203 protein-coding genes, 7 tRNA genes and 1 pseudogene (1 of these 211 running past the window's edge) are annotated in these 225911 nt (G+C 66.0%); 111 read left to right on the plus strand and 100 right to left on the minus strand.

Annotated features, from left to right (window positions below; all coding sequences use genetic code 11):
• Positions 1–196: 196 nt before the first annotated feature.
• A complete protein-coding gene (locus ACP7EY_RS09975) occupies positions 197–1642 on the minus strand; it encodes a DEAD/DEAH box helicase (protein WP_426193004.1) in 1446 nt (481 codons plus the stop codon).
• Between the two features lie 211 nt (positions 1643–1853).
• Positions 1854–2633, minus strand: coding sequence for an inositol monophosphatase family protein (locus ACP7EY_RS09980; RefSeq protein ID WP_426193415.1), 780 nt, complete (start codon positions 2631–2633; stop codon positions 1854–1856).
• 197 nt (positions 2634–2830) lie between these two features.
• On the opposite strand from ACP7EY_RS09980, the gene ACP7EY_RS09985 reads away from it, so the two are divergent.
• From ACP7EY_RS09985 to ACP7EY_RS10025, 9 genes are all read left to right on the plus strand, one after another.
• Positions 2831–3589, plus strand: coding sequence for an RNA methyltransferase (locus ACP7EY_RS09985; RefSeq protein WP_426193006.1), 759 nt, complete (start codon positions 2831–2833; stop codon positions 3587–3589).
• A gap of 108 nt (positions 3590–3697) precedes the next feature.
• Positions 3698–4204: a hypothetical protein gene (locus tag ACP7EY_RS09990; protein ID WP_426193008.1), complete on the plus strand. Its 507-nt coding sequence runs from the start codon at positions 3698–3700 to the stop codon at positions 4202–4204.
• Positions 4201–5796 (plus strand): GMC family oxidoreductase N-terminal domain-containing protein, encoded by a 1596-nt coding sequence (locus ACP7EY_RS09995; protein ID WP_426193010.1) that lies wholly within the window; start codon positions 4201–4203, stop codon positions 5794–5796. Before ACP7EY_RS09990 ends, ACP7EY_RS09995 begins: the two co-directional genes overlap by 4 nt.
• Positions 5793–6761, plus strand: a complete 969-nt coding sequence (locus ACP7EY_RS10000; RefSeq protein WP_426193012.1) for a lipase family alpha/beta hydrolase — start codon at positions 5793–5795, stop codon at positions 6759–6761. The genes ACP7EY_RS09995 and ACP7EY_RS10000 overlap by 4 nt, the downstream gene beginning before the upstream one ends.
• Before the next feature lie 57 nt (positions 6762–6818).
• Positions 6819–7598, plus strand: coding sequence for a response regulator (locus ACP7EY_RS10005; protein ID WP_426193014.1), 780 nt, complete (start codon positions 6819–6821; stop codon positions 7596–7598).
• Between the two features lie 65 nt (positions 7599–7663).
• Positions 7664–8140 carry a phasin family protein gene (locus ACP7EY_RS10010; RefSeq protein WP_426193016.1) on the plus strand — a complete coding sequence of 159 codons (477 nt, stop codon included), beginning with the start codon at positions 7664–7666 and terminating at the stop codon, positions 8138–8140.
• A gap of 84 nt (positions 8141–8224) precedes the next feature.
• Positions 8225–8905 carry a TetR/AcrR family transcriptional regulator gene (locus ACP7EY_RS10015; RefSeq protein WP_426193018.1) on the plus strand — a complete coding sequence of 227 codons (681 nt, stop codon included), beginning with the start codon at positions 8225–8227 and terminating at the stop codon, positions 8903–8905.
• Complete coding sequence (locus ACP7EY_RS10020; RefSeq protein ID WP_426193020.1) at positions 8902–9678, plus strand: hypothetical protein; 777 nt, start codon at positions 8902–8904, stop codon at positions 9676–9678. Before ACP7EY_RS10015 ends, ACP7EY_RS10020 begins: the two co-directional genes overlap by 4 nt.
• Positions 9675–10295: a TIGR00730 family Rossman fold protein gene (locus tag ACP7EY_RS10025; protein WP_426193022.1), complete on the plus strand. Its 621-nt coding sequence runs from the start codon at positions 9675–9677 to the stop codon at positions 10293–10295. The genes ACP7EY_RS10020 and ACP7EY_RS10025 overlap by 4 nt, the downstream gene beginning before the upstream one ends.
• 12 nt (positions 10296–10307) lie before the next feature.
• Here the strand turns inward: ACP7EY_RS10025 and ACP7EY_RS10030 are convergent, their stop codons facing one another.
• From ACP7EY_RS10030 to ACP7EY_RS10055, 6 genes are all read right to left on the minus strand, one after another.
• A complete protein-coding gene (locus ACP7EY_RS10030; RefSeq protein WP_426193024.1) occupies positions 10308–11441 on the minus strand; it encodes a diguanylate cyclase in 1134 nt (377 codons plus the stop codon).
• The gene (locus ACP7EY_RS10035) at positions 11425–14163 is read right to left on the minus strand and encodes a bifunctional diguanylate cyclase/phosphodiesterase (RefSeq protein ID WP_426193027.1); all 2739 of its coding nucleotides are present in this window, start codon (positions 14161–14163) and stop codon (positions 11425–11427) included. Before ACP7EY_RS10035 ends, ACP7EY_RS10030 begins: the two co-directional genes overlap by 17 nt.
• 293 nt (positions 14164–14456) lie before the next feature.
• On the minus strand, positions 14457–15008 hold the full coding sequence (locus ACP7EY_RS10040; RefSeq protein WP_426193029.1) for a YgjP-like metallopeptidase domain-containing protein: 552 nt from the start codon (positions 15006–15008) through the stop codon (positions 14457–14459).
• A gap of 144 nt (positions 15009–15152) precedes the next feature.
• Positions 15153–15497, minus strand: coding sequence for a KGG domain-containing protein (locus ACP7EY_RS10045; RefSeq protein WP_426193031.1), 345 nt, complete (start codon positions 15495–15497; stop codon positions 15153–15155).
• A 177-nt stretch (positions 15498–15674) separates the two neighbouring features.
• Positions 15675–16031 (minus strand): hypothetical protein, encoded by a 357-nt coding sequence (locus ACP7EY_RS10050; protein ID WP_426193033.1) that lies wholly within the window; start codon positions 16029–16031, stop codon positions 15675–15677.
• Between the two features lie 85 nt (positions 16032–16116).
• Positions 16117–17145 carry an NADP-dependent oxidoreductase gene (locus ACP7EY_RS10055; RefSeq protein ID WP_426193035.1) on the minus strand — a complete coding sequence of 343 codons (1029 nt, stop codon included), beginning with the start codon at positions 17143–17145 and terminating at the stop codon, positions 16117–16119.
• Between the two features lie 183 nt (positions 17146–17328).
• Between ACP7EY_RS10055 and ACP7EY_RS10060 the strand changes: the two genes are divergently transcribed.
• Entirely contained in the window at positions 17329–17871 is a 543-nt protein-coding gene (locus ACP7EY_RS10060; RefSeq protein ID WP_426193037.1) for a YaeQ family protein, read from the plus strand.
• Between the two features lie 67 nt (positions 17872–17938).
• On the plus strand, positions 17939–18376 hold the full coding sequence (locus tag ACP7EY_RS10065; protein WP_426193039.1) for a copper chaperone PCu(A)C: 438 nt from the start codon (positions 17939–17941) through the stop codon (positions 18374–18376).
• Between the two features lie 56 nt (positions 18377–18432).
• Here the strand turns inward: ACP7EY_RS10065 and ACP7EY_RS10070 are convergent, their stop codons facing one another.
• Complete coding sequence (locus ACP7EY_RS10070) at positions 18433–19203, minus strand: head GIN domain-containing protein (RefSeq protein WP_426193041.1); 771 nt, start codon at positions 19201–19203, stop codon at positions 18433–18435.
• A 204-nt stretch (positions 19204–19407) separates the two neighbouring features.
• On the opposite strand from ACP7EY_RS10070, the gene ACP7EY_RS10075 reads away from it, so the two are divergent.
• Positions 19408–20049: an SAM-dependent methyltransferase gene (locus tag ACP7EY_RS10075; protein ID WP_426193043.1), complete on the plus strand. Its 642-nt coding sequence runs from the start codon at positions 19408–19410 to the stop codon at positions 20047–20049.
• Here ACP7EY_RS10075 and ACP7EY_RS10080 read toward each other — a convergent pair.
• Entirely contained in the window at positions 20028–20150 is a 123-nt protein-coding gene (locus ACP7EY_RS10080) for a hypothetical protein (protein ID WP_426193045.1), read from the minus strand. The two genes, ACP7EY_RS10075 and ACP7EY_RS10080, sit on opposite strands and share 22 nt — an antisense overlap.
• A gap of 159 nt (positions 20151–20309) precedes the next feature.
• Between ACP7EY_RS10080 and ACP7EY_RS10085 the strand changes: the two genes are divergently transcribed.
• Entirely contained in the window at positions 20310–21431 is a 1122-nt protein-coding gene (locus ACP7EY_RS10085) for a type IV pilus twitching motility protein PilT (protein ID WP_426193047.1), read from the plus strand.
• Positions 21432–21453: 22 nt separating this feature from the next.
• On the opposite strand, the gene ACP7EY_RS10090 is transcribed toward ACP7EY_RS10085, so the two are convergent.
• Together ACP7EY_RS10090 and ACP7EY_RS10095 are read right to left on the minus strand one after the other, a co-directional pair.
• Entirely contained in the window at positions 21454–22749 is a 1296-nt protein-coding gene (locus ACP7EY_RS10090; protein ID WP_426193049.1) for a c-type cytochrome, read from the minus strand.
• Positions 22746–23486 (minus strand): c-type cytochrome, encoded by a 741-nt coding sequence (locus ACP7EY_RS10095; RefSeq protein WP_426193051.1) that lies wholly within the window; start codon positions 23484–23486, stop codon positions 22746–22748. Before ACP7EY_RS10095 ends, ACP7EY_RS10090 begins: the two co-directional genes overlap by 4 nt.
• Before the next feature lie 89 nt (positions 23487–23575).
• Here ACP7EY_RS10095 and ACP7EY_RS10100 point away from each other — a divergent pair, with 89 nt between their 5' ends.
• Positions 23576–23959 (plus strand): nuclear transport factor 2 family protein, encoded by a 384-nt coding sequence (locus tag ACP7EY_RS10100; RefSeq protein ID WP_426193053.1) that lies wholly within the window; start codon positions 23576–23578, stop codon positions 23957–23959.
• 44 nt (positions 23960–24003) lie between these two features.
• Here ACP7EY_RS10100 and ACP7EY_RS10105 read toward each other — a convergent pair whose 3' ends face one another.
• Both ACP7EY_RS10105 and ACP7EY_RS10110 read right to left on the minus strand, forming a co-directional pair.
• Positions 24004–24609, minus strand: a complete 606-nt coding sequence (locus tag ACP7EY_RS10105; protein WP_426193055.1) for a 3'-5' exonuclease — start codon at positions 24607–24609, stop codon at positions 24004–24006.
• Positions 24610–24658: 49 nt separating this feature from the next.
• The gene (locus ACP7EY_RS10110; protein WP_426193417.1) at positions 24659–25156 is read right to left on the minus strand and encodes a ProQ/FINO family protein; all 498 of its coding nucleotides are present in this window, start codon (positions 25154–25156) and stop codon (positions 24659–24661) included.
• A 698-nt stretch (positions 25157–25854) separates the two neighbouring features.
• Here ACP7EY_RS10110 and rpoD point away from each other — a divergent pair.
• Together rpoD and ACP7EY_RS10120 are read left to right on the plus strand one after the other, a co-directional pair.
• Positions 25855–28455: an RNA polymerase sigma factor RpoD gene (gene rpoD, locus ACP7EY_RS10115; protein ID WP_426193057.1), complete on the plus strand. Its 2601-nt coding sequence runs from the start codon at positions 25855–25857 to the stop codon at positions 28453–28455.
• A 172-nt stretch (positions 28456–28627) separates the two neighbouring features.
• Complete coding sequence (locus tag ACP7EY_RS10120) at positions 28628–29533, plus strand: alpha/beta fold hydrolase (protein WP_426193059.1); 906 nt, start codon at positions 28628–28630, stop codon at positions 29531–29533.
• Between the two features lie 65 nt (positions 29534–29598).
• On the opposite strand, the gene ACP7EY_RS10125 is transcribed toward ACP7EY_RS10120, so the two are convergent.
• From ACP7EY_RS10125 to ppc, 3 genes are all read right to left on the minus strand, one after another.
• Positions 29599–30027 (minus strand): RcnB family protein, encoded by a 429-nt coding sequence (locus ACP7EY_RS10125; protein ID WP_426193061.1) that lies wholly within the window; start codon positions 30025–30027, stop codon positions 29599–29601.
• A gap of 213 nt (positions 30028–30240) precedes the next feature.
• Positions 30241–31638: a diguanylate cyclase domain-containing protein gene (locus ACP7EY_RS10130; RefSeq protein WP_426193063.1), complete on the minus strand. Its 1398-nt coding sequence runs from the start codon at positions 31636–31638 to the stop codon at positions 30241–30243.
• Between the two features lie 139 nt (positions 31639–31777).
• Positions 31778–34594, minus strand: coding sequence for a phosphoenolpyruvate carboxylase (ppc, locus tag ACP7EY_RS10135; protein ID WP_426193065.1), 2817 nt, complete (start codon positions 34592–34594; stop codon positions 31778–31780).
• 154 nt (positions 34595–34748) lie between these two features.
• On the opposite strand from ppc, the gene hemC reads away from it, so the two are divergent.
• The 5 genes from hemC to ppa all read left to right on the plus strand — a co-directional run bounded on the left by hemC (position 34749) and on the right by ppa (position 39480).
• Positions 34749–35780: a hydroxymethylbilane synthase gene (gene hemC, locus ACP7EY_RS10140; RefSeq protein ID WP_426193419.1), complete on the plus strand. Its 1032-nt coding sequence runs from the start codon at positions 34749–34751 to the stop codon at positions 35778–35780.
• A gap of 12 nt (positions 35781–35792) precedes the next feature.
• A complete protein-coding gene (locus tag ACP7EY_RS10145) occupies positions 35793–36572 on the plus strand; it encodes a uroporphyrinogen-III synthase (RefSeq protein WP_426193067.1) in 780 nt (259 codons plus the stop codon).
• The gene (locus ACP7EY_RS10150; protein ID WP_426193069.1) at positions 36569–37672 is read left to right on the plus strand and encodes a uroporphyrinogen-III C-methyltransferase; all 1104 of its coding nucleotides are present in this window, start codon (positions 36569–36571) and stop codon (positions 37670–37672) included. Before ACP7EY_RS10145 ends, ACP7EY_RS10150 begins: the two co-directional genes overlap by 4 nt.
• A gap of 3 nt (positions 37673–37675) precedes the next feature.
• Positions 37676–38872, plus strand: a complete 1197-nt coding sequence (locus ACP7EY_RS10155) for a heme biosynthesis protein HemY (protein ID WP_426193071.1) — start codon at positions 37676–37678, stop codon at positions 38870–38872.
• Between the two features lie 71 nt (positions 38873–38943).
• Complete coding sequence (gene ppa, locus ACP7EY_RS10160; RefSeq protein ID WP_426193073.1) at positions 38944–39480, plus strand: inorganic diphosphatase; 537 nt, start codon at positions 38944–38946, stop codon at positions 39478–39480.
• Between the two features lie 63 nt (positions 39481–39543).
• On the opposite strand, the gene ACP7EY_RS10165 is transcribed toward ppa, so the two are convergent.
• From ACP7EY_RS10165 to ACP7EY_RS10200, 8 genes are all read right to left on the minus strand, one after another.
• Positions 39544–40977 (minus strand): PA domain-containing protein, encoded by a 1434-nt coding sequence (locus ACP7EY_RS10165; protein ID WP_426193075.1) that lies wholly within the window; start codon positions 40975–40977, stop codon positions 39544–39546.
• Positions 40964–41335: a post-PEP-CTERM-1 domain-containing protein gene (locus ACP7EY_RS10170; protein ID WP_426193077.1), complete on the minus strand. Its 372-nt coding sequence runs from the start codon at positions 41333–41335 to the stop codon at positions 40964–40966. Before ACP7EY_RS10170 ends, ACP7EY_RS10165 begins: the two co-directional genes overlap by 14 nt.
• Positions 41336–41422: 87 nt before the next feature.
• The gene (locus ACP7EY_RS10175; protein ID WP_426193421.1) at positions 41423–42508 is read right to left on the minus strand and encodes a branched-chain amino acid ABC transporter permease; all 1086 of its coding nucleotides are present in this window, start codon (positions 42506–42508) and stop codon (positions 41423–41425) included.
• Between the two features lie 58 nt (positions 42509–42566).
• Positions 42567–43577 (minus strand): branched-chain amino acid ABC transporter permease, encoded by a 1011-nt coding sequence (locus tag ACP7EY_RS10180; RefSeq protein ID WP_426193079.1) that lies wholly within the window; start codon positions 43575–43577, stop codon positions 42567–42569.
• A gap of 13 nt (positions 43578–43590) precedes the next feature.
• The gene (locus ACP7EY_RS10185; protein ID WP_426193081.1) at positions 43591–44316 is read right to left on the minus strand and encodes an ABC transporter ATP-binding protein; all 726 of its coding nucleotides are present in this window, start codon (positions 44314–44316) and stop codon (positions 43591–43593) included.
• Positions 44309–45079 (minus strand): ABC transporter ATP-binding protein, encoded by a 771-nt coding sequence (locus ACP7EY_RS10190; RefSeq protein WP_426193083.1) that lies wholly within the window; start codon positions 45077–45079, stop codon positions 44309–44311. The genes ACP7EY_RS10185 and ACP7EY_RS10190 overlap by 8 nt, the downstream gene beginning before the upstream one ends.
• 1 nt (position 45080) lies before the next feature.
• Positions 45081–46271 (minus strand): substrate-binding domain-containing protein, encoded by a 1191-nt coding sequence (locus ACP7EY_RS10195; protein WP_426193085.1) that lies wholly within the window; start codon positions 46269–46271, stop codon positions 45081–45083.
• 150 nt (positions 46272–46421) lie between these two features.
• Positions 46422–47333: an alpha/beta fold hydrolase gene (locus ACP7EY_RS10200; RefSeq protein ID WP_426193087.1), complete on the minus strand. Its 912-nt coding sequence runs from the start codon at positions 47331–47333 to the stop codon at positions 46422–46424.
• Positions 47334–47534: 201 nt separating this feature from the next.
• On the opposite strand from ACP7EY_RS10200, the gene ACP7EY_RS10205 reads away from it, so the two are divergent.
• Positions 47535–48473, plus strand: a complete 939-nt coding sequence (locus tag ACP7EY_RS10205; protein WP_426193089.1) for a LysR family transcriptional regulator — start codon at positions 47535–47537, stop codon at positions 48471–48473.
• Positions 48474–48562: 89 nt separating this feature from the next.
• On the opposite strand, the gene ACP7EY_RS10210 is transcribed toward ACP7EY_RS10205, so the two are convergent.
• From ACP7EY_RS10210 to ACP7EY_RS10240, 7 genes are all read right to left on the minus strand, one after another.
• Complete coding sequence (locus tag ACP7EY_RS10210; protein WP_426193091.1) at positions 48563–50893, minus strand: TonB-dependent receptor; 2331 nt, start codon at positions 50891–50893, stop codon at positions 48563–48565.
• Positions 50894–51109: 216 nt separating this feature from the next.
• Entirely contained in the window at positions 51110–52165 is a 1056-nt protein-coding gene (locus ACP7EY_RS10215; RefSeq protein WP_426193093.1) for an HD domain-containing phosphohydrolase, read from the minus strand.
• A gap of 230 nt (positions 52166–52395) precedes the next feature.
• On the minus strand, positions 52396–55905 hold the full coding sequence (locus tag ACP7EY_RS10220; RefSeq protein ID WP_426193095.1) for a PAS domain S-box protein: 3510 nt from the start codon (positions 55903–55905) through the stop codon (positions 52396–52398).
• A 1-nt stretch (position 55906) separates the two neighbouring features.
• Positions 55907–57043, minus strand: a complete 1137-nt coding sequence (locus ACP7EY_RS10225; RefSeq protein WP_426193097.1) for an FIST signal transduction protein — start codon at positions 57041–57043, stop codon at positions 55907–55909.
• A 7-nt stretch (positions 57044–57050) separates the two neighbouring features.
• Entirely contained in the window at positions 57051–58106 is a 1056-nt protein-coding gene (locus ACP7EY_RS10230; protein ID WP_426193099.1) for an HD domain-containing phosphohydrolase, read from the minus strand.
• 170 nt (positions 58107–58276) lie between these two features.
• Positions 58277–61192, minus strand: a complete 2916-nt coding sequence (locus tag ACP7EY_RS10235) for a response regulator (RefSeq protein WP_426193101.1) — start codon at positions 61190–61192, stop codon at positions 58277–58279.
• Positions 61193–61413: 221 nt separating this feature from the next.
• Positions 61414–61797: a hypothetical protein gene (locus tag ACP7EY_RS10240; RefSeq protein WP_426193103.1), complete on the minus strand. Its 384-nt coding sequence runs from the start codon at positions 61795–61797 to the stop codon at positions 61414–61416.
• Positions 61798–62126: 329 nt separating this feature from the next.
• Between ACP7EY_RS10240 and ACP7EY_RS10245 the strand changes: the two genes are divergently transcribed.
• The 3 genes from ACP7EY_RS10245 to ACP7EY_RS10255 are packed head-to-tail and all read left to right on the plus strand — an operon-like array spanning position 62127 to position 65642.
• Positions 62127–64604, plus strand: a complete 2478-nt coding sequence (locus ACP7EY_RS10245) for an ATP-binding protein (RefSeq protein ID WP_426193105.1) — start codon at positions 62127–62129, stop codon at positions 64602–64604.
• 1 nt (position 64605) lies between these two features.
• Entirely contained in the window at positions 64606–65001 is a 396-nt protein-coding gene (locus ACP7EY_RS10250; protein ID WP_426193107.1) for a response regulator, read from the plus strand.
• Positions 64998–65642, plus strand: coding sequence for an ANTAR domain-containing response regulator (locus tag ACP7EY_RS10255; RefSeq protein ID WP_426193109.1), 645 nt, complete (start codon positions 64998–65000; stop codon positions 65640–65642). Before ACP7EY_RS10250 ends, ACP7EY_RS10255 begins: the two co-directional genes overlap by 4 nt.
• 15 nt (positions 65643–65657) lie before the next feature.
• Here ACP7EY_RS10255 and ACP7EY_RS10260 read toward each other — a convergent pair whose 3' ends face one another.
• Positions 65658–66803: a GNAT family N-acetyltransferase gene (locus tag ACP7EY_RS10260; protein ID WP_426193111.1), complete on the minus strand. Its 1146-nt coding sequence runs from the start codon at positions 66801–66803 to the stop codon at positions 65658–65660.
• A 154-nt stretch (positions 66804–66957) separates the two neighbouring features.
• On the opposite strand from ACP7EY_RS10260, the gene ACP7EY_RS10265 reads away from it, so the two are divergent.
• Positions 66958–69039, plus strand: a complete 2082-nt coding sequence (locus ACP7EY_RS10265; RefSeq protein WP_426193113.1) for an NAD(+) synthase — start codon at positions 66958–66960, stop codon at positions 69037–69039.
• A 93-nt stretch (positions 69040–69132) separates the two neighbouring features.
• Entirely contained in the window at positions 69133–69471 is a 339-nt protein-coding gene (locus ACP7EY_RS10270) for a P-II family nitrogen regulator (protein ID WP_426193115.1), read from the plus strand.
• Positions 69472–69489: 18 nt separating this feature from the next.
• Here ACP7EY_RS10270 and ACP7EY_RS10275 read toward each other — a convergent pair whose 3' ends face one another.
• The 3 genes from ACP7EY_RS10275 to trxB are packed head-to-tail and all read right to left on the minus strand — an operon-like array spanning position 69490 to position 71796.
• Positions 69490–70095: a trimeric intracellular cation channel family protein gene (locus tag ACP7EY_RS10275; RefSeq protein WP_426193117.1), complete on the minus strand. Its 606-nt coding sequence runs from the start codon at positions 70093–70095 to the stop codon at positions 69490–69492.
• A gap of 60 nt (positions 70096–70155) precedes the next feature.
• Positions 70156–70833, minus strand: a complete 678-nt coding sequence (locus ACP7EY_RS10280) for a Smr/MutS family protein (protein ID WP_426193119.1) — start codon at positions 70831–70833, stop codon at positions 70156–70158.
• Between the two features lie 6 nt (positions 70834–70839).
• Positions 70840–71796, minus strand: a complete 957-nt coding sequence (trxB, locus tag ACP7EY_RS10285; protein WP_426193121.1) for a thioredoxin-disulfide reductase — start codon at positions 71794–71796, stop codon at positions 70840–70842.
• Positions 71797–72003: 207 nt separating this feature from the next.
• On the opposite strand from trxB, the gene ACP7EY_RS10290 reads away from it, so the two are divergent.
• The 8 genes from ACP7EY_RS10290 to ACP7EY_RS10325 all read left to right on the plus strand — a co-directional run bounded on the left by ACP7EY_RS10290 (position 72004) and on the right by ACP7EY_RS10325 (position 79836).
• Positions 72004–74415 (plus strand): DNA translocase FtsK, encoded by a 2412-nt coding sequence (locus tag ACP7EY_RS10290; RefSeq protein WP_426193123.1) that lies wholly within the window; start codon positions 72004–72006, stop codon positions 74413–74415.
• Between the two features lie 12 nt (positions 74416–74427).
• Positions 74428–75090, plus strand: coding sequence for an outer membrane lipoprotein chaperone LolA (gene lolA / locus ACP7EY_RS10295; protein ID WP_426193125.1), 663 nt, complete (start codon positions 74428–74430; stop codon positions 75088–75090).
• Between the two features lie 114 nt (positions 75091–75204).
• The gene (locus ACP7EY_RS10300) at positions 75205–76506 is read left to right on the plus strand and encodes a replication-associated recombination protein A (RefSeq protein ID WP_426193127.1); all 1302 of its coding nucleotides are present in this window, start codon (positions 75205–75207) and stop codon (positions 76504–76506) included.
• A gap of 180 nt (positions 76507–76686) precedes the next feature.
• Positions 76687–76887, plus strand: coding sequence for a hypothetical protein (locus ACP7EY_RS10305; protein WP_426193129.1), 201 nt, complete (start codon positions 76687–76689; stop codon positions 76885–76887).
• 28 nt (positions 76888–76915) lie between these two features.
• On the plus strand, positions 76916–77119 hold the full coding sequence (locus ACP7EY_RS10310; protein WP_426193131.1) for a hypothetical protein: 204 nt from the start codon (positions 76916–76918) through the stop codon (positions 77117–77119).
• Positions 77120–77241: 122 nt separating this feature from the next.
• The gene (gene serS, locus ACP7EY_RS10315; protein ID WP_426193133.1) at positions 77242–78531 is read left to right on the plus strand and encodes a serine--tRNA ligase; all 1290 of its coding nucleotides are present in this window, start codon (positions 77242–77244) and stop codon (positions 78529–78531) included.
• 157 nt (positions 78532–78688) lie between these two features.
• Positions 78689–78778: transfer RNA gene (locus ACP7EY_RS10320), tRNA-Ser, on the plus strand.
• 695 nt (positions 78779–79473) lie between these two features.
• Complete coding sequence (locus ACP7EY_RS10325) at positions 79474–79836, plus strand: CPBP family glutamic-type intramembrane protease (RefSeq protein WP_426193135.1); 363 nt, start codon at positions 79474–79476, stop codon at positions 79834–79836.
• A gap of 10 nt (positions 79837–79846) precedes the next feature.
• On the opposite strand, the pseudogene ACP7EY_RS10330 reads toward ACP7EY_RS10325, so the two are convergent.
• Positions 79847–81024: pseudogene (locus tag ACP7EY_RS10330) on the minus strand (IS3 family transposase).
• 547 nt (positions 81025–81571) lie between these two features.
• Entirely contained in the window at positions 81572–81700 is a 129-nt protein-coding gene (locus ACP7EY_RS10335) for a hypothetical protein (protein ID WP_426193137.1), read from the minus strand.
• A gap of 93 nt (positions 81701–81793) precedes the next feature.
• Between ACP7EY_RS10335 and modA the strand changes: the two genes are divergently transcribed.
• From modA to ACP7EY_RS10360, 5 genes are all read left to right on the plus strand, one after another.
• Positions 81794–82537 carry a molybdate ABC transporter substrate-binding protein gene (gene modA, locus ACP7EY_RS10340; protein WP_426193139.1) on the plus strand — a complete coding sequence of 248 codons (744 nt, stop codon included), beginning with the start codon at positions 81794–81796 and terminating at the stop codon, positions 82535–82537.
• A 52-nt stretch (positions 82538–82589) separates the two neighbouring features.
• Positions 82590–82964 carry a DUF2946 domain-containing protein gene (locus tag ACP7EY_RS10345; protein ID WP_426193140.1) on the plus strand — a complete coding sequence of 125 codons (375 nt, stop codon included), beginning with the start codon at positions 82590–82592 and terminating at the stop codon, positions 82962–82964.
• A 194-nt stretch (positions 82965–83158) separates the two neighbouring features.
• Positions 83159–83806 carry an SCO family protein gene (locus ACP7EY_RS10350; RefSeq protein ID WP_426193142.1) on the plus strand — a complete coding sequence of 216 codons (648 nt, stop codon included), beginning with the start codon at positions 83159–83161 and terminating at the stop codon, positions 83804–83806.
• 27 nt (positions 83807–83833) lie between these two features.
• Entirely contained in the window at positions 83834–84307 is a 474-nt protein-coding gene (locus tag ACP7EY_RS10355) for a copper chaperone PCu(A)C (RefSeq protein WP_426193144.1), read from the plus strand.
• A gap of 31 nt (positions 84308–84338) precedes the next feature.
• Positions 84339–86471 (plus strand): TonB-dependent receptor, encoded by a 2133-nt coding sequence (locus ACP7EY_RS10360; RefSeq protein ID WP_426193146.1) that lies wholly within the window; start codon positions 84339–84341, stop codon positions 86469–86471.
• Here ACP7EY_RS10360 and ACP7EY_RS10365 read toward each other — a convergent pair.
• From ACP7EY_RS10365 to ACP7EY_RS10425, 13 genes are all read right to left on the minus strand, one after another.
• Positions 86449–87816, minus strand: coding sequence for a protein kinase (locus ACP7EY_RS10365; RefSeq protein ID WP_426193148.1), 1368 nt, complete (start codon positions 87814–87816; stop codon positions 86449–86451). The genes ACP7EY_RS10360 and ACP7EY_RS10365 overlap by 23 nt on opposite strands.
• 57 nt (positions 87817–87873) lie before the next feature.
• The gene (locus ACP7EY_RS10370; protein ID WP_426193150.1) at positions 87874–88509 is read right to left on the minus strand and encodes a class I SAM-dependent methyltransferase; all 636 of its coding nucleotides are present in this window, start codon (positions 88507–88509) and stop codon (positions 87874–87876) included.
• Positions 88499–89200 (minus strand): MBL fold metallo-hydrolase, encoded by a 702-nt coding sequence (locus ACP7EY_RS10375; protein ID WP_426193152.1) that lies wholly within the window; start codon positions 89198–89200, stop codon positions 88499–88501. The genes ACP7EY_RS10370 and ACP7EY_RS10375 overlap by 11 nt, the downstream gene beginning before the upstream one ends.
• A 35-nt stretch (positions 89201–89235) precedes the next feature.
• Positions 89236–90036 (minus strand): sulfite exporter TauE/SafE family protein, encoded by an 801-nt coding sequence (locus ACP7EY_RS10380; protein ID WP_426193154.1) that lies wholly within the window; start codon positions 90034–90036, stop codon positions 89236–89238.
• A gap of 10 nt (positions 90037–90046) precedes the next feature.
• Positions 90047–90493, minus strand: a complete 447-nt coding sequence (locus ACP7EY_RS10385) for a YeeE/YedE family protein (RefSeq protein WP_426193156.1) — start codon at positions 90491–90493, stop codon at positions 90047–90049.
• 10 nt (positions 90494–90503) lie between these two features.
• On the minus strand, positions 90504–90935 hold the full coding sequence (locus ACP7EY_RS10390) for a YeeE/YedE family protein (protein ID WP_426193158.1): 432 nt from the start codon (positions 90933–90935) through the stop codon (positions 90504–90506).
• Positions 90932–91264: a metalloregulator ArsR/SmtB family transcription factor gene (locus tag ACP7EY_RS10395; RefSeq protein ID WP_426193160.1), complete on the minus strand. Its 333-nt coding sequence runs from the start codon at positions 91262–91264 to the stop codon at positions 90932–90934. Before ACP7EY_RS10395 ends, ACP7EY_RS10390 begins: the two co-directional genes overlap by 4 nt.
• A gap of 106 nt (positions 91265–91370) precedes the next feature.
• The gene (locus tag ACP7EY_RS10400) at positions 91371–91736 is read right to left on the minus strand and encodes a carboxymuconolactone decarboxylase family protein (protein ID WP_426193162.1); all 366 of its coding nucleotides are present in this window, start codon (positions 91734–91736) and stop codon (positions 91371–91373) included.
• A 19-nt stretch (positions 91737–91755) separates the two neighbouring features.
• Positions 91756–91947: a YgaP family membrane protein gene (locus tag ACP7EY_RS10405; protein WP_426193164.1), complete on the minus strand. Its 192-nt coding sequence runs from the start codon at positions 91945–91947 to the stop codon at positions 91756–91758.
• 267 nt (positions 91948–92214) lie between these two features.
• A complete protein-coding gene (locus ACP7EY_RS10410) occupies positions 92215–92370 on the minus strand; it encodes a DUF2474 family protein (RefSeq protein ID WP_426193166.1) in 156 nt (51 codons plus the stop codon).
• Entirely contained in the window at positions 92367–93371 is a 1005-nt protein-coding gene (gene cydB / locus ACP7EY_RS10415) for a cytochrome d ubiquinol oxidase subunit II (RefSeq protein ID WP_426193168.1), read from the minus strand. The genes ACP7EY_RS10410 and cydB overlap by 4 nt, the downstream gene beginning before the upstream one ends.
• Positions 93372–93373: 2 nt before the next feature.
• Complete coding sequence (locus tag ACP7EY_RS10420) at positions 93374–94795, minus strand: cytochrome ubiquinol oxidase subunit I (protein ID WP_426193170.1); 1422 nt, start codon at positions 94793–94795, stop codon at positions 93374–93376.
• A gap of 284 nt (positions 94796–95079) precedes the next feature.
• On the minus strand, positions 95080–96390 hold the full coding sequence (locus tag ACP7EY_RS10425) for a sigma-54 interaction domain-containing protein (RefSeq protein WP_426193172.1): 1311 nt from the start codon (positions 96388–96390) through the stop codon (positions 95080–95082).
• Between the two features lie 231 nt (positions 96391–96621).
• Here ACP7EY_RS10425 and ACP7EY_RS10430 point away from each other — a divergent pair, with 231 nt between their 5' ends.
• Together ACP7EY_RS10430 and ACP7EY_RS10435 are read left to right on the plus strand one after the other, a co-directional pair.
• Complete coding sequence (locus tag ACP7EY_RS10430) at positions 96622–97503, plus strand: MBL fold metallo-hydrolase (protein WP_426193174.1); 882 nt, start codon at positions 96622–96624, stop codon at positions 97501–97503.
• Between the two features lie 28 nt (positions 97504–97531).
• Positions 97532–99202, plus strand: coding sequence for a TIGR01244 family sulfur transferase (locus ACP7EY_RS10435; protein ID WP_426193176.1), 1671 nt, complete (start codon positions 97532–97534; stop codon positions 99200–99202).
• Positions 99203–99221: 19 nt separating this feature from the next.
• Here ACP7EY_RS10435 and ACP7EY_RS10440 read toward each other — a convergent pair whose 3' ends face one another.
• The 4 genes from ACP7EY_RS10440 to ACP7EY_RS10455 all read right to left on the minus strand — a co-directional run bounded on the left by ACP7EY_RS10440 (position 99222) and on the right by ACP7EY_RS10455 (position 105381).
• The gene (locus ACP7EY_RS10440; protein ID WP_426193178.1) at positions 99222–101198 is read right to left on the minus strand and encodes a putative bifunctional diguanylate cyclase/phosphodiesterase; all 1977 of its coding nucleotides are present in this window, start codon (positions 101196–101198) and stop codon (positions 99222–99224) included.
• Positions 101199–101412: 214 nt separating this feature from the next.
• Positions 101413–101724, minus strand: coding sequence for an EthD family reductase (locus tag ACP7EY_RS10445; RefSeq protein ID WP_426193180.1), 312 nt, complete (start codon positions 101722–101724; stop codon positions 101413–101415).
• Between the two features lie 110 nt (positions 101725–101834).
• Positions 101835–103445 (minus strand): methyl-accepting chemotaxis protein, encoded by a 1611-nt coding sequence (locus ACP7EY_RS10450; protein WP_426193182.1) that lies wholly within the window; start codon positions 103443–103445, stop codon positions 101835–101837.
• Positions 103446–103659: 214 nt separating this feature from the next.
• Positions 103660–105381, minus strand: coding sequence for a methyl-accepting chemotaxis protein (locus tag ACP7EY_RS10455; protein ID WP_426193184.1), 1722 nt, complete (start codon positions 105379–105381; stop codon positions 103660–103662).
• 481 nt (positions 105382–105862) lie between these two features.
• Between ACP7EY_RS10455 and ACP7EY_RS10460 the strand changes: the two genes are divergently transcribed.
• The gene (locus tag ACP7EY_RS10460) at positions 105863–106705 is read left to right on the plus strand and encodes a PA4780 family RIO1-like protein kinase (protein ID WP_426193186.1); all 843 of its coding nucleotides are present in this window, start codon (positions 105863–105865) and stop codon (positions 106703–106705) included.
• 129 nt (positions 106706–106834) lie between these two features.
• Positions 106835–107443 (plus strand): OmpW/AlkL family protein, encoded by a 609-nt coding sequence (locus ACP7EY_RS10465; protein WP_426193188.1) that lies wholly within the window; start codon positions 106835–106837, stop codon positions 107441–107443.
• Position 107444: 1 nt separating this feature from the next.
• Here the strand turns inward: ACP7EY_RS10465 and fahA are convergent, their stop codons facing one another.
• Together fahA and hmgA are read right to left on the minus strand one after the other, a co-directional pair.
• Entirely contained in the window at positions 107445–108776 is a 1332-nt protein-coding gene (fahA, locus tag ACP7EY_RS10470; protein WP_426193190.1) for a fumarylacetoacetase, read from the minus strand.
• On the minus strand, positions 108773–110086 hold the full coding sequence (hmgA, locus tag ACP7EY_RS10475) for a homogentisate 1,2-dioxygenase (RefSeq protein ID WP_426193192.1): 1314 nt from the start codon (positions 110084–110086) through the stop codon (positions 108773–108775). The genes fahA and hmgA overlap by 4 nt, the downstream gene beginning before the upstream one ends.
• Positions 110087–110193: 107 nt before the next feature.
• Here hmgA and ACP7EY_RS10480 point away from each other — a divergent pair, with 107 nt between their 5' ends.
• Entirely contained in the window at positions 110194–111099 is a 906-nt protein-coding gene (locus tag ACP7EY_RS10480) for a LysR family transcriptional regulator (protein WP_426193194.1), read from the plus strand.
• A 162-nt stretch (positions 111100–111261) separates the two neighbouring features.
• On the plus strand, positions 111262–111723 hold the full coding sequence (locus tag ACP7EY_RS10485) for a hypothetical protein (RefSeq protein ID WP_426193196.1): 462 nt from the start codon (positions 111262–111264) through the stop codon (positions 111721–111723).
• 55 nt (positions 111724–111778) lie between these two features.
• Here the strand turns inward: ACP7EY_RS10485 and ACP7EY_RS10490 are convergent, their stop codons facing one another.
• The 6 genes from ACP7EY_RS10490 to ompR form a co-directional block, all read right to left on the minus strand.
• Positions 111779–116473: a PAS domain S-box protein gene (locus ACP7EY_RS10490; protein ID WP_426193198.1), complete on the minus strand. Its 4695-nt coding sequence runs from the start codon at positions 116471–116473 to the stop codon at positions 111779–111781.
• Positions 116470–117426 (minus strand): GGDEF domain-containing response regulator, encoded by a 957-nt coding sequence (locus tag ACP7EY_RS10495; protein ID WP_426193201.1) that lies wholly within the window; start codon positions 117424–117426, stop codon positions 116470–116472. Before ACP7EY_RS10495 ends, ACP7EY_RS10490 begins: the two co-directional genes overlap by 4 nt.
• A 298-nt stretch (positions 117427–117724) precedes the next feature.
• Positions 117725–118099 (minus strand): YXWGXW repeat-containing protein, encoded by a 375-nt coding sequence (locus tag ACP7EY_RS10500; RefSeq protein ID WP_426193203.1) that lies wholly within the window; start codon positions 118097–118099, stop codon positions 117725–117727.
• 141 nt (positions 118100–118240) lie between these two features.
• Positions 118241–119200 (minus strand): threo-3-hydroxy-L-aspartate ammonia-lyase, encoded by a 960-nt coding sequence (locus ACP7EY_RS10505; protein ID WP_426193205.1) that lies wholly within the window; start codon positions 119198–119200, stop codon positions 118241–118243.
• Positions 119201–119253: 53 nt separating this feature from the next.
• On the minus strand, positions 119254–120636 hold the full coding sequence (locus tag ACP7EY_RS10510) for an ATP-binding protein (protein ID WP_426193207.1): 1383 nt from the start codon (positions 120634–120636) through the stop codon (positions 119254–119256).
• Positions 120636–121337, minus strand: a complete 702-nt coding sequence (gene ompR, locus ACP7EY_RS10515; protein WP_426193209.1) for a two-component system response regulator OmpR — start codon at positions 121335–121337, stop codon at positions 120636–120638. Before ompR ends, ACP7EY_RS10510 begins: the two co-directional genes overlap by 1 nt.
• A gap of 275 nt (positions 121338–121612) precedes the next feature.
• Here ompR and ACP7EY_RS10520 point away from each other — a divergent pair, with 275 nt between their 5' ends.
• Positions 121613–122077: a hypothetical protein gene (locus tag ACP7EY_RS10520; RefSeq protein WP_426193211.1), complete on the plus strand. Its 465-nt coding sequence runs from the start codon at positions 121613–121615 to the stop codon at positions 122075–122077.
• Positions 122078–122282: 205 nt separating this feature from the next.
• Positions 122283–124154 carry a flagellar assembly protein A gene (locus ACP7EY_RS10525; RefSeq protein ID WP_426193213.1) on the plus strand — a complete coding sequence of 624 codons (1872 nt, stop codon included), beginning with the start codon at positions 122283–122285 and terminating at the stop codon, positions 124152–124154.
• 2 nt (positions 124155–124156) lie between these two features.
• Here the strand turns inward: ACP7EY_RS10525 and arfB are convergent, their stop codons facing one another.
• Both arfB and ACP7EY_RS10535 read right to left on the minus strand, forming a co-directional pair.
• Positions 124157–124558 carry an alternative ribosome rescue aminoacyl-tRNA hydrolase ArfB gene (gene arfB, locus ACP7EY_RS10530; RefSeq protein ID WP_426193215.1) on the minus strand — a complete coding sequence of 134 codons (402 nt, stop codon included), beginning with the start codon at positions 124556–124558 and terminating at the stop codon, positions 124157–124159.
• 2 nt (positions 124559–124560) lie between these two features.
• Positions 124561–125664 (minus strand): HDOD domain-containing protein, encoded by a 1104-nt coding sequence (locus ACP7EY_RS10535; protein ID WP_426193217.1) that lies wholly within the window; start codon positions 125662–125664, stop codon positions 124561–124563.
• A 182-nt stretch (positions 125665–125846) separates the two neighbouring features.
• Here ACP7EY_RS10535 and ACP7EY_RS10540 point away from each other — a divergent pair, with 182 nt between their 5' ends.
• On the plus strand, positions 125847–126317 hold the full coding sequence (locus ACP7EY_RS10540) for a chemotaxis protein CheW (protein ID WP_426193219.1): 471 nt from the start codon (positions 125847–125849) through the stop codon (positions 126315–126317).
• A 32-nt stretch (positions 126318–126349) separates the two neighbouring features.
• On the opposite strand, the gene ACP7EY_RS10545 is transcribed toward ACP7EY_RS10540, so the two are convergent.
• From ACP7EY_RS10545 to ACP7EY_RS10595, 11 genes are all read right to left on the minus strand, one after another.
• Positions 126350–128350 carry an ATP-binding cassette domain-containing protein gene (locus ACP7EY_RS10545; RefSeq protein WP_426193221.1) on the minus strand — a complete coding sequence of 667 codons (2001 nt, stop codon included), beginning with the start codon at positions 128348–128350 and terminating at the stop codon, positions 126350–126352.
• 62 nt (positions 128351–128412) lie between these two features.
• Positions 128413–129300, minus strand: a complete 888-nt coding sequence (gene prmB / locus ACP7EY_RS10550) for a 50S ribosomal protein L3 N(5)-glutamine methyltransferase (protein WP_426193223.1) — start codon at positions 129298–129300, stop codon at positions 128413–128415.
• Entirely contained in the window at positions 129297–130454 is a 1158-nt protein-coding gene (gene dapE / locus ACP7EY_RS10555; protein ID WP_426193225.1) for a succinyl-diaminopimelate desuccinylase, read from the minus strand. The genes prmB and dapE overlap by 4 nt, the downstream gene beginning before the upstream one ends.
• Entirely contained in the window at positions 130451–130810 is a 360-nt protein-coding gene (locus tag ACP7EY_RS10560; protein WP_426193227.1) for an ArsC family reductase, read from the minus strand. The genes dapE and ACP7EY_RS10560 overlap by 4 nt, the downstream gene beginning before the upstream one ends.
• 180 nt (positions 130811–130990) lie before the next feature.
• Entirely contained in the window at positions 130991–131647 is a 657-nt protein-coding gene (locus ACP7EY_RS10565; RefSeq protein WP_426193229.1) for a PEP-CTERM sorting domain-containing protein, read from the minus strand.
• A gap of 176 nt (positions 131648–131823) precedes the next feature.
• Positions 131824–132972, minus strand: coding sequence for a PilT/PilU family type 4a pilus ATPase (locus tag ACP7EY_RS10570; RefSeq protein ID WP_426193231.1), 1149 nt, complete (start codon positions 132970–132972; stop codon positions 131824–131826).
• 11 nt (positions 132973–132983) lie between these two features.
• Positions 132984–133811 (minus strand): 2,3,4,5-tetrahydropyridine-2,6-dicarboxylate N-succinyltransferase, encoded by an 828-nt coding sequence (gene dapD, locus ACP7EY_RS10575; RefSeq protein ID WP_426193233.1) that lies wholly within the window; start codon positions 133809–133811, stop codon positions 132984–132986.
• Between the two features lie 12 nt (positions 133812–133823).
• Positions 133824–135074, minus strand: coding sequence for a succinyldiaminopimelate transaminase (dapC, locus tag ACP7EY_RS10580; RefSeq protein WP_426193235.1), 1251 nt, complete (start codon positions 135072–135074; stop codon positions 133824–133826).
• Between the two features lie 74 nt (positions 135075–135148).
• Complete coding sequence (locus tag ACP7EY_RS10585; RefSeq protein ID WP_426193237.1) at positions 135149–136510, minus strand: diguanylate cyclase; 1362 nt, start codon at positions 136508–136510, stop codon at positions 135149–135151.
• 145 nt (positions 136511–136655) lie between these two features.
• Positions 136656–137849 carry a PLP-dependent aminotransferase family protein gene (locus ACP7EY_RS10590; protein WP_426193239.1) on the minus strand — a complete coding sequence of 398 codons (1194 nt, stop codon included), beginning with the start codon at positions 137847–137849 and terminating at the stop codon, positions 136656–136658.
• Between the two features lie 128 nt (positions 137850–137977).
• Positions 137978–138439: a RidA family protein gene (locus ACP7EY_RS10595; protein ID WP_426193241.1), complete on the minus strand. Its 462-nt coding sequence runs from the start codon at positions 138437–138439 to the stop codon at positions 137978–137980.
• Between the two features lie 159 nt (positions 138440–138598).
• On the opposite strand from ACP7EY_RS10595, the gene htpG reads away from it, so the two are divergent.
• The gene (gene htpG / locus ACP7EY_RS10600) at positions 138599–140518 is read left to right on the plus strand and encodes a molecular chaperone HtpG (protein ID WP_426193243.1); all 1920 of its coding nucleotides are present in this window, start codon (positions 138599–138601) and stop codon (positions 140516–140518) included.
• Positions 140519–140579: 61 nt separating this feature from the next.
• Here the strand turns inward: htpG and ACP7EY_RS10605 are convergent, their stop codons facing one another.
• The 3 genes from ACP7EY_RS10605 to kynU are packed head-to-tail and all read right to left on the minus strand — an operon-like array spanning position 140580 to position 143253.
• A complete protein-coding gene (locus ACP7EY_RS10605; RefSeq protein ID WP_426193245.1) occupies positions 140580–141134 on the minus strand; it encodes an RBBP9/YdeN family alpha/beta hydrolase in 555 nt (184 codons plus the stop codon).
• Positions 141135–141161: 27 nt separating this feature from the next.
• Complete coding sequence (gene kynA / locus ACP7EY_RS10610; RefSeq protein WP_426193247.1) at positions 141162–141998, minus strand: tryptophan 2,3-dioxygenase; 837 nt, start codon at positions 141996–141998, stop codon at positions 141162–141164.
• Positions 141999–142014: 16 nt separating this feature from the next.
• Entirely contained in the window at positions 142015–143253 is a 1239-nt protein-coding gene (gene kynU / locus ACP7EY_RS10615) for a kynureninase (protein ID WP_426193249.1), read from the minus strand.
• A gap of 523 nt (positions 143254–143776) precedes the next feature.
• Here kynU and flhD point away from each other — a divergent pair.
• From flhD to ACP7EY_RS10690, 15 genes are all read left to right on the plus strand, one after another.
• Positions 143777–144094, plus strand: coding sequence for a flagellar transcriptional regulator FlhD (flhD, locus tag ACP7EY_RS10620; RefSeq protein WP_426193251.1), 318 nt, complete (start codon positions 143777–143779; stop codon positions 144092–144094).
• Between the two features lie 54 nt (positions 144095–144148).
• A complete protein-coding gene (gene flhC / locus ACP7EY_RS10625) occupies positions 144149–144700 on the plus strand; it encodes a flagellar transcriptional regulator FlhC (RefSeq protein WP_426193253.1) in 552 nt (183 codons plus the stop codon).
• 42 nt (positions 144701–144742) lie between these two features.
• Entirely contained in the window at positions 144743–145507 is a 765-nt protein-coding gene (locus ACP7EY_RS10630; protein ID WP_426193255.1) for a class I SAM-dependent methyltransferase, read from the plus strand.
• Positions 145508–145693: 186 nt separating this feature from the next.
• Complete coding sequence (motA, locus tag ACP7EY_RS10635; protein ID WP_426193256.1) at positions 145694–146554, plus strand: flagellar motor stator protein MotA; 861 nt, start codon at positions 145694–145696, stop codon at positions 146552–146554.
• Between the two features lie 45 nt (positions 146555–146599).
• A complete protein-coding gene (motB, locus tag ACP7EY_RS10640; protein ID WP_426193258.1) occupies positions 146600–147568 on the plus strand; it encodes a flagellar motor protein MotB in 969 nt (322 codons plus the stop codon).
• On the plus strand, positions 147565–148113 hold the full coding sequence (locus tag ACP7EY_RS10645) for a chemotaxis protein (RefSeq protein ID WP_426193260.1): 549 nt from the start codon (positions 147565–147567) through the stop codon (positions 148111–148113). The genes motB and ACP7EY_RS10645 overlap by 4 nt, the downstream gene beginning before the upstream one ends.
• A gap of 57 nt (positions 148114–148170) precedes the next feature.
• A complete protein-coding gene (locus tag ACP7EY_RS10650; protein WP_426193262.1) occupies positions 148171–148536 on the plus strand; it encodes a response regulator in 366 nt (121 codons plus the stop codon).
• A gap of 37 nt (positions 148537–148573) precedes the next feature.
• On the plus strand, positions 148574–150733 hold the full coding sequence (cheA, locus tag ACP7EY_RS10655; RefSeq protein WP_426193264.1) for a chemotaxis protein CheA: 2160 nt from the start codon (positions 148574–148576) through the stop codon (positions 150731–150733).
• Positions 150734–150794: 61 nt separating this feature from the next.
• A complete protein-coding gene (locus ACP7EY_RS10660) occupies positions 150795–151292 on the plus strand; it encodes a chemotaxis protein CheW (protein ID WP_426193266.1) in 498 nt (165 codons plus the stop codon).
• Positions 151293–151337: 45 nt separating this feature from the next.
• Positions 151338–152183 (plus strand): CheR family methyltransferase, encoded by an 846-nt coding sequence (locus ACP7EY_RS10665; protein WP_426193268.1) that lies wholly within the window; start codon positions 151338–151340, stop codon positions 152181–152183.
• Between the two features lie 21 nt (positions 152184–152204).
• On the plus strand, positions 152205–152807 hold the full coding sequence (cheD, locus tag ACP7EY_RS10670) for a chemoreceptor glutamine deamidase CheD (RefSeq protein WP_426193270.1): 603 nt from the start codon (positions 152205–152207) through the stop codon (positions 152805–152807).
• A gap of 38 nt (positions 152808–152845) precedes the next feature.
• Complete coding sequence (locus ACP7EY_RS10675; RefSeq protein WP_426193272.1) at positions 152846–153910, plus strand: protein-glutamate methylesterase/protein-glutamine glutaminase; 1065 nt, start codon at positions 152846–152848, stop codon at positions 153908–153910.
• A gap of 124 nt (positions 153911–154034) precedes the next feature.
• Entirely contained in the window at positions 154035–154424 is a 390-nt protein-coding gene (gene cheY, locus ACP7EY_RS10680; protein WP_426193274.1) for a chemotaxis response regulator CheY, read from the plus strand.
• An 11-nt stretch (positions 154425–154435) separates the two neighbouring features.
• Positions 154436–155092, plus strand: a complete 657-nt coding sequence (gene cheZ / locus ACP7EY_RS10685; protein WP_426193276.1) for a protein phosphatase CheZ — start codon at positions 154436–154438, stop codon at positions 155090–155092.
• Positions 155093–155130: 38 nt separating this feature from the next.
• A complete protein-coding gene (locus ACP7EY_RS10690; protein WP_426193278.1) occupies positions 155131–156345 on the plus strand; it encodes an EAL and HDOD domain-containing protein in 1215 nt (404 codons plus the stop codon).
• A gap of 48 nt (positions 156346–156393) precedes the next feature.
• Here the strand turns inward: ACP7EY_RS10690 and panC are convergent, their stop codons facing one another.
• The 5 genes from panC to metG all read right to left on the minus strand — a co-directional run bounded on the left by panC (position 156394) and on the right by metG (position 162020).
• Positions 156394–157233: a pantoate--beta-alanine ligase gene (gene panC / locus ACP7EY_RS10695; protein WP_426193280.1), complete on the minus strand. Its 840-nt coding sequence runs from the start codon at positions 157231–157233 to the stop codon at positions 156394–156396.
• A gap of 27 nt (positions 157234–157260) precedes the next feature.
• On the minus strand, positions 157261–158112 hold the full coding sequence (locus ACP7EY_RS10700) for a segregation and condensation protein A (protein WP_426193282.1): 852 nt from the start codon (positions 158110–158112) through the stop codon (positions 157261–157263).
• Positions 158113–158130: 18 nt separating this feature from the next.
• Positions 158131–158340, minus strand: a complete 210-nt coding sequence (locus ACP7EY_RS10705; RefSeq protein WP_426193284.1) for a DUF3460 family protein — start codon at positions 158338–158340, stop codon at positions 158131–158133.
• Between the two features lie 92 nt (positions 158341–158432).
• Positions 158433–159752, minus strand: coding sequence for an enoyl ACP reductase FabMG family protein (locus ACP7EY_RS10710; protein WP_426193286.1), 1320 nt, complete (start codon positions 159750–159752; stop codon positions 158433–158435).
• Between the two features lie 123 nt (positions 159753–159875).
• The gene (gene metG, locus ACP7EY_RS10715; RefSeq protein WP_426193288.1) at positions 159876–162020 is read right to left on the minus strand and encodes a methionine--tRNA ligase; all 2145 of its coding nucleotides are present in this window, start codon (positions 162018–162020) and stop codon (positions 159876–159878) included.
• 171 nt (positions 162021–162191) lie between these two features.
• Between metG and apbC the strand changes: the two genes are divergently transcribed.
• The 10 genes from apbC to ACP7EY_RS10765 all read left to right on the plus strand — a co-directional run bounded on the left by apbC (position 162192) and on the right by ACP7EY_RS10765 (position 171343).
• Entirely contained in the window at positions 162192–163286 is a 1095-nt protein-coding gene (gene apbC, locus ACP7EY_RS10720) for an iron-sulfur cluster carrier protein ApbC (RefSeq protein ID WP_426193290.1), read from the plus strand.
• Between the two features lie 57 nt (positions 163287–163343).
• Positions 163344–164456 carry an RNA methyltransferase gene (locus ACP7EY_RS10725; protein ID WP_426193292.1) on the plus strand — a complete coding sequence of 371 codons (1113 nt, stop codon included), beginning with the start codon at positions 163344–163346 and terminating at the stop codon, positions 164454–164456.
• Between the two features lie 179 nt (positions 164457–164635).
• Positions 164636–165286 carry a TorD/DmsD family molecular chaperone gene (locus tag ACP7EY_RS10730; protein ID WP_426193294.1) on the plus strand — a complete coding sequence of 217 codons (651 nt, stop codon included), beginning with the start codon at positions 164636–164638 and terminating at the stop codon, positions 165284–165286.
• Positions 165287–165314: 28 nt separating this feature from the next.
• Positions 165315–165542, plus strand: a complete 228-nt coding sequence (locus tag ACP7EY_RS10735) for a formate dehydrogenase (protein ID WP_426193296.1) — start codon at positions 165315–165317, stop codon at positions 165540–165542.
• 70 nt (positions 165543–165612) lie between these two features.
• The gene (locus ACP7EY_RS10740; protein WP_426193298.1) at positions 165613–168504 is read left to right on the plus strand and encodes a molybdopterin-dependent oxidoreductase; all 2892 of its coding nucleotides are present in this window, start codon (positions 165613–165615) and stop codon (positions 168502–168504) included.
• Positions 168505–168553: 49 nt separating this feature from the next.
• Positions 168554–169219 (plus strand): formate dehydrogenase FDH3 subunit beta, encoded by a 666-nt coding sequence (fdh3B, locus tag ACP7EY_RS10745; RefSeq protein ID WP_426193300.1) that lies wholly within the window; start codon positions 168554–168556, stop codon positions 169217–169219.
• Positions 169216–169434, plus strand: coding sequence for a hypothetical protein (locus ACP7EY_RS10750; RefSeq protein WP_426193302.1), 219 nt, complete (start codon positions 169216–169218; stop codon positions 169432–169434). The genes fdh3B and ACP7EY_RS10750 overlap by 4 nt, the downstream gene beginning before the upstream one ends.
• A 12-nt stretch (positions 169435–169446) precedes the next feature.
• Entirely contained in the window at positions 169447–170517 is a 1071-nt protein-coding gene (locus tag ACP7EY_RS10755; protein WP_426193304.1) for a formate dehydrogenase subunit gamma, read from the plus strand.
• Positions 170514–170834: a hypothetical protein gene (locus tag ACP7EY_RS10760; protein WP_426193306.1), complete on the plus strand. Its 321-nt coding sequence runs from the start codon at positions 170514–170516 to the stop codon at positions 170832–170834. The genes ACP7EY_RS10755 and ACP7EY_RS10760 overlap by 4 nt, the downstream gene beginning before the upstream one ends.
• A gap of 38 nt (positions 170835–170872) precedes the next feature.
• Positions 170873–171343: a hypothetical protein gene (locus ACP7EY_RS10765; protein ID WP_426193308.1), complete on the plus strand. Its 471-nt coding sequence runs from the start codon at positions 170873–170875 to the stop codon at positions 171341–171343.
• Here the strand turns inward: ACP7EY_RS10765 and ACP7EY_RS10770 are convergent, their stop codons facing one another.
• Positions 171344–171862 carry a PEP-CTERM sorting domain-containing protein gene (locus tag ACP7EY_RS10770; RefSeq protein WP_426193310.1) on the minus strand — a complete coding sequence of 173 codons (519 nt, stop codon included), beginning with the start codon at positions 171860–171862 and terminating at the stop codon, positions 171344–171346.
• Between the two features lie 446 nt (positions 171863–172308).
• Between ACP7EY_RS10770 and ACP7EY_RS10775 the strand changes: the two genes are divergently transcribed.
• The 9 genes from ACP7EY_RS10775 to ACP7EY_RS10815 all read left to right on the plus strand — a co-directional run bounded on the left by ACP7EY_RS10775 (position 172309) and on the right by ACP7EY_RS10815 (position 177377).
• Positions 172309–172824, plus strand: coding sequence for a DUF3305 domain-containing protein (locus ACP7EY_RS10775; protein WP_426193312.1), 516 nt, complete (start codon positions 172309–172311; stop codon positions 172822–172824).
• A gap of 8 nt (positions 172825–172832) precedes the next feature.
• Positions 172833–173429 carry a DUF3306 domain-containing protein gene (locus tag ACP7EY_RS10780; RefSeq protein WP_426193314.1) on the plus strand — a complete coding sequence of 199 codons (597 nt, stop codon included), beginning with the start codon at positions 172833–172835 and terminating at the stop codon, positions 173427–173429.
• Complete coding sequence (locus tag ACP7EY_RS10785; protein WP_426193316.1) at positions 173426–175081, plus strand: 4Fe-4S binding protein; 1656 nt, start codon at positions 173426–173428, stop codon at positions 175079–175081. The genes ACP7EY_RS10780 and ACP7EY_RS10785 overlap by 4 nt, the downstream gene beginning before the upstream one ends.
• A 151-nt stretch (positions 175082–175232) precedes the next feature.
• Positions 175233–176627 carry a glutamate--tRNA ligase gene (gene gltX / locus ACP7EY_RS10790; RefSeq protein WP_426193318.1) on the plus strand — a complete coding sequence of 465 codons (1395 nt, stop codon included), beginning with the start codon at positions 175233–175235 and terminating at the stop codon, positions 176625–176627.
• A 64-nt stretch (positions 176628–176691) separates the two neighbouring features.
• Positions 176692–176767: transfer RNA gene (locus tag ACP7EY_RS10795), tRNA-Ala, on the plus strand.
• Between the two features lie 79 nt (positions 176768–176846).
• Positions 176847–176922 (plus strand) — tRNA-Glu (locus ACP7EY_RS10800).
• Positions 176923–177010: 88 nt separating this feature from the next.
• Positions 177011–177086: transfer RNA gene (locus ACP7EY_RS10805), tRNA-Ala, on the plus strand.
• Positions 177087–177107: 21 nt separating this feature from the next.
• Positions 177108–177183: transfer RNA gene (locus ACP7EY_RS10810), tRNA-Glu, on the plus strand.
• 118 nt (positions 177184–177301) lie between these two features.
• Positions 177302–177377: transfer RNA gene (locus ACP7EY_RS10815), tRNA-Glu, on the plus strand.
• Between the two features lie 255 nt (positions 177378–177632).
• Here ACP7EY_RS10815 and ACP7EY_RS10820 read toward each other — a convergent pair.
• The 3 genes from ACP7EY_RS10820 to ACP7EY_RS10830 all read right to left on the minus strand — a co-directional run bounded on the left by ACP7EY_RS10820 (position 177633) and on the right by ACP7EY_RS10830 (position 182003).
• Entirely contained in the window at positions 177633–179549 is a 1917-nt protein-coding gene (locus ACP7EY_RS10820; RefSeq protein WP_426193320.1) for a S8 family serine peptidase, read from the minus strand.
• Position 179550: 1 nt separating this feature from the next.
• Complete coding sequence (locus ACP7EY_RS10825; protein WP_426193322.1) at positions 179551–179835, minus strand: hypothetical protein; 285 nt, start codon at positions 179833–179835, stop codon at positions 179551–179553.
• A gap of 104 nt (positions 179836–179939) precedes the next feature.
• On the minus strand, positions 179940–182003 hold the full coding sequence (locus ACP7EY_RS10830) for a hypothetical protein (RefSeq protein ID WP_426193324.1): 2064 nt from the start codon (positions 182001–182003) through the stop codon (positions 179940–179942).
• 275 nt (positions 182004–182278) lie between these two features.
• Here ACP7EY_RS10830 and earP point away from each other — a divergent pair, with 275 nt between their 5' ends.
• Positions 182279–183502 carry an elongation factor P maturation arginine rhamnosyltransferase EarP gene (gene earP, locus ACP7EY_RS10835; protein ID WP_426193326.1) on the plus strand — a complete coding sequence of 408 codons (1224 nt, stop codon included), beginning with the start codon at positions 182279–182281 and terminating at the stop codon, positions 183500–183502.
• Between the two features lie 217 nt (positions 183503–183719).
• Positions 183720–184295, plus strand: coding sequence for an elongation factor P (locus tag ACP7EY_RS10840; protein ID WP_426193328.1), 576 nt, complete (start codon positions 183720–183722; stop codon positions 184293–184295).
• An 89-nt stretch (positions 184296–184384) separates the two neighbouring features.
• Here the strand turns inward: ACP7EY_RS10840 and ACP7EY_RS10845 are convergent, their stop codons facing one another.
• Positions 184385–185383 (minus strand): IS1595 family transposase, encoded by a 999-nt coding sequence (locus ACP7EY_RS10845; RefSeq protein ID WP_426193423.1) that lies wholly within the window; start codon positions 185381–185383, stop codon positions 184385–184387.
• A gap of 281 nt (positions 185384–185664) precedes the next feature.
• Here ACP7EY_RS10845 and ACP7EY_RS10850 point away from each other — a divergent pair, with 281 nt between their 5' ends.
• From ACP7EY_RS10850 to ACP7EY_RS10865, 4 genes are all read left to right on the plus strand, one after another.
• Positions 185665–187266: an amidase gene (locus ACP7EY_RS10850; RefSeq protein WP_426193330.1), complete on the plus strand. Its 1602-nt coding sequence runs from the start codon at positions 185665–185667 to the stop codon at positions 187264–187266.
• An 83-nt stretch (positions 187267–187349) separates the two neighbouring features.
• Positions 187350–187724, plus strand: a complete 375-nt coding sequence (locus ACP7EY_RS10855; RefSeq protein ID WP_426193332.1) for a BlaI/MecI/CopY family transcriptional regulator — start codon at positions 187350–187352, stop codon at positions 187722–187724.
• The gene (locus ACP7EY_RS10860; protein WP_426193334.1) at positions 187721–187951 is read left to right on the plus strand and encodes a M23 family metallopeptidase; all 231 of its coding nucleotides are present in this window, start codon (positions 187721–187723) and stop codon (positions 187949–187951) included. The genes ACP7EY_RS10855 and ACP7EY_RS10860 overlap by 4 nt, the downstream gene beginning before the upstream one ends.
• 72 nt (positions 187952–188023) lie before the next feature.
• Positions 188024–190144: a TonB-dependent receptor plug domain-containing protein gene (locus ACP7EY_RS10865; RefSeq protein ID WP_426193336.1), complete on the plus strand. Its 2121-nt coding sequence runs from the start codon at positions 188024–188026 to the stop codon at positions 190142–190144.
• 51 nt (positions 190145–190195) lie between these two features.
• On the opposite strand, the gene ACP7EY_RS10870 is transcribed toward ACP7EY_RS10865, so the two are convergent.
• The 8 genes from ACP7EY_RS10870 to ACP7EY_RS10905 all read right to left on the minus strand — a co-directional run bounded on the left by ACP7EY_RS10870 (position 190196) and on the right by ACP7EY_RS10905 (position 200554).
• Positions 190196–191809: a serine/threonine protein kinase gene (locus ACP7EY_RS10870; RefSeq protein WP_426193338.1), complete on the minus strand. Its 1614-nt coding sequence runs from the start codon at positions 191807–191809 to the stop codon at positions 190196–190198.
• A gap of 211 nt (positions 191810–192020) precedes the next feature.
• Positions 192021–193430 carry an ATP-dependent RNA helicase DbpA gene (gene dbpA / locus ACP7EY_RS10875; protein ID WP_426193340.1) on the minus strand — a complete coding sequence of 470 codons (1410 nt, stop codon included), beginning with the start codon at positions 193428–193430 and terminating at the stop codon, positions 192021–192023.
• Between the two features lie 102 nt (positions 193431–193532).
• A complete protein-coding gene (locus tag ACP7EY_RS10880; RefSeq protein WP_426193342.1) occupies positions 193533–193781 on the minus strand; it encodes a hypothetical protein in 249 nt (82 codons plus the stop codon).
• Positions 193782–193878: 97 nt separating this feature from the next.
• Positions 193879–193955: transfer RNA gene (locus ACP7EY_RS10885), tRNA-Met, on the minus strand.
• Between the two features lie 47 nt (positions 193956–194002).
• On the minus strand, positions 194003–195172 hold the full coding sequence (locus tag ACP7EY_RS10890) for a methyltransferase (protein ID WP_426193344.1): 1170 nt from the start codon (positions 195170–195172) through the stop codon (positions 194003–194005).
• A 44-nt stretch (positions 195173–195216) separates the two neighbouring features.
• Positions 195217–195429 (minus strand): hypothetical protein, encoded by a 213-nt coding sequence (locus ACP7EY_RS10895; protein ID WP_426193346.1) that lies wholly within the window; start codon positions 195427–195429, stop codon positions 195217–195219.
• Positions 195430–195470: 41 nt separating this feature from the next.
• Positions 195471–199313 carry an AAA family ATPase gene (locus tag ACP7EY_RS10900; protein ID WP_426193348.1) on the minus strand — a complete coding sequence of 1281 codons (3843 nt, stop codon included), beginning with the start codon at positions 199311–199313 and terminating at the stop codon, positions 195471–195473.
• The gene (locus tag ACP7EY_RS10905; RefSeq protein WP_426193350.1) at positions 199310–200554 is read right to left on the minus strand and encodes an exonuclease SbcCD subunit D C-terminal domain-containing protein; all 1245 of its coding nucleotides are present in this window, start codon (positions 200552–200554) and stop codon (positions 199310–199312) included. Before ACP7EY_RS10905 ends, ACP7EY_RS10900 begins: the two co-directional genes overlap by 4 nt.
• Before the next feature lie 278 nt (positions 200555–200832).
• On the opposite strand from ACP7EY_RS10905, the gene ACP7EY_RS10910 reads away from it, so the two are divergent.
• The 8 genes from ACP7EY_RS10910 to ACP7EY_RS10945 all read left to right on the plus strand — a co-directional run bounded on the left by ACP7EY_RS10910 (position 200833) and on the right by ACP7EY_RS10945 (position 212641).
• The gene (locus ACP7EY_RS10910) at positions 200833–201420 is read left to right on the plus strand and encodes a hemerythrin domain-containing protein (protein ID WP_426193352.1); all 588 of its coding nucleotides are present in this window, start codon (positions 200833–200835) and stop codon (positions 201418–201420) included.
• An 85-nt stretch (positions 201421–201505) separates the two neighbouring features.
• Positions 201506–204505, plus strand: a complete 3000-nt coding sequence (locus ACP7EY_RS10915) for a DUF349 domain-containing protein (protein WP_426193353.1) — start codon at positions 201506–201508, stop codon at positions 204503–204505.
• 53 nt (positions 204506–204558) lie between these two features.
• Positions 204559–205032, plus strand: coding sequence for a molybdenum cofactor biosynthesis protein MoaE (locus ACP7EY_RS10920; RefSeq protein WP_426193425.1), 474 nt, complete (start codon positions 204559–204561; stop codon positions 205030–205032).
• Between the two features lie 8 nt (positions 205033–205040).
• Positions 205041–205433 carry a fluoride efflux transporter CrcB gene (gene crcB / locus ACP7EY_RS10925; protein WP_426193427.1) on the plus strand — a complete coding sequence of 131 codons (393 nt, stop codon included), beginning with the start codon at positions 205041–205043 and terminating at the stop codon, positions 205431–205433.
• A gap of 84 nt (positions 205434–205517) precedes the next feature.
• Positions 205518–208133, plus strand: coding sequence for an ATP-dependent chaperone ClpB (clpB, locus tag ACP7EY_RS10930; RefSeq protein WP_426193355.1), 2616 nt, complete (start codon positions 205518–205520; stop codon positions 208131–208133).
• 431 nt (positions 208134–208564) lie between these two features.
• Positions 208565–209863 carry an isocitrate lyase gene (aceA, locus tag ACP7EY_RS10935; protein WP_426193357.1) on the plus strand — a complete coding sequence of 433 codons (1299 nt, stop codon included), beginning with the start codon at positions 208565–208567 and terminating at the stop codon, positions 209861–209863.
• A gap of 184 nt (positions 209864–210047) precedes the next feature.
• Positions 210048–211235 (plus strand): 23S rRNA (adenine(2030)-N(6))-methyltransferase RlmJ, encoded by a 1188-nt coding sequence (gene rlmJ / locus ACP7EY_RS10940; protein ID WP_426193359.1) that lies wholly within the window; start codon positions 210048–210050, stop codon positions 211233–211235.
• A gap of 161 nt (positions 211236–211396) precedes the next feature.
• Positions 211397–212641, plus strand: a complete 1245-nt coding sequence (locus ACP7EY_RS10945; protein ID WP_426193361.1) for an EAL and HDOD domain-containing protein — start codon at positions 211397–211399, stop codon at positions 212639–212641.
• A gap of 21 nt (positions 212642–212662) precedes the next feature.
• Here the strand turns inward: ACP7EY_RS10945 and ACP7EY_RS10950 are convergent, their stop codons facing one another.
• The 3 genes from ACP7EY_RS10950 to ACP7EY_RS10960 all read right to left on the minus strand — a co-directional run bounded on the left by ACP7EY_RS10950 (position 212663) and on the right by ACP7EY_RS10960 (position 215279).
• On the minus strand, positions 212663–213661 hold the full coding sequence (locus ACP7EY_RS10950; RefSeq protein ID WP_426193363.1) for a GGDEF domain-containing protein: 999 nt from the start codon (positions 213659–213661) through the stop codon (positions 212663–212665).
• Positions 213662–213838: 177 nt separating this feature from the next.
• Positions 213839–214585 (minus strand): SAM-dependent methyltransferase, encoded by a 747-nt coding sequence (locus ACP7EY_RS10955; RefSeq protein ID WP_426193365.1) that lies wholly within the window; start codon positions 214583–214585, stop codon positions 213839–213841.
• 79 nt (positions 214586–214664) lie between these two features.
• Positions 214665–215279, minus strand: a complete 615-nt coding sequence (locus tag ACP7EY_RS10960; protein ID WP_426193367.1) for a Maf-like protein — start codon at positions 215277–215279, stop codon at positions 214665–214667.
• 165 nt (positions 215280–215444) lie between these two features.
• Between ACP7EY_RS10960 and ACP7EY_RS10965 the strand changes: the two genes are divergently transcribed.
• The 13 genes from ACP7EY_RS10965 to ACP7EY_RS11025 all read left to right on the plus strand — a co-directional run.
• Positions 215445–215951 carry a YceD family protein gene (locus ACP7EY_RS10965; protein ID WP_426193369.1) on the plus strand — a complete coding sequence of 169 codons (507 nt, stop codon included), beginning with the start codon at positions 215445–215447 and terminating at the stop codon, positions 215949–215951.
• Positions 215952–216163: 212 nt separating this feature from the next.
• Positions 216164–216346, plus strand: coding sequence for a 50S ribosomal protein L32 (gene rpmF, locus ACP7EY_RS10970; protein ID WP_008449924.1), 183 nt, complete (start codon positions 216164–216166; stop codon positions 216344–216346).
• Positions 216347–216539: 193 nt separating this feature from the next.
• Positions 216540–217616, plus strand: coding sequence for a phosphate acyltransferase PlsX (plsX, locus tag ACP7EY_RS10975; protein ID WP_426193371.1), 1077 nt, complete (start codon positions 216540–216542; stop codon positions 217614–217616).
• 22 nt (positions 217617–217638) lie between these two features.
• Entirely contained in the window at positions 217639–218625 is a 987-nt protein-coding gene (locus ACP7EY_RS10980; RefSeq protein ID WP_426193373.1) for a beta-ketoacyl-ACP synthase III, read from the plus strand.
• 69 nt (positions 218626–218694) lie between these two features.
• Complete coding sequence (gene fabD / locus ACP7EY_RS10985; RefSeq protein ID WP_426193375.1) at positions 218695–219639, plus strand: ACP S-malonyltransferase; 945 nt, start codon at positions 218695–218697, stop codon at positions 219637–219639.
• A 69-nt stretch (positions 219640–219708) separates the two neighbouring features.
• Positions 219709–220452, plus strand: a complete 744-nt coding sequence (gene fabG, locus ACP7EY_RS10990; protein WP_426193377.1) for a 3-oxoacyl-ACP reductase FabG — start codon at positions 219709–219711, stop codon at positions 220450–220452.
• A gap of 178 nt (positions 220453–220630) precedes the next feature.
• Entirely contained in the window at positions 220631–220873 is a 243-nt protein-coding gene (gene acpP, locus ACP7EY_RS10995; protein ID WP_426113348.1) for an acyl carrier protein, read from the plus strand.
• Positions 220874–220899: 26 nt separating this feature from the next.
• A complete protein-coding gene (fabF, locus tag ACP7EY_RS11000) occupies positions 220900–222150 on the plus strand; it encodes a beta-ketoacyl-ACP synthase II (protein WP_426193379.1) in 1251 nt (416 codons plus the stop codon).
• Between the two features lie 259 nt (positions 222151–222409).
• Positions 222410–222919, plus strand: a complete 510-nt coding sequence (locus ACP7EY_RS11005; RefSeq protein ID WP_426193381.1) for a protein YgfX — start codon at positions 222410–222412, stop codon at positions 222917–222919.
• A gap of 68 nt (positions 222920–222987) precedes the next feature.
• Entirely contained in the window at positions 222988–223590 is a 603-nt protein-coding gene (gene rpoE, locus ACP7EY_RS11010) for an RNA polymerase sigma factor RpoE (protein ID WP_426193382.1), read from the plus strand.
• A 99-nt stretch (positions 223591–223689) separates the two neighbouring features.
• The gene (locus tag ACP7EY_RS11015) at positions 223690–224037 is read left to right on the plus strand and encodes a sigma-E factor negative regulatory protein (protein WP_426193384.1); all 348 of its coding nucleotides are present in this window, start codon (positions 223690–223692) and stop codon (positions 224035–224037) included.
• On the plus strand, positions 224034–224552 hold the full coding sequence (locus tag ACP7EY_RS11020) for a GNAT family N-acetyltransferase (RefSeq protein ID WP_426193386.1): 519 nt from the start codon (positions 224034–224036) through the stop codon (positions 224550–224552). Before ACP7EY_RS11015 ends, ACP7EY_RS11020 begins: the two co-directional genes overlap by 4 nt.
• A 174-nt stretch (positions 224553–224726) precedes the next feature.
• Positions 224727–225911, plus strand: the 5' portion of a protein-coding gene (locus ACP7EY_RS11025; protein ID WP_426193388.1) for a Do family serine endopeptidase. The gene runs 309 nt beyond the window's last position; only the first 1185 of its 1494 coding nucleotides appear in the window; the start codon lies at positions 224727–224729; its stop codon lies beyond the right edge, outside the window.

Genomic DNA, 225911 nt, shown 5'->3' on the forward strand with positions numbered 1-225911 from the left:
GATACAAGCGCCGAAACGAGGGGTCGGACCCGGCGCTCGCCTCGAACCCATCGCGGGGTGGGCTTGGATGGTGCGTGCTTACGCTAATGGGCTTTCACGGTAACGGTGAAAGCGCCAAAAAAAAATGGGGTCGGGCACCGTGTGCCTGACCCCATATTCGGTACTGCGCGCCCGAGTCTGTGCTCAGGCGTCCCGTTTAACGGCCGCGGCCGCCCGAGCGGTGCGGCGAAGCCGGACGGGCGCCGCCGGCGCCACCGCCGGTGGTGCCGCGTGGCTTGGCCGGACCACGGCCGCCGCCGACCTTGATGACCTGGCCGCCGCCACTGTTGGCGCCACCGCCGGCCGCACCGCCGCCGCCGCCGGAACGGGCGCCGCCGCCGCCGCCGGAGCGGGCACCGCCACCGCCGCCGCCGGAACGGCCACCGCCACCACCATTGCGGTGGCCTGGGTTGCCGCTACGCAGCTGGATCGCTTGCGGGCGCGCCGTCGGGTCCGGTTCAAAACCGGCGATGACTTCGCGGGGCAGGGTCTGCTTGATGAGCTTTTCGATGTCTTTCAACATGTCGTGCTCATCCACGCACACCAGCGACACGGCTTCGCCCGTGGCGCCGGCACGGCCGGTACGGCCGATACGGTGAACGTAATCTTCCGCAATGTTCGGCAGGTCGTAGTTGACCACGTGCGGCAACTGGTCGATGTCGATACCGCGCGCGGCGATGTCGGTGGCGACCAGCACCTGCAGGGCGCCGTCCTTGAATTCGGACAGGGCCTTGGTACGCGCCGACTGGCTCTTGTTGCCGTGGATCGCCATCGCGCCGATGCTGTCAGCGTTCAATTGCTCGACCAGTTTATTGGCGCCGTGCTTGGTGCGGGTAAATACCAGCACCTGCGTCCAGTTGTTCGTCTTGATCAGGTGCGCCAGCATCGGGTGCTTCTTGTCGCGGTCGACGGGGTGGATTTTTTGCGAAATCACTTCCACCGTCGAATTGCGGCGCGCCACTTCGATCATGGCCGGCTTGTTGAGCAGGCCATCGGCCAGCGCCTTGATCTCTTCCGAGAAGGTGGCCGAGAACAGCAGGTTCTGCCGTTTCGGTGGCAACACGGCCAGCACTTTCTTGATATCGCGGATAAAACCCATGTCGAGCATGCGGTCGGCTTCGTCGAGAATCAGGATTTCCACTTTCGACAGGTCGACCGTGCGTTGTTCCATGTGGTCGAGCAGGCGGCCCGGGGTGGCCACCAGGATGTCGACGCCGTGCTTCAACTGCTTGATTTGCGGGTTGATGCCCACGCCGCCGAAAATCACGGCCGAATTGAGCTGGGTGTACTTGCCATAGACGCGCACGCTTTCCTCGACCTGGGCCGCCAGTTCGCGGGTGGGGGTCAGGATCAGCGCGCGCACCGAGCGCGGCGAGGTTTTCGAGGTGAGCGTGACGCCCACTTTGTCGGTCGACAGGCGGTGCAGGATGGGCAAGGTAAAGCCGGCCGTCTTGCCGGTGCCGGTCTGGGCGCCGGCCAGCAAGTCACCGCCTGCCAGCACGGCCGGAATGGCCTGGGTCTGGATCGGGGTAGGCACGGTGTAGCCGTGTTCGGTGACTGCACGCACGATGGCGTCGGATAATCCGAGTTGGGAAAATGACATGATAACTTTATGGTATCGATCGGCCCATCGCCGCAAAGAAGGTATCTCGGGGCGCCAGTGGCAGGCAATCGGATTGGAAAACCAGGCGGCAGCACACTGGATCGGTGCCGCCTGGTGAAGTTCGGTGAGCAATGCCGGCAGGACTATGGCCTGCGCGGCGGGGCCGGCGGCGTGCCGGCCATCGTCATGCCCGTTCGTATTCTACGTCAGATCAGGCGAACGCTGCCAGCAGGGGTACCATCTGGCCGAATACCTTCGGGCTGGCGGCAATGATGTCGCCCTTGTGCAGGTAGGCCGATTCGCCGCTGAACTCGCCGCAAATGCCGCCCGCTTCCGTCACCAGCAGCGCACCGGCGGCGATGTCCCACGGCTTGAGACCTTTTTCATAGAAGCCGTCGAGGCGACCGGCGGCCACGTTGGCCAGGTCCAGCGCCGCCGAGCCGCCATTGCGGATGGCCTGGCATTTTTCGCCCACCACCGCGTACATGCGCAGGTATTCGTCGAGCGCGCGGGGGCCGGCGCCGTGGCCGGACGCGAGCAGGGTGTTGGTCAGGCGGTCGTGCTTGGTGACGCGGATGCGCTTGTCGTTGAGGAAGGCGCCGCCGCCCTTGCTGGCGGTGAACAAATCGTTGCGCACGGGGTCATAGATGACGGCCTGGGTGATGATGCCGCGATGTTGCAGCGCGATGGAGACGCAGTAATTGGCGTAGCCGTGCATGAAATTGGTGGTGCCGTCGATCGGATCGATGATCCAGACAAACTCGCTCTCGTCGTTCAAATTCTTCGACGCACCGGACTCTTCGGCCAGAATGGCGTGGTCGGGATACGCTTTCAGCAATGTTTCCACAATGCTTTGCTCGGCTGCCTGATCGATGTCGGTGACAAAATCGTTGTGTTGTTTTTCAGTAATCACGATTTGCGCGGTATCGAACGAGGCGCGGGTGATCACGGTGGCGGCGCGGCGGGCGGCCTTGATGGCCGTGTTGAGCATTGGGTGCATTGTGAAAGCTTTCAGTAGTTGACGTCGCCAACGCTAACGCCTGCTGCGCCTCGCGGTGCAGTGAACGATAATGTGAGCGAGAATGAATTAAAGAGCGGGGCGGCGGCGAAATCGTTATGATCGCGGCCTGCAAAGCCAAGACATCCCAATCCCGAACTGCGCGGTTGCGCTATTTTAAATGAACCTGCATGAACCTGCCTGAAAAAAACACGCCTGTTTTCAACCGCTTACGTTTCGTTCTCGTCGAAACTAGCCGCTCCGGCAACATTGGTGCGGTCGCCCGGGCCATGAAAACCATGGGCTTTAGCGACCTGGTGCTGGTCAATCCCCGCTTTGCCGACGCCCGCGAGGACCCGGAAGCGGTGGCCTTCGCCAGCGGCGCCCAGGATGTGCTCGACGGCGCCCGCATCGTGAGCGATATCGGCCAGGCCCTGGAAGGGTGCAATTTCGCCGCCGCCGTCTCGGCCCGCCTGCGCGAATTTTCGCCGCCCGTGTGGACCCCGCGCAGCTTTGCCGGCCACGTCCACGCGCACGGCGACCTGCGTGCGGCCATCGTGTTCGGCAACGAGCGCTTTGGCCTGCCCAACCAGATCGTCGAGCAGTGCAATGTGCTCATCAACATCCCCGCCAATCCCGCCTATTCCTCGCTCAACCTGGCGCAGGCGGCGCAGGTGCTGGCCTACGAAAGCCGCATGGCGGCCGAACCCGACGCGGCGCCGGCCGGGCCGGTGGGTTTTCACGGTGACGCCGCCAGCCTGGCGCAGATCGACGGCATGTACGCCCACCTCGAGCAGGCACTGGTGGCGATTGATTTTCTCGACGCCGACAATCCCAAGAAACTCATGCCCCGGCTCAAGCGCCTGTTCGCCCGCACCCAGCTGGAAACGGAGGAAGTCAATATCCTGCGCGGGATCGCCAACCACATCCTGAAGGCAGCGCGGCGCTGAGCCGACCTGCGCCGATCGCATAAATAGAGGGTCCGCTCTAGTCCTTCCTCGCCCGCTCGCCCGCGCCGCGGCCTTGACGTACACTGGCCGCCACCGACGGAGACGCCCATGGCAGTATCGCGCAGGACTTTTCTCACCACCGGCGGCCTGGCCGCGCTGGCGCTGGCCGTCTGCGGCGGCGCCTACCGCTACCACCAGCGGGCGCCGGCGCCGTTCGTGGCGGGCGCGTCCGCCCGCGCCATCCTCGACGCCATCATTCCCGCCATGCTGGCCGGCGCCCTGACCGAGCGCGCGCAAATCGCCCCCACCCGGGCGCGCGTGCTGCAGGCCATCGCCGGCCTGCCCTTGTCGGCCCAGCAGGAAATCGACGGCCTGTTCACCTTGCTGGCGCTGGGCCCCGTGCGGCGCCTGCTGGCCGGCGTGCCAGCGGACTGGGACGCGGCCAGCCCCGCCCAGGTGGCCGCCTTCCTGCAAAGCTGGCGCCTGCACCGTTTCGCCGATCTGCAGGTCGCCTACGCCGCCTTGCACGACCTGATCCTGGGTGCCTGGTATGCCGATCCGTCGAGCTGGGCGGCGATCGGCTACCCGGGCCCGCTGGCGGCGCTGAGCCAATGAGCCCCATCGACGACCCCATCGCCGACGGCCTGGCGCGCGGCTGGCGCGTGATCGACGGCAGCAGCCTGGCCGCTGCGCGCCGCTTTGACGCCGACGTCGTCATCATCGGCAGCGGCGCCGGCGGCGGCGTCAGCGCCGAGATCCTCACCCGCGCCGGCCTGTCCGTGCTGATCGTCGAGGAGGGCGCCCTGAAGTCCTCGCGCCACTTCAAGATGCGCGAGGCCGATGCCTATCCCCAGCTGTACCAGGAATCGGCGGCGCGCAAGACGGCCGACAAGGCCATCAATATTTTGCAGGGACGCACGGTCGGCGGCTCCACCACCGTCAACTGGACGTCCAGCTTTCGCACGCCGCCCGCCACGCTGGCCGTGTGGCGCCAGCGCTTCGGCCTGGCCGACTATTCGCCCGAGGCGCTGGCGCCCTGGTTCGCGCAGATGGAAGAGCGGCTGGGCATCGCCCCCTGGCTGACGCCGCCCAACGAAAACAACGACCTGCTCGCGCGCGGCGCACGCGTGCTGGGCATTCCCACCGCCTCGATCAAGCGCAATGTGCGCGGCTGCTGGAACCTGGGCTACTGCGGCATGGGCTGCCCCACCAACGCCAAGCAGTCGATGCTGGTGACGACGATCCCCGCCGCCCTCGACGGCGGCGCCAGCCTGCTCACGCGGGTGCGCGCCGAGCGGCTGGTGTTCAAGGGCGGCGCGGTCGATCATGTGCTGTGCAGCGCCCTGCACGCGGACGGCCTGGCGCCGTCGGGCGTGACGGTGACGATCCGCGCCCGCCATTACGTGCTCGCCGGCGGCGCCATCAACGGCCCCGCGCTGCTGCTGCGCTCGGAGGCGCCCGATCCCCATCAACTGCTGGGCCGGCGCACCTTCCTGCACCCGACCGTGATCTCGGCGGCGCTGTTCGAGCAGCGCGTCGACGCCTACGCGGGCGCCCCGCAAACGATTTATTCCGACCATTTTCTGCAAGCCGACCCCGTCACCGGGCCGATCGGCTACAAGCTCGAAGCGCCGCCCCTGCACCCGGTGCTGATGGCCACCACCTTCGCCGGCTTTGGCGCCGATCACGCCGCCGCCGCCCGCCAGTTCCCCCACCAGCAAGCCTTGCTGGCGCTATTGCGCGATGGCTTTCACGACGATTCGCCGGGCGGCACCGTGCGCCTGCAGAAAGACGGCGCGGCGCTGCTCGACTACCGCCTCACCGGCTACATGTGGGACGGCGTGCGGCGTGCCTACCTGACGATGGCCGAGATCCAGTTCGCCGCCGGCGCCCGCCAGGTCAAGCCGATCCACGAAAACGCCGCCCTGTACACCAGCTGGGCGGCGGCGAAAAGCGCCATCGGCACGCTCGACTACCAGCCCCACCTGGCCCGGGTGGTGTCGGCGCACGTGATGGGCGGCTGCGCGATGGCGGGCGACGCCCGCCTGGGCCTGGTGACGCCGGACGGGCGCTACCGCCAGGTGGCCAACCTGTCGGTGCACGACGGCTCGCTGTTCCCCACCGCGGTGGGCGCCAATCCGCAGTTGTCCATTTACGCCGTCGCGGCGCGGCTGGCGAGCGCGCTGGCGCGCGACCTGGCGGCATGAACAGCGTGCGTCGCATGCTGGGGCTGTTGCTGGCGGCGCAGCTGGTGGCGCTGCTGGCAGTGGCCGCGCTGTTGCAGGTGTACCGGGGCTGGGGCTGGCCGCTGGCACTGCTGGCCGGCGCCGGCGCGCTGCTGCTGGTGCGCGCGCTCATCTGCACCAACAATTTTGTGCTCAGCGCCAGCGCGGCCAGTCCCACCCCTGCCGCCTTGCGCCCCGGCCTGGCCGGCTGGGTGCGCCTGTGGGGCGAGGAGTTCGCCGCCAGCATGCTGCAATCGTGCTGGTATGGCCCATGCGGCGCGCCGCGCCAGGCGCTCTACTACAACCATGCCACGCCGGTGCTGCTGTTGCACGGCTACGGCTGCAACAGCGGCTACTGGCGCCAGCTCGCGCGCCGCCTCGACGCTGCGCGCGTCAGCCACGCCAGCGTCGACCTGGCGCCCGTCACCGGCGCCATCGACGACTACGTGCCGCAGGTCGAGCGCGCCGTCGCCGCCCTGTGCGCCGCGACCGGCGCCGCCCGTGTCGCCATCGTCGCTCACAGCATGGGCGGGCTGGTGGCGCGCGCCTGGTTGCGCCGCCACGGCAGCGGCCGGCTCGCGCGGCTGATCACGCTGGGCTCGCCCCATCACGGCACGGTGCTGGCCCAGTTCGGCGTCGGCGCCAACGCCGCGCAGATGCGCCGTTCGCGCGCCGGCCAGGCCAGCGCCTGGCTGCGCGACCTGGACGCCGGGGAAACGCCGGCCACGCGCGCCCTGATCACCTCGATCTACACCTGCCAGGACAATATCGTCGCGCCGCAGGACTCAAGTTGCCTGGACGGCGCCCGCCAGATCGCCGTCGGCGGTGTCGGCCACGTGGCGCTGGGCCGCAACGAGCGCGTGCTGGCGCTGGTGCTGGCCGAGCTGGCGGCGCTGGAACACGGCGCGCCGCCGTCGGCGTGGACAGGAGCGCCGGCTTGCGGGTAAGCTGGCGCCCTGAAGTCGCATTCTTTTTTCTTGTTTCGCTAAGTTCGGACGATTCCCGTGGGCGCTCGCATCCTCATCATTGAAGACAATCCCACCAACATGGAGTTGATGGCCTACCTGCTGACGGCGTTCGGCCACACGCCCCTGTGCGCCTTCGACGGCGACGTCGGCGTGCAAATGGCGCGCGAACACCAGCCGGCGCTGATCCTGTGCGACGTGCACCTGCCCAAGCTCGACGGCTACGGCGTCGTCGCCGCCCTCAAGGCCGATCCGGCGCTGGCCGCCATTCCCGTGCTGGCGGTGACGGCGCTGGCGATGGTGGGCGACCGCGAGCGCTTGCTGGGCGCCGGTTTCAATGGCTATGTCGCCAAGCCCATCGAGCCGGAACAGTTCGTCGGCGAGCTCGAGTCGTTCCTGGCGGCGGCCACGCCCCGCCTGGCGGCGCAAAAGACCCTGCTCATCGTCGACGACGACCCCTTCATGCGCGCACTGCTGTGCGATATTTTTGCGCCGCAATCGTATCGCCTCGCCACCGCCGGCAGCGCCGCCGAGGCCATCGAACGGCTCGGCCGCGGCGACGTGCAGGTCATCGTCTGCGACCAGTGCATGCCGCTGGCGACGGGCACCGCCTTGTTCGAAACGGCGCGCCAGCTGGCGCCGTCCTGCTACCGCATCATGCTCACCGCGATGGCGTCCACCGATGCCGTGCGCCTGGCCGAGCAGCGCGGCGACATCGACCGCACGATCGCCAAGCCCTTCGACGGCGCCGCGCTGCTGGCGGCGGTGGCGGACGGCTTTCGCATAGAGGCGGTGCGACAGCAGGCGGCGGGAAGATAAAGCGGCGAACCATCTGCGCCAGCCGCCCCGCGGCTGGCGCCATCCCCATTATTACAGGAGCCGACATGGCCAAGAAACTCACCGATACCGTCAACGACCACGACCAGCAACTGGCGCAGGCGGTACGCACGTCCGCGCAGCAGATCTGGCAAGCCGGCCTGGGCGCTTTTTTCAAGGCGCAGGAAGAAGAACAGGCCGCTGGCGGCAAGGCTGCCGGCGACGGGGGCGAACAGGCCTTTCAGCGGCTGGTCGAGGAGGGCAGCGTGCTGCAGCAACGGGTGCGCGCCACTGCCGACGCCGATCAGCCGGCCGCCCGGCACGACGCTGAAGGCGACGCCGACGCCGACGCCGGCACGGGCGCGCGCTCGTGGGACAAGCTCGAGCAGGTGTTCGAAGACCGCGTGGTGCGCGCGCTGGGCGCCATCGGCGTGCCCAGCAAGCGCGATGTCGACGGTTTGCGCCAGCTGATCGCCCGCCTCGCCGAGCAGGTAGCGCGCCTGCAGGCGCAGCTTGACGGCGCTGGCGCCGGCAAGGACGGCTGATCGGGGCCCTTCTGCGGGGCGCGCGCTCGCCCCGGCCGTAGCCATGGTGTATGCTTGAGGCAGAATCAACCCACGCCTCCCGCCATGCTCCAGAAAGCTCCACGCAGAACCCGCGAACGCATCCTTGAATTGTCGCTGCGGCTGTTCAACGAGTTTGGCGAACCGAACATCACCACCACCGTCATCGCCGACGAGATGAATATCTCGCCGGGCAATCTGTACTACCATTTTCGTAACAAGGACGATATCGTCAATTCGATCTTCGTCCAGTTCGAGGCCGAGATCGAGCGCATCCTGACGGTGCCCGATTCGCGCCGCTCGAACCTGGAAGACGTCTGGCTGTATCTGCACCTGATGTTCGAGCTGATCTGGCGTTACCGGTTTTTCTACCGCGACCTCAACGATCTGCTCTCGCGCAACCGCAAGCTCGAACTGCACTTCAAGGCCATCCTCGCGCACAAGATCAAGGTGGCGCGCCAACTGTGCCTCGACTTGCGCAGTGAGCATTCGATCGAGGCGGGCGACGCCCAGATCGACGCCATGGCCACCAATATGGTGGTGGTGGCGACCTACTGGCTGTCCTACGAATACGTGCGCAACCCGCGCAACTACACCGAACAGAAAGCCATGTCGGACGCGCTCGCGCGCGGCTGCTACCAGGTGCTGTCGATGCTCGGCCCGTACCTGCGGGGCGACACCAAGCTGCTGTTCGAGAAGCTGTCGCAGGAATACCTCAAGAAAATCGAACCAGGAGCTGCGCGATGAACTGGATGCCGTTCCCCTATCCGGCCGACGCCTATGTCTTCGACGCCGCCGGCCTGCGCGTCAACTGGGACCGCCTGCATGCGGGCGATGTCGAAGCGTTTCCCACCAGGGGCGCGCTGGTCGATGCCTGGATCGCCTTTCACGCCGGCGACTACTACCGCGCCATGAAGCTGGGCCTGGCCCAGGGCGTGTGCGGCTACGCGGTCGCGCACAAGGCCACCTGCATCTACGCCAGCGAGCTCGAGACCGACGCCGACCAGCGCCTGGCGCTGTTCGATGTCGTCGCCGAACGCTGCGAGCGGCACCAGCGCGAACAGCCCGACAATCCGGCCGGCTGGTACTGGCAGGCGTACGCGCTGGGCCGCACCGCCCAGGCCATCTCGATCGTCAAGGCGCTCGCCAAGGGCCTCGCGCCCAAGGTGCGGCACGGCTTCAAGCACGCCATCGCACTGGCGCCCGCGCACGCCGACGCCAGGGTGGGGCTGGGCGTGTACCAGTCCGAAATCGTCGGCGCCGCCGGCCCGCTCGTTGCCAGCATGACCTACGGCGCCCGCAAGCACGATTGCCACGCGACGTTCCGCACCGCCATCGAACTCAATCCGTTCGCGCCTGGCGCCTACATGGAATATGCCAACGCCATGCTGCGTTTCGATGGCAAAAAATGTCTCGACGAGGCGCGCGCGCTGTACCGCCAGGCCGCCTCGCTCGAACCAGCCGACGCCAGCGAACGGCTGGCCGTGGAGCGCGCCAGACATCACCTTGAGGTCATATGAAAGCCATTGCCGTCTATTGTGGCGCCGCCCCTGGCGCCAATCCCGTCTACGCCAGCGCCGCCCGCGCGCTCGCGGGCGTGCTGGTGTCGCATAACATCGGCCTGGTCTACGGCGGCGGCAACGTCGGCCTGATGGGCGTGATCGCCGACGAAGCGCTGCGGCTGGGTGGTGAAGTGAGCGGGGTGATTCCGCGCGCCCTGCTCGAGCGCGAAGTGGGCCACAGCGGCCTGACGCGCCAGTTCGTGGTCAAGGACATGCATGAGCGTAAAGCCATGATGGCCGAGCTGTCGGACGGCTTTATCGCCATGCCGGGCGGCATGGGCACGCTGGAGGAACTGTTCGAAATGCTCACCTGGGCGCAACTGGGGATCCATGCGAAACCGGTCGGGCTGCTCAATGTGAACGGCTTTTACGACCGCTTGATCGATTTTGTCGCCCACCAGCAGGCCGAGGGCTTCGTCCGCCCCGCGCATGCGGCCCTGATGATGGCCGAGACAGCGCCCGAGGCGCTGGTGGCGGCCTTGCAGGCGGCAGCCTTGCAGGCAGCAGCCTTGCAGGCGGCGGGGGCGCCGACGAGCGTGGTGCAGCTGGCAGCGGCGCAGCAAGCCACGCGCTAGCCCGCCAGGCCGTCAGGCCGCGGCCGCCACCGCCGACCCGACGCGCTCCGGCACGATGCGGTTGCGTCCCGACGACTTGGCCACGTACATGGCCCGGTCCGCCCGCGAAATGGTGTCGGTGAACGGTTCGCCGGGGCAGCGCTCGACGACGCCGGCCGAGAAGGTGATGGTGAGCGCCCGATCGAGTTCGTCGATGCGCATGGCGCCCACCTTGTCGGCGATGCGCCCGACGACGGCCGCCGCTGTGCTCAGTTCGGTATCGGGCAGCATCAGCAGGAATTCCTCGCCGCCCCAGCGCGCCAGCACATCGTCGGCGCGCAGTTCGGCGCGGGCGGCGGCGGCGAACGCGCGCAGCACGGCGTCGCCGCCCGCGTGGCCATAGCGGTCGTTGATGTTCTTGAAAAAGTCCAGGTCGAGCAGGGCGATGCAGGTGCGATTGACCGGCGTGCCCTTGCGCTGCTCCTGCGCGGCCAGCACGTCGTTCATGTGGCGGCGGTTGGCCAGCGCCGTCAGCTCATCGATCGTCGCCAGCGTGCGGATGGTGGCGACGGCGACCAGCAGCTCTTCCTTCTGGCGCTTCAGGCGCACTCGCAGCTTGTGCATTTCGCCCGTCAGCAGCGACACCGCCAGCAGCGACGCCACCGTCAGGCCGAAGTGCACCGCCTCGATGCGGCCGGGATAGCGGTCAGGGTGGGCGGCGGCCATCCACAGCATCGTCACCGCCAGTTCGACGCTGGCGACCAGGCACAGCGTCAGGGTGGCGCGGGTGCGCAGCGAGAAGGTGGAGAACACCATGATCACCAGCAGCACCATCAGCGAGGCGCCGCGCACGGGGCCCAGCAGGGCGTAGGCGCCGACGTTGCAGGTGAGCGCCAGCAGCGACTGCAGCACCGCCAGCTGGGCCGGGCGGAGCGACAGGGCGTCGCTGGCGCGGATCAGCAGGTAGCAGCCGAAGATGCTGGTCATGCCGAAGCGGATCAGCGGCGTGCCGGCCGTGGCATCGACGATGCCGCCGTCGATCAGGCCGAACATGAGCAGCATGGCCAGGCTGTAGAGCAGCCAGGTGGCGGCCCAGTAGCGCAGCATGCGCTGCATGCGCGGCTCGCTGCCGATGAACACGGTGATCCATCTAGGCCGTGGCGACATGGTCCCGCTCCTGGTCGGCCTGCCGTTCCGGCGCCGCTGCCTGCTGCGCCTGGGCGCGCAGCAGCTCGGCGATTTTTTCCGCCTTGACGGGCGGGCTGAACAGGTAGCCCTGCATTTCGTCGCAGTCGTTCTCGCGCAGGAAGCGCAACTGCTGCTCCGTCTCGACCCCTTCGGCGATGACCCGCAGGTTGAGCTTGTGGCCCAGCGAGATGACGGCCATGGCAATGGCCTGGTCGTCGAGGTTGTCGGCCAGGTCGCTCACGAAGCTCTTGTCGATCTTCAGGGTGCGGATGGGGAAGGACTTGAGCGCCGACAGGCTCGAATAACCGGTGCCGAAGTCGTCGATCGACAGCGCCACTCCCATCGCTTCGAGCTCGCGCATCTTGCCCACCGACTGCGCCAGGTCGCGCATGATCAACCCTTCCGTCACTTCCAGTTCGAGCGAGGCGGCATCGAGGCCCGTGTCGCGCAGCGCCAGCGCGACGCGCTCGACCAGGCGCGTTTCCTCGAACTGGCGGGGCGAGACGTTGACCGACACCGACAGCGGCGCCAGGCCGGCGGCGCGCCAGGCCATGTTCTGGCTGCAGGCGGTGCGCATGACCCAGTCGCCGATGGCGACGATCAGGCCCGATTCTTCAGCCAGGCCGATAAAGCGCAGCGGCGAGATCATGCCGTGCTCGGGGTGGTGCCAGCGGATCAGCGCTTCGACGCCGAAAATGCGGCCGCTGCGCAGGTCCACCTTCGGCTGGTACAGCAGGCTCAGTTGGTTCAGCGGCAGCGCCGTGCGCAAGCCGTCGAGCAGCACCAGTTTTTCTTCCACGCTGGCGTTCATCTCGCGCGCGTAGAACTGGAAGTTGTTGTTGCCCAGTTCCTTGGCGCGGTACATGGCGGCATCGGCGTTCATCATCAGCGTGGTGGGATCGACGCCGTCGCGCGGGTACATCACCACGCCCATGCTGCAGCTGACCTGCACCTGCTGGCCTTCAACCTGCACCGGCTCGCGCACCGCCTGGCGAATTTTTTCCAGCAGCGGCGTGATGGCCATGGGATTGTCGCCCAGCTCGGACAGGATGATGACGAACTCGTCGCCGCCGAAGCGACCCAGGGTGTCATTGGCGCGCAAGCACCCTTGCATGCGCGCGCCCACCACCTTGAGCAGTTCGTCGCCGGCGTTGTGACCGAGACCGTCGTTGACCAGCTTGAAGCCATCGAGGTCGATGAACGCCACCGCCACGCAGTTGCGCTTGCGCTGGGCCTGCAGGATGGCCTGATCGAGGCGGTCGCCGATCAGGCTGCGGTTGGGCAGGCCGGTGAGGGCGTCATGGTGGGCCATGTGGGCGATGCGCTCCTCGGCCCGTTTGCGCTCGGTGATGTCGCGCACGATGGCGACCACGCCCCCTTCGACCGCCACCACCTGGCGGTGCATCCAGGTGTTGCGGGTGCGCTCGGTGCCGCCGCGCCATTCCGCCTCGCGCATCCCGCCCAGCAGCGCCGCCTTGACCATGTCGTCGAAAATGCCGTCATCGCGGTACGACGGCATCAGGCGCAGCAGGTAGCCCCCTTCGAGCACCTGGCGGCGCAGGCCGGTGAGCCGCTCGGCGCGCTCGTTGGTCGCGTCGATGACGAAATCGATGATGGCGCCGTTGGCATCGAACACGCTGCGCATGACGAAGAAGGCGTCGAGACTGGCCTCGGCGGCGGCGGCAAAGGTTTCCTGGGCACGGCGGATGCGGCGCTGGGTGCGGCTCAGTTGCCACGACCAGACGCACACCAGCGTGACGATCAGCACCAGCAGCACGCTGGCGCCGGCGGCGGCCCACAGCCAGGCGCGGCGCTGGCGCTCGACGGCGACGAACTGTTCATTGCGGTCGAGCGCCACCACGGCGCTCAGGGGGAAACCGTTGAGCCGGCGCACGGCCAGGTAGCGCTGATGGCCGTCCCAGGCGCTGGCGGTGGCTGCGCGCAGGCGCCCGAACGCCATCAGTTGCGCGCCGGCCTGCTGGCCCCAACTGATCCTGTCGCCCGTGCGCATGGCGCGAAACACGCCGTCGTCGCCGAACACGCCGAGCATGCCGTGTTCCCCTTGGCGCGAGCGCTCGTAGCCGCTGGTGAAGTAGGTGGGATCGGCTTCGATGATGGCAACCCCGGCGAAGTGGCCATCGGCGTCATCGATGCGCCGGGTGAAGTGCAGGTGGGGCTCCCCATTGGCGCTGTCGCGCAGCATCTGGCTGACGTACGGCAGGTCGTTGGGATTGCCCCGGTGGTAGGTGAAATAGGTCTCGCCGGCCACGTCGATATGGGGCGCCGGCGGGTTGCTGGCGACGATGCGACCGTCCTGGTCGGCGATGCTGACGACGAACACCAGCCCGGATGGCAACAGGCCATTCGCGGCCAGGCTGCGCAAGGCGCCGCTGGCGCCCTTGGTCTGGACGGCGTAGCGCAGCATTTTCAGGTTCTGGTCGATGCCGTTCAAATTGCGCGCCAGTTGCGCCTCGTAGGTGTCGCCCATCTCGTGCACCGACTCGAGGGCGGCGCTGTTGGCGACCTCGCGCTCGCTGGCGATGAAACGGAAGGTCAGGATCCAGATCGCGCACAGCAGCAGCAGCGCGAACAGCGGCAGGGAAATATGGGTTTCCAGGCCACGCCGCAGGTAGCGCGCCAGGACGGCGCGCCTGCCGGGGCCGCCTTTCAGGCGTTCGATGGCGGTGGCGGTGGAAAGCATGGGTGACGTCGATTCGAAGGGGTTGAACATGGCGAAGCTGGCATCACTTCCTGGCGCCGCCACGGGCACGCGCCGGCGCCGGGCACGGTCGGCTGGTACCGCCGCTCATCTCCTGAGGGTTGATATGGCACAGTTACTGTAAACAAAGCCCCGTCGCTTGTCGATAAATTTACGCTGGGCAATAGTTTTTGCGCGTTGTTTTGTGCATTAATGCAACATTTTAGTGCGGGGAACGACGGCGATGGCGCAGGCGGCGTGCCGCCGTCCCGCGCGGGCGAGGCAAGGCGCGCCCGTCAGGTCCAGAGCGGCGTTGTCGAGCTGTCGAGGTGGGTCAGCACCAGGCGCAGGTCGAATTCGTACTGGTGGTAGTGCGGTTCCATATAGCAGCACAGCTTGTAAAACGCCTTGTCGTGCGCTTTTTCCTTCACGTGCGCCAGTTCGTGCACGGTGATCATGCGCAGCAATTCCAGCGGCACTTGCTTGAACACGGTGGCGATGCGGATTTCCCGCTTGGCCTTGAGTTTGCTGCCCTGGACCCGCGAGATCGCCGTGTGCAAGCCCAATGCATGCTGGATGACCTGGATCTTGTTGTCGTAGGCGACTTTGTTGATGGGGTCGGCGTTGCGCAGGAATTCGCTGCGCAAGTCCTGGACGTAGTCGAACAGGGCGCGGTCGGTGCGAATGTCATGGGCGCGCGGATAGCGTTGGCGCAGCACGGTGGCCAGTTGGTCCTGGTCGATCAGTTGCGCCACCTGGGCGCGGGTCTGCTCGGAGTAGGCGCCCAGGTACTTGAGCGAGGCGGCGTGGGCCGAGGCGGTGTTCAGGGGAGGGGGAGTGGCTGCCATGGAGGCGGCAATGTAGCACATCGTGGGCACTGGCGCTGGCGGCGACCCGTCTGGGGCGCACCCGGGGGGCAGTCCCACTGTGGGCGCCCTCCGTGGGGCGCCCACAGTGGGGCCGCCCACCCAGGCCGTGCGTGCGCGCTGCGCTCACTCTTCTTTGCTCCCCTGGCGATTGCCCTTGTTGGCCGAAGCGGCTGCCGCGCGACTGGCCGATTGCCGGCTTTCGCCCCCTTTGCGGCCGATTTCGGCCATGTGATTGCGGTCGCGGCTGACCGCTTCGCCGCCTTTCTGGCCGGCCCGGCGCGCTTCTTCTGAATCGAACTCGTGGGCGGTGCCTTTCTGGTGCGCGGCCTGGCCGCCCTTGCTGGCGATTTCGCGCTGCTGGTTCTGGTCCATGGCGGCGAAGCCCCGCTTGGCCGGGGTGCCGGTTTTTTGGGCGCTGGCGCCCGTCGTCGCGCTCTTGCGCGTGCCGCCTTCCTTGCTTGTGGCCATGTCAATCTCCTTGTGTGGACTAAGTTGAAGAACCGGTTGCGTCAATCGCGACCGGGTACGCATGAAAGCGCTCTTGAATTTAGAGAGAGATCGACAACATAAGTTCCGTGATTGGCCGGCGATTGCTGAATTTGGTGGCGTTTTTTTGCCCCATTGCGTGCCTGTTGGGACAGGCACTCAGTCGGGCAAGGCGGCGGCGGCATTGCGCACGGTCGGCATATAGGATTCGGCAATGGCGGCCAGTTCGGCCTGGGCGCCGCCCAGCAGGTCGAGCACCCGCTCCTGCCAGGCATGCAGGCGTTGGGCGCCGGGCTGGACCTGTTTGGCCAGGATCACGCCCACCTGCAGGGGATCGGCGCACTGGAGCAGTGCGTGCGCCGTGTGGTAGACCGCCTCCGTTTGCAGGCGGGCAAGGCGCCAGGAGACGGCGTTGATTTCGCGCCATGCCTCGAGCGCGCGCACGCCGGCATCGCTGGTGAAGTCGGCGCGGGCGCGCAGGTAAGCCTGGAAAGCCGGGGAGTCGCTAATTTCCATGGGGGGCCTCGAAGTGGAAGGGACCCCGTTCAGACCGCGCGCGGCGCCACGAGTTCCCCCCCGCCATCAGCGCATCACGGCTGGATCAAGCTTCGGCCACCTGCAGCACCAGTTTGCCGAAATTTTTGCCTTCAAACAGCATCAGCAGCGCGTCGGGGAAGTTGTCGAAGCCCTTGACCACGTCCTCGCGGCTCTTGAAGCTGCCTTCCTGCATCCACTTGGCCAGCGCGGCGACCCCGTCCTTGTAGCGGGGTGCGTAGTCGAACACCACGATGCCTTCCATGCGCGCGCGGTTGACCAGCAGCGACAGGTAATTGGCCGGTCCCTTCACCGGGGTGGTGTTGTTGTACTGGGAAATGGCGCCGCAAATGACGATGCGGGCTTTCATGTTGATGCGGGTCAGAACGGTGTCGAGGATATCGCCGCCCACGTTGTCGAAATAAACGTCGACGCCATTCGGGCAGTGCTGTTTCAAGCCCTCGCGCACGTCGCCGTTCTTGTAGTCGATGCAGGCATCGAAGCCCAGCTCATTGACGACGAAATCGCATTTGTCCTTGCCGCCCGCAATCCCCACCACGCGGCAACCGAGGTGCCTGGCCACCTGGCCGACGGTCTGGCCCACCGCGCCGGCCGCGCCCGACACCACCACCGTTTCGCCCGCCTTGGGCTGGCCCACGTCGAGCAAGCCGAAATACGCCGTCATGCCCGGCATGCCCAGCGTATTGAGCCAGGTGGTCAGGGGCGCCACGCGCGGGTCGATCCGGTAGAAATTGGCGGTCTTGTCATCGGCCGCGCCGACCCAGTAGGTCTGCACGCCGATGCCGCCCGACACATGGTCGCCGACGGCGAATTTGGGCGACTTCGACGCCACCACCACGCCGACCCCGCCGGCGCGCATGACTTCACCGATGGCCACCGGGCGGATGTACGATTTGCCCTCGTTCATCCAGCCGCGCATGGCCGGGTCGAGCGACAGGTACAAGGTCTTGACGACGATCTCGCCGTCGGCGATGGCGCGCACGGGCTCGTTGACGGCATTCCAGTCGCTGGGCTTGGGCAGGCCGACCGGGCGGGCGGCAAGGCGAAACTGGTCGTTCTGCAGGAGGGTGGTCATGGCGCTTCCTTGGAGGTCAGTGGAGGAACCCGACTATACCGTAAAATGCACGGTCGTACTATTTTTTAAGGGCGCCGGCGCGAACGCGCATGCGACAATGGCACAAGGCCAAAACAAGCACCACAGCGGCTGCCGGCCGCCGCCTTCAGCGCATTTTCATTTCACTTTTTATTGATCGATTCAATGGCACTCAAAGCAACCATCTACAAGGCCGAACTGCAAATCGCCGACATGGACCGCAATTATTATCAGCAGCACCTGCTGACCCTGGCGCGTCACCCCTCGGAAACCGAGGAACGGGTGATGATCCGCGTACTCGCCTTTGCCATCCACGCCAGCGAGTCGCTGGTATTTACCAAGGGCCTGTTCGACACGGACGAACCGGACCTGTGGCAGAAGGACCTGACCGGCGCCATCGATCTGTGGATCGAAGTGGGCCAGCCCGACGAGAAGCGCCTGATGAAGGCCTGCGGGCGGGCCGACAAGGTGGTGGTGTACAGCTACGCCGCGACCAGCCACATCTGGTACAAGCAGATCGCCAACAAGCTCGAACGGGCCAAGAACTTGAGCGTGATTAACATTCCCGCCGAGGCCAGCGCGCAGCTGGAGAAAATGGCCAATCGGAACATGCAGCTGCAATGCACGATCCAGGACGGCCAGATCTGGCTGACCAACAGCGTCGATACCGTGCTCATCGAGCGCGAGGCATTCAAGGCCGAGCGCTAAGCGACTGCGCTAGACTGTGGGGCCCGCGCCCGACTGCCCTCGTTCACTTTCACTTTCAGGATTTGCCATGCACAAAACACTCTTCGCCCTGGCCGCCGCCGCCATCGTATGCGGCAGCGCCTGTGCCCAGACCGTCGTCAGCGATGCCTGGGTGCGCGCGACGGTGGCCGCCCAGACCACGGGCGGCGCCTACCTGAGCCTGCGTTCGCCCGACGCCGCCCGCGTCGTCAAGGGCGCGTCGCCGCTGGCCGACAGCGTTGAAATCCACACGATGCAAATGAACGGCACCGTCATGTCGATGCGCGAAGTGGCCGCCATCGCGCTGCCGGCCGGGCAGCCGGTGAGCAATTTTCACTTGATGCTCATCGGTCTCAAGCGCCCCCTGAAAGAGGGCGAGCGGGTGCCGCTGACGCTGGTGGTCGAACGCCAGGGCGGCAAGCGCGAAACGGTGCAGGTCGAGGTGGCGGTCAAGCCGCTCACCTACCAGGCCACGCCCCGTCACTGACGGTCGCAAAGGTCACAAAGGTCACAAAGGTCGCAAAGGTCGCAACGGGCGCCGTTTTAGCGGCGCGGGCCCTGCCGGGTGGCCGAGCCGGAGCCCATCACCGAGCGGTTCACGGTCGGATCGCCATAATAATTGACGTCGCCGGAGCCGACGATGGCGACGTCGAGGCGGTCGCGCACGACGACGGTGGCGTCGCCCGAGCCGGCGATGTTCACGCTGGCCGAGAGTGCCTGCAGGCGGCCCAGGTCGGCGTTGCCGGAACCGGCGATCGACAAGGTAAGCCGGCCGGCGCGCCCCTCCGCCACCTGCAGTTCGCCGCTGCCGCCCAGGTCGATCGTGAGCGCGTCCGTATCGATGTTCCTGACCTTGATGGTGCCCGAGCCGCCCAGGTGCACGGCAAGATTGGCGCCCTTGAGCACGGCGGCGTCGATGCTGCCCGAGCCGCCCAGCGCCAGCTGGTCCACGGTGCGCGCCTGCACCACCAGTTTCAGGTGGCGGCTGTTCAAGCCGAGATTGCGCTTGCTGCTGCGGATTTTCAGGGTGCCGTTTTCCACCACCGTCTCGATCAGCGGCAGCAGATTGTCATCGGTCTCGATGGTGACGGACTCAGTATTGCCGAGGCGAATTTCAACGCTGCCCGGCAGTGACATCGACACGCCGTGGAAGGCGGCGAGGCTGCGCGTGTCTGTCTTGATACGGCCCGTGCCCGCGACGTCGTTGCTGTTCCAGGGGCGGGCCAGGGCGGGCGCGGTCGGCACGCTGACGGCGATGACGCCAAGGGCGATGAGCATGGCAAAGCGGCGACGGGGGGCGGGGCGGAGGGGCATGGTCGATTCCTGTGGTGGGTCGGTCGTGGTGGGGAGCAACAATCAAACCAGTGTACAAAACGACAGCACGGCGTGGCCACCGTTTGCGACAGGGCGCAGCCTGCGTGGTCCAGGATGCATTTTTCCCGGCCGGACGGCGGCACCGGTTATCATGGCGGCTTTGGCGCCGCCGCCCTGGACCGGCGCCCGTCTGACTGGATCCGTATGCTATTTATCACCATCAAGCAGGGCAAGGAAAAAGCCATCCTCGCCGGCGACCCCCTGATTTACGCCTCCGCCATCGACAAGGTCGAAGGCAAACCCAATGAAAAGATGAAGCCGGGCTCGACCGCCGTGGTGCAGTCGTCGTCAAAGCAGTTCATCGCCCGCGCCGCCTACAATTCGCGCTCGCAGATCCGCGCCCGCGTGTGGACCTTCGACGAGGCCGAGCCGGTCGACCATGCCCTGATCAAGGGCCGCGTGCAAGCGGCCCTCAAGCGCACCGAGGCGGCAGCCGCCAAGGCCCGGCCGGACCTGCTGGTGCGCCGCGTCGATGGCGAGCGCGACCGCTTGTCGGGCCTGATTGTCGAAGCGTTCGGGGCCGGCGTCGACGGCTTTCTGATTTGCCAGTTCCAGTCCGGTGGCGTGGAAGCGTGGAAGGTCGCCATCGTCCAGGCACTGATGGCCGGCACCGGCTGCAAGAACGTCTATGAGCGCTGCGACGACCTGCTGCGCAAGGGCGAAGGGCTGCCGCTCGTGGCCGGCGCCCTGGCCGGCGAGGAGCCGCCCGACGACGTCACCGTCACCGACGGCGGGGTAAAATTTTCGCTGGACCTGAAAACCGGTCACCGCAACCGGTTCAGGTAGTCGGGCCAGGGCGTGGCCGCCGTGCTGCGCGGCCATAAAAACAACACCAGCGCGCCGACCAGGACGGCCAGGACGATCAATAAACGGTGCGAATGTTTCATGATGCGCTCCTTTCGGGGGGCCGGCTGGCAGTCCATGGTGCCCCCAGACCGCCTGCGTGCCAGGCGCCCTCGGCCAGATAATATTTCGCTAATGCAATTGCCGTCACTGGTCTTATAATTGTCGCTTGCCGATCCCCTTGTTTCAAGCGAGCGCCGCCGATGGAAAATCACCAGTCTTCCCAGATTCGCACCCTGTCGTACGTGGAAAATGAAGACCATCCCGTGTTCGGCACGCTGGTCGAGCAAATTTTGCATCTGCTCAATTCCCGCCTGATTTTCTCCGACGTCATCATCCACCAGAACAGCCCGCTGATGCTGCGCCAGCCCAAGGGCCTGGTGGCGGTGACGGATTCGCCCATCACCCGCGAAGAGCTGGAAGAGTTTTTCGAGGTGATCGAGCCGAACTGGAGCGAGCGGATCGCCGAGCGCGCCTTTGACCGCTCGATCGACCTGCACACGGCGCGCATCCGCGCCAACTGTTTCACGTTTCAGGGCAAAAAACGGCTGGGCTGCGTGATCCGCCGGTTTCCCAAGGAACCGCTGGCGCTGGCGGGGCTGGGTCTGCACGCCGACGAGCAGGCCTTCGCCAAACTGGGCAGCGGGCTGGTGCTGATCATCGGCGACACCTGCCAGGGCAAGTCGACCACGATCGCCTCGATGATCGACGACATCAACAAGCACCGTTCGGGTCACATCATCACCATCGAGGACCCCGTCGAGACCTTGATACCCCAGCGTAAATGCATCATCACCCAGCGCGAAGTGGGCATCGACGGCGACGTCGACAGTTACTACCTGGGCGCGCTTGACGCGCTGCGCGAGCGCCCCGACGTGATCGTCATCGGTGAAATCCGCGACGCCCAGACCGCCCAGGAAGCGCTCGCCCTGGCCGAATCGGGGCCGCTGGTGCTGGCCTCGCTGCACGCGCGTTCGACCGAGATGGGCCTGCAAAAAATGATCCGCCTGCTGGGCAACTCCAGCGCCCAGTCGCAGGCGCTGGCACACGCCCTGCGCGGCGTGCTGTGCCAGGCCTTGCTGCCGTCGAGCCAGGGCAACCGCTACCACCTGGCCACCGAGTGCCTCACCACCGGGCCGGCCTTGATGCCGCTGCTGGAAGCGGGCGACATCGCCGGCATCCGCGCGCGCATGAACAGCGGCAAGGATAACGGCTGCCACACCATGAATGCCTCGCTCGAAGCCTTGCTGTCGGCGCACAAGATCAGCATCGACGACGCCCGCAACGCCAGCACCGACCGCATCGGCTTCGCCGAGATGGTCTGAGCGTCGCCAAGTACCAGCTTGATCAGTCGACCGGGGCGCCGCGGTAGCGGTTGACTTCGCGCGCCGACACGGGCGCCGCCTGGTTACCCCAGCTGGCGCGCAGATAGCTGAGCACGGCGGCCACTTCGGCATCGTCGAGCACGTGGCTGAACGGCGGCATGCCGTAGGGACGCGGGTTGCCCGCCGTGCCCGGGGGGAAGCCGCCATTGAGCACGATGCGGATGGGGTTGACGGTCATGTCCATCGTCAGCGCGCGATTGCCGGCCAGCGGCGGATAGGCGGGCGCCAGCCCCTCGCCGTTGGCGCCGTGGCAATCGATGCAATGGCGCCCATACACTTGCCGGCCCTGTTCGATGAACTGTGCCAGCTGCGCCGTTTTTTCCGGTTTTTCCCGTTTTTCCAGGATTGCCGTTTGCGTCGCCGGCAGTGCCTTCAGATACACTGCCATCGCCGCCAGGTCGGTCTCGTCGAGATGCTGCAGGCTGTGCGCGACCACGTCGGCCATCGGTCCGACGACGCTGGCGCGCGGCGAGGTACCCGTTTGAAGCAGCGCGGCGATCTCCGGCACCGACCAGGTGCCCAGCCCCGCCTCGGCGTTTGCCGTCAGCGACGGCGCGTACCAGCCAACCACCGGCATCAAGGCGCCACCCATCGCGGCGTCGCTGGCGCCGGCGGCGTTGCGCCCCGCATGGCAGGCGGCGCAGTGGCCGAGCCCCTCGACCAGGTAGGCGCCGCGGTTCCACTGGGTGCTCGCCGCCGCCGTTGGCGCGAACACGGCGGGCCTGAAATACAGTAGCCGCCAGGCCGCCAGCGCCGCCTGGGTGTTGTAGGGAAAGCGCAGCTGCGGCGCCGCGCTGGGCTGGCGCTGCGCCGGCACCGTGCGCAGCCAGGCGTACAGGGCGTCGGCGTCGGGCCGGCTCACCTTGGTGTAACTGGGGTAGGGAAAGGCCGGGTAGAGCAGGCGGCCATCGCGCGAGATGCCATTGTGCAGGGCGCGCCAGAAATCGTCGGCGCTCCACTTGCCGGTGCCGGTGTCCGGGTCGGGCGTGATGTTGGGCGCGGCGATGGCGCCGAACGGGGTGTGCACGGTGCGGCCACCGGCGTACGGCGCACCGCCCCGTGCCGTGTGGCAGCTCATGCAGTTGCCGGCGCGCGCCAGGTAGGCGCCGCGGGCCAGGTTGGCCGCGGTGGCGGCGTAGGCGGCCGGCGAGGCGGACGGCACCGCTTGTTCGCGCGGCCAGGCCCACAGCGCCCAGCCGGCCAGCACCAGGCTGGCGGCGGCCAGGACGGCGATGGCGCGCCTGCCAGCGCGCCTCATGGCAGCGATTCCGGCAGCGCGCTGCCGCAGGCGAGCGGCAGCGGCAGGGCGATGGCAGCGGCCGGCGTCATGTCGGCCGGCAAAGGACGGCGGGCGATCCAGCCGGACACAGCGGCGACGTCGGCCGGGCTCAGGCGGTTGGCGATGAGGCCCATGCAGTCGGGGGCGTTGGCGCGGCGCGTGCGATTGCGCCAGTTGCCGAACTGGGCGTTGATGTAGTCGCGCGGGAGCCCGGCCAGGCCGGCGATGGCCGGCTTGACCCCCGTCAGGCGCTCGCCGTGGCAGGCGATACAGGCGGGAACTTGCAGGGCCTTGTCGCCCTCGAGCACGAGCACGCGGCCCCGCTCCAGCGCCGCCGGGTCCATCGCGATGCGCTGCAAGGGCGGCGCCGGCAAGTGCAGGCCCGCGTAGTAGTCGGCAATCTCTTTTAGGTAGGCATCGGGCAAGTGCTCGATCATGTACGTCATCAGGGGATACTGGCGGCGGCCCTCGCGAAAATTGATCAGCTGCTTGTACAGATAGCCGGCCGGCTTGCCGGCAATGCGGGGGAAGAACGGGTCGGGGGCGCTGGTGCTGGCGTGGCAGGAGGTGCAGGCCAGCAACCGTTGCGCGAGGCTGTCGGGCAGCACGGCAGGGCGCTCGGCGGCCACGGCGCAGTGCAGCCAGGCGCAGGCCAGCGCCATGGCGCCGCGGCGTGCCAGCGCTGCGGACGGGAACAGGCAGGACAGATCACGCATGCGTTCGTTCTCCAGAAATGCAGGGTGGCGCCAGCATAGCGCGTTTGATAAGATTGGCGAAATTGTCCGCGTCTCACCGAGGAACCGCCATGAACGACACCGACCGCCAGCACCTGATCGAACGTTATATTGCCGCTTACAATAGTTTCGATATCGACGGCATGGCCGCCGTTCTGCGTCCCGACGTGCGCTTCGACAACTACGCCGACGACGTCAAATCGCACGAAACGGCCGGCATCGCCGCCTTTCGCACGCTGGCGCAATCGTCGGCCGCCCTGTTTTCGCGGCGCCGCCAGACCATCATGGCGCTCGAATTCGATCCGGACAAGGTCATCGCCACGATCGCCTTCGCCGGCACCGTGGCGCACGACATCCCTGGCGGCCCGGCCGCCGGCGCCGAAGTGGCGATGGCGGGCAGTTCCACGTTTACGTTCGACGAACAGGCGATTGCGACGATTGTCGACCGCTCTTGAGGGGTGCCGCGGCGACCGTGGTTTTTTGGCACAAACGCCCGCTTTTACCTGGCGGTCGCCAGTTTCCAGTGGCGGTACAGCTTGAGCGCCACGTGCGCATCGTCGGCGGCATACAGGATCTGCTTTTCCGACAGGCGCGTCATGGCCCAGTTGGTGGTGGTGATTTTTTTCGATTTTTGCAGCGCCTGGCCAAAAAACCGCGCCACCGCCGTCTTTGCGCCCAGGCTGTTGCGTTCGCTCTTCGCTTTCATGGCCGTGGCCAGGTCAAGCACGTGGACGGTGTCGATGCCCAGCTTCGAGCGCAGGCGCTTGACGTCATCGGCCAGGCCAAAGCCGACTTTGAGGATGGCAGGCGAGGCCAGCACCACTTGCAGCACATGGGCGATGGCATCGGTGGGCGGCTGGGCGCCGATCTGAAACAGCCAGGCGGTGCTGTCGGTGGCCAGTTGCACCAGGTGGGGCCCGGTCGACACTTCGCCCTTGAGGAAGGTGGGCTTCGATTCGGTGTCGAAGCCCACCACGTCCATCGCCTGCAGGGCGGCCAGCGCGGCGGCGGCGTCCTGATCGGTCCGGACCATGCGCACGTCGGCGATCGCGATGCCCTGGTACGGGGGCAACACGAGCTCGACGGCGCTTACCGTGGTCTGCATGGGCACGCCGGGTCGCAATCGGGCATCCGGCAGGGATCGACGGGGCCGATCAAGAGCGCGAAAACTTCGATGCAAGCATCTGCAATTTTTCCTGGCGCAGGCGATCGGCCTCGAGTGCCTTGGCGGCATCGACTTCCGCTTTCTTGCGGTCGGCTTCTTTTTTGAAGCGCAGTTGCAAGGTTTCCTTGGCGTGCAGGCGGTGGGTGTCGGTCACGGCGGCGCCGGCGGTGCCGTCGAGGTCGTAACGGACGGTGGCTTTTTCCATCGTGCGCAGGTAGCGCAGCGAGCCCGTGTGGATGCCCAGGGCGGCACGCATGGTCTTGCGGTCCAGTTCAGGCATCTTCGCCAGCAATTGCTTGTCGATGCCGATTGACAGCGGCAGGCATTTGCCGAAGGTGGGAAATTGCTGCTGCAATTGCTTGAGCAAGGTGCGGGCGCTGGGCGGCTGGCCGGCGGCCGGCTGCGCTGGCGCAGTCGACGAAGCGGCTTCGGCAGGCGCGACCGCGACATCGACATCGACGGCTACCGGGACCGCGTCGGCGAGCACCTCGGCCTCGGCCGATTCGGGCGCAGCGCTCTCTTGCGCGACAGGGGATACGGCAGGTACTGCGACGTCTGCTGCACGGGCAGCATCCGGAGTGTCGCCAGGGGTCTCGACGACAGGGCTAGTTGTATTCATTGACTTCATAGTAAGAGCTGGAAACGAGAGGATACCATGTGGACTTTGCCACGTGCGCTGGCAAATCGAATCGTGTTGTTTTGGCATGCCGGACAGCGCTGCAACTTGTGACGCGCCGAGCGCGACAAGGCGAAATCGTGTATGATCCGCCCCTTGCTCTACGCGCGGCTTGCGTTGGCGCAAACGATCCGGGAAGGATAGTTGCTAGGAAGTATGCGATATTGTTATATCGGTCATTCGGTCTTTCAATTATACGACGCTTGCCCTCTGGGGCATAATTTGCTTGTCTCCTCTATTCTCCTTGGAAAATAGATTCAAGCCCGGTTTTATGATCGGGCTTTTTTTCTTTTCTGCTTCAACATTGCATCTGCGCCAATTGATCATACCACCCGCACTGCGTTTTTCCCGCCGCTCCAGGTTTGCGATGGCGATCGTCGCGCTTGTTGTTTGGCATGTAGACCCCATGTAGGGACTATCCCCCGAATACCCCCGCCATCGGGCTCCCGCACAGGGCCTGGGTGGTTTTTTGACTTCGCTGGCCCGTAGCGCCCGCGACTGGAGAGACTATGACCAAAAGCACCGCCAAGACACTGACTTTGACCGCCACGAAGGCAGCACCGCGTAAAGCCGCGCCGCTGGCGGTGCCGAAGACGGCCACCTCCTATTTTATCGAAGGTGACGACAGCGCGCCCAAGGTCACCGTCGTCAAGACGCGTTCACGCCTGGCCGCCGTCAGCGCCGCGGCGCAAGCCCACGTGGAGCGGGTCGAGACAGTCACGGCAGTAGCGGCGGTCGATGCGGCTGCGAGCGCGGTCGATGCCAACGGCGAGGTGGTCGTTGCCGCCCCGGTGGCGGCCACCACGGTGGTGCGCAAGCGGGTGTCGAAACTGGCCTCGCTCAAGCCGGCCGAGCCTGAAGCGGTCGCGGCGGTGGCGCCCGCCGTCGCCGAGGCGCCCGAAGCGGTGGTCAAGGCGGTCAAGCCGCGCGTGGCCCGCAAGGTCGTCGAGGCCGAGCCGACCGTGATCCAGACTGCCGGCCAGTCCGTCAGCCAGGTCACCGACGCGGCCACCCTGGCGCAGATCGACACCTCCGGCTACCTGCTGCCGTCGATCAAGGTGCCAGGCCGCCGCGGCCGCAAGCCCAGCGAATTCACCCCGGAGAACGACGAAGTGGCGGCCCTCAACGCGGTCGAGCGAGCCGAACTGAAAGCGGTCTCGAAAGCGAAAGAGCGCAAGGCCAAGGGCGGCCTGTCGGGCGTGCTGGCGGGCGACTCGAAGACGTCCGAAGCGGACATGGAACGGCGCCGCAACCAGATCAAGAACCTGATCAACATGGGCAAGGAGCGGGGCTTCCTGACCCACGCCGAGATCAACGATCAACTGCCGGAAAACATCATCGATCCGGAAGCGATCGAGGGCATCATCGCCACCTTCAACGACATGGGCATCGCCGTCTACGAGCGCGCCCCTGACGCCGACATGATGCTGTTGACCGACAACGTGCCCACCGCCACCAGCGACGACGAAGTCGAAGCGGCCGCCGCCACCGCCCTGTCGACGGTCGATTCCGACTTCGGCCGCACCACCGACCCGGTCCGCATGTACATGCGCGAAATGGGCGCGGTGGCGCTGCTCACGCGCGAAGGCGAGATCGAAATCGCCAAGCGGATCGAAGGGGGCCTGAAAGACATGGTGCAAGCCATTTCCGCCTGCCCCACCACGATCGCCGAGATCATCGCCCTGTCGCACAAGATCGAGCGCGACGAAATCAAGGTCGATGAAGTGGTCGACGGTTTCGTCGACCTCAACGAATCGTCGACGCCGGCGCCGGCCGCGCCGCACAAGTCGGCCGCCGCCGCCGCCAGCGAAGACGACGACGAAGAAGAAGAGGAAGAAGTCGATGAAGACGGCGACGCCAATGGCGGCGCGGCCGGCTTCTCGGCCGAGCAGTTGCTGCAACTCAAGCGCGGCGCCCTCGACAAATTCCTCGTCATCGAAGCGCAGTTCGAAAAGATGGCCAAGGCCTTCGAGAAGGAAGGCTACGGCTCGAAAGCCTACGTGAAGGCGCAGGAAGTCATTTCCAATGAGCTGCTGGGCATCCGCTTCACGGCGAAAGTGGTGGAAAAGCTGTGCGACACCCTGCGCGGCCAGATGGACGAAGTGCGCCACATCGAAAAAGCGGTGCTGGAGATCTGCGTGTCGCGCTGCGGCATGCCGCGCGCCCACTTCATCAAGGTGTTCCCCGGTAACGAGACCAACCTGGCCTGGGTCGAGGCGGAAGTGTCGGCCGGCTATCCCTACAGCGCCGTGCTGGGCCGTAACGTGCCCGCCATCCAGGAACACCAGAAGCGCATGATCGCCCTGCAGGCGCGCGTTGCCCTGCCGCTGGCCGACCTGCGCAAGATCAACAAGCAGATGGCCGCCGGCGAAAAGCGTGCCCGTCACGCCAAGCGCGAAATGACGGTTGCCAACTTGCGCCTGGTGATTTCCATCGCCAAGAAATACATCAACCGGGGCCTGCAGTTCCTTGACCTGATCCAGGAAGGCAATATCGGCCTGCTCAAGGCGGTCGACAAGTTCGAGTATCGCCGCGGCTACAAATTCTCCACCTACGCCACCTGGTGGATTCGCCAGGCAATCACCCGCTCGATCGCCGACATGGCGCGCACCATCCGCGTGCCCGTGCACATGATCGAGACGATCAACAAGATGAACCGCATCTCGCGCCAGATCATGCAGGAAACGGGCAGCGAGCCGGACCTGGCCACCCTGGCGCTGAAGATGGAAATGCCGGAAAACAAAGTCCGCGAGATCATGAAGATCGCCAAGGAACCGATTTCCATGGAAACGCCGATGGGCGAAGACGGCGATTCGCAGCTGGGCGACTTCATCGAGGACAATGCGACCCTGGCGCCGCTCGACGCCGCGCTGCACGCCTCGATGCGCAACGTCATCAAGGAAGTGCTCGATTCGCTCACGCCGCGCGAGGCGAAAGTGCTGCGCATGCGCTACGGCGTCGAGATGTCGAACGACCACACGCTCGAAGAAGTCGGCAAGCAGTTCGACGTCACCCGCGAGCGTATTCGCCAGATCGAAGCGAAGGCCATGAGCAAGTTGCGCCAGCCATCCCGTTCGGACAAGCTGAAGAGTTTTTTGCATAACGGCTAAGACTGACCTGACGCCTTGAAGCCAGCCGCGCACTTCCTGTGAAGTGCGCGGCTTTTTTTCGTGGCGTGGTTTTGCTGGCGCCGGGCGGCCTTGACTTCGGCAGCAGCCTCAACGACGATGGACGCCTGATGATCAGATCGTCAATATTGTCCCACCTTGCCCAGGAGAACTCATGACCACCCGTCGCACCGTGCTCGCCACCGCTTTGTCCCTCGCCATCGTCAGCCTGTTCGGCGGCCTGCCGGCTTTGGCTGCCGACCTCGTTGCCAGTACCGGCGCCGGCGCCGGCCGCATCAGCGTGACCGTCGAGGGCAGTGGCAGCGACGTGATCCTGGTCCCCGGCCTGAATTCCTCGCCGCGGGTGTGGCGCGAGATGATCAAGGCGCTGCCGGGCCACCGCTACCACCTGGTGCAGGTGAACGGCTTTGCCGGCGCCGCGCCGGGCGCCAACGTGGAGGGCGCGGTGGCCGCGCCCGTGGCCGACGAGATCGCCCGCTACATCGACGCCAGGCAGCTTGACCGGCCCGCCCTGATCGGCCACTCGATGGGCGGCACCATCGGCCTGATGCTGGCCAGTCGCCATCCGCGCAGCGTGGGCCGGCTGATGGTGGTCGACATGGTGCCCTTCCTGGGCGCGCTGTTCGGCCCGCCGGGCAGCACCGCCGCCAGCATCACCCCGACCGCCGACGGCATCCTGGCGGCGATGCGCGCGGCCGACCCGGAAGCGCGCCGCGCGCGCGCCATCGGCACCCTCAATGGCATGGTCAATACGGAAGCGATGCGCGCCGGCGCCATCGACGATTCGCTCACGAGCACGGCGGACGTGTCGGCGCGCGCCTACCATGAACTGGTGGTGACGGATCTGCGCGGCGAACTGGCCAGCATCGCGGCGCCCGTCACGGTGCTGTACGTCACGCCGAAGGGCGGCATGACGCCGGAGCAGGCCGATGCCGTCTACCGGGCGGCCTATGCGGGCGTCAAGGTGCTGCGCTTGCAGCGGATCGACGACAGCGCCCACTTCATCATGTGGGATCAGCCGGCACTGTTTCAGGCGCAGGTGCGGCAGTTTCTCAAATAGGCGGCGCAGGCAAAAAAAACCGCGCCGTCTTGCGAGGGCGCGGTTTCTATCACTGCAGTGCCGGCTTAATTGGCCAGCAAAATCTGCGTGATGATGCCGGTGGCGATGGCGGCGAGCACGTAGTCATCGCCCGCCTGCACCCAGTGCTGGCCACGTGGCGGCGCACTCAGGCGGCGCGCGCGCCAGTCGTTGACGACGTAGCGGTTGTTGCGGTATTCCTGGTTCAGGCGCTGGCCGCGGCGCAGATCGTGGCGGGGGCCGCCGCCGCGGTGATCGTCACGGCGGAAGTTTTTGGCGTCGTACATGCGACGGTTGTTATTGTTGTTATCGCCGCGCGGACCGTCGTTGCGGCCCTGGTTCTGCTGCTGGCCGTGGTTGCCGCGATCGCCATGGTCGTTGCGGTCGTTGCGGTCGTTGTCGCGCTGGGCCATCGCGCTGCCGCTGGCGGCCATGCTCAAAGCGATCAGGGCTGATGCGATTAATGTGCGTTTCATGATTATTCTCCTGGGTTGAATCGGTGGAACTGCGCTGACGGAACCATTACACCGCGAATCGCGCTGCACAGGTGATCCATTCTGGTAAGGAACGCTACAAAACGTTTCAGCGCGTATTTACGTTGCGGCCGAATAGTGTTTGCTGTGTCGATGGGAGCAGTATCTACAAATTTGCCGGGCGCGTCGGTGCGCTGGCGCGCACAGGCGGCCGATTCAGCCCGCCGACACGTCCGGTGATGGCACGGCCGGCGCCGTGGCGGCGCGGCGCGTATGCTTGGCGCGGTACATGGCGATGTCGGCGTGTTCGAGCAGCTGCGCGGCGGTGACGCCGTTGAACGGATACAGGGCGTGGCCGATGCTGGGGCTGATCTGCAGCGCCTGGCCAGCGGCGCTGATCGGGCGCTCGAAGCGCTGCCCGATCTTGGCGGCGATCAGTGCGGCGTCGGTGGGGTTGTCGACCCCTTCGAGCAGCACCACGAATTCGTCGCCGCCGATGCGGCCGACCGTGTCGACGTCGCGCACCGCCTGCTGCACGCGGCGCGCCACTTCGCACAGCAGGGCGTCGCCGGCGGCATGGCCGTGGCGGTCGTTGACCTGCTTGAAGCCATCGAGGTCCAGGTACAGCAGGGCGAAGCCGCCGCCGCTGCGCACCGCGCGCGCCAGGGCGGCGTCGAGGCGGTCGAGAAACAGCTGGCGGTTGGGCAGGCCGGTCAGCGCATCGTGGCGCGCCATGTGCTGCAACTGCTCCTGCATGCGCACCCGTTCGATGGCGGTGCCGACCTGGTCGGCGACGAAATGGAGCAGTTCGAGCGCATTCTGGCCGAACTGGCGCGGCCCTGGCAGGCTGGTGACGATGATGGCGCCGATGGTGCCTTCCTTGCGCGAGACCAGCGGCACGCCCAGCCAGCACGGCGACGCGCGGCGCGCATCGGCGTGCAGGGCCGGCGGCAGGCTCGCCAGCGACTCGGGCGTGAGCAGCAGCGCGCGCCCTTCCTTGATGACGTGGCCGCACAAGGTATCGGCGGCGGCCATGCTCGAGGCACCGGTGGCGCCGTGTTCATCGACATGGTAGGGCATCAGGATCAGGTCGTCCTTGCCGTTGTAGAGCGCAATGGCAAAGCCGGGCGCCGGCAGCAGTTTGTCGACGATGTGGTGCAGCAGCGGGAACAGGTGCGGCAGGCTGCTGGCCGCGTTGGCCGCCTCCGAGATCGCATACATCGCCGCCCGCAGCGCGTCGGCCCGCTTGCGCTCGGTCACGTCGCGCGCCACCGCCACCCGCAACTGGTCGGCCTCGGACCAGCGCGCCGACCACATGATGTCGACGTAGTGGCCGGCCTTGTGCACGTAGCGGTTTTCAAAGTGGGGGCTGGCCGGGCCGCCCGCATCGGCGCCACCGACCACCTCGTCGACCCGCGCCAGGGTGCGCGCGTGGTCCTCGGGTGCGACCAGGTCGATCATGCGCCGGCCGATCAGCTCCTGCGGCGTGTAGCCGAGGATGCGCTCGACCGCCGCGCTGACGAACACGAAACGCCCGTGCGCATCGACCGCGCAGACGGCGTCGAGCAGCAGGTCGAAGAAAGCTTCGTAAGGGGGGAGGGCTGGCGGCTTCATGCAGGGTGAGTGTAGCCTGTTTAGCTCGCGGTGCAATATCCCTGTGGAAATTACGTGACAGTTAGTTAAATGACAACGATTTGGCACAGGCGCCGCCAGCCGGGCAAACGGGCGTGCGCCGCGCCCGTTTGCCGCTGCCTTAGCCGGTGTTGCGCAGGCCCGCCGCGACGCCGTTGATCGACAGGTGGATGCCCCGGTGTACCCGGTTATCCATCTCCAGCGGGCCGGCCGCCAGCGCGCGGTGCCGCTCGATCAGTTCGACTTGCAGGTGATTGAGCGGATCGAGGTAGGCGAAGCGGTTCTGGATCGAGCGCGCCAGCAGGGGATTGCCGGCCAGGCGGTCGCCGGCGCCGGTAATGCTCTCGAAGCAGGCCAGGGTGGCGCCGTGTTCGGCGGCGATGCGGTCGAAAATGCGCTCGCGCAGGGCCACGTCGGGCACCAGTTCGGCGTAGCGCGAGGCGATCGGCAGGTCGGTCTTGGCCAGCACCATGTCCATGTTCGACAGCAGGGTGGCAAAGAACGGCCAGTGCCGGTACATGGCGCGCAGGGTGGCGAGGCGCTGTTCGCGTTCGCCGTCGTCGATCCAGGCCTGGACGGCCGAACCGAAACCGTACCAGCCGGGCAGCAGCAGGCGGCACTGGCCCCACGAAAAGCCCCACGGAATGGCGCGCAGGTCTTCGATGCGGCGGGTCGATTTGCGCGAGGCGGGGCGCGAACCGAGATTGAGCTCGGCGATCTCGGCGATCGGCGTGGCGGCAAAGAAATAGTCGGTAAAGCCGGGGGTCTCGTAGACCAGGTTGCGGTAGGCGTGGTAGGCCCGTTCGGACAATTCGGCCATCACCTGCTCGAAGCCGGCCAGGTCGGCGCTGACGGCCGCGTTGTCGTCGCCCTGTCCCAGGCTCGCTTCGAGCGTCGCCGCCACCAGCAGTTCGAGGTTGCGGCGGCCGATTTCCGCGTTCGAAAACTTGGAGGCGATGATCTCGCCCTGTTCGGTCAGGCGGATCTGGCCATTGACGGTGCCGGGCGGCTGCGCCAGGATGGCTTCATAGCTGGGGCCGCCGCCGCGGCCGACGGTGCCGCCGCGGCCGTGGAACAGGCGCAGCTTGACCCGGGCGTCGCTAAATACCTTGACCAGGTCGATCTCGGCCTTGTACAGCTCCCAGTTGGATGTGAGGAAGCCGCCGTCCTTGTTGGAGTCGGAATAGCCCAGCATGACTTCCTGCAGCTGGCCCTGGCGGGCGATCAGCGGCGCCACCAGCGGCAGCGCCATACAGTCGCGCATGATGGCGGCGGCGCGCTGCAGGTCGGGAATGGTCTCGAACAGGGGGATCACCATCGCATCGAGTTCGCCGCTGGCCAGGCGCAGCATGCCCGTTTCCTTCTGGAGCAGCAGCACTTCGAGCAGGTCCGACACCGTTTCGGTGTGCGAAATGATGTAGTTGCGGATGGCCCGCGCACCGTAGCGCTGGCGGATCTGCTTGGCCGCGCGCAGGATCGCCAGCTCGCTTTCGGTTTCATCGGAATAGCTCGCCCACGGCGACACCAGCAGGCGCGCCTGCGCCAGCTCTTGCAGCAGCAGGGCCACCTTGGCCGCCTCGGGCAGGGCGGCGTAGTCGCTTTCGGCGCCGGCCGCGGCGAACAGCTCGGCCAGCACGCGTTCGTGGACGTCCGAGGTCTGGCGCATGTCGAGCGAGGCCAGGTGAAAGCCGAAGATGGCGGCGGCGCGCTGCAGGTGCGCCAGGCGCGGGTGCACCAGGCTGGCGCCATGGTTGGCCGCCAGCGAATCGGCCAGCACTTTGAGGTCGGCGGCGAAGGCGCCGGCGTCGTCATACGGCTCGGCATGGCCGACTTCCTTGCGCAGGATGTTGGTGGCGCCCAGCCGGCGCGCGGTGCTGGCCAGCTTGGCGTAGATGTTGATCAGGGCGCGCCGGTAGGGCTCGTCGCTGCGGTGCGGCGACAGGTCGGGCGAGGCGTCGGCCAACGCCTGCAGGGGGGCGCTCACGCTCACCATCAGGGTCGACACCGACAGCTCGGCGCCCAGCGCATGGACTTCGTCGAGGTAGAAATCGAGGATGGTGGTGGCATGCTTGGTCAGCGCCTCTTGCATGGTGGCGGCGTTGACGTTCGGATTGCCGTCGCGGTCGCCGCCGATCCAGCTGCCCATCTGGATGAACGAGGCGTCGACGGCGGCGCCGTCGCTGCCGTAATGGGCGCTCAGTTCGTCGGCAATGTCGTCGTACAGGCCCGGCAGCTCGCGCAGGAAGGTGATGCGGTAGTAGGACAGGGCATTGTCGATTTCGTCGGCCACCGTCAGCTTCGAGTAGCGCAGCATGCGGGTCTGCCACAGCGTGGTGATGCGCGACTGCAGCAGCGCCAGGTTGGCCTTCGCTTGTTTCGGCGTGAGCGGCTGGTCGCGCTCTGCCAGCAGGCGGGCGATGGCGTGCTCGGCGTCGAGAATGCTCTTGCGCTGCACTTCGGTGGGGTGGGCCGTGAGCACCGGCGCGATCAGCGCCTGCTCGAAAAATCCCTGGACCGTCGCGGCCGTGACGCCGGCCGCCTTGAGTTTGCCCAGCGCGAAACCGACGCTGCCGGCCTGCGGCGGCGAGCCGGCCAGTTGGTGCGCGCGGCGGCGGCGGATGTGGTGCTGGTCTTCGGCGATATTGGCCAGGTGCGAGAAATACGAGAACGCCCGCACCACCGAGATGGTCTGCTCGCGCGTGAGCTTTTTGAGCAGGGTGCGCAGTTCGACGTCGGCGTTGGCGTCGTCCTCGCGCCGAAAGCGCACGGCGGTCTGGCGGATCGTCTCGACGACATCGAACACTTGTTCGCCTTCCTGCTCGCGCAGCACGTCGCCGAGCAGGCGGCCGAGCAGGCGAATGTCTTCCTTGAGCGGAGCGTCCTTGTCAGCCGGGACGGCAAGGTCGGGGGCGGGTGCAGCAGCAGCGGGATTGGTCATGTCTACCAGTGAGAAAAAGGTGGGCGCAGGGGCTTCTGGCCGGAATCTGCAAAGGGCGCATGATAAAATTTGTAATCTTATACATCGCTCGATTTCTGGTTTGTGCCGGGGTCGGCAAACGACAGCGAAAGAATCCGTTTTGAACGCCACCGAAATGACCGCACAAAGCTTGCCCTCCGCGCCGGCGAGCTTGATTATCGCCTCGCGTGAGAGCCGTCTCGCCATGTGGCAGGCCGAACATGTTCGCGCTCAATTAACTTTATTATATCCAAACTGCTGCATCAGTATTCTCGGCATGACCACCCGCGGTGACCAGATCCTCGACCGCGCCCTGTCCAAGGTGGGCGGCAAGGGCCTGTTCGTCAAGGAGCTCGAGGTGGCCATGGCCGAGCGGCGCGCCGACCTGGCCGTGCACTCGCTCAAGGATGTGCCGATGGATCTGCCCGATGGCTTCGAACTGGCCGCCGTGCTCGAACGCGAAGATCCGCGCGACGCCTTCGTCTCGAACGACTACGCCGGCCTCGACGCGCTGCCCGCCGGCGCCATCGTCGGCACCTCGAGCCTGCGCCGCCAGGCGCTGATCGCGGCGCGCTATCCGGCGCTGGTCATCAAGCCGCTGCGCGGCAACCTCGACACCCGGCTGGGCAAGCTCGATCGGGGCGAATACGCCGCCATCATCCTCGCCGCCGCCGGCCTCAAGCGCCTCGGCCTGCCGCAGCGCATCCGTTCGCTGCTCGACCCTGAACACAGCCTGCCCGCCGCCGGCCAGGGCGCCATGGCCATCGAGATCCTGGCCGGGCGCGCCGACATCGATCTGCGCGCGCTGCTGGCGCCGCTCAATCACGGCGACACCTTCAACGCCGTCAGCGCCGAGCGCAAGGTGTCGAAGGTATTCGGCGGCAGTTGCCAGATTCCGCTGGCCGCCTTTGCCACCGTCGAGGCGGGCCGCATGCGCCTGCGCGCCATGGTCGGCACCCCGGACGGCGCGCGCGTCGCCCACGCCGACGCCAGCGGCCCGGCCGACGCCCCCGATGCGCTGGGCCAGCGCGTGGCCGACCTGCTGCAGGCGCAGGACGCGCACGGCATCCTGGCCGCCTGCGTGGCGCAGGCCGCCGCCGCCGACGCCACCGCCGCCGACGCCGTTGACGAAGCCGCCAAGGCAGCGGCCAGCGCGGCGCCACGCTGAGCGGGTGCCAGCGTGATTGAGCGCAGCGTCCCGGTGGTGATCACCCGCCCGCGCGCCCAGTGCGGCGCGCTGGCCGAGGCCGTGCGCGCGCTGGGCCGCGAAGCGGTGCTGCTGCCGCTGCTCGACATCGAGCCGCTGGCCGACCCGGCCGCCTTGCGCGCGGTGCTGGCGCGGCTGGACGAATACGCGCTGGTCGCCTTCGTCTCGCCCAACGCCATCGACGCCACCTTTGCCCAGTTATCCGCGTGGCCGCCGCAGGTGGCCATCGCGGTGCTGGGCGAGGGCAGCCGCCTGTGCCTGGCCGCCCATGGCGTGAGCGACGCCAACGCCACCATCTACAGCCCGCTCGACCCGGCGCGCAGCGACTCCGAGCACCTGATGGCGGCGCTCGACGTGAAGGCCCTGGCCGGGCGCGACGTGCTCATCGTGCGCGGCGAATCGGGCCGCGAACTGCTCGCCGAGGGCCTGCGCGGCGCCGGCGCCCGCGTCACCACGGTGGCCGCCTACCGGCGCCGGGTACCACCGTTGACGCCCGCGCTGGCCGCGCAGATCGCCAGCCTGATTGCGCGTCCGTGCGACTGGATCGTCACCAGTTCGGAGGCCCTGCGCGGCCTGTTCGCCCTGCTCGAGCAGATGGGTGGACCCGCTGCCGTTGTAAAAATGCAACAGCAGCGCCTGATCGTGCCGCACGCGCGCATCGCCGAAACCGCCGCCGCGCTGGGCGCGGGCCGGCTCACCCTGTCGGGATCAGGCGACGCCAGCCTGCTTGCCGCGTTACAATCACGAGCATGAACGAACTACCACCATTACCGGACACCACCAGTCCAACTTCCCCTGTGCCCGCGCGGGCCACCTTGGGCGACCTGCTGCAGCTGCCGCTGGTCAAAGTGACAATCGTGCTATTGCTGCTGCTGGCCGCGCTGGCCTGGTCGACCCACAGCCGCTTTGGCCGCCTTCGCGCCGAGACGGCCCGCAGCCTGCAAAAAGTCGAAGCGACCACCAACGAGACGGTGGCGCTGGCGCGCCAGGTGCAGGAGCAGAGCAAGGAGCTGCAAGTGAAGGTGGCGGCGCTCGAGAGTCGCCAGAGCGAGGCGCAAAGCCAGCAACTGGCGCTCGAACAGCTCTACCAGGACCTGTCGAAGAACCGCGACGAGTGGGCGCTCGCTGAAATCGAACAGGTGCTCTCGACCGCCAGCCAGCAGCTGCAGTTGGCCGGCAACGTGCAGGGCGCGCTGATCGCCCTGCAAAACGCCGACCGCTCGCTCTCGCGCAACGACAAGCCGCAGTTCATCACCATCCGCCGGGCCATCGCCCGCGACACCGACAAGCTCAAGGCGCTGCCCGGCATCGATGTGGCCGGCCTGGCCGTGCGCATCGATAACGTCATCACCCAGATCGACACCCTGCCCATGCTGTCGGATTCGAAGCCGGTAGCGCCGGCCGACCTGGCCCGGTCGGCGCCGCGCGCGCCGCGCGCCGCCGGCACGGCGGCGGGCGTCGCGCCCGAGCCCATCGGCGCCCGTATCGGCCAGCTGTGGACGCTGTGGACGGTGGAAATGTGGGATGAAATCCGCCAGTTGATCCGCGTGCGCCGGGTCGACACGCCGGAGGCGCTGATGCTGTCGCCGCGCGAAGCCTATTTCACCCGCGAGAACCTGAAACTGCGCCTGCTCAATGCCCGCCTGGCCCTATTGTCGCGCAACGAGGCGGCCTTTCGCAGCGACCTTGAAACGGTGCAGGACGCGCTGCTCAAGTATTTCGACACGCGCGCGCGCAGCACCCAGGCCGCGCAGTCGATGCTGAGACAGCTGCAGGGCAACAACCTGGCGATCGACATGCCGACCCTGGCCGACAGCCTGAACGCCGTGCGCACCTACAAAGCGAAGCCTTAAGCCATGCGTCTATTACTCTGGTTGGTCGCGCTGATGGCCCTGGCAATCGGCATCGCCGTCACGGCCCGCTTCAATCCCGGCAACGTGGTGCTGTTCTATCCGCCGCACCGGATCGACCTGTCGCTCAATTTCGTCATCGTCCTCGAAGTGCTGCTGTTCGCCCTCGTGTACGCGCTGCTGCGGGCGTTCAACGCCACCGTCGGCATGCCGGCGCGGGTTGCCGCCTACCGCCAGCGCAAGCGTGAGCGCTACAGCAACAAGGGCTTGCGCGAAGCCTTGAAGGCGCTGTTCGAAGGGCGCTTCGGGCATGCCGAGAAGGCTGCCGCGCGCGCCGCCGAGCTGCCCGAGAACGCCGGCCTGGCGGCGCTGATCGGCGCGCGCGCCGCCCACCGCATGCGCGAGCCGGCGCGCCGCGATAACTGGCTGGCCGCCGTGAGCGCGGACGCGTCGCTGAAAACGGCGCGCCTGATGACGCTCACCGAGCTGATGGTCGACGACCACCAGCCGGAAGCGGCGCTCGACGCCGTGGCCGAACTGAGCGCCAGCGGCATTCGCCACATCTACGCCCTGCAATGGTCGATGCGGGCCCACCAGCAAGCGAAGAACTGGCCGGAAGTGCTGCGCCTGGTGCGTTCGCTCGACAAGCACAAGGCGTTGCACCCGGCGCTGTCGGCGCGCCTGCGCGAATTGGCCTACGACGCCCTGCTGTGCGACGCCAGCCATGACGCCGAGTCGATCCTGCGGGTCTGGTCGGGCGTGCCCACTGCCGATCGCATCAAGCCCTACATCGCCGCGCGCGCCGCCAGCGCCCTCAGTGCCCGCGGCCTGCATGACGAAGCGCGCGCCACCGTCGAAGAAGCCCTGGCCGCCGCATGGGACGACCGGGTGGTGCGCGCCTACCGCGACGCGGCCGCCCCGGCCGGCACGCCGGCGCTGCTGGCGCAGATCGAAAAATGCGAGCAGTGGCTGGCGCAACGGCCGAACGACGCCGAACTGGCCTTGAGCCTGGGCGCGCTGTGCCTGAAGCAGAAACTGTGGGGCAAGGCCCAGCGCTACCTGGAGCAGGCCCTGTCCGACGCCAGCGCCCCCGCCATGGTGCGCGAGTGCCACCTGAAACTGGCGCAGCTGCACGAGGCGCTGGGCCAGCACGAGCAGGCCGCTGCCCATTACCGCCAGTGCGCGCTGGCCAGCCTGCTGTGAGCGCCGCCTGAGCCCCTGCCGCCTTCCGCTATAATCACGCCGTAAAATCTTTCGCAAACCAAGGATAATCCATGAGTCTCAATAAAGTATCTTCCGGCAAAGACGTGCCGAACGACTTCAACGTCATCATCGAAATCCCGATGAATGCCGATCCGATCAAGTACGAAGTGGACAAGGAATCGGGCGCGATTTTCGTCGACCGTTTCATGAGCACGGCGATGCACTATCCGTGCAACTACGGCTATGTGCCGAACACCCTGTCCGACGACGGCGACCCGTGCGACGTGCTGGTGATCACGCCTTTCCCCCTGTTCCCCGGCGTGGTGGTGCGTTGCCGCGCCATCGGCGTGCTGAAGATGACGGACGAAGCGGGCGGCGACGCCAAGGTGCTGGCCGTCCCGGTCGACAAGATCCTGCCGATCTACAGCCACTGGCAGAAGCCGGAAGACATCAACGACCTGCGCCTGCAGCAGATCCAGCACTTTTTCGAGCACTACAAGGATCTCGAAAAAGGCAAATGGGTCAAGATCGAGGGCTGGGAAGGTCCTGAAGCGGCCAAGGAAGAAATCATGAACGGCGTGGCCGCGTTCAACAAACTGCCAAAATAACGCTGGCGGTGGCACAGTAAAAGCCGGGCTCGCACCCGGCTTTTTTGCGTCCGTACAGCGGCGCTACCAGCCGATGTCCTTCAACAGCGAATACGTCAGGTCGAGCGGGGTGTCGACCGCGTGGCGCAAGTCCGCGCTGATCGACGGCTCCATCAGCTGATTGCGCCTGGCGTCGGTGGAAAAGTGCGACACCGTCGAGCCGGGCGCGTACTCGGCCGGCGTGTACATGCGCATGCGCCCGGCGCTGTCGGCGCCGGCCAGCCGCGTGGAATCGACGCCCAGGCTGGCGAACACGCCCGAGTGGTCGGGGCCGCGCCCGGCCAGCGCCGCTTTCAGGGCCAGCCCCGACTGCTGCGACACCCGCACGGCGGGAATGACGATGGCGGGGTCGACGCCGCCCAGGTCGCTCACTTCGCCGGGCGCGTTGTCGGCCACCACCATGGCGATGGCGCCGGCCGCCTGCACATTGCGGGCCTTGTCGACGAAGGCGCACGTACCACGGTCGACCAGCGCCACCTTGCCCCGCACGGCGGCCTGGTTGGTGTCGTTCAGGGGGGCGCACGCCAGGCCCGTGCCGTCGGCGCCGTCCACCACCGGCATGAGCTCACCGACCACCGCCTGGCGCGACAGGGGCGGGCCGAAGCCGGCGTCGCCCACCGCCATCGGGCCGGCGGCGGCGCCCGCGCCGGGGCCGTCGATGCGCAGTTGCGAGACGGGCGAGAGCAGGCCCGGCACGGCGCTGGTGACGGCGGCGCCGTTCCACGACAGGCCGGCGCCGCTGACGGCCGAGGCGCTGCGCTCGGCGTCGCTCATTTGCGCCCAGGTCTTGCCACCCCGGTTGTCGATCAAATAGTAATCCCACACGGAGGGCAGTTCGTTGGCGCGGCGCCCGCTCTGGTCGTTGGTGAAGGTCTGGAAGCCCAGGCCGTGCGCCATTTCGTGCAGCAGCACGGTGACCAGGTCGATGCGCCCACCCGCCTGGCCGTCGATGCCCAGGTAAAAGCCGTCGTTGGGCATGCAGTCGTCGAACAGTCCCAGGCGTGAATTGAAGCGCGCCACGATGTGCGGGGCGTCGGCGGGGCTCTGGTCGATGCCGGCCAGTTTGCTCGCCAGCGCCGCCGGATACCAGGTTGCGGGCCGCGGCGCATTGGGGAAATCGGCATAGATGTCGTTGGCGCCGGCCGAGCCCAGCGTGGCCGTGGTGGCGGTGCAGGTGAGCGGCACGAACGAGGCGGCAACGCGGATCGGCACCGCGCTGTTCAAGGTGGCGCCCCAGAGCGAGGCCGCGTAATCGAAGGCGATCTGGCGCTGCTGGCCCAGGGTGGTGCCGCTGTTGCCGCCCACCGGGGCAGCCGGGGTGGGGTCATTGAAGCCGACGCCCGCTTCATTGCGGTTGATGATGGTGATGGTGGCGGCCTGGCCGAGGCTGGCCGCGGCCAGGCCCAGGCCCAGTCCCAGCACCAGCACCAGCGCCGGCAGGCCCTTAGCGCTGCGCATGGGACACCTGCGCGGGCGGGGCTTGCTCATGTCCTTCCATGCACGTCCCGGTGACGTGGCCGTCGGCGTCGCGCCGCACCACCAGGTGCACCAGGGCTGCTTCGCCCAGGTGCAGCTGGCGGCGGCCGTCGGCGCGGACGCTGAGCTGGCCGGCGGACGGTCGCAGCGACAGCGAGCCGCTGCCGAGGGCGCGCAGTTCGGCCGCGCTGGCCGCGCGCAGCTGGCCCGTTTGTGGGTCGCGCACGGCGACCATGGGGGGCGCCGCGCCGTCCGGTTCGCTGGTGCGGTCCTGCGCAGTGGCGCAGGCCGCCGTCAGCGCGGCCATGGCGGCAAGGGGCAATACGGATAGGCGTTTCATGGGCTTCCTTTCGGGTCGGGCGGGACACTACCCGACCGACCTTAGACGCCGCAAGAAACGCGATATTGATTTAGTTCAAGGCAGCAATTATTTGTGCCCCGGTGTGGCCGTGCCACGCAGCTTGCCGACGATGCCGCTGGGGAAAAAATAAATCGACAGCACAAACAGCACGCCCAGCCACAGCATCCAGCGGTCCGGGTGCAGCGCCTGGGCCAGGACGGGGATGCCGGCGAGGCTGGCGGCGCCGTCGGCCATCAGGGTTTTCAGGTAGTTTTGCGCCAGGATGAACAGGGTGGCGCCGATCACCGCGCCGTACAGGGTGCCCATGCCGCCGATGACGACGATGAGCAGGATGTCCGTCATCACCTCGAAGCCGAGCATGGTCTTCGGTCCCACGTAGCGCAGCCACAGGGCCATCAGGGCGCCGGCCAGCGCCGCCACCAGCGCCGCCAGCAGGTTGGCCCAGATGCGGTAGACCATGGTGCGGTAGCCCAGCGCCTCGGCGCGGAACGGGTTTTCGCGTATCGCCTGCAGGACCCGGCCGAACGGCGAATTGACCACCCTGAGCAGGAACAGGAACAGCAGCAGGCAACCGAAAAACACCAGGTAATAAGTGAGCAGCTTGCCGTCGATGGCGCGGCCGGCGATTTCGCCCTCGATCAGGCGGAAGCCCGGCGTGAGCAGTTCCGGCACGCTGAACGTGGTGCCGTCCTCGCCGCCCGTGAAGTCGGACAGTTGCGAGGCCAGCACGGCGAACGAGGACGCCACCGCCAGGGTGATCATGGCGTAGAAGATCGCCTGCACGCGCAGGGCGAACAGGCCCACCACCAGCGCCAGCGCGATGGTCAGCAGCAGCGCCAGCACCAGGCCCACCAGCGCGCCGCTCCAGCCGGCCCCCAGCTGCGCCAGGCCCAGGCCGACGCCGTAGGCGCCGATGCCATAGAACATGGTGTGGGCAAACGAGACGATCCCCGTGTAGCCCAGCAGCAGATCGTAGGAGGCCACCAGCACGATGTAGACGCAGATGGTGGCGGCCGCGTTGAGGGGGCGCGCGCCGCTGGTGAGGAAGGGGGCGAAGGCGAGCGCCAGCACGATGGCCGCCAGCGCCAGGGCCAGCAGGCGGCTGCGCGGCAGGTCGCCCGACAGCACGGTGGAAAGCAGCGAAGGTGTCATGGGAGCGGCAGGGATGGTGGCAGCGGCGAGGGAAGTCATGGGAGGGTCCGGTCAGGGTTCAGCGCTTGGCCGCGTACAGGCCGGCGGGACGCCACAGCAGCACGGCGATCATCAGGCCGATGTTCGACACCAGCGCCAGTTTGGGCGCCAGGAAGCCGGCGTAATTGGCCACTAGCGCCATCAGGAGGGCGCCGATGAAGCAGCCGCCCACCGAGCCGAGGCCACCGATGATGATGACGATGAACACCATCACCATCACTTCGCTGCCCATCGAGGCCGACAGGGTTTCCTTGTACAGTCCCCACATCACGCCGCCCAGGCCGGCCAGCGCCGAGCCGGCGGCGAACACGGCGACGAACAGGCGGCGCACGCGGTAGCCGAGTGCTTCGACCATCTCGCGGTTTTCCACGCCGGCGCGGATGAGCAGGCCGATGCGGGTACGGTTGAGCACCAGCAGCATGGCGGCGAACACCAGCAGGCCGACGACGACGGCGACGAGGCGGTATTTTTCGATCGCCGCGTCGCCAAACACGATGGCCCCGCGCAGGCTGGCCGGCAGGGGCAGGGGAATCTGGTCGGCGCCCCAGATGACGTTGATGAGCTGTTCGGCGACGATCATGCCGCCCATGGTGATGAGGATCTGCTTGAGGTGCTGGCCGTAGACGGGCATGATGATGATGCGCTCGAAGGCCCAGCCCAGCAGCGCCGTCACCAGCATCGCCACCAGTATCGCCAGGCCCAGCACGCCCAGGTTGAGCGGCAGTGAGTCGATCTCGAGCGCGCCGCGCATAGGCAGCAGCACCATGGTGGCGCTGTAGGCGCCGACGGCGACGAAGGCGCCGTGGCCAAAATTGAGCACGTCCATCAGGCCGAACACCAGGGTCAGGCCGCTGGCCATGATAAAAATCATCATGCCCATGGCCAGCCCCGCCACCGTCAGGGTGACCCAGGTGGGCAGGCTGCCCACCAGCGGCAGGCTCAACAGCATCAGGGCCGGCACCAGCAGCAGGGGCAGCAGGTCGCGGCGCGGCGCCGGTATGGCCGGCGCGGAGGGAGCAGTCGTTGTCATCGTCAGGTTCCGTTCATTGATGCGAATCGAGCGCGAGCCCGAGCAGGCGTTGTTGCAGGGCCTCGTCGGCCACCAGCGCGGCCATCGCGCCGGCGTGCACCACGCGGCCGTCGTCCATCACGGCGACGCTGTCGCCCAGCGTCTGCACCACGCTGAAGTTTTGCTCGACGAGCAAAATGGTGGTGTCGAGCGCTTTCAGTTCGGCGAAGGCGGCGATCAGGCTGTGGATGATGGCCGGCGCCAGGCCCTTGGTGGGCTCGTCCACCAGCAGCAGCTTGCGCGGCTCGGCCAGCGCGCGGCCGATCGCCACCATCTGCTTCTGGCCGCCCGAGAGATTGCCGGCCGGGTAGTGCCAGAATTTTTTCAGGGCGGGGAAGAAATCGCAGATCCAGTCGACGCGGGCCTGGTCGAGCGGGCCGTCGCGCGATGCCAGCAGCATGTTCTCGCGCACCGTCAGCTGGGAAAACACCGCCATCGATTCGGGCACATAGGCGATGCCGGCGCGGGCGATATCGGCGGTGGCCATGGCGCTGATGTCCTGGCCGTCGAAGACGATGCGGCCGGCGCTGGCGCGCCACATGCCCATGATGGTGCGCAGCGTGGTGGTCTTGCCGGCGCCGTTACGGCCCAGCAGCACCGCCAGGCCACCGCGTGGCACGTGCAGGTCGACCCCTTGCAGGATGTGGTACTGGCCGATGTGGGTGTGGACGCCAGTGAGCGTCAGCAGTGCGTCAGGCATGGGCGGGTGCTCCCAGATAGGCTTCTTGAACGATGGCCGACGCCATCACCGCGGCCGGCTCGCCGTCGGCCACCAGGGCGCCGTTGTGCAGCACCAGGATGCGGTCGGCCAGGCGGCGCACCACGTCCATCTTGTGCTCGACGAGCAGGATGGTCTTGTTTTTTTCCGTCTTCACCTGGTCGATCAGGTCGAGCACCACCGGCACCTCGTCGACGCTCATGCCGGCGGTGGGCTCGTCGAACATCATCACGGCCGGTTCGAGCGCCAGTAAAATCGCCACCTCGAGCTTGCGCTTGTCGCCGTGCGAGAGCGAGGCCACGGTGGCCCGCCGTTTGCCCGCCAGCGCCACCCGTTCGAGGTAATGGTCGGCGCGCTCGATCAGTTCGCGGTGATTGAACCAGACGGAGAACATGGCGGCGGCCAGGCCGAGGCCGGCGCGGCTTTGCACGGCCAGGCGTACGTTCTCCGCCACCGACAGGTCGGGGAACAGATTGGTGAGTTGAAAGGCGCGGCCGATGCCCAGTTGGGTGCGGCGCGCCGCGCCCAGGCCGGTGATGTCGACGCCGTTAAAGCGCACGCTGCCGGCGCTGGCGGCCAGCTGGCCCGAGATCAGGTTGAAATAGGTGGTCTTGCCGGCGCCATTCGGGCCGACGATGACGGACAGCGTGCCCGGATAAAAATCGGCGGACACGCCATCGACGGCGACGTGGCCGCCGAAGCGGATGGTCAGGTCGCGCGTCGACAGGGAGGCGGGGGCGCTCATGTCAGCGCTTGTTACGGATCGGCAGCGGCAGTTCGCTGACGGGAATCTCGCGTACCAGCTCGAGCAGGTCGGTGTCGTCCTTCTGCACTTTCTTGATGCGGAAGTGGTACATCACCTGCAGCGCCTGGTGGTCTTCCTTGCGGAAGTTCATCGTGCCCTTGGGCGTGTCGAACGCCATGCCTTCCATCGCCGCGATCAGTTTGTCGCTGTCGCCGGCGCCCGCGCCGGCGCGGGTGAGGGCGGAAACGACCGCGCTGGCGGCGGCGAAACCGCCGGCGGTGAACATGTCGGGCGGCGCCTTGAAGCGCTTTTTGTGCTCGGCGACGAACCAGTCGTTCATCTTGTTCTTCGGGAAGTCGTGGTAATAATAGATGGTGCCCTCGGTGCCGGCGAAGTTCTTCCAGGTTTTCATCACGGGCAGGATGTTGCCGCCCGGGGCGAGCGTGATGCCGTAGCGCTCAGGCTTCATGTCGGCGATCTTGTTCATCGGGTTCGGGCCGGCCCAGACGATCGACAGCACGCGCGGTGGCGGCTTGTCCTTGAGGGCGTCGAAGATGCGCTGCGCCGAGGCGGTGAAATCGGTGGCCGCTTGCGGCGCGTATTCTTCGTGTACCACTTTGGCACCGCTCCGGGTGCTCACCAGTGCTTCCCTGGCCGCCTTGATGGCGTCGCGGCCGAACGCGTAGTCCTGCGCCAGGAAGGCGACGCTGCCGCTCTTGAGGGTGCTGGCCGCCGCCATGGCGTCCTGCATCGAGCTGCGCGCGGTGCGGAACACGTAGCGGTTCCACTTCTCTCCCGTGATGGCGTCGGCCACCGCCGGCTCGACGATCAGCACCTTCCTGTATTCGGCCGCCACCGGCAGCATCGCCAGCGCCGAGCCGGACGAACTGGTGCCGACGGCGATGTCGACCTTGTCGTCGCCGTAGGCCTCGGCCAGCAGGGTGCGGCCCAGGTCGGGCTTGCTCTGGTCGTCCTTGACGATGACTTTCAGCTTGCGGCCCGCCACTTCCATCTTGCCGCCCGTGAGGTATTCCAGGCCCATCATGAAACCCGTCTCGGTCTCCTTGGCATACGGCTCAAGCACGCCGGTCTTGCCGGTGATGAGGGCAATCTTGAAATCGGCGGCGCCGGCCGGCGCGCTCGCCAGGGCTGCCGCCAGCAGCGCGGCAGGCACGCTGTATTGGGTATTCATGGGTGTCTCCTGTTGGTTGTCTGGTCAGCGTCGTCGCGCTGTTGTCGCTTGTGGTCGCTTGTGGTCACTTGTTGTCACTTGTTGTCACTTGTTGTCACTTATCGCCACACTCGACCAACTATCGATCGTGCACTGCAGCGTAGCGCCATTTCACTCGACCTTCGATAAAAATTCGCGCAGCGCCACCTGCGCCTGCGGCTCCGTCAGCATCGGCGCGTGGCCGACCCTGGCCACTTCGGCGTAGCCCATCGCCGGCGCCATCGCGCGCATGTGCGCCGCCTGGGTGTCTTCGATCAGGTCCGACAGGGCGCCGCGGATGAGCAGGGTGGGGCGGCGCCGCGCCAGTCGCTTGAAGGCGAAGTTGGCCATCATCGAACTGCTCTTGATGGCCCCCGAGCGCAGGGCCAGGCCGATGTTGGCGTCGTAGCGCATGGTCAGCACGCCGGGCGCCGTTTCGGCAAAGGCACGCCGCGCCCACTTGGCCCAGTCGGCCTCGCCGTAGTCGGGAAACGCCACCTGGTTGATGTCGCGCAGGTAGGCCGCCGCCGCCGCCCAGCTGTCCTGCACCTCGCCCTTGCCCGCATAGCCGGCGATGCGCGCCAGGCCGCGCGGCGAGAGCTGCGGGCCGACGTCGTTGAGCACCGCGGCGGCGATCAGGTCGAGGTGGCGCAGCGCCAGCGTCATGGTGATCAGGCCGCCCATCGAGGTGCCGATGAACACCGCGCGGGCGATGCCCAGATTGCCCATCAGCTTGACGACGTCGGCGCCATACACGGCCAGATTGTAGTGGGACGGATCGCTGTCGTAGCTCGAGTGGCCGCGCCCGCGCACGTCGACGGCGATGACGCGCCGGCCCAGCGCGGCGATGAAGGGCGCGACCTCGTCGAAGTCGGTGCAATTGCGCGTCAGGCCGTGGATGCAGATGACGGGCAGGCGGGCGAAGCCGCTCGCGCCCGCGTAGTCGCGCGCATACAGGCGCAGGCCGTCGGCGCTGGTGAAGGCGATGTCGGCGAAGCCGCATTCGCTGCCTGCCTGGTGCTGGTGATCAGGTGTAGTGGACACTGCCGCCCCGTGGGTCTGGTTGCTCGATTGCGTGCAGTGTGCAGCAAAAGGGCGCTGTTCGAAAGGCAGGGCGGCGAACACCCTTTGTGCATTAATGCACATCAAAAGGGGGCGTTTGTGCTGCGCTGCAGCGCGTAAAACACCGCCATCGTCGACGGTGTGCGTTGCGTGGCCGCTGTGCGCTGATGCACAATAAACCATATGAAAACATTGCCTGAATGGACTGACCTGCGCTTCTTCCTCGAACTGGCCCGGGCCGGCACCCTGTCCGGCGCCTCGCGCGGCCTGCAAGTGGAGCACACCACCGTCGCGCGCCGCATCGACCGCCTGGAAGTGCAGCTGGGCTCGACCCTGTTCGACCGCTCGCGCGAAGGCTACGAGCTGACCGAAATGGGGCTGGCCCTGCTGCCGCACGCGGAAGTGATGGAAAGCGCCGCGCTGGCCGCGCAGGACCAGTTAAGCGGCAACCAGGTCGAGGTGCGCGGGGTGGTGCGGCTGGGCGTGCCGGAGGTGCTCGGTGTGCGTGTCATCACGCCGCTGCTGGCGCGCTTCCTGGGCGAGCATCCTGACCTGTCGATCGACCTGCTGGTGCAGCCCCGCTTTGCCAACCTGGCCAACCGCGAGGCCGACCTCGGCGTCACGCTCGACGCACCCAGCACGGGGCGCTACATGGTGACCCGGCTGGCCTCGTTCCGGCTGTACCTGTACGGCGCGCCCGACTACCTGGCGCGCCATCCGCCGATCGTGCGCCAGTCCGACCTGGCCACCCATGATTTTGTCGATTACGTGCAGGACCGGCTGGCCAGCAATGAACTCAATTTTCTCGACGCGCTGGGATTCACGCCCCGTCGCCGCCTGTGCTGCACGGGCATGATGGCGCAGGCCGAAGCGGCCGCCGCCGGCCTGGGCTTGATGTTCGCGCCGCCCTACGTGATTGCCAACGACGGCCGGCTGGTGCCGGTGCTGCAGGATGTCGTGTTTGCCGAGCGGGCCTACTGGATGGTGGCGCCGGTCGACCTGTACCGGCTGCCGCGGGTGCGGGCGGTGTGGAACCTGCTGCGCGAGTACGCCGATGCGCAGCCCGAACTGTTCGTCCATGGCGGCACGGCCTTGCCGCTGCGGGCCAAACGCAAAGCCTGACAGGGGCGCCCCGTACGGTGGCGCCAGGGTGCGCCGGAAGGCACAAGACCGGCCATTGGCCGGTCTTGTGGTGCTGCCTGCGCTGGGCCTTAAAACTTCATGCTGGCCGTCAGCTTGACCGTGCGCGGATCGCCGTAGAAGCCGGTGATCGAGTTGAAGAAGGCGCCGAAGGCATAGCCGGCCACCTTGTAGCGCTTGTCGCCCAGGTTACGCCCGTGCAGGCCCACTTGCAGCTTGCGGTCCAGCGAGGTCCACACCACGCCAGCGTCGAACAGGGTATAGCCGCTTTGCGCCAGCAACAGGTTTTGCGGCACCGTCACGTCGATGGTGGCGATGCCGGTGTTGCGCACGATTTCCGACTGGTAGACGCGGCTCTTGTAGGAGGCGCCGCCCAGCACCGAGACGGTGCCGCTGCGGCCGCCGAGCTGCATGGGCCAGTCGTAGTTGGCCGACAGGTTGGCCGAATTTTTCGGCGTGTTCTGGAACTCGGCCTGGTCGGCGATGTTGACCAGCCCGGCGCCATTGGCCACCAGCCATTCCTTGTACTTGGCGTCGAGGTGGCTGACCATGGCGCTCACCGTCAGCTGGTCGGTGGGGTGGCTGACCGCTTCGAGTTCGATGCCGGCGATTTTCGCCTTGCCGGCGTTGGTGAGCGAGCCGGCAAAACCGTTAATGGTGCCGTTGGCGGCGAACGTGGGCACCGAACCGGGAATCTGGATGTTCTTGTAATCGGAGTAGAACACGGCGGCGTTCGTTTGCAGGCGCCCGCCCAGCATCGACGATTTCACCCCCAGTTCGTACGACGTCACTTCCTCCGGCTTGACGCCTTCACGCTTGGTCAGCGAGGTCGCCGAGTTCGGCCCGCCCGTGGCCAGCAGGTCCATGCGTGGATCGAACATGCCGCCCTTGAACCCTTGTGAAGCGGTGCCATAGACGTTGTGCTCGGGCGCGAACTTCCAGCCAAAGCCCAGTTTCGGCGTGAACTTCTTGTCGGTGCGGTGCAGGGCGTCCTTGTCCAGGTCGGTGTTGGCCGCGCCGCCCACGGCGGCCGGGTTGCCCAGGGTGGGCGAGCCGGCCAGGCCCACGTAGGTTTTCTTGAAGATGCGCGCGCGGCGGTCGTCGTCCGTGTAGCGCCCGCCGACGGTGACGGACAGGCCCGGACTGATCGTGTAGCTCAGGTCGGCAAATGCGGCGTAGGTCTTGGTGTCGATGTCATCGAGGGTGTACAGCGACAGGCCGCCGGCGGCGTTGTAGCGCACGTCGAATTCGTTGAAGGCGTTGGCCTTCATGTAGTACACCCCGGCCACACCCTGGATGCGCTCGCCCGTGTAGGTGAACTGGAATTCCTGGCTGTCCTGCTTGTCGCGGTAGATGGTCGGCGCTTCCCAGGCGGCGAAGCTGGTCGAATCGAAGTCGATCGGCGCGAACGTGTCCGAGCCCCGATGGGCGGTGATCGACTTGAACGACAGGGTCGGATTGATGGTGTAGTCGATCAGCAGCGAAGCGCCCTTGGTGATGACCTGCTGGTCGTGGCCATTGACCGTGTATAGATTGGCGCGGGTGTCGAACAGGTTCGCCAGCGGCGCGGCGTTTTCCGGCGCCGGCGTGGGCGTGTAACGGTAGCCCTGGCGCGGGTTCGAATCGTCCACCGTGCGGTCGGCGGCGAAGCGGATGAACAGCTCGCTGTTGGGTGTCGCTTCCACGCTGATGCGGCCGGCGGCGACGTTCTTGTCGTAGTTCTGCTTGCCGTTGACGATGTTCTTGCCGAAGCCGTCACGGTTGAAAGTGGCGAGGGTGCCGCCCACGCGCAGCGTATCGGACAGGGGAATGCTGCCTTTGAGCACCAGGTCGCGCTCGTTGTAATTGCCCAGCGTGCCCTTGACCTCGAACGCCATTTTATTGGGCAGTTTGCGGGTGACGTACTTGACGGCGCCACCAATCGTGTTGCGGCCGTACAGGGTGCCCTGCGGACCGCGCAGGATTTCAATGCGCTCGAGGTCGTAGATGTCGGTCAGGGCGCCTTGCGGGCGGGCCAGGTAAATATCGTCGAGATAGATGCCGACACCCTGCTCGTAACCGGCCACGGGGTCTTGCTGGCCGACGCCGCGGATGAAGGCAGTGAGCGTGGTATTGGTGCCGCGCGAGGTTTTCAGGGTGGTGTTGGGCACCGTTTCGGCCAGCGCCGTGATGTCGGGAATGGCCTGCTTTTCCATCTCGGCGCCGGAGATGGCGCTGACCGAGCCGGGCACGTCCTGGATCAGTTCGGCGCGCCGGCGCGCCGTTACCACCACCCGGTCGAGCTGGCGCGTGGTGCTCTCGGCGGCCGGGGCGGCGCCGCTGTCCTGGGCCGATTGGGCGTAGGCCGTCTCGATGCCCACTGCCGGCACGGTCATGATGACGGCGACTGAACGCCGCAGCATTGACTTATGCTTCTTTGAAATACGCATGCTTGTCTCCTGGTGGTGGTTTTGTTTTTATGTTGCGACGCTTCGGCCCGCTCTTCGGTGGGCTCTTATACGCAATGCAACGCAGTGTGCCGCGTTTCACCAGCGAGTGAAAGACAGAGGCATGCACGGCCTGTGTGCAAATTTGCACAGCGCGACGTTGACGAGGGAGGGGGCGCAGAACCGCGCCGCTTATTGGCGGGCGCGGACCAGGCAGAGCGCCGGCGGCGCATCGGGATAGCGCTGGCAGGTGGCGACGATGTCGTCCCACGCGTGCACGAACGCTTGCACCGCTTGCGGGCAAAACTGGCTGCCGCTGTGGTTGACGATGTACGCGCGCGCTTCGTACAGCGGCCAGGCCTGCTTGTACGGGCGCGGCGAGCTGAGCGCGTCGAACACGTCGGCCACCGCGACGATCCGCGCCGACAGGGGAATGGCAAGGCCGCGCAGGCGCTGCGGATAGCCGTCGCCATCGAAGCGTTCATGATGGCAACGAGCAACTTCTTCAGCCATCTGTATCAGGGGCGACGCGCTGCCAGCGAGAATCTGGGCGCCATGGGCGGCATGTTCGCGCATGATGCGCATTTCGCTGGGGTCCAGGCGGCCCGGCTTGAGCAGGATGGAATCGGGGGTGGCCAGCTTGCCGATGTCATGCATCGGGGCGGCCTCGAGCAGTTGTTGCTGGAACGCCCCATCGCAGCCCATCTCGCGCGCGATCAGGCCCGCATAGTGCGCCATGCGCTGCAGATGGGCGCCCGTTTCGGGATCGCGGAATTCGGCGGCACGCGCCAGTCGCACGACCAGTTCAAGTTCGCGTTTGGCCAGCTCGGCGGTGGCCCGCGCTACTTCGTCCTGCAGCAGCCGCGCCTGGTCGGCCAGCAGTGTGCGGGCTTCATTGAGCGCCAATAAATTGCGTACGCGCAGGCGAAACTCATGCACTTCCAGGGGCTTGGCGACGAAGTCGGTGGCGCCCGCTTCGCGTGCCTGCTGGCGCAGCGCCCCATGGTTATCGCAGGTAACCATAATAATGGGCACGTTCGCCAGGCGCGGCATGCGCCGCAACCGGCAAATCAACTCAACGCCGGACATGCCGGGCAGGTGATAGTCAATCAGCACCAGTGCGGGAGTGTGCCGGGCGCACCAGTCGAGGGCCGCCTCGGGATCGGCCAGGCACGTGCTGGTGCCGCCTAGGAGGGCGCCCAGCAATTGCAGCGTTGTGGGGTCGTCGTCGACAATTAAAACGGACATGCAGTCTCCTGGTCAGCGCCGTGCGAATGTTTGCATTCGGGAACCCAGGACAGTGTGGCACAGGAAACTTGATAAATACTTTCGGTTACATTAGGGCACCGACTTTGACCCGCTTTTTACGACAAATTCATCGGTTCAAGTGGCTGTTTCGGAAAGTTAGGCCGCGCGGCGGAGAAAAAGACGGCGACTGTTGGTTATGATGGGCGCGCCGGCGGCGCCCACGCTGCGGCTCAGGCCGGGGGCAGGAGGGCGCGCATGGCGGCGCTGAAGCGTTGCGTTTCAGCGTCGAGTTCGCCAATCAGCGCGGGCAGCTTGTCGAGGGTGGCGTTGCCGACGCTGCGGTCGATCGCCGCCGCCGCCTGCATCGCCGGCATGGCCAGGAAGGTACCGAACAATCCCGTCAGGGTGTGTGCTTCGCGCTGCAGGCGCACCAGGTCGCCCGCGGCGGCGGCGCTCTTGAGCGCGGCCAACTGGCCGGGTAGGGCGTCGACGAAATGGCGGCCGATGGCGGCCACCGAATCGGCATCGGCGGCGGCGATCGCGCGCGCGTAATCGTAGCCGGCCGGCGCCGGCGGCGTGCCCACGCTGTCGACCGTGCGCGCCGCCAGCGCATGGCGGTCGATCACCTGGCGAAACGCCTGCATGCGAAACGGCTTGGCGATGTAGTCGTCCATGCCGCCGTCCAGGCATTTTTCGCGGTCGCCCTGGAGGGCGTTGGCGGTCATGGCGATGATCACGGTGCGCGCCGCGCCGGCCTGCTCGCGGCGGCGGATTTCGGTGGTGGCCTGGAAGCCGTCGAGCACGGGCATATGCAGGTCCATCAGGATCAGGTCGAACGGTTTCTCGGCGTGCTGGCGCAGGGCATCGCCACCGTCGGCGGCGATGCTCACCCGGTGTCCCCACTTGGTGAGCAGGATGCTGGCCAGGTGCTGGTTCGATTCGTTGTCCTCGACCAGCAGCACCGACAGCGACACGGCCGCTTCGCGCAGCGAGTGGCGCGTGATGATGGGCCGCGCGGCCGCCTGCTCGCGCGGGTGGCCGATCAGGCCATGGAGGGCGCCAAACAGTTCCTCCGGGCGGGTCGGCTTGAGCAGGAAGGCCTGGATGCCCAGGTCACGGCAGCGCACGGCGTCGCCGGGGACGCCCGACGACGACAGCAGCAGGATCGGCACGCCGGCGTAGGCGGGCAGGCCGGACAGGGCGCGCGCCGTGTCGAAGCCGTCCATGCCGGGCATGGCGAAATCGAGCACGATGCAGTCGAGCGGGCGCGCGCTGGCCGAGCCGCACCAGGCCAGCGCCGCGCCGCCGTCGTTCTGCTGCACCACATCGCAGCCCCAGCGCTCGAACAGGTTGCGCAGGATTGACTGGCTGGTGGCGTTGTCGTCGACGCACATGACGGTGCGCCCGGCCAGCGGCGCCGGCTGCGCCGGCATGGCGCCGGGCGCGGCATCGTCGCACAGCGCCAGCGACAGCCGCACGGTGAAGGTACTGCCCTGGCCGACCGTGCTGTCGATGTCGATGGTGCCGCCCATCAGTTCGACCAGGCGGCGGGTGATGGTCAGCCCCAGGCCGGTGCCGCCGAAGCGCCGCGTGGTCGAGCCGTCTTCCTGGCGGAACGCGGCGAAGATGGCCTCCTGCTGGTTGGCGGCGATGCCGATGCCGGTGTCGCGCACGGCGATGGCGATGCCCACGCGGCCGCCGGCGCAACTGACGGCGCGCACGCTCACCACCACTTCGCCGGCGCCGGTGAACTTGACGGCGTTGCCGGCCAGGTTGGTGAGGATCTGGCGCAGCCGCCCCGGGTCGCCCACCACCATGCGCGGCAGCGCCGGGTCGATATCGAGCGCCAGTTCGAGGTTTTTCGCGCGCGCCCGGCTCGACTGCACGCGCAGGCCGTCCTGGACCACCCGGGCCAGGTCGAACGAGGCCGATTCGAGCCGCATCATGCCCGCTTCGATCTTCGAGAAATCGAGAATGTCGTCGATGATCTCGAGCAGGGCGTCGGCCGACGACTTGACGATGTCGAGGTGGCTGCGCTGGCTGGCATCGAGCGACGACTCGAGCACCAGGTCGGTCATGCCGATGATGCCGTTCATGGGCGTGCGGATTTCGTGGCTCATGTTGGCCAAAAATTCGCTCTTGGCGCGGCTGGCCGATTCGGCCGCCTCCATCGCCGCATGCATGGCGCGCTCGGCCGATTTGTGGGGCGAAATGTCGACGATGGTGCCGATCAGGCCGATCGTGGTGCCGTCGGCGCGCGCCAGCGCCACCTTGCTGTAGAGGACATCGAGATCACGGCTGCCGGCGCTCAGCGTCGCTTCGCAGGTGCGAATGCCGTGCAGGCCGAACACCTCGGCGTCATGGGCGCGCAGCGCCGCCGCTTGCGCCGCCGGCAGCAGGTCCTCGGCGCGCAGGCCGATGACGTCGCGGTGCGAGCGGCCGAACAGGCCGGTGAAGGCCAGGTTGGCGCGCAGGTAGGCGCCGTCCGGGCCGGTCAGATACAGCGGCAGCGGCACCGACTCGATCAGGGTATCGACGAACTTGAGGTTGTCTTCGAGCTCGCGGGTGGCGCGGTGGCGGTCGGTGACGTCGCTCAGGCTGCCGGTGATGCCGCGGCAGGCGCCGTGTTGGTCGAACTCGACGCGGGCGTTGACGTCAAGCCAGCGCACCGCGCCGCCGATGGTCAGGTAGCGCGCCTCGTGGCGGGTGCTGCGGCGGGCGCCGCCGACCATGCGGTGAAAGCCGTCGCGCACGCGCTGGCGGTCGCGCGGATCGATGAAATCGAACAGTTCGCGCCCCAGGCTGGTCTCGACCGGGTGGCCGGTGATGGCCGTCCAGGCCGCGTTGAGGAAGGTCCAGCGGCCCTGGACATCGCCGCGGAACACCACTTCCGACAGGCTCTCGACGACGCCGCGGTATTCGTGCTCGCTGGCGCTGAGCGCCTCGGCCAGCCGCTTGTTGGCGGTGATGTCGGTGCGGATGGCGATGTAGCGCAGCGGCGCGCCGTGGCGGTCGAGGAAGGGCACGATGGTGGCGTCGACCCAGTAGACGCGTCCCTGCTTGGAGACGTTGCGGATTTCGCCGCGCCAGACGCCGCCGGCGCCGATGGTGCGCCACATCTGCTGGAAAAAATCGTCCGTGTGCTCGCCCGAGTTGATTATCTGGTGGCTGCGGCCGATCAGCTCATCGCGCGTGTAACCGCTGATGGCGCAGAACTTGTCGTTGACGCTGACGATCGCCCCGGCCGTGTCGGTGACGCTGATGATGGCGTGCTGGTCCATCGCGAAGCGCTGGTGCGCCAGCTCCAGGCGGCGCAGCTCCTGCTGTCGCACCAGCTCGGCCAGCAGGCCCGACAGCGCTTCGATGTCGTCGTCGTCATCGGCCGCCAGCGGCCGGGCGGCATGCTCGGCGGTGAGCAGATTGTCGGCGGCGTCGCGCAGGCTGGCCAGCACGCGGTTGCGGCTGGCCAGGTCGGCGCGCATGCGCTCGTTGGCGCTGGTCAGTTCGTCCGAGCTCAGTTGCAGGCTGCGCGCGCGCAGGTCGAGATCGCGGTCGCTCTGGTGGTAGGTGGTGTCGATCCGTTCGATCAGCAGCGGCACGCCGGCCACGAATTGCGCCGCCGCCGGCGACAGCGCCCCGCGCGCGCCCAGCGCTGCCAGTTCGGCCAGCACCGCGGCGAGGGTGGCATCGCCGTCGATCTGGCAGTTGCGGCGCAGTTGGCGCGCGAGGGTGGCATGCATGTCAGTATTCGCCCAGCACGGTGATCGTCATGGTCTGGTTGTGCAGCCGGCAGGGCGCGCCGGGGGCGGGGGCGGCGATTTCGCCGTTCGAATAAAAGCCCGTCAACAGCGTGTCGGCGCCGAGGATCGCCGCCACCGCCTCGACTTCTTCGTCGATGCGGTCGCCCATCACCAGGCGGCGGCCCACGCAGCTGACCAGGATCGCCAGCGCCTGGCCGCGCGGGGCCGGTGCCGGCGCGGCGCGGCGGGCTGCCGTTTCGGCGCCGTCGATGAGTTTTTCGGTGTCGGCATGCATCAGCCGCAGGGTACCGTCGACCTCCACGTTGCCGGCCAGGATCAGCGAACCGCTCGCGTCGTCCGTGCCGAGGATGGTGCGAATGACCCCGCCGTGCGCTTCGCCGCCCTGCAGTTCGAACGGGAACAGCAGCCCCGAGGCGGGCAGGTCGGCGGCGTAGCTGCCCAGGTAGGCCTTGTAGATGTCGAGGGCGCGTTCGCCATCGAGCTCGTAGAGCACATTGTCGACGGCGCGGGTGATCTTGCGGGACGGCCCGAACGGCCGCCAGCCGCCGTAGCTGCCGTGGCCCAGCGCCAGCCGGCTGCCGTACAGGCCGACGGCGACCACCTGGTCGTCGGCCCGCCCGCCAGGGCCCAGCGTCCAGGTGCGCGCGAACGCGCCGCCATCGGCGGCCAGCCCGCCCGACAGCGGCACGCCGGGCGGCAGGCCCTGTTCGAGCGCCGCCACCAGCGCGCTGCCATTGATCGCCACGCCGGTGCCCAGCAGCAGCACCGCCGCCAGGCCGGCGTGCGGCAACTGCGCCGCCAGCGCGGCGCCGGCGGCGGCCGAGTCGGCCATCGTCCCCAGCACCGTGCTGACGGCGCGCACGCTGGTGTGCTCGAAGGCGAGCGCGGTGAGCACGCAGCGCTCGTCGTGCACCAGGTTGCCGGCGATTTCCCCGGCCGTCGAGCAGCCCACGATCAGCGCCTGCGGATAGGCCACGCGCAGGCGCGCGGCAAGGGTGTCGTCGGCAAAAAACGCGGGCGCGGCGAACGCCAGCAGCAGTTGCGCCGGCAGCGGCAGCGGGGGTGGTGCGAAGCGGGCGACATCGGCGGCGGCAAGAATGCTCTGTTGGATTTGCATGGGGCCCTTATATGCGCTCGCCGTCGCACTCGGCGTCCGGATGACTGGCGTGGATCGTCAGCACCTCGGCCCAGGCGCGCACGAAGGCGGCCACGCAGTCCGGGCAAAAATGGCTGCCGCTGTGTTCTTCGAGGAAGGCGCGGGCATCGGTGAGCGACCAGGCGCGCTTGTAGGGCCGGGGCGAACTCAAGGCGTCGAACACGTCGGCCACGGCGACGATGCGCGCCGACAGCGGGATGGCGGCGCCGGCCAGGCCTTGCGGGTAGCCGCTGCCGTTGAAGCGCTCGTGGTGGCAGCGGGCGATTTCTTCGCCCAGCTGCATCAGCGGCGAGGCGCTGCCGGCGAGGATATGGGCGCCGTGGGCGGCGTGCTGGCGCATGATCGCCATCTCCGCGTCGTCCAGGCGGCCCGGCTTGAGCAGGATGTAGTCGGGCGTGCCCAGCTTGCCGATGTCGTGCATCGGCGCCGCTTCCAGCAGGCGCTGGCAGAACTGCGGCGGGCAATCGAGCTGGCGCGCGATCAGGGCCGAATACTGGGCCATGCGGTGCAGGTGGGCGCCGGTTTCCGGATCGCGGTATTCGGCCGCGCGCGCCAGCCGCGTCACCAGCTCGCGTTCGCGATCGGCGATGTGGGCGGTGGCCGCCGCCACTTCGCGTTGCAGCAGCAGCGCGCGGTCGGCCAGCAGCGTGCGCGCTTCGTTGAGCTGCAGCAGATTGCGCACGCGCAGGCGAAACTCGTTCGCCTCGACCGGCTTGGCGACGAAATCGGTGGCGCCCGCCTCGCGCGCCTGCTCGCGCACGCGCGCTTCATTTTCGGTGGTGATCATGATGATCGGCACGTCGGCCAGGCCCGGCATGCGCCGGAACAGGCTGATGAATTCGACGCCCGACAGGGTCGGCATGCGGTAATCGACCAGCACCAGCTCGGGGGTGTGATCCTCGCACCACTCGAGGGCATCGACGGGATCCTCGAACGTGGTCGCCGGCCGCTCGCTGGCGCCACGCACCAGCTGCGCCAGCAGCAGCAGGTTGGTGGTGTTGTCGTCGACGATGAGTATGGCCATGTGTTCTCCTTGCGGCGATGGCGGGCTTTGCCGTGCTCGCTATTTCGCTGAATGAAGATATTGCCACACGAAAACTAATTAGTCTGATAATTCTGGCGTTCCGGCGAGCGCTTGTGGTGCAAAGCACGCAGAAACGGGGCAAGCACTACCAATGGGCTAGACCATGTTCATTAGATGGCGCTGCCCGCCGGCGCGGGCAGCATGGCGACGGCGCCACCGTGCGGCCCCGTCAGCCGCCTGATCAGGCCGATCGTCGTTGCCACGTCAAAAGGCTTGGCGATGAAGTGGTCCATGCCGGCGTTGCGGGCGGCGTCCTGGTGGGTGCTGAAGGCGCCGGCGGTGAGGGCGACGATCGGCAGGCCGGCAAATTGCGCCATGCCGCGCAGGATCGTGGTCGCTTCGATGCCGTCCATGACCGGCATCTGCACGTCCATCAGCACCAGGTCGACCGTCTCCGGATGGGCCAGCAGCCAGTCGATGGCGGCGCGGCCGTTTTCGGCCAGGTCGACCCGGGCGCCTTCGCATTCGAGGATGCGGCGGGCGACGTCGCGGTTGATGTCGCTGTCGTCGACCACCAGCAGGTGCAGGCCCGACAAGGCGGTGCCGGCGCGCGCCGGCAGCGCCAGGGTATCCTCGGACACGGCCCGTTTGCGGCGCGCTTCGAGCACCGCGTTGTAGAGCGTCGAGGTGGTCACCGGCGTGGTCAGCATGGCGTCGGCCAGGCCGTGGTCCTGGTCTGCTTCGAACACGCCCGCCTGGTAGGCGCTGATCAGGATGACGACGGGGCAGGCGTCGGCCGGCGCCGCCGCGCGGATCGCCCGCAGCGTGGCGATGCCGCCGGCGCCGGGCAGTTGCCAGTCGAGCATGATGGCGCCGGGCAGGCGGGCGCCCTTGCCCAGCGCCGCCAGCACGGCGGCGCCGCAGTCGGCCTGGCGCACCCGCCAGCCCAGCGCACGGGCGGTGTCGGCGACGCTGGTGGCAGGCGTCCCGGCGGCGGCCACCAGCACGTCCAGTTCGTGCATCTCGGGCGCCGAACTGCCGTTGGCGGCCGCCCGCACCGGCAGCGTGACGGCGAACCAGAAGCTGCTGCCGGCGCCGGCGCGGCTGTCGACGCCGATGCGCCCCTGCATCAGTTCGACGATCCGCTTGCAGATGGTCAGGCCCAGGCCGGAACCGCCGTAGCGGCGGGTGGTGGAGGTGTCGGCCTGGGTGAACGCTGAAAAAATGTTCTGCTGCTGCGCCTCGGTGATGCCGATGCCGGTGTCGGTGACGCGAAAGACCAGTTCGGCCCGGCCATCGGCCAGCAGGTTCGCCTGCACCGTCAGGCTGACGCTGCCTTGCTGGGTGAACTTGATGGCGTTGCTGGTCAGGTTCACCAGCAACTGCTCGAGCCGCAGGGCGTCACCGAGCACGCTGGCGGCCACCGTCGGCAGCGGCGCCACCAGCAGGGTGATCGGCTTGTCGGCCACCGCCACGCCCATGGTGGCGGCGACGGTGTCAATCACGTCCTGCAGGGCGAACCAGCGCTGTTCGATGACCATCGCGCCGGCCTCGATCTTGGAGACGTCGAGGATGTCGTTGATGATGCCCAGCAGGGATCGGCCGGCCACGCGGATTTTTTGCAGCATGGAGGCCGCCTCGACGTCGCGGTTGCCCCGTTCGAGCAGGTAGGCCATGCCGAGGATGGCGTTCAGGGGCGTGCGGATTTCGTGGCTCATATTGGCCAGGAACTCGGCCTTGCTGCGGTTGGCCGCCTCGGCGGCGTCGCGCGCTTCGAGCAGGTGGCCTTCGGCGCTTTTTTGCGCCGAGATGTCCTGCACGAAGATCAGCGTGGCAGGCCCGTCGCCCAGCAGCACCCGGCTGGTGGCCTTGAACACGGGGATCAGGGCGCCGCCCTGGCCCAGCGCGATCGCCTCGAAGCGTTGTTCGACGGCGGCGTCGGCGTCGAGCGTGGCCAGCACCTCGCGCAGGGTGGCCAGCGAGGCCGGCGCGATCATGGCGCCCCAGGCCAGGCCGGTCAGGTCAGCGTCGTCATCGTAGCCGTGCAGCAGGTTATAGCGGCGGTTGGTGTAGATGAAGCGGCCGTGGCGGGCCATGGCGACGGCCACCGGGGCTTCCTCGATCAGGGTGCGAAAGCGCGCTTCGCTGGCGGCGAGCGCCTCCGCTTGCAGCCGTTCGCGCTTGCGCTCGGCTTCGAATTGCTGGAAGCGGCGCCGCCTGGCCTGAAACCAGCCGAGGGCGCCGGCCCAGACCAGCGCCAGCGCGCCGTAGAGGGCGCCAAATGCCTGCGCCTGGCGGTTCAGGGGCGCCGTCACCACCGCCGGGTCGCGTTGCAACTGCAGTGTCAGCGCATGGTCAACGTGCACGCCGGCCGGCGCGATGCGCGCGGTGGCGCCCAGCGTGGCGGCGCCCTGGCGCGGCCTGACCGCCACCGCGCCGGCGGCGACAAAGCCGGCGCCGTCGCTGTGGACGATGGCGGCGCGCATGTCGGGCGCATACAGGGCGGTGTGCAGGATGCCGGAAAAATAACGGGGATCGAGCACCGCCGAGACCACCCCGCTCAGGCGCAATTGCGCGGGGATGACCCGGGTGGCGCTCATGACAATGTCGCCGCGGATCGAGCGAAATGGCGGCGACAGGTACAGCAGGGCGGCGTCGCCGCGCTGGCGTGGCACCGTAAAATAGGTGCGCTGCGAAAAGTCGCGCCCCGTCAGATCTTCCGGGATCGCCGCCACCACGGTGCCGGCGTCGTTCATGACGACGATGCCGCGCACCCCTGGCATCGCCTCGACCAGGGCGCGCAGCCGCCGCGTCACCGCCACCCGGTCGAACGCATTGTCGTCGGCCAGGCGGTCGCGGATGACGCCGGCCAGGGCGCGGTCGACCGCCACCAGGTTGACCGTGATGTCCTCGACCAGGATCTTCGACAGGGCCGACAGGCGATCGTTTTCCGCCGCCAGCAGGCGCTCCGATTCGACCGAATACCAGGCCAGCAGGCTGCCGCCCAGGGTGGCAAAGGCGATCACCGTCAGCAGCCAGCCGGTGATATCCGAACGGTGTCGAAATAGTTGTCTTGGAATTAACATTGAGCGACCTTAATCGCATAAATAACAACGACCGATTGTTTTGTCCATGCTTTGGCCTAGGGTGCCACAGATATCCCCGGGGGGTAACAATTACATTACCTGAGGACACAAATAATGCGCCGTCTTTGCTCAGCGCGCCGGCGCGACGAAGCGGCACGCGCCATTGCTGGATGGGGCATGCCGGCGCAAGCGCCAGGTGCCGCACGATCGGCGGCGGGCGGTTAACCGCGATTTTTTAGTAACAGGAAAGACACAAATTCCACGACCATGCGGTGATCGCTGTCGCTCAGCCGGCGCAGGGTCGCCCGTAGCGCCGGCTCGGGCGCGGCGGCGGGAGTGGACTCGAGCGGACCGAAGCGCAAACTGCCCGGCGCGACGCGCAGCCATTGCGCCAGCAAGCGCACCGAGGGCTGGGTGGGAATGGCTTCGCCGGCGAGCCACTTGCGCACCGCAAAAATGGTCACCGTGTCGCTGCCGCGGCACTGGCGCAGTTCGGCGTGCACCAGTTCGGCCGTGGCGGCATGGCCAGCGCAGTCCAGCGCGGCGCGCAGGCGCGCGCCGAAGGCCGCGCGGGCGGCCGCCGTGGTGTCGCTGGCCTGCTTCATCGGCGCGCGCGGGTGTGGCAGACTGGCTTGGCTGGTTGCATGAGTTGGGGGGAATGGGCGCCGCCGGGACGGTAAAGGGGGCTGCGGCCGACGCTCCCTCGCGCTGTGGCGGCTTGGCGCGCCCCCCGCAAGCCCGGATCGGCAGGCCGACCATAGCAGCAGCGGCGCCGCGGCGCTATGGGGCTTTGTGACTAGATCGCCGGGTTTCCCTATGACAGAACAAAAAATGTAACATTGATGCTGGTGTTTTATTGCGACTAAGAAACAAATTGCTTTCAAGAACCTATTTTCGCGTGATAAATTACGCGCAGTTTCTACCAAAGGCCCTCATGACATCCAAATTTCGTTCCAGCAGAATAGCCTCCCTGGTCGCCGGCTTTCTGGTGGCGGCCGTGCTGTGCACGCTTGGCGCTGCCATTTTGATCGCGCGCGACCAATCCACCCGCGATTGGCAGTCCCAGCTTGATAATCTGTCGCTGGTGATGGCCGAGCAGACGGCGCAGGAGGTCAAGTCGGCATTCCTGGTGCTCGAGAGTATTGCCGAAGGCGTCCAGGCGAACGATGTCGACAGCGACGCCGCCCTGCGCGCCAAGATGGGCTCGCTCGCCAATTTCAACAGCATGCGCGACAAGACCCAGAGCCTGCCGCAGGTGGACGTGGCCACCATCGTCGCCGCCAATGGCGACGTGATCAACTTCACCCGCTCCCATCCGGCGCCGTCGATCAACCTGGCCGACCGCGATTATTTTCAGGCCCACTTGAAAAACCCCAAGCTGGGCGTGTATGTGTCGACGCCGGTGCGCAACAAGGGCAACGGCCAGTGGACGTTTTATTTGAGCCGGCGCCTGGCCGGGCCGCATGGCGAATTTCTCGGGCTGGCGCTGGTGGGCTTTTCCAGCACCTTTTTGAGCGATTTCTACAAAAAAATCGACCTCGGTCCGGGCGCCACCGTCACCCTCTACCGGCGCGACTACATGGTGCTGGCGCGCTGGCCCCATCAGGATAATTTGATGGGCAAGATCAACGCCGGCGGCAGCAGTTACCAGATCATCGACGTGCTCAAGCTCCCGCATGGGGTGCTCAAGACGGAGACGCCGCGGTTTTCCGAGGGCGGGGCGCGGGTGTCGCGGCTGGGCGCGGCGCGCCTGGTCGACCGATTTCCCCTGATCATCAACGTCACCGTCACCGACGCCCTCTACCTGGCCCAGTGGCGCAGCTTTTCCGCCACCCTGTCGCTGGTGGGCGGGGTCAGCGTGTGCGCCATGCTGGCCGCCTTCGTGGTGCTGATCCGCGCCCTCAAGCGGCGCGAGCGTGACATGGAAGAGACCGTGCGCCTGCAGGGGATCGCCGAAGCGGCCAACACCGCCAAGTCGGAATTTCTGGCGATGATGAGCCACGAGATCCGCACGCCGCTCACCGCCATCATCGGCTTCGCCGAGGTGATCCGCAACACCGCCGGTCCCGGAGCGGTCGGCGACGCCGGCGCCATCATCCTGCGCAATGGCCAGCATCTGCTCGAGATCATCAACGGCATCCTCGACATTTCCAAGATCGAAGCGGGCCGCCTGAGCCTGGAGCGGCTGGCGTTCTCGCCCTACGAGGTGGCCGCCGGCGTCGAGACCATGATGGCGGCCCAGGCCGCGAGCAAGGGGGTCGGCTTTCACCTTGCGGTGGACTACCCGTTTCCGGCGCAGGTGACGGGCGACCCGACCCGCTGGAAGCAGATCCTGTTCAACCTCACCAGCAATGCCGTCAAGTTCACCGAGCTGGGCACGGTCGAGCTGCACCTGCACTTCGACGCGGACTTGCGGCGCCTGGTGGTGCGCGTGAGCGACACCGGCATCGGCATCGCCGAGCACCAGCTCCATACGCTGTTCAAGCCCTTCACCCAGGCCGACAGCAGCGTGGCGCGCCGTTATGGCGGCACCGGCCTGGGCCTGCACCTGGTGCAGCAACTGGCGGTCAAGATGGGCGGCAGCGTCAGCGCCCGCAGCACCTTGCACGTCGGTTCGATCTTCGAGGCCGGTATCGCTGCCGACGCGGTGGAATCATCGGGCTGGCTCGACAGCGCGCCGCTGGCGCTGGCCGACCCCGCCGCGGCGGCCGGGTCGCTCCGCCCGCCGCAGGAGTCGCAACTGAGCGGCCACGTGCTGCTGGCCGAAGACGGTCCCGACAACCGCATCCTGATCGTCGCCCTGCTGACCCGTCTTGGCCTGACGGTCGAGGTGGTGGAAGACGGCGCCCAGGCGGTGCAGGCGGCGCTGGCCGGCCAGTTCGACCTGGTGCTGATGGATATCCAGATGCCGGTGATGGACGGTCTGCGCGCCGCCACCATCCTCAAGGCGGCCGGTTTCGGCCGCCCGCTGGTGGCGCTGACGGCCAACGTCATGCAGGACGACGTCGCGCGCTACAGCGCCGCCGGGTTTGCCCGCAGCGTCAGCAAACCGATCGACGTGGCCGAACTGACGCGCGTGCTGGCGGACCTGCTGGAGCAGGACAACGGCCATGGCGAGGGCGCCCGCTTCGAGGATTTGCCGGGCTACGCCGAACTGCGCGAGGCCTTTGCCGGCGCCTTGGGCGGCCAGTTGCGCACGCTCGGCACGCTGCTCGCCGACGGCGCCCTGGCGCAGGCGGCGGAACTGAGCCACTCGCTGCGCGGCACCGGCGCCTCGTTCGGCTACCCCGGCGTGACGGCGCTGGCGGGGCAGATTGAAAGCGCGACCCGCAGCGGCGATGGCGACGGCGCCCGCGCCGCCTACGCGCGCCTGATGGCGCTGGAAGAACTGTCCGACCTGGAGATGAGCTGACATGATGAGCAAAGATGTAAAAGAAACCCCCGTGATCATCGCCGACGACGACGCGATGATGCGCGACCTGCTCGCCTCGCTGCTGCGTCAGAACGGCTACCACTATATCGCCTTCGCCCAGGACGGCGCGCAGGCGGCGCAGTTGCTGGGCGTGGCCGCGTACCAGGAGGCGCTGGTATTTTTGGACATTCACATGCCCGGCATGGACGGCCTGGCGGCGCTGGCCGCCGCGCGCGCCGCCGGCAGCAAGGCCTTCGTCGTCATGGTCAGCGCCGACAGCGCCCTCGACAAGGTGCTGGCGGCCCTCAACGGCGGCGCCAGCGGCTTCGTCATCAAACCCTACACTGCCAACCGGATCATCGACATGCTCGACAAATTTGAACGCGGAGCGCAATGATGGATGCCCCCGCCACCCCCGTGCGCCCGCTCATTTTGCTGGTCGACGACGATGCCTACCTGCTCGCCTTGCTGGCCAACGCCCTGCAGGCGTCCGGCTACGACGTGCGCCTGGCCAGTTCGGCGAAGATGGCGGTCGAGCTGCTGGCCGACGGCAGCCGGGCGCCCGACCTGGCCCTGATCGACATGCACATGCCCGACATGAACGGCCTGCAACTGGTGCACAGCCTGTCGGCGGGCCAGCCGCTGCCCTTCCTGATGATGTCGGCCAGCAGCAGCGAAGTGTTCGTGCGCCGCGCCGCCGAGCAGGGCGCGGTCGCTTACCTGGTCAAGCCGATCGAGCTGGCGCAACTGGTGCCGGCGGTGATCACCGGGATCGCCCGCGGCCGTGAAATCCGCGCCTTGCACGAGTCCGAGACGAAGTTGACGGCGGCGCTGCTGGGCGGGCGCGAAACGGCGATGGCGGTGGGGGTGGTGATGGAGCGCTTCCACGTCGACAGCGAGTCGGCCTTTGGCGCCTTGCGCCAGCACGCGCGCTCGAACCAGCGCCGGCTGGTCGATGTCGCCACCGAATTTCTCAAGAACAGCAAGGTCGCCAGCGGTATCGCCCAGCGCCTGTCCGGCCGCGACAGCCGCCGCTGAGCCGGCGGCAGGGGCCTACGGGCGGAACGGGCTGCGGTCGGTCAGTTCGTCGATGTAGTCGTCGATGCCGCCGTTTTCACGCTCGAGGAAGCGCTCGATGGCATCGGCGAAGGCGGGATGGGCCAGCCAGTGGGCCGACCAGGTGCGGGTGGGCAGAAAGCCGCGCGCCATCTTGTGCTCGCCCTGGGCGCCTCCTTCGAACACGGCGATGCCCTGTTCGATGCAAAATTCCAGTGGCTGGTAGTAAGCCGCCTCGAAATGCAGGCAGGGCACGTGTTCGAGTTCGCCCCAGTAGCGCCCGTACAGCACCTGGTCCGAATGGATCACCAGCGCGGCGGCGATCGGCGCGCCGTCACGCTCGGCGATCACCAGCAGGATATTGGCGGGCATGTCGCGGCCGATGCGCTGAAAAAAATCCAGGTTCAGGTAGGGCGTCGAGCGGTGCGCGGCGTAGGTATGGCGGTAGCAGCGGTTGAACAGGCGCCAGTCGGCGTCGGTGGCGTCGACCCCGCGCACGCGCCGCATCGTCACCCCCGCCTCGCGCACCTTGCGCCGCTCGGCGCGGATGTTCTTGCGTTTTTTCTGTTCGAGCGTGGCGAGAAAGGCGTCGAAGTCGCGGTAGCCCTGGTTGAGCCAGTGGAACTGCACGCCGCTGCGCAGCATGTAGCCGGCGTCGGCGAGCAGTTGCGCCTGCTCTTCGGGCGGGTACAGGATGTGGGTCGACGAGACGGGGCTGGCCTGCTGGGTCGCCACCAGCACCTCGAGCAGGGCGGCGCGGGTGCGCGCATCGACCGCCATCAGGCGCGGTCCCGTCACCGGGGTGAACGGAATGGCCGAGAGCAGCTTGGGGTAGTAATCGAGGCCATTGCGCTCGTAGGCCTCGGCCCAGGCCCAGTCGAACACGTACTCGCCGTACGAGTGCATCTTGACGTACATGGGCAGCGCCGCCGCCAGCGTTGCGGCGTCGCCCTCGCCCTCGTAGAGCACGATGAACTGGGGCTGCCAGCCCGACTCGGCGCACGCGCTGCCCGAGGCGTGCAGGGCGTCGAGAAAGGCGAACGAGAGGAAGGGATTGGGCCGCTCCTGGGCGGCGACAAGCGCGTCCCAGGCCTCGCGGCCGATCTCGGACAGGGACGATACGATATGCGTGCGATAATTCATTGTCCAAATTTTCCTTGATGATCACGGCCTGGCTGGTGTGTGCTGATACCGATGCGTTGCGGCACATTCTACGCAAACCAGCGCGCAGCGTTGGCGCGCGCTGCCCGCCGCGGCCAGCGCCACCCGCCAGCGGGCCGTGATCGACCATTCGCCGATGACCAAGCCCTTCTCGAACCTGTACACCCACGATTTCGCCCGCGTCGCTGTCGCCACGCCCCGCTGCCGCGTCGCCGATCCCGCCTACAACGCCGAGCAGACCATCGCCCTGGCGCGCCAGGCGGCGGCCGGGGGGGCCGTGCTGGTGGCGTTTCCCGAGCTGGGACTGGCCGCCTACACCTGCGACGACCTGTTCCACCAGCGCGCCCTGCTCGACGCCTGCGAAGCGGCGCTGGCGGGCGTGATCGCTGCCAGCGCCACGCTCGATATCGTGCTCATCGTCGGCATGCCGGTGCGCCTCGAGCACCTGCTCTACAACTGCGCCGTGGTGGTGGCGGGCGGGCGCCTGCACGGCGTGGTGCCCAAGAGTTATCTGCCCAATTACGGCGAATTTTACGAGGCGCGCCAGTTCAGCGCCGCCGACTGCGCCAGCGCCACCGAAGTGAGCCTGTGCGGCCAGCGCACCCGCTTTGGCGCCGACCTGCTGTTCGAACTGGCCGAGCTGCCCCTGTTGCGCTTTCACGTGGAGATCTGCGAGGACGTGTGGGTGCCGATTCCGCCGTCCTCATTTGCCGCGCTGGCCGGCGCCACCGTGCTGGTGAACCTGTCGGCCTCGAACGCGCTGGTGGGCAAGGCGGCCTACCGCCAGCAACTGGTGGCCCAGCAATCGGCGCGCTGCATCGCCGCCTACCTGTACACCTCGGCCGGCAGCGGCGAATCGACCACGGACATGGCCTGGGACGGCCAGTCGCTGATCTGCGAAAACGGCGAACTGCTCACCCGCACCGAGCGTTTCGGCGCGCAATCGCAGCTGGGCTTTGCCGACATCGACCTCGAGCGCCTGTCGCGCGAGCGCATGCGCCAGGGCACTTTCGCCGACTCGAAGCGCCGCCACGCCGGGGAAGTGGGGCGTTTCGAAGTAGTGCGCATCGCCGTGGCGGTGCCCTGCACGGGCGCGCTGCCGCTGGCGCGCCACGTCGAGCGCTTTCCCTACGTGCCGTCGGACCGGGCCCGGCGCGACGAACGCTGCACCGAGGTGGTCAATATCCAGGTGCAGGCGCTGGTGCAGCGGCTGGCCTCGAGCGGCATCGACAAAGTGGTGATCGGCGTCTCGGGCGGTCTCGATTCGACCCACGCGCTGCTCATTTGCGCGCGCGCCATGGACCAGCTCAAGCTGCCGCGCACGAATATCCTCGCTTACACCATGCCCGGTTTCGCCACCAGTGCGCGCACCATTGTGCAGGCGCGCACGCTGATGGAGGTGGTCGGCTGCAGCGCCGCCGAAATCGACATCCGCCCCAGCTGCCGTCAGATGCTGGACGATATCGGTCATCCCTACGGCCAGGGCAGCGCCGTCTACGACATCACGTTCGAGAACGTCCAGGCGGGCGAGCGCACCAGCCACCTGTTCCGGCTGGCGAACCTGCACAATGCCATCGTCATCGGCACGGGCGACCTGTCCGAGCTGGCGCTGGGCTGGTGCACCTACGGCGTGGGCGACCATATGTCGCACTACAACGTCAACGCCAGCGTGCCCAAGACCCTCATTTCGCACCTGGTGCGCTGGATGGCCGAGACCGGGGTGGTGGACGGCGGCGCCGCTGTTTTGCTGGCCATTCTCGACACCGAGATCAGCCCCGAACTGGTGCCGGCCGACGCCGGCGCGACCAGCGACACGCCGGCGCAAAAGACCCAGGACGTGATCGGGCCTTACGAGCTGCAGGATTTTAATTTGTACTACATCGTCCGCTACGGCTTTGCGCCGTCGAAGGTGGCCTTCCTGGCGCTGGCCGCGTGGGGCGAACGGGAGAAGGGCGCCTGGCCGTACGACGAGACGGTGGCGCGCAGCCAGTACAGCCTGGCCGAGATCAAGCGCGTGCTGGGCATTTTCGTGTGGCGCTTCTTTAAAACCAGCCAGTTCAAGCGCTCGTGCGTGCCGAACGGTCCGAAGGTGGGCACGGGCGGCTCGCTCTCGCCCCGTGGCGACTGGCGTGCTCCCAGCGACGGCGAGGCGGCCGTGTGGCTGGCCGAGGTCAAGCGCATTCCGGACACCGCCGCCGGCGACATCGGCGTCGCCTGAACGATCAAAGGGGCGTGGGCTTGCCGCCCCTTCGGTTAAAATCGTCCCGATAGTCAAGTCAAGCAAACAAAGTTATGCAAACCAAGGATCGACATGAAACAGATTACCTGCGTGATCAAGCCATTCAAGCTTGACGAAGTGCGCGAAGCGCTGGCCGAAGTGAACGTGACGGGGCTGACCGTGACGGAAGTCAAAGGATTCGGCCGCCAGAAAGGGCATACCGAGCTCTACCGTGGCGCCGAGTACGTGGTCGACTTCCTGCCGAAGGTAAAAGTCGAAGTGGTCGTCGACGACGCCATGACGGACCAGGTGGTCGACGCCATCATCAAGGCGGCGCGCACGGGCAAGATTGGTGACGGCAAGATTTTTGTCCAGCACGTCGAGCAGGTGGTGCGCATCCGCACGGGTGAAACGGGACCGGACGCCGTCTAAACAGGCAGCCTGGGCCGTCTAGCGGCCCAGGCGCATGTCGAACTTCCAGCTCAGCAGGCGCAGTGCCGTGATGGTGGTGGCGCTCGACCAGAGGGCGAAATCGTGCGGCAACTCGAGTTTGCGCATGATCAGGAACATCCAGCTGCCAAAGAAGGCGCAGATGGCGTAGGGCTTGCCATCTCGAAATACCATCGGCACTTCGTTGCAGACGATGTCGCGCAACACGCCGCCAAAGATCCCCGTGATCACCCCCATCATCGAGGCAATAAACAGCGGCATCTGCGCGTTGAGCGCCGAGGCGACGCCGGCGATGGTGAACAGGCCCAGGCCGATGGCATCGGCGATCACGATCAGGCGTTCGGAGACGATCTGGCGCAGCGTGCGGATCAGGGGCGAGGCGCCCAGCGCCAGCACAAAAATAAGGATCGCGTATTCCTGGTGGGTGACCCAGAACAGGGGGCGATGGTCGAGCAGGATGTCGCGCAGGGTGCCGCCGCCGAAGGCGGTGATGAAGGCCACCGTGAACACGCCCACCAGGTCCATGCGCTTGCGGCGCGCCTCGATAAAGCCGGAAAAGGCCCCGACCAGGATGGCCAGGATTTCAATCAAGGTGATTAGCGACATGCGGCGGGTTTGCTTGTGGGAATCGCGACAGCCTAACATGGCTGGCGCTGGCCAGCAGGTTTAGTCGAGCAGCACGGCCTTTAACAGCACGATCAGGGCGCCGTGGCCGCCATCTTTCTTGCCGGCCACGCAAAACGCCACCACTTCGTCCTTTTCCATCTGCACCAGCCAGCTGTGCAGCATGGCCCGCAGCACCGGTTCGCCGTTGGGCGAGCCGTAGCCGCGGCCATGCACGATGCGCACGCAGCGCACCCCGCGCCGGCTGGCGCGGCCCAGGAAGCCGGCCACCTGCTCGCGGGCGATGTCGCGCGTCATGCCATGCAGGTCCAGTTCGTCCTGCACGGGCCAGGCGCGCTTTCTCAGCTTGCGCACCACGTCCGGACCCACCCCGGGGCGCGCATACGCGACGCTGGGATCGTCCTCGACCAGGCCCTCGACGTCGAACTGGTCCGACAGCGATTCGCGCAGCACGGCCGCGTCGTCATCCTCGCGCGTGCGCGGCTTGCCGCCCGCGCCGCCACCGGGCCGCACGGGCGCGCTCCGGAGGGGCGCCACGTAGCGGTCCGAGACGGCGATTTTCGTCACGCCCTTGATGGCGCCGGTGAACACGCCGGCGTCCTCGCGCGCTTTCTTCTCGCGCGCGGCGCGGGCGGCGGCCTCGATCTCGCGCAGGCGTTCCTGCTCCTTGAGCGCGGTGCGCAAGCCGGCCAGGTCGCCGAAATCTTTCAAACCAGCCATATACGCTTAATCTTCCAGTGCTTCCAGGTAGCGCTGGGCGTCGAGCGCGGCCATGCAACCGGTGCCCGAGCTGGTGATGGCCTGGCGGTAGATGTGATCCTGCACGTCGCCAGCGGCAAACACGCCGGGGACGCTGGTGGCGGTGGCCATGCCTTCGAGGCCCGTGCGGGTCTTGATGTAGCCGTTGTGCATGTCGAGCTGGCCTTCGAAGATGCCCGTATTGGGCTTGTGGCCGATCGCCACGAACAGACCGTGCACGGCCATGCTGGTGACGTCGCCCGTCTCGGTCGAGCGGATATTGATGCCGGTGACGCCGCCGTCGTCGCCCGTGACTTCGTCGAGCGTGTGGTTGTAGCGGATGACGATCTTGCCTTCGGCCGCCTTGGCGTTGAGGCGGTCGATCAGGATCGGCTCGGCGCGGAACTTGTCGCGGCGGTGGATGATGGTGACCTTGGTGGCGATATTCGACAGGTACAGCGCTTCCTCGACGGCGGTGTTGCCGCCGCCGACGACGGCGACTTCCTGGCCGCGGTAGAAAAAGCCGTCGCAGGTGGCGCAGGCGGACACGCCGCGGCCCATGAAGGCCTGTTCGGACGGCAAGCCCAGGTACTGGGCCGAGGCGCCCGTCGAAATGATCAGCGAATCGCAGGTAAATTCATGGCTGTCGCCCAGCAGGCGAATCGGCGTTTCGTTCAGGAAGGTGGTGTGGATGTGATCGAACACGATTTCCGTCTTGAATTTTTCGGCGTGCTGCTGCAGGCGCTGCATCAGGTCCGGGCCTTGCACGCCGAGGGGGTCGCCCGGCCAGTTTTCCACATCGGTGGTGGTCATGAGCTGACCGCCTTGTTCCACGCCCGTCACCAGCATCGGGTTCAGGTTGGCGCGGGCGGCATAGACGGCGGCGCTGTAGCCGGCGGGGCCGGAGCCGAGGATCAGAACTTTGGCGTGTTTTTTCGTGGTCATGGGAGGCTAATATAAATTGTCTGGTAGAGAAGATGGGGCAGTTTCGGGCGATAACAACGGGCCCGAAAAGCGCGCCATTGGTATACCGCGATTATAGACGAAGCTGCGCTTGTGCATGAATGAGCGGCCCGGGCCCTGCCAGATGCCTTAGAATGAGCGCATCGCTTTTCTTGCTGATATTTATCTGCTGCACGTCGCCCTGAGAGTATGCCAAAGACCACCCCCTCCGACCCGAATAGTTACACCCGCAATCCGACCCTGCGCCAGCCGCTGCCGAACCGCCTGGTGCGCCTGCTGTCGGAAGCGCGCTGGATCGCGCTGGCGGTGCTGTTCCTGTATTTTGTCCTGATCCTCATTACCTACAACAAGGCCGATCCCGGCTGGTCGCACGACGTCGTGGTGCCCAAGGCGATCAATGTGGGCGGCCGCGCCGGCGCCTGGCTGGCCGACCTGATGCTGTTCATCTTCGGTTTTTCCGCCTGGTGGTGGTGCGTCTGCTTTGCCCGCTTGTTGTGGAAAGATTATCGTCAGCTGACCCGGTCCGCCGACGAGGCGCCCGATGAGCCCGAAAACCAGCACGAAGTGGTGGCCCGCTGGATCGGCTTCGTGCTGATGTTCGCCGGCAGCGTGGGCCTCGAATACCTGCGCATGTACACCTTGCACGCGCAGTTGCCGCGCGCCCCCGGCGGCGTGCTGGGGCAACTGCTCGGCCATTCCGCCCATGTCGCCTTCGGTTTCACGGGCGCCACCTTGCTGCTGCTGTTGCTGTTTGGCATAGGCTCGAGCCTGTTCTTCCACATCTCCTGGCTCTCCGTGGCCGAGCGCATCGGCGCCGCCGTCGACCTGTCGATCGACTGGTTCCGCTTGCGCTACCAGGACCGCGAGGACCGCAAGCAGGGCGAAGTCGCTGCCGTCAGGCGCGACGAGGTGGTGGTGCAGGAACGCGCGCGCCATACCGAAAAACACGTTGCCGCGCCGCTGCGGATCGAGCCGCAGGGAGCGCCGCCCGCGGCCCCCGCGTATGCCTCGCCGCCGGCGGCGCCGGTGGTGGTGCAGTCTCCCCTGATCGTCAAGTCCGAGCGCGTCGAAAAGGAAAAGCAGGCGCCCCTGTTCCGCGATCTGCCGGGCGACTCCGGTCTGCCGCCCATTTCCCTGCTCGACGAAGCGGCCGCCTACCAGGAAACGGTGTCGGTGGAAACGCTGGAATTCACCAGTCGCCTGATCGAAAAGAAACTGTCCGACTTCGGCGTCGACGCCAAGGTGGTGGCGGCGTATCCGGGCCCCGTGGTCACGCGTTACGAAATCGAACCGGCCACGGGCGTCAAGGGCAGCCAGATCGTCGGCCTGGCGCGCGACCTGGCCCGTTCGCTGTCGCTGACCTCGATCCGGGTGGTGGAAACCATCCCTGGCAAGAATTACATGGCGCTCGAGTTGCCCAACCCGAAGCGCCAGATCGTGCGCCTGACGGAAATCGTTGGCTCCAAGCTCTACCACGACAGCGCCTCGCCCCTGACGATTGCGCTGGGCAAGGACATTGCCGGCAAGCCAGTGATCGCCGACCTGGCCAAGATGCCCCACCTGCTGGTGGCGGGCACCACCGGCTCGGGCAAATCGGTGGGCATCAACGCCACCATCCTGTCGCTGCTATATAAAAGCGATCCGGCCGACGTGCGCCTGATCCTGATCGACCCGAAAATGCTCGAGATGTCCGTCTACGAGGGCATTCCCCACTTGCTCGCGCCCGTGGTGACGGACATGCGCCAGGCCGGCCATGCGCTGAACTGGGCGGTCAACGAGATGGAGCGCCGCTACAAGCTCATGAGCAAGCTGGGCGTGCGTAACCTGGCCGGCTACAACACCAAGATTGCCGATGCGGCCAAGCGCGAAGAGCACATCCCGAACCCGTTCTCGCTCACGCCCGACTCCCCCGAGCCGCTGGAAAAACTGCCCACCATCGTCATCATCATCGACGAGCTGGCCGACCTGATGATGGTCGTGGGCAAGAAGGTGGAAGAACTGATCGCCCGTATCGCCCAGAAGGCGCGCGCCGCCGGCCTGCACCTGATCCTGGCCACGCAGCGGCCGTCGGTGGACGTGATCACCGGTCTGATCAAGGCGAACATTCCCACCCGTATCGCCTTCCAGGTGTCCTCGAAGATCGACTCGCGCACCATTCTCGACCAGATGGGCGCGGAAGCGCTGCTGGGCATGGGCGACATGCTGTACATGCCGCCCGGTACCGGCCTGCCCGTGCGCGTGCACGGCGCCTTCGTCTCCGATGAAGAAGTGCATCGAGTTGTAAAACATCTACAATCGTTGGGCGAGCCCAATTACATTGAGGGCATTCTCGAGGGTGGCACGCTCGAAGGCGAGGGTGGCGGCGCCGAAGGCGCGCCGGCCGGCGAGCCGGGCGGCGAGAGCGACGCCATGTACGATCAGGCGGTGCAGGTGGTGCTGAAAAACCGCCGCGCCTCGATTTCTCTGGTGCAGCGACACCTGCGCATCGGCTACAACCGCGCCGCCCGCCTGCTCGAGCAGATGGAAAACAGCGGGGTGGTCTCGCCCATGCAGTCGAACGGCAACCGGGACATCCTGGTGCCGGCCACCAGCGCCGAGTAATGTTGCAGTTCCATGGTAAAACCCATAACTAAAATCAAGAACAGGATCACGATGACCAGATTGTCCGCTTACATTGTTGCTGCCGCGCTAGGCCTGGCCGGCGTCGCCCACGCGGGTGCGCTCGACCAGTTCAAGACCTTTGTCGCCACCACCAAGGCGGCCAAGGGCGAATTTACCCAGCAGCAGCTGAAAAAATCGGACAACGCGAAGGCCGTGCCCGTCTCCACGGGGACCTTCCTGTTCGCCCGCCCGGGCAAGTTCATCTGGACCTACGTCAAGCCCTACGAACAGCTGCTGCAGGCCGATGGCGACCAGCTCTACATCTACGACAAGGATCTGAACCAGGTCACCGTCAAGAAGCTGGGCAATGCATTGGGCTCGTCGCCGGCGGCGATCCTGTTCGGCAGCAATGACCTGGACAAGAATTTCACCTTGAGCGAAGCGGGCAGCCGCAACGGGCTCGAGTGGCTCGACGCCAAGCCGAAGGCGCAGGATTCGACCTTTCAGATGATCAGCATCGGCCTGCGCAACGGCACCCCGGAAGCGATGGAATTGCACGACGCGTTCGGCCAGACCTCGGTGCTGTCGTTTAAGAAATTCGAAAAAAACCCGCCGCTGACGGCCACCCAGTTCAAGTTCGTGATGCCGAAGGGCGCCGACGTTTTCAGTAATTGAGTCTCGTCATTCATCCTGCGTGCCGGCCAATTGCGGGGCGATGTCGTAGACTGACGCCTGTCGCTCACCGCATCGCCCATCCCATGCCCACCACCGTGCCACCGAGGTCTTCCCATGGATGACCTGTTCAAGAACGAACCCGCCGCCCCGCTGGCCGAGGCGCTGCGCCCCCGCACCATCGGCGAAGTGATCGGCCAGAGCCATCTGCTGGGGCCGGGCAAGCCGCTGAACCTGGTGTTTAAATCGGGCAAGCCCCATTCGATGATCTTGTGGGGCCCGCCCGGGGTCGGCAAGACCACGCTGGCGCGCTTGACAGCCTCGGCCTTCGACTGCGAGTTCATCGCCTTGTCGGCGGTGCTGTCGGGCGTCAAGGACATCCGCGCGTCCATCGAGCAGGCCGAGCACTACCTGGCCGGTGGCAAGCACACCATCCTGTTCATCGACGAGATTCACCGCTTCAATAAATCGCAGCAGGACGCCTTGTTGCCCTTCGTCGAGTCGGGCCTCGTCACGCTCATTGGCGCGACCACGGAAAACCCGTCGTTCGAGGTCAATTCAGCCTTGCTCTCGCGCGCGCAGGTGTACGTGCTCAAGGCGCTCACCGACGCCGAACTGCTGCAGTTGCTGGCGCGGGCACAGGAGCGGGTGCTGGCCCACCTGAGTTTCGACGAGGTGGCCATTGCCACCCTGATCGGTTATGCCGACGGCGACGCCCGGCGCTTCCTCAATTTGCTCGAGCAGACCAATACCTCGGCGCACACCTCCGGCATCACCCGCATCACGGGAGAGTTCGTCGACAACGCCCTGACGCTCAATTCGCGCCGCTTCGACAAGGGGGGCGACAATTTCTATGACCAGATTTCGGCCCTGCACAAGTCGGTGCGGGGCTCGCACCCGGACGCCGCCCTGTACTGGCTGTGCCGCATGCTCGACGGTGGCGCCGATCCCCAGTACTTGCTGCGCCGCATCGTGCGCATGGCCTGGGAAGACATCGGTATCGCCGACCCGCGCGCCATCCAGATCGCCAACGACGCCGCCGCCACGTTCGAGCGTCTCGGTTCGCCCGAGGGCGAACTGGCGCTGGGCCAGGCGGTGATTTACCTGGCCATCGCCGCCAAGAGCAATGCCGGCTACAACGCCTACAACCGCGCCGCCGCGTTTGTCAAAACGGACAAGTCGCGCGAGGTGCCGGTGCACCTGCGCAATGCGCCGACCAAGCTCATGAAGGAGCTCGGCTACGGCCACGCCTACCGTTACGCGCACGACGAGCCGCATGCCTATGCGGCCGGCGAGACCTACCTGCCCGACGGCATGGAGGAGCCCCACTGGTACGAGCCGGTACCGCGCGGCATCGAGGCGAAGATTGCCGAAAAGCTGGCCTGGCTGCGCAGCCTGGACGACCAGGCGGGCAGCTAAGCGCAGCCAAGCGCCGCGCAAGGCGGTCGCGCCCTGTTTTTGATGCCTGTTCGCCTGTTCTGGCGCCCGAATTTGCCTCCCACTCCGCGTTTTCTGCACTCCATCGCAATCCGGTGGAGATGATGGTTGTTGCTCGCTAAAGTACAACCATACCAACGCAGTTCAACCAGGAGAAACACCATGAAAACCATCAAAAACTTCGAAGCCCTCTTCCTCGTCGTCGCCGCCACCGCCACCTTCGCGACCTACGCCACGGCCGCCATGCCGGTCCGCGTGCACGCTGCGCCGGCGATCATCAAATCGGTCGAATTGGCCCCGCAGATGCAGGTGGTGGTCATCAAGGGCCAGCGTTTGACGGCCGCCGAAAAAGCCGCGCTGTAATCGTTCAAATCAACTTTTGGAGAGCACCATGAAACGCATCAAAAACTTCGAAGCCCTGTTCCTCGCCGCCGCCGCCATGGCCACGTTCGCCACCTACGCCACGGCCGCCATGCCCGTGCGCGCCGCCCAGGCGCCCTCAGCGCTCGTCCAGGCCGCCAGCAGCGTGCCGGCCATGCAAGTGGTGGTCATCAAGGGGCAGCGCCTCACACCGGCGCAGAAGGCGGCCCTGTAAGCGAGACGGCAGCAGAAGCAGGCGCAGGCGCGCGCCGAGGGGCAATCGACCTCAAAGTTCGCCAACAAGGGGCGGTCGGCTTGGTACAATTACCAACTCAACGACATCGGCACCCCAATCAAATGATAGATATTCAACTGCTGCGCAAAGACATCGACAACGTCGCGACCCGGCTGGCAAGCCGCAAGTTCACGCTCGACGTGGCGGGATTTAACGCCCTCGAAGCCGAACGCAAGGCCACCCAGACCCGCACCGAAGAGCTGCAGGGCAAGCGCAATTCGCTGTCCAAGCAAATCGGCATGCTCAAGGGCAAAGGCGAAGACAGCAGTGCGCAGATGGCGGAAGTGGCCGGCATCGCGGACGAGCTCAAGGCCAACGAAGTGGCGCTGAGCGCCACCCAGCTCAAAATTGCCGAATTCATGGAATCGGTGCCGAACCTGCCGCACGCCAGCGTGCCTGTGGGCGCGGACGAAGCGGGCAACGTCGAGGTACGCAAGGTCGGCACGCCGCCCGTGTTCGATTTCGAGGTCAAGGACCACGTCGACGTGGGTGGCCCGCTCGGTCTCGATTTCGAGGTGGCGACCAAGCTGACGGGCTCGCGCTTTTCCGTGATGAAAGGCGGCATCGCCCGCCTGCACCGCGCGCTGGCGCAATACATGCTCAACACCCACACGGGCGAGCACGGCTACACGGAGTGCTACACGCCTTACATGGTCAACGCCGACTCGCTGCGCGGCACGGGCCAGTTGCCGAAATTCGAGGCCGACCTGTTCTCCGTGAAAAAGGGCGGTGCCGAAGGCGAGGGCGAAACGTTCTATCTGATTCCCACGTCCGAAGTCAGCCTGACGAATCTGGTGCGTGACGAAATTGTCGCCCTCGACGCCTTGCCCATCAAGATGACGGCGCACACCCCGTGCTTCCGTTCGGAGGCGGGCAGTTACGGACGCGACACGCGCGGCATGATCCGCCAGCACCAGTTCGACAAGGTGGAAATGGTGCAGGTGGTCCATCCCGACACGTCCTACGAGGTGCTTGAGCAGATGGTCGGGCATGCCGAGGCGATCTTGCAGGGTCTTGGCCTGCCGTACCGCGTGATGTCGCTGTGCACGGGCGACATGGGTTTTGGCGCCACCAAGACGTACGACCTGGAGGTGTGGCTGCCGGCGCAAAACACTTACCGTGAAATTTCGTCGCTGTCGAACTGCGAGGCCTTCCAGGCGCGCCGCATGCAAGCGCGTTTCCGCAACGCAGCCGGCAAGCCGGAGTTGCTGCACACCTTGAACGGTTCGGGCCTGGCGGTGGGCCGCACCCTGGTGGCGGTGCTGGAAAACTACCAGCAAGCCGATGGCAGCGTGGTGGTGCCGGCGGTGTTGCGGCCCTACATGGGCGGGCTGGAAACACTGTCCGCGTGAGCAAGGGGAGGGTGGTGAGCAAATTAATCGAATATTTCTCAATTTCACTCTTCCATTTCCCTCAGGCTTTGCTATAATTTTGACCTCGCAGCAGCAAGCGAAAAGAATTTGAAGGCCACACTGGTGTCGCAAGGCGCTGGAGCTCAAATGAAACACCGGAGAGGTGGCAGAGTGGCCGAATGTACCTGACTCGAAATCAGGCGTAGGGTCAAACCTACCGTGGGTTCGAATCCCACCCTCTCCGCCAGAAGCAAGAAAAATGGCCTCCCCTGCGGGAGGCCATTTTTTTTGCTTTGGACGGAGAGGGTGGGATTCGAAGCCCCGCGCGTACTCGCGCGGGGCTCTCCGAATCGCCCATCTGCTGCTGCGCAGCAGCAGCGCGCCCTCCGGGCGCCGGGGCGCAGCCCCCTCGCAGCCCCCCCGCAGCGCTTCGCGCCCTCCGGGCGCCAGGGGCCAACCCCGTCGCAGCCCCCCCGCAGCGCTTCGCGCCCTCCGGGCGCCAGGGGCCAACCCCGTCGCAGCGCTTCGCGCCCTCCGGGCGTCAGGCGCGCAGCCCCCTCGCAGCGCTTCACACCGCCACAAGCAAGAGGAAAGTCCATATCGACGAAATCGATCTGATTTCGGGCGCGGGCATTTTGCAAAAACTGGGCGTTGCTAACGCGATCAATGAGTTCGTCAGTGGTTTGATCGATGGCATCAAGCAGTGGATGTAAAATCGTCATAGTGTCGGTATCGTTGTTTGACTGCCCACGCCGGCAGTGGTGTATGCATCGCAGTCGGCTTTATAGATTAGAATCGTATGTTAAATATTGTTTTGGCCTATCCTCGAAAGCTGAAAAGCACATCAAGCGCGGCGCTATTAGGGATTCCATTGGGAATCTGCACGTTCGCCGCGTTAGCTCTTCTTAATTGGACCCTGGAGTTCGTTGCTTCCCCCCTGCTATGGCCGCCCAAGGCATCGACACACTAGCGTACATCCAGATATTTTTGGGTGGGATCCTGCTAGCGCCGGCGCTTGAAACAGCGATCTTTCAAGTAATGCCTTTTGAGCTCATGCAATTGCGGAGACGGAGCGTCCCTCGGCTATCGCTGTCGATAAGCACATTGGCTTTTTCGGCTGCGCATCTTTCTATTAGCCTCGCTCATGCTGAGCAAATGCTTTTTCTAGGACTGATGTTTGGGGCGATTTATCTCTGGGTTCGTCGAAGGTCAAGAAAATTCGCGTTTTGCACCACTGCCATTGCCCACATGACCCACAATTTAGTTGCGCTCATTCTACTGATATTTTTTCCGCAGCTTGCGTAAGGTGTAGTGGTCAAGTAATTTCGGACACGACGATAGGTTCTTTCGCTGCCATTGTGCGTTCATAGACGCTGGGCGGCAGATTGCCCAATACAGAATGCAAGCGCTCGCAGTTGTAGAAGCCGGCGATGTAGTTTGCTACGTCAAGCTTGGCTTCGGCCTAGTTCGCATAATTGCGCTGCCAGACACGCTCCATCTTCAGATTTAGGAAGAAGCGTTCAGCGACGGCGTTATCCCAGCAGTTGCCTTTGCGACTCATGCTGCAAACGAAGCCATGCTCGCTCAACAAAGCCTGGTACTGGTCGCTGGCATATTGACTGCCGCGGTCGGAGTGGACGACCAGTCCGGCAGCTGGGCGCCGCGCTTGGATCGCCATGCGCAGGGCATCGCAGACCAGGGTAGCTGGCATGCTCGGCGCCATCGCCCAGCCCACTACTCTGCGCGAGAACAGGTCGAGCACGACAGCCAGGTACAGCCAGCCTGCGCCGGTACGGATGTACGTGATATCCGAGGCATAAGCCAGATTCGGCGCTGCCGGGTTGAACTGCCGGGCAAGGACGTTCGGCGCAACCGGCAGGGCATGCTTGCTGTCGGTCGTGTGTACGAATTTGCGCTTCCAGACGGGCTTCAGGCAGGCCTGTTGCATCAGGCGGCGCACCTTGTAACGCCCGACCTGCAGACCGCTATTTGCCAGTGCCGTGACAAGCCGGCGGCTGCCGTAACTTTGGCCGTTGCTCATGAACGCGGCACGCAAATGCACGCTCGCTTTGCAAAACATCGGCGCAGCTGCACGACGCTTAGCTTCGTAAAATCCAGCCCGGCTAACACCAAGGAGGCGACAGGTTTGTGCGACAGGTACGGCCTTCGTTTGCAGCTCGTCGATGAGCCGATAGCTCACTTGAGCTCGCGGGCAAAGAAGGCCGATGCCTTTTTTAAGACGTCCACATCACTACGAAGTTGACGGTTTTCCTGCTCCAAATGACGAATACGCTGCTGCTCAGCCGTCAACGGTTTGCCAATGCCTGGCTGGCCTTGTTGCTCGGCCTCATACTGTTCCATCCACCGACGGATTGCGGTAACGCCAATGTCCATCGTCTGGCTGACGTGCGAGATGCTGAGGCCTTGTTCTGTGATCATTCGAACGACCTCAAGCTTGAAGCTCGGGTCAAAATTGCGACGCTGCCTGGTCATGTAAACTCCTTCGAAGGTGAATTATCCACCTATCGAGGTGTCCGGGAACATTAGACCACTACAGTTCACGCTGGCCTGGCCAGGCCGGCCGCTCGCCTGGCTGCCGCGGCGCTGCGCAGGAGGGCCGGGCGGAAAAAATGCGGGTGTTTCATGGTGCGCTTTCGCAGGATACAGCGTGGTACAGTGTTTTCTGGCACGCGCCTGCGCCGCCGGCGCGTGCCTGGTGCAAGCGCGCGCGACTGTCCCGATGGAGGACGACGGCGGCAACTACATGGAGGGCGGGGCAGCCGAAACGGCCGCCCCTGTGAACGTTCAGCCCGGCGCGGGCGGGGCGCGCGCATGGCACGCGTTCCAGGAAAACAGGGGCGTGGAGGATTGGTAGAACAGTGTGGGGTAGGCCGGGGGGCATCAGCATGCTGCCGTGGGTCGCGCAATACGGGCAGTGTTCGACGATGTGGATGTCGGTGTTCGGCGGCGCCTTGCCCGCTGCGGCCTGCGCGGCGACCAGGGCCAGGAAATCGGCTTGCGAACGGTCGGCCGTGCAAAGTTACATTGCCGGCGGCGACGGCTGCGCGCCAGCCATCGCGTGGGCAATCGTCGGCGCCAATGCACTGAACAGGACGGCCAGCATGGCGATCCAGATGAGCGCCACCTGCCGTTGAACAAAATTGTGCATGCGCCGATTGCAACGCGCCGGCAGTGCGCTTTGCCAGGAATGCCAATGCGCTATATATTGTGGAATATAAAGAAATGAGCGATTGGAGTAAGCATGTTCCGTTTTACCGTATTGATGCTGTGCCTGGTCACGACCGGCCTGGTGCGTGCCGACGAGGTGCAGGTGGCGGTGGCGGCCAATTTCGCCGCGCCAATGAAGGATATTGTGGCCCGCTTCGAGCAGCAAACGGGGCACAAGGTGCGCAGCACGGTGGGCGCGACCGGCAAGTTCTACGCCCAGATTCACAATGGTGCGCCGTTCGAGATCCTGCTGGCGGCCGACGATGACACCCCGGCCAGGCTCGAGAAAGAAGGCGCGGGCGTGGCCGGCAGCCGGTTCACGTATGCCATCGGCAAGCTGGTGCTGTGGAGCGCCCGGTCCGGCGTGGTGGACGAGAAGGGCGCGGTGTTGAACCAGCCCGGATTCGCGCACCTGTCGATCGCCAATCCGAAACTGGCCCCTTACGGCGCCGCCGCCGTTGAAGCGATGAAAAAGCTCAATGTCTACGGCGTTATCGAAGCGAAACTGGTGGTTGGCGAAAGCATCGCCCAGGCCCACCAGTTTGTCGCTTCCGGGGCGGCGCCACTGGGCTTTGTCGCCATGTCGCAAGTGTTCGAAGGCGGCAAACTCAAATCCGGTTCGGCCTGGGTGGTGCCCGACACGCTCTACAGCCCGATCCGCCAGGACGCCATCGCCCTCGACAAGGGCAGGGGCAAGCCGGCAGTCGATGCCTTCCTCAATTATCTGAAAAGCGATGCGGCCAAAGTGATCATCCGGTCCTACGGCTACGCCCTGTAGTCGGGCGCGGCCCTGCCAGCACTGCTATAATTTTCATATGGGACTGAAAACAATGACGCGCCACCTCGCCGCCTGCATCGCATGTTTCGCGATGCTGTTCGCTGCGCTGGCGCCGGCACTGTCCCATGCCACGGCATCGCCGCGCGCGCAAATCTGGACCCAGATCTGCAGCGCCAGCGGGGCGGCAGTGGTCACGCTGAGCGTGGCCGATAGTGCCATGCCGGCGCCTGGCGAGCACGATACCAGCCAGCTCGAGCATTGCCCGTTCTGCGCCACCCACGCCGCCTCCCTCGCCTTGCCGCCCAGTGCGGGCTTTGCAATTGCCCTGATCGAAGCCCCGGCCAGTCTTCCCTTCCTCTTTTTCCAGTCGCCCCGTCCTTTGGCGATCTGGACGGTCGCGCAATCGCGCGGCCCGCCCGCCGCCTGACGTCCGCGCCGTAGTTGAACTGATCGCCTGTCACCGCCAGGCCCGCTGCTGCGGGCGGTGCCACCGAGTTCGTTCGCCATGGCACGATGCCTTGTCGGCGTCGAACTCCCGCGCAGTCTCACCCTCCAACAGCCATCGTGTGCCGGCGCCTGCCTGGCCGTATGCGATGTCTTCCCCCTCCAGAAAGTGATGTGATGAAGTCGAATAATCAAACAGGCGGGCGGCACGGGCCGGCGCTGGTGGTCGATGCCGCCGCGCGCCGGACCGTGCTGCTGTCAGGTCTTGCCGTCGCCATGGCGATGGCCGGCTGCCGCAACAAGGCTGCCCCCGTGCGTTTTCACGGCATCGATGCCAGCGGCGCCGACTACGGACGGCAATTTAGCTTGCGCGACGCCGACGGCAATCCGCGGAGCTTGCGCGATTTCAAAGGAAAGGCCGTCATGTTGTTCTTCGGCTTTACCCAGTGCCCCGACGTGTGCCCCACCGCGCTGGCGCGGGCGACGGACATCCGGCGCCTGCTGGGTGCCGACGGCAACAAGCTGCAGGTGCTGTTCGTGACGATCGACCCGGAGCGCGACACCCCGGCCGTGCTGAAAGCCTACACGGCCGCCTTCGATCCCAGCTTTATCGGCCTGTACGGCGACCAGGCGCAGACGGCGGCAGTGGCGAAAGAGTTCAAAATTTATTTCCAAAAAGTGCCCACCGGTGACTCTTACACCATGGACCACACCTCGCTCAGCTACGTGTTCGACCCCGCCGGTGCGCTGCGCCTGGCGTGGCGGCACGCGCAGAGCGCGCAGGAATGCGCGCAGGACCTGCGCCAGATCCTCCATCCCGCCTAAAACCGACACTCACCGAGGAGAATTACCATGAAATCGATCCTTTTTGCCTTCGCCGCGTCCACCATGCTGCTGGTGGCGCCTGCCCACGCCCAGGTCCGCGTGAGCGAGCCGTGGGTGCGCGCGACCGTGCCGCAACAGAAAGCCACGGGCGCGTTCATGCGCCTGAATTCGCCCAACAACAGCAAGCTGGTCAGCGCGAGCTCGCCGGTCGCCGCCATCGTCGAAATCCACGAGATGGCCATGGAAAACGATGTCATGCGCATGCGCCAGGTTGCCGGCGTGGACCTGAGCGCGGGCAAACAAACCGAGCTCAAGCCCGGTGGCTTTCATATCATGCTCATCGACCTGAAACAGCAGGTCAAGGAGGGCGACACCGTGCCGCTGCAACTGGTGTTCCAGGATGCGGCGGGCAAGCGCGAAACGGTCGACGTGAAAGCGCCCGTGCGCGCGCTGAACGCCGCGGCCACGCCGGCTGCCCAGGCTGGCCATTCGCCTCACTGATCGTCCTCACCCGCCAAAGAAAACACCATCAATGAACCATCACACACCGCATTACGTGGCCGTCGCAGCCCTGCTGGCGGCCAGCGCAGCGCTGCCCGCGCACGCGCAAACCCTGGCGGCCGATCCCGCGCCGCCCATGCCCTTGGCGACCGTGATCGTCACCGGCCAGCTCCCCGTCGACGGACAGCGGCCCAGCGCCCTGGCCACCGGCAGCGCGGCCTCGCCGATGGCGGTGCCGTTTTCCGTCAACAGCGTGGCCGCCGAGCGCATCCGCGATCAGGCCGGCACCAGCTTGCAGGACGCGCTGCGCAATATTCCGGGCGCGCAGGCCGACACGGGTTTTAATGGCGCGCACACCCAGTTCTTCATCCTGCGCGGCGCCGTCACCGATAGCGGCACGGGCTCGAGCCGGGTCATGCGCGATGGCGTGCGACTGTCGAATTATCCGTATGTGCCCGCGTTTATCGAGAGCGTCGACGTGCTGCGCGGCCCCGGCGCCGCCGTCGGCGTGCGCAGCGAACCCGGTGGCACGGTCAATCTTGTCACGCGCCAGCCACGCCTGCACAACGCCGGCAGCGTGCTGCTGTCGGCCGGCCAGCACGGTGCCCGCGAGCTTTCCGTCGACCTCAATCGGGTGCTTTCGGCCGACGATGAACTGGCCGCGCGCATCATCGCCACCCGCTCCGAGGCGAGCCAGTGGCGCCATGTCCCCGACCGCCTCGATGGCGTCAAGCTGGGACTGGCCAAGAGTGGCGGCAGCGACTATCACCTGGTGGCCGGCTTCGAGGCGATCAATCAGACCTACCGGCCCGATTACGGCATTCCCGCGATCGATGGCGGCCCGGTGGCCGTTCCCCGCGACCGCCAGTTCGGCGAGCCCTTTGGCGACTCCACCACCAACAATCGCATCGTCGACCTGCATGCCGACGTCGGCTTGGGTGGCGCCGCCCGCCTGGCCATCGATGCCAGCCACCTGGAAGCGCATTCGACGTCGATCAAAAACCTTCTGAACGGCTCGCCCTTGCCCGGCCAGCCGGCGGGCACCTACGCCCGCGTCTCCGCCTGGGAGCCCGACACCCGGCGCCGTATCGACAGCCTTGCCACCTCGCTCACGAGCCAGCAGCAGTTCGCCGGCATCGCGCACACGCTGTTCTTCGGCGTCGATTATTACCGCGAGACGCTCAATCAGCCGGGCTTGTCGGTGCCCGCTTCGACCAGCCCGAGCATCAACGTCTACCATCCCGTTTACGGACGCGTGACGGCGCCCGCCTCGGGCTTGACCCTGGCGCGCTCGCTCACCACCGAGGCGCTCAAGGCGGTGTCCGGCTCCGCCCAGGACCAGGTCGATCTTGGCGCCTGGTCGGCCGTGCTGGGGCTGCGCTACACGGACCAGCAGTTTGTGTATGGCGCGGCGAATGTCCTGCCCGTCAATGAAGCGCGCTGGTCGCCCAAGCTGGGCCTGCTCTATCGCCTCTCTCCCCGCGACACCGTGTACGCCAACCTGGCCTCAGGCGTCTCGCCGAACCAGGTGGCGTCTTCGTCGAACCAGTCGCTGCCCTCGCGCCAGTCGCGGCAGGCGGAACTGGGCTGGAAATCGCTGTGGCTGGACGGCGCGCTGATGGGCGATCTGGCGCTGTATCGCCTCAAGCAGAGCAATATGATTTCGGCCGATCAGAGTACGCCCTTGAACAACTTCGACTTCACCGTCGACGGCACGGCGCGCTCCCAGGGCCTGGAAGCCTCGTTGACCGGCGCTGTCGGCGCGCAGCTCAATGTGTCTGTCGCCTATGCCTACACCGATGCGCGCTACTTGCAAAACGCCGTCTACGGCGGCAAGCGGGTGCCCAATGTGGCCCGCCAGGCGCTGACCCTGTGGGGCCAGTACCGATGGAACGGCGGCTGGAAATCGGGCGCCGGCTGGTATCTGCAAGGGGCGCGCTTTGCCGATGAAGCCAACAGCACCACGCTGCCCGGCTATGGCCGCGTCGATCTGACGCACACGTGGCAGCACAAAATCAGCCCGGGGCAGTCGCTCGAGGTCCAGATTGCCGTGCGCAATGCATTCGACCAGCAATACTATGTTTCCAGCCACCTGCACGTGTCGCGCTGGATTACCCCGGCGCAGGGGCGCAATCTGAGCGTTACCGGCAGCTACAGATTCTAAGCTGCCACGCTTGATCCGCCTGGGCGATCCGCCGCGCAATGTCCTCGAACAGGGGCCGCGCGGCGGCTTTGTCTTGCACGCAGTCCTGGCGCAATTGCGCCAGCGGCTCGATCACATCGTCGGTCCCCGGCGCGCCCTCGCAGCGCTCGATCAACTCACCGAGCAGCACGCCGAAGGCGCGCACTTCCAGGCGCTGCAAGGCGCCGGCCTGCGCGCCCTGGCAGGCAAACTGCGAGGCGGCGCCGAAGTCGCCCAGCAGGGCTTCGCCGTCGTCCGTATGGAGGATGTTGTGGCCGTACAGGTCGCCGTGCAGGATGCCGCGGCTGTGCAGATGCGCCGCCGCCGCCGCCACGGCGCCTGCAAGGCGCAGCAGGGTGGCCAGCGTAAAGCGCTGGCCGGGACGGTAGATGTCGCGCGTGCAGCTGTCCATGCTGGGCGGCCCCGCCAGGTTGTGAAAGGCGGGGTCGATCAGGTCCATCACCAGGCCCTGCGCGCCGGCCGGATGGCCGGTCACTTCACCGAGCACCGCAATCAGGTGGGGATGGCCGCCAGCGCCGATGCAGGCGGCCAGCTCGCACGCCGGCAAGCCGTCGCTGGTGATTGCTCCCTTGAACAGCTTGACCGCCACCGCGCGAACCGCGTCCGCCGCCGCGCTGCCGGCCTGCCGCCATTGTCCCTGGTAGATCACGCCGGAGGCCCCTTCGCCCAGGCGCTGCGCCAGTTGCAGTTGCTGCCAGTCGATGGGGGCGGGCTGCGCGCCGGCGCGCGCGGCCGCTTCGTCCGCTGCGCTGCACGGATTGCCCGCATAGGCCAGCCAGGCCAGGCGCGGCATTGCGAGCAGCCACGCCGGCAGCGTGGTGAGCGCGTTGGCGGCGATGCGCAGCAATTCGAGCGCGGTGCAGGCGGCCAGCGCCTCGGGCAGGGCGCGTAGCTCATTGCCCGCCAACATCAGCTTTTGCAGCTGCGTGCAGCGGCCGATGCTCGCCGGCAGGGCGGTAATCCGGTTGTCGGTCAGGATCAGCCAGCGCAGCGCGGCCGGCAGCGCCGTGGCCGGCACTTCCTTGATGCGGTTGCTCTTGAAGCCGATCATGGTCAGTTGCGGGCAGGCGCCCAGCATGGCCGGCAGCACGGTGAAATCGTTGCTGGAACAGAAGAGAATGCGCAGCCGCGTCAGGCGCGGCAGCGCATCGGGCAGGCGCGACAGGGCGTTGCCGGACAGGTCGAGTATTTCGAGGGTGTCCGCCAGGTCGAAGATTTCCGGCGGAAATTCAGTGAGACCGCACGACAAGCGCAGGCGGACCGCGCCGGCGAGCGAGCCGTCGCGTAGTTGTTCAAGGGTGTGCATGAGGGACTGATAAGGAGGATCGAAGGGCCAGCGCCGTATTCTACAGTTCGGATCGCCTCAAGCCTGCCGCTTGCGCGCCACCATGCCCAGCAGGGCCGAGCGGCCCCGGTGCGCGCTGCCTTCTGCGAGCACAGCGTCGTACTCGCGCAGGTCGAGGATCTTGAGCGCGGCAAACGCTTCGCGCAGCATGGCGCCCGTGTAGAGGTGCGCGCGCACGCCCGGGCCGCCGGTCTTGTAGTCGAGCTGCGCCGGGGTGTAGCCTTGCACGATCAGATAGCCGCCCGGCTTGAGCGTGGCGACCATGTTCTCAAACAGGCGCGCGCGCATGGCCGGATCGGCAAACTGCACGAAGATGGCGACGACGACATCGTAGGCGTCGGCCTGCCAGTTCCAGGCCTCGCAATCGGCCACCTGCAGATTCACCTCCACGCCGGCCGTGCGCGCCATCGCGCTGGCCTTGGCCACGCCGACCGGGGAGATATCGAAGGCGTCCACGCGCAGGCCCTGCTGCGCCAGCCAGACACTGTTCCTGCCGTCGCCGTCGGCGACGGCCAGCGCCGAGGCGCCCGCTGCGAGCAGGCCGCGCTGACTGGCCAGGTAGGCGTTCGGCGCGCTGCCGAACAGGAAATCGCTGCCGCCAAAACGCGCGTCCCAGGTGGCCGCCGCGTCGCTGAAGTGCCGCTCATGCGCCATGCGGCAGGCCCAGGTTCTGGTTGGCCGGTACGGCGATGTCGATCAGGCGCGGTCTTGGCAGATTCAGCGCCGCCATCAGCACGACGAAATCTTCCTTGCTGCGCCTGGCCAGGCGGGCGTTATGGCGCTTTTCCCAGCCGATCGTCGACACCGACTGGCCCTTGTAGTCGTGGCCGGGCCACACGCGCGTGGCCTCGGGCAGGGTGAACAGCTTGCCGACGACGCTGTCGTACAGCGCATCGGCACTGCCGCTCTGGAAGTCGGTGCGCCCGCAGCCGTCGATGAGCAGGGTGTCGCCCGTGAACACATTGCCGCGCCAGACATAGCTGACGCTGCCGGCCGTGTGACCCGGCGTGTGCAGGACCGTGATGGTGTCGTCGGCGCCAAAGCGGATCAGGTCGCCATCGTTCAGTTGCAGCTCGGCCGGCGCGATGCCGCAACCGGCGGGCGCGGCGGCGAGGGCGCCGGTGAGCTGGCGCAGCTTGCCGGCCGAGGTCACGTGGTCGGCGTGGGCATGCGTTTCGAGCACGTAGGCAAGGCGCAGGCCCAGGCGTTCGAGGTGCGCCAGGTCGCGCTCCCAGTGCCGCTCGACGGGGTCGATGATGACGGCCGATTGCTCGTCGTCGGCCACCAATATATAGGTGAAGGTCGACGATTCGACGTCGAACAGTTGTACAGGGTGGATCATCATCGGGGGTCTCCGTTTGGCAGTGTCTGATACAGGGTTCAAAGGGCTGACCTGGCGATCATGCCGACGGCAACGGCGGCCGACACGGCCGCGAAGCCGATCTGAAGGTGGGGGCCGGCCAGGCGCGCCGCCACCAGGCGTCCGCCCAGCATGCCGGCCAGCGCGCCGGCGGCGAACGGCATGGCCACGGGCCAGTTCATGCCGCCGGTGGCGGCGCTGGCGACGACCCCGGTGACCGAAACGAGGGCGATCACCGCCAGCGAGGTGGCCACCACCGCGCGCATGGGCAGGTCGGTGTAGCGCTGCAAGGCCGGTACCATGACGAAGCCGCCGCCCACTCCGAGCAGGCCCGACAGCAGGCCGGCGACGGCGCCCGCCAGCGACAGCGCCCGCGCACAGGTGCTGGTCCAGATGAAGCGGCCCGTTTGCGCACTGCGCTGGCAAGGATGGATGGCAGGGCTCGCCACAGGCTCGGCCAGCGGCGCCCGGCGCGCCTGGCGCCACGTGCGATACGCCACCAGCAGCAGCACCAGGGCGAACAGCACGCTCAGATAGCGGTTGTCGATCCGGTGCGCCAGCCACAGGCCCAGCGGCGAGACCAGCATGCCGGCGCCGGCGATCAGCATGGCCGCCCGGTAGCGCACGATACCGTCGCGCAGGCCCAGCACGGCGCCCAGCGCGGCCGCCATGCCCACCGCCAGCAGGCCGATGGGGCCGGCCTGGGCCAGCGCCATGTGGTTGCCGAACACCAGCAGCGGCACCGCCAGGATGCCGCCGCCGGCGCCCGTGAGGGCCAGGATCAGGCCCACCACCAGGCCCAGCCCCAGCACGGTCAGCATGGCATGGTACTCATTGGCTGGCCTGCTTGCGGTAGCTTGCCACGCGCTCGAGCACGGCGAAGATCGCCATGCCGGCCACCATCGCCGCCGTGAAAATGAGCGGCTTGGCGCCGCCGCTGGCAAGCGATGCCAGCGCCGGACCGGGGCAATAGCCGGCCAGGCCCCAACCGGCGCCGAAGGCCAGGCCACCCAGCACCAGCCGGCGGTCGATCTGCGAGGCCGTGGGCAGGCGCATGACTTCTCCCAGCAGGGCGCGGTCGCGTGTTGCGGCGAACCGGAACGCCACCAGGCCCACCGCGATGGCGCCGCCCATGACGCAGGCGAGCGAGGGATCCCAGCGGCCTGCCAGGTCGAGAAAGCCGAGGACCTTGGACGGGTCGCTCATGCCGGAGACGATCAGGCCGATGCCAAACAGCAGGCCGACGGCCAGTGCCATGATGATTTGTACGATAGCCATACGATGCTCCTTAGGCAGCCAGGTGACGAACGATGAACACGGTGAGAAAGCCGGCAGCCATGAAGGCGGCGGTCGCCACCAGCGAGCGGGGCGACCGGCGCGACAGGCCGCACACGCCATGGCCGCTGGTGCAACCGGCGCCGTAGCGCGTGCCGATGCCCACCAGCAGGCCGGCGACGACCAGCGTGGCCGTGTCGGCATCGACCGTGACGTCCGGCAGGGGGGCGAAGCAGGCGTAGGCGAGCGGGGCGCCGATCAGGCCCAGCAGGAAAGCGATGCGCCAGGCGATATCGCCCCTGGGCCACTCGAGCAGGCCGCCGAGGATGCCGCTGATACCGGCGATGCGGCCGTTAAACAGCAGGAACAGGGCCGCTGCCAGGCCGATCAGCACGCCCCCGGCCAGCGAGGCCCACGGTGTGAAATGTTCCCAAGCTATCATCATGATGTTGCTCCCTTCGGTTGGTGGCAATACAGTTGGTACAGCACCTGCATGACGGCCATCGCCTCGTTGCTGGCAATGCTGTAGAAAATCTGCTTGCCTTCGCGCCGCGTCGTGACCAGCGCTTCGTCGCGCAGCACGCCGAGCTGCTGGGACAGGGTGGGCTGCGCGATGCCCAGGGCGCTTTCGAGTTCGCTCACGCACAGCGGGCCTTGCGTCAGCTGGCACAGCAGCAGCAGCCGGTCGGGGTTGGCCAGCACTTTCAGCAGGCCGCAAGCCTGCGCGGCGGCGGCGTGCATGGCGGCCGGTTCAAACGGGAGGGGCGGGTGCATGCGGGTTCCTTGGCGCGGTGTGGAAGTGTTCGCATACATTATATAGTATTACAAACTATAAAACTATATATTGTGTGTCGGTCCACCCACCCCACCCCATCCCGCCTCACGGTCCGGGCGGCGTGCTTGAAAATTCCTCAAACGCCGCCAGCGCATTGGCCGAGAACATCAACGACGGGCCGCCGCCCATATAGATCGCCATGGCCAGCGCCTCTTCAAGTTCGGCCTGGGTGGTTCCCAACCGCACCAGCGTTTGCACGTGAAAGCCGATGCAGGCATCGCAATGGGCCGCCACACCGAGTGTGAGCGCGATCAGTTCCTTGGTTTTCTTGTCGAGGGCGCCGTCGCGCGATGCCGCCCGCGCCAGGTCGCCAAATCCCTTCATCACGTCGGGCAGGTCGGCGCGCAGAGTGGCGAGGTGGTACGAGACCGAGTCGGTCAAAGCGCGATAACTGCCTGGCGGTGTGCTCATCGAGTGACCCCCTTTCAGGCTAGGATTTCATGCGGCAGGTGCTGATGCCGAAGGGCAGGTAGGCGGGACAGATGCGCACGAGGCCCGTCGCCAGCGGGATCACGCCGAGCCAGCCCCACGCGCCAATCGCGCCGGACAGGGTCGCCGCGATCAAGCCGAGTCCTGCCACAATCCGGATCACCCGGTCAATATTTCCTACGTTCGCTTTCATGGCCAACCTTTCTTCAACAGTCGTTCAAGGGCAGAACAGTGCCTGAAGACACCGTGTCTGTGTGCCGTGCGTCCTTCGCGGGTCGACGTCATCATCTTTGATATAAGCATGGTTCATGCCAGTGGCGCCTTGATGCGTGGGAGGCCGGGTGCCGGGCGCGCGGCGCATGGCGGGCAATTTGGCGCGGCGGCAGTACCTGTCGCCGCTGCCATTCTGGCAGCGTTGGCAGTGCTTTGTCAGTGCGAATCGCCGGCGCGGACCATGCGCCTACTGCCGCAGCACCACGCGCAGGACGGTGGCCAGGGCTAGCAGGACGAGCACGCTGCCAGCCCAGATCGCCACCATCCACAGCAGGCGCCGCGACCGCTTTTGCGGCGCCGCAGGCGGCTCGATGGCGGGCCAGTCGAATTTTGGCAGCCTCATGCGTGATAACCCTCCACGCTGACCTTGCCTCGAAACACCCAATACGCCCAGCCGGTGTAGGCCAGGATCAGCGGTACGATGACGGCGGTCCCCACCAGCATGAACACCTGGCTACTGCGCTCGGTTGCCGCTTCCCAGATGGTGACCGCGCCAGGAATGACGTACGGAAAAATACTGATGCCGATGCCGACGAAACACAGCAAGAACACGCACAGGGTCAGCAAGAACGGCGCCAGATCCCGTCCCGCCCGCAGGCTGCGCGTAAAGGCGTAGCTTGCCAGGGCCACCAGCAGCGGCACCGGGGCCACCAGCCAGATGTTGGGAAAGCGCAGCCAGCGATCAAAATAATGTCCTGCCAAAAACGGTGTCGCCAGGCTGACCGCGACAATCGCGGCGAGGGTGGCGCCGCCGAAGCGCCTCGCATGGCGTACCGCCTGCGCTTGCAGCGCGCCTTCCGTCTTGAGCACCAGCCAGGTGGCGCCGATGAGCGCGTAGGCGAGCACGACGCCGACACCGGTGAGCAGCGAGAATGGCGTGAGCCAGTCCCACCAGCCGCCGGCGTAGGCGCGGCCACTGACCTGTATGCCTTGCAGCAATGCCCCCAGCACGACGCCTTGCGCCAGCGCGGCCAGGAAGGAGCCGCCACAGAACGCCACGTCCCAGGCCGGGCGATGGGCCGGGTCGCGCCAGCGGAACTCGAAGGCAACGCCGCGAAAGATCAGCGCCAGCAGCATCAAGACGATCGGTGCGTACAGGGCGGACAGGACCACCCCGTAGGCGAGCGGGAAGGCGGCGAGCATGCCGCCGCCGCCCAGCACCAGCCAGGTTTCATTGCCATCCCACAGGGGCGCGATACTGTTCATGGCCGTATCGCGTTGCTGGCCAGGCTGAAAACTGGGAAACAGGATGCCGATGCCGAGATCGAAACCATCGAGCACGACATAGACGAACACCGCAAAGAAGATAATGGCGGCCCAGACAATGGTGAGGTCGATCGTCATGATTATTCGCTCCGGGTCAATGGCGCAGGCTCAGGCTGGATCGCCTGGGCAGGGGTGATGCCGGCACTGCGCATGGGGATGTGCGGTGGCGATGGCTCATGGGCGCCGGGCGCTTTGGCCATCAGTTTCAAAATGTACACAATGCCGGCGCCAAAGACGACGAAGTAGACCAGCACGAAGGCCACCAGCGAGGCGGCCACTGCCGGCGCCGCCAGCGGGGACGCTGACGCTGCCGTGCGCAGCAGGCCAGTGATGGTCCAGGGCTGGCGGCCCACCTCGGTGGTGATCCAGCCGGCCAGGACGGCGATCAGGCCGGACGGCGCCAGCGCCAGGGCGAAGCGGTGCAGGCCGGTCCAGCTGTAGAGGGTGCCGCGCGCGCGGGCGTACAGGCTGAGCAGGCCCAGCGTGGCCATCAGCAAGCCCAGCCCCACCATCACGCGGAACGACCAGAACACGATGCCGACCGGCGGGCGATCTTCGCGGGCGATGGTATCGAGGCCGGCCAGCGGCGCATCCAGGTCGTGTTTCAGGATCAGCGAAGAAAGTCGTGGAATTTCGATGGCATAGTCGACCCGGTCCTGCGCGCTGTTCGGGATGCCGAACAGGATCAGCGGCGCACCGTCGGGGTGGCTCTGGTAGTGGCCTTCCATGGCCATCACCTTGACCGGCTGGTGTTCCAGCGTATTGAGGCCGTGCATGTCGCCGAGCACGATCTGCAGCGGGGCGACGATCGCCGCCATCCACATCGCCATCGAGAACATGATGCGCGAGCGGGGATTGGCGCGGTCCTTCAACAAGTGCCAGGCGCCGACGCCGCCGACCAGGAAGGCCGTCGTCAGGTAGGCCGCCGACACCGTGTGTACGAGGCGGTAGGGGAAGCTGGGATTGAAGATGATGGCCAGCCAGCTGCCGGCGGAAACGAACTGGCCGCTGGCGTTGATCGCGTAGCCGGCCGGCGTTTGCATCCAGCTGTTGACGGAGAGGATCCAGAAGGCGGACACGAAGGTGCCAAGGGCAACCATCAGTGTGGCGGTAAAGTGCAGGCGCTTGCCGACCCGGCTCATCCCGAACAGCATCACGCCAAGAAAACCCGCCTCGAGAAAGAAGGCGGTCAGCACTTCGTAGGCCATCAAGGGCCCGATGATGGGGCCGGCCTTGTCGGAAAAAACCGCCCAGTTCGTACCAAACTGGTAGGACATGACGATGCCCGACACCACGCCCATGGCGAACACCAGCGAGAAAATCTTGAGCCAGTAACGAAACAGGTCGAGGTACACGTCGCGGCCCGTCCTCAGCCATAGCGCCTCGAGCACCGCCAGGTAGCTGGCCAGGCCGATGGTCACTGCCGGAAAAAGGAAATGAAAGCTGACAGTAAAAGCAAACTGAATGCGTGCCAGTAGCAGCGCGTCGGGCAAAACAAGCATGATGGTCCTTTGACGGACAGCGGCGGTGCCGCTGTCCATGCATGGTGAGTCGGTGAGCGCCGCAGGACAGCAAGCTGACACCGCGACAGATCGCGATGGGCGCTACCGCGATCACTCATGCATCTCACCTCGCACGTTTCATGCCAGTCGCATCAAACCGCTTTTACTGTTTGATATCAATGCTTTACAAAATAGCCTTCAGCCGGGAGCCGCTGCAAGCCGCCATGGTGCTGCCAATGTGGCAGTCAATGGCAGAGCACTGCCATGCCTGCCACATCTGACAACTACGCCAGTCCCTGCGCTTTCAGGCGCCGGTAGAGGGTGCGTTCACTGATGCCAAGGTGGCTGGCCAGTGCGCTGCGGCTGCCGCCAAAGCTGGCCACGGTGGCGGCCAGCGACGTCGCCGCGCGCACGGGTGCGGCCGGCACGCGCGCCGCACCGGGAGGCGCCATGGGCAGGTGGTCGGCGCGGATCACGCCATCGTCGGCGAACAGGCGGGCGCGTTCGAGGACGTTGCGCAATTCGCGGACATTGCCGGGCCAGGCGCGCTGTTGCAGCAGCGCCAGGGCGTCGGCGTCGATGCGCAGCGTGCGCCGGCCCGCGCCGCTGCGCTGGAGGAAGGAATTGACGAGCAGCGCAATGTCGTCGGCGCGCTCGCGCAGGGGCGGCAAGACAATCGGAAACGCACTGATGCGGTAATACAAATCCTGGCGGAATTGTCCTTGCGCCATCATCTGTTCGAGCCCCTTGTGGGTGGCCGCCACCAGGCGGAAATTGGCGTGCAGGGTCTCGACCCCGCCCACGCGGCGGTAGGTGCCCGACTCGATCAGGCGCAACAGCTTGACCTGCATCGCCAGCGGCACGTCGCCTATTTCGTCGAGAAACAGGGTGCCGCCCTGCGCCGTCTCGACCAGCCCCGGCTTGCGCGCGGTGGCGCCGGTGAAGGCGCCTTTTTCATGGCCAAACAGTTCGCTTTCAAACAGCGTTTCCGTCAGTCCCGAACAATCAACGACGACAAAGGGCCCGCCGGCGCGCTCGCTCGTTTCGTGCACGGCGCGGGCGAACAGTTCCTTGCCCGTGCCGGACTCGCCCAGCAACAACACCGGCAGCATCGACGGCGCCACCCGCTGCAAGGCCGCCAGGGCCAGGTTGAAGGACGGCGAACGGCCCACCAGGCCCTCGTCGCTGGGCCGGGCGGAAGCGCTGCGCACCACCGCCAGCCGCTCGACGTAGGCGCTGATGGCGCCGTGCTGGTCAAGGATCGGCCGCAATTCCACTTCCACGTGCTCGGGACCGCGCGGCGTGTGGTGGATGTGCAGCACACGGTCGGGGCCGCGCAGTTCCTGCGCTTTTTTCATCGGGCAATGTTCGCCCGCCTGGTCGCAGGGAAGCTCGTAGTGATGCGACACCTGGTAGCACTTGCGGCCGATGAAAGGCTGGTCGGCGCTGCCGAACTGGCGCTGGTAGGCGGTGTTCGCCGCCAGGATATTGTAATCAGGGTCGAGCACGATCATCGGCTGCGCTTCATGCTCGAGAAACGAGACCAGGGCCTGCACTTCGGACGATGGCGGCGGCGGTGGGGTGGTGCTCATCATGGCTCCTGGCAAAGATCGGACACTGACGCAGCACTGCCACGTATGCCAACAGCTTACTGCCAAACTGGCAGTGCGGGAAAATTTCTGACTGCAGCGCTCTGCCATGAAGCAATATCGTCCATTAAATCAAGGGCTTGGCCTGAATTCGCCGGCCGCCAAGGCAGTGGCATGTATCTTGCTTGGAACGTCATGCGAATGCAGCAAGCCGCCAATCCAAGGAGATGACCCATCATGCGCAGTGCATCACTTCACGTCGAGGGATACTACGATCCCGCCACCAGCACCGTCAGTTATATCGTGCTGGACCCCGCCACGCGCCGCTGCGCGCTGATCGACAGCGTGCTCGACTACGACCCCAAGTCGGGCCGTACCTCGACCGCGTCCGCCGACACATTGATCGCGCGGGTCGGCGCGCTGGGCGCCACGGTCGAATGGATACTCGAGACCCATGTCCACGCGGACCACCTGACCGCCGCGCCCTACCTGCAGGAAAAGCTCGGTGGCAAGATCGGCATCGGTCGCCATATCACCACCGTGCAGCAGGTGTTTGGCGAACTGTTCAATGCCGGCAGCGAGATGGCGCGCGACGGCAGCCAGTTTGACCAGCTGTTTGCCGACGACGCGCAGTTCGCCATCGGCAATCTGGCATGCCGTGCACTGCACACGCCCGGTCACACACCGGCCTGCATGACCTACGTGGTCAGCAATGGCACGGCGCAGGCCGCCTTTGTCGGCGACACCCTGTTCATGCCCGACTACGGCACGGCGCGCTGCGATTTTCCAGGCGGGGATGCGCGCACCCTGTTTCGTTCGATAAACAAGGTGCTGAGCTTGCCCGCGGACACGGTGCTGTACATGTGCCACGACTACCCGCCGGACGGGCGCGAGGTGCAGTTTGTCAGCACCGTCGCCGATGAGCGCGCCAACAATATCCATGTGCGCAACGGCATCAGTGAAGCGGAATTTGTCGCCATGCGCAGTCGCCGCGACGCGGCACTGGAGATGCCGACATTGATCCTGCCCTCGGTGCAAGTGAATATGCGGGCCGGGCATTTCCCGCCGCCCGAGGTGAATGGCAAGCGCTACCTGAAGATTCCCCTCAACGAAGTCTGATGGACCTATACCTATAACGGAGACCGCCATGACCATACATTACCTCGCACCCGGACTGTCGGTGTCCGAACAGATACTGCCGGCGCAGCTTGCGGCCCTGAAGGCGGCCGGATTTCGCGCGATTATTTGTAATCGACCCGATGGCGAAGGCGCCGACCAGCCCCTGTTTGCGCAGATCGCCCGCGACGCGCATGCGCTCGGCATCGAAGCCCACTACCTGCCGGCCGAATCGGGCAAAGTCACCGATGAGCAAGGCCGCGCGTTCGGCGCACTGCTGGCCCAGCTTCCCCAGCCGGTGCTGGCCTACTGCCGCACGGGCATGCGGTCGACGACGATGTGGGCGCTGTCGCAAGCGGCGACGACGCCGCTGCCGCAGATCGTCGATGCCGCCCGCAATGCCGGCTTCGACATGAAATCGGTGGTGCGGCGGATTGTCAACCAGGGGCGCACGCCGGTCGACGTCGCCGAAGCGTCGCATGCGGTCGTCATTGTCGGTGGCGGCGCCGCCGGCATCGCGGCGGCCGCAAGCCTGCTGGCGCGCGCGCCCGGGCTCGATATCGCCATCATCGATCCCGCCGAGGTACATTACTATCAGCCTGGCTGGACGCTGGTGGGCGGCGGCGTGTTCGAGGCGGCCGACACCGCCCGCACGATGGCCTCGACCATTCCCCGCGGCGTGCACTGGATCAAGGCCGCGGTGGCCGCGTTCGAACCCGAACGCAATGCCGTCATCCTCGACGGCTGCCGCGTGGTCCAGTACGAACAGCTGATCGTGTGCCCTGGCCTGAAGCTCGACTGGCAGGCGATCGACGGCCTGGCCGAGACGCTGGGCGCGAATGGCGTGACGTCCAACTACCTGTATCACCTGGCCCCGTACACCTGGGAACTGGTACGTAACTTGCGCAGCGGCCGGGCCATTTTTACCCAGCCGCCGATGCCCATCAAGTGCGCCGGGGCGCCGCAAAAAGCGATGTACCTGTCGGCCGACCAGTGGAAGCGCGCCGGCGTACTCGGGCAGATCAAGATCGAATTCTGCAGCGCGGGCGCCGTGCTGTTCGGCGTGGCCGCATACGTACCGGCGCTGATGCAGTACATCGACGCGTATGGCATCGCGCTCGATTTCGGTTTCACCCTCACCGGCGTGGACGGACCGGCCAGGACGGCGACGTTTACCCGCACCGACGCCGCCGGCGCCAGCCACAGCGTCACGCGCCAGTTCGACCTGCTGCACGTGGTGCCGCCGCAGGTGGCGCCCGATTTCATCCGTGTCAGTCCGCTGGCCGATGCGGCCGGCTGGGTCGATGTCGATCCCGCCACCTTGCGCCACAAGACCTGGACCAATATTCACGGGCTGGGCGACGCCACCAATTCGCCCAACGCCAAGACCGCCGCCGCCGCCCGCAAGCAGGCGCCGGTCGTGGCCCACAACGTGCTGGCGGCGCTGGGCCGGGCAAGCGGCAACGCCCGCTACGACGGTTACGGCTCCTGTCCCTTGACTGTTGAACGCGGCAAGATCGTGCTGGCCGAATTTAGCTACGGCGGCAGGCTCGCGCCCAGTTTTCCCGCCTGGCTGATCGACGGCACCCGGCCATCGCGGCTGGCATGGCTGCTCAAGGAGCGCATCCTGCCGCCGCTGTACTGGAAGGGCATGCTCAAGGGGCGCGAATGGATGGCCAGGCCGGAACTGGCCGATTCCTGAGCACGGGCCGGCGCCAGCGTCAGTCGACCAATTCTGCTTGCAGGGCGATGGCGGCCGGCCGCCCCAGGTAATAGCCCTGCAGTTCATCGATCCCGCGCGCGCGCAGGCTGGCCAGCTGGTCGGCCGTCTCGACCCCTTCGGCGATCACGCGCAGGCCGTAGCGGCGGGCGATCAGCACCGCCGCTTCGATCACGGCCGCCGATTTCTCATCCATGTGCATGACGAAGCTCTTGTCGATCTTGATCGCATCGAGGGGGATTTCGCGCAGCCGCGACAGCGACGAGTAGCCGGTGCCAAAGTCGTCGAGGTGAATCTCCACCCCCATGGCGTGCAGGCCCAGCAGGGTTGTCAGCGCGCTCGCCATGCCGCGCTCGTCGAGGGCGCTTTCGGTCACTTCGATCACCAGTCGCGCCGGCGGCAGTGCGCTGGCGGCCAGCGTGGCGGCAACCAGCTGGCAAAAATCGGCCTCGATCAACTGGCGGATCGAGGTATTGACCGCCACCTTCGGCGCCTCGCTGCCCTCGGCCGCTGGCGGCCAGGCGCGCGCCTGGTGGCAGGCCTGTTCGAGCACCCAGCGGCCGATCGACAGGATCGCATCGGAGCTTTCGGCCAGCGCGATGAATTCGTCGGGGCCGACGGCGCCCAGCTGGGGGTGGGTCCAGCGCAGCAGCGCTTCACGGGCCACCACGGCGCCGCTATCGGCGGCAACGATGGGCTGGAACAGCAGGTGCAGCGAGTTGTCCTGGTGCGCATGCGCCAGCGCCAGCGTCAGCTGCAGCCGCCGCTGCAGCAGCTGGTACGAGTGCGCGCAATAAAACGCGACGCGCCCGCGCCCCAGCTTTTTCGCGTCTGCGGTGGCGACGTCGGCGAAGATCAGGGCCTCGTGCAGATCGAAGGGGGCATCGCCGGCGTGCTCGAAGATGCCGACGCTCATGCCGATCTTGCGCGTGTGGGCGCCCGCGAGGTAAGGCGCCGACAGTTGCGCATGCATGGACTGGTAATCGTCGGCGCTGGCGCCGGCCTGGTCGGCGGGGCGGGTGATGCAGGCGACAAATTCGTCGCCGCCCCAGCGGCACACCGCGTGATCGGCCGCGCCGCTCGCTTGCGCCAGCGCGGCAATCACCTGCGCCAGCCGCTGCGATACGGCCTGCAGCAACAGGTCGCCGTGCTCATGGCCCATGCCATCGTTGATGTCCTTGAAGTGGTCGAGGTCGATGAAGATGATGCTCTTGTGGCGCTGCCCGTGGCGGTGGGCGTACGGGTAGCTCAGGAAGCCGCGCCGGTTGAGCAGGGCGGTCAGCGGATCGTGGTTGGCAAGGTATTGCAATTCGCGCGTGCGCTCGTCGATGGTCCGCTCCAGGTCGTCGTTGACGTGGGAGATCTGGCGGTTCTTGTCCGATAGCTGCCGGATCAATTCCTCCTTGTCCGTGGTCAGCGTGAGCGTGTTGCGCAGCAATTTGACATTGTTGTTATGGCTACCGAGCATGACCACGATGAATACCAGGCCAATCAGGCCCAGCACCTGGAGTTTTTCGTCAGGCAGCAGCAGCATCAGCACGCAAGCGGGCAACAGCAGCATGCCGATGTAGACCTTGCCGACGATGGGCATGCTCGCCAGGGTGCCGGTGGCGCCCCCTGCCAGCGCCGACACGATGATCAGCAGCGAAAAGGTTTCGCCTTCGCTGAACGCGGGCAGACCCAGGCACGCAATGGCCGCCCACAGCACGCCGGAGCCGAGCAGTCCCAGCGCCAGCATTGCCTGGTGCGACGCTGGCGGCGCGCCGTCCGGATGGCGCGCAAGGTGGCGCCGATACACCCTGTGGCCCACATACCGCAGCGCGCAGACGAGCAGCGAGAGCGTGATCCAGGCTGTCACCCAGGGCACGCTGGCATGGCGAATATTGATGGCCAGCGCGGCAATGGCGGCCGCGTTGACGAGAATGCCCAGCGGATGGGCTTTTAATTTTTCGCGCCAGAGTTGTGTCTCGAAAATCACGGTGGACTCCAGGATTCCAGGGGCCGGCGGCGGGGCGCCCGCTGCGGCCGACCGCCGGACAAGGCCCGGTGAAACGGCCCCGTACGGCACGCATTCGCATTCTATTTCCTGTTGGAAATAGTAACATGAATTGTTAATTTTGCTTCACAAAATTGTGTAAAGCGGGCGCGCCGGGGCGCTCGAACGGCGCCGCGGCGGCGTCCGGGCGCGGCGACTAGATCACCACCACTTCACTGATCTGGATAAGGGGCGTCAGATTGGTGTAGTTGGCGACATCGTCCATGATCACCTTGGTATGGGGGCCGAAGCCGGCCTGGAATGCTTCGACCGAATCGAAAAACAGGTGGCCCATGGCGATGTAGGGCGCATTCGTGGCGGACCCGGCCGCGGCGGCCCGGTCGATGGCATACGATTTGCAGTAGTCGCCCAACAGTTGCTGCACCATGGGCATGTGGCGGTCGCGGTAATACGCATCGTCGAAACGGGCGTCCGGGCCGTTGGGATACATCACGCTCACCTTGATCATCGTTTTATCTCCTGGTTGTGGATGGCTTACCTGCGCCAGCCATCGTGCGCCGAAAGGCGCCGCTTCGCAAGTTCGATGTCGATGGCTGGCGCCGGCTGTCACCTAGCGCGCTAGCTGATGGCCGCACCGAGGCGGCGGGCGTGGGTGAGCAGCTCGTGGGCGGCGCGCGCCGAACTCTCGGCCGCCTGCGAATTGTGTTCGGTGGCGGCGTCGAGTTCGCCCATGGCATCCGATACCCTGGAGATGGCGCTGCTTTGTACATGGGTGGTGGCGGCCACCTCGGTGGCCAGGCCGCCCACTTGCGAGCACGCCGTCTCGATGTCGCCAATGGCGCCGTGCATGCGCTGCAGTTGTTCGCCCGCGTTTTTCAGCTCGCTGTTGACGGTGGCGTTGACGCTGTCGACCTGGTCGACGATGCCGGTGACGGTCTCGGACAGCGAGCGCACTTCCATGGCGATGACGGCAAAGCCGGCGCCGGCCTGGCCCGCGTGCGCCGCTTCGACGTGGGCATTGAGGGCCAGGATCTTGGTCTGCATGGCGATCTCGCGCACCGCCTCCATCAGCGCCGTCACCTGGCGCGTGGCCGCGGCGATGCCGTCGAAGGCGCTGGTGACGTCGCGCGAGGCGGCGGTGCCGGAATCGACCAGCGCCAGCGCCTGCCGGGCCAGGTCCGTCACCTGGTCGGACTGGCGCGTGGTCTGGCGCACGCCGCTGGCGATGCCGGCGATCGACTGCGACACGGAGGCGATGCTGGCCGCCTGCTGTTCCGCGCTGGCGCTGAGGCTCTCGCTGGTTTCCTGCATGTCGTTGCCGGTCGCCGTCAATACCGCCAGCCGGTCCTGCACGTCGCGCAGCACGCCGGCGGTGCGCATGGTCATCTGGTTCATGGCGCTCGCCAGGCTGAGGATGGCCTGGTCGCCATGGTGGGTGAACTGCGCCAGCGGACGACCGCTGATGACCTGGCCGATGGTGCTGTTGAGCAGGCCCAGCGGCTGCAGGATGCGCAGGTTCAGATAGGCGAAGCCGACCCACGGCATGGCCGCGGCGGTGATGCCGGCGGCAACGGCCAGCCAGACCGGCAGCCCGAGCAGGGGCGCCAGCAGGGCGACGCCCACCGCGCCCGACAGCACCGCGCAGCACGCCGCCAGCCGCGCGCCCACGGGGCGCGTCATCAGCCAGTACCAGAACCGCAAGGGGGCGAAACGCCGTACCGCCACCCCTTCGTGCAGGATGTAGGCGGCGCTGGCCATCGCCTGGCGCGCGCTGTCGGCGCGCATCCGGGTGCCCCCGTCGAGTTGGCGATAGACGGCGATGGCAGCGTCCACCTCGTCGCGGCTGGCGCGCACCCGCACGCACATATAGCCCGTCACGCCGGTGCCATTGGCCACCGGCGTGACAAAAGCGCGCGACCAGTAGTAAGCGCCGTTCCTGCGCTGGTTCTTGATGATGCCCGACCAGGACTTGCCCTTTTTGAGGGTCTGCCAGATGTCGGCGAATACGGCGCGCGGCATGTCCGGATGGCGGATCAGCTTGTGGTCCTGGCCCAGCAGTTCGTCCGCCGTGTATTGCGTCGACGCCAGAAAGGCGTCGTTCGCGTAGGTGATGATGCCCTTCAGGTCGGTCCGGGTGATCAGCACATCGTCGTTCGACACCGCGAACTCGAGCTGGGGATCGCCGTAGTCGAGGCGCGATGCCAGGTGGCTTGTTGGCGTTTTGCTCATAGGTACACTTCCAGTGGGGCGGGCTGGCGGGACGGCGCAGCAGCAAGGTGGCCCTTGGGGAAAGGCCACGTGAATAGTTAACGAGCCATAATAATACTTCTTAATAAGAAACAAGTAGTACCGTAAGTAACTATTTCTCCAATCCGTGCACACGCTTGCCTGCGCACGCGCGGCCGCTGTGATCAGGGCGCTGGTGAAAGGCCAGGCCGCCCCATCAGAACTCTTCCCACTCGGCGTTGCTGGTCGCTGCGTTGTTGCCGGTATTGCTGCCGGCTTTGCTGGCGATGCGCCTGGCCGGTGCCGGTGTGCTGCGCGGCGGGGCGGCGGCCGGGCGAGCCTGGGGGACCAGCGCCGCCGGCCTTGGCGTGGCGGGCGTGGGCAGCGCTGCCGATCCCAGCTCGAACACGCTGACGGCCTGTAACAGCACTTGCGCCTGATCCTGCAGCGCACCGGCAGCGGCCGCCGCTTCTTCCACCAGCGCCGCGTTTTGCTGGGTCACTTCGTCCATCTGGGTGATCGCTTCGTTGATCTGTTCGATGCCCATCGTCTGTTCCTGGCTGGCCGCGGCAATCTCGCTCATGATGTCGGTCACCCGGCGCACGCTGTCGACGATTTCCGTCATGGTGGCGCCGGCCTGGTCGACCAGCAGCGCGCCAATGTCGACCTGCTCGACCGACGCGCCAATGAGTTGCTTGATTTCCTTGGCGGCGGCGGCCGAGCGCTGGGCCAGGTTGCGCACCTCGCTGGCGACAACGGCGAAGCCGCGTCCCTGCTCGCCTGCGCGGGCCGCCTCGACGGCCGCGTTCAGGGCCAGGATGTTGGTCTGGAAGGCGATCCCGTCGATCACGCTGATGATGTCGACGATTTTCTTCGACGATGCGTTGATCGATCCCATCGTCGTCACCACTTGCGACACCACGGTGCCGCCCTTGACGGCGATCGTCGACGCCGTTTGCGCCAGTTGCGTGGCCTGGCGCGCATTGTCGGCGTTCTGCTTGACGGTGCTGGTCAATTCTTCCATCGACGACGCCGTCTCTTCCAGCGAACTGGCCTGCTGCTCGGTGCGCGAGGACAGGTCCAGGTTGCCGGCCGAAATCTGGCTCGAGGCGGTGGCGATGGTGTCGGTGCCCATGCGCACTTCGCCGACGATCTTGAGCAGGCTGGCGTTCATGTCCTTCAGGGCCGCCATCAGCATTCCCGTTTCATCGGTCGACTTGACCTCGATGTGGCTCGTCAGGTCGCCCGCCGCCACCGTTCTGGCCACGTCGAGGGCGCGCACCAGTGGCGCCGAGACGAGGCGGGCGATCCACACGGCCATGACCAGGCCCAGCACCAGCGCCACGCCGATGCCGGCAAAAATCGCAGCGCGGGCGGTGCCATAGACCTGCGCCGCGTGTTCGCCGGCCGTCTTGCCACCCTTGTCATTCAGCTCGACCAGCTTGAGCAAGTCGGCGCTGGCGGTGTCGAACAGGGTCTGCGAGGCACCGTTGAGCAAGACCATCGCTTCGGTGCTCTTGCTGCTGCTTGACAGTTCCAGCAGTTTTTTGCTTTCGACAAGGTAGGCGTTCCACGATGCGCTGAAGGTATCGAACAGCTTTTTCTCTTCGGGCGAGGCAATCAGCTTGATGTAGGCGGTGCGCCTGGCGTCGATGGCGGCGCCGAGCGTGGCGATTTTCTTGTCGATCACGGGAATCGCGGCAGCGTCAAAGGACGAGACGTGCTGCAGTTCGAGAATGCGGAAGTTGGAGGTGTCGGTATTGATGGCGGACGAGAGGATCGCCGACGGCATCGAGTTATTGACCACATCCTCGGTCGATGCATTGACCGCGCGCAGCTGGACAATGGCAAACAGCCCCAGTGCCGCCGTCATCGCCAGGATCAGCGATGAGTTCAGGATGAGTTTCCTGGAAATTTTGAGGTTAAGAAACCATTGCATGGTAAGAAGGACTCCTGGGGAATGGCGCACCGCCGCGGCTGGCTGGCTGGTGCTGCAGGTGAAAAAATCGGCGCTGGCGTGGCCGAACGGGAGGTCGCGGGAGTGGGGCGACCGGGGATTGAACTGGCCAAAGGAAAGCTCGCGCCCAAGGCGGGCCTTGTTTAAACATGCTTGTATTGTTCTCCTGCAGAAACTATTGTCTAGCACCAACTACACAAGGTCAACTAAGTTCGTCGCCCCGTAACAATGTTCCGGCCCTCGACAGCGCAAAGCGTTGTTATCCGGTGCGCTGTGCCAGGCGGTGGCGGCGCCCGCCGCCCGCTTGGGGATTGCCCCGTTGCGCGCCGCCCCTGCCGGCAGGGTAAAATGCCGCACCATTTTGCCCATCGCGCCGTGTCGACTCCCGTGACATGCGCGCCCCGATCCCACTTGAACAAGGCGCAGTCCGGCGGCTATCCACGCGCGTCGCTGCCAGCATTCCATGAAACCTCCGAAACGCCTGGTCCCCCTGATCGACGAAGGCCTGATCGATGAAGTATCGCGCCAGCTCATGAGCGGCAAGGAAGCGATTGTCTACGTGGTGCGCTGCGGCGACGAGGTGCGCTGCGCCAAGGTCTACAAGGAGGCCAACCAGCGCAGCTTTCACCAGGCGGTGGCCTACCAGGAAGGCCGCCGCGTCAAGAACAGCCGGCAGGCGCGGGCGATGGAAAAGGGCAGCCGTTACGGCCGCAAGATGGCCGAGGAGGTGTGGCAGAACGCCGAGGTCGACGCCCTGTACCGCCTGGCCGCCGCCGGCGTGCGCGTGCCCACGCCGTATGTCTGCTTCGAAGGCGTGCTGCTGATGGAACTGATCGTCGACGCCGACGGCAATGCCGCCCCGCGCCTGAACGACGTGCCGCTGACCGAAGCGCTGGCGCTGACGTACCACGCCGCGCTGCTGCGCCAGGTGGTGCTGATGCTGTGCGCCGGCGTGATCCACGGCGATCTGTCCGAGTACAACATCCTGGTCGACGCCGACGGCCCCGTGATCATCGACCTGCCGCAGGCGATCGACGCGGCCGGCAGCTCGGTGGCGGGGGCGATGCTCGAGCGCGACGTGAACAATCTCGCCAGTTTCTTCGGCGTGGCCGCGCCCCAGTTGCTGGGCACCCGCTACGGCCTGGAAATCTGGAATCTGTACGAAGCGGGCCTGCTCACCCCCGAGGTGGCGCTGACGGGCATTGTCGCCGTGCCCGAGACGCCCGCCGATGTGGGCGCGGTGATGCGCGAAATTGCGCTGGCGCGCGAGGAAGAGGCGGAACAGACAAGCTACCAGGGCAGCTGAGCGCGCGTGATCGCACTGTTTTGCGGCCAAACCTGCCAGCTGTGTCAGTTTTGATTCACATCAACGATTTGTGAATGGGAAATCAATAAGCTTGCCTTCGATGACAACAACACCAAGAAAGGCAACACCATGAACAAATCCACCCTGACCCTGATGATCTCTGCCCTGTGCCTGTGCGGCACCGCCATGGCGCAGGAATCGCCATGGCTGGTGCGCGTGCGCGCCCTGCACCTGGCGCCGGCCGACAAGTCCGATCCGGTCGGCGGCGTTGGCGCCAGCGACCGCCTGCACGTGAGCGAGAAGTGGATTCCCGATGTCGACGTGTCCTATTTCTTTACGCCGAACTGGGCCGCCGAACTGGTGCTGACCTACCCGCAAAAGCATACCGTCACGCTCGACGGCGCATCGATCGGCACCTTCAAGCACCTGCCACCGACGCTGACGGCGCAGTACCACTTCCTGCCAGGCGCGACCATCAATCCCTACCTGGGCGTGGGCGTGAACTACACCTTGATTTCGAAGGTCAATCTGTTGAACGGCGCCGCCGGCCTCGAGCACGACAGTTTCGGCCTGGCCCTGCAGGCGGGCGCCGACTATCGCATCGACGACCGCTGGAGCATCAACTTCGACGTGAAAAAAGTGCAGATCCGCAGCGACGTGAACATCGCCGGCGCCCGCGCCAGCCGCGTCAAGGTCGATCCGCTGATGCTGGGCGTGGGTGTCGGTTACCGCTTCTAAATCAAGTACCGGCCCCAAGTGCCGGCAGCACGGTACCGCGCACTTCGCCAAAGCCGATGCGCGGGCGGCCGGGCGCCTCGGCCCAGCCGCGCATGACGACGCTGTCGCCGTCTTCCAGGAAGGTGCGCGTTTCGCCGGCGACGCGGATTGTCTGCTTGCCGCCGGCCGTCAGTTCCAGCAGCGAGCCCGCTTCGGCCGCGGTCGGCCCCGACTGGGTGCCCGATCCCAGCAAGTCACCTGCCTGCAGGTTGCAGCCATTGACCGTGTGATGCGCCACCAGTTGCGACACGGTCCAGTACGAATGCCGGAAGTTCGACAGCGACACCCGCGCAGGCGGCGTGCCGGCGCCGCGCATGGCGGCCGTTTCGATCGCCACTTCCAGCGTGATGTCGAAGGCGCCGGCACTGCGCACTTGCGGCGCGTCCAGGTAGGGCAGCGGCTGCGGATCGGCGCCGTCGCGCGTCCAGGCGGCGCGGTAGGGCGCCAGCGCTTCGAGCGTCACCACCCACGGTGAAATCGTCGAGGCAAAATTCTTCGACAGGAAAGGCCCCAGCGGCTGGTATTCCCACGCCTGCAGGTCGCGCGCCGACCAGTCGTTGAGCAGGCACAGGCCGAACACCGCCTGCTCGGCCTGGCCGATGTCGATCGGCTCGCCCGGCGCATTGCCGGCGCCGATGAAAATCCCGATCTCCATTTCATAGTCGAGCCGCTTGCACGGACCGAAGTCGGGCGCCACCGCCCCCGGCGCCCGGGTCTGGCCCCGTGGACGGGGAAAGCACTGGCCGCTCACGCCGATCGACGAGGCGCGCCCGTGATAGCCGATCGGCACCCACTTGTAGTTGGGCAGCAGCGGCTCGTCCGGGCGGAACAGTTTGCCGACGGCGCTGGCGTGGTGGATCGAGGTGTAGAAATCGGTGTAGTCGCCGATGCGGGCGGGCAGGGCGTAGTCGGCATCGGCCTGCGCCACCAGCACCGCGGGCAGCGGCGGGGCGCCCTCGCGCAACAGGCCCGACAAAGCCAGCCGCAGCGCCGACCAGGCCTGCGGGCCCAGCGCCATCAGGGCGTTCAGGCTGGCCTGGCCGACGATGGCGTGGCGCACGGCCGGGTCGAGCCCGGCCAGGGCGCCTTCGCCGGCGGCGGCGTCGATGTCGACTATGTGCGCGCCGATGGCCACGCCGATGCGCAGCGCTTGCCCGCTGCCAGCGCGGCGGAACACGCAAAACGGCAGGTTCTGGATGGGGAAATCGGTGGCGTCGTGCCGGCTCGAGGCGACCCAGCTGCGCAGGGCCGGGTCGTGGGTGGCGTTGAGTGCCGGCTGCGCGGTGGTGTTCATGGTTGCTCCGGGTTGAAATGCTTCTCGATGCCGCTCCAGCAGGCGCTGTAGTGCGCCTGCCGCAGCGGCGTCGCCAGCGCGTACGCGGTGGGGCACAGCGCCAGCCTGGTCTCGAACATGAAGGCCATGGTGTTGTCGACCTTGTGTGGCACGCTGGTGTCGGCGGCGCTGGCCTTGTCGAAGGTGGCGGCGTCGGGGCCGTGGCCCGTCATGCAGTTGTGCAGGCTGGACCCGCCGGGGACGAAGCCGTCCTGCTTGGCGTCGTAGGCGCCATGGATCAGGCCCATGAATTCGCTGGCGACGTTGCGGTGGAACCAGGGTGGACGGAAGGTGTGTTCGGCCACCAGCCAGCGCGGCGGAAACACCACGAAGTCGAGCGTGTCGACCCCCGCCGTGTCGCTGGGCGCCTGCAGCACCAGGAAGATCGACGGGTCGGGGTGATCGACGCCGATCGAGCCGATCGGCGAAAAACGGCGCAGGTCATACTTGTAGGGCGCGTAGTTGCCGTGCCAGGCGACGACGTCGAGGGGCGAGTGGCCGATTGGCGCCGACCACAGCTTGCCGTTGAACTTGGCGACCAGGGCGAAATCGCCTTCGCGGTCTTCGTAGGCGGCGTGGGGCGTGAGGAAATCGCGCGGATTGGCCAGGCCGTTGGCGCCGATCACGCCCAGGTCGGGCAGGCGCAGCAGCGCGCCGTAGTTCTCGCAGATGTAGCCGCGCGCGGCGCCGTCCGGCAGCGTCACCTGGAAGCGCACCCCGCGCGGGATCACCGCGATTTCCATCGGCGCGAGCGCAATGCGGCCCATTTCGGTGGCGATCAGCAGGCGCCCTTGCTGCGGCACGATCAGCAGTTCGCCGTCGGCGTTGTAGAAATAGCGCTCGTGCATGTCACGGTTGCAGGCGTACAGGTGAATGGCGTTGCCGCATTGCGACTGGGGCGTGCCGTTGCCGGCCATGCTCTGCCAGCCGTCGATGAAGTCGGTGGGCGCCTGCGGCAGCGGCAGCGGGTCCCAGCGCAGCTGGTCGGGCGGCGCCGCCGGCGTGTCGAAGCTGCTGACGATGCCCCGGTTGTCGATGCGCGCGAACGGCGCGTGCATGGCGGCCGGGCGAATCCGGTACAACCAGCTGCGGCGGTTGTGGCTGCGTGGCGCCGTGAACGCGGTGCCGGAGAGCTGTTCGGCGTACAGGCCGTAGGGCACGCGCTGCGGCGAATTCTGCCAGGCGGGCAGGGCGCCTGGCAGGGCTTCGGTGGCAAATTCATTGCCGAAGCCGGACTGGTAGCGCGCGGCGTGGTCGGGGGCGGTGGACATGGCAATCTCCTGGTCGGTCTGGCGGCCACTGTAGCGGAGCGGGGCCAGGTTTGCGATATCAATACATGAATGTAGAATATTGATTTGGTAAATAACGAAAGAGCGCCGTGATCGAGCCGCGCCAGATGGACCTGAACCTGCTGGTGGTATTCCAGGAGGTGTACCAGCAGCGCCAGATTTCGGCGGCCGCGCGGCGCCTGGCCTTGACGCAGTCGGCGGTGAGCAATGCGCTGGCGCGCTTGCGCCGCACTTTCGACGACGAACTGTTTGTGCGTACCGGCGCCGGCATGCAGCCGACCCCGCTGGCCGAGCACCTGGCCGGGCCGATCGCCGCCGCGCTGGCCAGCGTCGGCGAGGCCCTGCGCCGTCCGGCCCCCTTCGTTGCCTTGACGAGCGAGCGCCAGTTCGTCATCGCCATGACCGATGTGGCGGAGATATATTTTATGCCGCCCCTGATCGAGCGCTGCCGCGCACTGGCGCCGGGCGTGCGCCTGGCGACGGTGCGCCCGGCCGGCACCGACCTGAAGACGGCGATGGAGGCGGGCCGCATCGACCTGGCCATCGGCGCCTTCGAACACGTGTCAAGCGCGCTGTTCCAGCGCCGCCTGTTCCGCCAGAGCTGCGTGACGATGTTCCGTGCCGGCCATCCGCTGGGGCAGGGCCGGCCCACCCTGAAGAAATTCCAGGCCGCCCGGCACCTGCTGGTCGCCGGCGCCGACAGCCCGTACGACCGCATCAACGAACTGCTCGAGCAGGCCGGCGTGCGCACGGACAGCCGCTACCAGGTGCCGCATTTCACGGCCGTGCCGTACATCGTCGCCAGCACCGACCTGGTGGTGACGGTGCCGGAAAAACTGGCGCAGCGGGCGGCGGCGCCGTTCGGGCTGTCTTATATTCGCCCGCCGCTGCACTTGCCGATGCTGCAGACGAATATGTTCTGGCACCGCAGGTATGGCGACGATGGCGGCAATGTGTGGCTGCGCGACTGTATCGGCGCGATCTTCGTGGAGTAAGGTCCCGCTGCGCTGGCGTTCCCGCCAATTATGCGCAATCGTGCATATATTCATGGGCGCCGCTGCTTGATTGATCCCTCGCTGCACTGGCCCACGGGGGCATTGCTTGCTAAGATATGCAGATCCGGGCATGCACGCATGCGCTCGTCAGACAGGAATCCCATGACCACCGAATTAGTGTTCGAAAGCCGCTCGAGTTACCAGGTGCTGCGCCAGGAGGGCGCCACCGAAAGTGAGCCGGTGATTTCATTGCAGCTCGAATTGACGGGCGGCCCGAATATCTACGCCGCCGGTGCGGCCCTGGTCAACAAGGCCGCCTGGCACATGAAGATTCACCGCCGCACGGCCGGCAGCGGGCTGGCCACCGGCTATTCGCCGGGCCGGATGATGTACACCGTCGAAGACAACAGGTCGCGCTGCGCCATCGAAGTGCACCAGTCGGCGGGGCGCTACGCCGAATTGCTCGACATGTTCAAGGGCGGCTATGTGTCCGAGATCACGGTCGTGGTCGAGGGACTGACCGACAAGGCCGACTACAGCAAGAGCTGGGACACGGCTGCCGGCAAGCACCTGACGATCAAGGCGATCTGCTTTGAGTTTCCCTTGCCGCAAAGCGAAGGCTGACCGGTATTGACGCTGCGCTGCAGGCGCGCGCGCCACCCCTGAGCAGGACTGCCTGCTAGCGCTCAGGCGCTGCCCCGGACGCCTCACCGACAGCGGCGAGCGCGCCAAGCGCAATGGCGGCGGCGTCGAATTCGAGCGCGCGGATATGCGTCACCAACAAGGCCAGCGGGGTGCCGGCCGCGGCATGCGGCGCCAGCCGGTCGGCCACGTCGAGTGCGCGCAGGTTGCCATCGGCGAGCAGCGCTGCCAGTCCGGTCAGCGCCGGCCGCCACGGGAGATCGGCGATCGCATCGCCGTCTCCGGGCAGCTGCAAGCGCAGCAGCGCCGCGTCGACCAGCGCCGGCGCCGCGCTGGCGAAGGCGGCGCCGGCGGCCAGTTCGCCGCGCGCGACGGCGCGTTCGGCGCTGGCGGCACGCGCTGCCAGCCCACGCGCGCCCAGCGTCGCCGCCAGGCCCTTGAGCGCGTGCAGGGCGGCGCCGGCGGCGCCCTGGTCGGCATCGCGCAATTGCTCGAGCAGGGGCGCGAGCGCGGCCGGCCAGTGCGCCAGCGTGCGCTGGTACAGGGCGCGGTCGTTGCCGAAGCGCGCCAGGCGCTGGCGCAGCGGCTCGTCGTCCATCTGGCCGGACGCGTCAAGGTCCGGCGCAGTGTCCGCCGCACACGTTCGCGCCGCGCCGCGGCCACTGTGCGCCAGCAGCACCGCCACCAGGGGCTCGATGTCGATCGGTTTGCCTACATGGTCGTCCATGCCGGCCGCCAGGCAGCGCGCACGGTCCGCTGCGCTGGCATTGGCCGTCATCGCAATCACCGGCAGCGCGGGTCCCAGGGTGGCACGGATCTGACGGGTTGCTTCGAGGCCGTCCATCAGCGGCATCTGCAGGTCCATCAGCACGCAGTCGGGCAGGGCGCCGCCCAGCAGGCGGGCCAGCGCCGCGCGGCCGTCGCCGGCCGCTTCGACCAGCGCGCCTTCGCCGGCGAGCAGTTCGCTGGCCACTTGCCGGTTCAGCGGGTTGTCTTCCACCAGCAGCAGGCGCATTCCGGCCAGCCGGGCGCTCTGTGGGGCGGCTGGCGGCGCCATCGCTGCGCCCGGTCCGGCCCGCGCCCGCGCCACCGCCCGCGCCAGCAGTTGCGGTGTCACCGGCTTGGTGAGGATGTCGGCAAACGGCGCGGCGCTGGCGTCGCCTTGCTGGTCGTGCAGCACCTCGCGGCCGAACGCGGTGACCATGATCACCAGCGGGGGCGCGGCGCCAAAGGCGGCGCCGATGCGCTGCGCCACGCGCAGGCCATCGTCGCGTGGCATGCGCCAGTTTATCAACACCAGCTCATAGGGGGCGCCGGCGCCGGCCGCCGCCAGCAGCAGCGCCAGGGCGGCCTCGCCACTGTCGGCCAGCGCCGCCGTCCAGCCCAGGCCATCGACCATGCGCGCCAGCGCCTGTGCGGCGTCGGCATGGTCATCGACGACGAGCACCTTGAGGGCCCGTTCGGGCAGCGGCGCGGGCGCGCCGGCCGCTTCGCCCAGCACGATGTCGAAGCTGAAGCAGCTGCCCCGGCCCAGCGCGCTGTCGAGGGTCAGCCGACCGCCCATCAGTTCGACCACGCGGCGGCAGATCACCAGGCCCAGCCCGGTGCCGCCGAAGCGGCGCGAAATCGACGCCTCGGCCTGGGTGAAGCCGTCGAAGATGCGCGACTGCTGCTCGGGACTGATGCCGATGCCGGTGTCGCTCACGCTGATGCGCAGGCTGACGCCGGCGCCGGTGCGGCCGAGCTGCTCGATGGCCACCCTGACGCTGCCCTGCTCGGTGAATTTGAGCGCGTTGCCGGCCAGGTTGATCAGCACCTGCTGCAGGCGCAGGCGGTCGCCCACCAGCGTGCGCGGCAGGCGCGGATCGATGTCGAACATCACCTCGACATCGCGCGTGCCCTGGTTGCCCGCCAGCACCGCGGCCAGATCGCGCAGCAGGGCGTCCAGTTCGAAGGGATGGGCGTCCAGGCGCAGTTTGCCGGCCTCGATTTTCGAATAGTCGAGCACGTCGTTGAGCAGCTGCAGCAGCGACAGCGCGGCCCGTTCGGCCTTGCTGACGTAGTCGAGCTGGCGGGCGTCAAGGGCGGTGCGCTGCACCAGCTGCAGCATGCCCATCACGGCATTCATCGGCGTGCGGATCTCGTGGCTCATGTTGGCCAGGAAGGTCGATTTCGCTTCGCTGGCGGCGTCGGCCTCCTCCTTGGCGCGGCGCAGCGCGTTGAGCACTTCCATGCGCTCGGTGACGTCGAAGTTGATGCCGGTCACGCGCACCGGCTGGCCGGCGCCGTCGCGCTCGATGTGGCCGCCCGCCTGCACGTAGCGCAGCTGGCCGTCCGGCCGGACGATGCGGAAGGTCTGGTCGAAACTGGTGCGGCCATCGAGGCCGTCGCGCAGGCGCGCCGCTGCCGTCGCCAGGTCATCCGGGTGGACCCGCTCTTCCCAGTGGCGGTAGCCCAGGCCGTTGCCGCGCAGGGCCGGGCACTGCTGGTACAGCGCGAACATCTGGTCGTTCCACGTGTGCTGGCCGCTCTGGATATCCCAGCTCCAGATGCCCAGTTGCGCCGCCTCGGCCGCCAGCACCAGCTGGTCGCGCATGGCGGTGAGCTGGGCGCGCTGGTGCAGCGCTTCGCTGATGTCGGTGAGGATGCAGACATAGGTCGAGCTGCTCGCGCGCATGTCGCCCACGCTCATCTGCACGGGGAACCCGGCGCCGTCGGCAAGGAAAAGCGGGGCGCCGGCCGCGCCCAGTTCCGGCAGCAGGGCCGACAGATGCAGGCCGGCGCTGGCCGCGGCGGGGTAGCCGAAGGCCTGCTCGGCGGCCGGGTTGTACGACAGGATGGCGCCACCGGCGTCGATGGTGATGATCGGCGTGGCCGCCGTTGCCAGCACCGCCTCGATGGTGGCCAGGCTGGACGCCAGGCGCGCCTCGGCCGCCTTGCGTGCGCTGATGTCGATGGCGATGCCCAGGTAGCCGTTGCAGCGGCCCGCTTCGTCGCGCATGGCGCTGACGATCAGCGAGACGGTGATGCGGCCGCCGTCGCGCCGCACATAGGTCCATTCGCGCGTTTCCGCGCCGCGCCGGCGCGCCTCGAGCGTGAAGGCGTCGAAGCCGGCCACGGGCGATCCTTCGAGCGCGCTCAGTTCGGCCGAACGCGCCGCCACTTCGCCGGCATCGTGAAACAGCAACGTGCTGGCATGGCCGACGATGGCGGCGGCGTCGTGGCCCAGCATCGCTTCGGCGCCCCGGTTGAACAGGGTGACGGTGCCGGCCAGGTCGGTGGCGACGATCGCCACTTCGGTGGCGGCATCGAGCACGCTGCCCAGCAGCAGGTTGAGGGCGCGCAGTTCCGCCGTGCGGCTGGCGACCGTGCTTTCCAGGCGCGTGTTCGCCCCCAGCACGCGCGCCTGGGCGGCCTTGCGCCCGGTGATGTCGCGCACCGTCTTGGCTGCCGCCGTCACGCTGCCGTCGGCGCCGCGCACGGGCGCCACGGCCACCCAGACGTCGATCAGGTGGCCGTCCTTGTGGCGGCGCCGGGTTTCAATGTTGCCGACCGCCTGGCCCGCGCGCAGGCGCTCGAGCACGATGCGCTCTTCACCGGCCAGCCCGGGCGGCACCAGCAGCGCGCCGACGCTGTGGCCAATCGCCTCGGCGGCGCTATAGCCGAACATGCGCTGCGCGCCCCGGTTCCAGCTGGTGATGGTGCCGTCCAGATCCTTGCCGATGATGGCGTCGAGCGAGCTGTCGACGATGGCGGCCAGCCTGGCCTGTTCGGCCTCGATCTGGCGGCGCCGGCGCCGGCTCGCCGCCGCCAGCATGGCCATCGCCGTCAGCGCGGTGCTCGCCAGCAGGCCGGCCAGCAGCACCGTGGCCGGCGCAGTGAGGTGCTGGTGCGCGGCGAAATCGGCGCCGCTGCGCACGCTCAGGCGCCAGCGCCGGCCGTAGATGTCCTGCTCGCTGCTGGCGTGGGCGGCGCCTGCCAGCGGCACGATGGTGGCGGGGGCGGCGTCGGCGCTGACGTCGGTCATCCCCGCTTCGACGCCGTCGCCGCCGCCAAGCTGGCGCTGCGTGGCAGCCAGTTCCAGCGGCGCGCAGATCCAGCCCACCAGTTCGGCGCTGCGCCGTTCCGGCGCTGGCGTGACGGCGCCCCGGTAGACCTGCAGCAGCAGCATGAACGTCATGCGCGCGCTGCCATCCGGTGCGGTCACGGCGAGCGGCGCCGTGATGCGCGCTTCGCCACTGGCCATCGCCGCCAGCGCGGCGGCGCGGCCGTGCGCCTCGGTGCCCAGGTCCAGGCCCAGCGCGGCGCGATTGCGCTCGAGTGGCTCGATCAGCTCGACGACGAAGCGCTCGCCGGTGCGCCCGCCGGGTGGCTGCCGCGCGGGGACGGGAGCGTCCGCGGCCACCCGGCGCACGAAGCCGAAGCCGCGCGCGCCGGCGAAGTCCCCGTCCAGACCGGCGCCCAGCCAGTATTGGCGAAACTGCGCCGGGGTGAGGCGCTCGGCGCCGGTCGTCAGCACCAGGCCGCGGGCGCCATTGAGGCCGTACTGGTACAGCCGCATGCGCTGGCCCAGCGCCTCGCCGGCGTCGATGGCGATGCGGCTGAGCCGCTCGTGCGCGATGCGCGCGTTCTCGTGCTGCGCAAACAGGGCGGCGGCGACGCTGGCGGCGATCCCGGCAGCCATGATCAGCCAGGCGTGCCGGTGGCGCCAGAGTCGCCGCAGGCCGTTCATGCGCCGCGGGCGGGATCGGCCGCGGCCACGCAGGCGCGGTCGCGCCCCGTTTGCTTGGCCTGGTACAGCAGCCGGTCGGCCTGGCGCAGCAAGGCGTCGGCGCCGCACGGCGCGCCGTCCCAGCGGTCGAGGCAGACCACGCCGGCGCTGGCGGTGACGATGGCGGCGCAGTCGGAGTCGCCGTGCGGCAGCGCGCGCCCGTGCAACTGGGCGCGCAGGGCGCCGGCCATGGCGGCGGCGTCGGCCAGGCCGACGCCGGGCAGGATGGCGGCGAATTCCTCGCCACCGTAGCGGGCGACGAAATCGGCCGGCCGCCGCCAGGCGCGCTGCAGGGCCCGCGCCACCTCCTGCAGGCAGGCGTCGCCGGCCAGGTGGCCATGGTGGTCGTTGTAGCGCTTGAAGAAATCGACATCGGCCATGACCAGCGTAAGCGGCGTGCCGGCGCGCCGCGCGGTGGCCACTTCGACGGTGATGCGTTGGTTGAAATAGCGGCGGTTGGGGATATCGGTCAGGCCATCCATGTAGGCCATGTGATGCAACTGCTCGGCCTGGTGTTTGAGGGACAGGTGCACCTGCACGCGCCGCCGCAAGGTCATCGGATTGAACGGCTTGGTGACGAAATCGACGGCGCCCGCTTCCCAGCAGGCCGATTCCTGCTCGCTGTCGCTGCTGGCGGTGACGAAGATGATGGGAATGTCGCAGGTGACGGGATCGGCCTTCAGGCGCGCGGCAACGTCGATGCCGGACAGGCCGGGCATCACCAGGTCCAGCAGCACCAGGCTGGGCAGGTGGCGCCGGCAGGCGTCGATGCCGCCCTGGCCGCTGGTCGCCATCAGCACTTCGTAGTCGGCGGCAAGGGTGCGGTAGACGGTCTGGATGTTGACGGCCTGGTCGTCGATGACCAGCAGGGTGTCGCGCTGGCGCGCCGTGGCGGGCAGCGCCAGCGCGCTCATGAAGCCGCCTGGCATGGGCGCCGGTGGAGGCTTGCTGTGTGTGAAACTCGGATTTGCACTGGTGCTCCGCGTGAGGGACTTCGCGGAGCAAGGGCGGGTAGCGGCACTCGACACGAAATCGGACTGGATCAATGCCATCGGGTTCAGGGACGGTAGAAGCAGCCTACGTGAGTATGTCGGTGACAACTATTGAATTTAACTATTTCGTTGCCGTTTTGCAACGTCGCCTGTTGCCCTGCTGCCGGGCGTAAAAAAGCCCGTCCGGCACGGGTGCGGGACGGGCTGCTGGCGCCTGCGCTTAGCGGCGGTTCGGGTTGTCCGGACGGGCATCGACACGGTTCGGCACGCCGTCGCCGTCGCGGTCGCCACGGGCCCAGGCACCGCGGGTCATGACCCATTTGCCGTCGCGCTCAGCCCAGGTCGGCTGGTTGTAGCGATAGCCGCGGCGTTCCTTGACCCAGCTACCCTTGTTCCAGACGTAGTGGTTGTTGCGCCACTGCCAGTGACCGTTCTGCCAGGCGTAACCGCGGCGGGCCTGTGGCGCCACTTCGTCACGCGGTGGCGGCGGTGCTTCACGGACGATGACGACGGCAGCCAGTGCCGGTGCGGTGACGGCGACGCCGGCGCCGAACGAGCCGGCGATCATGGTGGCGAGCAGGATTTTCTTGATCATGGTGTCTCTCCTTAAATAGGTGTAGTAACGTTATAAGGCGTTCTCGGCCAGGAGTATGTGCGCTGTCGCGCATTCGCCTGTAACAATTGCTACAGCAATACTTTCATACCATTTGTTTGCCGCCGCCCGCGCCGCAACAGCCTACTGCGTCACCAGGCTGGCGAAGCGGCCCAGGTCGACGTTGCCGCCGCTGACCAGGATGCCCACCCGCAGCCCCGCCACCGGCACCGCGCCGTGCAGCGCCGCTGCCGCCGCCAGGCAGCCGGTGGGCTCGACGATCATCTTCATGCGCTCGGCGAAAAATTTCATCGTCTCGACCAGTTCGGCGTCGCTGACGGTGACGATGGCATCGACGTCACGCCGGATGACGTCGAAATTGTGCGCGCCCAGGTGGGTCACCATGGCGCCGTCGGCGATGGTGTCGGGCACGGCGATGGTCACCACCGCGCCCTGCGCCAGCGACTGCTGGCCGTCGTTGCCCGCGGCCGGCTCGACGCCGATGACGCGGCAATGGGGGCTGAGCGCGCGCGCCGACAGCGCCGAGCCGGCCAGCAGGCCACCGCCGCCCAGACACACCAGCAGCACGTCGAGCGGTCCCGTGTCGGCGAACAGTTCCAGCGCCGCCGTGCCCTGGCCGCAGATGACGTCGCGGTGGTCGTACGGCGGGATCAGGGTCATGCCCCGCTCGGCGGCCAGGCGGCGGCCGATCTCCTCGCGGTTTTCCGTGTAGCGGTCGTAGACGATCACTTCGGCGCCGTAGCCGCGCGTGGCCGCCACTTTCAGGGCCGGGGCGTCGTGCGGCATGATGATGGCCGCCTTGATGCCGCTCAGGCTGGCGGCCAGGGCGATGGCCTGGGCGTGGTTGCCCGACGAGTACGTCAGCACGCCGGCGCGGCGCTGGGCGTCGGTAAAGCGCGCCAGCGCGTTGCAGGCGCCGCGAAACTTGAAGGCCCCCGTGCGCTGGAAGTTCTCGCATTTGAAAAACAGGCTGGCGTCCAGGCGGGCGTTGGCCGTGCGCGAGGTGAGCACGGGGGTGCGATGGGCGATGCCGGCGATGCGGCCGGCGGCCGCCTCGACGTCGCTGAACTGCAATGGGCTCATGGGGAAATCCGGTGGTGGCGACAGCCCACAGTATATGCCGGCAGGCAGCGCTGTTACACCACCGCCATCGTCAGCGCGATGTGCAGGCCGCCGCCATCGCGATTGCGCACGTTCAGGGTGGCGCCATGGCGCAGCACCACGCGTTCGACGATGGCCAGCCCCAGCCCGGCGCCATTGGCCTGGCCGCGCGCCGTGTCCAGGCGGGTAAACGGTTTTAATAGTTGTTCGATCTGCGCCGGCGGCACGCCGACGCCGTGATCCTCCAGTTCGATGACGGCGCGCCGTACCCCGCCGATGGCGCCGCCGATGGTGCGCACGTGGCAGGCGATGTCGATCTCGGTGTAGCTGGTGCCGGCGGTGACGCCGTAGCGGCGGGCGTTTTCGATGATGTTGTTGAACACCCGCCGCAGGTCGGTTTCATTGCCCATCACCGTGACGTCCGGTTCGATGTCGGTGCGCACCCGCAGCGAGGCGATGCGTTCGGCGGCGCGGGCGACATCGTCGAGCAGCGCGCTGATATTGACCGGCACGAAGCTGGCCGCCTCGGTCGGCTTGGCGTAGTCGAGGAACTGGCCGATGATGGCGTCCATCTGGGCGATATCGGACTGCATGCCTTCGCGCGCGTCCTGCGACAGGTGGGCCAGTTCGACTTCCAGCTGCATGCGCGTGAGCGGCGTACGCAGGTCGTGCGAAATGCCCGCCAGGATCAGCGCGCGGTCCGTCTCGACCTGCTGCAGGTCGTCGACCATCTGGTTGAAACTGCGGTTCGCTTCGATGATCTCCTGCGCCCCCTTCTCGGGCAGGGGGGCCGGGCGCTTGCCCTGGGCGATCGCGCGCGCGGCCGCCGTCAGGCGCGCCAGCGGCAGGTTGACCAGGCTGGAAATGAGCGCCGCGCCAATCAGCGACAGCACCCCCACCACGCCGGCCCAGCCCAGCCACTGCACCCCCGACATGCCGGACAGGCGCTCGCGCTCGAGCATCAGCCAGTATTCGTCGCCGTCGATATTGAAGCTGACCCAGAAGCCGGAGATGCCGTTGACGCGGCCGGAGAAGCGCGTCGTCTTGCCCAGCTTTTCCTTCACCAGCGCCTCGATTTCCGGCATCAGGGGACTGTCCGGCGCCGGTTCGATGTCGTCGGTGGGCAGCAGCGAGAAAATGCGGATGCCTTCGCTGGTGGCCAGTTCGAACAGCAGTTCGGTGCGCAGGTCGGGCGCCGAGTGGGCCAGCGCCGCGTGGGTGATGGTGACCATGGAGATGACCAGTTCGGCCGTCTGCTTGACCTGGGGGCCACGCTGGACCGTGCTGATCATGGCGATCCACGAGCCCATCGACAGCGCCGTCAACAGGCCCAGCATCAGGAAGGTGCGCCAGAACAGGCCGCTCTTGAACCAGCTCAGGCGCGGCGCACGCACGGGGGTGGCGTCGGCAGCGAGCACTAGCGCGGCTGGCCTTCAGGGATGAACACGTAGCCCAGGCCCCACACGGTCTGGATGTACAGGGGCGAGGACGGGTCCGGTTCGATCAGCTTGCGCAGCCGCGAAATCTGCACGTCCAGGCTGCGGTCGAACACCTCGTATTCGCGTCCGCGCGCCAGTTCCATCAGCTTTTCGCGCGACAGCGGCTGGCGCGCATGGCGGGCGAATACTTTCAGGACCGAGAACTCGCCCGTGGTCAACGGCACCGTCTCGCCGCTTTTCTTCAGGGTGCGGGTGCCCAGGTCGAGCACGAAGTGGCCGAACTCGAACGTTTGCGGGGTTTCCGACGGCGCGCCGGGAATTTCGTCCGGGCCCTTGCGGCGCAGCACGGCGCCGATGCGGGCCACCAGTTCGCGCGGGTTGAACGGCTTGGGCAGGTAGTCGTCGGCGCCCATTTCCAGGCCGACGATGCGGTCGACGTCTTCGCCTTTGGCGGTGAGCATGATGATCGGCGTCTTGTCGCCCGCCCCGCGCAGGCGGCGGCAGATCGACAGGCCGTCCTCGCCGGGCAGCATGAGGTCGAGCACGAGCAGGTCGTAGCGCTCGCGCAGCCACAATTTGTTCATGGCGGTGGCGCTTTCGGCGGTGACGACGGCAAAACCCTGTTCGGTCAGATAGCGCCGCAGCAGGTCGCGCAGGCGGACGTCGTCGTCCACTACCATAATCTTGGCTGAGTGACCACTGCCACCGGCCGCCGTTGTATTGTTGCCCGAATTTGAAGATTGAATCATGGTCATGAGCTTGCCATATTTGTCTTAGGGATGTCGCTATGGTAACGTCTTATCGCCGTGCAAGCAGCGTTGCTTTTGGGTCATTACATTGTGTTACAAACTTTACCCAATCCGCCTTATGCCTGGAATCGAATCCCCCTACACTTGGGCCATAACGCAATTTTAGCTTATCTGGTATTACGGCACCGCGGAAGAGGGACACTATGATGATCGCGTCGACTGACATTATTACAGCACGAGTGGGCCGCGCCGGCACGCGCGCCGTGCTGCGCGCGCTGGTCGTCGGGACGCTGCTGGGCGCGGCGGCCGTGTCGGCCGCGGCCGCCGGCGTCGGTGAGCGTGACCGTGATCAGCGCGACCAGCGCGAAGGACGCGAGCAGCGTGATCCGCGTGATCAGCGCGAGCGTGCGCAACCGCCGCAGCAACAACCGCAGCAGCAAGCGGCGCCGCAGTTGGCGCCGCGCGAAATGCCCCAGCAGCGCGAAGCGCGCCAGTTCGACACGCGTGCCTACGACATGCGCCTGGAAGAAGCGCGCCGTCAGCAGGCCCAGCAGCAGCAGGACACCGGCGCCCGCCGCGGCGGCCGCCTCACCCCCGACGAGCGGCGCGAACTGCGCCGCCAGATCAACGAGGCGGGCACGGAGCTGTACCCAAACACCCCGCGCCGCTGAGCCTGGCGCTTGCCACGGCCGGCCGGCGGGCGGCTCACTGCCGCGCCCCCTCCTGGTCCGCCCCATCTGTTGTAAAAGCAACAAATATATGCATGCCGCAGCACTTGACGGTGCCGTTGCGTGCGCCCGCGTGTTACGCTACCGAAAATTAACCTAGGCCAAACTAACTAGCTATTTAACAAGTTTCGTGGTTCGGAGCGTCACTGTGTCGACTGTATCCCCCGCTTCAACTTCGCAGTATCCGCCCATTGGCGGGCTCGACGCGCTTGGCCTCGAGCACTGTATTTACCGGCGCGATGACGGCGTGTACGCCGACCCGACGGCGCTGGGCCAGGCCTTCCTAGCCGCGTTCGAGCATGTCATGCGCGGCAATTTCTACTTTCCCGGCCTCGACTATGGCTTGCTGCAACAGGCCCTGTACGGCATCGGTCCGGCCTTGCCGCAGCATGTCGACGGTGCTTCCATGCTGCGCCTGGCGCGCACTGTCAGCCCCTTCGATCTGACCCGCAAGGCCTTGTACAAGGCCGTCAAAGTGGCCAATGGCCAGGCCGAGTACAGTTTCGAGGCCCCCGCCGCGGGCGAGCCGGTCGTCGCGCTCGATATCGACGAATTCATCGCCGACATGTGGAGCAAGGGGATACGCTCCGGTCTCGACATCGACGCCATCGGCGAGGGCATTGCCGGCATGGCGGCCCATCGCAGCGCCTTCGTCACGGTGGCGCGCCGCACCGCGCCGCAGGCGGGCGAGGATGCCCGCATCATCGAAGTGTCGCAGGAGATCCACCGCAGCGACGCCCCGCGCCAGCTGGCCAACGGCAAGCTCGACCTGATGGCCTTCCAGAACCGCTTCCCGCAGATCAAGGCTGGCGTGCGCCTGCTGCAGAAGGTTCACGCCAGGGCCGGCGTCGCCGGTGTCGAGGTGTCGGGTGCGCGCATTGCCGCGCCGCCGCCCGCCGACGTCGACCTGGCGGCGATGGTGGGCGACGGCACCGGCGTCGTCGTCGACGCCGACGGCGAATTTTTGGTGGCCCTGCGTACCGGCTATCTCGATGTCGACCCCGCCAGCGGCAAAATCTCGATCGGCGACAAGATCATCAGCCGCGACGGCGTCTCCTCGCGCACCACCGGCAACCTGCAACTGACGGGCGACTACGAAGAGTTCGGCGAGGTGCAGGAAAAGCGCGTCATCGAAGGAGAAGGCATCACCATCCACGGCGACGTGTATGGCCATGTGATTTCGCGCGGCGGCGCGATTGTCCTGAACCGCAACCTGGTCGGCGGCGCCGCCATCAACGCCAACGGCGCCATCCGCATTGTCGGCATGGCCTCGAACGCGCTGATCCAGTCGCGCCAGGGCGACGTCATCATCGCCCGCGCCGACCACTGCATCATCTCCGGCGCCCGCGTGAAAGTCGAGCATGCCGTCAACTGCGAGATCATCGGCGACGAGGTGCGGGTCGGTCATGCCGAAGGTTGTGCCATCGCCGCCCGCCGCGTCATCGCCGAGCGGGTGGGGCCGCGCAAGCAAAGCGAGATGCTGGTGTTCGCGCTGCGCCCCGACAGCGGCGAGATCGACAAGGTGATCGGCCTGATGCGCGCGCGCGTCGAGCAGTTCGCCGCCGTCGCCGCCAGCCGCAAGGCCGAGATGGACGCCATGACGGGCCAGCCCGAGGTGCGCAAGTACGTCATGCTGGCCTCCAGAATCCGCAAGAAGGAATTGACCCTGACGGCCGAACAGCTGCCGCAGTTTCAGAAGATGGCGCTGGCGGTGGGCCCGGCCCTGAAGGCCATCGCCAAGGTGTCGCTCGAGGTGAAAGCGGCCGACACCGAGCGCGAGGCCGGTCAGGCGCTGGTCGACCAGCTCGGCGAGCAGCGCCGCAGTTGCGAAAGCGCGGCGCAGGTGGAGATCAGCGCGGTCGATGGCGACACCATCGTACGCACGATGAAATACGATCCCAACGGCGGCGCGCCGCACGACGCCACGGCCAAGGACATCAAGGCCAGGTTGCGCGGCAGCGGGGCGGGCGGGGCGCTGATTTTTGTCGGCGCCACGGGCACGGTGGCGTGGAGCAGTTGAAATCAGTCGCGCACTTTGCCGCGCAGCGCCTTGGTGGCGCCGCTGCGGGTCTTTGATTCAAGCCGGCGGCGCTGCGAGCCGTAGGTGGGCTTGGTGGCGCGCCGCGCCAGCGGCGCCTGGGCCACGCTGTCGACAAGTTCCTGCAGGCGGCGCAAGCCGTCGGCCTTGTTCTGCTCCAGGCTGCGCGACTGCTGCGCCTTGAGCACCACCACGCCGTCGCGGGTGATGCGGCTGTCGGCCAGCGCCAGCAGGCGCTCCTTGACAGGCTGCGGCAGCGACGAAGCGGCCACCGCGAAGCGCAGGTGCACGGCGCACGATACCTTGTTGACGTTCTGCCCGCCCGGACCCTGGGCGCGGATGGCCGAGAAGTCCACTTCGGCCGGATCGATGGCCAGGCTGGTCATGCTTACGGCGCGCCGGTGGCGGGCGCCGGCAGCGCATCGTCGAGCGCGGCCAGCATCCGGTAGGCCTGGCCCGCATACGGGGGCAGGCTGCCGAACAGCGCCGGATCGTTGAACAGGGCGCGCTCGTGTTCGACCAGGATGCGCAGCTTGCCCAGGTAGTCGGTGACGGTGAGCAGGCGGCCCAGCGGCGAAATGAGCGCGCCCTTCTTCATGCCGCCCTGCTCGGCGATGGCCAGCGTGACCGAGTCGGGGAAGCTCCACTCGCGGCCGATGGCGCAGGTCAGGCTGCGGGTCTGGCGCAGCAGCTCGGCGCAGAACAGCTCCGAGCCCAGGCTGCGGTCGTCCTTGGCGATCTGGTCCATCACGCGCAGGGCGACAATCAGGCCCACGTGCTGCACCAGCCCGGCCAGGAAGGCTTCGAAGGGATCGATGCCCAGCGCTTCGGCCAGCTGGCGGTTGGCCACCGCCACCCGCTCGGACTGATCCCAGATACGCGGTGCCAGGCGGCGCGTGTAGTGCCCCGAGTGCATGTCGATGATGGGGCGGAAGGCGACACTGGTGATCAGGTGGCGCAAGCCCTCCTGGCCGATCAGCATGACAGCGTGCTCGACGCTGGTAATCTGGCTGCCGGTGCCGATCAGCGAGCTGTTGGCCATGCGGATCACGGCCGCCACCAGCACCACGTCGGCGGAAATGGTACGCGCCAGCTGGGTGCCGGAAAAATTATCGCTGCGCAGGCTTTGCAGCAGTTGCGGCAGCATGCCCGGCATGCGCCGCACCAGCGCCGCGCCCGACTGCTGGGCGCCGATGATGGCGGCGAGGGCATCGAGCACCTGCACTTCCAGTTCGCTGGTGTCGAAGGCGGCTTCGCCGACGGTGTCGAACAGCCAGTGGTTGTAGAGGTGGCTAACGCGGTCCTGCTGGTCGAACGAGACGGCGGCGCGGGGCGCGCCGCGCGGCGCCGGATCGGCCGCCACCGCGGCAGCGGCAGCGGCAGCAGCGGCAGGTGCAGCCGCGTCCGCGCCCATGGGCGGTGCTGGCGGCGCGAGCGGCCGCGCGGCCGCGCCCGGAGACGCTGAGAACAGGCGCTGCAGCCACTGAAACATCGTTATCCTTTAGAGTACGTCATGTTATCGACGGAATATCGTTCCCGCATTGTAAAGCCTTCCCGAGACGGCGCAAGGCAATGGCTTGTGGAAACTTTGATCGCCCTCAACTTGCCCTGGCGGGCAGCGACTACGATGGGAGGTTGCTGCAGCGGTGCTTTTTTTCCGGAGGAAGGTCTGCCATGTCGAAATCGAACGTCGCCCCAAGCCGTATGCAATACCTGAGTTTCCAGCTTGGCGGGCTGGAATATGGTCTCGACTTCAGCAAGGTCAAGGAGTGCCGCGTTCTCAAGTCGCTCGAGCGCTTCGCCTCCGAGGGCGAGATCATCAGCGGGGTCGCCGTCTCGCGCGGCGTCATCATGCCCATCGTCGACATGCGCGTGGCCGTGGCCGGCAGCGCCCCGGTGGCGCCGCCCCTGACCGATGTCATCATCCTGCAATTGTCGAACTGCGTGATGGGCATGGTGGTCGATGGCGTCACCGACGTGGTGTGGCTCGACGCCACGCAGATCCAGGCCATTCCCGGCGCGGGCGCGGTCGAATATCTGCTGGGACTGGGCGAATGCGACGGTCGGCGCCTGATCCTGGTCGATATCGACCGCCTGATGTCGATCCGCCGGGTGGGCGGCAAGGGCGCGGTGCAGGCTGCCTGAGCTGCCTACCGCGCCACGCCGCGCCGGACCGGTCAGGCGGCGATGCTCTCGAGTTGTTCCTGCAAGGCCAGCCATTCCCCTTCCAGTTGCGCCAGGTCCTTGCTGAAAAAGGTCTGGTCCGCCAGCAGTTGCTTCAGTTTTGCCTTGTTGGCGGCGTCGTAGATGCTCGATTCGCCCAGCTTGGCGTCGACTTCGCCCTTCTGGCCATTGCGCTTGGCGATCTGCTCTTCGAGCCGCTTGATCTTGCCCTCGATGGGTTTTTTCAGCGCCGCCACTTTCTGGCGCTGCTCCGCTTCCACCCGTTTCTGCTCCTTGGTGTTGACCACCGGCGCCGCGCTCGGTGCCGCCACGCTCGACTGCACGGGGAAGTCGGCCTTGTTGTCCTTGCCCGCCGCCGGCAGCACCGTGGTGCCTTTGCCCAGCTTGGTCTGGAACAGCCAGTCCTTGTAGTCGTCGAGGTCGCCGTCGAACGGCTGCAGGCGGCCGTCGGCGACGATGATGAACTGGTCGGTGGTGGCGCGCAGCAGGTGGCGATCGTGCGATACCACCACCAGTGTGCCTTCGAACTGGGCCAGCGCCATGGTCAGCGCTTCGCGCGTTTCCAGGTCCAGGTGATTGGTCGGTTCATCGAGCAGCAGCAAGTTGGGCCGCTGCCAGACGATCAGGGCCAGCGCCAGGCGCGCCTTTTCGCCGCCCGAGAAGGGCGCGATCGAACTGGTGACCATGGTGCCGGGGAAGTTGAAGCCGCCCAGGAAATTGCGCAGTTCCTGCTCGCGCACGTTGGGAGCGATTTTCGCCAGGTGCCACAGGGGCGATTCGTCGTGGCGCAGCATTTCCACCTGGTGCTGGGCGAAGTAGCCGATCGACAGGCCCTTGCCGGTGGTGGCGTCGCCCGTCAGCGGCGCGATTTCGCCGGCGATGGTCTTGATCAGGGTCGACTTGCCGGCGCCGTTCACGCCCAACAGGCCGATGCGCTGGCCGATCTGCAGCGAAAACTTGATGTTCGAGACGATCGTCTTGGCACCCACCTGGTCGCCGTGGGCGTCGAGGATGGGATAGCCGGCGTTGACGTCTTCCATCACCAGCAGCGGGTTCGGCGCGGCCAGCGGCTCGCGGAACTCGAACGAGAATTCGGCGGCGGCGCGCAGGGGCGCCAGTTCTTCCATCTTCGCCAGCGCCTTCATGCGGCTTTGCGCCTGGCGCGCTTTCGAGGCCTGCGCCTTGAAGCGGTTGACGAAGGACTCCAGGTGGGCGCGCTGGCGCGTCTGCTTTTCCAGCGTGCCGGCGGCCAGGATCATCTGGGCGGCGCGCTGGCGCTCGAAGCTCGAGTAATTGCCGGAATAACGTTTGAGCTTGCGCTCGTCGATGTGGACGATGACGTTGCAGATCTCGTCGAGGAAGTCGCGATCGTGCGAGATGATGATCAAGGTGCCCGGGTAGCGTTTCAACCAGTCTTCCAGCCAGATGATGGCGTCGAGGTCGAGGTGATTGGTCGGTTCATCGAGCAGCAGCAGGTCCGACGGGCACATCAGCGCCTGCGCCAGGTTCAGGCGCATCCGCCAGCCGCCCGAGAAGCTGGCGATCGGCTGCTGCATCTGGTCGAGCGAAAAGCCCAGGCCCAGCAGCAGTTGCTCGCCGCGCGAGTTCACCGTGTAGGCGTCGGCGTCGGCCAGCGCGCTGTAGATCTCGCCGATGGCAATGCCGTTTTCCGTGGTCGGCGCTTCGCCTTCCAGGCGCGCCAGTTCCTCTTCCAGGCGGCGCAGGTTGACGTCGCCATCGATGGCGTAGTCGAGGGCGGCGCGCTCGAGCGGCGGGGTTTCCTGCGCCACGTAAGCCATGCGCCACTTGGCGGGGAAGTCGATCTCGCCCTGGTCCGCATGAATCTCGCCGCGCAGCATGCCGAACAGGCTCGATTTGCCAGCGCCGTTGGCCCCGATCAGGCCGATCTTGTCGCCGGGGTTGAGGGTCACGTCGACGTTTTCGAGCAGCGGCTTGGTGCCGCGCATCAGGCTCACATTGATAAAGCGGATCATGCGGTTCTTTTCTCTTGATTGCGTTGGGAGCGGCTGGCAGCTGCCGGCCGCTCGCGTGGGGTTTATTTACGTAACTGGTCGGCGCTGAGCAAAAACACCATGTCGTCGCCGGCGCTGGTGGTCACCCAGGTCAGGCCCAGGTGGCCGAAGGCCGCTTCGGCGTACTCGCGCTCATTGCCGATTTCGACCATCAGGATGCCGTTCGGCGTGAGGTAGTCGGCCGCGCCTTCGACGATCTTGCGCACCAGGTCCATGCCATCGTCGCCGCCGGCCAGGCCGATCTGCGGCTCGTGCAGGTATTCGGGCGGCAGCGCCGCCATCGATGCCGAGTTCACGTACGGCGGATTGCTGACGATCAGGTCGTATTTTTTGAACGGCACGTTGGCGTACAGGTCGGAGGCGATCGGGTTGACCCGGCCTTCGAGCTTGTAGTCGCGGATGTTCTGTTCGGCCACGGCCAGGGCATCGGTGGAAATGTCGATGGCGTCGACGACGCTGTTGGGGAAGGCGTCGGCCATCATGATGGCCAGGCAGCCCGATCCCGTGCACAGTTCGAGGATATTGTCGACGGCGAAGGCGTCTTCCACCCACGGCGAGAATGATTCGGGAATCAGTTCGGCGATGAAGGAACGCGGCACCAGCACCCGCTCGTCGACATAAAAGGCATAGCTGCCCAGCCAGGCCTGGTGGGTGATGTAGGCGGCCGGCACGCGAGCGACGGCGCGCCGCTCGATCACCGCCAGCACCTGGTGCACTTCTTCGGGCAGCAGTTTGGCGTCGAGAAAGGGATCGAGCTTGTCGAGCGGCAGGTGCAGCGTGTGCAGGATCAGGTAGGCCGCTTCATCGAGGGCGTCGCTGCTGCCGTGGCCGAAAAACAGCTTGGCGGCGTTAAAACGGCTGACGGCATGGCGCAGCAGGTCGCGCGGGGTGGAAAACGGTGTCGTGATCATGGCAGTTCTCGGTCGGGAGCATGGGCCAGCAGCTGTTCCAGCGTGCGCCGGTAGATGTTCTTCAGCGGGTCGATGAAACGCAGCTCGATGTGTTCATCGATCTTGTGGATGCTGGCGTTCGGAGGGCCGCATTCTATCACCTGCGGGCAGATGCGGGCGATGAAGCGGCCGTCGGAGGTGCCGCCCGTGGTCGACAGTTCGGTGCGCACATCGAGTTCGGCGTAGATGGCGGCGGCGACCGCCTCGGACAAGGCGCCCCGTTCGGTGAGGAAGGGCAGGCCGGACAAGGTCCAGTCGATCGTGCAGGCCAGGCCATGGCGGTCGAGGATGGCGTGCACGCGCCGGCGCAGCGCGTCCGGCTCGCTGGCGGTGGAAAAACGAAAATTGAAGTCGAGCGCAAGGCTGCCGGGGATGACGTTGTTGGCGCCCGTGCCGGCGTTGATGGTCGAAATCTGAAACGAGGTCGGCAGGTAGTAGTCGTTGCCGGCGTCCCACTGTTCGGCCACCAGCTCGGCCAGCGCGGGCGCCGCCTGGTGAATCGGGTTGCAGGCCAGCTGCGGATAGGCGATGTGGCCCTGCACGCCCTGTACCAGCAGGTGGCCCGAGAGCGAACCGCGGCGGCCGTTCTTGATGGTGTCGCCCAGCACGGCGTTGGCGGTGGGCTCGCCCACCAGGCAGTAGTCGAGCACCTCTCCCCGTGCCTGCAGGCGCTGGCAGACCACGACGGTGCCGTCGACGGCCGCGCCTTCCTCGTCGCTGGTGATGAGAAAACCGATCGAGCCGCGGTGGTCGGGGTGGCCGGCGACGAACTCCTGGCAGGCCACCACCATGGCCGCGAGTGAGGTTTTCATGTCGGCCGCGCCGCGGCCAAACAATTTGCCATCGCGGATGGTGGGAACGAAGGGCGCCGAGCTCCACTGGCCGGCCGGGCCGGGCGGCACCACGTCGGTATGGCCGGCGAAGACGAACAGGGGCGCCGCGCTGCCGCGCCGCGCCCACAGGTTGGTGACGCCGTTCGAAGCGATGGTTTCGCAGACGAAGCCGAGCGGCTCGAGCAGTTCGATCAGGCGCTGCTGGCAGTGGCCGTCCTGCGGCGTGACGGAGTTGCGGGCGATCAGCTCGACGGCCAGCGCCAGGGTGGCCGACGCGCTCATGCGCCGGGCGCGAACAGCGCGCCGTAGCGCTCGGCCGAAAAGCCCACTTGCAGGGGGCCGGCGCCGGCCAGCACGGGGCGCTTGATGACGGACGGCTGCGCCAGCATCAGCGCCAGCGCGCTGTCGGCGTCGACGACAGCGGCCCTGGCCGCCTCGTCGAGCTTGCGCCAGGTGGTGCCCTTGCGGTTGACCAGCACGTCCCAGTGCGCGTCGGTCAGCCAGGCGGCCACGGTGTCGTGCGCAAGAGGCTGCTTTTTGAAGTCGTGAAACGTGAAGTCAATGCCGTTGTCGGCCAGCCAGGTGCGGGCTTTTTTGACGGTGTCGCAATTGGGGATGCCGTACAGGGTGAGGCTCATGGGCTCGCTCAAGGTGATCGTGCGCGCGCCAGGCGCGCCGGGAGGTCCTGGCGTGGGCGTCGCGGGTGTGTCAGGGGAAATGGGCAGGATACCATAGCCATGCCGCATAGGGCGCCGGCGGCCAGGCGGTAAAAAAGCCCCGGTCGGGGCTTTTCATGTCCTGCTACAAGACCATGCGGTTCAGCCTTGCTTGCGCCGGCCCAGGGCCGCCAGGCCGGCCAAGCCCAGGCCCAGCAGGGCCATGCTGCCCGGCTCCGGCACGGCGCTGCCTTGCACGTCGATTTCACGGTAACCGTTGTAGCCTTCGGTCAGATTGTTATTGAATTCAAAGCGCAAGCTCGTCACGTTGCTGGCGAGATATCCGCTGTCGCTGACAATGTTGGCCCGGGTGTTGGTGTTGCCGATCCCCGCGCCAATGGCGTCGTTAAATACGCTGGCGAGCAGGACGTAGTTGGCAGGGGTGGCCAGGGTGGCGTAGAACACATTGTAGCTCTGGCCGCCGCGGTAAGCATCCCAGCCGGCATACGAGTCGATCGAGCGCAGGTTATATGCACCGTTGAGGAAAAAGGTGATGCTGTTGCCGTTGCCGGTGGCCGCTTCGCCGCTGCCGGGATTGCCTTGCGCGCCGAAGATACCGTTATTAAATGCGACCGTGCCGTTGCTGCCTTCGATGGAAAAATTGCCGGACGCAAGCTTGGTCGCCAGCTGCGTTTGCAGCAAGTCCGTGTTCGACACGACAAAGCCCGTGTTGTTCTGGGTGGTGTTGGTCACGACGACATTGGCGTGAGCGGTCGACATGGCGAAAATGGCGAGCAGGGCAGCGGCGAGTTGTTTCATCTGAGATCCCGGTAAGTAATTGAAAATTTCTTTCTATTGCATAAGCATAATATGTGCCAAGCAACAAAATCAATGACTTATGGAAATATTACATGCCACGTGTAAAGATTATCGACAGCGATTGTCGGGTGGGCCGCTCGCATGCTTGTGCGCCTGGCAGGGCGGGCCCTGCCAGCTCAGGTATTCAAGGTAAATTCCGTGAACGAGGGGCCCCGGTCGAACGCCGCGGCGGGATCGGGCTCCGGCGCCATTTTCGGTCCCTTCTCGGTGCCGTTATTGAGCAGCCAGAGCAGGTTGGTGGCCGAGTCGGCGTTGGCCAGTGCTTCTTCCTGCGTCACCAGGCCCGCGTGCACCAGTTGCAGCAGCGCGCCCTCGAAGGTTTGCGAGCCGGGCGACAGGCTTTTTTCCATCGCGTCCTTGATCTGGCTGATGTCGCCCTTCTCGATCAGGTCGGCGATGTAGCGGGTGTTGACCATCACTTCGACGGCGGCCTGGCGCATGCCGCCGGCGGCGGCGCGCACCAGGCGCTGCGAGACGATGGCATTGACGGCCGACGACAGATCCTGCAGCAGCGCGGCGCGGTTTTCGATGGGATAGAAACTGATGATGCGGTTGAGGGCGTTGTAGCTGTTGTTGGCATGTAAGGTCGCCAGCACCAGGTGGCCCGATTGCGCGTAGGCCAGGGCGGCGGCCATGGTGTCCTTGTCGCGGATCTCGCCGATCAGGATGCAATCGGGCGCCTGGCGCATCGAATTGCGCAGGGCGGTGGCGAAGCTGTCCGCATCGCTGCCGATTTCGCGCTGGTTGACCAGCGATTTCTTGTTCTTGAACAGGTACTCGATGGGGTCTTCGAGCGTGAGGATGTGGCCGGCGCGCAGTTCGTTGCGGTAGTCCAGCATGGCGGCGATGGTGGTCGACTTGCCCGAGCCGGTGGCGCCGACGAGCAGCAGCAGGCCGCGTTTTTCCATGATCAGCTCGGCCAGCACGGGTGGCAGGCCCAGTTCGCCCAAGGGCGGAATATTCGCCGGCACGAAGCGGAACACGGCCGAGATCGAGCCCCGCTGGCGGAATGCCGACAGCCGGAAGCGACCCAGTCGGGGCACCGAGATCCCCATGTTGAGCTCGTTGGTGCGCTCGAGTTCCTCCATCTGCGCGGGGCTGGCGATTTCCGCCAGCAGGGCGATGACGTTGTCGGGCTCGAGCTTTTGCTGATTGATGGGAATCAGGTTGCCATTGATCTTGATGTGCACGGGAGAGTTCACGGCGAAGAACATGTCCGAGGCGTTCTTCTCTTTCATCAGCTGGAACAAGCGGTCCATCGCCATGAGGGGTCTCCTTAGATGCCGCGCAGCAGTTCGTTGATGCCCGTCTTGGCGCGCGTCTTGGCGTCGACCCGCTTGACGATGACGGCGCAGTACAGGCTGTAGCTGCCATCGCTCGACGGCAGGTTGCCCGACACCACGACGGAACCGGCCGGCACCCGGCCATACGTCACTTCGCCGGTGGCGCGGTCGTAGATCTTGGTCGACTGGCCGATGTAGACGCCCATCGAAATGACGGAATTTTCTTCGACGATGACGCCTTCGACGATCTCCGAGCGGGCGCCGATGAAGCAGTTGTCTTCGATGATGGTGGGGTTGGCCTGCATCGGTTCGAGCACGCCGCCGATGCCGACGCCGCCCGACAGGTGGACGTTCTTGCCGATCTGCGCGCACGAACCGACCGTGGCCCAGGTGTCGATCATGGCGCCTTCATCGACGTAGGCGCCGATGTTGACGTAGGACGGCATCAGCACGACGTTCCTGGCGATGAAGCTGCCACGGCGGGCGACGGCCGGCGGCACCACGCGAAAGCCGCCGCGGGCGAAATCCTCGGCCGTGTAGCTGGCGAACTTGGTGGGAACCTTGTCGTAGAACTGCATGGTGCCGTCGCCGGCCATCACGGCGTTGTTCTCGAGGCGGAACGAGAGCAGGACCGCTTTCTTGATCCACTGGTTGACCACCCAGTCGCCGCTGTCTTTTTGCGCCACGCGCATGCTGCCGTCGTCCAGGCCGGCGATGACGTGGCCGACCGCTTCGCGCAGTTCAGCGCTGCCGTTGGCGGGATTGATGTCGGCGCGCTGTTCCCAGGCGGTGTCGATGAGGGTTTGCAGTTGTTGGGTCATGGTCGTCGTCGTTCAAGAAGTGGTGATGGTGGAATGCGAGGGGAGGGAGTTGCAGAACAAAACGATACGCTGGGCCGCTTCGAGGCCTTCGTCGACTTCGGCCACCAGCGCCATGCGCACGCGGCCCTGGCCGGGATTGACGCCGTGGGCGTCGCGCGCCAGGTAGCTGCCGGGCAGCACCGTCACATTGTAGTCGGCGTACAGGCGGCGGGCAAACTCGGTGTCGGACAGGCCGCTGCGGCGCACGTCGGCCCACAGGTAGAAGCCGGCATCGGGCAGTTCGACGTCGAGCACCTGGCGCAGCAGCGGCGTGACCAGGTGGAATTTTTCGCGGTACTTGTTGCGGTTTTCCTGGACGTGCTCTTCGTCGTTCCAGGCGGCGATCGAGGCCGCCTGCACGGGCGGCGCCATGGCGCCACCGCTGTAGGTACGGTAGAGCAGGAATTTTTTCAGCACGGCCGCGTCGCCGGCGACAAAGCCCGAGCGCATGCCCGGCACGTTCGAGCGCTTCGACAGGCTCGAGAACACCACCAGCCGGCGGTACGGATGGGCGCCGTCGGCGCGGCCGAGCCGGTGGGCCGCCTCCAGCGCGCCCAGCGGCGCGTCGCTGGTGTGGTAAATCTCCGAGTAGCACTCGTCGGCGGCGATCAGGAAATCGTGGCGGTCGGCCAGTTCGAACAGCAGCTTCCAGTCGTCGAGCGAGACGGTGGCGCCGGTCGGGTTGCCGGGGCTGCACAGGTACAGCAACTGGGTGCGCTGCCACACGGCCGGCGGCACGCTGGCGTAGTCGCAGGCGAAATTGCGGGCTGGCTCGGAGTTGACGAAATACGGCTCGGCGCCGGCCAGGTAGGCCGCCCCTTCGTAGATCTGGTAGAACGGGTTGGGGCACACCACCAGCGGCTTGCCGGCGCTGCTGGCGGCACTGGGGTCGATCACGCAATGGGCGATGCCGAACAGGGCCTCGCGCGAGCCGTTCACGGGCAGCACCTGGCTGGCCGCGTCGAGCGGCGGCACGCCGTAGCGCCGTTCGAGCCAGTGGGCGATGGCCGCGCGCAGGGGCTCGCCGCCCAGCGTGCTGGGGTAGTTGGCCAGGCCCTGCACATTGTGGATCAGCGCGCGCTCGATGAAGGCCGGGGTGGGGTGCTTCGGTTCGCCGATGCCCAGGCTGATGGGGGCAAACGCCGGGTTCGGCGTGACGCCGGCAAACAGCTGGCGCAGCTTTTCAAACGGGTAGGGGTGCAGCAGGTCGAGATGAGGGTTCACGGCGGTACCAGGCGGGAAGTGAAGCGTGATTATAAACGCGCCGGCGCGCCAGCGTCGCGGACCGCCCCGCCATCCTACATCATCACATGGGTGCTGGCCGACTCCCACAACAGCCCGTCGCGGGTGGTCGCCATCACGCGGTTGCGGCCGGCCTCCTTGGCCGCATACATCATGCGGTCGGCGGCGACGAAAAATTCGTCGATGCGGTCGTACTGGGTGGGCGTCACGCTGGCCACCCCCACGCTCACCGTCAGCGAGGCGCTGGTCGGGGAACGGGGGTGGGGCAGCGCCAGCGCCTCGATGGCGGCGCGGATCGACTCGGCCAGCATCAGGGCGCTCTCGAGGGGCGTGTCGGCAAACAGCAGCACGAACTCTTCGCCGCCGTAGCGGGCCGCCAGGTCGGTCGCGCGCAGCGCCCGCGACTGCAGGGCGGCGGCCACCTGCTGCAGGCAGGCGTCGCCGGCGGCGTGGCCGAGGGTGTCGTTGTAGAGCTTGAAATGGTCGACGTCGAGCACCACCAGCGACAGTTCCTGCCCGCTGCGCATGGCGCGGTGCCATTCCTGGTCGAGGAAGTTGTCGAAGCGGCGCCGGTTGGCGATCTGGGTCAGCTGGTCGATCATGGCGGCCTGCTGCAGCGCCGTTTCCGACTGCTTGTGGCGGGTGATGTCATGCAGCAGCCCCACGTAGAGCTGCTCGACGGCGTTCATCGGCGTGACGGAAAAATCCATCGCGCGCAGGGCGCCGTCGCGCAGGCGCACCATCACTTCGCGCGGGCTGGCCTGGATGGCGCGGCCCGGGTCGGCCTCGCAGGCGGCGAAGTAGCCCAGGTAGTCGGCGGCCAGGGGCGCGCCCAGCAGTTCGTGCAGCAGCGAGCCGGCCAGTTCGTTCGGCCCGAAGCCCAGGTGGCGCTCGGCGGCCGGGTTGGCATACTGGATGCGCCCGCCCGACTCGATCACCAGCAGCCCTTCGTCCATCGAGTTGACGATGGTGCGCAGGCGGTCGGCCTGTTCCTTGTGGACCTGGTTGTTGCCACGTACATGCAGCTGGGCGCGCACGCGCGCCACCACTTCGCCCATCCGCAGCGGCTTGCCGATGAAGTCGGCGGCGCCGCTGTCGAAACCGGCGACGATGTCGTCGGTGTCGGCGCGCGCGCTCATGAAAATCACCGGGATATGCTGGGTGTTCGGATGCTCCTTGAGGCGGCGGCAGGTTTCGAAGCCGTCCATGCCGGGCATGATGACGTCGAGCAGGATCAGGTCGGGATAGACGCGCTGGGCAATGGTGAGCGCGCGCTGGCCGGTGGTGGCGACGAAGGTCTGGTAACCCTGCTGGGCCATCATCGCGCGCAACGCCGCCAGGTGATCCGGGGCGTCGTCGACGATCAGGATGGCGGGCTGGCGCGGCGGGACGCTCGCGATGGGGGCGGTGGGGTGCATGGCTTGAGGATCATACCCCCATGTCATCTCCCAAGGGAATTTATGTTGCCGCTTAGTTAGTTTTTTACGTTGCTATATTGCAACTGATTACAAGCTGCGGCGGCGCGCCGCGCCGCCGCAGCCCTGCGGCAGTGGCGTGTGCGCCTTACACCAGTGCAGCGATCAGCTTGCCCAGGATGGCGATGCCTTCGCGGATACGCTCCGGTGTAACCGTTACAAACGACAGGCGCAGGGTGTTGCTGGCGGGGTCGTTGGCGTAGAACGGCGCGCCCGGCACGAAGGCGACCTTGGCGGCGATGGCCTGGTCGAGCAGTTGCATGGCGTCGATGTGCTTGGGCAGGGTCACCCAGATGAACATGCCGCCTTCCGGTTTGGTCCAGTGCACGCCGGCGGGGAAGCTCGTCGCCATGGCGTCGAGCATGGCCTGGCACTGGCTGGCGTAGAGGGCGCGGATGGTGGGGATGTGACGATCGAGAAAACCGTCCTTGATCACGTCATGCACCACCATCTGGGTCAGCTGGGCCGTGTGCAGGTCGGCGGCCTGCTTGGCCAGTTCGAGGCGGCGCACCAGCGGCAGCGGCGCCACCACATAGCCGAGGCGGATGCCGGGGGTGAGCACCTTCGAGAACGAGCCCATGTAGATGACGCCGTCCGGGTGCATATTGAGCATCTTCGGGAACGGCTCGCCCTTGTAGCTCAGGGCGCCGTAAGGATCGTCCTCGATCAGCGGCAGGTTGTGGCGGGCGCAGGTCTCGACGAGCTCCTGGCGGCGCGCCACCGACAGGCTGCGGCCGGTGGGGTTCTGGAAGTTCGGCAGCGCGTACAGCATGCGCGCGCCTTCGGCGACGGCGGCGATCGAGGACGGCACCAGGCCATCGTCGTCGGTGTCGACGGCGGCAAATTCGGGACGGTAGACGGAAAACGCCTGCAGCGCGCCCAGGTAGCTGGGGGTTTCCACCAGCACGCGGCTGCCTTCGTCGATCAGCACTTTACCGAGCAGGTCGAGGGCCTGCTGCGAGCCGGACGTCATCAATACCTGTTCGGGGGCGATCGTGCAGTCGCTGGTCGAGAGCGAATTGGCGATCCATTCGCGCAGGGGCGGGAAGCCGTCGGTGGGGCCGTACTGCAGCGCCGTCTTGCCGCTGGTGGTGAGCACGCGGTCGAACGAGGCTTTCATCTCTTCGACGGGGAAGGTGGCCGACGAGGGCAGGCCGCCGGCGAACGAGATGATCTCGGGGCGCTGGGTGATCTTGAGGATTTCGCGGATGAACGAACTTTGCATGTTCGCCGCGCGTTCGGAAAAGTGCCACTCGATGGGATTGGGGTGTTGAAGTTTCATGAGGTCTCGCGCAGGATGCCACCGGGTAGGGCGGCGGGTCAGGGGCTGCCGGGTAGGCGGCCCGGTAGACGGCGCCGCCGGGTGGGCAGCGCCGGGGAATGCGGTGTCGGCGGTGCCGGGACGGGCCCTTAGGCGATCTCGACGATCATTTCGATTTCCACGCAGGCGCCGCGGGGAATCTGCGCCACGCCGAAGGCGGAGCGGGCGTGCTTGCCGGCGTCGCCGAACACTTCGCCGATCAGCTCAGAGGCGCCGTTGGTGACCAGGTGGTGCTCGGTGAACTCGGCGCTGGAATTTACCAGGCTCATCAGCTTAACCACGCGCTTGACGCGCGTCAGGTCGCCGCCGCAGGCTTCCTGCAGCGTGCCCATCAGGTCGATGGCGATGGCGCGCGCGGCGGCCTGGCCTTCGGCGGTGGTCTTGTTGGTGCCCAGTTGGCCCACGTTGGGATTGCCGTCCGGGTTCTTGGCGATGTGACCCGACAGAAATACCAGGTTGCCGGTCTGGACGTACATGACGTAGGCGGCGACCGGCGCGGCCGGCGGCGCCAGGGTGATGTTGAGCTCTTCGAGTTTTTGGTAGACGGTCATGGCAAATCCTGCGTGCTGGTGGGGAAAGCCGATATTGTACCCCCGCCGCGCGCCCGAATTGCCCGGTTCGCCGCGGGTGCGCGCACAAATGGCCCTTGAAACGGCCGCATCGGGCCCCACATCGCTGCTATCCGTTCAACCATCCCGCGAGGAAATAATATGGCAGTCGCCGAAAAAGAAACCCTTGGATTCCAGGCCGAAGTCAAGCAGTTGCTGCAGTTGATGATCCACTCCTTGTACTCCAACAAGGAAATTTTCCTGCGTGAATTGATCTCGAACGCCTCCGATGCCGCCGACAAGCTGCGCTTCGAGGCGATCAACAACGACGCCTTGTACGGCAACGACCACGAGCTGAAAATCACCGTCAGCTTCGACAAGGACGCCAAGACCATCACCGTGTCCGACAACGGCATCGGCATGAACCGCGAAGAAGTCATCTCGCACCTGGGCACCATCGCCAAGTCCGGCACCAAGGAATTTTTCGGCAAGCTCTCCGGCGACCAGCAGGCCGATGCGGCCCTGATCGGCCAGTTCGGCGTGGGTTTCTATTCCGGCTTCATCGTCGCCGACCGCATCATCGTCAACACCCGCCGCGCCGGCGAGTTCGCCTCCGAAGGGGTGCGCTGGGAGTCGCGCGGCGAGGGCGACTACTCGGTCGAATCGATCGACAAGCCCAACCGCGGCACCGACATCATCCTGCACCTGCGCGATGGCGAAGAAGAACTGCTGTCGGCGTGGAAGCTCAAGCAGATCATCCGCAAGTACTCCGACCATATCTCGCTGCCGATCCAGATGTTGAAGGACGAGTGGAACGAAGAGAAGGGCGAAACCGTCCTCACCACCGAGTACGAGACGGTCAACCAGGCCAGCGCCCTGTGGGCCCGCAGCAAGAGCGACGTCACGCCGGAAATGTACGAAGAGTTCTACAAGCACGTCTCGCACGATTTTTCCGCACCCCTGACGTTCACCCACAACCGGGTGGAAGGCAGAAGCGAGTACACGCAGCTGCTGTACGTGCCGGCCAAGGCGCCGTTCGACCTGTGGGACCGCAGCAAGCGGGGCGGCATCAAGCTGTACGTCAAGCGCGTGTTCATCATGGACGACGCTGAACAGCTCATGCCCGCCTACCTGCGCTTCATCAAGGGCGTGATCGATTCGAACGACCTGCCGCTGAACGTCTCGCGGGAAATCCTGCAGGAGTCGCGCGATGTCAAGGTGATCCGCGAAGGCTCGACCAAGCGCGTGCTGGGCATGCTGGAAGAACTGGCCAACGCCGACGAGCAGGAAAAGAAAGACAAGTACACCACCTTCTGGACCGAATTCGGCCAGGTGCTCAAGGAAGGCATCGGCGAGGACGCCGGCAACAAGGACCGCATCGCCAAGCTGCTGCGCTTCGCCTCGAGCGTCAACGGCAATGCCGAGCAGACCACCTCGCTGGCCGACTACATCGGCCGCATGAAGGAAGGCCAGGACAAGATTTATTATGTGACGGGCGAGAGCTATGTGGCTGCCAGCCACAGTCCGCACCTGGAAATCTTCCGCAAGAAGGGCGTCGAAGTGCTGTTGCTGACCGACCGCGTCGATGAGTGGATGCTGTCGTTCCTGTCCGAGTTCGAGGGCAAGGAACTGGTGTCGGTGGCCAAGGGTGGCCTCGACCTGGGTGGCCTGGAAGACGAAGCGGAAAAGAAACAGCACGAAGAAACCGAGTCCTCGTACAAGGAGCTGGTCGAGCACATGAAGGCGGCGCTGGGCGACAAGGCCAAGGACGTGCGGGTGACGTTCCGCCTGACCGATTCGCCCGCCTGCCTGGTGGCCGACGAGAACGAGTTGTCGGGCAACCTGCTGCGCATGCTGAAGGCGGCCGGGCAAAATGCGCCGGAATCGAAGCCTATCCTGGAAATCAACCCGGATCACCCGCTGGTGCAGCGCCTGAAGTATGAAGACGCGGCAGGGGCGCGCTTCGGCGACTGGTCGCATATCCTGTTCGACCAGGCCCTGCTGGCCGAGGGCGGCAATCTGACCGACCCGGCGGCCTTCGTCAAACGCATGAACGACATGCTGCTGGCGACGACCAGGTAATTTCTGGTCCGTAGTATAAAAAATGGCGCCGCTGGCGCCATTTTTTATGGGGCAGCCCGTTTTAAGGCCGGGCCCGCAGGGTCTCGCAAAACGCCGTCAGCATCGCCAGGCCCTCCGGCCAGGCGCCATGGCCGCTGTCGCCATTGATGTGGCCGGCGGCGCCGATCTCGACGTAGCTGCTGCCCCAGGCGTCGGCAAACGCGCGTGCACGTTCGAGCGTGACCCACGGGTCGTCGCTGCTGGCCACCACCATGCTGGGGAAGGGCAGGCGGTGCATGGGCATGGGCTGGAAGCCGCTCGCGTCGCTGGGGTAGTGGGGCGCGTCGATGTCGCTGGGCGCGACCAGCAAGGCGCCGGCGATGCGCAGGGGGGAGGCGCTGGCGGCCCAACTGGCCACCAGGGCGCAGCCCAGGCTGTGGGCGACCAGGATCGGCGGGCCCGCGTTGCTGGCGGCAATCGCCCCGTCCAGTTCGTCCACCCATTCAGCGCGCGCGGGATTGATCCAGTCGCGGTGCGCCACCCGCTGCCAGGCGGGGAACTGCTGCTCCCACAGGCTTTGCCAGTGGGTGGGACCGGAATTCCACAAGCCCGCCACGACCAGAACGTTGCATTCCATTGTTGCTCCTGTTGACTTGCGTTCTTGTTACAGCGCCGTCCGCAGGGAAAACAACTCCGGAAACAGCACCACGTCGAGCATCTTTCGCAGGTAGCTCACGCCCGCCGTACCGCCCGTGCCCGTCTTGAAACCGATGATGCGCTCGACCGTCGTGACGTGGCGAAAGCGCCAGAAACGAAACGCCGTCTCCAGGTCGACCAGCTTTTCGGCCAGTTCGTACAGGGCCCAGTACTTGTCGGGCTGCTGGTAGACGGCCAGCCAGGCTTGCTTGACCGACTCGTCGGCCACCGTCGGCAGGGTCGGGTCGATGGCCAGGCGCGCCGGATCGATGGCAAAACCGCTGCGCGCGAGCAGCAGGATCGCTTCATCGTACACCGAAGGGGTGTGCAACTCCCGTTCGAGGATCGCGTGCGCATCCGGCACCGGCGTGTGCACGGCCAGCACAGTGGCGTTCTTGTTGCCGAGGATAAATTCGAGCTCGCGGTACTGGTGCGACTGAAAGCCCGACGAGGCGCCCAGGAAGGGGCGGATGGCGGTGTACTCGGGCGGCGTCATGGTCGCCAGCACGTCCCAGGCGTGCACCAGCTGGTCCATGATGCGCGCCACCCGCGCCAGCATCTTGAAGGCGGGCGGCAGTTCGCCCGCCTTGACGTGGCCGCGCACGGCGTGCAGCTCGTGCAGCATCAGTTTGAGCCACAGTTCGCTGGTCTGGTGCTGGATGATGAACAGCAGTTCGTTGTGGTTCGGCGAGCGGGGATGCTGGGCGTGCAGGATTTGATCGAGGCCCAGGTAGTCGCCGTAGCTCATCGCATCGGTAAAGTCGAGCTTGGCGCCGTGCCAGGCGTCCGCTTTCGGGTCACTCATGGTCGTCTCCGGTGGATCAGGTGACGGCGCCGCGGGCGGCGGCGGCGTCGTAGGTTTCATGGTCGAGAATGTCGCGCAGGATTTCCACCGCGTCCCACACCTCGGCGTAACTGGTGTACAGGGGCGTAAAGCCGAAGCGCATCAGCGCCGGCTCGCGGTAGTCGCCGATCACGCCGCGCGCGATGAGCGCCTGCATGACGGCATAGCCATGGGGATGGCCGAAACTGACATGGCTGCCGCGCTGGGCATGGTCGCGCGGCGTCGCCAGCGCCAGCGGGTGAGCGGCGCAGCGCTGCTCGACAAGCGCAATGAACAGATCGGTCAGCGCCAGCGACTTGCTGCGGATCGCGGCCATGCTGGACTGCTCGAAGATCTCCAGTCCGCATTCGACCAGCGCCAGCGAGACGATGGGCTGGGTGCCGCACAGGGCGCGGCCGATGCCGTCCACGGGGGCGAAGTGGGGCGCCATGGCGAACGGGGCCGCGTGGCCCCACCAGCCCGTCAAGGGATGGGTGAAATGCGCCTGGTGGCGCTGGGGCACCCAGATGAAGGCCGGCGCGCCGGGCCCGCCATTGAGGTATTTATAGGTGCAGCCGACGGCGAAATCGGCGTTGGCGCCGGTCAGGTCGATGTCGAGCGCGCCGGCCGAGTGCGCCAGATCCCAGACGGCGAGGGCGCCGTGGGCGTGGGCGTGGGCGGTGAGGGCGGCCATATCGTGCAGGCGGCCGCTGCGGTAGTTGACGTGGGTGAGCATGACGACGGCGGTGTCGGCGTCGATCGCCGCCGGCAGTTGCTCGGGCGAATCGACCAGCTTGACCGTGTAGCCATCGTCGAGCCAGCGCGACAGGCCCTGCGCCATATATATATCGGTTGGAAAGTTTTCGCGCTCGGTGACGATCACCCGGCGGCCGGACGGCCGCTGCAGGTGCACCGCCGCCGCCAGCGCCTTGAACAGATTGAGCGAGGTGGTGTCGGTGACAACCACTTCGGCCGCGCGCGCGCCGATCAGGGGGGCGATCCGGTCGCCCAGCCGGCGCGGCAGGTCGAACCAGCCGGCCGTGTTCCAGCTGCGGATCAGGTCCTTGCCCCACTGCTCGCCAATGACGTGCTGCGCGCGCGCCAGGGCGCTGGCGGGGCGGGCGCCGAGCGAGTTGCCGTCGAGGTAAATCACGCCGTCCGGCAAATCGAACAGGACGCGCAGGGGCGCCATGGGGTCGAGGGCGTCGCGGGCAAGGCAGTCGTTACGTGTGATCATGGGAGAGGCGGAGGGGTCGGCAAGGCTGGCAGTTTAGCAAACCTGGCCGGGCCGGCGACCGCCCCGAAAATAAAAAGCACATTTTTTCAAAAAAACCCTCAAGTTTTGCCGGCGGCCGACGTTACCGGCCCAGACAAGAGGAAATCGACGTTGAAAGCGATGAGAACTTGTCGAATTAGCAGGAAAGGCGTCTTGCAAAAATATTCGATGTTTTTTCAAATATTTTTGACGATGACCCTAAAGTTTTAAAAAAGTTTGACGTAACCGGTACAAGACGCAAGAAATCGGCGTCACGACGGAAGTGATCATGCACCACACCGCAGCCCAGTTTTCCGCCCCGTTTCATAGGGGCGCGACCTTGATCGAGACGTGTTTGTAAGACAAACACTGACCGGTCGCGTTCGCCATTGGCCGACGCAAAATACAGTCCCCCGCCTATTTGTCAAAAGTTGCCCCACGGTCAGAATGTATCTCACTGGCAATGCGATGCAAAGCCAGCTTTCAACGACCCTGGAGATGGAAAATGACTGCAAATGACATGATGGCGGAAATTCGTGATGCGAACCTCAGCTACCTGATGCTGGCCCAGCAGATGATCCGCGCCGACAAAGTTACGGCAATCTTCCGTCTCGGAATTTCGGTCGACATCGCCGAGTTGATCGAAGGCATGAGCAACGCCCAGATCCTTAAACTGGCTGGAGGGAATATGATGCTGGCCCGATTTCGATTCGATGACAGCGCAATCCTGTCCATGCTGACCAACTACAACAAGGACCGCGGCCTGGCCCAGTCCCACGCCGCCATCCTGATGGCCGGCCAGGCCGTTGAAGAAATCGCCTGATTACTCGGTTGCATCGTTTTCCCCATCGTTGATCTGCATTCGAAGGTAACTACCATGAGCAAGAAAAGCGTCGTCACAGAATCCCAGGAAATTCAACTGGCGATCGAATTGATCAAGCTCGGTGCCCGCCTGCAGTTGCTGGAAACGGAAGTGTCCCTGTCGCGCGAGCGCCTGCTCAAGTTGTACAAGGAACTCAAGGGTGTGTCGCCCCCAAAAGGCATGTTGCCTTTCTCCACCGACTGGTTCCTGACGTGGCAGCCCAACATCCACGCTTCGCTGTTCATCAATATTCACAAGTTTCTCATCGACTACGCCGGCGCCACCGGCATCGAGGCGGTGATGAAGGCCTACAAGCTCTATCTCGAACAAATGCCGCCAGCCCCGGGCGAAGAGCCGCTGCTGTCACTGACGCGCGCCTGGACCCTGGTCCGTTTCTTTAACAGCAATATGCTGACCGTCGCCGCGTGCACCTGCTGCCAGGGCAAGTTCGTCGTCAACGGCCTGGACCTGAACGACGGCTACCAGTGCGGCCTGTGCCATATGCCTTCGCGCGCCGGCAAGACGCGCAAGGTCAAGGATGCCGCCGCCGCCTTGCTGGCTGCCTGATGTCGGCGTGAAGTCATTGAATCCGTGGTCGAAGGGCAGGGCGTGAGTCCTGCCCTTTTGCGCATCTGCAAGGCGCCGGCGGTACGGGCGCTGCTGATCCAGTGCGCCTGCCTGCCGCTCAGCTACGCCCTGGTCTGGCTGCTGCTGCGCGCCGCCGTCGACATCGACTACGCCGGCGCGGCCCTGCTGCAGGGCGGCCTGGCCGCTGTCGTTTCCGGCTGGCGCCGGCTGGCGCGCTGGTGGCTGGCGATCCAGTTGCTGTTTCCGCTGGCGCTGCTGGGCGGCGCCGGGCTGCAGTTGCCGCCCGGGCTGTTCCTCACCCTGTTCCTGGTGTTTTTGCTCATATTCTGGTCGACCTTCCGCACCCAGGTGCCGTACTACCCGTCCGGCCGGCGCGCCTGGGACGCGGTGGCGCTGCTGTTGCCAGCGGGCCCGGTGCGCTGTATCGATATCGGCAGTGGTCTGGGCGGCCTGGTGCTCGACCTGGCCGCGCGCCGCCCCGATGGCGTCTTCAGCGGCATTGAACTGGCGCCGCTGCCCTGGCTGGTCAGCCGCCTGCGCGCCGTGCCCGTCGCCAATGCCCGCTTCCTGCGCGGGGATTACGAAAGCCTCGATTTCGCCGATTTTGACGTCGTCTTCGCCTACCTCTCGCCGGCAGTGATGACGGCCCTGTACGAGAAAGCCAGCGCCGAAATGCGGCCCGGCAGCCTTTTGCTCAGCTACGAATTCTGTATTGCAAAAAAAACACCAGACTTGACGATCCAACCAGAGGGTGGGGGGGCACTCCTTTATGGATGGCACTTTTAGGCCACACCATAGGAGAAATGGAGGGTTTTTGCTTGCTCCACAAGGAAACTCCAGTTATTGTAGTTCCCTAGGACAATATTTGATTGGGCGCGAAGGCTTTGCCGACGCGCCCTTGCCATTCTTGGCGCCATAGTTGCCATATAAATACGCCGGCCACGGTCGCGCGCCCGCTTGGGGAGCATGCTCTTGTTAGTCATTATCGGATATGTCATCGTTTGCGCCAGCGTGTTTGGCGGCTATGCCCTGGCCGGCGGCCACCTGGGCGGCCTGTGGCAGCCACTGGAAGTGCTGATGATTGCCGGCGGTGCGCTCGGTGCGTTTTTTGTGGGCAATAACGGCAAATCGATCAAAGCCACCATGGCGGCGATGCCGACCCTGTTCAAGGGTTCGCGTCACACCAAGGAGCTGTACATGGAAATGATGTCGCTGCTGTTCGACGTCCTCTCCAAGGTGCGCAAGGAAGGCCTGATGTCGATCGAGGGCGACATTGAAAAGCCCGAAGACAGCCCCGTGTTCTCGAAGTATCCCGGGGTCTTGTCGGACCACCACATCGTTGAATTCATCACCGATTACCTGCGCCTGATGGTGTCGGGAAACATGGACGCCTTCCAGATCGAAAATCTGATGGACAATGAAATCGAGACCCACCACCACGAAGGCGCCGTGCCGGGCCATTGCATCGCCAAGCTGGGCGATGGCTTGCCCGCCTTCGGCATCGTCGCCGCCGTGATGGGCGTGGTACACACGATGGAATCGGTGGGCATGCCACCGTCGGAGCTGGGGATGCTGATCGCCCACGCGCTGGTGGGGACCTTCCTTGGTATTTTGCTCGCTTATGGTTTCGTCGGCCCGCTGGCCAGTTTGCTGGAACAGAAGCTGGAAGAGTCGACCAAGATGTTCCAGTGCGTCAAAGTCACCCTGTTGGCCAGCCTGAACGGCTATGCCCCCGCGCTGGCCGTCGAATTCGGCCGCAAGGTGCTGTACTCGACCGAGCGTCCGACCTTCGCCGAGCTGGAAGAACATATCAAGAAAGCCAAGTCCAAATAAGCATGATGGCGCCGACGACCCCACTGCAGAATCAGGAGCACCGTCATGGCTGATGAAGGCTTACGGCCGATTATCGTCAAGCGGATCAAGAAGACCGCCGGCGGCCACCACGGTGGCGCCTGGAAGATTGCCTATGCCGACTTCGTGACGGCGATGATGGCCTTCTTCCTGTTGATGTGGCTGCTGGGCTCGACCACCAAGGGCGACCTCAACGGTATCTCCGAGTATTTCAAGACACCCTTGAAAGTGGCGATGGCGGGCGGCTCCGGTTCCGGCGACAGTTCCTCGATCCTGCAGGGCGGTGGCAAGGATCTGACGGCGCGCACGGGCCAGGTGAAAAAGGGCGACACCCCCGCGCAGAAAAAATCCTACGATCTGAAGGCCGCCCGCGAAGCGCTGGCGCGCGAAGAGGGCGTCCGCCTGGGGCAGCTCAAGGCCAAGCTCGAAGCGACCATCGACGCCAACCCGACGATGAAAAAATACAAGGACCAGTTGCTGCTGGACCTGACCAGCGAAGGCTTGCGCATCCAGATCGTCGACGAGCAGAACCGGCCCATGTTCGCCCTTGCCAAGGCCGACCTGCAACCGTACACTCGGGAAATCTTGCACGTGATCGGCATCGTCCTCAACGACGTGCCCAACAAGATCGGCCTGTCCGGCCACACCGATTCGACGCCGTATTTCAGCGACACGGGCTACAGCAACTGGGAGCTGTCGTCCGAGCGGGCCAACGCCTCGCGGCGCGAACTGGTCATCGGCGGCATGGACGAAAAGAAAATTCTGCGCGTGGTGGGCCTGGCCTCGGCCGCCAACCTGGACCGCAAGGACCCGTTCAATCCCATCAACCGCCGCATCAGTATCATCGTGATGAACAAGAAAACCGAAGAGATGGTCATGCGCGACAATGCAACGCAAACCATCGCCGATCCGGCCGCCGCGGACGACGAGGGCGACGCCGCACCGGCCAAGCGCGCCGGCCCCGCACGGCCTGCCACCCCGGGAGCTGCCAAATGACCCGCAAGAAAATCCTCGGCTCACACATGAAGCGCCTGCTGTCGGGCGTGTCCGATCATGGCGGCAAGCATCTGTCCGAAGTGGAAACCGACCTGGTGCAGACCGGCCGCCTGCTGGAAGAGGCGGTCAACCGCCTCACAAGCAGCTTCATGGCGATTCACCAGGCGGTCGATGCCCAGCAGGCCAGCGTCGACCGCTTGCTGGCCGGGGCCCCCCTGTCGAGCGAGGAAACGGCGCGCCTGCAGGACATGGCGGGCACCATCAGCGAGCACGTCAATGCGGCCATCACCAGCATGCAGTTCCAGGACATGACGAGCCAACTGATCGACCGTACCTTGAAACGGGTGACGGGATTGCGCGCCTTCCTGGGCACGCTGGGCGAGCATGGCGACGGCATTGCCGCCGAGTCCGGCAGCGAAGAAGTGGTCGACCTGCTGGGCAAGGTCAGCATGGCGCTGGCGATCCAGTCGCTCGAGCTCAAGAGCGTCCTGCGCAAGTCCGTGAATCAGCAACACCTCAACAGTGGCGACATCGAACTATTTTAGATTTGCAGGGCATTTTTCCGCTTTTTCACTCTTACCAACGAACCACCAGGAGCACACATGGCCAAAACAATTCTCGCAGTCGACGATTCAAGCTCATTGCGCCAGATGGTCGCATTCAGCCTGAAGGCGGCCGGCTACCAGGTGGTCGAGGCGGTTGACGGCCAGGACGGCTACGACAAGGCAAAACTGCAGGCGGTCGACCTGGTGCTGACGGACCAGAACATGCCGCGCATGGATGGCCTGGAGCTGATCAAGCTGCTGCGCGGCTTGCCCGCTTACCAGAAGACGCCGATCCTGATGCTCACCACCGAGTCGTCCGATGAAATGAAGTCGAAGGGACGGGCCGCCGGCGCCAATGGCTGGCTGGTCAAGCCCTTCGATCCGCAGCGTCTGATCGAAGTGGTCAAAAAAGTCATCGGTTAAGCACGGTGAAAAACGGAGTATTAGCCGGAGTTTTACCATGAGCATCGACATCAGCCAGTTCTTCAAGGTCTTCTTCGACGAAGCCGAAGAGCTGCTGGCCGAAATGGAAAAGTTGTTGTTGGCCGTCGACGTCGCCGATCCGGACGCCGAGGACCTCAACGCCATTTTCCGCACCGCCCACTCGGTCAAGGGCGGCGCCTCCACGTTCGGCCTGAACGACATGTCCGAGGTGACCCACATCCTCGAGTCCCTGCTCGACCGGATTCGCCGTGGCGAAATGCATCTGACGAGCGTGCACGTCGATGCCTTCCTCGCCGCCAAGGACATCCTCAAGATGCAACTCGATGGCCACCGCAACGGTGCGCCTGTCGACCAGGATGCCGTCGCCAATGTGCGCATGATGCTGCAGGAGCTTTCGGCCGACGTCGCGCCCATGATGATGACGGCGCCCGCGCCCGCCTTCGTGCAGACGGAAGTGAAGGCGCCGCTGGCGGCGGGCGGACGCCGCTTCAAGATCGAATTGCCGAAAGTGGAGCAGCACGACGTCAACGCCCTGGCCGCCGAACTGGGCCTGCTGGGCCGGATCAGCGTCACCCCCATCGACGCCGAGCGCCACGCCCTGATCCTGACCACCCACGAGAGCCTCGACGACATCATCGCCATCTGTTCGTTCGTGTTAAATCCCGACGACCTGAAAATTTTCGAGGCGCCCGCCCTCACGCCCGAGCAGCGTGCCATCGAGGACGCCGCCCGCGCCGCCGTCGAGGCCGAACTGGGCTACGGCTTTTTCGATCCCATCGAGCCGGACGAGGCCGAGCAGCTCGAGGCCGAACTGTCCGACGACGAACGGGGCTACGGTTTCTTCCAGCCCATCGAGCAGATCCGCGCGGCCGCCGAGAGCGTCGCCACCTCGACGGGTTCGACCGCGATGGTGGTGGCCCGTGCCGATGCGCACGAGCACGCCGATGGCGCGGTGGAGAAGAAGGCCGTCAAGAAAGACGCCGGCACCGACGCCGGCTCGATCCGCGTGTCGATCGAAAAAGTCGACCAGTTGATTAACCTGATCGGCGAGCTGGTGATCACCCAGGCCATGATCGAGCAGCGCAGCGACGGCCTGGACCCGATGGCGCACCAGCGCCTGCTCGGTTCGATCAGCCAGCTCATGCGCAACACCCGCGACCTGCAGGAAGCGGTCATGTCGATCCGCATGATGCCGATGGACTTCGTGTTTTCGCGCTTTCCCCGCATGGTGCGCGACCTGGCGGCCAAGCTGGGCAAGAAAGTCGATTTCATCACCAACGGCGCTGCCACCGAGCTCGACAAGGGCCTGATCGAACGCATCGTCGATCCGCTGACTCACCTGGTGAGAAACAGCATCGACCATGGCATCGAAATGCCGGCCACCCGCGTGGCCGCCGGCAAGACCGAAGCGGGCCGCCTGTTCCTGTCGGCCGCCCACCAGGGCGGCAACATCATCATCGAAGTGGCCGACGATGGCGGCGGGCTCAATCGCGAACGGATCCTGGAAAAGGCGCGCGAAAACGGCCTGGCCGTGTCCGACAGCATGCTCGACGCCGAAGTGTGGCAACTCATTTTCGCGCCCGGCTTTTCCACCGCCGAAGCGGTGACCGACGTGTCCGGCCGCGGGGTGGGCATGGATGTCGTCAAGCGCAACATCACGGCCATGGGCGGCACCGTCGAGATCCGCTCGGCGCGCGGTTTCGGCACCACCATCTCGATCTCGCTGCCGCTGACGCTGGCCATTCTCGACGGCATGTCGATCCGCTGCGGCGACGAAGTCTACATCCTGCCCTTGGGCTTTGTCGTCGAATCGCTGCAGCCGGCGCCGGAAGACATCAAGGACATCGCCAACCGCGGCACCGTCGTCAAGGTGCGCGGCGAATACCTGCCGCTGGTGTCGCTCTACCAGATGTTCGATATCGTGCCGCGCTACACGGCGCCGACCGAAGGCATCGTCGTCATCCTCGAAGCCGATGGCAAGAAAGCCGCCCTGTTCATCGATGAACTGGTGGGCCAGCAGCAGGTGGTGGTGAAAAACCTGGAATCGAATTACCGCAAGGTGAGCGGCATTTCCGGCGCCACCATCCTGGGCGACGGCGGCGTCTCCCTGATTCTCGATGTGCCGGCGCTGATGCGGGCGTCGCGCCAGCAGTTCGACGAGCCGGCGCTGAGCTGATCGTGCCGGCTGCCGGGCAGTTTCAATTTTAAAAATACTCTCAAGGGACCAAGCCGTGTCGATGACCTCCAACTCCACCCACGACGACGCTGACAGCGACGGCAGCGAATTTCTCGCCTTTACCCTCGGCTCGGAAGAATACGGCATCGATATCCACAAGGTGCAGGAAATCCGCGGCTACGAACACGTCACGCGCATCGCCAACGCGCCCGCCTTCATCAAGGGCGTCATCAACCTGCGCGGCATCATCATCCCGGTGGTCGACATGCGCATCAAGTTCAAGCTTGGCAGCGCGGTGTATGACCAGTTCACCGTGGTGATCATCCTGAACATCAACGGCCGCGTGATGGGCATGGTGGTCGACAGCGTCTCCGACGTCACCACCCTGGCCGCCGACGAGATCAAGCCGGCGCCGGAAATGGGCAGTGGCGTGGCCTCGTTCAACTCGGAATTCCTGATGGGCCTGGGCATCGTCGATGAGCGTATGCTGATCCTGATCGACATCGACCGCCTGATGTCGTCGCCCGAAATGGGCTTGACGGAAAAAATCGCCGCCTGAGCGCATGATTTTTTCCACTAGCACGCAGCATACTGAAAGCCCAGAGTGACCATCAAAGCGGAATCGAACAAGGAATTTAATTTCACCAAGAGTGATTTCGAACGCGTGCGTACGCTCATTTACCAGCGCGCCGGCATTTCGCTGGCCGAGAGCAAGCAGGAAATGGTCTACAGCCGCATCGCACGGCGCCTGCGCGCCACCGGCCTGACCTCGTTTTCCACTTACCTGAACGAACTCGAAGCGGGGCACCTGGGCGAAGAATGGGAAGCCTTCGTCAATGCCCTGACCACCAACCTGACCTCGTTCTTCCGCGAGGCCCACCACTTCCCCCTGCTGGCCGACCAGGTGCGTGCCCTGAAGGGACCGATCACCATCTGGTGCTCGGCCGCCTCGACGGGCGAAGAGCCATATTCGATCGCCATGACCGTCTGCGAAGCGTTCAACAGCCTGACCCCGCCCGTGCAGATCATCGCCACCGACATCGACACCAATGTGCTGGCCGCCGGCGAGCGGGGCGTGTATGGCATGGACCGCCTCGACAAGATGTCGGCCGAGCGCATGAAGCGCTTCTTCTTGCGCGGCAAGGGCGCCCAGGACGGCATGGTGCGCGTGCGCCCGGAATTGCGCCAGCTGATCACGTTCAAGCCGCTCAACCTGTTGGCGGACAACTGGCCGCTGCAGGGACAGTTCGACGTCATCTTCTGCCGCAACGTGATGATCTATTTTGACAAGGCGACCCAGCGCAAGATACTGGCCCGGTTTGTGCCATTGATGAAGCCGCAGGCGCTGCTTTTTGCAGGCCATTCGGAAAATTTCCTGTATGTCTCGGACGCGTTGAAACTGCGCGGCAAGACGGTGTACGAACTTGAAACAGGCCGCGCAGCGAAATAAGGCGCGGCCGGAACAGGAATCATGAATTCACAAGAACAGTTTGCCACCAACGTCTATTACGACCGTACCTTCAATCTCGACGCGGCCAAGATCTTGCCGGGCGAGTACTACCACACGGGCAAGGACATGCTCATCGTCACCGTGCTGGGATCGTGTGTCTCCGCCTGCATCCGTGATCGCGTCAGCGGGGTGGGCGGCATGAACCACTTCATGCTGCCCGATGGCGGCTCCGACCCGAACAGCCCGGTATCGGCCTCGATGCGCTACGGCACCTACGCGATGGAGGTGTTGATCAATGAATTGTTGAAGGCCGGCGCGCGCCGGGAAAACCTGGAGGCGAAGGTGTTCGGCGGCGGCGCCGTGCTCAAGGGATTTACGGCGATCAATGTGGGCGAACGCAATGCCGCCTTCGTCATCAGCTACCTGAAAATGGAAAAAATCCGCGTGCTGGCGGAGGATCTCAATGACATCTACCCGCGCAAGGTGTATTTCTTCCCCCGCACGGGCAAAGTGTTGGTCAAGAAACTCATGCAAACCCACAACGAGACGCTGGTGCAGCGCGAACGCGATTACGCGAGCCGCCTGAAGGTGGCGCCGGTGGGCGGAGAAATCGACCTGTTCTAGGCGAGCAAACAACGCGGTATCAAAGAAGGACTGCAATAATGACCATCAAAGTATTGATCGTGGACGATTCGGCGCTGATTCGCAGCGTCATGAGCGAAATCATTTCGAGCCAGCCGGACATGGAAGTGGTGGGCGTGGCGCCCGATCCCCTGGTGGCGCGCGAATTGATCAAGCAAACCAATCCCGACGTGCTCACGCTCGACGTCGAGATGCCGAAAATGGACGGTCTCGATTTTCTCGAAAAGCTCATGCGCCTGCGGCCCATGCCGGTGGTGATGGTGTCGTCGCTGACCGAACGGGGCTCGGAAATTACCATGCGCGCGCTGGAACTGGGCGCCGTCGATTTCGTCACCAAGCCGAAAATTTCCATCCAAAGCGGCATGCGCGAGTACGCAGAACTGATCGCCGACAAGATTCGCGCCGCCGCGCGCGCGCGCGTCAAGGCGCGCACCGTCGCCGCCGTCAAGCCGGGAGAAGCCTTGCCACAACTGCGCAACCCACTGACCTCGTCGGAAAAACTGATCATCATCGGCGCCTCCACCGGCGGCACCGAGGCGATCCGCGAGTTCCTGCAGCGGATGCCGTCGGACTGCCCCGGCATCCTGATCGCCCAGCACATGCCGGAAGGGTTTACCTCGTCGTTTGCCAAGCGTCTCGATTCACTGTGTAAAATTTCCGTGCGCGAGGCGGCCGGCGACGAGCGCGTGTTGCCCGGCCATGCTTTCATCGCACCGGGCCACTCGCACCTGACGCTGGTGCGTTCGGGCGCCAATTACATGACCCGCATCGACCAGAACGAACCGGTCAACCGCCACCGTCCCTCGGTCGATGTGCTGTTCAAATCGGCCGCCCTGTCGGCGGGCAAGAACGCGGTCGGCGTGATCCTCACCGGCATGGGCAAAGATGGCGCCATGGGAATGCTGCAAATGAAGATGGCGGGGGCTTATAATTTCGCCCAGGACGAGGCATCCTGTGTCGTGTTTGGCATGCCGCGTGAAGCGATTGCCATCGGCGCTGTCAACGAAGTTGCTCCATTGAACGAATTGCCGGTCAAAGTACTTAATTATCTGTCAACGCATGGCGGTCGAGCGTTGCGCGTGTAAGTAAAACCTCGCCATTGCTTCAGTGTTTTATCGCCGTAGGGCAACAAAAATGCTATCCTTCAGACTACTTCTCGTTGAGCAGAAGTGTGTCAATAACCAATGTAAAGAATCAACGGAGTAATTCATGGCTGATCCAAAAATGCGTTTTTTAGTTGTTGACGATTTCTCCACGATGCGCCGCATCGTTCGGAACTTGTTGAAGGAACTGGGATACGCCAACGTCGACGAAGCTGAAGATGGCGTCATGGCACTTGCCAAGTTGCGCAGCGATACCTTCGATTTCGTCGTTTCCGACTGGAACATGCCGAATATGGATGGTTTGACCATGCTGCAAAACATTCGTGCCGACCCTGCGCTGGCGAAGTTGCCGGTGCTGATGGTCACGGCCGAGGCGAAGAAGGAAAACATCATTGCCGCGGCCCAGGCCGGCGCCAATGGCTACGTGGTCAAGCCCTTCACGGCTGCCACGCTGGACGAAAAGCTGAACAAGATTTTCGAAAAACTTGGCAAGTGAGGGAGCCTCGCATGGCTGACCAGGATTCCATCGTTTCCCCCGCGACAGATGCGCCGGCCGCTTCCAGCCTGGAAGTGTTAAGCAGGATCGGCCACATGACGCGGGCGCTGCACGACAGCCTGCGCGGTCTTGGCCTGGACAAACTGATTGAAAAGGCGGCCAGCGACATCCCCGATGCGCGCGACCGCCTCGGCTACGTTGCCCGCCTGTCCGAACAGGCGGCGCAAAAGGTCCTCAACGCCACCGACGAAGCCAATCCCTTGCAGGATCGCATCGACCGCATGGCGACGGACCTGTCGGCCTCGTGGAAGGCTGCGCTGGCCGAACCTGAGGGCGCCGCCGACTGGCGCGCGCTGGCCGAACGCACGATGGCTGAACTCGATGCCTCGCGTGCCGCCACCAGCGCCACCAAGGGCTATCTGATGGACATCATGATGGCGCAGGATTTCCAGGATCTGACGGGCCAGGTGATCGGTCGCGTCACTACCATTACCCAGAACCTGGAAAAGCAACTGGTGCAAATGCTGGTCGATTTCGCCCCTGCCGAAGTCAAGCGCGAGTTCGACAACAGCCTGATGAACGGTCCGCAGATCAATCCCACCGGCACGGCCGACGTCGTTGCCAACCAGGTGCAGGTCGACGACTTGCTTGACAGCCTGGGCTTCTGACACGCCCATCGCTTTTGCAGCACGATTGAAGCGAAAAAATGCATCACACCAATTTTATTGTTCGTGAACCGCTGCTCGATCCCAAGCAGCGTGTGATCGGCTACGAGCTGTCGTGGAAAGACGACGTCGCCCAGCCGATCACCGACGCCGCCCTCGAAGCACTGGTCGGCTTCGTCGCTGAGAATGTCAACGACGAGGACGGTAACTGGCTGCTGCGCGACAAGATCCTGTTTCTTGACGCGGTGCCCCCCATGCTGTCGACGGACGCGCTGTACAACATGCCGCCCGAGCACACCGTGCTCACGCTCAAGGCGGCCGATATGGCCGACCCGGATACGCTGGCGGCCGTGCGCGGCCTGCGTGCCGGCGGCGTCGGCATTTCCGTGCGTGACGGCGACATCAAGCACCTGGGCCGCAATCTCGGCATCAGTGCCTCCTACATCGAAGTGCGCTTTTCCGGCGCCGACGTCGCCGCCCAGGCCCGCATGTACGCCGCCGTCAAGCAGTCGAGCGTGCGCATGGTGGGGCGCCCCGTCAACACCTGGGACGATTTCGATGCCTGCGCCGCGCTGGGGCTGGACGCGTTTGTCGGCAAGCTGCACCTGACGCCCCGTCCCGGCAGTGCCGTCAAGGGCATGAATCCGGCCCAGCAGATCATCCTGCAACTGATGCAGATGGTGCAGCGCAACGAGGACGTGGGGCGCATCGAAAGCGTGCTCAAGCGGGACCCCGCGTTGTCGTATAAATTGCTGCGCTTTATCAATTCAGCGGGCTTCGGCGCCGGCCGCAACATCGAGTCGCTCAGGCAAGCCATCGGCCTGCTGGGCTACGCGCCCCTTTACCGCTGGCTGGTGCTGTTGCTGGCCACCGCCAGCAAGAGCGGCTATTCGCCCGTCTTGATGGAGACGGCGGTGGTACGCGGCCGGCTGGCCGAATTGCTCGGTGCCAAGCACATGGGCAAGGCGCACGGCGAGCAACTGTTCGTCGCTGGCATGTTTTCCCTGCTCGATCGCCTGTTGGGCATCTCGATGCGGGAAGTGCTCGACACCATACAATTGCCCGACGACGTGGTACGCGCGCTGCTCACGCGGGGCGGCCTCTACGGGCCCTGCCTGGCGCTGGCGGAAGCGTGCGAGCTCAATTCGAACCTGGTGGCCTCGCTGGCGCGCAATGTGCAGCTCACGCCGCTGGAAGTGAACCAGGCGCACCTGTCGGCGCTGGCATGGGCGCAGACGGTCTCCACCGAACAGTAAATTGCCGCCGTGCGCGTGAAGCGGCCGCGTGAAGCGGCCGTTTCGTTCCTAGATTTCCAGGTTGTCGATCAGGCGCGTGGTGCCCAGCTTGGCCGCCGCCAGCACCACCAGCGGCGCCCCTTGCGCCAGGTCGCCCGCCGACGGCACCTGCAGGTCCATCTGCTTGCGCACCGAAATATAGTCGGGGTTCCAGCCCCGCTTGGCCAGGATGTCCATCGCTTCGTGCTCCAGGCCAAACAGATCGAGGTGGCCGGCGCGCATTTCGCTGGCGACGTGATTCAAGGTCTGGTACAGCAGGGGCGCCTCGGCCCGCTCGGTGGGCGACAGGTACATATTGCGCGACGACAGCGCCAGGCCGTCGTCGGCGCGCCAGGTTTCCGCGGCGATAATCTCGGTGGGCAGGGCGAACTGGCGGCTCATGTTGCGGATGATCATCAGTTGCTGGTAGTCCTTCTTGCCGAACACGGCCACGCGGGGGCGCACGCAGGAAAACAGTTTCAATACCACGGTGGTGACGCCGCCAAAAAAGCCGGGGCGGAACTCGCCTTCGAGGGTATTGCCCAAGTCGTCAGGCGGGCGCACGCGAAACTCCTGCGGCTCCGGATACAAATCCTTTTCGGTGGGCGCGAACAGGATGTACACGCCTTCCTTTTCCAGCTTTTCCACATCGCTCTGGAAGGTGCGCGGGTATTTTTCGAAATCTTCGTTGGGGCCGAACTGCAGGCGGTTGACGAAAATCGAGGCCACCACCGGGTCGCCATGCTTGCGCGCCAGGCGCATCAGCGACAGGTGGCCTTCGTGCAGATTGCCCATCGTGGGCACGAAGGCGGTGCGCAACTGGCCGCTCAGGTGGTCGCGCAGTTCTTCAATGGAGGAAATGATTTTCATAATGGGAAGTAAAAAGTAGGGCCGGGTTCATACCGGCGAATAGGCCAGCCGCACGTAAATGGGCGCAAACGGCTCGGCCTGGGTGATTTCAATCAGGGTTTCCTTGGCCAGTTCCAGCATCGCGACGAAGTGCACGACCACGATCGGCACCCCGCCTTGCCCTTGGAACAGCTCTGAAAATTCCACGAAACGGCTGCTTTGCAGGCGCCGCAAGATGGCCGTCATGTGCTCGCGCACGGACAGTTCCTGGCGGCTGATGCGGTGATGCTGCACCAGTGTCGCCCGTTGCATCACGTCGAGCCAGGCGCGCTGCAGATCGCCCGGATCGACGTGGGGCCAGACGGGAATGGTGCTCTGTTCGATGTACAGCTCTGGGCGCACGAAATCGCGCTCGAGCTGGGGCAGGGCATTGATGTCGCGCGCGGCCACCTTGATCTGCTCGTACTCGAGCAGGCGCCGCACCAGTTCGGCGCGGGGGTCGTCGACCTCGAGGTCGGGACCGGCGCTGCGCTGGGGCAGCAACATGCGCGACTTGATCTCGATGAGCATCGCCGCCATCAGCAGGTACTCGGCGGCCAGTTCCAGGTTGTGCAGGCGGATCTGCTCGACATATTTCAGATATTGCAGGGTGAGCTGCGCCATCGGAATATCGAGGATGTTGAAATTTTGCTTGCGGATCAGGTAGAGCAGGAGGTCGAGCGGTCCCTCGAAGGCGTCGAGGAAGATCTCCAGCGCATCGGGCGGAATGTAGAGGTCGGTCGGCATGCGCAGCATCGGCTCGCCGTACAGGCGGGCGCCGTTGCTGTTCGCCGCGCCAGCCGGCTGCCCGGCGGCACCCGCGGGAACCGCCGCGCTGGCCGTCCCCTCGTCTGGCAACATGGTCTTGTCCCGGCTTGCTTACAGCTTGTTCTGGTAGACGTAGGCTTGCTGCTTGACACGCGACTCGGCGGTGCGTGCCTGTTCGGTCAGCGCCGTGGGCGCCTTTTCCCACAGCAGGGCGCGCCCTTCGGCCTGGCCCGCTTCGATCTGCGGGTTGGCGGCCTTGAGCTGTTTGATGAACAAGGTGTGGTCGGACTCGTAGCGGTCGAATTGTTTCGAAAGTTTCATATGGGCCAATGGTAAAAAGCGAACAGGGTATTTTACCGCGACTTGCGACCAAGCATCATGCCTGGGATGCAAGTGGGCGGCGGCGGCACTGATTATTGTGCGTGAATCGCATTCAACTGGCGCGCGATGATGTCGTGATTGAGCCACACGACGGCGGCGATTTTTTCCGCCGTCGCATGGAACATCAAGGGTCCGGTGCCTTCTAGTACCAGGCTCGACAGGTGATCGGTGATCAGTTCCTTGCGCTCCTTGTGCAATTTGGTCATGTCGTGCGAAGTGTTGATCATCACCTCGGCCAGCGCCGGCGTGTTGTCCATCGGCCATGCCTCGAAATTGCGGAAGCTGGCGCTGGTGGCGTCGTTGTTGTATGCCTCGATACGCTCGAGCAGCGAATCGAGGCTGACGCCGTCTTCCAGCAGGGACTGGCAGATATCCCATTGTTGCTGGGCCCAGGCGCCGCCGCCTTCTTTCTTGAGTGCCTTGAGCAGTGGGAACAGCGACAACTCCACGCCCACGAACAGGTCGGACGAGTTGGTGCGAATTTCCGGGCAGTTGTAGACGGTCGCGCTGATCCCTTTTGCCCAGGCCGCCTCAGCCACGCTTTCCAGGCGCATCTTGGCGTAGCCCTGGGTGTAGTTGGTGTAGGTCTGCCACTGGTATTGGCCGTCGATGAGGATCTCGGTGCCGTGGTAGCCGTAGGCCGTGTAGCGCACCTGGCCGCCGGTGCGTTCGGCGCGTTCGCGGATGGCCGTGCTGGCGTGGATCAGGTGATGCAGGGTGTTGGCGGTGACTTCATCGAAATTCATGAGAATCAGCTTGCCCAGGTCGCTGTCGAGCAGGGCGCGCGAGGACATGAAGCGCTCGCCGGCGCCCTTGTAGATGCGGTTGGCGATGGCCAGGAAGGCTTTGACGCGCGGAATGCCGCCGGCCATGGTGTGGGCGAAGAACACATTGGCACCGTCCGGCACCAGTTTGTCGATCTCGTTCATGACGATCGCGGCCGAGGCGGTGAAGCGCTGCACGCCCACCTGGCGGCAGGCTTCGACCTTGTCCCAGTCGAGCTGTTCTTCCTGCCAGTTTTTCAGGGTCAGCCCGGCCAGCAGTTCGGTGGGATTCTGTTCGCCTTCGGGGGCGTCGAGGTCGAAGCCGGCCATCATCGGCACGTTGATGATGCGCCCGCCCAACTTGGTTTCAGCCTCCGCGTGTTCCTCGGCGCTCAGTTCGCGCAAGCGGCCGTCGTCGTCGCGGCGGCCGACGGTGATGCCGACGATGGTCATGCCCGCCTTGCGCGCTTCGTCGATCAGGCCGTTGGCGTAGCCGCGCCCGAACAGTTCGCCGAACAGGACGAACACGTCACCCTGGCGAAACAGGTCGGAGTGGGGAAGGTGGCGCAAGGAGGTGCGTTCGGTCATGTCAGAGTCTCTCTGTAATAGGTCGCGTTCAAGCGCGGAATTTTTCTGGGGAGGACAGGCACCGCAGATGCCCGTCCCATGTCTTCGCTGCCAATACCTGCTGTCGTGGACCGGCAGCAGATCTTACCGGATCCGCATGCCCGGCTTGGCGCCTGGCCACGGCTCCAGCACATACAGTCCCGGATCGGCCTTCTCATCGGCCGCCGAGGCGCACAATACCATCCCTTCCGAGATGCCGAACTTCATCTTGCGGGGCGCCAGGTTGGCCACCAGCACGGTCAGCTTGCCGATCAGCTGCTCGGGCTGGTACGCCGACTTGATGCCGGAAAATACATTGCGGTGGCGCCCTTCGCCCACATCGAGCGTCAGGCGCAGCAGCTTGTCCGAACCATCGACCGTTTCGCAATGGACGATCTTGGCAATGCGCAAATCGATCTTCGAAAAATCGTCGATCTTGATTTCCGGCGCCAGCGCTTCGATGTCCAGGGCGTCGACCGCGCCCACCACCGGTGCGGCGGTGAGCAGCGCGGCCAGTGGCGCCGCGGCCGGCACGGCGGCGGCGGCGGGGCGGTCGAACAAGGCTTCCACCATCTTGGCGTCGACCCGCTGCATCAGGTGGCTGTAGGCGCCGATGGTGCGACCGAGCAGGGGCTGCCAGACGGCCTCGCCCTGCGTGTCGAGCCACGACAATTGCGCGTCGCCCAGCATCTCGGCCACACGCGCGGCAATCTGCGGCAGCACCGGCGAGAGCAGGATGGTGAGCTGGCGGAACAGGATCAGGGCGGTGGTGCAGACCTCGTGCAGTTCGGCCGTCTTGTCGGCGTCCTTGGCCAGGATCCACGGCTTGTTTTCATCGACATACTGGTTGGTGATGTCGGCGATTTCCATGATTTCGCGCAGGGCCTTGCCGAATTCGCGGTTTTCAAAGTTGCTGCCGATGCTGGCCTGGCGCTCGGCGCCATCGACCGTCAGGGCCTTGGCGATCCAGCCGTGCGCGACGGGCGAGAGCGCGCTGGCCAGTTTGCCGTCGAATTTCTTGGCGATAAAGCCCGCGCAGCGGCTGGCGATATTGATGTACTTGCCGATCAAGTCGCTGTTGACGCGGGCGACGAAATCGTCGCCGTTGAAATCGAGGTCTTCGACCTTGGCGTTGAGTTTGAAGGCAATGTAATAGCGCAGCCACTCGGGATTCATGTGCAGATCGAGGTAGCGCAGCGGCGAAATGCCGGTGCCGCGCGACTTCGACATTTTCTCGTTATTGACCGTCAGGTGGCCGTGCACATTGACCTTGAGCTTGTCGATGATGGGGTGGCCGGCGAAATTGAGCATGGCCGGCCAGAACAGCAGGTGGAAGGAGACGATGTCCTTGCCGATAAAGTGCACTTGCTCGGTGTCGGGGTCATTGAGCAGGGTCTCGAAATCCATGCCCTTTTTGGCGCAATAATTTTTCAGGCTGGCCAGGTAACCGACCGGCGCATCGAGCCACACATAAAAAAACTTGCCCGGCGCGTCGGGGATGGGAATGCCGAAATACGGCGCATCGCGCGAGATATCCCAGTCGGCCAGTTTTTCGCCCGCCTCGCCCAGCCACTCGGAGACCTTGTTGACCATTTCCGGCTGCAGCCGGCCCGGCGTGTTCAACCACGCCTTGAGGAAGGTGTAGCAGCGGGGATCGGACAGGGCGAAGAAATACTGCTCGGACGGCTTCAGGATGGGCGTCGAGCCGGTAAACACGGAGAACGGATTAATCAGTTCGGTGGGCTGGTAGGCCGCGCCGCACACTTCGCAATTGTCGCCGTACTGGTCCTTGGCGCCGCATTTCGGGCACTCGCCCTTGATGTTGCGGTCGGCCAGGAACATGCCTTTGACGGGGTCGAAAAAGCGGTCGACCGTCTTGGTGACGATCAGGCCCGCATCGCGCAGCTTGCGGTAAATGCCTTGCGACAGTTCGACGTTTTCCGGCGAATCGGTCGAATACCAGTTATCGAAGCCGATATGGAAGCCGTCCAGGTATTGCTGGCGCCCGGCGGCGATTTTCGCCACGAATTGCTGGGGCGTGATGCCTTCCTTTTCGGCGGCGATCATGATGGGCGTGCCGTGGGTGTCGTCGGCGCAGACGAAGCTCACTTCGCGGGCGTTGCCGCCGTCGCGTTGCATTCGCTGGAACCGCACCCAGATATCGGCCTGGATGTATTCCATCATGTGGCCGATGTGGAAGGCTGCGTTGGCGTAAGGCAGGGCGGTGGTGACGAACAGCTTGCGGGTCATGGTCGAAATACGCTTATCGATAGGGGAAAAGGGGCATTTTACCAGCGCTTGCCCCCATATTGCACGGTCCGGCGTTCGGCATGCTTGCCGCATTGCCCGCGCACCCCGCGCCGCCCGGCGATGAGTGGCGGCGATTTGCGCTACACTGCCGCTTCACATCCGGAGACATTCATGAGCATCACCGTAGAAGACGTCAAGGCGGCACTGGCCGTCGTTATCGACCCGAACACCGAAAAAGATTACGTTTCCAGCAGGTCCGTCAAGAACGTGCGCGTCGGCGCCGCCGGCGACAGCGTGGCCCTCGACATCGAGCTGGGCTATCCGGCCCGTTCGCAGCTCGCCGCCGTGCGCGCCGCCGTCAGCACGGCCTTGCTGGCCTTGCCTGGCGTGACCCAGGTCGACGTCAACGTGCAGTCGAAGATCATTTCGCACACGGTCCAGCGCGGCCTCAAGATCATGCCGAACGTCAAGAACATCATTGCCGTCGCTTCCGGCAAGGGCGGGGTGGGCAAATCGACCACGGCCGTCAACCTGGCGCTGGCGCTGGCCGCCGAGGGCGCCTCGGTGGGCGTGCTCGACGCCGATATCTATGGCCCTTCGCAGCCGATGATGCTGGGCATCAGCGGGCGCCCGGAAACCACCGACGGCAAGACCATGGAGCCGCTGGAAAACCACGGCGTGCAAGTGTCGTCGATCGGCTTCATGATCGATCCCGACGAGCCCATGGTGTGGCGCGGCCCGATGGTCACCCAGGCCTTGCAGCAGTTGCTCGAGCAAACCAACTGGCGCGACCTCGACTACCTGATCGTCGACATGCCGCCCGGCACCGGCGACATCCAGCTGACGCTGTCGCAAAAAGTACCCGTCACGGGCGCCGTGATCGTCACCACGCCCCAGGACATCGCCTTGCTCGACGCCCGCAAGGGCTTGAAAATGTTCGAGAAAGTCGGCATCCCGATCCTCGGCGTGGTGGAAAACATGAGCACCCACATCTGCTCGAACTGCGGCCACACGGAAGCGATTTTCGGCCACGGCGGCGGCGAGAAGATGTGCGCCGACTTCGGCGTCGAGTTCCTCGGCGCCTTGCCGCTGACCATGGCGATCCGCGAGCAGGCCGATTCGGGCCGGCCGACCGTGGTGGCCGATCCCGATGGCGCGATTGCCCAGATTTACAAGGACATCGCCCGCAAGGTCGCCATCAAGATCGCCGAAAAGGCGAAAGACATGAGCAGCAAGTTCCCCAGTATCGTCATCAAGAACGACTGAGCGTTCGCCTGACGTTGCCAAGGGCCCCTGCGAGGGGGCCTTTTTCATTGGAGATCCATGAAACTAGAGAGCCTGCGCGCCGAACTGCGCGCCCTGGGCGCCCGCCCCCTGCACGAGCAGCGCATCGTGCGCGACTGGGTGCGCGCCGAGCCGCACGACCAGGGCCGCCGCCGGCCCCAGGATTTTTTGCCGAAACCCCTGCGCGAAGCCTTGCCGCAGATCGACGCCCGCTTCGACGCGCTGGCCCAGGTGCTGAGCAGCCACCCGGCCGGTGACGGCTCCGCGCGCTTGCTGGTGCGCCTGCACGATGGCCAGACGGTGGAAACGGTGTTGCTGCCGCGCGAAGGCGTGTGCGTGTCCAGCCAGGTGGGTTGCGCGGTCGGTTGCCAGTTTTGCATGACGGGACGGGATGGCCTGCTGCGCCAGGTCAGCAGCGGGGAAATCGTCGCCCAGGTGGTGCTGGCGCGGCGCCTGCGGCCCGTGCGTAAAGTGGTGTTCATGGGCATGGGCGAACCGGCCCACAACCTCGACAACGTCATCGATGCGATCACCCTGCTGGGCGTGGAGGGCAATATCGGCCACAAGAACCTGGTGTTTTCCACCGTCGGCGACGTGCGCGCCTTCGAACGGCTGGCCGACAACCTGGTCAAGCCGGCGCTGGCCTTGTCGCTGCACACCACCAAGCCGGCCCTGCGCACGCGCTTGCTGCCGCGCGCGCCCGACCTGAGCCCCCGCCAACTGGTCGAGCACGCCGAGCGCTATGCGCGCCTGACGGGCTATCCGGTGCAGTTCCAGTGGACTTTATTAGATGGCATCAACGATGGCGACGACGAACTCGATGGCATTGTTGAATTGCTCAAGGGCAAGCACGCGGTGCTTAACATGATTCCCTACAACACCAATCCCGGCCTTGATTTTCGCCGTCCCAGCTGGGACAAGGCGCGCGCGATCGCCGCGTCGCTGTACGCGCGCGGCATCCTCACCAAGTTGCGCGATTCGGCCGGCCAGGAGGTCGATGGCGGGTGCGGCCAGTTGCGCGCGCGCGCCGCCGGCCCTGCCGCGCAGCTGGAGCAGCCGGTGCATTTTGTGCGCACGGCGCGCGCCGCGGCGGACAAAATCGGCCTTGCTCGTATGCATATTGGCGATTCGGGCGATAATAACCACCAGTAACAAATTGCGGCCGGCGGGCGACCCCTGCGTGGCCCCTGTCCACGGTTTGACGCATGCGAATGCGAATCATGCTCATCGGCTGGAATGACCCGCACGATTGAAGCAATCGGGCGTATTTTCGTGGACGGCTTCACAATAGCGGCATAAACTTTTGCCTTAGTTCAAGTGGGGAACGCAGGATGCAACAGAATGGCAACGATCAGGGCAGCGACACCACCTTCGTGGCCGTTGGCATGCCCTTGCCCCAGGAAGACCAGGCGCGCGCAAATATCTACGGTTTGCTGGCGCGCCTGCTGCTGGCGCCGCCTGACGCCGGCCTGCTCGACAGCATCGCTGGCGCCGACGCGCTCGCCGCCGCGGGCAGCGGCGGACCGCTCGACCTGGCTTGGGACCAGCTGTCGCTGACGGCCCGCCTGCTGCCCACCGACAACGTCATCGACGAATTCAACGATTTATTCGTCAGCACGGCCGCGCCGCGCGTGAGCCCGCACGGCTCGATCTACCTGGCCGGTTTTCTGCACGAAAAGCCGCTGGTGCTGCTGCGCGCCGACCTGGCCAAGCTGGGCCTGGGTCGCCGCGCCGGCGTGCGCGAGACGGAAGACCACCTGGGCGCCTTGTGCGAAACCATGCGCCAGCTGATCGTGCGCAAGCGTAGTATCGACGAACAACAGGCATTTTTCGACACCCACATCGCCAGCTGGCACGTCGCCTGCCTCGACCATGTGCGGCGCGCCGAGGGCGCCCAGTTTTACGCGCGCGTGGCCGATCTGGCCGAAGCGTATTTTTCGCTCGAACAGCAAGCTTTCCAGGTCGCCGAAGACGACGCCTGACCCCTTCATTTTTTAAAAGAAGCCGTCCATGAACGAGAACACACCGAAACCTGGCGCCAGCGATCCCCGCCGCCGCCTGTTTTTACGCGCCGCCGGCGGTGCCGGCGCCCTGGCGACGATGGCCACGGTCGCTGGCGAGAGCGCCGCTGTGGCGCCGGCGCCGCAGCCCGCCGTGCTGGCGGCCGCGGCCGAGCCAGTTGGTTATCACGAAACCGAGCACATTCGCCAGTACTACCGCACCGCGAAATACTGGTAAGCCACGGCTTGCCGTTTTCTTTTTCTTTTTCATTTAGTAGTCCCCGGCTTTCTCGCCCAGGAGCGTATCAATGTCCGTCGTAAAAAAATCCGCCACCAGCGCCAGCACACCGGCCAGTCCTGGCGTTGGCCAGGCCCTGCGCCAGGGACTGGCCCGCGCCGCCTCCGCCACCATCAAGCGCCGCTCCTTCCTGGTGCGCGCCGGCCTGACCGCTGGTGCCGCCGGCATGGCGCGCCATTTGCCGTTCAACGTCATCGACACCGCCCAGGCCGACGAGGCCGCCGTGGCGGCCGCCGCCGCGCCCGTCACCAAGCACACCGTCTGCACCCACTGCTCGGTGGGCTGCTCGGTCGAGGCGGTGGTCAGCAATGGCGTGTGGATCCGCCAGGAGCCAGCCTTCGATTCGCCCTTCAACATGGGCGCCCACTGCGCCAAGGGCGCCTCGGTGCGCGAACACGGCCACGGCGAGCACCGCCTGCGCTACCCGATGAAACTGGTGGCCGGCAAGTACGTGCGCATTTCCTGGGAACAGGCGATCAACGAAGTGGGCGACCGCTTGCTGGCGCTGCGGCAGAAGGCCGGCCCCGATTCGATCATGATGATCGGCGGCTCCAAGCACAACAACGAGCAGGCCTACCTGATGCGCAAGTGGGCCGCCTTCTGGGGCACCAATAACTGCGATCACCAGGCCCGCATCTGCCACTCGACGACGGTGGCCGGGGTGGCCCAGACGTTCGGCTATGGCGCCATGACGAACTCGTTCAATGATCTTCATTACAGCAAGGCGGTGATGTTCATCGGCTCCAATCCGGCCGAGGCACACCCCATTTCCATGCTGCACGCGCTGCATGCGAAAGAGCTGGGCGCGAAGATTGTCGTCGTCGATCCCCGCTTCACGCGCACGGCGCGCTTTGCGCACCAGTTCCTGCGCGTGCGTCCCGGCACCGACATCCCGCTGGTGTGGGGCATGTTGTGGCACATTTTCGAAAACGGCTGGGAAGACAAGAGCTACATCGAGCAGCGCACCTACGGCATGGAAGAGGTGCGCAAGGAAGTGGCCAAGTGGACCCCGGACAAGGTGGCCGACGTCACTGGCATTCCTGAGGCGCAAGTGCGCGCCGCCGCGGAAACCCTGGCCAAGAACAAGCCCTCGTCCGTCGTCTGGTGCATGGGCATCACCCAGCACCACATCGGCACGGCCAATGTGCGCGCCCTGTGCATCTTGCAGCTGGCGCTGGGCAATATCGGCAAGTCCGGTGGCGGTACCAATATTTATCGTGGTCACGATAACGTGCAGGGCGCCACCGATGTGGGCCCGAATCCCGATTCGCTGCCCGGCTACTACGGCCTGGCCGAAGGCGCCTGGAAATTTTTCGCCACCGCCTGGGGCGTCGACTACGACTGGATCAAGTCGCGCTACGGTTCCAAGGAGTTAATGGAAAAGCCGGGCATGGTGACCTCGCGCTGGTTCGACGGCGTGCTGGAAAAGAACCAGTTTGTCGATCAGCCCAGCAATTTGCGCGCGGTGATCTACTGGGGCCATGCGCCCAACAGCCAGACCCGCCTGCCCGACATGGTGGCGGCCATGAAGCAGCTCGACACCCTGATCGTGATCGATCCCTACCCGACCATGACGGCGGCCATGCACGGCCGCACCGACGGCGTCTACCTGCTGCCGGCGGCCACCCAGTTCGAAACGCAAGGCTCGGTGACGGCGTCGAACCGCAGCATCCAGTGGCGCGAGCGGGTGATTCAACCGCTGTTCGAGTCAAAAACCGATCACGAGATCATGTATTTGTTCGCCAAAAAGTTCGGTTTCGCCGAACAGTTGTGCAAGAACATCAAGGTGGTCAACAACGAGCCCGTCATCGAAGACATCCTGCGCGAGATCAACCGCACCTGCTGGACCATCGGCTACAGCGGCGCTTCGCCGGAGCGCATCAAGCTGCACGCGGCCAACAAGCACACCTTCGACCCGACCACCCTGAAGGCCGAGTCGGGTCCGTGCGCGGGCGATTACTACGGCTTGCCGTGGCCGTGCTGGGGTACGCCGGAAATGAAGCACCCGGGCACGCCGATCTTGTACAACATCGACAAGCCCGTGATGGAAGGCGGCATGCCGTTCCGCGCCAACTGGGGTGTCGACCACAATGGCGAATCGCTGCTGGCGGCCGACGGCTCGGCCCCCAAGGACAGCGAAATCGACACGGGCTACCCGGAGTTCGACCACGTGTTCCTGAAAAAACTGGGCTGGTGGTCGGACCTGACGCCGCAAGAGCAGTTGCAGGCCGAAGGCAAGAACTGGAAGACGGACGCCTCCGGCGGCATCATCCGGGTGGCGATGGCGCACGGCTGCGCGCCTTACGGCAACGCCAAGGCGCGCTGCAATGTGTGGAATTTCCCCGACCCGATCCCGGTCCACCGCGAACCCTTGCTCTCGCCCCGCCGCGACCTGGTGGCAAAGTATCCGACCTACGACGACAAGGCCAATTTCTGGCGCATTCCCACCTTGTACAAGTCGGTGCAGGCGGTCGACTATTCGAAGGACTATCCTTTGATCATGACGTCCGGCCGGCTCGTCGAGTACGAAGGCGGCGGCGACGAAACCCGCTCCAATCCGTGGCTGGCCGAACTGCAGCAGGACATGTTCATCGAGATCAATCCGCAAGACGCGCACAAGGTGGGCGCCATCACCGACCACTACATCCACGTCGAAACGCCGACGGGTGCGCGCCTGAAGGTCAAGGCGCTGATCACCCCGCGCGTGCCGCCCGGACTGGTGTGGATGCCATTCCACTTCGGTGGCTGGTGGATGGGCGAGGATCTTTTGCGCCATTATCCGGAAGGGGCGGCGCCGATCGTGCGCGGCGAGGCCGTCAACACGGGTTGGAGCTACGGCTACGACGCGGTGACGATGATGCAGGAAACCAAGGTGTCGCTGTGCCGTCTGGCGCGCATTTGACCACCATGAACCGCTACCAAGAGAACAAGGAAGTGCCATGCAAGCACGAATGAAATTTATCTGCGATGTGGAACGCTGCATCGATTGCAATGGCTGCGTGACTGCCTGCAAGAACGAAAACGAGACCCCGTGGGGCGTCAACCGCCGCCGCGTTGTCACGGTCGATGACGGCATGCCGGGAGAACACTCGATCTCCGTCGCCTGCATGCATTGCACCGACGCGCCCTGCCTGGACGTGTGCCCGACCAATTGCATCTATCACACGGAAGACGGCATCGTCCTGCACAACAAGGACCAGTGCATCGGCTGCGGCTACTGCTCGTATGCCTGTCCGTTCGGCGCACCGCAGTTTCCCGAATCGGGGCTGTTCAATCACCGCGGCAAGATGGACAAGTGCACCTTCTGTAACGGCGGCCCGGAAGCGGACCAGTCGGAAGAAGAGTTCAAGAAATACGGCCGCAATCGCATTTCCGAGGGCAAGCTGCCCGCTTGCGCCGAGCAGTGCAGCACCAAGGCCCTGCTGGCGGGCGACGCCGACGTCATCGGCGACATCTACAAGCAGCGCGTCGACACCCGTGGCTACGGCCCCGAGCTGTGGGGCTGGGAGATCGCCTACGACCGCAGCAAGCGCACCGCGGCGCCAGGCGAGCGCCCCGAGGTGCCACGCGTGAACCAGCTGAACGAGACGCAAAACGGCGGAAGGAAGCCCTCATGATGAAATTCAATTGTGTGGCCGCCGCGCTGCTCACGGTCTCGCTGACCGGCTGCCTCGAGGTCGATCAGCATCCGGCCTACGCCGACGGCCAGTACGCGGGCAAGCGCGATAACCGCGTGGCCGATACCACTTTTCGCGGCGACAATGCGGCCTGGAAAAAGGCGATCGTTGAGCGCGCCCGCACCCAGAACGAATACAACCGGGCCAATCCCTGAAAGGCGGCTGTGATGCGTTCATTATTTGATTCCAGTTTCACCAAGCGGATCGCCCGTGCGGCCTGCGTGGCCCTGTGCGGCTTGAGCCTGGCCGGTGCCAGCCTGGCCGAGGTGCCCAACAAGTCGGCCAAGCCGGCCTATGCCGAAGAGCAGACCATCATGCAGACGGAGCAGCATGATGCCGAGCCGGGTTTCGGTTCGACGGCCTCCGGCAAGGTGCACATGGACCGCCATTATCTCGGTGCCTACAACGACACCGAGGGCACCGTGCTGCTGCAACGGGGCGGCAATACCTGGCGCATCCTGCGCAACGGGCCGATCGCCATGGCGACGGGGACCTTGCTGCTGGTCACGCCGTTGATCATCTTCGGCTTTTATTTCGCCTTCGGTCCGGCCCGCACCATCGAGCCGCCGTCGGGTCGCCGCATCGAACGCTTCAGCCGCTGGCAGCGGCTGGTGCACTGGTGGACGGCCTACAGTTTTATCGCGCTGGCCCTGACGGGCCTGGCCATCATGTTCGGCAAGAAGATCATCTTGCCGTGGCTGGGGCATGACGCGTTTTCGTGGGTCGCCATCATTTCCAAGTATGTCCACAACTTTGTCGGCCCCCTGTTCATTGTCTGCTCGGTGCTGTTGTTCGTCACTTTCGTGAAGAACAATTTCTTCAGGCGCTGGGACTGGCCGTGGCTCAAGCAACTGGGCGGCCTGGCCAACCACAAGCATCCCGATGCGGCCTACTTCAATGCGGGCGAAAAGATCTGGTTCTGGGGCGGCGTCGTGCTGCTGGGCCTGTTGATGTCCGCCACCGGCCTGGTGCTCGATTTCACCAATTTCGGCCAGACCCGCTACGTGCTGCAGATCGCCAATTACCTGCACATCGGCGGCGCCACCCTGTATATCTTCGGCGCCATGGGCCACATCTACCTGGGCACGGTGGGCACGCCCGGCGCTTACGAGGCGATGCGGCACGGTACGGTCGATGCCAGTTGGGCAAAGTCGCATCACCGCCTGTGGTACGAGGAGGTGGCCGGCACGGTGCCGCCGTCATCGACCCCGGCAAGCGATGCCAGGGGGCGCGCATGAAAACCCTCCTGTCATGCCTGATCCTGGCGAGCGCGGCCCTGACCGCCGCCTGCTCGCGCGAGGCCCACTACGACCAGCGCCAGACCGGCATGCCGGGCGTGGTCAGCAGTGGCGGCGGCACCAGCGGCGAAGTCATCGCCAGCCATAAAAAGCCCAGTAGCGACGCCAGTTACGCCGGCGGCACGCCGTTTCACGCGGGCGGCGCCGGTGGCAACACGGGCGGCACCGCCACTGCGGGGGCGGTGGCCGAGTCGGGTCACGGGCCGTCGGGCACTACCGCACCGCCAGCGGCCAAGACCACCCCCAGCGGACAATAAGAGGGGCCATGGAGAACATCGTGAAATTGAGCAATCTAATGAACAAGACGCTGAACAAGACGCTGAACAAGACACTGAACAAGACACTGAGCAAGACGGTGGCAGCGCTGGCGCTGGCAGGCACGTGCGGCCTTGCCGCTGCCGTGTTGCCACCGCCGAGCGCGGCGCAGGCAGAAGCGCAGGCGACCAAGAAGGCTGCCGCCGATGCCCAGGCCGCCAAGGATAAGCAAGCGCTGCTGGCGACCATGGACACGCTCGCCACGCGCTGGCGGGGCGACGCCAAGGCCAAGGGCTTGACGGTGAACCCGCCCACGCCGATCGCCGCGCCGGTGGTAGCGGTGACGATGGCGGCCAAGGAATCGGGCCCGGCCGGTCAGCCCGACGGCAAGCTCACCGCCGCCGGTGCAGCGGCGCCAAAAACCAGCGAGAAGCAGGGCACGGCGGTGCCCAGTGGCGACGTCAAGCCGGCGCCGTCGCCGCCGGCCGCCACGGTCAAAACGGTCAAGTGATCAGCGCGCCGGCTGCTGGCGCTGGCGGCGCCGCAGCAATGCAAGCGCGGCGCCGGCGCCCAGCAACAGTGCGGGCGTAGCCGGTTCCGGCACCTGGGCGGCCAGCGAGGTGACGGTGCCGCTGGTGATGCGCCGGTAGGGATTGCAGTTGTAACATTCGTACGTGAGGGCCTGGTTGAGAGCGTAGACGCCACCGGCGTTGGTGAGCGGATTGGTGAAAGAAAAATTGAAGACGCGCTGGCCGTTGGTGGTGATCAGGGTGAAATTGTTGGGACCGGCCCCACCGCCAAAGTACAAGCCGCTGTCGAGTTTGTTCCAGGTGAAAGCGCTCAGGATGCCGGCCGTGGTGCTGATGCTGAAGGCCGACGACAGGTGGGTATCGGCATCGAAGGTGAATGAACCGGTGGCGGTGGCACCGTCGCTGAAGATGACGTTCTCGAGCGTGTAAGTGATGGGGGTTGCGCTGGCCGACATGGCCGCTGCGAGCAGGACGCAGCCGGCGATGATTTTTTTGTTCATGGTTTTCCTCGGTTGTGGAATCGTTGATGAAGTTACTACGGGGAGCCCGCTTGGCACCCCGACGACGCCCTAATTTGAAAATCACCACTTGTCTGTATGGACGCCGTTGCGTAACAAGCAAATTACGTGCCAGATATATTTAAATCAAAGTAATCAAGTGCCTGTCATTTTTTTGGGCGAATCCCTCGCGCCGCGGTGTAAGTTTTTCTGACAGTCATACTGCTTAGAACCTATCCCGGTAGGTAGGAGGAAGCGGATTGCGATGCATGGCAGCCGAGGGCAAGGCGCGAGGATGACGCATGGCGAGCCATGCGAAGACGAGCAACGCCGCCATCGGTTGCCAGGCGCGCAAGCAGCGACTCCGACCTACCGGGATAGGTTCTTAGTACGTGGTCACATCGTCAAGAAGTGCGCAGCGCACGTAAAATATTGAAAAGGACGCAGCGATGCATTCGGAATCAGACAAGGCCGTTTCGATCGAGGCCAGCCCCATGGTCGGCGTCAAGCCAATCGCCCGCATGCCGGTCGCCATCGTCATGCAGCGGCGCGTGCTCCAGCATCGCTGGGCCGACGAGGCATGGGCGGCGGTGGCGGTGATGGCCGATCGCGGCGGCTTGCCGGCCGTGCAGACCTTGAGTGAGGATGCCGACCGGCAGTCCTACCTGGTGTCTGGCCTGACACTCGAACTGTTTTCCGACGAAAACGAGGGCTACCACGAGAACTGGCTGGCGCCCGAATCGAAGGTGTTCGTCATGTGGCGCATGCAGGACGGCAAGGCGATGCCCTTGCGCGCCTCCGTCAGTTACGTCGAGGGAACCCGCATGTTCGACTCGGGCGAGTCGGCCGATGGCGTGGCCATGCCGGCCGAAATTCACGCCTGGCTGGGCGAGTATCTGCGCCTGCACTACACGCCGCGCGCGCCCGGCGGTGAACAGCGGCATGGCAAGCGCGCCCGCACCTAGGATGGCCCATGGCTGACGAAGGCTTTCTCAAGCGCTGGGCGCGGCTGAAGGCGGCGCCGGAGCAGGCGCCGGTCGTGGCGCCCGTGCCGGCCCCTGCCGTGGCGACGGTCGTGGCGCCCGTGCCGGCCCCTGCCGTGGCGACGGCGGCGATCGCGCCTGCGCCGCTGGACGGTGCCGATGCCGTCGCGCCCGCGCCCGAGGTGGCGCCACCGACCATCGCCGATGCGGCCGCATTGACGGCCGACTCTGATTTTTCCGTGTTCGTGGGCAAAAATGTCGATGCCGCCGTGCGTCGCCTGGCCATGAAAAAGCTGTTCGCCGATCCCCACTTTCACGGCCATGACGGCCTCGACATTTACATGGGCGACTACAATCTGCCCAGTCCCGTGTCGGCCGACATGCTCGCCCAGATGACGCACAACAAGAACATCTTCGCCAAGCTCGACGATGCTCTCGACCGACTCGACGCCCTCGTCGACACCGACCAGGCTGCCTCGCCAGTGCCAGTGCCAGTGCCAGCGCCAGCGCCGGTGCACGCCCCCCTACCAGACACCCCCGAGACGGCGGCCCCCGCGCCGCCGTCTCCCGATCAGGAAGCTGCATGAATCTATCCGCCGTACTATCCCCCCTCGCGCGCGCCAGGACGGCCGCGCTGGCCGCTGCGGCCGCCTTGCCCGATCCCGATCCCGTTTCCTCCATCAGCTACGACTCGACCGGGCGGACCTTGATGATCGGCGCCGCCGCCGACGTGGCGCCGTGGGCGCAGGGCCTGTCTGCGCTATTGCCCCTGACGGTACTGATCACCGACGCGGCCGAAGACGAGGACGGCGCCGCAGCGCGCCTGTACCCCGTGCACCGTGTGCAGCGCGTTCATCTCGACGGCTACCTGGGCGCCTTCGAGGCAGTCTGGGACGCCCACGGCGACGTGGGGCGCGGCAGCTACGACGTGGTGCTCGATTTGTCGGACACCGCCCTCATCGCCCGGCACGAAAAGCCGCCCGGCTATTTTGCCCCCGGCGCGGACATTGGCAAGCGCGCCGACGCCGTGCGCGAACTGGCCGACATGATCGGCGAATTCGAAAAGCCGAAGTACTTCACGTACAAGGAGCGCCTGTGCGCCCACAGCCGCAACAAGCTGATCGGCTGCAATGCGTGCATCGAGATCTGCTCTGCAGAGGCGATTTCCGGCCGCGGCGACAAGATCGTCGTCAACCCGAACCTGTGCGCCGGCTGCGGTGCCTGCGGCACGGTGTGTCCGACGGGTGCGCTCAGCTACAACTACCCCAGCGCCGCCTACACGGGCGAGCGCCTGCGTGCGCTCATTGGCGCCTACCGCGCGGCGGGCGGCGGCGCGCCCTCGCTGCTGTTTCACAGTGGTAAGCATGGCAAGGCCCTGATCGCCGACCTGGAAGCGGGCGCCGGCGGCGTGCCGGCGCACCAGGTTCCCATCGAAATCGAGCACACCGCGTCGGTGGGGATCGATGTCTGGCTGGCCGCGTTTGCCTACGGCGCCGGCGCGATCGACGTCTTGATGACGGACGAAGAGGCGCCCCAGTATCGTGGCGCGATCGGCGCGCAGATGGAGATCGCCAATACGGTGCTGGCCGGGCTCGGCTGGCCCGCCTTGCAGTGCCGGCTGATCGAGGCCAGCGCCAGCGCCAGCCTGGCGCTGGCGCTGGAGCGAGCGCCGGTGGCGATCGCACCGTTCGACGGCGCCGGCTTTCACGTGATGGCCGACAAGCGCAACACGCTCGACCTGGCCCTGACCCACCTGGCGCTGCACGCGCCCGTCAAGGCCGAGCTCATCGCCTTGCCGCCGGCCAGTCCGTTCGGCAACGTGCGCGTCGATACCGGCAAGTGCAGCCTGTGCATGGCCTGCGTGGGCGCTTGTCCGTCGTCGGCCCTGATGGACAGCACCACGGTGCCGCAATTGCGCTTTGTGGAAAAAAATTGCGTGCAGTGCGGCTTGTGCGAGACCACCTGCCCGGAAAGCGCCATCGTGCTCGAGCCGCGCCTGTCGTTGCTCGACACCTGGAACAAGCCCGTGGTCAAGCACGAGTCGACCCCGTTCTGCTGCATCCGCTGCGCCAAGCCCTTTGGCAGCTTGCAGATGATCACCAACATGATTGCCAAGATGGGCGGCCACGCGGCCTTTGCGGGCCACCTCGACCGCCTGCGCATGTGCGGCGACTGCCGCGTGATCGACATGATGAAAAGTGGCGACAGCGCGCGCGTGACGGGGCGGGCGCCAGGTTAAGTTGGCGCCATGGCGCGGCGTGCCACGGTGGCGCCCGGCCGCCGGCGGCACGCGCCCTCGATTGATTCGTGAAACGGGTGTCGCGCGAGGCTGGAAGGGCAGGGCGGCAAGGCTGTAAAATAGCCTTCTTTAGCCTCACATAAGAATCGCCATGACCGTCGTCCGCACCCGTTTCGCTCCCAGCCCAACCGGCTACCTTCACCTTGGCGGGGCGCGTACCGCCCTGTACTCGTGGGCCTTCGCCCGCCACTTCGGCGGCACCTTTATCTTGCGCATCGAAGACACCGACCTGGAGCGTTCGACGCCCGAGGCGGTGCAGGCGATCATCGACGGCATGGCGTGGCTTGGCCTGCATCACGATGAAGGCCCGTTCTACCAGATGCAGCGGATGGACCGCTATCGCGCCGTCATCAAGCAGATGCTCGACGCCGGCACCGCTTACCTGTGCTACTCCTCCCCGGAAGAAGTCGAAGCGATGCGCGAGCGCATGCGCGCGGCCGGCGAGAAGCCCCGCTACGACGGCACCTGGCGTCCTGAGCCGGGCAAGGTCCTGCCGGCGCTGCCGGCCGACCGCACGCCCGTGGTGCGCTTCAAGAACCCGCTAGACGGCGAAGTGAGCTGGGATGACGTCGTCAAGGGCACCATCACCATCGCCAACAAGGAAATGGACGATCTCGTCATCGCCCGTCCCGACGGCACGCCCACGTACAACTTCTGCGTCGCCGTCGATGACTGGGACATGCAGATCACCCACGTGCTGCGCGGCGATGACCATGTCAATAACACTCCACGCCAAATCAATATCTTGACGGCCATCGGTGCCCCCTTGCCTAAGTACGGCCACCTGCCAATGATCCTCGGTGCCGACGGCGAAAAACTGTCCAAGCGCCATGGCGCGGTCAGCGTGATGGACTACCCGGCGCAGGGGTATTTGCCGGAAGCCATGCTGAACTACCTGGCACGCCTGGGCTGGAGCCATGGTGATGATGAAATCTTCACGATGGCGCAGTTCTGCCAGTGGTTCGATCTGAACAATCTGACCAAGTCGCCGGCCCAGTTCAATCCCGAAAAACTCAACTGGATCAACAACCAGTACATCAAGCTGGCCGACAACGAGCGGCTCGCTTCGCTGGCGCGTCCGCGCATGCTGGCCGAGGGCGCTGAGTTCAACCACAATCCGCCGCTGGCGCTGGTGCTGGGCCTCATGAAAGAGCGCGCCAATACCGTCAACGAACTGGCCGACGCCGCAATGCTGTTTTACCGCAGCCCGCAGCCCGATGCGGCCCTGCTGGCGCAGCACCTGACCGAGGCAGTCAAGCCGGCGCTGGCGCAGTTCGCGGAACGGCTCGAAACGGTGGAGTGGCACAAGCCGGCACTGGCCGCGATGATCAAGGAAGTGCTGGCCGCGCACGGCCTGAAAATGCCGCAACTGGCCATGCCCCTGCGCCTGATCCTGGTGGGTCAGTTGCAGACGCCGGCGATCGACGCCGTGCTTGAGTTGTTCGATCGCGACGCGGTTTTGGCGCGTATCCGCAAATATCTTTGATTTAGCCATTTCGGCATTTGCGGAATGCAAGAGTTTGGTCTATAATTCTGCTTCTTCACCGGACGGGGGTATAGCTCAGCTGGGAGAGCGCTTGCATGGCATGCAAGAGGTCAGCGGTTCGATCCCGCTTACCTCCACCACGTTGAAGAAGTAGTTGCAGTAAATTGCAGTGTGTTTCAAGCAGTAAAACGTAGCAATACGGGTTGTTGGAAGTTCCAGGTCCCCATCGTCTAGAGGCCTAGGACATCACCCTTTCACGGTGAGTACAGGGGTTCGAATCCCCTTGGGGACGCCAGGTTTTTCGAGAGTGCAGAAAGCGTCGTTGGCAGAAGTTTGTCGATCAACGTTCCCTGGTTATCAGGGTCTTTTGCACCGCTCAATTGGGGGGTATAGCTCAGCTGGGAGAGCGCTTGCATGGCATGCAAGAGGTCAGCGGTTCGATCCCGCTTACCTCCACCAAGTTTTGTTGTAAAAGTTCGGGTCCCCATCGTCTAGAGGCCTAGGACATCACCCTTTCACGGTGAGTACAGGGGTTCGAATCCCCTTGGGGACGCCAACACACGCCAGCGGTGTGGTGGCAGCAAGGAAGCAGTAAATGCGTCGTAACAAGTGTGCGCACGAAGTGAGTGCGGCACGACAGGTCAGGGTGTAGTATGAGCCCAGGACAGATTTCTGTCCCCATCGTCTAGAGGCCTAGGACATCACCCTTTCACGGTGAGTACAGGGGTTCGAATCCCCTTGGGGACGCCAGTTAAAAACCGGAGCAGACCAGCGCGCATGCGCATAGGTGCTCCGGTTTTTTTATGGCTAAACGGTTTGTCAACCGTCGCTCGGCCAGGGCGCACCGGCACGCTCGCGGTCCGTGCCGCGGCGTTGACGCACCAGGAGCAGGCGGAGTGCCCCTGATCCTGGTGCCTGGTATGGCTTCTTGTTCTTTTTTCTTCTTTGCGTTTGTCTCCCCTCGTATTTTCTTGATTGTCGCTACAGACCCCGTGGGCGTGCGTGCTACCAGAAGCCGCCGAAGGGATTGCCCAGTTGCGCACCGTTGCCGGGATTCCAGCGGGGATCGATCGACATGGGGGCGAAGGCCTGCGCCTGTGCCGGCGCAAATGGCGCCCGGATGGGCCCCCCAGTGCCCGCGCCAGTCCCCTGCGCTGCCTGTTGCATGCCCGCTTGAACCTGGGGCAATCCCGCTTGCAGGCCGATGGCCACCAGCACATCGGGCATGCCATAGCCGGTATGCTCCGGTTCGCCAATGCTGACGGGCCGCGCGCTCATTTTGATCAGCTGGAACAGTCGCTCGACCCGTTCCGGTCCGCGCGCCTTGAAGGCGTTCTGGAAGTCGGGATGGTGCGCCAGCACCAGCGCTGCCAGTCCCGTCACATGGGGCGCGGCCATCGAGGTGCCATCCCAAGCGGCAAAATTGTTCGCCGGAACCGCCGAAGCGATCGCCACACCTGGCGCACAGACATCGACCTGCGGACCGAAGCAACTGAAGGTGGCCTGGTAATAGCCTTGCGCATCGACCGTCGGTGTCAGCGTTTGCGCGTGATAGCTATCGGGCGGGAACTCGCCCAGCTTGCCGATGGCCGCCACCGCCAGCACATGCGGCGAGGAGGCGGGATACTGGACCGGCCCGCCCGAGTTGCCGGCCGCGACGATGCAGGCAATCCCGGCCCGCTTGGCGCGCACGATCTGCTGCTCGAGCGCTTCCGACGGCTGCGCGCCGCCCAGGCTGAGATTGACGACATCGATCTGGTTCTCGATGCAGTATTCGAGCGCATCGATCAGCTGGCTGATTTGACCGCCTGGAAACAGTTTACATTCATGCAGTTCGGCGTCCGGCGCAAAGCCGCGCATGCCGCTGGCAAGGGCGGCGCCGCCGATCACTGCCGAGCAATGCGAACCATGGCCCAACTCGTCCTTGCGCCAGCCCTGCAGTTCCCCTTTTTGCAGGATGTCGACGCCGGAGCGCACTTGTTCGAGGTTTTGGTGGGTGGTGGCGGCGCCCGAATCGATCACGGCCACCTTGATGCCCTGGCCACGCAGTTGCGGCGGCAACTGGTCCAGGCGCATGGCTTTCTGGCCCCAGCCATAGGCCTGCCGCTGCGGAAAGTCCTTCAAGGTGGGCCAGTCGGACAGTGCGCGCAGGCTGACGACGTTGGGCTCATCGATGCTGATGTCGGGGTCGCGCTGGTAGAAACTCCAGTAGTCGGACTTTGGCTTGACGTACAGCCCGGTGACGGTGCGCGAGAGCTCACTGGGCAAGGCCAGCACCACCTGGCCATTGGCGTCGGCCACCCCGGACACCGGCAGCAGGCTGCCGAACACCGACACCTCGGCGCCGGCCAGGGGCAGGTTGTCAGTGCCCAGCACGGTAACGGCGATGTTGACAGTGGGCCCGCCCGGCATCAGCCCCGTGACCAGTGCCGGCATGGAAAACGTGGCATCGGTGAGTACCAGGTGCTGGTCGCGCTCGACGAGCAGGGTGCCGGCGCCCTGTTGGTGCAGGCGCGCGGCAATCTTGTCGGACATGCGCGCGACCAGCACGCCCTGGCCGCCGGGGCCGCCCGTGGACAGGGTGCTCAGGTCCGTGCGCGGTCCCACCCGGCCGACGAAGTCGATGTCGGGATGGTCGCGCAGCGCCTGCTCGACGCCGTCGAACGAGGGCGCATTGAATACTGCCGGTTGCAAGCCGCCCAGCATGCCGGCGGCCAGACCACCGGCCTGCTGGCGCGGCGCCACCAGGAAGCGCTTGCGGCGCTCGGCGATGGGGCGCCCGGCCGCCCGTACCGCGTTAGCGCTGGCGCTGGCGGTCGTGTCGCTGATGCCTTCGCGACGGAGCCGGCCGGTGCCGTCGCCGGTCCCGCCCTGGTCCGGATCGGGTGGCAGTTCGCTGCCGCTGGAAGATTTCGTGGCCATATCAAATTCCTTTCTGTTCCGGAGCGCCGCTGAACATGGACAAGGGGCTATCCGGTTCGATGATGAATTGTTGAGTTTCGGAAAATTGCTGTTCGAGCGCGCGCGCCTGGTCGTGGCTCATGTCGAGTACCACGGTATGCGCTTGCCCGGGCGGACCGATGCGCTCGACGATGGTAATGGCGGGATTGCTGGCGATGCTGGCCAGGAAAGGCGTCAGTGGCACAGCGTCTCCTGCCGCGCGCACCAGGTAGCGGCCCCGTTCGGGGCCTGTTAGCGTCAAGGCCATAGTGGTTCCTTGCTTGGATTGCTTGATAAAGTGCTCTTCCGCCGTGGACGGCGAAAGAGCACTGCTCGATGCTCACGATGGCGCAGCCCTTCTGCGACTGTGCGTCAATGCATGGTCGGCGAGCCGCCCGCTTGACCCTGGATGCCGCCGTAGCCTTGCGCGAAGCCCTGCTGACCATAGCCGGCCTGCTGCGGCACTTGCCCAAATTGATTCTGAGCAGCGCCGTTGGCGAAGCCAGTGTTCAAGTTAGCTTGCTGGGCAAGTTGCTGGGCGTATTGCTGTTGCTGCAACTGTTGCAACTGCTGTAGCTGCTGCAGTTGTTGCAGTTGTTGCAGTTGTTGGGCCTGAGCGATGTCCGGTCCGGCGGCGAAGGGCAGCATGCGGCCCAGTGAGCCGGCGATGCCGCCGATGGTGTTGCCCAGGCCCGCCTGGCCGAACAGGCCGCCCACGGCGCCGCCCAGGGGACGCGCCACCTGGCCGATCATATTGCCGAGCCAGCCCTGCGGCGCGATCTGGTTTTGCTGGGCCAGTTGGCCCAGCTGCGCCAGTTGCGCTTGTTGGGCCTGCTGCGCATAGGCAGCCGTCACGGGATCGACATCGAAGGGCAGCATGCGGCCCAGTGAGCCGGCGATGCCGCCGATGGTGTTGCCCAGGCCCGCCTGGCCGAACAGGCCGCCCACGGCGCCGCCCAAGGGACGCGCCACCTGGCCGATCATATTGCCGAGCCAGCCTTGCGGCGCGATCTGGTTTTGCTGGGCCAGCTGGCCGAGCTGCGCCAGTTGCGCTTGTTGGGCCTGCTGCGCATAGGCGGCCGTCACGGGATCGACATCGAAGGGCAGCATGCGACCGAGCGAGCCGGCGATGCCGCCGATGGTGCTGCCCAGGCCCGACTGGCCAAACAGGCCGCCCACGGCGCCGCCCAGGGGCCGTGCCACCTGGCCGATCATATTGCCGAGCCAGCCCTGCGGCGCGATCTGGTTTTGCTGGGCCAGCTGGCCCAGCTGCGCCAGTTGCGCTTGTTGAGCTTGCTGCGCATACGCGGCCGTGACGGGATCGACATCGAAGGGCAGCATGCGACCCAGCGAGCCGGCGATGCCGCCGATGGTGCTGCCCAGGCCCGCCTGGCCGAACAGGCCGCCCACGGCGCCGCCCAGGGGCCGTGCCACCTGGCCGATCATATTGCCCAGCCAGCCCTGCGGCGCGATCTGGTTTTGCTGGGCCAGCTGACTGAGCTGCGCCAGCTGCGCTTGTTGAGCTTGTTGAGCTTGTTGCGCTTGCTGCGCATACGCGGCCGTGACGGGATCGACATCGAAGGGCAGCATGCGGCCCAGCGAGCCGGCGATGCCGCCGATGGTGTTGCCCAAGCCCGCCTGGCCGAACAGGCCACCCACGGCGCCGCCCAGCGGACGCGCCACCTGGCCGATCATATTACCCAGCCAGCCCTGCGGCGCGATCTGGCTTTGCTGGGCCAGCTGGCCGAGCTGCGCCAGCTGCGCTTGTTGGGCCTGCTGCGCATACGCGGCCGTGACGGGATCGACATCGAAGGGCAGCATGTGGCCGATCTGGCCAAAATTGCTGCCCTGGCCTTTGTAATCAGGAATCAGATCGGCGAAGGAGCGCGGGATAATGCCTGGCGACATGAAGCCGGGGCGGATGAAGGGGTTGGGGCCAAACGTGCTTTGCGGCGCCATTTGGTCTTGCGATATTTGTGCCAGTTGCGCTTGCTGCGCATACGCGGCCGTGACGGGATCGACATCGAAGGGCAGCATGCGGCCCAGCGAGCCGGCGATGCCGCCGATGGTGTTGCCCAGGCCGGCCTGACCAAACAGGCCACCGACGGCGCCGCCCAGGGGCCGTGCCACCTGGCCGATCATATTGCCCAGCCAGCCCTGCGGGTCGATCTGCTGGGCAAGTTGTGCTTGTTGCTGAGCCTGCTGCGCATAGGCTTGCGCATAGGCTTGAGAAACGGGGTCGGCGCCAAAGGGCAGCAGGCTGCCCACCAGGCCGCCGATGCCGGAACCGATGTTCTGCCCCAGGTTGGCCCTGCCAAACAAGCCGCCAACGCCTTTGCCGATCAGGCCGCCCAAGGGGCCGCCCAGTAGCCCGCCAGCGAGGAACTGCGGCTCGAGCGATTGTCCGATGCCATATTGCTGTTGAAGTCCAGTCATTATGATCTCCACTTGTATCGTTGTTTTCCATACGCGCCATAGCAGTAAAACTGAGGCGCGTGACGCCAACGAGCGGCCGCAACGGTCCGCTCCCGCATGGTTTTACGGAAGGCGCCGCTTGCCAACCGTTGGTCAGAGTAGGACCGGCCCGCATCCGTCGAAGTTTTGTTTTTTTTGCGTTTTTTTGGTGCGACTACGACTAGCGCAAAAGTGCGCCATAAAAGACGGTAAAATCGTGGCCCGCGCCTTGTAGGCGCCCAACGCACTGAGCCGCCGTGTCCGACTTTCATTCATCCCTGGCCATCAAGCCGCCGACGGGCCGCGCCGCCACCCTGGCCCTGTTCTGCAAGGTGGTCGACAATTTTGGCGACATCGGCATTTGCTGGCGCCTGGCGCGCCAGTTGCAAAGCGAGCACGGCATCGACGTCACCTTGTGGGTCGACGATCTGCCGACGTTCCAGCACCTGTGTCCGGAAATCGATGTACACGCCGCCCGCCAGTTGATCGCCGGTGTCACCGTGCGCCACTGGGACGGTCAGGACGGCGCCTTTACGCCGGCCGACGTGGCCGACACGGTGATCGAGTTTTTCGCCGTCGACATCCCCCCCGCCTATATCGCCGCCATGGCCGCCTGCACCCCGCGGCCCGTGTGGCTGAACCTGGAGGGCATGAGCGCCGAGCAGTGGGTGGAAGGCTGCCACTGCCTGCCGTCGACCCATCCGCGACTGCCGCTGGTCAAGCATTTTTTCTTCCCCGGCTTCACCGCGCTCACCGGCGGCCTGCTGCGCGAAGCGGCGCTCGACGCCGCGCGCCTGCGCTTCCAGGCGGACGGCGCGGCGCAGGCGGCATTCCTGGCCCGGCTGGGCGTGAGCGCGGCCGAACAGGACGCCTTCAAGGTCTCGCTGTTCTGCTATCCGCATGCGCCGGTGGCGGCGCTGTTCGAGGCCTGGCAGGCGCACCCGGCGCCGGTGCTGTGCCTGGTGCCGCACGGCGTCGCCACGGATGCAGTCGCCGCTTTCCTGGGCAGCCCGGCGCGGGTCGGCGCGGTCGGCACGCGGGCGGCGCTGACGGTGCGGGTGGTGCCGTTCTTGCCGCAGGACGCGTACGACAAGCTGCTGTGGGCGTGCGATCTGAACCTGGTGCGCGGCGAGGATTCGATCGTGCGCGCGCAGTGGGCGGGGCGGCCGTTTGTCTGGCACATCTATCCGCAGGACGAGAACCTGCACCACGTCAAGCTGCGCGCTTTCCTGCAGCGCTTTTCGCCGCAACTGGACGCCGCCAACGCCCTCAGCCTTCACTGGAACGGCGCCGGCGCCGGGCAGGCCGAGGGCGCCATCGACTGGCCCGGTTTGTGGCGGCAGTACTTCGGCGCCATTGCCAGCAGCGCTGAGCGGGCTGAACAGTGGCAGCGGGCGATGGCCGATCATGGCGACCTGGCGTCGAATCTGTTGCGGTTTACCGAAACAGTGCGGGCCGCAAACCGCTCAGCGCACCAATAACATGCGGTATAATGCGCGGTTGTTTTAGAGCGCTTAACAAGACGCCCATGGCGGTGGTCGCCGGACTAGCTTGCCGGCGGACGCGCCCGGCCCTGAACGTTTTGTTAACCGCTCTGTTTTGTTGGACCCTTCATTTCAGATCAAACGCGCTTCAGGCGATTCGAGCCAGGCGGCGGCAGATGATTTTTTAGCAAACCACTTTTTAGAACTACTTATTATGAAACCTGCAAAAGAAATTCGCGTTGGCAATATCATCATGGTCGACAGCAAGCCAATGATCGTGCTGCGCTCTGACGTCAACGGTTCGAGCCGCACCGGCTTTACCTACAAATGGAAGATGAAAAATCTTCTGACCAACAGCCCGATGGAAAACGTCTTCCGCGGCGACGACAAGTTCGACGTCGTCGTGCTCGACAAGAAGCCGGTCACCTATTCGTACTTCGCCGATCCCCTGTTCGTCTTCATGGACGAAGAGTACAACCAGTACGAAATCGAAGAAGAGAACCTGGGCGATGCCTTGCACTACCTGAAGGACGGCATGGAATGCGAAGCCGTGTTCTACGACGGCAAGGCCATTTCGGTCGAACTGCCGACCACGATCCAGCGCGTCGTCGCTTACGCCGAGCCAGCCGTCAAGGGCAACACCTCGGGCAACGTGCTCAAGGAAGCCAAGCTGGAAAACGCCATCGAAGCGAACCGTCACACCATCTCGGTGCCGCTGTTCGTCAGCCAGGACGACACCATCGAAGTCGATACCCGCACCAACGAATACAAGCGCGTCATCCGTAACTGATTGCCCGCACTTGCATGACCGAAAACGCTGCCTGAATGGCAGCGTTTTTTTTGGCGCTTTCACCGTTAGCTGTTGAGTTTCTTTCGAGCTCAAGCGCCGAAGTGACCGAGCGCCGCTGCGAAGAAGCGCTCGGCGTTGCCGATGCGGCGCAGGTCGATGGCCCAGCACCAGCCCAGGTAATTGTCCAGATAGCGCGTGGCCACGCCGTTGAAGTGATGGAGCCACCGTTTAAAGCGGCTGTGATAAGCGTTGACGTTTTGAATGTGAATGGCTTCACGTACACGAACGCCCTGGCGCAGCTTGATGCTTTGATGGTCGATGCCCGCCTCGCGCGCGAATTTTTTATAGGCCGCATTGGCGTCGCTCACGAGCAGCACATCGCGCTGTAACTTCGGTAGCAGGTGGGTGTGCAAGGCCGTGGCCTGGAGGGCGCCGCGCCCGGCAATAAAATCGATGGTGGCGCCGCCCCGGTCGCGCGCCACCACGATGTTGACCAGTTGCCTGGATATGCCCCGTTTGGAACCGACGCCGCCGCGCTTGCGGGGCGCTCTGCCCAACGGTGTATTTTCCGGCTGACTTTCCTGCCCGCTTTCCTGATCCTTTTTCGGCCCCTTGTCCTGATCACTTTCCTGCTGATTACTCTGCTGGCTGCTCTGCTGCTTGCTCTGCTGCTTACCCTGCCGGTTCCCCTTCTCCGATTCGAGTAAAAACGTCTCGTCGGCCTCGGTGATGCCTTGCAGTGTGGCGGGTCGGTCGAACTTGACCCAGTGCAGGAAGCGGTGGCGCCATCTGAAACTGGTATTGGCGTGCACCTGCACTTTCTCGGCGGCGCTTTTGACGGTGCAGGCCGGGTCGCGCAGGCAATCGAAATACGCGAGCCACTTGCCCTTGAGGCGCAGGCGCGCCAGCGGCGTGCCCGTCAAACCATTGAAGGTTTTTCCACAGGCGCTGCAGCGGTATCGCTGCAGGCCATTGGCGAAGCCGTGGCGGCCGAATTGGCGCGATGCGCAGCGGGGACACGCGCTGCGCGCACGGGCGATCTGATCGATCAGCGCGGCAATGCGCTCGCCGTTGACGAGCGCCGACATAAAGCAGCAGACGGCCAGCCTCTGGTGGGTATTCAAGGCGCGCAGCCGGGAGAACAGGCGGGTGAAATTCGGACGGACCTGCTTGCCTTGTGCCATGCTGCTCTCCCATCACGGTGGTGGAGCAGGTTTGACCTCAGCAATTCAAATCGGTTCGGGGTCGACCCACAGCAAACGGTGAAAGCGCCTTTTTTTTGGCGCTGTCACGCTGACATGCCATGCATTTTTTCGCCCAGGCATTATTTTTACGCTACCATTGTTTAAACAAAATCATGGAGCAATGCATGGATCGCAGGAATTTCGTTCGACTTGGCAGTCTCGCCGCCGCTGCCGCCGGTGCCGTCACCAGCGGTGCCGCCAGCGCCATCACCAGCGGCGCCGCCAGCGCCGGCATGCTCGAGGCGGGCGTGCGCGAACAGCAGGCGGCAATGGCCGCCGGCACCTTGTCCAGCGCCGTGCTGGTGACGCGCTACCTGGCCCGCATCGCCGCCCTCGACAAGCGCGGGCCGACCCTCAACGCGATCATCGAACTCAATCCGGACGCCCTCGACATCGCCCGTGCGCTCGACCGCGAACGGGCCGCCGGCAAGCTGCGCGGCCCCCTGCACGGCATCCCGATTCTGCTCAAGGACAACATCGCCACCGCCGACAAGATGAGCACCAGCGCCGGCTCGCTGGCGCTCGACGGCGTGCGCGCCCGCCGCGACGCCTTCGTGGCTGCGCAACTGCGGGCGGCCGGCGCCGTCATCCTTGGCAAGACCAACCTGAGCGAATGGGCGAACATGCGCTCGACCCATTCGGTGAGCGGCTGGAGCGGGCGGGGCGGCCTGACGCGCAATCCCTACGCGCTCGACCGCAACACCAGTGGCTCCAGTTCCGGCTCGGGCGCGGCGATCGCGGCCAGCCTGGCCACTTTGGCCGTGGGCACCGAAACGGACGGCTCGATCGTCTCGCCGGCCTCCACCTGCGGGCTGGTTGGCATCAAGCCGACCCTCGGCCTGGTCAGCCGCAGCGGCATCATCCCCATCGCCGCCTCGCAGGATACCGCCGGGCCCATGACGCGCAGCGTCAGCGACGCCGCCCTGATGCTGGCGGCGATGGTCGGCGCCGACCCCGCCGACAGCAGCACCAGCGGCGCCGGCACGCCCGGCGCCGACTACGTGCGCGCGCTGGCGCCGGGCGGCCTGCGTGGCAAGCGCATCGGCGTGGCGCGCAATTTCTTCGGCAGCGCCGATGGTGTTGATGCCGTCATCGAGCGCGCGCTGGCGGTGCTCAAGGGGCAGGGCGCGATCCTGGTCGACGTCAAGGTGCCCAACACCGACAAGTACAACGACAGCGAAACCGAGGTGCTGCTGTATGAATTCAAGCCGGGCCTGGCGGCCTACCTGGCCGAGTACGCGCCGCACGCGCCGATTCGCACCATGGCCGACCTGATCGCCTTCAACCTGCGCCACGCCAGCGGCGAACTGCGCTTCTTCGGCCAGGAGCACCTGCTCAAGGCGCAGGAGAAGGGCGCACTGACCGAGCCGGCCTACCTGGAGGCGCTGGCCAACAACCGCCGCTACGCGCGTGAAGAGGGCATCGACCAGGTGCTCAGGGAACACCGGCTCGACGCGCTGGTGGCGCCGACCGGCGGGGTCGCCTGGCTGACCGATTTCATCAACGGCGACCATTACGGCGGCAGCTTTTCCTCGCCCGCGGCGGTGGCCGGCTACCCGCACATCACGGTGCCGGCGGGCTTGCTCAATGGCTTGCCGGTCGGCCTGTCCTTCGTCGGCACCGCCTTCACGGAAGCGTCCCTGATCGGCATGGCCTACGGCTACGAGCAGGCCAGCGGCCAACGCCGGGCGCCCACCTTTGCCCCTTCCGTCAATCTGCGCGCCTGAGCGCAAATCGCGTTGACAGGATTGTGACGGATGTCGCATACTCGCTCCCATTGTCACATTGAGAGTGCCGCATGATGCCGTCGATGTCTGAACTGAGCTTGTTGAAGGCGCTGTGGATAAGCCAGCCGCAAAGCGCGCGCGAAATTCATGACGCCACGCGCGCGGAGCTGGACTGGTCGTTTTCCTCGACCCGCAAGACGCTCGAGCGCATGCACGCCAGGCAAATGGTGGCGCAGCAGATCTGCCACGGCGTGCAGGTGTATGCCGCGCGCCTGGACAAGGTGGCCACGCTGGCCGCGTTCGCGCGTGATTTTTGCAGCCGCGTGATGGAGCTCGACGGGCCCCTGCCGGCCACCATGTTCACCGGCAGCCGCCTGGTCGATGCCGCCGAACTGGCGCAGCTCGACCAGTTGCTGCACGACTGGAACGACGGCGCCGCGGCGCAGGACGCCCCATGAGCGCGCTCGATCTGTTCGCCCTGCGCTTTGCCCAGGCCAGCGCCGGCTGCGTGGTCGCGCTGGCCTTCGGCGCCACCTGCGGTCGGCGGGCGGGCCAGCTGATCGCCTGGTCGGGCGCCACCGGCAAGGTCAGTGGCCCGCACCTGCACTTCGAAGTGCGCGAGGACGGCCAGCCGGTCGATCCGGCGCGCGTGCTGGAGGTGTTTGCCGTCGCCGAGCGCCGCTGATTTACACCTTTTAACAAACCTGCGGCCGCGCCCCCGCTGCGGCCGGCCCTTCCACGTCTGAATAGATTAACCATGCGCCTGACCATTTGCCTTCCCTTGATGTTGTATTCCGGTTGCACCCTGGCGCAGCAAGCCGGGCAGGCCGCGCCGCTGCCCGCCACCGCCAGCGTCGACATCGTCGCCACCCGCGACCGCGCCCGCCAGCTCGACACGGCGGCCATGACCGTGGTCGGGCGCGAGGAGTTGCTGCGCTTCGGCGACCAGAGCGTGGGCGACGCCCTCAAGCGGGTACCGGGCATCACCGTCAGCGGCGTGCCGGGACGCGGTGGCGAACTGCGCATGCGCGGGCTGGGCGCCGGCTACACGCGATTGCTGCTCAATGGCCAGCCGGTGCCCAGCGGTTTTTCCATCGACAGCATCGCGCCGGAGCAGATCGAACGGGTTGAGGTGATGCGGGTCGCCACGGCCGACACGGGTGCCCAGGCCATCGCCGGCACCATCAATATCGTCCTGCGCAAGGCCGGCGCGCGGCCTGAGCGCGAGTTCAAGGCGGCGCTGGCGTACAGCCATGCGCAGTGGACGCCGGAGCTGAGCGGCCAGTACAGCGGCAAGTTCGAGCGCGCCAGCGTGGCGCTGGGCGTGGTGGCGGTCGATGCCCGCAGCCGCGTCGCCTCGTCGGATATCGACAGCGGTGTCGACGACGCCGGCGCGCCCAATCTGCGCCGCGAGGGCCGCGAGCACAAGAGCGAACACCGCTCCACCGTCAACCTGACGCCGCGCCTGGCGTGGACGCTGGCCAATGGCGACAGCATCACCGCGCAGAGCTTCGTGCGCGTGCTGGCCCTCGGCGTGGACAATCAGGCCAGCGAGCGCACCACGCTGGGCGATCCGACCGCCTTTCCCGACAGCGCCACGCGCCATCGCGCCCGTGCCACCACCGTGCGCAGCGACCTGCAATGGTTGCGCCAGACGGAGCAGGGCGGGCGCCTCGAAGTGCAACTGGCGCTCCAGCATTTCCAGCGCCGCGCCAGCAACGATTTTGAGGGCGACGGGGCGCCCGCCGCCGCCAGCGTGGTGCGCGTCGTCGATGCCAGCGCGCGCGAACAGAGCTGGAGCCTCTCCGGCAAGTTCACCGCGCCGCAGCAGGCCGGCCACCTGATCGTGGCCGGCTGGGACGGCGGGCGCGGCGAGCGCACCGAGACGCGCCGCGAAACCGACAGCACGGTCGGCGCCGACAGCGCGCTGGAAACCTCGACGGCGCATCTGGCGCGGCTGGCCGTGTATGTGCAGGATGACTGGACGCTCAGTGACGCCGTGGCGCTGTCGGCGGGCACGCGCTACGAGGTCGTCGACATTGCCAGCGGCGGCACGCTGCAGGACCCCGTCAGCCCGCGCTTTTACGCGGGCGGCCCGCTGCTGCAGGCGCGCCTGAAAACCTCGAAGCAGGGCCAGTTGCGGCTGGGGCTGACGCGCACCTTCAAGCTGCCGACCCTGGCGAACCTGTCGATGCGGCGCTACACGGTCGACAACGGCAACTCGCCGCTGGCGCCCGACGAACAGGGCAACGGGGCCCTGCTGCCGGAGCGCGCCTGGGGCCTGGACCTGGCGTATGAACACTACTTCAGCAGCAGCGCCATGCTCAGCGCCAGCGGCTACGCGCGCCGCATCGACGACGTGACGATCAGCCGCGTCGAGCAGCGTGGCGTGCGCTGGATATCGACGCCGTCGAACGCCGGCCGCGCACTGGCGCGGGGGCTGGAACTGGAAGGCAAGGCCACGCTGGGCGGCTTCGCGCTGCGCGCCAACGGGGCACTGAACTGGTCGCGCATCGACAGTTTGCCGGCACCCGGCAACCATCTGCCGAACCAGGCGCCGTTCAGCGCCGGCTTCGGCCTAGACCGCCGCTTTGCCAGCGTGCCGCTGACCGTCAGCGCCAGCCTGACCATCCAGGGCGGCACTCGCTCGCGCCTGTCCGAGCGCGTCCTGGTGGACAACACCAGCGTGCGCGAACTGGGCCTGGTCGGCCTCTGGCAGCTCGATGCGCGCAGCAGCTGGCGGCTGTCAGGGGCGAACCTGCTGGCGCAGCGCCACGACAGCGCGGCGCGCTACAGTGCTGGCGCGGCCGGCTTGCGCACCGTCACCGCCACGCCCACCTGGGCCACGTTCAGGCTGGTGTACGAGCGCCGCCTGTGAGTCGCACCGCGGCGCCTGCTCAAAGCGCCGGCGCGCAGGCCGGGCGGTGCTTCATGGGTCGATGCTGGGCGCTGCCCTGAATTCATGGGCGATGACCTTGCCCTGGCTTTTACCGACATCGATGGTGATCGCATGGTCGGCGAAGCCGGGGTTGACGATGCGCACCTGGTGCGTCCCCAGCGGCAGCGTCAGGCGCTTCAGGGGCGGGCTGTCGCCCTGTCTGCGGCCGTCGACGAACACCGTGCCCCAGGGCTTGACGGCCAGCGTCACGGTCGACGATTCGAGGGCCTGCGTGTGCACCATGTCGGCCTGGGCGCCGTCAGCGGCGGCGTCGGCGGCCGGCGCGGTCGCGGGCAAGGGCTCGGCCATCGTGTCGGCGGCGGGCGCGGGCGCGCTGACGGCGGCCATGTCGAGGGGCGGCGCCAGCGCCGGCCGGGCGGCCGGCGCCACCGCGCGCGGCTGCGGCTGGGGATGGGCCAGCATGATGGTGTCTTCGCCGCCGTCGCGCAGCAGCGCCGCCAGCAGGTAGCCGCCAGCGAGCACGATCAGCACGGCGGCCGCCAGCAGACCGAGGCGGCGGGCCGCGCTTGGCGGGGCGGCGGCTGGCACCACCTCGGCCACCTCGGCCACCCCGCTGACGGGCATGCGGATGGTGACGCCTTCGACCGGCCAGTTCGACGCCAGCGCGGAGGCGGCGCTGGCGGCGGCCGGCGCGCGCACCGGTTCCGTCCACGCGTTGCCCTGCAAGGGCGCGCCGACGGCGATGCCGAGCAGGGCGCGGAAGGCGTCGAGCGTCTGCGGGCGGTCGTGCGCCAGCACCGCCATGCCGGTGTCGATGGCGGACAGGAACTCGCCGCTGTAGCCGGGCGGCGCCTGCGCGCGCAGGGGCACCAGCGGATCCTGGATCATGCGGGCGATCGAGCTGGCCGGGGCCTTGCCGGTGATGGCGAAATGGATCACCGCCGCCAGCGCATAAATATCGGTATAGGCGCCCTGTTCGAGCGCGGCGTCGCCCGCATATTGCTCGACCGGCGCATAGCCGGGCTTGAGAATGACGGTGAGGCCCTTGGTCATGTCGCCGATCACCTGGCGCGCCGAGCCGAAATCGAGCAGCACCGCGTCGCCGCCCGGCTGGATGATGATGTTGTCGGGCGAAACGTCACGGTGCACGATGCGCATCGTGTAGAGCATCTCGAGCGCCTGCAGGATGTCGCCCAGCAGGCGCAGGCACCAGGCCTGGTCGACCAGCTCCGGCTCGTGCGCCACGAGTTGCTTGACGGTGCGGCCGTCGTAGTACTGCATGGCGGTGTAGGCGGTGCGGTTCTGCTCCCAGTAGCGGTGCACCTTGACCAGCGCCGGATGGTCGAAACTGGCGAGGAAGCGCGCTTCGCTGATAAAGCTTTTCAGACCGATCCGGAACGTCTCCTGGTGACGTTCGGCGCGCAGCGAGACGCCCTGGTCGTTGCCGCGCACGGCCAGCGCCGAGGGCATGTATTCCTTGATCGCCACGTTGCGGTGCAGCGAGTGGTCGAACGCCAGGTAAACGATGCCGAAGCCGCCTTCTCCCAGTACCCTGACGATCTCGTAGTCGGCCAGCCGGGTGCCCGGCGGCAGGCAGTTTTCCATGCCCTCCGGCGTTGCCGGCGCCGGCACGCCTTCGCTCATGGCGCTGCCCACGCCGGCGGCATGAGCGCGGCGGCCGCACTGACTGGCAAGGCGAAAAAATCGGGGGCGCCAGATACTTCGGGGCTGATCATTGTGTAAACAGACAGCAAACTGTCTTGTATTTATCTACAGCAATAATGCCAGAAGACGGGGGGGCGCGCACCCCCTGCACGAAACATTTTTATGCTTTTTAGCGATCAGACATGCTGGCTCAGGCGTCAATGAAGCGCATCTTGAAACTGCGTCCCTTGATGTTGCCGAAGTCAGGTCCCAGCTTGTTGCCGGCGTTCAGGCGGTCGAAGGCGTCGTCGGCGATATTGCGCTCGAGCGCGACGTATGTCTGGAATTCGGTGACGTTGATCTTGCCCACCTGTTCGCGGGTCAGGCCGGCGTCGCCCGTGAGCGCGCCGAGCAGGTCGCCCGGGCGCAGCTTGTCCTTCTTGCCCCCCATGATGACCAGGGTGACCATCGGCGCCGGCGCCGCCTCGCCGCTGTCGGCGTCGAGTTCGGCCAGGTCGTGCCAGTCGGCGTCGGCGCCCTGGTAGGCCTCGATCAGGCGCACCCATTTTTTCTCGTTGGGCGCGCACAGCGACAGCGCCAGTCCCGATTCGCCGGCACGGCCGGTGCGGCCGATCCGGTGGATGTGCACCTCGGTGTCCTTGGAGACGTCGACGTTGATGACGGCGCCCAGGTTGGCGATGTCGAGGCCGCGCGCGGCGACGTCGGTGGCCACCAGCACGGAGCAGCTGCGGTTGGCGAACAGGATCAGGATTTCGTCGCGCTCGCGCTGTTCGAGTTCGCCGTACAGGGCCAGCGCGGTGAAGCCCTGGCTGCGCAGTTCGGCCGCCAGTTCGCGGCAATGGACCTTGGTGTTGCAAAACGCCAGTGTCGATTCCGGCTTGAAGTGCTTGAGCAGTTTGCCCACCGCGGCGTCGCGCTGGTCGAAACCCACTTCATAGAAGCGCTGCTCGATCTGGCCGGCGTCGTGGCGCGCCTCGACCGATACTTCGAGGGGATCGCGCAGGAATTTTTCGGTGGCGAAGCGGATGTCGTCCGGGTAGGTGGCCGAAAACAGCAAGGTCTGGCGGCGCGCCGGGCAGGCGCTGACGATGCCGGCGATTTCGTCATAAAAGCCCATGTCGGTCATGCGGTCGGCTTCATCGAGCACCAGCGTCTGCACGTGGGCCAGGTTGATGGTGCCGCGCCCCAGGTGATCGCGGATGCGGCCGGGCGTGCCCACCACGATGTGGGCGCCGTGTTCGAGCGAGGCGATTTGCGGGCGCATGGCGGTGCCGCCGGTGAGGGTGAGGATCTTGACGTTCGCTTCGCCGCGCGCGAGCCGGCGCAGTTCACCGGCCACCTGGTCGGCCAGTTCGCGCGTGGGGCACATTACCAGGCCCTGGACGGCGAACCAGGCCGGATTGAGCTTGTGCAGGATGCCGATGCCGAAGGCGGCGGTCTTGCCGCTGCCGGTTTTCGCCTGGGCGATCAGGTCGCGCCCGTCGAGCACCGCGGGCAGGCTGGCCGCCTGGATTGCCGTCATTTCGAGGTAGCCGAGGGTGGTCAGATTGGCCAGCATGGAGGGCGCCAGCGGCAGCGAGGAAAAGGCGGTCTGGGTCATGATGGGCCGATACGAAAATGGGTCAATAGGGAATAGCTGGCAGCGCGCCGGCGCGCGGCCACGCCGGCACCCCTTGCAGGATGCAGGCGCAGTCTCAGTCTATCAGGCGGCAGCCCAGACGGGCAGGCCGGTGACGTCGAGGCCTTCGTCGCGCTGCCACTCGGGCAGGCCGGAGGCATCGGTGGCGTCGAGCAGTTCAAGCTGCTGCTGGGGGGCGCAGGTGCGCGGGCGGATACTGCGCCGGGGGCTTGCGGCGACCGGCGCGCCGGCCTCCGGCAGGGCGATGGCGGGCAGGGAGTCGTGGTCAAAGCCAACCAGGTCCAGCGTCGCGTTGTCTTTTTTGTCTCTCATGGTGCTTCGCTGCTGCGGGTTTTGTGCGGCCCATGCGTTTCCGGCCGCAGAAAACAAAAGCCCGGCTGCAAGAGTCGGGCTTCGGTTAAACAATGTTTGGTTGCGGGGACAGGATTTGAACCTGTGACCTTCGGGTTATGAGCCCGACGAGCTGCCAGACTGCTCCACCCCGCAGGACAGATTATACAGAGATGGTGGCACTCGCGCAATGGCTGGTTTTCTTATCGTGCGCGCAGTCGCCACAGCGAGGTGATTTCGGCGCTGCGTGCCGCGTGCAGCGGGTCGCTGGCGTCGCTGGCACGGGGGTGCACGGGGCGCGTGTCGTGCCGCTCGATCAGCGCCAGGCCGCCGTCGGCGCACCAGCCAAGCAACTGCTCGCGCGTGCGCAGGCCCAGGTGTTCGGCCAGGTCCGACAGGATCAGCCAGGCTTCGCCGCCCGCCGCCAGGTGCGCGCCCACGCCGAGCAGGAAGCCCTTGAGCATGCGGCTGTCCGGATCGTAGATGGCGTGCTCGATGGCCGAGCTGGGACGGCCCGGCAGCCACGGCGGATTGCACACGACAAGGTCGGCCAGGCCGGGCGGGAACAGGTCGGCCTGCACCACCTCGACCTGGCGCTCGAGCTGCAGGCGTTGCAGGTTTTCGCGGGCGCACGACAGGGCGCGCGGGTCCATGTCGGTGGCGACGACCTGGGGCAGGCCGCGCCGCGCCAAAATCGCCGCCAGCACGCCGCTGCCGGTGCCGATGTCGAAGGCGCGCGCGGCGCCGGCGGGCAGGGGCGCCTGGTCGACCAGTTGCAGGTATTCGCCGCGGATGGGAGAGAACACGCCGTACCATGGGTGGATGCGGGCGCCGGCACCCAGCGCGGGCACGTCGACGCCGTTCTTCCTCCACTCGTGGGCGCCGATCACGCCCAGCAGTTCGCGCAGCGAGGCGACGAAGGGCTCGTCGGCGCGGCCGTAGGCTTCGTTGCAGGCCAGCGCCACCTCGGGCGCGCGGCGCAGGGCGATGCTGTAATCGGCTTCGAAGGGGATGAGCAGCATGGCCAGCGTGCGCGCGCGTTGCGACTGGGCCTGGCGGTGCAGGTGAAACGCCTCGGCGGGCGAGGCGGGCAGTTTCGGCGCCCTGGCGCGCTTGCCCTTGGGCGGCGCGTCGGCGCGCCGCGCCAGCGCCTGCAGCAACTGGCGCGCATTTTGAAAGTCGCCCCGCCACAGCAGGGCGGTGCCCTCGCAGGCGAGCCGGTAGGCGGTGTCGGCGGGGGTCTGGTCGTTGGCGACGACGACGCGCTTGGGCGCGGCCATGCCGCTTTGCGAGCGCCACAGCGCCGAGTGCTCGATGTCGCCCTCGCGCCAGTGGATGCGGGTGGCGGTGTCAGTCGGTGTGGCGAGCGTCATGGCGGGCAATCGGTTAAGAGCAATCGGCCATTATAAAGGCGCTGTCAATGGCGGTGCGACCAGTCCAGGCCGTTCGAGGCCAGGAACGAGGCGACGGCGGCCTGGTTGCCGGTCGCGTGCAGGCGCACTTCGCCGCAGCCGCACACGCCCATGTAGGGCTGGATGTGCGAGCAGGCCGACACTTTTTGCAGGTTGACCTTGACGGCCTTGGCGCATTTGGCGCACTTGAAGGTGAGGGTACGGACAGGTTTGAGCATGGCGAAGTTTCCTTGGGTGGGGCAGTATTCTAGCAGCCGGCCTACTCGACCGTCACGCTGCTGCTGCCGCCGCCCGCGGGCTGCACCACGATGCGGGTGGCGATGCGCTCGGTCATTTCCTGCACGTGCGAGATGACGCCGACTTTGCGCCCCAGCGCCTGCAGGCCGTCGAGCGCGTCCATCGCCACCCGCAGCGTTTCGCTGTCGAGACTGCCGAAGCCTTCGTCGATGAACAGCGACTCGACTTTCACCCGGTTCGACGACAGCGACGCCAGCCCCAGCGCCAGCGCCAGCGAGACCAGGAACGATTCGCCGCCCGACAGCGAATTGACGCCGCGGACTTCGCCGCCCATGTCCTGGTCGCGCACCATCAGTCCCAGCGACGGTCCGGCGCCGGCGCCGACCCGTTCAAGGCTGTAGCGCCGGGCCAGCTGGCGCAAGTGGGCATTGGCGTAGCCGAGCAGGACGTCGAGGGTGAACTGCTGGGCGTAGTTGCGGAATTTCTTGCCGTCGGCCGAGCCGATCAGCTCGGACAATTTGCCCCAGCGCCGCTCGACCAGTTGTGCCCTGTCGATGGCGGCCAGCGCTGCCCGGGCGTCGCGGCGCCGTTGTTCATCCTGGGCCACCGCCACGCGCAGGGCGCCGACCGCGTCACTGGCGCTCTTGCGCTGTGCCGCCAGCGCCGCCAGGTCGTCGGCCAGGCTGTCCAGATTGCCCGCCGGCGCCTGTTCCCGGTGGCTGGCGCGGCGCTGGCGCCGTTCGCTCAGCACCGTTTGCGCGGCCGCGCCGGCGCTGTCGAGTGCGGCCAGCGCCGCTTGCTCGGCGTGGCGGCTGGCGGCGGGCACCGCCAGCAAGGCGGCCAGTGCGTCGACGCTGGCGGGCGCCGCCAGCAGCGGGTGGCGCCGGGCGAAGCTGTCCAGCCAGGCCGCCACCGCGCCGTCGGCGGCGCCCGCTTCGACGCCGATGGCGACGCCGTGCGCGGCGCCGTGGGCGCGCGTGGCGCGCGCGCGGGCGGCGGCCAGGCGTGCCCCTTCCAGCCGGGCCTGGCTCGCGGTGAGCGCGGCGCGGGCGCCATCGACCGCCTGGCGCAGACGTGCTTCCACCGTCGCCACGGCGGCGCCGTCCCACAGGGCGGCGCGCTGGCGGCGGCGCGCGGCGACGTCGTCGTCAAGCCGGGCATACTCGGTGTGCGCCTGGGCCGCCAGCGTCGCCGCCTGGGTTGCCTGGGCCAGCGCGGCCTGCTGTTGCGCCGTCAGCCTGGCCAGCGCTGCCTGCTGCGCCGGCAGGCTGGCCGACTGGCCATTAAATTGCTCGGCCTCGGCGCGCCGGCGGGCGCGAAAACGCGCCGGGTCGGCCTGCCAGGCGGCGCGCCAGCCGCCGGCAGCGGCAAAGCCAAAGTCGAAGCCGTCGGCGCGCGGATGGTCATTGTGAATGTCATGGTCATTGCCGTCGGCGTGGTCGAACGCGCCTTCGAGGTCGTCGAGCAGCGCCACCAGTGCTTCGGCGGCGCCGCTGGCCTGGTCGCCCACGCCGGCCAGGCCAGCCTGGGCGGCGCTCGCTGCCAGCCGCGTGGTTGCCGCCAGCGCCAGGCTGTCGGCATGGGCAAGGCTGGCCCGGTCGAATGCCTGCTGGGCGACGTCGCGTGCGCCGTGGGCGGCGCGCGCGGCCTGCTCGGCCTGCTCGATCCCGGCCAGTTGCGCCGCCAGTGTCGCCAGGCGCTGGTCGAACCAGGCGGTGGCGGCGTCGCTCTCGCCGTCATGCGCGCCATCGTGCTGCGCCGCCGGCAATTGCGTCGCCAGCGGGTGCGCCTGCCACGCGGCGCGCAGGCGCGCCACATTCTCCACCAGAGCGTCGGCTTCCTCGGCGTGCGCCGCCGCCTGGCTGCGGCTTGCTGACAGGCGCGCACTTTCGCTGGCCTGGCGCGCCACGTTGGCCGCCAGCGCGGCGCGGCAGGCCCCCACTTGCAGGCGTAGTTGCTCGAGCACGGCGTGCAGGGCGGGGCTGGCGTCGCGGTAGGGGTGGTCGGCGCTGCCGCAGACGGGGCAGGGCGCGTGCTCGACCAGGCGGGCGCGCAGGTCCGTCACGTTGTCGGCGCAGGCCAGTTCGGCCGCGCGCAGGGACGCCTCGGCCTGTTCGGCGGCGGCGGCCAGGGGTGCCGCCGCGCCGTCCGCCTGCGCCAGCGCGGTGGCGGCCTGTTCGGCCTCGCCGGCGGCGCGGGCCAGGCGGGTGCTGGCGGCGTGCTGGCGCCGGCCCAGGTCGGCCAGCTCGAGCCAGGTGGCGCGCGCGGCGCCCAGTTGGTCGCGCTGGTCGCCCAGTTGTGCGCGGCGCGCGCCCAGCGCGGCCAGGTCGAGGCGCGCCAGTGCCGCCGTGGCCTGCTGGCGCGCCTGCTCGGCGCCCTGCAGCGCCAGTGCGGCCGCAGCGGCAGCGCCGCTGGCTGCCGCCGCCGCTTCGGCCGCCTGCGCCGCCGCCTGCTCGGCGCCGGCGCGCTGGCGATCGAGCGCCACCAGGCGGGCCTGTGCCTGCTCGGCGTCCTGCATCAATTTGTCCCAGCGGGGCCATTGCTGCGCCAGCGCTTTCAAGGCCTGGTGCGCCAGCAGCCAGGCGGCGCTGTCGGCCTGGTGCTGGCGCAGCGTGGCCAGCTCGGTGGCCAGTTGCCCGGCCGCCGCCGCCGCCGTGGCGGCATCAGCCGCGCTGGCCGCCCGCGCCGCCGCGGCCTGCGCGTGGGTCGGCATGAGCACGGCCAGGGCGGCGTCGAGCGCCTTGGCCTGGTCGAGCGCGGGAGCGGCCTCGAGCAGGGCCTGTTCGGCGTGCGTCAGCGCGCCGGCGGCGCCGTCGTGGGTCAGGCTGGCCTGCTGCTCGGCGTCGGCGGCGCGCGTCAGTTCGGCCTCGGCCGCAGCCAGCGCCGCGTGCGCCTGTCCCTGCTGCAGGCGCAGGCGCGCGGCCTCGGCCAGCAGGGGACGGGCGCCATCGACCGCGTCGAGCAGGGCCAGATGGCGCCGCCGCGGGGTGGCCGCGTCGAGGTCGGCGCCGGCCTGGGCCAGCGCCTGTTCGGCCGCAAGTTCCCCCTGCTGCAGCGCCAGCGCCGCCTGCTGCCAGCGGGCCAGCTGGTCCAGATCGTGCTGGCGCAGTTCGAGCACGGCCAGCGCGGCGCTGGCGGCGCCGCTGTCGGCGTCGAGCGCGGCGCGCGCTTCGGCCGTCAGCGGCGCCTGGTCGGCCAGCCGCGCCGTCAGGGCGCGCAAGGCGTCCTGTTCCGTGCGATAGCGCTCGAAGGCGCGCCGTGAAATGGTGCTGTAGATGACGCTGCCGGTGAGCGTTTCGAGCAGCTCGCCCCGTTCGTTTTCATCGGTTTTCAGGAAGGCCGAAAACTCGTTTTGCGCCAGCAGCACGGCGCGCGTGAATTGTTCGAACGAGAGGCCGATGCGCAGGCCGATTTCGGCTGCCACTTCGGTGCGGGTGGCGCCGATGGCGATCAGCTCGGGCAGCCGGTGCAGCGTCATGACGGCCGGCTGCAGCGCGCCGGCGGCGCGTGCGCGGGCCCGCCGCACGCTCCAGCGGGCGCGGTAGCGCAGGCCGTCGTTGCCGACGAAATCGACTTCGGCGTAGCCGTCGCCGGCGCCGCGCCGCAGCAGGCTGCGCGGGTCCTGGCTGGAGACGGTGTCGCTGCCCACATCGGGCACCAGCGCGCCGCTGCGCGAGGTTTTCAGGCGCGGGGTGGCGCCGTACAGGGCCAGGCAGAGGGCGTCGAGCAGGGTCGATTTGCCGGCGCCGGTGGGGCCGCTGATGGCGAACAGGCCGCTGGTGGCCAGCGGGGCCGCTTCGAAGTCGACGCAGAACGGCTCGGCCAGCGAGGCCAGGTTGGCGCCGCCGATTTTCAGGATCTTCATGGCGCTTCTCCCGCGCCGGGCAGCATCAGTTCGGCGAAGGCGCTGAGCTGGTCGGCTGGCGCCGGGTCGCCGTAGCGCTGCTCGTAGAGGCGGCGGAAAATGTCGTCCGGCTGCAATTGGGCCAGCTGATCGAGCGACAGCGCGGCGGCGCCGTCGTCGCCGCTGCCGGCCACATGCTTGCGGGTCGGCTCGATTTTCGCCAGCCGTACCGGTTTGCCGGCCAGCGCGTTCTCGATGCGCGCGCGCAGGCCCGGTTCGGGGGCGTCGAGCAGCACCCGCACTTCCAGAAACGGCTGGCGCTGGAGCGGCAGTGCGGGCAGGTCGAGCGCTGCCAGCGCCAGCAGTACGGCCTCGAGCGGCTGCGGGGTGGCGGGCAAGCGCATCAGCTCGACCGCGCGCGGCACGCTGATGGGCTCGACGACGGCGGCGCCGTCGGCCAGGTCGACCCGCAGCACCTGGTGGCGGTAGCCCACTTCGGCAAACGACAGCGGCAGCGGGCTGCCGCTGTAGCGGCGCGCGTCGCTGTGGCCGACCCGCTGGGCCAGGTGCAGGTGGCCCAGCGCGGCGTAGGCGATCGCGGCGTCGAACACGGCCGCCGGCAGTGCTTCGGCGCCGCCGATGACGATGCGCCGCTCGGACTCGAGCGAGGCCTGGCCGTCGACCATGTGACAGTGGCCCATGGCGACGATGCTCTGGCCGGGAGCGCGCCGCGCCGCGGCCAGCGCATACGCCTGCCGGTACAGCAGGGCGATGCCGTCGAGGTAGGGATCGGCCGCGCTGTCGGTGCCGCGCGGCACGTCGCCCGGGCGCAGGAACGGAATGGCCAGGCACCACGCGGCCACCGCGCCGGCACGGTCGTGCAGCGGCACCACCATGCGTTCCACATCGATGGCGCCGTCGGCGCCGCGCAGCACGTGGCCGATGACGGTGGTGCCATGGTCTTCCAGCAGGGGGCCGGGCGCTTCCAGCCGGCCCGGTGAATCATGATTTCCTGCAATAACGACGATATCGAGCGCAGGGACGCGCCGGCGGGCCTGTTGCAGGAAACGGTAGAGCTGCTTCTGGGCCGCCGACGACGGGTTGGCCGTATCGAAAATATCGCCTGCAATCAACAGCGCATCGACCTGCTCGGCCACCAGGGTATCGAGCAGCCAGTCGAGGAACTGTTGATGCTCGTAACTACGGTCGTAACCATGCAGGGTCTGGCCCAGATGCCAGTCGGAAGTGTGCAGCAGACGCATGGGGGGAGGCGGGAAGCGGGACGATGGTTAACTATAACGCAGGGCGCGCGGGCTGCGCTTTCTATCTTCCTAAGCAATATTTTCGCCTTATGCAAGCCCGGCAAGTTTGCGTTAGATCAAACCCGGTAGTGCGAAGCATATTTACACTGTTTCCTCGGGCTCAAGACAAAACCATACCAAACGGCCCGTTCCCCATTCACATTTTTGACCTGGCCACAGCTGGCCACGGCTGCGTTTGTGCCAGGCAATTGGCCGCTCGCGCCATCACTGGAGAATTCATGCTCACTGCAACGTACACGCTCGTGGCATTATCGGTCGAACTAGCCAGTCTGCGCGCCAGCCTGCAGTCCCTGCAGAAGGTGTTGCACACGCATTTTTCCGAGCAGTACAGCCTCACCGAAGGACGGATTGATTTCGCATGCGAAACATTGGCGCGCGCCGTGCAGGCACCGCACTGGTCCAAGGTGGACCAGCATTTATTTCCGGTCATCTACGACGCCACCGATGCCGCCGATGATCTGTTGCAGGAATTAAAACAGCTCCACCAGGGCGCCGAGCGCCAGCTGGCCGAAATCGAGGCCGCCTATGCGGGCCGGGCGCTCGACGGTGCGGACGCCGTGGCGACGTTTTGCGGCGAGGTCGACGGTGTCTGCCGCGATCTGCACGAGCGCCTCGAGCGCGAGGAGCGGGCGCTGTTTCCGCTGGCGCGCACGGTGGTCTCGGGCGAAGCCTGGTTCGCCATTGCCAACCGCATGCTGGCGCACGAAGCCTACATCAAGGAGAACCGGCCCATGCGCCCGGCGCCGGCGGCGTCGGCCATTGCGCGCGCGGTCAAGGCGGGGCAGCAGGCCAGCGTGACGGTGTAAGGCGGGGCGCCCGCCGCCCTGTGTGAATTCACCACAGGGCGGCCTTCTTGCTATCATGACGGTTTTGAGCGATCGAGCCGACGTCATGCTGAAATTCCTCTTCAAACGCCCGGGCGACAAGTCCACCGGGACGCCTGCCGAAAACGCCCTGTCCGAACAAAAGGCGGCTGCGGCTGCTGCAACGGCTTCGACCACGGCGCAGCGCGCCGCCCAGGCCGAGCAGCTGCGCGCGCTGGGTACCGATGAAGTGCTGGCCGCCGACTTCATCGTCCAATCCGATTTTTCCGAGCTGCGCCTGGCCGCCGCCGAACTGCTGCGCAGCCGTCCCCAGCTCGAGCGCGTGCATGCCGCCATCCGCAATACCGACCGCCGCGTCGCCAAGCTGGTGCAGGGCCGCCTCGACGCCATCCGCCACCATGACGCCGAACTGGCGCGCGGCCAGGCCTGCCTGGAGCAGGCGGCCAGCCTGCTGGCCGACGACAAGCTCACCCCCAACCAGGTCGCCGACCTGGACCGGCGCTGGGCGGTGATCGCGGCGCCCGAATTGCGCGCCCCGTTCGACGCCTTGCGCGAGCGGCTCGGTGCGCGCCTGGCCAGCCAGGTGGCGCTGCAGCGCGCCATGATCGACCGGCTGGCGGCCCTGCGGGTGCTCACCAGCGGCGCCTTCGGTAGCGACGCCATCGGCGCCGAATGGGCGCGCATGGCGGCCGATCAGCAAGCGGCCCTCGGCGGCCCCGAACACGCCTCGCTGCCGCGCGCGCTGACTGCCGAAGTAGCGGTCGAGCTGGCCCGCGTGCAGGCGCAACTGGCGAGCCTGGAACAGGGCCGCAGCGCCTTGGCCGCGCGCGCGGCTGCGCTCGAGGGCTGGGCGGCGACGCTGGCGGCGGCGCGCCTGCCGGTGCAGCCGCTGCGGCAGGGCGCAAGCGAAGCGCCGGCTGACGCAGCACCGCTTGATGCGGCACCGACGGCAGCACAGGCTGAAGAAGTGCCGGCTAAAGAAGCATCGGCTGAAGCGGCACCGACGGCAGCACCGGCTGAAGCAGCACCGGCTGACGCAGCACCGCTCGACGCGGCACCGACGGCAGCACAGGCTGAAGAAGTGCCGGCTAAACAAGCACCGGCTGAAGAAGCACCGGCTGCAGCCGCATCTGACAAGCCTGAAACGGCACCAGCGGCGCCTGCCCATTCGCTGAGCGTCGATCTGCTCAAGCGCGAATGGCAACGCCTGCCGACCGCGCCCGCCGGCGACGCCGCCGATGCCTTGCAGGAGCGTTTCGAGACCCTGCTGGCGACGCTGGCGCGGACCCAGCCGAAGGGCAAGGGCGCTGCGGCGGCGCGGGCCGACCACGCCGGCCACCAGCACGAGCACCAGGGCGGCCACAGCGGCCGTGCGGCGGCGTCGCCGGCGACCCCGTTCGGCGCCGGCGAGCACGCCCGGCCGGCGCGCGGTCCCCGTCCCGCCGGCGCCGCCGATCCCCTCTATCTCGACCACCTGGCGGCGATGGAGTCGGCCCTCGAACAGGGCTCGCTGCACAGCGCCGCGGAATACGACAAGGCGCTCAAGGATATGAAGGGCGGCAAACTGAACGGCGCCCAGGCCGAACGACTGGCCCATGCCCGCGCCGAACTCAAACGCTTGTCGGACTGGGCGCGCTGGGGCGGCAACGTCTCGCGCGAGGAATTGATCAAGGCCGTCGAGCAACTGCGCACGCAGTCATTGCCGATGGCGGAACTGGCCAAGAAAGTGGGCAGCATGCGCGAGCGCTGGAAAGCCCTCGACACCCTCTCGGGCGCGGCGCCGAAGTCCCTGTGGGAGCGCTTCGATGCCGCCTGCAGCGGCGCCTACGCACCGGCCGCCGCCCATTTCAAGCAGCTCGCCGAGGAACGCCACAACAACGCCGCCAGGGCGCAGGCGCTGATCGACGAAGCGAGCGCGCAGGCGGCCAACATCGAGGCCAGCGCGCTCGACGCGGCGAGCACAGCAGCGATCGACTGGAAGCAGATGGCCGCCACCGTGCAGCGGCTGCGGCTGGCCTGGAGCCACCTGGGCGCGATCGACCGCAAGGATAAAAAACAGCTCGACCAGCAGTTCGCCGCCGCCCTGAACATCATGCAGCGTCCCCTCGAGCAGCAGCGCAAGACGGAGGTGGGACACCGCGAAGAGCTGATCGAGCAGGTGGCCAGTCTCGACCCGGCCGAACGGGGTGCGCTCGACGCCTTGCGCGCCGCCCAGGAGCGCTGGCAGGAACTGGCGCGCGCCTTGCCGCTCGAACGCAAGGCCGAACAGGCCCTGTGGCACCGCTTCCGCACCGCTTGCGACGCCGTGTTCGCCAAACGCAAGGAGAGCGCCAGCGCCGCCGACGGCGAACGGCGTGCCCACCAGGCGGCCAAGGACGCCATTTCGGCGCGCCTGGAAGACGCCGCCGCCACCATCGACGCCGCCGGCGCGCGCAAGCTGCTGCAGGAAGCGGCCAGCCAGTGGCAGGCGATCGGTGCGGTGCCGCGCGCGGCCGAGGCGAAGATCGAGCAGCGCTATCACGCGGCGCTGGGCGCCGTGCAGGCGAAAATCGACGATGAAAAGCGCGCCGCCAGCATCGCCCGGGCCAGTGCCTTGCGCGACAAGCTGCGCCTGTGCCAGCAGCTCGAGGTCGCCCTCGGCGGCGCCGACGGCACGCTGGAAGACGGCGCCTCCTGGCAGGCGCGCTGGGCTGCGCTGCCGCCGCTGGCGCCCGAATTCGACAAGGCGCTGGCCACGCGCTTCCAGGCCGCGCTGGCGGCACTGGCGGGCGATCGCGCCGCCTATGTGCGCAAGCTCGAACAGAACCGCCCGATCCTGCTGCAGGAAGTGCTGCGCCAGGAAATCGCCGCCGGCATCGACAGCGGCAGCGAGTTTGCCCGCGAGCGCCTGAAACTGCAGGTCGAGGTGCTGCAGTCCTCGCTCAAGTCGGGGCAGAAGGGCGCGGGCCAGTCGGCCCAGTTCGAGCAACTGGCGGCCATGCCGGCGCTGGCGGACGAGCGCACTGCCAGCCGGATCGAGCAGCTGTTTGCCCGCGTGGTCACGCGCACCGACAAGGCGGCGCGATGAGCGCGCCGCTGGCCGCGCCTGGCACCGGTGACGCCGCCGCCGCCGCCCCGGCGCTGCGCGTGGTGCGGGTGCAGACGGACGACTTCGACCTGAGCACCGAAGTGGCGCGCCTGCGCGCCGGCAATCCCCGGGTGGGCGCGGTGGTCAGCTTCGTCGGCGCCGTGCGCGACCTGAACGACGGCGTCGATGTGGCCGAGATGGCGCTCGAACACTATCCGGGCATGACCGAAGCGGCGCTCGAGCGCATCGTCGCGCAGGCCTGCGCGCGCTGGCCGCTGGCCGGCGCGGTGGTGATCCACCGGGTCGGGCCCTTGCCGCCGACGGCGCAGATCGTGCTGGTGGCGGTCAGCGCCGCGCACCGGGGCGAGGCGTTCGCCGCCTGTGAATTCATCATCGACTATCTCAAGACGGACGCGCCGTTCTGGAAAAAAGAGCAGACCCCGGACGGCGCGCGCTGGGTCGACGCGCGCAGCAGCGACGACACGGCGATGGCCAAGTGGGGCGCGGCCGACGCTGGCGTGCTTTGAACGCGCCGCTGGCCTGGCTGGCGGTGGGCGCCGGCGCCGCCTGCGGCGCCTGGCTGCGCTGGGGCCTAGGCCTGTGGCTGGCGGCCGCCAGCGCCAACGCCGGCGGCCGCCTCAATCTGGGCACCCTGGCCGCCAACCTGGCGGGCGGCTACCTGGTCGGCCTGGCGCTGGCGTTCTTTAGCGCCCACCCCCAGCTCTCGCCTGAATGGCGCCTGCTCGCCGTCACCGGCTTTCTGGGCGGCCTGACCACGTTTTCCACCTTTTCGGGCGAATCGATGCTGCTGCTGCAGCGGGGCGACTACGGCTGGGCGCTGCTGCACAGCGGCGCCCACCTGTTCGGTGCGCTGGCCTGCTGCATGGCCGGCTTTGCCACCTGGCGGGCGCTGGCCGGGCAGGGCTGAATGTATATTTGGCAAGGCCGCTTGAAATAGCGGCAGCGTGGCCTAATCTGCTGGGTATCGAACACCCATCCAGCAGGAGTCACCATGCGCCAAGATAAACTCACCACCAAGCTCCAGGAAGCCCTGTCCGACGCCCAGAGCGTCGCGGTCGGCAATGACAACCAGTACATCGAGCCGGTGCACTTGCTGACGGCCCTGCTGGCCCAGGACGACGGCGGCACCCGTTCGCTGCTGCAGCGCGCCGGCGTGAATATCGGCGCGCTGAGCAATTCCCTGCGCAGCGCCATCGACCGCCTGCCCAAGGTGTCGGGCACGGGCGGCGAAACCCAGGTGGGGCGCGAGCTGATGGCGATGCTCAACCTGGCCGACAAGGAAGCGCAAAAGCGCGGCGACCAGTTCGTTTCGAGCGAAATGATCCTGCTGGCGCTGACCGAGGACAAGTCCGAGGCGGGCCGGGTGGCGCGCGAGGCGGGCCTGACGCGCAAGGCGGCCGAGGCGGCCATCAATGCCGTGCGCGGCGGCGAAGGCGTCAGCTCGCAGGACGCCGAGGGTCAGCGCGAATCGCTCAAAAAATACACGATGGACCTGACCGAGCGGGCCCGCCAGGGCAAGCTCGACCCCGTCATCGGTCGCGACGATGAAATTCGCCGCACCATCCAGATCCTGCAGCGGCGCACCAAGAACAACCCCGTGCTGATCGGCGAACCGGGGGTGGGCAAGACCGCCATCGTCGAGGGCCTGGCCCAGCGCATCGTCAACAACGAAGTGCCCGACTCGCTCAAGGGCAAGCGCGTGCTCTCGCTCGACATGGCCGCCCTGCTGGCCGGCGCCAAGTTCCGCGGCGAATTCGAAGAGCGCCTGAAGTCGGTGCTCAAGGAGCTGGCCCAGGACGAGGGCCAGACCATCGTCTTCATCGACGAACTGCACACCATGGTCGGCGCCGGCAAGGCCGAAGGGGCGATGGACGCCGGCAATATGCTCAAGCCGGCGCTGGCCCGGGGCGAACTCCATTGCGTGGGCGCCACCACGCTCGACGAATACCGTAAATACATCGAAAAGGACGCCGCGCTCGAGCGCCGCTTCCAGAAAATCCTGGTCGAGGAACCGAGCGTGGAGGCCACCATCGCTATCCTGCGCGGCTTGCAGGACAAGTATGAACTTCATCACAAGGTCGAGATCACCGACGCGGCCATCATCGCCGCGGCCGAACTGTCGCACCGCTACATCAGCGACCGCTTCCTGCCCGACAAGGCGATCGACCTGATCGATGAAGCGGCCTCGAAGATCAAGATCGAGATCGATTCCAAGCCGGAGGTGATGGACCGGCTCGACCGCCGCATCATCCAGCTGAAAATCGAGAAGGAGGCAGTGCGCAAGGAGAAGGACGAAGCATCGCTGCGCCGGCTCGGCCTGATCGACGAGGAAATCGCCCGCCTCGAGCGCGAATACAACGACTTCGAGGAAATCCTCAAGGCCGAAAAAGCCATGGTGCAGGGGACCACCCACATCAAGGAAGAAATCGAAGCGGTGCGCCTGCAGATGGACGAAGCGAAGCGCCGCAGCGACTACGGGCGCATGTCCGAACTCCAGTACGGCAAGCTGCCGGAGCTGGAAGCGCAACTCAAGCAGGCCGAACTCGTCGCCAGCCGCGAGCAGCAGGAAGCCCGGCCCAAGCTGCTGCGCACGCAGGTGGGCGCCGAGGAGATCGCCGAGGTGGTCTCGCGCGCCACCGGCATTCCCGTCTCGCGCATGATGCAGGGCGAGCGCGACAAGCTGCTGCATATCGAGGACAAGCTGCACGAGCGGGTGATCGGCCAGGACGAGGCGATCCACGCGGTGTCCGATGCGATCCGCCGCTCGCGCGCGGGACTGTCGGACCCGAACCGGCCGTATGGCTCCTTCATGTTCCTCGGCCCCACGGGCGTGGGCAAGACGGAGTTGTGCAAGGCGCTCGCCACCTTCCTGTTCGACACCGAGGAGTCGATGATCCGCATTGACATGAGCGAATTCATGGAGAAGCACTCGGTGGCCCGCCTGATCGGCGCGCCGCCCGGCTATGTGGGCTACGACGAGGGCGGCTACCTGACGGAAGCGGTGCGGCGCCGCCCCTACAGCGTGATTTTGCTCGATGAAATCGAAAAAGCTCACCCGGACGTGTTCAATGTGCTGCTGCAGGTGCTCGACGATGGCCGCATGACGGACGGTCAGGGCCGCACGGTCGATTTCAAGAACACCGTCATCGTCATGACCTCGAACCTGGGCTCGCACAAGATCCAGTCGATGGACAGCGACGACCCGGGCGTGGTGAAGCTGGCCGTGATGGCCGAGGTGCGCAGCCATTTCCGTCCCGAGTTCATCAACCGCATCGATGAAATCGTGGTGTTCCATGCGCTCGACGAGAAGAACATCGGCGCCATCGCCAAGATCCAGCTGCACCAGCTCGAGTCGCGCCTGGCCAAGATGGACATGGGGCTCGACGTGTCCGACGAAGCGCTGCAAAAAATTGCCGAAGCCGGCTACGACCCCGTGTATGGCGCGCGGCCGTTGAAACGGGCGATCCAGCAGCAGATCGAAAACCCCCTGTCGAAGCTGATCCTGTCTGGGCGCTTCGGACCGAAGGACATCATTCCCGTGCGGGTCAGCAATGGCGCGCTGGTGTTCGAGACGGTCGAAACCAGGCCTGTGCTGGAAAAAGAGTAAACACAAGCGACGGTGCTGGCAAGCCTGCCGCCTGCACTGTCCACCAACCCGCCCGCCGCAAGGCCGCGCGGGTTTTTTTGCGCCTTTTTTTCGTGGCCGGGCAAGCGCGCGCAGCGGCCAATTGCAGTTCCTCAAGGCATGGCGGCGGCATGCCCCGTAGGCTTGCAAGGCGATCCGGCCCGCGTGTTTCACCAGGCGATAACAACGTTCCGCATCGTGAAATCGTGACTGGCCAGTTCTGTCCATTATCTTCTCACTGGAAGAAAAATCATCCCGCATCCCGAAATGATTACGGCAAGCGATTGAATTTAAACGAAAAATTTTTGCTTATATGTCTTATATAAGAGTGTTCTGCACTGCGCCAAACGGGACTATGATAGATACATCGCAGCAAGCAATTCAACGGTACTTTTACTCTCCAGGAGAACACCATGGCAACTCGTGAACAGCAAATTTCGGCCCTCCAACAAGACTGGGACAACAATCCACGCTGGAACGGCGTCACCCGTTCCTACACGGCCGAAGACGTCGTGCGCCTGCGCGGCTCGCTGAAGATCGAGCACACCATCGCCCAGCGTGGCGCCGAGAAAATGTGGGACCTGCTGGCCACCGAGCCGTTTGTCGCCACCCTGGGCGCGCTCACCGGCAACCAGGCCATGCAACAGGTCAAGGCTGGCCTGAAAGCGATTTATCTGTCGGGCTGGCAAGTCGCCGGCGACGCCAACCTGGCCGGCGAAATGTATCCCGACCAGTCGCTCTACCCGGCCAACTCGGTGCCGATGGTGGTCAAGCGCATCAATAACACCTTTCAGCGCGCCGACCAGATCCAGTGGTCCGAAGGCAAGGACGACATCGACTTCTTCGCCCCCATCATCGCTGACGCGGAAGCCGGTTTCGGCGGCGTGCTCAACGCTTACGAACTGATGAAGTCGATGATCGATGCGGGCGCCGCCGGGGTCCACTTCGAAGACCAGCTCGCATCCGTCAAAAAATGCGGCCACATGGGCGGCAAGGTGCTCGTGCCGACCCGCGAATTCATCGAAAAACTGACCGCCGCCCGCCTCGCCGCCGATGTCATGGGCACCAGCACCCTGGTGATCGCCCGTACCGATGCCGAAGCGGCCGACCTGTTGACCTCGGACGTCGATCCCATCGACCAGGAATTCTGCACGGGCGAGCGCACCGTCGAGGGTTTTTATCGCGTCCGCAACGGCCTCGAGCAATCGATCGCCCGCGCCCTCGCATATTGCCCCTACGCCGACCTGGTGTGGTGCGAAACGGGCAAGCCGGACCTGGAGTTCGCCAAGGCCTTCGCCGACGCGGTACACGCCAAGTTCCCCGGCAAGATGCTGGCCTATAACTGCTCGCCCTCGTTCAACTGGAAGAAAAACCTCGACGATGCCACCATCGCCAAGTTCCAGGTCGAGCTGGGCGCCATGGGCTACAAGTTCCAGTTCATCACGCTGGCCGGCTTCCACTCGCTGAATTACTCGATGTTCAACCTGGCCCACGGCTACGCCCGCCGCAACATGACGGCCTTCGTCGAAATGCAGGAAGCTGAATTCGCCGCCGCCGACAAGGGCTTCACGGCCGTCAAGCACCAGCGCGAAGTGGGCACCAGTTATTTCGATGCCGTCACCCAGACCATCCAGCAAGGCAAGAGCTCGACGACGGCCTTGCACGGTTCGACGGAAGATGAGCAGTTCTTCGACGAGAAGAAAGTCGCATAACAGGCAACACAAACAGGCAGCACAGCGACTGTATTGACACGGTGTTGGCGGGGTCGGATCGGAGGATTCGACCCCGCTTGTGCTTTGTAGTGGATAATGGCGGAAATATCCGCGCCGCCACACGCGCTCCCGCATTCGCCGGGTGCGACGGGGCCTGCCGTTCGATCCACTGATTGGAAACACCATGCTTAGCTACCGCCACGCCTTCCACGCGGGTAATCACGCCGACGTTCTGAAACATTTTGTGCAAGTCCAGCTGCATGAATACATGAACCAGAAGGACACGGTCTATACCTATATCGATACCCACTCGGGCGCCGGGGTGTATGCCCTCGACAGCGGCTACGCATCGAAAAATGCTGAATACGACACCGGCATCGCCCCCCTGTGGGAGCGCACCGACCTGCCGGCGCCGCTGGCCGACTACGTCAAGCTCGTCAAGGGCCTGAACCCCAGCGGCAAGATGCGCTACTACCCCGGTTCGCCCTACGTTGCCGACAAGCTCATGCGCGAGGAAGACCGCCTGCGCCTGTTCGAGCTGCATCCGGCCGACGCCAAGATCCTGGCCGATAATTTCCGCAAGGTGGCTGAACACGCCGCCGCCCAGGGCCACGTGGCCAGCGGGCGGGGCAAGCGGGTGCTGGTCGAGCGGGGCGATGGCTTTCACGCCCTCAAGACCCTGCTGCCGCCGCCATCGCGCCGCGCGCTGGTACTGATCGACCCGCCGTACGAGGACAAGCAGGATTACCGCAAGGTGCGCGACGCCGTCGACGACGCGCTCGCGCGTTTTCCGACCGGCACCTATGCGATCTGGTACCCGGTGCTGCAACGGATGGAGTCGCGCTCGTTTTCCGACAAGCTCAAGCGCCTGAAAGGCAAGGACTGGCTCAACGTCAGCCTGACCGTGTCCACGCCCGGCCCGGACGGCTTCGGCTTGCACACGAGCGGGATGTTCATCGTCAATCCGCCTTACACGCTCGAGCCCATCCTGCGCCAGGTCATGCCCTACCTGGTCGAGGTGCTCGGCAAGGACGAGGGCGCCACGTTCCTGATCGAATCGGGTGTGCCGCTGACGGGATCGAGCGCGGCGCGACCGACGGCCAATGGCAGCGTTCGCATCCCGGTCGGCAACGCCCGCCGCGCCAGTCCCTTGTCGGGGACGGGCAGCCTGCGCCTGCCAGGACAGGCGCCGGTCGGCACGCCGGGCGCGGCCGGCGCCGTCGGTCCGCTGGGCCGCAATACCGCCGCCAAGACCAGCGGCCGGCCCACCGCCCCCACCAGTGGCCGGCCAACGGCCAGGACCAGCGGCCGTCCGACCGCGCCGGGCGGGCGTCCCACGGGACCGAAGCCACCGGGTTCGCGGCGACCATAAGGCGGGCCGTTTCGACCTGCCCAAGATGTCGAAATATAAACTACCGACCGATTTATAGTATAGTCGGGGTCAGAGCGCCGCTCGGCGGCTTGTCCCCGCCGGAATGATCAGCGTGCCCGATACAGGGGGTGCTCCGTGCTAATGATGTAGATAGAACCCCGATGTCCCTGCCTTTCGATGAGTTTTTTCTGGCCCGCCAGCCAATTTTAGGGCGCGACCAGCATCTGGTGGCGTTCGAACTGTTGTTCCGCACTGCCGGGGCAACCGAAGCGAACGTCACCGATGACGTCGCCGCCACCGCTGCCGTTATTTCCCACGCTTCCCAGTTGGGCATGGACCATGTGGTGGGCGCGCAACTGGCGTTTGTCAACGTCAGCGAAGCGGCGCTGCTGAGCGATTACGTGCGTTTCCTGCCGGCCGACAAGGTCATCCTTGAAATCCTCGAGACCGTCAAGGCCTCGCCCCGCCTGCTTACCCGCATCCGTGAACTGCGCGCGCTCGGTTTCAAATTCGCGCTCGACGACATCGTCGCCGAATCGGACGATTTCAATGCCTTCGTCGACCTGGTCGACGTCATCAAGGTCGACGTCAATGCCGTCTCTGCCGAACAATTGCCGGCGCTGACGGCCTCGCTGCGGGTGCTGGGCAAGACTTTATTGGCCGAAAAGGTCGAGACGGTCGAAGAGTTCCGGCAATGCCTGGCGCTGGGCTATGAATACTTCCAGGGCTATTATTTTGCCCGCCCCACCATCATGAGCGGACGCACGATCGCCCCCAGCGAGCTGGCGATCCTGCAATTGTTAAAACTGATCGATTCCAAGGCCGATAACCAGACCATCGAAGTGGCGGTCAAGCGGGACGCCCTGATCAGCCTCAATTTGCTGCGCCTGGTCAATACGGCTGCGGCCGGTGGCGGTGAGCGCATCGATACGGTGGGGCAGGCGCTCGACTCGCTGGGCCGCCAGCAGCTGCAGCGCTGGCTGCAAATCCTGCTGTATGCGGCGCCCGGCAGCAAGGTGGAAATGAATTTGCCGCTGCTGCAAATGGCCACCACGCGCGGCAAGCTGCTCGAATTGATGAGCTTGAAATTGCACCCGGGCCAGCGCGCCGCTGCCGACACCGCCTTCACGGTGGGCATCCTCTCGCTCACCGATGCGCTGTTTTCCCTGCCCCTCGGTGAAATCCTCGACACCGTCGATGTCGCCGCTGAAGTCAGGGCCGCCCTGATCGAACGCGATGGAGAATTCGGCAACATGCTCGAGGTCGTCGAACTGGTCGAGAAGGCCACCTCGGGACAGCCGCTCGACGCAGCCTTGCGCCGGCTCAACATGTCGGTCAAGGATTTGCGGGAAATCGAGATGGCCGCCTTCGAGTGGCTCAACGTGCTGGCGCAGGAAGTCAACTAGCGGCGCAGCACGCGCGCAGCCTCAGAAGAATTCGGCCGTGTCGTTCGAGGCAGGGAGTTGCAATTGACCGGTGGCGACGATTTCATCGTAGTGACAGGTGCGATTGCGCCCGTGCGTCTTGGCGTGGTACAGCGCCTGGTCGGCGTGACCGAGCGCCGCCACCGGCGAATCGCCAGGGCGCACCTGCACGTAGCCGAGGCTGACGGTGACGGTGCCCACTTGCGGGAACAGGTGCGCCGCCACATTGGTGCGAAAGCGCTCGATGATGGCGTGTGCCTGCTCGCCCGTTGCCGAGCGCAGCAGGATGACGAATTCTTCGCCGCCGAAGCGAAATACGCGGTCGTCGGCGCGGAACGACGAGACCAGCATATTGGCCACCAGGATGAGCACCTCGTCGCCGTAGACGTGGCCGAAGCGGTCGTTGACGGACTTGAAGAAATCGATGTCGGCCACCACCAGCCACTGGCCCGCCTCGTTGGCCCGTTCCGGCGCTTCGGGCGCGCTGAGCGCCTGGGCGCCGCCCGTTTGCAGCATGCGGCTCAGCTGGCCGTCGAAGGTCTTGCGGTTGAGCAGGCCAGTGAGCGAATCGCGCTCGCTGTAGTCGAGCAGGTTCTGAAAATTACGGTACACACCGACAATTCCCACCACCATCGGCACCATGTCGGCGGCAAACTGGTCGCTGCGCACGATTTCGAGGATGGTATCGGCCTTGTCGCCGATCCAGATGGGCATCCACAAGATGCAGTCACCCTCGTCGGAGGTGGCGCTGGCGCTCGGGGCACGCTTGTCGAGGCAGGCGGCGAGGCTGGGAAGCACGGCCAGCGGCAAGTCGCCCGGCGTGGTCGATGACGGTGTTGCTTCGCTGCCGGCGATGCAGGCGCGCTGGCGTATCAGCGGACCGGCGGCGTCGGCGACCAGGCTGAGCACACGGGTCTGCTTGGCGGCAGCCAGTTCATGTACAGCAGAGATGACGGCAACATCGAGCATGGCGTGATCGCGATGTCCCGTAATGTCTACCATGTGTTTCAGTAATGAATCCATGTAACTCTTGTTCTCAAAGCCTGCAACCACCGACGGAGACCATCCCTGCTGACGACGCAATCGCGCCATTGCAACCCTCTATTGTCGGCAGATCGATTCTTTTACGCAAGTAAATTTGGTTTATTTGGCAAGTGGGCATTTTCGCCATGTTTCGTACTAGCCAAGCAGCAAGAATACCGTGGGTTTTTTATGGAAATCGGGGCTTTTGCCAGCGCTTAACTGGCTCTTCCACGCGCTGGCGCTCATCGTGTGTATCGATTCGGTCGCTAAAGAGAGGTCAGTGGCGACGCAGATCAAGGTTGTGCCCTGGCAGCCGGCGACGAGGGCGTCGAGCATGGCGGCGTTGCGGTACGGCGTTTCGATCAGCAACTGGGTCTGGCGTTCCCGGGTGGAGCGCTGTTCGAGCTCCTTGATGCGTTTCAGGCGCTGCGCGGGGTCGGTCGGCAGATAGCCGTTGAAGGCGAAGCTCTGGCCGTTCAAGCCGCTGGCCATTACCGCCAGTAACAAGGACGACGGCCCCACCAGCGGGCGCACGGCAATGCCGTGCTGATGCGCCAGGCGCACCAGGTCGGCGCCGGGATCGGCCACCGCCGGCACCCCCGCTTCCGACACCAGGCCGCCATCGCGCCCGGCCAGCAGGGGCGCGAGCAGGCCGGCCAGTGCGCCGGGCGGCGTGTTGACGTTCAATTCGGCGATCTCGATTTCCTGAAGGCTTTTACTGAGCGGATGGTCGATGGCGACCAGCTTGAGGAAGGCGCGCGCCGTCTTGGCGTTTTCAGCGACAAAGTAATCGAGGCGCGCCGTCAGCGCCTGGACCTGGCTGGGAATGACGTGGTTCAAGGCGCCGGCCACGGCGTCGGTCGGGCCGAGGGTGTTGGGGATCAGGAACAGGGTGCCGGGCATGGGTGCAGTCTGGAATGGTGGAATGACGGCAGTATACAAGAACAAGGCGACGCGCGATGCCGGGCGGCGCCTGGCTGCCTCAGGTGCCGAACAGGCGCACGCCGGCGCGCCGCAGCATGCCGGTCAGGGCGATCATGGGCAGGCCCGTTAGCGCCGTCGGGTCGCAACTGTCGATCCGTTCGAGGATGGCGATGCCGAGTCCCTCGTTCTTGGCGCTGCCGGCGCAATCGTAGGGTTGTTCGATGCGCAGGTAGGCGTCCAGTTCGGCGTCGGGCAAGTTGCGAAACGTCACCACCGTCTGGATATTGTCGAGCTGGCAGGCCGCTTGTTCATCGGCGTTGCGGCCATCCCACAGGCAGAGCGCCGTGTGAAACACCACCTGGCGCCCCCGCATCAGTTGCAATTGCGCCAGCGCGTTGGCGTGATTGCCCGGTTTGCCGATCTGGCCGCCGTCGAGCGTGGCGACCTGGTCGGAGCCGATCACCAGGCTGCCGGGCGCGAGGCGGGCCACCGCCTGCGCCTTGGCGCGCGCCAGCCGCAGCGCAGTCTGTTGGGGCGCCTCAGCGGGCAGGGCGGTTTCGATGATGTCGGGGCTGATGGTGTCGAAGGGCAGTTGCAGGCGCGACAGTAATTCGCGCCGATAAGGCGAACTCGATGCAAGAATCAGGCGAGGTGCAATATAACTTGGTATCATGTGGACATTCGCGGCGATGCGGCGTGGACGGAAGGCGCAACGATAACGCGATCACGCAAGATCGCGCAATCGCGGCACCATGCGCCGTAAATATTCGCGTCAAGTCTTTGACGACCTGGTTAAAACCCTGCTATCATCGCTGGTTTTCCGGGGAAATTTTCTCTTATGAGCGCTTTTGTCATCGACGCTTTTGATTTTGGTCGAAGCAATGGCCACCGCGACGGCATGCTGCCAGTCGCCCAAATGACCCGCTTGGGCAAGGATTGCGCGGACGACAGTGGCGACATCGCCTGGTCGATCGACGGCGCCCTGACCAGCCATGGCTATGCCGCGCTGACGGTGGCTGTCTCCGGTACCGTGCAGCTGGTGTGCCAGCGTTGCCTGACCCCGTTTGCCTACGAGATCGATTCCTCGACCGTGTTGGTGCTGGGTAAGGACGACGACGAAGCCGATCAGATCGAAGCCATGCTCGACGACGAAAGCATCGACGTCATCGTCGGCAGCCGCACGTGCGACATGGGTGAGCTGATCGAAGACGAGGCCTTGCTGGCTTTGCCGCACGTGCCGAAGCATGACGTTTGTCCGGACACCAAGTTGCTCGACGCGTTGAAGGTCGACAAGCCGTCGCCATTCGCGGCCCTCAAGGATGCGAAGGCCGATACACCGAATTAAGCAGTAACAGGATTGGCCGGCCGGCAGGGTAGCGCGGGCAGGCAGCAAGAACGTGGTAAACGCGTGTGGTATCGAGTATTGAAGCAGTTGCAGGAGATTTACAAGCGTTAACATGTCGGTGGAGAAATTTCTTTGCCGCTGGGATACTCGATCCGCAAGTATTTGCTGATCGATTGTGTTAGAATTTTAGAACTTATGTATTAGGAGTTATCATGGCTGTTCAGCAGAATAAGAAATCCCCTTCGAAGCGCGGTATGCACCGTTCGCACGATTTCCTGGTCGCACCACAACTGGGTATCGAGCCAACCACTGGCGAGACGCACCTGCGTCACCACATCAGCCCGAACGGTTTCTACCGTGGCCGTAAAGTCCTCAAGACCAAAAACGACGAGTAATCGACGTCCAGGTTTGAGGCGATCAGAGCGGTGCGACGTATGTTGTGTGCGTGGCGCCGCTTTTTCTTTTTCCTCGGCTGCGTTTGTACGCATACCGTCGTTTGATTTACGCTGACTCTGGCTGGCGCTCGTCCACAGATCACATCCTGCCGCCTGGCCGCCTGGTTTTTCCGCCGCGGTACGCTCTTACTAAATGACAATAACACTATCGATCGACTGCATGGGCGGCGACCACGGTTGCGCCGTGACCATTCCCGCAGCAATCTCCTTTCTCAGGCAGTATCCCGATGCTGCCTTGATCCTGGTCGGCATCGAAGCCGATGTGCGCGCTGAACTCAAGCGCGGCAAGGCCGACACCGACCCCCGTATTACCATCGAGGGCGCCACCGAAGTGGTGGCGATGGACGATCCCATCGAAGTGGCGCTGCGCCGCAAGAAGGATTCGTCGATGCGGGTGGCGATCGAGATCGTCAAGTCCGGGCGTGCCCAGGCGGCCGTCTCGGCCGGCAACACGGGCGCCCTGATGGCGATTTCCCGCTATGTGCTCAAGACCATGGCCGGGGTCGACCGTCCCGCCATCTGCTCGATCCTGCCGAACCAGAAAAACGGGCCGACCTATATGCTCGACCTGGGCGCCAACGTCGACTGCGGGCCCGAGCATTTGCACCAGTTCGCCGTGATGGGTTCCGTGCTGTTTTCCGCGATGGAAAAAGTGGACCGTCCCACCATCGGCCTGCTCAATGTGGGTACGGAAGACATCAAGGGCAACGAAGTCGTCAAGGCCACCGCCGAATTGCTCAAGGCCGACCACGCGCGCGGCCTGCTCAATTTCTACGGCAACGTCGAAGGCAACGACATCTTCAAGGGCACCACCAACGTCGTCGTCTGCGACGGCTTTGTCGGCAACGTCACCCTGAAGGCGGCCGAAGGGCTGGGCCGCTTCATGAAGGACGTGCTGACCACCGAATTCAAGCGCAACCCCATCACCATGCTCGGTGCGCTGATCGCCAGGAGCGCCTTGAAGCGCATTGGCGACCGCTTCAATCCTTCGCGCTACAACGGCGCCAGCCTGCTGGGCTTGCGCGGGCTGGTGTTCAAGAGCCATGGCGGCGCCGATGCCTACTCGTTCGAGTGGGCGCTCAAGCGGGCCTATGACGCCGCCGCCTGCAATGTGCAGGAACAGCTCTCGAGCATGATCGCCGGACTGATGCCGACCGCGCCCGAGCGCACGGCGAGCCCGACCCTTGTCGTGCCCGATACCCCACTCTAAAAAAATAACGGATGGCCAGCAAATGACTTTGTACAGCAAGATTATCGGCACCGGCAGCTACCTGCCACAGCGACGCGTGACGAACCAGGACCTGACCGAGCAACTGGCCGCCAAGGGCATCGAAACCTCCGACGAGTGGATCGTCTCGCGCAGCGGCATTTCAGCCCGTCACTATGCGGCCGACGATGAGCTGTCGTCCGACCTGGCCGTGCACGCGGCCCGCCGCGCCCTCGAGATGGCCGGCCTGAGCGCCGCCGACATCGACCTCGTCATCGTGGCCAGCTCGACCCCGGATTTTTACGGCAGCTTCCCCAGCACCGCCTGCGTGGTGCAACGCAAGCTGGGCATGGGCAACGGCAGCGCCGCCTTCGACGTGCAAGCCGTCTGCAGCGGCTTCGTCTACGCCATGTCGGTGGCGGACGCCTTCATCAAGGCGGGCTCGAACAAGAACGTGCTGGTGATCGGCGCCGAAGTGTTTTCGCGCATCCTCAATTTCGAAGACCGCAGCACCTGCGTGCTGTTCGGCGACGGCGCCGGCGCCGTCGTCATGAGTGCGTCAAGCGAACCGGGCGTGCTGGCCACCAAGCTGCACGCCGACGGCAGCCACGCCGACATCCTGTCCGTGCCGGGCACGCTGGCCAATGGCGCCATCGCCGGCAGCGGCTTTCTGTACATGGACGGCCCGGCCGTCTACAAGCTGGCCGTGTCGGTGCTCGAGCAGGTCGCCACCGAGGCGCTCGCGCATGCCGGTATGGCCGCCGAGCAGCTCGACTGGCTGGTGCCGCACCAGGCCAATATCCGCATCATGAAGTCCACCGCCCGCAAATTGAAACTGCCCGAGTCCAAGATGGTCGTCACCGTCGATCAGCATGGCAACACCTCGGCCGCCTCGATCCCGCTGGCGCTCGACACCGCCGTGCGCGACGGGCGCATCAAGCCCGGTCACAACGTACTCATGGAAGGGGTCGGTGGCGGCTTCACTTGGGGAGCGGTGCTGGTGCGCATGTAGTTCACGGGCACGCCGGCTGCGGCCTGCCTTGCTTTACCGTCAAACCATCACATTCTGGAGCACGTTTCCATGACTAAATTTGCATTTCTGTTTCCCGGCCAGGGCGCGCAAGCGGTCGCCATGTTGCAAGGTTTCGCCGGCAACGCCGTGGTCGACCAGACCGTCGCGGAAGCCTCCGACGCCCTCGGTTTCGACCTCGGCCGCATGATCGCCGAAGGCCCCAAGGAAGCGCTCGACCTGACCACCAACACCCAGCCCGTGATGCTCACGGCCGCCGTGGCCATCTACCGCGCCTGGATCGCCGCCGGTGGCGCCGCGCCGGCGCTGGTCGCCGGCCACAGCCTTGGCGAATATTCGGCGCTGGTGGCGGCCGGCGTGATCGCCTTCCACGATGCGGTGCCGCTGGTGCGCTTTCGCGCCGGCGCCATGCAGGACGCGGTGCCGGTGGGGCAGGGCGGGATGGCCGTCATCCTGGGCCTGGTCGCCGACGACGTTGTCGCCGTGTGCCAGCAGGCCGCCAGCGAGCAGCCGGGCCTGGTGGTGGAGGCGGTCAATTTCAACGAGCCCACCCAGATCGTCATCGCCGGCCACAATGCGGCTGTCGAGCGCGCCTGCGAACTGGCCAAGGCGAAAGGCGCCAAGCGCGCCATGAAGCTGGCGGTATCGGCGCCATTCCACTCGTCGCTGCTGCAAAGCGCCTCGGACCGCCTCAAGGCGTACATGGCTCCGCTCGACTTCAAGGTGCCCGCCATCGACCTGGTCAATAATGTCGACGTCGCCGTGCTGCGCGATCCGGCCCTGATCAAGGACGCCCTGGTGCGCCAGGCCGCGCGCCCCGTGCGCTGGGTCGAGTCGATGCAGTTCATGGCCGCCCAGGGTATTGACCTGGTGATCGAAAGCGCGCCCAGCAAGGTACTGGTCGGCATGGCCAAGCGCATCGATGCGCGCCTGGCGGGCGAGGCGCTGGTCGACCAGGCCGCGCTCGAGCGCGTACTCGAGAGCATGAACGCCTGAGTCGGCCGTCCGCGCCGATCGTCCCGTATTGAAACTGACACTGACACTGATACTGCAAGGAAGCAAACGATGAGCAAGAATCTGGACAAGCAAGTGGCACTGGTCACCGGCGCCTCGCGCGGCATCGGCAAGGCGATCGCCCTCGAACTGGCGCGCCAGGGCGCCATCGTGGTCGGCACCGCCACCAGCGAGAGCGGCGCCGCCGCCATCACCGCTTACCTCGAGGCCTTCGGCGGCAAGGGCGTTGTGCTCAACGTCACCGATCCTGCCGCCTGCGCCGCCGTGGTGGCCGAGACCGCCGCCAGCTTTGGCAGCCTGTCGATCCTGGTCAACAATGCGGGCATCACCCAGGATCAATTGGCCATGCGCATGAAAGACGAGGAGTGGGATGCCGTCATCGCCACCAATCTGTCGGCCGTCGGCCGCCTGTCGCGCGCGGTGCTGCGCGGCATGATGAAGGCCAAGCACGGCCGCATCATCAATATCACCTCGGTGGTGGCGTCCTCGGGCAATCCTGGCCAGATGAACTATGCCGCCTCGAAGGCGGGCGTGGAAGGCATGACGCGCGCGCTGGCGCGCGAAATCGGCAGCCGCAACATCACCGTCAACAGCGTCGCGCCTGGCTTCATCGACACCGACATGACCAAGTCGCTCGGTGCCGATCAGCACGCCGCCCTGCTGGGGCAAATTCCGCTGGGACGACTGGGCGCGCCGGAAGATGTGGCGTATGCGGTGGCCTTCCTGGCCGGCCCGCACGGGGCGTACATCACCGGTTCGACCATGCATGTGAATGGCGGCATGTACATGAATTGATGCAGGTTTGCCGGAACTGGGGCAGAATTGGCAAACAGGCCGCGTCCCGATAAAGGAAATTCTCATCTTTTAGCTGTGGTTTCGGCAGAGTTCATAGCACTCGTCGAAAATCATTTATCGTCGCGCAAACCTGATAAAATGCGCGCACTTTCCGTAACAACCATTTGGAGCCAATAACATGTCGGATATCGAACAACGCGTTAAAAAAATCGTCGCTGAGCAACTGGGTGTTGCTGAAGCCGACATCAAGATCGATTCGTCGTTCGTCGACGATCTGGGCGCCGATTCGCTCGACACGGTCGAACTGGTGATGGCACTGGAAGACGAATTCGAAATGGAAATCCCTGACGAACAAGCGGAAAAAATCACCACCGTGAAGCAAGCCATCGACTACGCCACCGCGCACGTCAAGGCCGCCTAAGACGTCGTCAGCATCAGGAGAATCGATTGAGCCGTTCACGAAACCGTCGTGTCGTCATCACCGGCCTGGGTTGCGTCTCACCTATCGGCAACAATGTTGTCGACAGCTGGAACGCGGCACTGGCCGGCAAGTCCGGCATTGCCAACATCACCCGGTTTGATGCGGAGCCGTTTTCGACCCGTTTTGCGGGCGAAGTCAAAGGCTTCAATATCGAGGACTATATTTCCGCCAAAGAAGCGCGCCATATGGATACGTTTATCCATTACGGCATGGCGGCGGGGATGCAGGCCTTGCAGGATTCGGCCATCGAAGTGACCGATGAAAACCGCGACCGTATCGGCGTCATTGTCGGTTCCGGTATCGGCGGCCTGCCCATGATCGAAGAGCAGAAGCAGGATTACGACAAGCGCGGCCCGCGTCGCATTTCGCCGTTTTTCGTGCCCGCTTCGATCATCAACATGATCTCGGGCGACCTGTCGATCAAGTTTAATTTGCGCGGCCCTAACCTGGCCATCGTCACCGCCTGCACCACCGGTTTGCACTGTATCGGCGCCGCTGGCCGCCTGATCAGCTACGGTGATGCCGACGTGATGGTCGCCGGTGGTGCCGAATCGACGGTCTCGCCGCTGGGCCTGGGCGGCTTCGCCTCGGCCAAGGCGCTGTCATCGCGCAACGACGATCCTGCCACGGCCTCGCGCCCGTGGGACCGCGACCGCGACGGCTTCGTGCTGGGCGAGGGCGCCGGTGTCATGGTGCTGGAAGAGTACGAGCACGCCAAGGCCCGTGGTGCGCGCATCTATGCCGAGTTGATCGGTTTTGGCATGAGCGCCGACGCCTACCATATGACCTCCCCGGTCGAAGATGGTTCGGGCGCCAGTCGTTGCATGGTGTCGGCCCTGAATGATGCCGGCGTCAACATCGACCAGATCGACTATATCAATGCGCACGGTACCTCGACGCCGCAGGGCGACCTGGCCGAAGTGCAGGGTATCAAGAAGACCTTCGGCGATCATGCGAAAAAGCTGGTGGTCAACTCGACCAAGTCGATGACGGGTCACCTGCTCGGTGGCGCCGGCGGCCTGGAAGCGGTGTTTACCGTTTTGGCGATGCATAATCAGGTGTCGCCACCGACGATCAACCTGTTCAACCAGGACCCCGAGTGCGACCTCGACTTCTGTGCCAATACGGCGCGCGACATGAAGATCGATTACGCCGTGAAGAACTCGTTCGGCTTCGGCGGCACCAACGGCACCCTGGTGTTCGGCAAGGCCCCGTAAGGCAGTTCAGCTTCGCAGCGCAGCACCCCGCAACGCCCGATCCGGTTTTCCCGATCGGGCGTTGTGCTATGGGGACGGCGCACCCGGGAGCCGGCCCGGTCCGACTGTGTGATATCGATCTGTCCAGTGGCGAAAATTGTCCCTTGATTTGCCAGCGCCTGCGTGAACCGGCCAAATCCCAACTTGTCTAACCAACTGACCGTGCTGGCATGCGCCATGACGGTCTGGTTCGGTCTGCTTTACTCACATTGGAGGGCACATGTCCATCGCGGTGTCGGTGCCGCTTGTTCCGTCGCGCCTGTTGCGCCGGCTGATGCGGGGTTTTGCCGGCCTCTGCCTGGCCATGGCGCTGGCCTGCGCCCTTGGCTGGGCGGGTCCGGCATGGCTGCCAGCGGTCAGCGCAGTGCTGTGCCTGCTTGCCGGGTTTGCGGTCCTGCGCGCCTCGGCCGTGCACTCGCGCGCGCGTCCAACCGCGCGCACGCTTGACGTAGTCGGACCCGGCGGCCTGGTGCTGACGGTACAACAGGGGATGGGTCGGACCGATCGCTTGCAGGTGCGCCTGCTGGGAGAATCGACCCTGTGGCCGGGTCTGCTGGTGTTGCGCCTGGCGGGCGCACACGGTCCCTTGCCGGCACTGTTGCTGTGTGCCGACAGCGTGCCGCCAGGCCAGTTTCGCCGGCTGAGCATGGCATTGCGAGCGGTGGCGGCACGCCCTGCGGCGGAGGCGGCGCTGGCAGGGGCGTCAGAAAAATATTATCAAAATCATTGAACTTATTGCAGCGCGGGAACTCTTATACATAAGAAGACAACGCCGGCACAAACTACGGGACCGTTGCAGTGACGACAGAACGCGAGTGTGATCAGTTGCTGGTGGAGCGCGTCCAGGCTGGCGACCAGCAGGCTTTCAACCTGCTGGTGGCGAAGTATCAGCGCAGATTGTTGCGGCTGGTGGCGCGATTGGTACATGACCCGGCGGAGGCGGAAGATGTTGTTCAAGAAACGTTCATCAAGGCGTACCGGGCCCTGCGGCATTTCCGCGGTGATGCCGCGTTTTATACATGGCTGTACCGAATCGGCATCAACACGGCAAAAAACTTCCTCGTCACCCAGGGGCGGCGGGCGCCCACCTCGACCGAGGCCGACGCCGAGAAGGCCGAGGGGTTCGACGACGCCGACAACCTGCGCGACATCAACACGCCGGAGTCCGTGTTGGCCAGCAAGCAAATTGCCTTCACCGTCAACGCCGCCATGGAAGCGCTGCCGCTGGAGCTACGCACTGCCATCGTGCTGCGGGAAATCGAAGGGCTCAGTTACGAGGAAATCTCGGAAGTCATGGCCTGCCCCATCGGCACGGTGCGCAGTCGAATATTCCGGGCGCGGGAAGTCATCGCAGAAAAATTGCGGCCCTATCTGGAATTGCCGGATGACAAGCGGCGTTAATCCGCATCCGCCAATGATGGTGCATTTACCGGTGCCTGCTTGGTATTACAATGTTGGCAATAGTCGAGTTAACTGATCCTGAACGTGATGGAAATCCTGATGGACGCACACAAAAAAATTCGCGAACATATCTCCGCCCTGGGCGACGGTGAGCTGGCCTCGAGCGATCTCGAGCTGGCGACGGCGGCGCTGCTATCGCCCGACGGCGAAGTCGCCTGGACCGCCTATCACCGTATCGGCGATGTGCTGCGCGGTGAGGCGGCGCCCGAATTTTCGCCCGGATTCAATGCCCGGCTGGCGGCGCGGCTGGCGGTGGAGCCTCTTCCCATGCGTCGGGCGGGGGGGGCGGCAGTGCCGGCCCCGGCCCCGCTTGCGGCCGCCGCGACGCCCCCTGCGGTGGCGCCCAGCGCCGCCGACGGCGCCGTCAAGGCCCTCACCACGCCATGACGGGCGTCGACCCCATCGGGGTGCGGCACACCGCCGCCGCCGACTGGGCCCTGCTCAAAGGGCTGCGCCTGGCGGCACTGCGCGATGCGCCCACGGCGTTCGGCGTCAGCCATGCGCAGGCGCTGGCCGACCCCGACAGCGACTGGCAGCGCCGCGCCGCGGGCACGGGGCCTTCGACCTTCTTCCTGGCGTTCGAGCACGACGAGGCCATCGGCATGGCCGCCGCCGTGGCTGTCGATGACAGGCGGATGGGCCTGATCGCCATGTGGGTCAGTCCACCGGCGCGGGGGCGCCAGGCGGGCGCCGGCGGCGGCGTGGCCGACCGGCTCGTCGATGCCGTCAAGGCGCGCGCCGCCGACGCCGGCGCAAGCGAACTGATCCTTGAGGTGGCGCCGTCGAACCGCCGCGCCGTCGCCCTGTATGCGCGCCACGGCTTCGTCTTTCAGTCCCACGTGGAATACCTGGCCAGCCATCCCCACATCGCGCTGCGGCGGATGGCATGGCCAGTGGAATAGCCGCGCCAGGCATCGTGGCGCCCGGTTTATCGAGCGCGCCAGGCGTGCCTGTGGCCCCGTGCGATGCATGGCGCATGGCGCATTGCTGCCGGCGCCGGCCACAGCGCGTGACGCGACAACAACACAAATTTGCCTTACCATGACATCAATTGCCGACTTGATCCTATGGACTCCATGACCACTCTGCCACTCGCCCACCGCCGTCTCTTGTCTATCGCTGTTTCCGCCCTGTTCGGCGCCGCCGTCGCGCTGGCCCCGGCCGCGCCGGCCCTTGCCGCCGCCCCCGTCGCCACCCCGGTGGTGACGGGCTTGCCGGACTTTACCGACCTGATCGACAAGGTCGGGCCGGCCGTGGTGAATATCCGCACCACCGAAAAAGTCCGTGCCAACCAGGGCCAGCCAGGTGAAGAAGAGATGCAGGAATTCCTGCGCCGCTTCTTCGGTCAGGGGGCGCAGGGCACGCCGGGCCAGCGCAGCCCGCGCCGCCGCGCGCCGCAGCAGGATGAAGAAGTCCAGCGCGGGGTGGGCTCGGGCTTCGTCATTTCCGGCGACGGCCTGATCCTCACCAACGCTCACGTCGTCGAGGGCGCCGACACCGTCATCGTCACCCTGACCGACCGGCGCGAACTCAAGGCCAAGGTGCTGGGCGCCGACAAGCGCACCGACGTGGCGGTACTGAAAGTCGACGGCGCCAATATGCCCTTCCTGCGCATTGGCGACTCGAACAAGATCCGCGTGGGCGAGTGGGTGATCGCCATTGGCTCGCCGTTCAACCTGGAAAACTCCGTCACCGCCGGCATCATCTCGGCCAAGGCGCGCGACACGGGCGACTACCTGCCCCTGATCCAGTCCGACGTTGCCGTCAATCCCGGCAACTCGGGCGGTCCCCTGATCAATATGCGCGGTGAGGTGGTGGGCATCAATTCGCAGATCGCCACCTTGTCGGGCGGCTACAACGGCATTTCCTTCGCCGTGCCCATCGATGAAGCCATGCGCGTCTCCGACCAGATCCGCAAGACCGGCAAGGTCTCACGGGGCCGCCTGGGCGTGCAGATCGGCGAAGTGAGCAAAGACGTCGCCGAGTCGCTGGGCCTGGGCCGCGCGCGCGGCGCCGAGGTCTCGCTGGTGGAGCCGGGCGGTCCGGCCGACAAGGCGGGCATCCGCACCGGCGACATCATTCTCAAGTTTAATGGCACGCCCATCGAAAAAAGCGCCGACCTGCCACGCCAGGTGGGCGCCAGCACGATCGGCAGCAAGGCCAGCGTCACCGTCTGGCGCAAGGGCCAGTCGGTCGATATTCCCGTCACCATCGCCATGCTCGAGGACGACAAGGCGGCCGCGGCCAGGCCGACGCCTGCC

The sequence above is a fragment of the Massilia sp. DWR3-1-1 genome, assembly GCF_049898325.1.
GTDB lineage: Bacteria > Pseudomonadota > Gammaproteobacteria > Burkholderiales > Burkholderiaceae_D > JAFCUW01.

Bases quoted from the DNA above. Each gene is read 5' to 3' on its own strand.
- ACP7EY_RS10010 (WP_426193016.1), top strand. From the start codon at position 7,664: ATGGCCAAGAAACTCACCGATACCGTCAACGACCACGACCAGCAACTG.
- plsX (WP_426193371.1), top strand. From the start codon at position 216,540: ATGACAATAACACTATCGATCGACTGCATGGGCGGCGACCACGGTTGC.
- ACP7EY_RS10565 (WP_426193229.1), bottom strand. From the start codon at position 131,647: ATGAAACAACTCGCCGCTGCCCTGCTCGCCATTTTCGCCATGTCGACC.
- ACP7EY_RS10785 (WP_426193316.1), top strand. From the start codon at position 173,426: ATGAATCTATCCGCCGTACTATCCCCCCTCGCGCGCGCCAGGACGGCC.
- ACP7EY_RS10645 (WP_426193260.1), top strand. From the start codon at position 147,565: ATGACCCGCAAGAAAATCCTCGGCTCACACATGAAGCGCCTGCTGTCG.
- ACP7EY_RS10080 (WP_426193045.1), bottom strand. From the start codon at position 20,150: ATGAAACATTCGCACCGTTTATTGATCGTCCTGGCCGTCCTGGTCGGC.
- ACP7EY_RS10205 (WP_426193089.1), top strand. From the start codon at position 47,535: ATGAAAACATTGCCTGAATGGACTGACCTGCGCTTCTTCCTCGAACTG.
- dbpA (WP_426193340.1), bottom strand. From the start codon at position 193,430: ATGACCCAGACCGCCTTTTCCTCGCTGCCGCTGGCGCCCTCCATGCTG.
- ACP7EY_RS10455 (WP_426193184.1), bottom strand. From the start codon at position 105,381: ATGCAATGGTTTCTTAACCTCAAAATTTCCAGGAAACTCATCCTGAAC.
- htpG (WP_426193243.1), top strand. From the start codon at position 138,599: ATGGCAGTCGCCGAAAAAGAAACCCTTGGATTCCAGGCCGAAGTCAAG.
- ACP7EY_RS10690 (WP_426193278.1), top strand. From the start codon at position 155,131: ATGCATCACACCAATTTTATTGTTCGTGAACCGCTGCTCGATCCCAAG.
- ACP7EY_RS10230 (WP_426193099.1), bottom strand. From the start codon at position 58,106: ATGGCCATACTCATCGTCGACGACAACACCACCAACCTGCTGCTGCTG.
- flhC (WP_426193253.1), top strand. From the start codon at position 144,149: ATGAGCAAGAAAAGCGTCGTCACAGAATCCCAGGAAATTCAACTGGCG.
- ACP7EY_RS10960 (WP_426193367.1), bottom strand. From the start codon at position 215,279: ATGATACCAAGTTATATTGCACCTCGCCTGATTCTTGCATCGAGTTCG.
- rpmF (WP_008449924.1), top strand. From the start codon at position 216,164: ATGGCTGTTCAGCAGAATAAGAAATCCCCTTCGAAGCGCGGTATGCAC.
- ACP7EY_RS10250 (WP_426193107.1), top strand. From the start codon at position 64,606: ATGATGAGCAAAGATGTAAAAGAAACCCCCGTGATCATCGCCGACGAC.
- fabG (WP_426193377.1), top strand. From the start codon at position 219,709: ATGAGCAAGAATCTGGACAAGCAAGTGGCACTGGTCACCGGCGCCTCG.
- cheY (WP_426193274.1), top strand. From the start codon at position 154,035: ATGGCTGATCCAAAAATGCGTTTTTTAGTTGTTGACGATTTCTCCACG.
- ACP7EY_RS10410 (WP_426193166.1), bottom strand. From the start codon at position 92,370: ATGAGGCTGCCAAAATTCGACTGGCCCGCCATCGAGCCGCCTGCGGCG.
- ACP7EY_RS10545 (WP_426193221.1), bottom strand. From the start codon at position 128,350: ATGATCCGCTTTATCAATGTGAGCCTGATGCGCGGCACCAAGCCGCTG.
- ACP7EY_RS10465 (WP_426193188.1), top strand. From the start codon at position 106,835: ATGAACAAATCCACCCTGACCCTGATGATCTCTGCCCTGTGCCTGTGC.
- ACP7EY_RS10210 (WP_426193091.1), bottom strand. From the start codon at position 50,893: ATGCTGCGGCGTTCAGTCGCCGTCATCATGACCGTGCCGGCAGTGGGC.
- ACP7EY_RS10460 (WP_426193186.1), top strand. From the start codon at position 105,863: ATGAAACCTCCGAAACGCCTGGTCCCCCTGATCGACGAAGGCCTGATC.
- ACP7EY_RS10380 (WP_426193154.1), bottom strand. From the start codon at position 90,036: ATGCTGACCGTGCTGGGGCTGGGCCTGGTGGTGGGCCTGATCCTGGCC.
- hemC (WP_426193419.1), top strand. From the start codon at position 34,749: ATGACCGCACAAAGCTTGCCCTCCGCGCCGGCGAGCTTGATTATCGCC.
- ACP7EY_RS10305 (WP_426193129.1), top strand. From the start codon at position 76,687: ATGAAAACCATCAAAAACTTCGAAGCCCTCTTCCTCGTCGTCGCCGCC.
- ACP7EY_RS10370 (WP_426193150.1), bottom strand. From the start codon at position 88,509: ATGGCGCATGAGCGGCACTTCAGCGACGCGGCGGCCACCTGGGACGCG.
- ACP7EY_RS10215 (WP_426193093.1), bottom strand. From the start codon at position 52,165: ATGTCCGTTTTAATTGTCGACGACGACCCCACAACGCTGCAATTGCTG.
- ACP7EY_RS10430 (WP_426193174.1), top strand. From the start codon at position 96,622: ATGCGCAGTGCATCACTTCACGTCGAGGGATACTACGATCCCGCCACC.
- ACP7EY_RS10045 (WP_426193031.1), bottom strand. From the start codon at position 15,497: ATGGCCACAAGCAAGGAAGGCGGCACGCGCAAGAGCGCGACGACGGGC.
- ACP7EY_RS10880 (WP_426193342.1), bottom strand. From the start codon at position 193,781: ATGAGAGACAAAAAAGACAACGCGACGCTGGACCTGGTTGGCTTTGAC.
- ACP7EY_RS10570 (WP_426193231.1), bottom strand. From the start codon at position 132,972: ATGGCGATGGACCGCTTGTTCCAGCTGATGAAAGAGAAGAACGCCTCG.
- ACP7EY_RS09995 (WP_426193010.1), top strand. From the start codon at position 4,201: ATGAGCCCCATCGACGACCCCATCGCCGACGGCCTGGCGCGCGGCTGG.
- ACP7EY_RS10225 (WP_426193097.1), bottom strand. From the start codon at position 57,043: ATGCAAATCCAACAGAGCATTCTTGCCGCCGCCGATGTCGCCCGCTTC.
- ACP7EY_RS10395 (WP_426193160.1), bottom strand. From the start codon at position 91,264: ATGCACCCGCCCCTCCCGTTTGAACCGGCCGCCATGCACGCCGCCGCC.
- ACP7EY_RS10095 (WP_426193051.1), bottom strand. From the start codon at position 23,486: ATGCGTGATCTGTCCTGCCTGTTCCCGTCCGCAGCGCTGGCACGCCGC.
- fahA (WP_426193190.1), bottom strand. From the start codon at position 108,776: ATGAACACCACCGCGCAGCCGGCACTCAACGCCACCCACGACCCGGCC.
- ACP7EY_RS10025 (WP_426193022.1), top strand. From the start codon at position 9,675: ATGAAAGCCATTGCCGTCTATTGTGGCGCCGCCCCTGGCGCCAATCCC.
- ACP7EY_RS10890 (WP_426193344.1), bottom strand. From the start codon at position 195,172: ATGACGCTCGCCACACCGACTGACACCGCCACCCGCATCCACTGGCGC.
- ACP7EY_RS10710 (WP_426193286.1), bottom strand. From the start codon at position 159,752: ATGACCGAACGCACCTCCTTGCGCCACCTTCCCCACTCCGACCTGTTT.
- ACP7EY_RS09975 (WP_426193004.1), bottom strand. From the start codon at position 1,642: ATGTCATTTTCCCAACTCGGATTATCCGACGCCATCGTGCGTGCAGTC.
- ACP7EY_RS10350 (WP_426193142.1), top strand. From the start codon at position 83,159: ATGAAGTCGAATAATCAAACAGGCGGGCGGCACGGGCCGGCGCTGGTG.
- ACP7EY_RS10900 (WP_426193348.1), bottom strand. From the start codon at position 199,313: ATGAAGATCCTGAAAATCGGCGGCGCCAACCTGGCCTCGCTGGCCGAG.
- clpB (WP_426193355.1), top strand. From the start codon at position 205,518: ATGCGCCAAGATAAACTCACCACCAAGCTCCAGGAAGCCCTGTCCGAC.
- ACP7EY_RS10850 (WP_426193330.1), top strand. From the start codon at position 185,665: ATGGATCGCAGGAATTTCGTTCGACTTGGCAGTCTCGCCGCCGCTGCC.
- apbC (WP_426193290.1), top strand. From the start codon at position 162,192: ATGAGCATCACCGTAGAAGACGTCAAGGCGGCACTGGCCGTCGTTATC.
- ACP7EY_RS10540 (WP_426193219.1), top strand. From the start codon at position 125,847: ATGTCGAAATCGAACGTCGCCCCAAGCCGTATGCAATACCTGAGTTTC.
- ACP7EY_RS10730 (WP_426193294.1), top strand. From the start codon at position 164,636: ATGCAACAGAATGGCAACGATCAGGGCAGCGACACCACCTTCGTGGCC.
- rlmJ (WP_426193359.1), top strand. From the start codon at position 210,048: ATGCTTAGCTACCGCCACGCCTTCCACGCGGGTAATCACGCCGACGTT.
- ACP7EY_RS10725 (WP_426193292.1), top strand. From the start codon at position 163,344: ATGAAACTAGAGAGCCTGCGCGCCGAACTGCGCGCCCTGGGCGCCCGC.
- ACP7EY_RS10870 (WP_426193338.1), bottom strand. From the start codon at position 191,809: ATGAGCGAAGGCGTGCCGGCGCCGGCAACGCCGGAGGGCATGGAAAAC.
- ACP7EY_RS10445 (WP_426193180.1), bottom strand. From the start codon at position 101,724: ATGATCAAGGTGAGCGTGATGTATCCCAACGGCCCGGACGCCCGTTTC.
- ACP7EY_RS10040 (WP_426193029.1), bottom strand. From the start codon at position 15,008: ATGGCAGCCACTCCCCCTCCCCTGAACACCGCCTCGGCCCACGCCGCC.
- lolA (WP_426193125.1), top strand. From the start codon at position 74,428: ATGGTAAAACCCATAACTAAAATCAAGAACAGGATCACGATGACCAGA.
- flhD (WP_426193251.1), top strand. From the start codon at position 143,777: ATGACTGCAAATGACATGATGGCGGAAATTCGTGATGCGAACCTCAGC.
- cydB (WP_426193168.1), bottom strand. From the start codon at position 93,371: ATGACGATCGACCTCACCATTGTCTGGGCCGCCATTATCTTCTTTGCG.
- modA (WP_426193139.1), top strand. From the start codon at position 81,794: ATGTTCCGTTTTACCGTATTGATGCTGTGCCTGGTCACGACCGGCCTG.
- ACP7EY_RS10755 (WP_426193304.1), top strand. From the start codon at position 169,447: ATGCGTTCATTATTTGATTCCAGTTTCACCAAGCGGATCGCCCGTGCG.
- ACP7EY_RS10780 (WP_426193314.1), top strand. From the start codon at position 172,833: ATGGCTGACGAAGGCTTTCTCAAGCGCTGGGCGCGGCTGAAGGCGGCG.
- ACP7EY_RS10190 (WP_426193083.1), bottom strand. From the start codon at position 45,079: ATGAGCGCCCCCGCCTCCCTGTCGACGCGCGACCTGACCATCCGCTTC.
- serS (WP_426193133.1), top strand. From the start codon at position 77,242: ATGATAGATATTCAACTGCTGCGCAAAGACATCGACAACGTCGCGACC.
- ACP7EY_RS09980 (WP_426193415.1), bottom strand. From the start codon at position 2,633: ATGCTCAACACGGCCATCAAGGCCGCCCGCCGCGCCGCCACCGTGATC.
- ACP7EY_RS09985 (WP_426193006.1), top strand. From the start codon at position 2,831: ATGAACCTGCCTGAAAAAAACACGCCTGTTTTCAACCGCTTACGTTTC.
- ACP7EY_RS10105 (WP_426193055.1), bottom strand. From the start codon at position 24,609: ATGCAGACCACGGTAAGCGCCGTCGAGCTCGTGTTGCCCCCGTACCAG.
- ACP7EY_RS10945 (WP_426193361.1), top strand. From the start codon at position 211,397: ATGTCCCTGCCTTTCGATGAGTTTTTTCTGGCCCGCCAGCCAATTTTA.
- ACP7EY_RS10895 (WP_426193346.1), bottom strand. From the start codon at position 195,429: ATGCTCAAACCTGTCCGTACCCTCACCTTCAAGTGCGCCAAATGCGCC.
- ACP7EY_RS09990 (WP_426193008.1), top strand. From the start codon at position 3,698: ATGGCAGTATCGCGCAGGACTTTTCTCACCACCGGCGGCCTGGCCGCG.
- aceA (WP_426193357.1), top strand. From the start codon at position 208,565: ATGGCAACTCGTGAACAGCAAATTTCGGCCCTCCAACAAGACTGGGAC.
- ACP7EY_RS10125 (WP_426193061.1), bottom strand. From the start codon at position 30,027: ATGAAACGCACATTAATCGCATCAGCCCTGATCGCTTTGAGCATGGCC.
- dapD (WP_426193233.1), bottom strand. From the start codon at position 133,811: ATGACCCAACAACTGCAAACCCTCATCGACACCGCCTGGGAACAGCGC.
- ACP7EY_RS10700 (WP_426193282.1), bottom strand. From the start codon at position 158,112: ATGTTGCCAGACGAGGGGACGGCCAGCGCGGCGGTTCCCGCGGGTGCC.
- ACP7EY_RS10485 (WP_426193196.1), top strand. From the start codon at position 111,262: ATGACCACCGAATTAGTGTTCGAAAGCCGCTCGAGTTACCAGGTGCTG.
- ACP7EY_RS10855 (WP_426193332.1), top strand. From the start codon at position 187,350: ATGTCTGAACTGAGCTTGTTGAAGGCGCTGTGGATAAGCCAGCCGCAA.
- ACP7EY_RS10280 (WP_426193119.1), bottom strand. From the start codon at position 70,833: ATGGCTGGTTTGAAAGATTTCGGCGACCTGGCCGGCTTGCGCACCGCG.
- gltX (WP_426193318.1), top strand. From the start codon at position 175,233: ATGACCGTCGTCCGCACCCGTTTCGCTCCCAGCCCAACCGGCTACCTT.
- ACP7EY_RS10775 (WP_426193312.1), top strand. From the start codon at position 172,309: ATGCATTCGGAATCAGACAAGGCCGTTTCGATCGAGGCCAGCCCCATG.
- ACP7EY_RS10425 (WP_426193172.1), bottom strand. From the start codon at position 96,390: ATGATGAGCACCACCCCACCGCCGCCGCCATCGTCCGAAGTGCAGGCC.
- ACP7EY_RS10490 (WP_426193198.1), bottom strand. From the start codon at position 116,473: ATGAACGGCCTGCGGCGACTCTGGCGCCACCGGCACGCCTGGCTGATC.
- ACP7EY_RS10085 (WP_426193047.1), top strand. From the start codon at position 20,310: ATGGAAAATCACCAGTCTTCCCAGATTCGCACCCTGTCGTACGTGGAA.
- ACP7EY_RS10120 (WP_426193059.1), top strand. From the start codon at position 28,628: ATGACCACCCGTCGCACCGTGCTCGCCACCGCTTTGTCCCTCGCCATC.
- ACP7EY_RS10015 (WP_426193018.1), top strand. From the start codon at position 8,225: ATGCTCCAGAAAGCTCCACGCAGAACCCGCGAACGCATCCTTGAATTG.
- ACP7EY_RS10965 (WP_426193369.1), top strand. From the start codon at position 215,445: ATGAGCGCTTTTGTCATCGACGCTTTTGATTTTGGTCGAAGCAATGGC.
- cheA (WP_426193264.1), top strand. From the start codon at position 148,574: ATGAGCATCGACATCAGCCAGTTCTTCAAGGTCTTCTTCGACGAAGCC.
- kynU (WP_426193249.1), bottom strand. From the start codon at position 143,253: ATGATCACACGTAACGACTGCCTTGCCCGCGACGCCCTCGACCCCATG.
- ACP7EY_RS10195 (WP_426193085.1), bottom strand. From the start codon at position 46,271: ATGAATACCCAATACAGCGTGCCTGCCGCGCTGCTGGCGGCAGCCCTG.
- ACP7EY_RS10435 (WP_426193176.1), top strand. From the start codon at position 97,532: ATGACCATACATTACCTCGCACCCGGACTGTCGGTGTCCGAACAGATA.
- metG (WP_426193288.1), bottom strand. From the start codon at position 162,020: ATGACCCGCAAGCTGTTCGTCACCACCGCCCTGCCTTACGCCAACGCA.
- ACP7EY_RS10740 (WP_426193298.1), top strand. From the start codon at position 165,613: ATGTCCGTCGTAAAAAAATCCGCCACCAGCGCCAGCACACCGGCCAGT.
- dapE (WP_426193225.1), bottom strand. From the start codon at position 130,454: ATGAGCGCGTCGGCCACCCTGGCGCTGGCCGTCGAGCTGATCGCCCGC.
- ACP7EY_RS10535 (WP_426193217.1), bottom strand. From the start codon at position 125,664: ATGTTTCAGTGGCTGCAGCGCCTGTTCTCAGCGTCTCCGGGCGCGGCC.
- ACP7EY_RS10420 (WP_426193170.1), bottom strand. From the start codon at position 94,795: ATGCTTGTTTTGCCCGACGCGCTGCTACTGGCACGCATTCAGTTTGCT.
- ACP7EY_RS10590 (WP_426193239.1), bottom strand. From the start codon at position 137,849: ATGAAACTTCAACACCCCAATCCCATCGAGTGGCACTTTTCCGAACGC.
- ACP7EY_RS10155 (WP_426193071.1), top strand. From the start codon at position 37,676: ATGCGTCTATTACTCTGGTTGGTCGCGCTGATGGCCCTGGCAATCGGC.
- ppc (WP_426193065.1), bottom strand. From the start codon at position 34,594: ATGACCAATCCCGCTGCTGCTGCACCCGCCCCCGACCTTGCCGTCCCG.
- ACP7EY_RS10275 (WP_426193117.1), bottom strand. From the start codon at position 70,095: ATGTCGCTAATCACCTTGATTGAAATCCTGGCCATCCTGGTCGGGGCC.
- ACP7EY_RS10090 (WP_426193049.1), bottom strand. From the start codon at position 22,749: ATGAGGCGCGCTGGCAGGCGCGCCATCGCCGTCCTGGCCGCCGCCAGC.
- ACP7EY_RS10845 (WP_426193423.1), bottom strand. From the start codon at position 185,383: ATGTCGGCGCTCGTCAACGGCGAGCGCATTGCCGCGCTGATCGATCAG.
- ACP7EY_RS10070 (WP_426193041.1), bottom strand. From the start codon at position 19,203: ATGCCCCTCCGCCCCGCCCCCCGTCGCCGCTTTGCCATGCTCATCGCC.
- ACP7EY_RS10185 (WP_426193081.1), bottom strand. From the start codon at position 44,316: ATGCCTGACGCACTGCTGACGCTCACTGGCGTCCACACCCACATCGGC.
- ACP7EY_RS10705 (WP_426193284.1), bottom strand. From the start codon at position 158,340: ATGAAACTTTCGAAACAATTCGACCGCTACGAGTCCGACCACACCTTG.
- ACP7EY_RS10030 (WP_426193024.1), bottom strand. From the start codon at position 11,441: ATGTCGCCACGGCCTAGATGGATCACCGTGTTCATCGGCAGCGAGCCG.
- fdh3B (WP_426193300.1), top strand. From the start codon at position 168,554: ATGAAATTTATCTGCGATGTGGAACGCTGCATCGATTGCAATGGCTGC.
- rpoD (WP_426193057.1), top strand. From the start codon at position 25,855: ATGACCAAAAGCACCGCCAAGACACTGACTTTGACCGCCACGAAGGCA.
- ACP7EY_RS10035 (WP_426193027.1), bottom strand. From the start codon at position 14,163: ATGCTTTCCACCGCCACCGCCATCGAACGCCTGAAAGGCGGCCCCGGC.
- ACP7EY_RS10265 (WP_426193113.1), top strand. From the start codon at position 66,958: ATGACCAAGCCCTTCTCGAACCTGTACACCCACGATTTCGCCCGCGTC.
- ACP7EY_RS10400 (WP_426193162.1), bottom strand. From the start codon at position 91,736: ATGAGCACACCGCCAGGCAGTTATCGCGCTTTGACCGACTCGGTCTCG.
- ACP7EY_RS10750 (WP_426193302.1), top strand. From the start codon at position 169,216: ATGATGAAATTCAATTGTGTGGCCGCCGCGCTGCTCACGGTCTCGCTG.
- ACP7EY_RS10290 (WP_426193123.1), top strand. From the start codon at position 72,004: ATGCCAAAGACCACCCCCTCCGACCCGAATAGTTACACCCGCAATCCG.
- ACP7EY_RS10980 (WP_426193373.1), top strand. From the start codon at position 217,639: ATGACTTTGTACAGCAAGATTATCGGCACCGGCAGCTACCTGCCACAG.
- ACP7EY_RS10660 (WP_426193266.1), top strand. From the start codon at position 150,795: ATGACCTCCAACTCCACCCACGACGACGCTGACAGCGACGGCAGCGAA.
- ACP7EY_RS10450 (WP_426193182.1), bottom strand. From the start codon at position 103,445: ATGAGCAAAACGCCAACAAGCCACCTGGCATCGCGCCTCGACTACGGC.
- ACP7EY_RS10130 (WP_426193063.1), bottom strand. From the start codon at position 31,638: ATGAAGCCGCCAGCCCTCCCCCCTTACGAAGCTTTCTTCGACCTGCTG.
- ACP7EY_RS10495 (WP_426193201.1), bottom strand. From the start codon at position 117,426: ATGAGCGCGCTGGCGCTGCCCGCCACGGCGCGCCAGCGCGACACCCTG.
- ACP7EY_RS10405 (WP_426193164.1), bottom strand. From the start codon at position 91,947: ATGAAAGCGAACGTAGGAAATATTGACCGGGTGATCCGGATTGTGGCA.
- ACP7EY_RS10520 (WP_426193211.1), top strand. From the start codon at position 121,613: ATGATCGCGTCGACTGACATTATTACAGCACGAGTGGGCCGCGCCGGC.
- ACP7EY_RS10300 (WP_426193127.1), top strand. From the start codon at position 75,205: ATGGATGACCTGTTCAAGAACGAACCCGCCGCCCCGCTGGCCGAGGCG.
- ACP7EY_RS10170 (WP_426193077.1), bottom strand. From the start codon at position 41,335: ATGAAACGCCTATCCGTATTGCCCCTTGCCGCCATGGCCGCGCTGACG.
- ACP7EY_RS10770 (WP_426193310.1), bottom strand. From the start codon at position 171,862: ATGAACAAAAAAATCATCGCCGGCTGCGTCCTGCTCGCAGCGGCCATG.
- ACP7EY_RS11015 (WP_426193384.1), top strand. From the start codon at position 223,690: ATGGACGCACACAAAAAAATTCGCGAACATATCTCCGCCCTGGGCGAC.
- ACP7EY_RS10860 (WP_426193334.1), top strand. From the start codon at position 187,721: ATGAGCGCGCTCGATCTGTTCGCCCTGCGCTTTGCCCAGGCCAGCGCC.
- ACP7EY_RS10235 (WP_426193101.1), bottom strand. From the start codon at position 61,192: ATGTTAATTCCAAGACAACTATTTCGACACCGTTCGGATATCACCGGC.
- ACP7EY_RS10505 (WP_426193205.1), bottom strand. From the start codon at position 119,200: ATGAGCCCATTGCAGTTCAGCGACGTCGAGGCGGCCGCCGGCCGCATC.
- ACP7EY_RS10390 (WP_426193158.1), bottom strand. From the start codon at position 90,935: ATGATGATAGCTTGGGAACATTTCACACCGTGGGCCTCGCTGGCCGGG.
- ACP7EY_RS10560 (WP_426193227.1), bottom strand. From the start codon at position 130,810: ATGAGCCTCACCCTGTACGGCATCCCCAATTGCGACACCGTCAAAAAA.
- ACP7EY_RS10255 (WP_426193109.1), top strand. From the start codon at position 64,998: ATGATGGATGCCCCCGCCACCCCCGTGCGCCCGCTCATTTTGCTGGTC.
- ACP7EY_RS10650 (WP_426193262.1), top strand. From the start codon at position 148,171: ATGGCCAAAACAATTCTCGCAGTCGACGATTCAAGCTCATTGCGCCAG.
- ompR (WP_426193209.1), bottom strand. From the start codon at position 121,337: ATGGTAGTGGACGACGACGTCCGCCTGCGCGACCTGCTGCGGCGCTAT.
- prmB (WP_426193223.1), bottom strand. From the start codon at position 129,300: ATGATCACGACACCGTTTTCCACCCCGCGCGACCTGCTGCGCCATGCC.
- ACP7EY_RS10325 (WP_426193135.1), top strand. From the start codon at position 79,474: ATGGCCGCCCAAGGCATCGACACACTAGCGTACATCCAGATATTTTTG.
- arfB (WP_426193215.1), bottom strand. From the start codon at position 124,558: ATGACCAGCCTGGCCATCGATCCGGCCGAAGTGGACTTCTCGGCCATC.
- motB (WP_426193258.1), top strand. From the start codon at position 146,600: ATGGCTGATGAAGGCTTACGGCCGATTATCGTCAAGCGGATCAAGAAG.
- ACP7EY_RS10760 (WP_426193306.1), top strand. From the start codon at position 170,514: ATGAAAACCCTCCTGTCATGCCTGATCCTGGCGAGCGCGGCCCTGACC.
- ACP7EY_RS10375 (WP_426193152.1), bottom strand. From the start codon at position 89,200: ATGATGATCCACCCTGTACAACTGTTCGACGTCGAATCGTCGACCTTC.
- ACP7EY_RS10385 (WP_426193156.1), bottom strand. From the start codon at position 90,493: ATGGCTATCGTACAAATCATCATGGCACTGGCCGTCGGCCTGCTGTTT.
- ACP7EY_RS10765 (WP_426193308.1), top strand. From the start codon at position 170,873: ATGAACAAGACGCTGAACAAGACGCTGAACAAGACACTGAACAAGACA.
- ACP7EY_RS10150 (WP_426193069.1), top strand. From the start codon at position 36,569: ATGAACGAACTACCACCATTACCGGACACCACCAGTCCAACTTCCCCT.
- ACP7EY_RS10055 (WP_426193035.1), bottom strand. From the start codon at position 17,145: ATGACCACCCTCCTGCAGAACGACCAGTTTCGCCTTGCCGCCCGCCCG.
- cheZ (WP_426193276.1), top strand. From the start codon at position 154,436: ATGGCTGACCAGGATTCCATCGTTTCCCCCGCGACAGATGCGCCGGCC.
- ACP7EY_RS10865 (WP_426193336.1), top strand. From the start codon at position 188,024: ATGCGCCTGACCATTTGCCTTCCCTTGATGTTGTATTCCGGTTGCACC.
- ACP7EY_RS10840 (WP_426193328.1), top strand. From the start codon at position 183,720: ATGAAACCTGCAAAAGAAATTCGCGTTGGCAATATCATCATGGTCGAC.
- trxB (WP_426193121.1), bottom strand. From the start codon at position 71,796: ATGACCACGAAAAAACACGCCAAAGTTCTGATCCTCGGCTCCGGCCCC.
- ACP7EY_RS10595 (WP_426193241.1), bottom strand. From the start codon at position 138,439: ATGACCGTCTACCAAAAACTCGAAGAGCTCAACATCACCCTGGCGCCG.
- ACP7EY_RS10270 (WP_426193115.1), top strand. From the start codon at position 69,133: ATGAAACAGATTACCTGCGTGATCAAGCCATTCAAGCTTGACGAAGTG.
- ppa (WP_426193073.1), top strand. From the start codon at position 38,944: ATGAGTCTCAATAAAGTATCTTCCGGCAAAGACGTGCCGAACGACTTC.
- ACP7EY_RS11005 (WP_426193381.1), top strand. From the start codon at position 222,410: ATGTCCATCGCGGTGTCGGTGCCGCTTGTTCCGTCGCGCCTGTTGCGC.
- ACP7EY_RS10360 (WP_426193146.1), top strand. From the start codon at position 84,339: ATGAACCATCACACACCGCATTACGTGGCCGTCGCAGCCCTGCTGGCG.
- ACP7EY_RS10820 (WP_426193320.1), bottom strand. From the start codon at position 179,549: ATGGCCACGAAATCTTCCAGCGGCAGCGAACTGCCACCCGATCCGGAC.
- ACP7EY_RS10220 (WP_426193095.1), bottom strand. From the start codon at position 55,905: ATGCATGCCACCCTCGCGCGCCAACTGCGCCGCAACTGCCAGATCGAC.
- ACP7EY_RS10345 (WP_426193140.1), top strand. From the start codon at position 82,590: ATGACGCGCCACCTCGCCGCCTGCATCGCATGTTTCGCGATGCTGTTC.
- ACP7EY_RS10910 (WP_426193352.1), top strand. From the start codon at position 200,833: ATGCTCACTGCAACGTACACGCTCGTGGCATTATCGGTCGAACTAGCC.
- kynA (WP_426193247.1), bottom strand. From the start codon at position 141,998: ATGAGTGACCCGAAAGCGGACGCCTGGCACGGCGCCAAGCTCGACTTT.
- ACP7EY_RS10075 (WP_426193043.1), top strand. From the start codon at position 19,408: ATGCTATTTATCACCATCAAGCAGGGCAAGGAAAAAGCCATCCTCGCC.
- ACP7EY_RS10180 (WP_426193079.1), bottom strand. From the start codon at position 43,577: ATGACAACGACTGCTCCCTCCGCGCCGGCCATACCGGCGCCGCGCCGC.
- ACP7EY_RS10050 (WP_426193033.1), bottom strand. From the start codon at position 16,031: ATGGAAATTAGCGACTCCCCGGCTTTCCAGGCTTACCTGCGCGCCCGC.
- ACP7EY_RS10825 (WP_426193322.1), bottom strand. From the start codon at position 179,835: ATGGCCTTGACGCTAACAGGCCCCGAACGGGGCCGCTACCTGGTGCGC.
- ACP7EY_RS11020 (WP_426193386.1), top strand. From the start codon at position 224,034: ATGACGGGCGTCGACCCCATCGGGGTGCGGCACACCGCCGCCGCCGAC.
- ACP7EY_RS10585 (WP_426193237.1), bottom strand. From the start codon at position 136,510: ATGCACCCCACCGCCCCCATCGCGAGCGTCCCGCCGCGCCAGCCCGCC.
- ACP7EY_RS10000 (WP_426193012.1), top strand. From the start codon at position 5,793: ATGAACAGCGTGCGTCGCATGCTGGGGCTGTTGCTGGCGGCGCAGCTG.
- ACP7EY_RS10310 (WP_426193131.1), top strand. From the start codon at position 76,916: ATGAAACGCATCAAAAACTTCGAAGCCCTGTTCCTCGCCGCCGCCGCC.
- ACP7EY_RS10950 (WP_426193363.1), bottom strand. From the start codon at position 213,661: ATGGTAGACATTACGGGACATCGCGATCACGCCATGCTCGATGTTGCC.
- ACP7EY_RS10335 (WP_426193137.1), bottom strand. From the start codon at position 81,700: ATGCACAATTTTGTTCAACGGCAGGTGGCGCTCATCTGGATCGCCATG.
- ACP7EY_RS10020 (WP_426193020.1), top strand. From the start codon at position 8,902: ATGAACTGGATGCCGTTCCCCTATCCGGCCGACGCCTATGTCTTCGAC.
- ACP7EY_RS10735 (WP_426193296.1), top strand. From the start codon at position 165,315: ATGAACGAGAACACACCGAAACCTGGCGCCAGCGATCCCCGCCGCCGC.
- ACP7EY_RS10365 (WP_426193148.1), bottom strand. From the start codon at position 87,816: ATGCACACCCTTGAACAACTACGCGACGGCTCGCTCGCCGGCGCGGTC.
- ACP7EY_RS10100 (WP_426193053.1), top strand. From the start codon at position 23,576: ATGAACGACACCGACCGCCAGCACCTGATCGAACGTTATATTGCCGCT.
- ACP7EY_RS10060 (WP_426193037.1), top strand. From the start codon at position 17,329: ATGGCACTCAAAGCAACCATCTACAAGGCCGAACTGCAAATCGCCGAC.
- ACP7EY_RS10675 (WP_426193272.1), top strand. From the start codon at position 152,846: ATGACCATCAAAGTATTGATCGTGGACGATTCGGCGCTGATTCGCAGC.
- acpP (WP_426113348.1), top strand. From the start codon at position 220,631: ATGTCGGATATCGAACAACGCGTTAAAAAAATCGTCGCTGAGCAACTG.
- ACP7EY_RS10240 (WP_426193103.1), bottom strand. From the start codon at position 61,797: ATGAAGCAGGCCAGCGACACCACGGCGGCCGCCCGCGCGGCCTTCGGC.
- ACP7EY_RS10955 (WP_426193365.1), bottom strand. From the start codon at position 214,585: ATGCCCGGCACCCTGTTCCTGATCCCCAACACCCTCGGCCCGACCGAC.
- cheD (WP_426193270.1), top strand. From the start codon at position 152,205: ATGAATTCACAAGAACAGTTTGCCACCAACGTCTATTACGACCGTACC.
- panC (WP_426193280.1), bottom strand. From the start codon at position 157,233: ATGAAAATCATTTCCTCCATTGAAGAACTGCGCGACCACCTGAGCGGC.
- ACP7EY_RS10355 (WP_426193144.1), top strand. From the start codon at position 83,834: ATGAAATCGATCCTTTTTGCCTTCGCCGCGTCCACCATGCTGCTGGTG.
- ACP7EY_RS10605 (WP_426193245.1), bottom strand. From the start codon at position 141,134: ATGGAATGCAACGTTCTGGTCGTGGCGGGCTTGTGGAATTCCGGTCCC.
- ACP7EY_RS10500 (WP_426193203.1), bottom strand. From the start codon at position 118,099: ATGATCAAGAAAATCCTGCTCGCCACCATGATCGCCGGCTCGTTCGGC.
- hmgA (WP_426193192.1), bottom strand. From the start codon at position 110,086: ATGTCCACCGCCCCCGACCACGCCGCGCGCTACCAGTCCGGCTTCGGC.
- ACP7EY_RS10905 (WP_426193350.1), bottom strand. From the start codon at position 200,554: ATGCGTCTGCTGCACACTTCCGACTGGCATCTGGGCCAGACCCTGCAT.
- ACP7EY_RS10245 (WP_426193105.1), top strand. From the start codon at position 62,127: ATGACATCCAAATTTCGTTCCAGCAGAATAGCCTCCCTGGTCGCCGGC.
- fabD (WP_426193375.1), top strand. From the start codon at position 218,695: ATGACTAAATTTGCATTTCTGTTTCCCGGCCAGGGCGCGCAAGCGGTC.
- ACP7EY_RS10175 (WP_426193421.1), bottom strand. From the start codon at position 42,508: ATGACACCTTCGCTGCTTTCCACCGTGCTGTCGGGCGACCTGCCGCGC.
- ACP7EY_RS10830 (WP_426193324.1), bottom strand. From the start codon at position 182,003: ATGACTGGACTTCAACAGCAATATGGCATCGGACAATCGCTCGAGCCG.
- ACP7EY_RS10065 (WP_426193039.1), top strand. From the start codon at position 17,939: ATGCACAAAACACTCTTCGCCCTGGCCGCCGCCGCCATCGTATGCGGC.
- ACP7EY_RS10915 (WP_426193353.1), top strand. From the start codon at position 201,506: ATGCTGAAATTCCTCTTCAAACGCCCGGGCGACAAGTCCACCGGGACG.
- ACP7EY_RS10165 (WP_426193075.1), bottom strand. From the start codon at position 40,977: ATGCGCAGCGCTAAGGGCCTGCCGGCGCTGGTGCTGGTGCTGGGACTG.
- ACP7EY_RS10260 (WP_426193111.1), bottom strand. From the start codon at position 66,803: ATGAATTATCGCACGCATATCGTATCGTCCCTGTCCGAGATCGGCCGC.